Annotated in this window: 227 protein-coding genes, 3 tRNA genes and 1 pseudogene (2 of these 231 running past the window's edge); 125 read left to right on the top strand and 106 right to left on the bottom strand. The window is 59.1% G+C overall.

The window, feature by feature from the left end; genetic code table 11:
- The 6 genes from O8B93_RS02795 to O8B93_RS02770 form a co-directional block, all read left to right on the top strand.
- Window positions 1–140, top strand: the 3' end of a protein-coding gene (locus O8B93_RS02795; protein ID WP_080826852.1) for a microcin C ABC transporter permease YejB. It extends 955 nt beyond the left edge of the window; the window shows 140 of its 1095 coding nt (coding positions 956–1095); its start codon lies off the left edge, out of view; it ends in the stop codon at window positions 138–140.
- On the top strand, window positions 140–1285 hold the full coding sequence (locus O8B93_RS02790; protein ID WP_269708290.1) for an ABC transporter permease: 1146 nt from the start codon (window positions 140–142) through the stop codon (window positions 1283–1285). The genes O8B93_RS02795 and O8B93_RS02790 overlap by 1 nt, the downstream gene beginning before the upstream one ends.
- A gap of 5 nt (window positions 1286–1290) precedes the next feature.
- Window positions 1291–2931 carry an ABC transporter ATP-binding protein gene (locus O8B93_RS02785; protein ID WP_269708289.1) on the top strand — a complete coding sequence of 547 codons (1641 nt, stop codon included), beginning with the start codon at window positions 1291–1293 and terminating at the stop codon, window positions 2929–2931.
- A gap of 101 nt (window positions 2932–3032) precedes the next feature.
- Window positions 3033–4280, top strand: coding sequence for an NAD(P)/FAD-dependent oxidoreductase (locus O8B93_RS02780; RefSeq protein WP_269708288.1), 1248 nt, complete (start codon window positions 3033–3035; stop codon window positions 4278–4280).
- 171 nt (window positions 4281–4451) lie between these two features.
- Complete coding sequence (locus O8B93_RS02775; protein ID WP_269708287.1) at window positions 4452–5813, top strand: glutamine synthetase family protein; 1362 nt, start codon at window positions 4452–4454, stop codon at window positions 5811–5813.
- A 1-nt stretch (window position 5814) separates the two neighbouring features.
- Complete coding sequence (locus O8B93_RS02770) at window positions 5815–7116, top strand: NAD(P)/FAD-dependent oxidoreductase (RefSeq protein WP_269708286.1); 1302 nt, start codon at window positions 5815–5817, stop codon at window positions 7114–7116.
- Window positions 7117–7134: 18 nt separating this feature from the next.
- Here O8B93_RS02770 and O8B93_RS02765 read toward each other — a convergent pair whose 3' ends face one another.
- The 7 genes from O8B93_RS02765 to rirA all read right to left on the bottom strand — a co-directional run bounded on the left by O8B93_RS02765 (window position 7135) and on the right by rirA (window position 13357).
- Window positions 7135–7623 carry a gluconokinase gene (locus O8B93_RS02765; RefSeq protein WP_269708641.1) on the bottom strand — a complete coding sequence of 163 codons (489 nt, stop codon included), beginning with the start codon at window positions 7621–7623 and terminating at the stop codon, window positions 7135–7137.
- Between the two features lie 108 nt (window positions 7624–7731).
- Window positions 7732–8472 (bottom strand): ABC transporter permease, encoded by a 741-nt coding sequence (locus O8B93_RS02760; RefSeq protein WP_269708285.1) that lies wholly within the window; start codon window positions 8470–8472, stop codon window positions 7732–7734.
- A complete protein-coding gene (locus O8B93_RS02755; RefSeq protein ID WP_269708283.1) occupies window positions 8469–9407 on the bottom strand; it encodes an ABC transporter ATP-binding protein in 939 nt (312 codons plus the stop codon). The genes O8B93_RS02760 and O8B93_RS02755 overlap by 4 nt, the downstream gene beginning before the upstream one ends.
- A complete protein-coding gene (locus O8B93_RS02750) occupies window positions 9404–10570 on the bottom strand; it encodes an ABC transporter permease (RefSeq protein WP_269708282.1) in 1167 nt (388 codons plus the stop codon). Before O8B93_RS02750 ends, O8B93_RS02755 begins: the two co-directional genes overlap by 4 nt.
- A gap of 83 nt (window positions 10571–10653) precedes the next feature.
- Window positions 10654–11565, bottom strand: a complete 912-nt coding sequence (gene osmF, locus O8B93_RS02745) for a glycine betaine ABC transporter substrate-binding protein OsmF (RefSeq protein WP_269708281.1) — start codon at window positions 11563–11565, stop codon at window positions 10654–10656.
- A gap of 150 nt (window positions 11566–11715) precedes the next feature.
- On the bottom strand, window positions 11716–12762 hold the full coding sequence (locus O8B93_RS02740; RefSeq protein WP_269708280.1) for an AbrB family transcriptional regulator: 1047 nt from the start codon (window positions 12760–12762) through the stop codon (window positions 11716–11718).
- Between the two features lie 124 nt (window positions 12763–12886).
- Window positions 12887–13357 carry an iron-responsive transcriptional regulator RirA gene (gene rirA / locus O8B93_RS02735; RefSeq protein ID WP_269708279.1) on the bottom strand — a complete coding sequence of 157 codons (471 nt, stop codon included), beginning with the start codon at window positions 13355–13357 and terminating at the stop codon, window positions 12887–12889.
- Window positions 13358–13530: 173 nt separating this feature from the next.
- On the opposite strand from rirA, the gene O8B93_RS02730 reads away from it, so the two are divergent.
- The gene (locus tag O8B93_RS02730; protein WP_269708278.1) at window positions 13531–14580 is read left to right on the top strand and encodes a Fe(3+) ABC transporter substrate-binding protein; all 1050 of its coding nucleotides are present in this window, start codon (window positions 13531–13533) and stop codon (window positions 14578–14580) included.
- Window positions 14581–14603: 23 nt separating this feature from the next.
- Here O8B93_RS02730 and O8B93_RS02725 read toward each other — a convergent pair whose 3' ends face one another.
- From O8B93_RS02725 to O8B93_RS02715, 3 genes are all read right to left on the bottom strand, one after another.
- Window positions 14604–15674 carry a M48 family metallopeptidase gene (locus O8B93_RS02725; protein WP_269708277.1) on the bottom strand — a complete coding sequence of 357 codons (1071 nt, stop codon included), beginning with the start codon at window positions 15672–15674 and terminating at the stop codon, window positions 14604–14606.
- Window positions 15664–16734 (bottom strand): YjgN family protein, encoded by a 1071-nt coding sequence (locus tag O8B93_RS02720; protein WP_269708276.1) that lies wholly within the window; start codon window positions 16732–16734, stop codon window positions 15664–15666. Before O8B93_RS02720 ends, O8B93_RS02725 begins: the two co-directional genes overlap by 11 nt.
- Window positions 16735–16961: 227 nt before the next feature.
- Window positions 16962–18458, bottom strand: coding sequence for a CoA-acylating methylmalonate-semialdehyde dehydrogenase (locus tag O8B93_RS02715; protein ID WP_269708275.1), 1497 nt, complete (start codon window positions 18456–18458; stop codon window positions 16962–16964).
- Between the two features lie 106 nt (window positions 18459–18564).
- Between O8B93_RS02715 and O8B93_RS02710 the strand changes: the two genes are divergently transcribed.
- From O8B93_RS02710 to pncB, 7 genes are all read left to right on the top strand, one after another.
- On the top strand, window positions 18565–19446 hold the full coding sequence (locus tag O8B93_RS02710) for a LysR family transcriptional regulator (RefSeq protein ID WP_269708273.1): 882 nt from the start codon (window positions 18565–18567) through the stop codon (window positions 19444–19446).
- A 116-nt stretch (window positions 19447–19562) separates the two neighbouring features.
- The gene (locus O8B93_RS02705) at window positions 19563–20489 is read left to right on the top strand and encodes a DMT family transporter (protein WP_269708272.1); all 927 of its coding nucleotides are present in this window, start codon (window positions 19563–19565) and stop codon (window positions 20487–20489) included.
- A 291-nt stretch (window positions 20490–20780) separates the two neighbouring features.
- Entirely contained in the window at window positions 20781–21887 is a 1107-nt protein-coding gene (locus tag O8B93_RS02700) for a DUF475 domain-containing protein (RefSeq protein ID WP_269708271.1), read from the top strand.
- 364 nt (window positions 21888–22251) lie between these two features.
- A complete protein-coding gene (locus O8B93_RS02695; RefSeq protein ID WP_010970731.1) occupies window positions 22252–22596 on the top strand; it encodes a MarR family transcriptional regulator in 345 nt (114 codons plus the stop codon).
- Between the two features lie 17 nt (window positions 22597–22613).
- Window positions 22614–23468: a C40 family peptidase gene (locus O8B93_RS02690; RefSeq protein ID WP_269708270.1), complete on the top strand. Its 855-nt coding sequence runs from the start codon at window positions 22614–22616 to the stop codon at window positions 23466–23468.
- A 94-nt stretch (window positions 23469–23562) separates the two neighbouring features.
- Window positions 23563–23922: a hypothetical protein gene (locus tag O8B93_RS02685; RefSeq protein ID WP_269708269.1), complete on the top strand. Its 360-nt coding sequence runs from the start codon at window positions 23563–23565 to the stop codon at window positions 23920–23922.
- Window positions 23923–24136: 214 nt separating this feature from the next.
- The gene (pncB, locus tag O8B93_RS02680) at window positions 24137–25441 is read left to right on the top strand and encodes a nicotinate phosphoribosyltransferase (protein ID WP_269708268.1); all 1305 of its coding nucleotides are present in this window, start codon (window positions 24137–24139) and stop codon (window positions 25439–25441) included.
- Window positions 25442–25499: 58 nt separating this feature from the next.
- Here pncB and O8B93_RS02675 read toward each other — a convergent pair whose 3' ends face one another.
- The gene (locus O8B93_RS02675; protein ID WP_269708267.1) at window positions 25500–26894 is read right to left on the bottom strand and encodes a leucyl aminopeptidase family protein; all 1395 of its coding nucleotides are present in this window, start codon (window positions 26892–26894) and stop codon (window positions 25500–25502) included.
- 142 nt (window positions 26895–27036) lie between these two features.
- Here O8B93_RS02675 and O8B93_RS02670 point away from each other — a divergent pair, with 142 nt between their 5' ends.
- On the top strand, window positions 27037–27861 hold the full coding sequence (locus tag O8B93_RS02670; protein WP_269708266.1) for a tetratricopeptide repeat protein: 825 nt from the start codon (window positions 27037–27039) through the stop codon (window positions 27859–27861).
- 82 nt (window positions 27862–27943) lie between these two features.
- On the opposite strand, the gene O8B93_RS02665 is transcribed toward O8B93_RS02670, so the two are convergent.
- From O8B93_RS02665 to O8B93_RS02625, 9 genes are all read right to left on the bottom strand, one after another.
- The gene (locus O8B93_RS02665) at window positions 27944–28930 is read right to left on the bottom strand and encodes a type II secretion system F family protein (protein ID WP_269708265.1); all 987 of its coding nucleotides are present in this window, start codon (window positions 28928–28930) and stop codon (window positions 27944–27946) included.
- A 9-nt stretch (window positions 28931–28939) separates the two neighbouring features.
- Window positions 28940–29944 (bottom strand): type II secretion system F family protein, encoded by a 1005-nt coding sequence (locus O8B93_RS02660; protein ID WP_269708264.1) that lies wholly within the window; start codon window positions 29942–29944, stop codon window positions 28940–28942.
- Between the two features lie 15 nt (window positions 29945–29959).
- Window positions 29960–31432 carry a TadA family conjugal transfer-associated ATPase gene (locus tag O8B93_RS02655; RefSeq protein ID WP_269708263.1) on the bottom strand — a complete coding sequence of 491 codons (1473 nt, stop codon included), beginning with the start codon at window positions 31430–31432 and terminating at the stop codon, window positions 29960–29962.
- A 33-nt stretch (window positions 31433–31465) separates the two neighbouring features.
- Window positions 31466–32749, bottom strand: coding sequence for a CpaE/TadZ family protein (locus O8B93_RS02650; RefSeq protein WP_269708262.1), 1284 nt, complete (start codon window positions 32747–32749; stop codon window positions 31466–31468).
- Between the two features lie 34 nt (window positions 32750–32783).
- Entirely contained in the window at window positions 32784–33476 is a 693-nt protein-coding gene (locus O8B93_RS02645; protein WP_269708260.1) for a CpaD family pilus assembly protein, read from the bottom strand.
- A gap of 56 nt (window positions 33477–33532) precedes the next feature.
- Complete coding sequence (locus O8B93_RS02640; protein WP_269708259.1) at window positions 33533–35122, bottom strand: type II and III secretion system protein family protein; 1590 nt, start codon at window positions 35120–35122, stop codon at window positions 33533–33535.
- Entirely contained in the window at window positions 35119–35925 is an 807-nt protein-coding gene (gene cpaB / locus O8B93_RS02635; protein WP_269708258.1) for a Flp pilus assembly protein CpaB, read from the bottom strand. The genes O8B93_RS02640 and cpaB overlap by 4 nt, the downstream gene beginning before the upstream one ends.
- Window positions 35926–36042: 117 nt before the next feature.
- Window positions 36043–36555 (bottom strand): A24 family peptidase, encoded by a 513-nt coding sequence (locus O8B93_RS02630; RefSeq protein WP_269708257.1) that lies wholly within the window; start codon window positions 36553–36555, stop codon window positions 36043–36045.
- 79 nt (window positions 36556–36634) lie between these two features.
- Window positions 36635–36820, bottom strand: a complete 186-nt coding sequence (locus O8B93_RS02625) for a Flp family type IVb pilin (RefSeq protein ID WP_080852816.1) — start codon at window positions 36818–36820, stop codon at window positions 36635–36637.
- A 443-nt stretch (window positions 36821–37263) separates the two neighbouring features.
- Here O8B93_RS02625 and O8B93_RS02620 point away from each other — a divergent pair, with 443 nt between their 5' ends.
- Window positions 37264–37647, top strand: coding sequence for a pilus assembly protein N-terminal domain-containing protein (locus tag O8B93_RS02620; protein ID WP_269708256.1), 384 nt, complete (start codon window positions 37264–37266; stop codon window positions 37645–37647).
- 186 nt (window positions 37648–37833) lie between these two features.
- Here O8B93_RS02620 and O8B93_RS02615 read toward each other — a convergent pair.
- Together O8B93_RS02615 and O8B93_RS02610 are read right to left on the bottom strand one after the other, a co-directional pair.
- A tRNA-Leu gene (locus O8B93_RS02615) sits at window positions 37834–37920 on the bottom strand.
- Between the two features lie 119 nt (window positions 37921–38039).
- Window positions 38040–38345, bottom strand: a complete 306-nt coding sequence (locus O8B93_RS02610; RefSeq protein ID WP_269708255.1) for an Rdx family protein — start codon at window positions 38343–38345, stop codon at window positions 38040–38042.
- A gap of 138 nt (window positions 38346–38483) precedes the next feature.
- On the opposite strand from O8B93_RS02610, the gene O8B93_RS02605 reads away from it, so the two are divergent.
- The 4 genes from O8B93_RS02605 to O8B93_RS02590 all read left to right on the top strand — a co-directional run bounded on the left by O8B93_RS02605 (window position 38484) and on the right by O8B93_RS02590 (window position 41323).
- Window positions 38484–38933 carry a DoxX family protein gene (locus O8B93_RS02605; protein WP_269708252.1) on the top strand — a complete coding sequence of 150 codons (450 nt, stop codon included), beginning with the start codon at window positions 38484–38486 and terminating at the stop codon, window positions 38931–38933.
- A 136-nt stretch (window positions 38934–39069) separates the two neighbouring features.
- Complete coding sequence (locus O8B93_RS02600; protein WP_269708251.1) at window positions 39070–39768, top strand: type 1 glutamine amidotransferase; 699 nt, start codon at window positions 39070–39072, stop codon at window positions 39766–39768.
- Window positions 39769–39855: 87 nt separating this feature from the next.
- Window positions 39856–40044 carry a YegP family protein gene (locus O8B93_RS02595; RefSeq protein ID WP_269708249.1) on the top strand — a complete coding sequence of 63 codons (189 nt, stop codon included), beginning with the start codon at window positions 39856–39858 and terminating at the stop codon, window positions 40042–40044.
- A gap of 181 nt (window positions 40045–40225) precedes the next feature.
- The gene (locus O8B93_RS02590; RefSeq protein WP_269708247.1) at window positions 40226–41323 is read left to right on the top strand and encodes a glycoside hydrolase family 25 protein; all 1098 of its coding nucleotides are present in this window, start codon (window positions 40226–40228) and stop codon (window positions 41321–41323) included.
- A 3-nt stretch (window positions 41324–41326) separates the two neighbouring features.
- Here O8B93_RS02590 and O8B93_RS02585 read toward each other — a convergent pair whose 3' ends face one another.
- A complete protein-coding gene (locus O8B93_RS02585; protein WP_269708246.1) occupies window positions 41327–42202 on the bottom strand; it encodes a DMT family transporter in 876 nt (291 codons plus the stop codon).
- Between the two features lie 83 nt (window positions 42203–42285).
- Here O8B93_RS02585 and O8B93_RS02580 point away from each other — a divergent pair, with 83 nt between their 5' ends.
- Entirely contained in the window at window positions 42286–43707 is a 1422-nt protein-coding gene (locus O8B93_RS02580) for an aminotransferase-like domain-containing protein (protein WP_405049006.1), read from the top strand.
- Window positions 43708–43802: 95 nt separating this feature from the next.
- Window positions 43803–44120 carry a hypothetical protein gene (locus tag O8B93_RS02575; RefSeq protein WP_121651431.1) on the top strand — a complete coding sequence of 106 codons (318 nt, stop codon included), beginning with the start codon at window positions 43803–43805 and terminating at the stop codon, window positions 44118–44120.
- A 70-nt stretch (window positions 44121–44190) separates the two neighbouring features.
- Here the strand turns inward: O8B93_RS02575 and O8B93_RS02570 are convergent, their stop codons facing one another.
- Window positions 44191–44649, bottom strand: coding sequence for an Rrf2 family transcriptional regulator (locus O8B93_RS02570; RefSeq protein ID WP_269708244.1), 459 nt, complete (start codon window positions 44647–44649; stop codon window positions 44191–44193).
- A 153-nt stretch (window positions 44650–44802) separates the two neighbouring features.
- Between O8B93_RS02570 and O8B93_RS02565 the strand changes: the two genes are divergently transcribed.
- Window positions 44803–45696, top strand: coding sequence for an NAD(P)/FAD-dependent oxidoreductase (locus O8B93_RS02565; RefSeq protein ID WP_269708243.1), 894 nt, complete (start codon window positions 44803–44805; stop codon window positions 45694–45696).
- On the opposite strand, the gene O8B93_RS02560 is transcribed toward O8B93_RS02565, so the two are convergent.
- Window positions 45693–46469: an AraC family transcriptional regulator gene (locus tag O8B93_RS02560; RefSeq protein WP_269708242.1), complete on the bottom strand. Its 777-nt coding sequence runs from the start codon at window positions 46467–46469 to the stop codon at window positions 45693–45695. The genes O8B93_RS02565 and O8B93_RS02560 overlap by 4 nt on opposite strands.
- Before the next feature lie 94 nt (window positions 46470–46563).
- Between O8B93_RS02560 and O8B93_RS02555 the strand changes: the two genes are divergently transcribed.
- Complete coding sequence (locus tag O8B93_RS02555) at window positions 46564–46971, top strand: DUF2000 family protein (protein ID WP_269708241.1); 408 nt, start codon at window positions 46564–46566, stop codon at window positions 46969–46971.
- Window positions 46972–47040: 69 nt separating this feature from the next.
- On the opposite strand, the gene lepA is transcribed toward O8B93_RS02555, so the two are convergent.
- The 3 genes from lepA to O8B93_RS02540 form a co-directional block, all read right to left on the bottom strand.
- On the bottom strand, window positions 47041–48867 hold the full coding sequence (lepA, locus tag O8B93_RS02550) for a translation elongation factor 4 (RefSeq protein WP_405049005.1): 1827 nt from the start codon (window positions 48865–48867) through the stop codon (window positions 47041–47043).
- 72 nt (window positions 48868–48939) lie between these two features.
- Window positions 48940–49809, bottom strand: coding sequence for a carbon-nitrogen hydrolase family protein (locus tag O8B93_RS02545; RefSeq protein ID WP_269708240.1), 870 nt, complete (start codon window positions 49807–49809; stop codon window positions 48940–48942).
- On the bottom strand, window positions 49806–50411 hold the full coding sequence (locus O8B93_RS02540; RefSeq protein WP_269708238.1) for a GNAT family N-acetyltransferase: 606 nt from the start codon (window positions 50409–50411) through the stop codon (window positions 49806–49808). Before O8B93_RS02540 ends, O8B93_RS02545 begins: the two co-directional genes overlap by 4 nt.
- A 72-nt stretch (window positions 50412–50483) precedes the next feature.
- Here O8B93_RS02540 and O8B93_RS02535 point away from each other — a divergent pair, with 72 nt between their 5' ends.
- From O8B93_RS02535 to O8B93_RS02525, 3 genes are all read left to right on the top strand, one after another.
- On the top strand, window positions 50484–50885 hold the full coding sequence (locus tag O8B93_RS02535; protein ID WP_269708237.1) for a ketosteroid isomerase-related protein: 402 nt from the start codon (window positions 50484–50486) through the stop codon (window positions 50883–50885).
- 93 nt (window positions 50886–50978) lie between these two features.
- Complete coding sequence (locus tag O8B93_RS02530) at window positions 50979–51560, top strand: helix-turn-helix domain-containing protein (protein WP_269708235.1); 582 nt, start codon at window positions 50979–50981, stop codon at window positions 51558–51560.
- A gap of 18 nt (window positions 51561–51578) precedes the next feature.
- Window positions 51579–52097 carry a GNAT family N-acetyltransferase gene (locus O8B93_RS02525; RefSeq protein WP_269708234.1) on the top strand — a complete coding sequence of 173 codons (519 nt, stop codon included), beginning with the start codon at window positions 51579–51581 and terminating at the stop codon, window positions 52095–52097.
- Between the two features lie 14 nt (window positions 52098–52111).
- On the opposite strand, the gene O8B93_RS02520 is transcribed toward O8B93_RS02525, so the two are convergent.
- Window positions 52112–53185, bottom strand: coding sequence for an alpha/beta hydrolase family protein (locus tag O8B93_RS02520; RefSeq protein WP_269708233.1), 1074 nt, complete (start codon window positions 53183–53185; stop codon window positions 52112–52114).
- A 143-nt stretch (window positions 53186–53328) separates the two neighbouring features.
- Here O8B93_RS02520 and O8B93_RS02515 point away from each other — a divergent pair, with 143 nt between their 5' ends.
- Window positions 53329–54423 carry a helix-turn-helix domain-containing protein gene (locus O8B93_RS02515; RefSeq protein WP_269708639.1) on the top strand — a complete coding sequence of 365 codons (1095 nt, stop codon included), beginning with the start codon at window positions 53329–53331 and terminating at the stop codon, window positions 54421–54423.
- 7 nt (window positions 54424–54430) lie between these two features.
- On the opposite strand, the gene O8B93_RS02510 is transcribed toward O8B93_RS02515, so the two are convergent.
- Window positions 54431–55534, bottom strand: a complete 1104-nt coding sequence (locus tag O8B93_RS02510) for a TRAP transporter substrate-binding protein (protein WP_269708232.1) — start codon at window positions 55532–55534, stop codon at window positions 54431–54433.
- Between the two features lie 162 nt (window positions 55535–55696).
- The gene (locus O8B93_RS02505; RefSeq protein WP_269708231.1) at window positions 55697–56170 is read right to left on the bottom strand and encodes a group III truncated hemoglobin; all 474 of its coding nucleotides are present in this window, start codon (window positions 56168–56170) and stop codon (window positions 55697–55699) included.
- Window positions 56171–56310: 140 nt separating this feature from the next.
- Between O8B93_RS02505 and mbfA the strand changes: the two genes are divergently transcribed.
- Window positions 56311–57294: an iron exporter MbfA gene (gene mbfA, locus O8B93_RS02500; protein WP_269708230.1), complete on the top strand. Its 984-nt coding sequence runs from the start codon at window positions 56311–56313 to the stop codon at window positions 57292–57294.
- Window positions 57295–57350: 56 nt separating this feature from the next.
- Here mbfA and O8B93_RS02495 read toward each other — a convergent pair whose 3' ends face one another.
- The gene (locus O8B93_RS02495; RefSeq protein WP_269708229.1) at window positions 57351–57965 is read right to left on the bottom strand and encodes a transglutaminase-like cysteine peptidase; all 615 of its coding nucleotides are present in this window, start codon (window positions 57963–57965) and stop codon (window positions 57351–57353) included.
- A 118-nt stretch (window positions 57966–58083) separates the two neighbouring features.
- Complete coding sequence (locus O8B93_RS02490) at window positions 58084–58872, bottom strand: alpha/beta hydrolase (protein WP_269708228.1); 789 nt, start codon at window positions 58870–58872, stop codon at window positions 58084–58086.
- Window positions 58873–59059: 187 nt separating this feature from the next.
- On the opposite strand from O8B93_RS02490, the gene infC reads away from it, so the two are divergent.
- From infC to pheT, 6 genes are all read left to right on the top strand, one after another.
- The gene (infC, locus tag O8B93_RS02485; RefSeq protein ID WP_077224822.1) at window positions 59060–59596 is read left to right on the top strand and encodes a translation initiation factor IF-3; all 537 of its coding nucleotides are present in this window, start codon (window positions 59060–59062) and stop codon (window positions 59594–59596) included.
- Between the two features lie 191 nt (window positions 59597–59787).
- On the top strand, window positions 59788–59991 hold the full coding sequence (gene rpmI, locus O8B93_RS02480) for a 50S ribosomal protein L35 (RefSeq protein ID WP_003493355.1): 204 nt from the start codon (window positions 59788–59790) through the stop codon (window positions 59989–59991).
- A 40-nt stretch (window positions 59992–60031) separates the two neighbouring features.
- Window positions 60032–60436: a 50S ribosomal protein L20 gene (gene rplT / locus O8B93_RS02475; RefSeq protein WP_003507464.1), complete on the top strand. Its 405-nt coding sequence runs from the start codon at window positions 60032–60034 to the stop codon at window positions 60434–60436.
- 175 nt (window positions 60437–60611) lie between these two features.
- Window positions 60612–61490, top strand: coding sequence for a phosphotransferase (locus O8B93_RS02470; RefSeq protein ID WP_269708227.1), 879 nt, complete (start codon window positions 60612–60614; stop codon window positions 61488–61490).
- On the top strand, window positions 61483–62565 hold the full coding sequence (gene pheS, locus O8B93_RS02465) for a phenylalanine--tRNA ligase subunit alpha (RefSeq protein WP_110755727.1): 1083 nt from the start codon (window positions 61483–61485) through the stop codon (window positions 62563–62565). Before O8B93_RS02470 ends, pheS begins: the two co-directional genes overlap by 8 nt.
- Window positions 62566–62589: 24 nt before the next feature.
- On the top strand, window positions 62590–65013 hold the full coding sequence (gene pheT, locus O8B93_RS02460; protein WP_269708226.1) for a phenylalanine--tRNA ligase subunit beta: 2424 nt from the start codon (window positions 62590–62592) through the stop codon (window positions 65011–65013).
- Window positions 65014–65066: 53 nt separating this feature from the next.
- Here pheT and O8B93_RS02455 read toward each other — a convergent pair whose 3' ends face one another.
- Window positions 65067–66068 (bottom strand): aldo/keto reductase, encoded by a 1002-nt coding sequence (locus tag O8B93_RS02455; protein ID WP_269708225.1) that lies wholly within the window; start codon window positions 66066–66068, stop codon window positions 65067–65069.
- A gap of 116 nt (window positions 66069–66184) precedes the next feature.
- On the opposite strand from O8B93_RS02455, the gene O8B93_RS02450 reads away from it, so the two are divergent.
- On the top strand, window positions 66185–67075 hold the full coding sequence (locus O8B93_RS02450; RefSeq protein WP_269708223.1) for a LysR family transcriptional regulator: 891 nt from the start codon (window positions 66185–66187) through the stop codon (window positions 67073–67075).
- Here the strand turns inward: O8B93_RS02450 and O8B93_RS02445 are convergent, their stop codons facing one another.
- The 4 genes from O8B93_RS02445 to O8B93_RS02430 form a co-directional block, all read right to left on the bottom strand.
- Window positions 67076–67519 (bottom strand): GNAT family N-acetyltransferase, encoded by a 444-nt coding sequence (locus O8B93_RS02445; protein ID WP_269708222.1) that lies wholly within the window; start codon window positions 67517–67519, stop codon window positions 67076–67078.
- A gap of 1 nt (window position 67520) precedes the next feature.
- Window positions 67521–68471: an aldo/keto reductase gene (locus tag O8B93_RS02440; protein WP_269708221.1), complete on the bottom strand. Its 951-nt coding sequence runs from the start codon at window positions 68469–68471 to the stop codon at window positions 67521–67523.
- Between the two features lie 106 nt (window positions 68472–68577).
- On the bottom strand, window positions 68578–69561 hold the full coding sequence (locus O8B93_RS02435; RefSeq protein WP_269708220.1) for a GlxA family transcriptional regulator: 984 nt from the start codon (window positions 69559–69561) through the stop codon (window positions 68578–68580).
- A complete protein-coding gene (locus O8B93_RS02430) occupies window positions 69561–70121 on the bottom strand; it encodes an isochorismatase family protein (RefSeq protein ID WP_269708219.1) in 561 nt (186 codons plus the stop codon). The genes O8B93_RS02435 and O8B93_RS02430 overlap by 1 nt, the downstream gene beginning before the upstream one ends.
- A gap of 183 nt (window positions 70122–70304) precedes the next feature.
- Here O8B93_RS02430 and O8B93_RS02425 point away from each other — a divergent pair, with 183 nt between their 5' ends.
- Window positions 70305–71288, top strand: coding sequence for a Gfo/Idh/MocA family protein (locus O8B93_RS02425; protein ID WP_269708218.1), 984 nt, complete (start codon window positions 70305–70307; stop codon window positions 71286–71288).
- On the opposite strand, the gene O8B93_RS02420 is transcribed toward O8B93_RS02425, so the two are convergent.
- Window positions 71285–71647, bottom strand: a complete 363-nt coding sequence (locus O8B93_RS02420) for a GtrA domain-containing protein (protein WP_269708216.1) — start codon at window positions 71645–71647, stop codon at window positions 71285–71287. The two genes, O8B93_RS02425 and O8B93_RS02420, sit on opposite strands and share 4 nt — an antisense overlap.
- 12 nt (window positions 71648–71659) lie before the next feature.
- Window positions 71660–71902: a hypothetical protein gene (locus O8B93_RS02415; RefSeq protein ID WP_010970778.1), complete on the bottom strand. Its 243-nt coding sequence runs from the start codon at window positions 71900–71902 to the stop codon at window positions 71660–71662.
- A 189-nt stretch (window positions 71903–72091) separates the two neighbouring features.
- Between O8B93_RS02415 and xseA the strand changes: the two genes are divergently transcribed.
- A complete protein-coding gene (gene xseA, locus O8B93_RS02410) occupies window positions 72092–73690 on the top strand; it encodes an exodeoxyribonuclease VII large subunit (RefSeq protein ID WP_269708214.1) in 1599 nt (532 codons plus the stop codon).
- Here xseA and O8B93_RS02405 read toward each other — a convergent pair whose 3' ends face one another.
- The 3 genes from O8B93_RS02405 to O8B93_RS02395 form a co-directional block, all read right to left on the bottom strand.
- Window positions 73691–74893, bottom strand: coding sequence for a mandelate racemase/muconate lactonizing enzyme family protein (locus O8B93_RS02405; protein WP_269708213.1), 1203 nt, complete (start codon window positions 74891–74893; stop codon window positions 73691–73693).
- Between the two features lie 50 nt (window positions 74894–74943).
- Complete coding sequence (locus O8B93_RS02400; protein ID WP_080811056.1) at window positions 74944–75651, bottom strand: FadR/GntR family transcriptional regulator; 708 nt, start codon at window positions 75649–75651, stop codon at window positions 74944–74946.
- Window positions 75652–75760: 109 nt separating this feature from the next.
- Complete coding sequence (locus tag O8B93_RS02395; RefSeq protein ID WP_269708212.1) at window positions 75761–76261, bottom strand: MarR family winged helix-turn-helix transcriptional regulator; 501 nt, start codon at window positions 76259–76261, stop codon at window positions 75761–75763.
- An 81-nt stretch (window positions 76262–76342) separates the two neighbouring features.
- On the opposite strand from O8B93_RS02395, the gene pecM reads away from it, so the two are divergent.
- Window positions 76343–77206 (top strand): 4-hydroxybenzaldehyde efflux transporter PecM, encoded by an 864-nt coding sequence (gene pecM, locus O8B93_RS02390; RefSeq protein ID WP_269708211.1) that lies wholly within the window; start codon window positions 76343–76345, stop codon window positions 77204–77206.
- Window positions 77207–77214: 8 nt separating this feature from the next.
- Here the strand turns inward: pecM and O8B93_RS02385 are convergent, their stop codons facing one another.
- The 3 genes from O8B93_RS02385 to O8B93_RS02375 form a co-directional block, all read right to left on the bottom strand.
- A complete protein-coding gene (locus O8B93_RS02385) occupies window positions 77215–78453 on the bottom strand; it encodes an aminopeptidase (RefSeq protein ID WP_269708209.1) in 1239 nt (412 codons plus the stop codon).
- Between the two features lie 88 nt (window positions 78454–78541).
- Window positions 78542–79018, bottom strand: a complete 477-nt coding sequence (gene ybaK / locus O8B93_RS02380; RefSeq protein ID WP_269708208.1) for a Cys-tRNA(Pro) deacylase — start codon at window positions 79016–79018, stop codon at window positions 78542–78544.
- Window positions 79019–79030: 12 nt separating this feature from the next.
- Complete coding sequence (locus O8B93_RS02375) at window positions 79031–79378, bottom strand: ArsC family reductase (RefSeq protein WP_269708207.1); 348 nt, start codon at window positions 79376–79378, stop codon at window positions 79031–79033.
- 234 nt (window positions 79379–79612) lie between these two features.
- Between O8B93_RS02375 and O8B93_RS02370 the strand changes: the two genes are divergently transcribed.
- Window positions 79613–79780: a hypothetical protein gene (locus tag O8B93_RS02370; protein WP_003503889.1), complete on the top strand. Its 168-nt coding sequence runs from the start codon at window positions 79613–79615 to the stop codon at window positions 79778–79780.
- A 72-nt stretch (window positions 79781–79852) separates the two neighbouring features.
- Here the strand turns inward: O8B93_RS02370 and O8B93_RS02365 are convergent, their stop codons facing one another.
- The 14 genes and pseudogenes from O8B93_RS02365 to O8B93_RS02300 form a co-directional block, all read right to left on the bottom strand.
- Window positions 79853–80557, bottom strand: coding sequence for a 2'-5' RNA ligase family protein (locus tag O8B93_RS02365; RefSeq protein ID WP_269708206.1), 705 nt, complete (start codon window positions 80555–80557; stop codon window positions 79853–79855).
- A gap of 104 nt (window positions 80558–80661) precedes the next feature.
- Window positions 80662–82239 carry a glutamine-hydrolyzing GMP synthase gene (guaA, locus tag O8B93_RS02360; RefSeq protein ID WP_269708205.1) on the bottom strand — a complete coding sequence of 526 codons (1578 nt, stop codon included), beginning with the start codon at window positions 82237–82239 and terminating at the stop codon, window positions 80662–80664.
- Between the two features lie 83 nt (window positions 82240–82322).
- On the bottom strand, window positions 82323–82961 hold the full coding sequence (locus O8B93_RS02355; RefSeq protein ID WP_269708204.1) for a 5'-methylthioadenosine/S-adenosylhomocysteine nucleosidase: 639 nt from the start codon (window positions 82959–82961) through the stop codon (window positions 82323–82325).
- Complete coding sequence (locus tag O8B93_RS02350; protein WP_269341609.1) at window positions 82958–83407, bottom strand: PaaI family thioesterase; 450 nt, start codon at window positions 83405–83407, stop codon at window positions 82958–82960. The genes O8B93_RS02355 and O8B93_RS02350 overlap by 4 nt, the downstream gene beginning before the upstream one ends.
- 77 nt (window positions 83408–83484) lie before the next feature.
- Window positions 83485–83937: a TspO/MBR family protein gene (locus O8B93_RS02345; RefSeq protein WP_269708203.1), complete on the bottom strand. Its 453-nt coding sequence runs from the start codon at window positions 83935–83937 to the stop codon at window positions 83485–83487.
- A gap of 50 nt (window positions 83938–83987) precedes the next feature.
- Entirely contained in the window at window positions 83988–85082 is a 1095-nt protein-coding gene (locus tag O8B93_RS02340) for a DUF1513 domain-containing protein (RefSeq protein WP_269708202.1), read from the bottom strand.
- Between the two features lie 3 nt (window positions 85083–85085).
- On the bottom strand, window positions 85086–86207 hold the full coding sequence (locus O8B93_RS02335) for an imelysin family protein (protein ID WP_269708200.1): 1122 nt from the start codon (window positions 86205–86207) through the stop codon (window positions 85086–85088).
- Window positions 86207–87730, bottom strand: coding sequence for a di-heme oxidoreductase family protein (locus O8B93_RS02330; protein ID WP_269708638.1), 1524 nt, complete (start codon window positions 87728–87730; stop codon window positions 86207–86209). Before O8B93_RS02330 ends, O8B93_RS02335 begins: the two co-directional genes overlap by 1 nt.
- A gap of 58 nt (window positions 87731–87788) precedes the next feature.
- Window positions 87789–89066: an imelysin family protein gene (locus O8B93_RS02325; protein WP_269708199.1), complete on the bottom strand. Its 1278-nt coding sequence runs from the start codon at window positions 89064–89066 to the stop codon at window positions 87789–87791.
- 155 nt (window positions 89067–89221) lie between these two features.
- Window positions 89222–90511: an RsmB/NOP family class I SAM-dependent RNA methyltransferase gene (locus O8B93_RS02320; RefSeq protein WP_269708197.1), complete on the bottom strand. Its 1290-nt coding sequence runs from the start codon at window positions 90509–90511 to the stop codon at window positions 89222–89224.
- Window positions 90512–90572: 61 nt separating this feature from the next.
- Window positions 90573–90941 (bottom strand): septal ring lytic transglycosylase RlpA family protein, encoded by a 369-nt coding sequence (locus tag O8B93_RS02315; RefSeq protein ID WP_063949493.1) that lies wholly within the window; start codon window positions 90939–90941, stop codon window positions 90573–90575.
- Window positions 90942–91367: 426 nt separating this feature from the next.
- Window positions 91368–92239 (bottom strand): annotated as a pseudogene (locus O8B93_RS02310) (SDR family oxidoreductase).
- A 3-nt stretch (window positions 92240–92242) separates the two neighbouring features.
- Complete coding sequence (gene queG, locus O8B93_RS02305; RefSeq protein WP_269708637.1) at window positions 92243–93394, bottom strand: tRNA epoxyqueuosine(34) reductase QueG; 1152 nt, start codon at window positions 93392–93394, stop codon at window positions 92243–92245.
- A 79-nt stretch (window positions 93395–93473) separates the two neighbouring features.
- Window positions 93474–94166: a glutathione S-transferase family protein gene (locus O8B93_RS02300; protein ID WP_010970800.1), complete on the bottom strand. Its 693-nt coding sequence runs from the start codon at window positions 94164–94166 to the stop codon at window positions 93474–93476.
- A 159-nt stretch (window positions 94167–94325) separates the two neighbouring features.
- On the opposite strand from O8B93_RS02300, the gene O8B93_RS02295 reads away from it, so the two are divergent.
- A complete protein-coding gene (locus O8B93_RS02295; protein ID WP_269708194.1) occupies window positions 94326–95132 on the top strand; it encodes an undecaprenyl-diphosphate phosphatase in 807 nt (268 codons plus the stop codon).
- A gap of 84 nt (window positions 95133–95216) precedes the next feature.
- On the opposite strand, the gene O8B93_RS02290 is transcribed toward O8B93_RS02295, so the two are convergent.
- From O8B93_RS02290 to dnaN, 7 genes are all read right to left on the bottom strand, one after another.
- The gene (locus O8B93_RS02290) at window positions 95217–95372 is read right to left on the bottom strand and encodes a hypothetical protein (protein ID WP_006310141.1); all 156 of its coding nucleotides are present in this window, start codon (window positions 95370–95372) and stop codon (window positions 95217–95219) included.
- Between the two features lie 350 nt (window positions 95373–95722).
- The gene (locus O8B93_RS02285) at window positions 95723–96703 is read right to left on the bottom strand and encodes a complex I NDUFA9 subunit family protein (RefSeq protein WP_269708193.1); all 981 of its coding nucleotides are present in this window, start codon (window positions 96701–96703) and stop codon (window positions 95723–95725) included.
- A 121-nt stretch (window positions 96704–96824) separates the two neighbouring features.
- Window positions 96825–97112, bottom strand: coding sequence for a DUF1330 domain-containing protein (locus O8B93_RS02280; protein ID WP_269708191.1), 288 nt, complete (start codon window positions 97110–97112; stop codon window positions 96825–96827).
- Between the two features lie 20 nt (window positions 97113–97132).
- A complete protein-coding gene (pyrF, locus tag O8B93_RS02275) occupies window positions 97133–97840 on the bottom strand; it encodes an orotidine-5'-phosphate decarboxylase (protein ID WP_269708189.1) in 708 nt (235 codons plus the stop codon).
- A 4-nt stretch (window positions 97841–97844) separates the two neighbouring features.
- Window positions 97845–98441: a histidine phosphatase family protein gene (locus tag O8B93_RS02270; protein ID WP_269708187.1), complete on the bottom strand. Its 597-nt coding sequence runs from the start codon at window positions 98439–98441 to the stop codon at window positions 97845–97847.
- A gap of 97 nt (window positions 98442–98538) precedes the next feature.
- The gene (pmtA, locus tag O8B93_RS02265; RefSeq protein ID WP_269708186.1) at window positions 98539–99132 is read right to left on the bottom strand and encodes a phospholipid N-methyltransferase PmtA; all 594 of its coding nucleotides are present in this window, start codon (window positions 99130–99132) and stop codon (window positions 98539–98541) included.
- A gap of 195 nt (window positions 99133–99327) precedes the next feature.
- Window positions 99328–100446: a DNA polymerase III subunit beta gene (dnaN, locus tag O8B93_RS02260; RefSeq protein ID WP_080827511.1), complete on the bottom strand. Its 1119-nt coding sequence runs from the start codon at window positions 100444–100446 to the stop codon at window positions 99328–99330.
- Window positions 100447–100710: 264 nt separating this feature from the next.
- Between dnaN and rsmI the strand changes: the two genes are divergently transcribed.
- The 10 genes from rsmI to O8B93_RS02210 all read left to right on the top strand — a co-directional run bounded on the left by rsmI (window position 100711) and on the right by O8B93_RS02210 (window position 110573).
- Window positions 100711–101652: a 16S rRNA (cytidine(1402)-2'-O)-methyltransferase gene (gene rsmI / locus O8B93_RS02255; RefSeq protein WP_269708185.1), complete on the top strand. Its 942-nt coding sequence runs from the start codon at window positions 100711–100713 to the stop codon at window positions 101650–101652.
- Window positions 101642–102010 carry a YraN family protein gene (locus O8B93_RS02250; RefSeq protein WP_269708184.1) on the top strand — a complete coding sequence of 123 codons (369 nt, stop codon included), beginning with the start codon at window positions 101642–101644 and terminating at the stop codon, window positions 102008–102010. Before rsmI ends, O8B93_RS02250 begins: the two co-directional genes overlap by 11 nt.
- A gap of 17 nt (window positions 102011–102027) precedes the next feature.
- Window positions 102028–102588, top strand: a complete 561-nt coding sequence (locus O8B93_RS02245; RefSeq protein WP_269708183.1) for a sugar O-acetyltransferase — start codon at window positions 102028–102030, stop codon at window positions 102586–102588.
- 132 nt (window positions 102589–102720) lie between these two features.
- A complete protein-coding gene (locus tag O8B93_RS02240) occupies window positions 102721–104019 on the top strand; it encodes an extracellular solute-binding protein (protein ID WP_269708182.1) in 1299 nt (432 codons plus the stop codon).
- Between the two features lie 83 nt (window positions 104020–104102).
- Window positions 104103–105071: an ABC transporter permease gene (locus O8B93_RS02235; protein WP_269708181.1), complete on the top strand. Its 969-nt coding sequence runs from the start codon at window positions 104103–104105 to the stop codon at window positions 105069–105071.
- An 11-nt stretch (window positions 105072–105082) separates the two neighbouring features.
- The gene (ugpE, locus tag O8B93_RS02230; RefSeq protein ID WP_269708180.1) at window positions 105083–105925 is read left to right on the top strand and encodes a sn-glycerol-3-phosphate ABC transporter permease UgpE; all 843 of its coding nucleotides are present in this window, start codon (window positions 105083–105085) and stop codon (window positions 105923–105925) included.
- Window positions 105926–105935: 10 nt separating this feature from the next.
- On the top strand, window positions 105936–107036 hold the full coding sequence (locus O8B93_RS02225; protein ID WP_269708179.1) for a sn-glycerol-3-phosphate import ATP-binding protein UgpC: 1101 nt from the start codon (window positions 105936–105938) through the stop codon (window positions 107034–107036).
- Window positions 107037–107145: 109 nt separating this feature from the next.
- Window positions 107146–107658, top strand: a complete 513-nt coding sequence (locus O8B93_RS02220; protein ID WP_269708178.1) for a cupin domain-containing protein — start codon at window positions 107146–107148, stop codon at window positions 107656–107658.
- Between the two features lie 239 nt (window positions 107659–107897).
- Window positions 107898–108857, top strand: a complete 960-nt coding sequence (gene gshB / locus O8B93_RS02215; protein ID WP_269708177.1) for a glutathione synthase — start codon at window positions 107898–107900, stop codon at window positions 108855–108857.
- 183 nt (window positions 108858–109040) lie between these two features.
- On the top strand, window positions 109041–110573 hold the full coding sequence (locus O8B93_RS02210) for a YifB family Mg chelatase-like AAA ATPase (RefSeq protein WP_269708176.1): 1533 nt from the start codon (window positions 109041–109043) through the stop codon (window positions 110571–110573).
- A gap of 111 nt (window positions 110574–110684) precedes the next feature.
- On the opposite strand, the gene cysK is transcribed toward O8B93_RS02210, so the two are convergent.
- The 3 genes from cysK to dut form a co-directional block, all read right to left on the bottom strand.
- Window positions 110685–111653, bottom strand: a complete 969-nt coding sequence (gene cysK, locus O8B93_RS02205) for a cysteine synthase A (RefSeq protein WP_269708175.1) — start codon at window positions 111651–111653, stop codon at window positions 110685–110687.
- A 140-nt stretch (window positions 111654–111793) separates the two neighbouring features.
- Window positions 111794–112411 carry a LysE family translocator gene (locus O8B93_RS02200; RefSeq protein ID WP_269708174.1) on the bottom strand — a complete coding sequence of 206 codons (618 nt, stop codon included), beginning with the start codon at window positions 112409–112411 and terminating at the stop codon, window positions 111794–111796.
- Between the two features lie 78 nt (window positions 112412–112489).
- Window positions 112490–112960, bottom strand: coding sequence for a dUTP diphosphatase (gene dut, locus O8B93_RS02195; RefSeq protein ID WP_269708173.1), 471 nt, complete (start codon window positions 112958–112960; stop codon window positions 112490–112492).
- 89 nt (window positions 112961–113049) lie between these two features.
- Here dut and O8B93_RS02190 point away from each other — a divergent pair, with 89 nt between their 5' ends.
- From O8B93_RS02190 to O8B93_RS02180, 3 genes are all read left to right on the top strand, one after another.
- Window positions 113050–114633, top strand: coding sequence for a peptide chain release factor 3 (locus tag O8B93_RS02190; RefSeq protein WP_269708172.1), 1584 nt, complete (start codon window positions 113050–113052; stop codon window positions 114631–114633).
- A gap of 70 nt (window positions 114634–114703) precedes the next feature.
- Window positions 114704–115909, top strand: a complete 1206-nt coding sequence (gene coaBC, locus O8B93_RS02185) for a bifunctional phosphopantothenoylcysteine decarboxylase/phosphopantothenate--cysteine ligase CoaBC (protein WP_269708171.1) — start codon at window positions 114704–114706, stop codon at window positions 115907–115909.
- Window positions 115906–116280: an MmcQ/YjbR family DNA-binding protein gene (locus O8B93_RS02180; protein ID WP_269708170.1), complete on the top strand. Its 375-nt coding sequence runs from the start codon at window positions 115906–115908 to the stop codon at window positions 116278–116280. The genes coaBC and O8B93_RS02180 overlap by 4 nt, the downstream gene beginning before the upstream one ends.
- Window positions 116281–116286: 6 nt before the next feature.
- On the opposite strand, the gene olsE is transcribed toward O8B93_RS02180, so the two are convergent.
- The 3 genes from olsE to ubiE form a co-directional block, all read right to left on the bottom strand.
- Complete coding sequence (olsE, locus tag O8B93_RS02175; RefSeq protein WP_269708169.1) at window positions 116287–117201, bottom strand: ornithine lipid hydroxylase OlsE; 915 nt, start codon at window positions 117199–117201, stop codon at window positions 116287–116289.
- 166 nt (window positions 117202–117367) lie between these two features.
- Window positions 117368–118942, bottom strand: coding sequence for a 2-polyprenylphenol 6-hydroxylase (gene ubiB / locus O8B93_RS02170; RefSeq protein ID WP_269708168.1), 1575 nt, complete (start codon window positions 118940–118942; stop codon window positions 117368–117370).
- Between the two features lie 37 nt (window positions 118943–118979).
- Window positions 118980–119756, bottom strand: coding sequence for a bifunctional demethylmenaquinone methyltransferase/2-methoxy-6-polyprenyl-1,4-benzoquinol methylase UbiE (gene ubiE, locus O8B93_RS02165; RefSeq protein WP_269708166.1), 777 nt, complete (start codon window positions 119754–119756; stop codon window positions 118980–118982).
- A 143-nt stretch (window positions 119757–119899) separates the two neighbouring features.
- On the opposite strand from ubiE, the gene mutM reads away from it, so the two are divergent.
- The 4 genes from mutM (at window position 119900) to dnaA (ending at window position 124398) form a co-directional block, all read left to right on the top strand.
- On the top strand, window positions 119900–120796 hold the full coding sequence (gene mutM / locus O8B93_RS02160) for a bifunctional DNA-formamidopyrimidine glycosylase/DNA-(apurinic or apyrimidinic site) lyase (RefSeq protein ID WP_269708165.1): 897 nt from the start codon (window positions 119900–119902) through the stop codon (window positions 120794–120796).
- A gap of 33 nt (window positions 120797–120829) precedes the next feature.
- The gene (locus tag O8B93_RS02155) at window positions 120830–121603 is read left to right on the top strand and encodes an enoyl-CoA hydratase (RefSeq protein WP_269708164.1); all 774 of its coding nucleotides are present in this window, start codon (window positions 120830–120832) and stop codon (window positions 121601–121603) included.
- Window positions 121604–121798: 195 nt separating this feature from the next.
- Window positions 121799–122065: a 30S ribosomal protein S20 gene (gene rpsT / locus O8B93_RS02150; RefSeq protein WP_006310170.1), complete on the top strand. Its 267-nt coding sequence runs from the start codon at window positions 121799–121801 to the stop codon at window positions 122063–122065.
- Between the two features lie 869 nt (window positions 122066–122934).
- A complete protein-coding gene (dnaA, locus tag O8B93_RS02145) occupies window positions 122935–124398 on the top strand; it encodes a chromosomal replication initiator protein DnaA (protein WP_269708163.1) in 1464 nt (487 codons plus the stop codon).
- Window positions 124399–124468: 70 nt separating this feature from the next.
- Here the strand turns inward: dnaA and hemW are convergent, their stop codons facing one another.
- From hemW to rph, 3 genes are read right to left on the bottom strand one after another with little or no spacing between them, the layout of a single operon-like run.
- Window positions 124469–125668, bottom strand: coding sequence for a radical SAM family heme chaperone HemW (hemW, locus tag O8B93_RS02140; RefSeq protein ID WP_269708636.1), 1200 nt, complete (start codon window positions 125666–125668; stop codon window positions 124469–124471).
- Between the two features lie 5 nt (window positions 125669–125673).
- Window positions 125674–126318: an RdgB/HAM1 family non-canonical purine NTP pyrophosphatase gene (gene rdgB / locus O8B93_RS02135; RefSeq protein ID WP_269708162.1), complete on the bottom strand. Its 645-nt coding sequence runs from the start codon at window positions 126316–126318 to the stop codon at window positions 125674–125676.
- A 17-nt stretch (window positions 126319–126335) separates the two neighbouring features.
- A complete protein-coding gene (rph, locus tag O8B93_RS02130) occupies window positions 126336–127052 on the bottom strand; it encodes a ribonuclease PH (protein WP_142840908.1) in 717 nt (238 codons plus the stop codon).
- Window positions 127053–127188: 136 nt separating this feature from the next.
- On the opposite strand from rph, the gene hrcA reads away from it, so the two are divergent.
- Both hrcA and grpE read left to right on the top strand, forming a co-directional pair.
- Window positions 127189–128280: a heat-inducible transcriptional repressor HrcA gene (gene hrcA, locus O8B93_RS02125; RefSeq protein ID WP_269708161.1), complete on the top strand. Its 1092-nt coding sequence runs from the start codon at window positions 127189–127191 to the stop codon at window positions 128278–128280.
- 113 nt (window positions 128281–128393) lie between these two features.
- Window positions 128394–129029, top strand: coding sequence for a nucleotide exchange factor GrpE (gene grpE / locus O8B93_RS02120; protein WP_269708160.1), 636 nt, complete (start codon window positions 128394–128396; stop codon window positions 129027–129029).
- An 81-nt stretch (window positions 129030–129110) separates the two neighbouring features.
- On the opposite strand, the gene ptsN is transcribed toward grpE, so the two are convergent.
- The 6 genes from ptsN to lptC all read right to left on the bottom strand — a co-directional run bounded on the left by ptsN (window position 129111) and on the right by lptC (window position 134221).
- On the bottom strand, window positions 129111–129572 hold the full coding sequence (gene ptsN, locus O8B93_RS02115) for a PTS IIA-like nitrogen regulatory protein PtsN (protein WP_269708159.1): 462 nt from the start codon (window positions 129570–129572) through the stop codon (window positions 129111–129113).
- Window positions 129573–129654: 82 nt separating this feature from the next.
- The gene (gene hpf, locus O8B93_RS02110) at window positions 129655–130227 is read right to left on the bottom strand and encodes a ribosome hibernation-promoting factor, HPF/YfiA family (RefSeq protein WP_269708158.1); all 573 of its coding nucleotides are present in this window, start codon (window positions 130225–130227) and stop codon (window positions 129655–129657) included.
- 234 nt (window positions 130228–130461) lie between these two features.
- The gene (gene rpoN / locus O8B93_RS02105; RefSeq protein ID WP_269708157.1) at window positions 130462–132006 is read right to left on the bottom strand and encodes an RNA polymerase factor sigma-54; all 1545 of its coding nucleotides are present in this window, start codon (window positions 132004–132006) and stop codon (window positions 130462–130464) included.
- Between the two features lie 153 nt (window positions 132007–132159).
- Window positions 132160–132969, bottom strand: a complete 810-nt coding sequence (gene lptB, locus O8B93_RS02100; protein WP_405049001.1) for an LPS export ABC transporter ATP-binding protein — start codon at window positions 132967–132969, stop codon at window positions 132160–132162.
- Between the two features lie 9 nt (window positions 132970–132978).
- Window positions 132979–133542: an LptA/OstA family protein gene (locus tag O8B93_RS02095; protein WP_405049000.1), complete on the bottom strand. Its 564-nt coding sequence runs from the start codon at window positions 133540–133542 to the stop codon at window positions 132979–132981.
- A gap of 13 nt (window positions 133543–133555) precedes the next feature.
- Entirely contained in the window at window positions 133556–134221 is a 666-nt protein-coding gene (lptC, locus tag O8B93_RS02090; RefSeq protein WP_269708632.1) for an LPS export ABC transporter periplasmic protein LptC, read from the bottom strand.
- Between the two features lie 234 nt (window positions 134222–134455).
- Here lptC and sppA point away from each other — a divergent pair, with 234 nt between their 5' ends.
- The 27 genes from sppA (at window position 134456) to trmB (ending at window position 163741) form a co-directional block, all read left to right on the top strand.
- A complete protein-coding gene (sppA, locus tag O8B93_RS02085) occupies window positions 134456–135409 on the top strand; it encodes a signal peptide peptidase SppA (protein ID WP_269708631.1) in 954 nt (317 codons plus the stop codon).
- Between the two features lie 2 nt (window positions 135410–135411).
- A complete protein-coding gene (locus O8B93_RS02080) occupies window positions 135412–135738 on the top strand; it encodes an integration host factor subunit beta (RefSeq protein ID WP_219256707.1) in 327 nt (108 codons plus the stop codon).
- Window positions 135739–135804: 66 nt separating this feature from the next.
- Window positions 135805–136146 carry a LapA family protein gene (locus O8B93_RS02075; RefSeq protein WP_187772123.1) on the top strand — a complete coding sequence of 114 codons (342 nt, stop codon included), beginning with the start codon at window positions 135805–135807 and terminating at the stop codon, window positions 136144–136146.
- A 93-nt stretch (window positions 136147–136239) separates the two neighbouring features.
- Window positions 136240–137373 carry a class I SAM-dependent methyltransferase gene (locus tag O8B93_RS02070; RefSeq protein WP_269708154.1) on the top strand — a complete coding sequence of 378 codons (1134 nt, stop codon included), beginning with the start codon at window positions 136240–136242 and terminating at the stop codon, window positions 137371–137373.
- On the top strand, window positions 137370–138230 hold the full coding sequence (locus tag O8B93_RS02065; RefSeq protein WP_269708153.1) for a TrmH family RNA methyltransferase: 861 nt from the start codon (window positions 137370–137372) through the stop codon (window positions 138228–138230). Before O8B93_RS02070 ends, O8B93_RS02065 begins: the two co-directional genes overlap by 4 nt.
- Window positions 138230–138718, top strand: a complete 489-nt coding sequence (gene lspA / locus O8B93_RS02060) for a signal peptidase II (RefSeq protein ID WP_269708152.1) — start codon at window positions 138230–138232, stop codon at window positions 138716–138718. Before O8B93_RS02065 ends, lspA begins: the two co-directional genes overlap by 1 nt.
- Before the next feature lie 55 nt (window positions 138719–138773).
- A complete protein-coding gene (locus O8B93_RS02055) occupies window positions 138774–141014 on the top strand; it encodes a hybrid sensor histidine kinase/response regulator (protein ID WP_269708151.1) in 2241 nt (746 codons plus the stop codon).
- A 94-nt stretch (window positions 141015–141108) separates the two neighbouring features.
- A complete protein-coding gene (gene olsB / locus O8B93_RS02050; RefSeq protein WP_269708630.1) occupies window positions 141109–141990 on the top strand; it encodes a l-ornithine N(alpha)-acyltransferase in 882 nt (293 codons plus the stop codon).
- Between the two features lie 189 nt (window positions 141991–142179).
- Window positions 142180–144831: a DNA mismatch repair protein MutS gene (gene mutS, locus O8B93_RS02045; RefSeq protein ID WP_269708629.1), complete on the top strand. Its 2652-nt coding sequence runs from the start codon at window positions 142180–142182 to the stop codon at window positions 144829–144831.
- Between the two features lie 96 nt (window positions 144832–144927).
- Entirely contained in the window at window positions 144928–147756 is a 2829-nt protein-coding gene (locus O8B93_RS02040) for a [protein-PII] uridylyltransferase (protein ID WP_269708150.1), read from the top strand.
- Window positions 147757–147763: 7 nt separating this feature from the next.
- Complete coding sequence (gene murJ, locus O8B93_RS02035; RefSeq protein WP_269708148.1) at window positions 147764–149353, top strand: murein biosynthesis integral membrane protein MurJ; 1590 nt, start codon at window positions 147764–147766, stop codon at window positions 149351–149353.
- The gene (locus O8B93_RS02030) at window positions 149353–149757 is read left to right on the top strand and encodes a VOC family protein (protein WP_269708147.1); all 405 of its coding nucleotides are present in this window, start codon (window positions 149353–149355) and stop codon (window positions 149755–149757) included. Before murJ ends, O8B93_RS02030 begins: the two co-directional genes overlap by 1 nt.
- Window positions 149758–149860: 103 nt before the next feature.
- A complete protein-coding gene (gene trpS, locus O8B93_RS02025) occupies window positions 149861–150925 on the top strand; it encodes a tryptophan--tRNA ligase (protein WP_269708146.1) in 1065 nt (354 codons plus the stop codon).
- A 114-nt stretch (window positions 150926–151039) separates the two neighbouring features.
- Window positions 151040–151531 (top strand): universal stress protein, encoded by a 492-nt coding sequence (locus O8B93_RS02020; protein ID WP_006310195.1) that lies wholly within the window; start codon window positions 151040–151042, stop codon window positions 151529–151531.
- Window positions 151532–151673: 142 nt separating this feature from the next.
- The gene (locus O8B93_RS02015; RefSeq protein WP_077984420.1) at window positions 151674–152237 is read left to right on the top strand and encodes a NifU family protein; all 564 of its coding nucleotides are present in this window, start codon (window positions 151674–151676) and stop codon (window positions 152235–152237) included.
- Window positions 152238–152253: 16 nt separating this feature from the next.
- On the top strand, window positions 152254–152922 hold the full coding sequence (gene tsaB / locus O8B93_RS02010; RefSeq protein WP_269708144.1) for a tRNA (adenosine(37)-N6)-threonylcarbamoyltransferase complex dimerization subunit type 1 TsaB: 669 nt from the start codon (window positions 152254–152256) through the stop codon (window positions 152920–152922).
- A 68-nt stretch (window positions 152923–152990) separates the two neighbouring features.
- A complete protein-coding gene (locus tag O8B93_RS02005) occupies window positions 152991–153485 on the top strand; it encodes a GNAT family N-acetyltransferase (RefSeq protein WP_269708143.1) in 495 nt (164 codons plus the stop codon).
- A 70-nt stretch (window positions 153486–153555) separates the two neighbouring features.
- Window positions 153556–153984, top strand: coding sequence for a Fur family transcriptional regulator (locus O8B93_RS02000; RefSeq protein WP_080826725.1), 429 nt, complete (start codon window positions 153556–153558; stop codon window positions 153982–153984).
- Between the two features lie 30 nt (window positions 153985–154014).
- Complete coding sequence (olsA, locus tag O8B93_RS01995) at window positions 154015–154809, top strand: lyso-ornithine lipid O-acyltransferase (protein WP_269708141.1); 795 nt, start codon at window positions 154015–154017, stop codon at window positions 154807–154809.
- Between the two features lie 150 nt (window positions 154810–154959).
- Complete coding sequence (miaB, locus tag O8B93_RS01990) at window positions 154960–156363, top strand: tRNA (N6-isopentenyl adenosine(37)-C2)-methylthiotransferase MiaB (RefSeq protein WP_269708140.1); 1404 nt, start codon at window positions 154960–154962, stop codon at window positions 156361–156363.
- A gap of 40 nt (window positions 156364–156403) precedes the next feature.
- Complete coding sequence (locus O8B93_RS01985; protein WP_269708139.1) at window positions 156404–157459, top strand: PhoH family protein; 1056 nt, start codon at window positions 156404–156406, stop codon at window positions 157457–157459.
- Between the two features lie 10 nt (window positions 157460–157469).
- Window positions 157470–157976 (top strand): rRNA maturation RNase YbeY, encoded by a 507-nt coding sequence (gene ybeY, locus O8B93_RS01980; protein ID WP_269708138.1) that lies wholly within the window; start codon window positions 157470–157472, stop codon window positions 157974–157976.
- Between the two features lie 15 nt (window positions 157977–157991).
- Entirely contained in the window at window positions 157992–159131 is a 1140-nt protein-coding gene (locus O8B93_RS01975; RefSeq protein ID WP_269708137.1) for a hemolysin family protein, read from the top strand.
- A gap of 207 nt (window positions 159132–159338) precedes the next feature.
- On the top strand, window positions 159339–160928 hold the full coding sequence (gene lnt / locus O8B93_RS01970; protein WP_269708136.1) for an apolipoprotein N-acyltransferase: 1590 nt from the start codon (window positions 159339–159341) through the stop codon (window positions 160926–160928).
- Between the two features lie 133 nt (window positions 160929–161061).
- Entirely contained in the window at window positions 161062–161481 is a 420-nt protein-coding gene (locus tag O8B93_RS01965) for a helix-turn-helix domain-containing protein (RefSeq protein ID WP_269708135.1), read from the top strand.
- Between the two features lie 188 nt (window positions 161482–161669).
- Window positions 161670–162932: a methionine adenosyltransferase gene (gene metK, locus O8B93_RS01960; RefSeq protein ID WP_269708134.1), complete on the top strand. Its 1263-nt coding sequence runs from the start codon at window positions 161670–161672 to the stop codon at window positions 162930–162932.
- A 110-nt stretch (window positions 162933–163042) separates the two neighbouring features.
- A complete protein-coding gene (gene trmB, locus O8B93_RS01955; RefSeq protein WP_269708133.1) occupies window positions 163043–163741 on the top strand; it encodes a tRNA (guanosine(46)-N7)-methyltransferase TrmB in 699 nt (232 codons plus the stop codon).
- Between the two features lie 37 nt (window positions 163742–163778).
- Here trmB and O8B93_RS01950 read toward each other — a convergent pair whose 3' ends face one another.
- Together O8B93_RS01950 and O8B93_RS01945 are read right to left on the bottom strand one after the other, a co-directional pair.
- Entirely contained in the window at window positions 163779–164678 is a 900-nt protein-coding gene (locus O8B93_RS01950; RefSeq protein WP_269708132.1) for a ribokinase, read from the bottom strand.
- Window positions 164679–164732: 54 nt separating this feature from the next.
- Complete coding sequence (locus O8B93_RS01945) at window positions 164733–165926, bottom strand: DNA recombination protein RmuC (RefSeq protein WP_269708131.1); 1194 nt, start codon at window positions 165924–165926, stop codon at window positions 164733–164735.
- 149 nt (window positions 165927–166075) lie between these two features.
- Here O8B93_RS01945 and def point away from each other — a divergent pair, with 149 nt between their 5' ends.
- The 3 genes from def to truA are packed head-to-tail and all read left to right on the top strand — an operon-like array spanning window position 166076 to window position 168369.
- Window positions 166076–166588, top strand: a complete 513-nt coding sequence (def, locus tag O8B93_RS01940; protein ID WP_269341727.1) for a peptide deformylase — start codon at window positions 166076–166078, stop codon at window positions 166586–166588.
- A gap of 45 nt (window positions 166589–166633) precedes the next feature.
- A complete protein-coding gene (gene fmt, locus O8B93_RS01935) occupies window positions 166634–167569 on the top strand; it encodes a methionyl-tRNA formyltransferase (RefSeq protein ID WP_269708130.1) in 936 nt (311 codons plus the stop codon).
- Window positions 167569–168369, top strand: a complete 801-nt coding sequence (gene truA, locus O8B93_RS01930; RefSeq protein ID WP_269708129.1) for a tRNA pseudouridine(38-40) synthase TruA — start codon at window positions 167569–167571, stop codon at window positions 168367–168369. The genes fmt and truA overlap by 1 nt, the downstream gene beginning before the upstream one ends.
- A gap of 19 nt (window positions 168370–168388) precedes the next feature.
- On the opposite strand, the gene O8B93_RS01925 is transcribed toward truA, so the two are convergent.
- Genes O8B93_RS01925 through dapD form a run of 3 tightly spaced genes read right to left on the bottom strand, consistent with a single transcriptional unit; the run spans window position 168389 to window position 171034 of the window.
- Window positions 168389–168985, bottom strand: coding sequence for a hypothetical protein (locus tag O8B93_RS01925; protein WP_173986163.1), 597 nt, complete (start codon window positions 168983–168985; stop codon window positions 168389–168391).
- Window positions 168969–170165: a succinyl-diaminopimelate desuccinylase gene (dapE, locus tag O8B93_RS01920; protein ID WP_269708128.1), complete on the bottom strand. Its 1197-nt coding sequence runs from the start codon at window positions 170163–170165 to the stop codon at window positions 168969–168971. The genes O8B93_RS01925 and dapE overlap by 17 nt, the downstream gene beginning before the upstream one ends.
- Window positions 170166–170179: 14 nt before the next feature.
- On the bottom strand, window positions 170180–171034 hold the full coding sequence (gene dapD, locus O8B93_RS01915) for a 2,3,4,5-tetrahydropyridine-2,6-dicarboxylate N-succinyltransferase (protein ID WP_269708127.1): 855 nt from the start codon (window positions 171032–171034) through the stop codon (window positions 170180–170182).
- Between the two features lie 136 nt (window positions 171035–171170).
- Between dapD and O8B93_RS01910 the strand changes: the two genes are divergently transcribed.
- Together O8B93_RS01910 and O8B93_RS01905 are read left to right on the top strand one after the other, a co-directional pair.
- Window positions 171171–172037, top strand: a complete 867-nt coding sequence (locus O8B93_RS01910; protein WP_405048997.1) for an LOG family protein — start codon at window positions 171171–171173, stop codon at window positions 172035–172037.
- Between the two features lie 168 nt (window positions 172038–172205).
- Window positions 172206–174533: a methyl-accepting chemotaxis protein gene (locus O8B93_RS01905; RefSeq protein ID WP_269708628.1), complete on the top strand. Its 2328-nt coding sequence runs from the start codon at window positions 172206–172208 to the stop codon at window positions 174531–174533.
- A gap of 68 nt (window positions 174534–174601) precedes the next feature.
- On the opposite strand, the gene O8B93_RS01900 is transcribed toward O8B93_RS01905, so the two are convergent.
- On the bottom strand, window positions 174602–175546 hold the full coding sequence (locus tag O8B93_RS01900; protein ID WP_269708125.1) for a nucleoside hydrolase: 945 nt from the start codon (window positions 175544–175546) through the stop codon (window positions 174602–174604).
- A 205-nt stretch (window positions 175547–175751) separates the two neighbouring features.
- Between O8B93_RS01900 and O8B93_RS01895 the strand changes: the two genes are divergently transcribed.
- Window positions 175752–176177, top strand: a complete 426-nt coding sequence (locus O8B93_RS01895) for an Hsp20 family protein (protein ID WP_269708124.1) — start codon at window positions 175752–175754, stop codon at window positions 176175–176177.
- Between the two features lie 56 nt (window positions 176178–176233).
- The gene (locus tag O8B93_RS01890; RefSeq protein ID WP_003503706.1) at window positions 176234–176491 is read left to right on the top strand and encodes a BQ00720 family protein; all 258 of its coding nucleotides are present in this window, start codon (window positions 176234–176236) and stop codon (window positions 176489–176491) included.
- Between the two features lie 42 nt (window positions 176492–176533).
- Here the strand turns inward: O8B93_RS01890 and O8B93_RS01885 are convergent, their stop codons facing one another.
- Entirely contained in the window at window positions 176534–177115 is a 582-nt protein-coding gene (locus tag O8B93_RS01885; RefSeq protein WP_269708123.1) for an EF-hand domain-containing protein, read from the bottom strand.
- A 116-nt stretch (window positions 177116–177231) separates the two neighbouring features.
- Window positions 177232–177945 carry a pyrimidine 5'-nucleotidase gene (locus tag O8B93_RS01880; protein WP_269708122.1) on the bottom strand — a complete coding sequence of 238 codons (714 nt, stop codon included), beginning with the start codon at window positions 177943–177945 and terminating at the stop codon, window positions 177232–177234.
- A gap of 106 nt (window positions 177946–178051) precedes the next feature.
- Here O8B93_RS01880 and O8B93_RS01875 point away from each other — a divergent pair, with 106 nt between their 5' ends.
- The gene (locus O8B93_RS01875; protein WP_269708121.1) at window positions 178052–178969 is read left to right on the top strand and encodes a DMT family transporter; all 918 of its coding nucleotides are present in this window, start codon (window positions 178052–178054) and stop codon (window positions 178967–178969) included.
- A 45-nt stretch (window positions 178970–179014) separates the two neighbouring features.
- On the opposite strand, the gene argB is transcribed toward O8B93_RS01875, so the two are convergent.
- A complete protein-coding gene (gene argB / locus O8B93_RS01870; RefSeq protein ID WP_269708120.1) occupies window positions 179015–179899 on the bottom strand; it encodes an acetylglutamate kinase in 885 nt (294 codons plus the stop codon).
- 356 nt (window positions 179900–180255) lie between these two features.
- Between argB and O8B93_RS01865 the strand changes: the two genes are divergently transcribed.
- The gene (locus O8B93_RS01865; RefSeq protein WP_269708119.1) at window positions 180256–180633 is read left to right on the top strand and encodes a hypothetical protein; all 378 of its coding nucleotides are present in this window, start codon (window positions 180256–180258) and stop codon (window positions 180631–180633) included.
- A 12-nt stretch (window positions 180634–180645) separates the two neighbouring features.
- Here the strand turns inward: O8B93_RS01865 and yihA are convergent, their stop codons facing one another.
- Genes yihA through rpmH form a run of 4 tightly spaced genes read right to left on the bottom strand, consistent with a single transcriptional unit; the run spans window position 180646 to window position 183649 of the window.
- Window positions 180646–181299: a ribosome biogenesis GTP-binding protein YihA/YsxC gene (gene yihA, locus O8B93_RS01860; RefSeq protein WP_006310229.1), complete on the bottom strand. Its 654-nt coding sequence runs from the start codon at window positions 181297–181299 to the stop codon at window positions 180646–180648.
- Window positions 181296–183092, bottom strand: coding sequence for a membrane protein insertase YidC (gene yidC / locus O8B93_RS01855; RefSeq protein WP_269708118.1), 1797 nt, complete (start codon window positions 183090–183092; stop codon window positions 181296–181298). The genes yihA and yidC overlap by 4 nt, the downstream gene beginning before the upstream one ends.
- A complete protein-coding gene (gene rnpA / locus O8B93_RS01850; protein WP_269708117.1) occupies window positions 183092–183475 on the bottom strand; it encodes a ribonuclease P protein component in 384 nt (127 codons plus the stop codon). The genes yidC and rnpA overlap by 1 nt, the downstream gene beginning before the upstream one ends.
- Window positions 183476–183511: 36 nt before the next feature.
- Window positions 183512–183649: a 50S ribosomal protein L34 gene (gene rpmH, locus O8B93_RS01845; protein ID WP_003493611.1), complete on the bottom strand. Its 138-nt coding sequence runs from the start codon at window positions 183647–183649 to the stop codon at window positions 183512–183514.
- Window positions 183650–184000: 351 nt separating this feature from the next.
- On the opposite strand from rpmH, the gene O8B93_RS01840 reads away from it, so the two are divergent.
- The 17 genes from O8B93_RS01840 to O8B93_RS01760 all read left to right on the top strand — a co-directional run bounded on the left by O8B93_RS01840 (window position 184001) and on the right by O8B93_RS01760 (window position 203623).
- Window positions 184001–186049: a methyl-accepting chemotaxis protein gene (locus tag O8B93_RS01840; protein WP_269708116.1), complete on the top strand. Its 2049-nt coding sequence runs from the start codon at window positions 184001–184003 to the stop codon at window positions 186047–186049.
- A 248-nt stretch (window positions 186050–186297) separates the two neighbouring features.
- Window positions 186298–187716 carry a sensor histidine kinase gene (locus O8B93_RS01835; protein ID WP_269708627.1) on the top strand — a complete coding sequence of 473 codons (1419 nt, stop codon included), beginning with the start codon at window positions 186298–186300 and terminating at the stop codon, window positions 187714–187716.
- Between the two features lie 217 nt (window positions 187717–187933).
- A tRNA-Arg gene (locus O8B93_RS01830) sits at window positions 187934–188010 on the top strand.
- Window positions 188011–188190: 180 nt separating this feature from the next.
- Window positions 188191–189003 (top strand): class I SAM-dependent methyltransferase, encoded by an 813-nt coding sequence (locus tag O8B93_RS01825; protein ID WP_269708115.1) that lies wholly within the window; start codon window positions 188191–188193, stop codon window positions 189001–189003.
- Between the two features lie 215 nt (window positions 189004–189218).
- A complete protein-coding gene (locus O8B93_RS01820; protein WP_269708114.1) occupies window positions 189219–190364 on the top strand; it encodes an ABC transporter ATP-binding protein in 1146 nt (381 codons plus the stop codon).
- Complete coding sequence (locus O8B93_RS01815) at window positions 190361–191287, top strand: carbohydrate ABC transporter permease (protein ID WP_269708113.1); 927 nt, start codon at window positions 190361–190363, stop codon at window positions 191285–191287. The genes O8B93_RS01820 and O8B93_RS01815 overlap by 4 nt, the downstream gene beginning before the upstream one ends.
- The gene (locus tag O8B93_RS01810; RefSeq protein WP_269708112.1) at window positions 191287–192108 is read left to right on the top strand and encodes a carbohydrate ABC transporter permease; all 822 of its coding nucleotides are present in this window, start codon (window positions 191287–191289) and stop codon (window positions 192106–192108) included. The genes O8B93_RS01815 and O8B93_RS01810 overlap by 1 nt, the downstream gene beginning before the upstream one ends.
- Window positions 192109–192150: 42 nt before the next feature.
- Complete coding sequence (locus O8B93_RS01805) at window positions 192151–193443, top strand: ABC transporter substrate-binding protein (RefSeq protein ID WP_006310644.1); 1293 nt, start codon at window positions 192151–192153, stop codon at window positions 193441–193443.
- 65 nt (window positions 193444–193508) lie between these two features.
- Window positions 193509–194309, top strand: coding sequence for a phosphodiesterase (locus tag O8B93_RS01800; protein WP_269708111.1), 801 nt, complete (start codon window positions 193509–193511; stop codon window positions 194307–194309).
- A 297-nt stretch (window positions 194310–194606) separates the two neighbouring features.
- The gene (locus tag O8B93_RS01795; RefSeq protein WP_269708110.1) at window positions 194607–196103 is read left to right on the top strand and encodes an acetyl-CoA hydrolase/transferase family protein; all 1497 of its coding nucleotides are present in this window, start codon (window positions 194607–194609) and stop codon (window positions 196101–196103) included.
- Window positions 196104–196291: 188 nt separating this feature from the next.
- Window positions 196292–197614, top strand: coding sequence for an alpha/beta hydrolase (locus O8B93_RS01790; RefSeq protein WP_269708109.1), 1323 nt, complete (start codon window positions 196292–196294; stop codon window positions 197612–197614).
- 128 nt (window positions 197615–197742) lie between these two features.
- Complete coding sequence (locus O8B93_RS01785; protein WP_173986177.1) at window positions 197743–198780, top strand: 4-hydroxyproline epimerase; 1038 nt, start codon at window positions 197743–197745, stop codon at window positions 198778–198780.
- 112 nt (window positions 198781–198892) lie between these two features.
- Window positions 198893–199930, top strand: a complete 1038-nt coding sequence (pyrC, locus tag O8B93_RS01780) for a dihydroorotase (RefSeq protein WP_269708108.1) — start codon at window positions 198893–198895, stop codon at window positions 199928–199930.
- Window positions 199931–200082: 152 nt separating this feature from the next.
- Window positions 200083–200781 carry an orotate phosphoribosyltransferase gene (locus O8B93_RS01775; protein ID WP_269708107.1) on the top strand — a complete coding sequence of 233 codons (699 nt, stop codon included), beginning with the start codon at window positions 200083–200085 and terminating at the stop codon, window positions 200779–200781.
- A gap of 100 nt (window positions 200782–200881) precedes the next feature.
- The gene (locus O8B93_RS01770) at window positions 200882–201808 is read left to right on the top strand and encodes a carbohydrate kinase family protein (RefSeq protein WP_269708106.1); all 927 of its coding nucleotides are present in this window, start codon (window positions 200882–200884) and stop codon (window positions 201806–201808) included.
- A 124-nt stretch (window positions 201809–201932) separates the two neighbouring features.
- Entirely contained in the window at window positions 201933–202898 is a 966-nt protein-coding gene (locus O8B93_RS01765; RefSeq protein ID WP_269708105.1) for an acetylxylan esterase, read from the top strand.
- The gene (locus tag O8B93_RS01760; RefSeq protein ID WP_269708104.1) at window positions 202895–203623 is read left to right on the top strand and encodes an esterase family protein; all 729 of its coding nucleotides are present in this window, start codon (window positions 202895–202897) and stop codon (window positions 203621–203623) included. The genes O8B93_RS01765 and O8B93_RS01760 overlap by 4 nt, the downstream gene beginning before the upstream one ends.
- 15 nt (window positions 203624–203638) lie before the next feature.
- Here the strand turns inward: O8B93_RS01760 and O8B93_RS01755 are convergent, their stop codons facing one another.
- The 3 genes from O8B93_RS01755 to O8B93_RS01745 form a co-directional block, all read right to left on the bottom strand.
- Complete coding sequence (locus tag O8B93_RS01755; RefSeq protein WP_269708626.1) at window positions 203639–204508, bottom strand: ornithine carbamoyltransferase; 870 nt, start codon at window positions 204506–204508, stop codon at window positions 203639–203641.
- Window positions 204509–204596: 88 nt separating this feature from the next.
- Window positions 204597–206222 (bottom strand): glucose-6-phosphate isomerase, encoded by a 1626-nt coding sequence (gene pgi, locus O8B93_RS01750; protein WP_269708102.1) that lies wholly within the window; start codon window positions 206220–206222, stop codon window positions 204597–204599.
- Between the two features lie 109 nt (window positions 206223–206331).
- The gene (locus tag O8B93_RS01745) at window positions 206332–208044 is read right to left on the bottom strand and encodes a long-chain fatty acid--CoA ligase (RefSeq protein WP_269708101.1); all 1713 of its coding nucleotides are present in this window, start codon (window positions 208042–208044) and stop codon (window positions 206332–206334) included.
- A gap of 358 nt (window positions 208045–208402) precedes the next feature.
- Here O8B93_RS01745 and O8B93_RS01740 point away from each other — a divergent pair, with 358 nt between their 5' ends.
- From O8B93_RS01740 to O8B93_RS01715, 6 genes are all read left to right on the top strand, one after another.
- Window positions 208403–209449, top strand: coding sequence for an ABC transporter ATP-binding protein (locus tag O8B93_RS01740; RefSeq protein ID WP_269708100.1), 1047 nt, complete (start codon window positions 208403–208405; stop codon window positions 209447–209449).
- Between the two features lie 152 nt (window positions 209450–209601).
- Window positions 209602–210618 carry an extracellular solute-binding protein gene (locus tag O8B93_RS01735; protein WP_269708099.1) on the top strand — a complete coding sequence of 339 codons (1017 nt, stop codon included), beginning with the start codon at window positions 209602–209604 and terminating at the stop codon, window positions 210616–210618.
- 72 nt (window positions 210619–210690) lie between these two features.
- Complete coding sequence (locus O8B93_RS01730) at window positions 210691–212367, top strand: ABC transporter permease (RefSeq protein WP_269708098.1); 1677 nt, start codon at window positions 210691–210693, stop codon at window positions 212365–212367.
- Between the two features lie 179 nt (window positions 212368–212546).
- Window positions 212547–214736 carry a TonB-dependent siderophore receptor gene (locus tag O8B93_RS01725; RefSeq protein ID WP_269708097.1) on the top strand — a complete coding sequence of 730 codons (2190 nt, stop codon included), beginning with the start codon at window positions 212547–212549 and terminating at the stop codon, window positions 214734–214736.
- 110 nt (window positions 214737–214846) lie between these two features.
- A complete protein-coding gene (locus O8B93_RS01720) occupies window positions 214847–215728 on the top strand; it encodes a helix-turn-helix transcriptional regulator (protein WP_269708096.1) in 882 nt (293 codons plus the stop codon).
- Between the two features lie 129 nt (window positions 215729–215857).
- On the top strand, window positions 215858–216250 hold the full coding sequence (locus tag O8B93_RS01715) for a PRC-barrel domain-containing protein (RefSeq protein WP_269708095.1): 393 nt from the start codon (window positions 215858–215860) through the stop codon (window positions 216248–216250).
- A 93-nt stretch (window positions 216251–216343) separates the two neighbouring features.
- Here O8B93_RS01715 and O8B93_RS01710 read toward each other — a convergent pair whose 3' ends face one another.
- The 5 genes from O8B93_RS01710 to O8B93_RS01690 form a co-directional block, all read right to left on the bottom strand.
- Window positions 216344–216586, bottom strand: a complete 243-nt coding sequence (locus O8B93_RS01710) for a DUF982 domain-containing protein (RefSeq protein ID WP_269708094.1) — start codon at window positions 216584–216586, stop codon at window positions 216344–216346.
- 119 nt (window positions 216587–216705) lie between these two features.
- Complete coding sequence (locus tag O8B93_RS01705; protein WP_269708093.1) at window positions 216706–216858, bottom strand: hypothetical protein; 153 nt, start codon at window positions 216856–216858, stop codon at window positions 216706–216708.
- A gap of 45 nt (window positions 216859–216903) precedes the next feature.
- The gene (locus tag O8B93_RS01700) at window positions 216904–217062 is read right to left on the bottom strand and encodes a YqaE/Pmp3 family membrane protein (RefSeq protein WP_020811433.1); all 159 of its coding nucleotides are present in this window, start codon (window positions 217060–217062) and stop codon (window positions 216904–216906) included.
- 372 nt (window positions 217063–217434) lie between these two features.
- Window positions 217435–217713, bottom strand: coding sequence for a hypothetical protein (locus O8B93_RS01695; protein WP_269708091.1), 279 nt, complete (start codon window positions 217711–217713; stop codon window positions 217435–217437).
- Between the two features lie 71 nt (window positions 217714–217784).
- Window positions 217785–217916 (bottom strand): hypothetical protein, encoded by a 132-nt coding sequence (locus O8B93_RS01690; RefSeq protein ID WP_269708090.1) that lies wholly within the window; start codon window positions 217914–217916, stop codon window positions 217785–217787.
- A gap of 218 nt (window positions 217917–218134) precedes the next feature.
- Between O8B93_RS01690 and O8B93_RS01685 the strand changes: the two genes are divergently transcribed.
- Together O8B93_RS01685 and O8B93_RS01680 are read left to right on the top strand one after the other, a co-directional pair.
- Entirely contained in the window at window positions 218135–218452 is a 318-nt protein-coding gene (locus O8B93_RS01685; protein WP_269708088.1) for a helix-turn-helix domain-containing protein, read from the top strand.
- Between the two features lie 99 nt (window positions 218453–218551).
- Entirely contained in the window at window positions 218552–219031 is a 480-nt protein-coding gene (locus O8B93_RS01680) for an ImmA/IrrE family metallo-endopeptidase (protein WP_269708087.1), read from the top strand.
- Window positions 219032–219057: 26 nt separating this feature from the next.
- Here O8B93_RS01680 and O8B93_RS01675 read toward each other — a convergent pair.
- Both O8B93_RS01675 and O8B93_RS01670 read right to left on the bottom strand, forming a co-directional pair.
- A tRNA-Thr gene (locus O8B93_RS01675) sits at window positions 219058–219133 on the bottom strand.
- 134 nt (window positions 219134–219267) lie between these two features.
- Window positions 219268–220230, bottom strand: a complete 963-nt coding sequence (locus tag O8B93_RS01670; RefSeq protein WP_269708086.1) for an NAD(P)H-dependent flavin oxidoreductase — start codon at window positions 220228–220230, stop codon at window positions 219268–219270.
- Between the two features lie 254 nt (window positions 220231–220484).
- Here O8B93_RS01670 and O8B93_RS01665 point away from each other — a divergent pair, with 254 nt between their 5' ends.
- Window positions 220485–221633, top strand: a complete 1149-nt coding sequence (locus tag O8B93_RS01665; protein WP_269708085.1) for a hypothetical protein — start codon at window positions 220485–220487, stop codon at window positions 221631–221633.
- Window positions 221634–221682: 49 nt separating this feature from the next.
- Here O8B93_RS01665 and ppk2 read toward each other — a convergent pair whose 3' ends face one another.
- Window positions 221683–222564: a polyphosphate kinase 2 gene (ppk2, locus tag O8B93_RS01660; protein ID WP_269708084.1), complete on the bottom strand. Its 882-nt coding sequence runs from the start codon at window positions 222562–222564 to the stop codon at window positions 221683–221685.
- Between the two features lie 231 nt (window positions 222565–222795).
- On the opposite strand from ppk2, the gene phoR reads away from it, so the two are divergent.
- From phoR to pstC, 3 genes are all read left to right on the top strand, one after another.
- The gene (gene phoR / locus O8B93_RS01655; RefSeq protein WP_269708083.1) at window positions 222796–224064 is read left to right on the top strand and encodes a phosphate regulon sensor histidine kinase PhoR; all 1269 of its coding nucleotides are present in this window, start codon (window positions 222796–222798) and stop codon (window positions 224062–224064) included.
- 195 nt (window positions 224065–224259) lie between these two features.
- A complete protein-coding gene (locus O8B93_RS01650) occupies window positions 224260–225294 on the top strand; it encodes a substrate-binding domain-containing protein (protein ID WP_269708082.1) in 1035 nt (344 codons plus the stop codon).
- A 288-nt stretch (window positions 225295–225582) separates the two neighbouring features.
- On the top strand, window positions 225583–225668 hold the 5' portion of the coding sequence (gene pstC / locus O8B93_RS01645) for a phosphate ABC transporter permease subunit PstC (protein WP_269708081.1). It continues 1399 nt past the right edge of the window; 86 of the gene's 1485 nt are visible here — the first part of the coding sequence; its start codon is at window positions 225583–225585; its stop codon lies off the right edge, out of view.

Below are 225668 nucleotides of genomic sequence, written 5' to 3'. Positions count from 1 at the left end.
CGGTGGTCAACCGGGATTATCCGATCGTCTTCGGCACGCTCTTCATCTTCTCGCTGATGGGCCTCGTCGTTGGCCTGCTATCCGACCTGATCTACACATGGATCGATCCGCGCATCGATTTCGAGCGGAGGGACGTGTGATGTCGCTTGTCCAACCCGCCGGAACCGAAACGCTGGTAAAGCCTAAGCGCCCGTGGTTTTCGCCGACGACCAAGCGCCGCTGGCAGAATTTCAAGGCAAACCGCCGCGGATACTGGTCCTTCTGGCTGTTCCTGATCCTGTTTTTCCTGAGCCTGATGGCGGAATTCATCGCCAATGACAAACCCATTCTCGCTTCCTACAAGGGCGAGTTTCTGGTGCCGGTCCTGGTGGATTATCCGGAGGAGAAATTCGGTGGCTTCCTCGCCCAGACCGATTACAAGTCCTCCTTCATTCAGGACGAGATCAACGCCAATGGCTGGATGATCTGGCCACCGATCCGTTATTCCTACCAGACGGTCAATTCCAATATTCCGCACTCAGCGCCCACCGCGCCCTTCTGGCTGATGGATGAAAAGGAGCGTTGCTCGGCCTACCCGCAAGGCAATGCCGATCCGGGCTGCACGCTTGGCAATCTCAACTGGCTCGGAACCGACAATCAGGCGCGCGATGTTACGGCACGAATGATCTACGGCTTTCGCATCTCCGTGCTGTTCGGCCTGACGCTGACTATCGCATCGGCCCTCGTCGGCGTCACCGCCGGCGCCATTCAGGGTTATTTCGGCGGCTGGACCGACCTGCTTCTGCAGCGTTTCATTGAAATCTGGTCGTCCATGCCGGTGCTCTACATCCTGCTGATCATCGCGGCCATTCTGCCGCCGGGCTTCTTCGTGCTGCTCGGCATCATGCTGCTGTTTTCATGGGTCGGCTTCGTTGGCATTGTCCGCGCCGAATTCCTGCGGGCCAGAAACTTTGAATATGTCCGCGCTGCCCGGGCGCTTGGCGTCGGTAACTGGACGATCATGTTCCGCCATCTTCTGCCCAATGCCATGGTGGCGACGCTGACCTTCCTGCCGTTCATCCTCTCCGGCTCGATCACCACGCTCACCTCGCTCGATTTCCTCGGCTTCGGCATGCCGCCGGGATCGCCGTCGCTGGGTGAGATGATTGCGCAGGGCAAGAACAACCTTCAGGCGCCCTGGCTCGGCCTCACCGCCTTCTTCACCATGTCCATCATGCTCTCGTTATTGATCTTCGTGGGTGAAGCGGTGCGCGACGCCTTCGATCCACGCAAGACGTTCCGGTGATCGCTATGACGGAAACAAATATCCAACCGCTGCTCTCCGTCCGTGATCTCTCCGTTGCCTTCCATCAGGGTGGCGCGACCAGTGTCGCCGTCGATCACGTCTCCTTTGACCTGATGCCGGGCGAAGTCGTCGCCCTCGTCGGGGAATCCGGTTCCGGCAAGTCGGTCACCGCAAATTCCATTCTCAAATTGCTGCCCTATCCGGCGGCAAGCCACCCGTCGGGCAAAATACTGTTCGACGGCAAGGACATGCTGACCCTGCCGGAACGGGCACTGCGTGCCGTGCGCGGCAACGACATCACCATGATCTTCCAGGAGCCTATGACCTCGCTCAACCCGCTCCACACCATCGAGCGGCAGATCGGTGAGATTCTGGAGCTGCATCAGGCGATCACCGGGGCAGAGGCGCGGGCGCGCACGCTGGAACTATTGCTGCAGGTGGGCATTCGCGAACCGGAAAAGCGTCTGAAGGCCTATCCGCATGAATTGTCCGGTGGCCAGCGACAACGCGTGATGATTGCTATGGCGCTTGCCAACCGGCCAAAACTGCTGATCGCCGACGAACCGACCACCGCGCTCGACGTGACGGTGCAGGCGCAGATCCTGGAGCTGCTCGGTGATCTGAAAACGCAGCACGGCATGTCCATGCTGTTCATCACCCACGATCTCGGCATCGTCCGCAAATTTGCCGACCGCGTCTGCGTCATGACCAAGGGCAAGATCGTCGAGACCGGTACGGTGGAGCAGGTATTTACCGATCCGCAGCACCACTATACGCGCCATCTGCTGGCAGCCGAGCCGAAGGGCGAGCCGCCGCATTCCGATGCCGGCAAACCGGTGGTCATGCAGGGCGACGATATCAAGGTCTGGTTCCCGATCAAGGCGGGACTGATGCGCCGGGTGGTCGATCATGTGAAGGCAGTTGATGGTATCGATATTACCCTGCGCGCTGGCCAGACCGTGGGCGTGGTGGGTGAATCCGGCTCCGGCAAGACGACACTTGGTCTTGCGCTCTCGCGGCTGATTGCCTCTAAGGGCCGCATCAGCTTTATCGGCCAGTCGATCGACGGCTATTCCTATGAGATGATGAAGCCGCTGAGGAACCGGCTGCAGGTCGTTTTTCAGGATCCCTACGGTTCTCTGAGCCCGCGCATGTCGGTGGGCGAAATCATTGCGGAGGGCCTGAAAGTCCATGAGCGGTCTCTCTCCGCCGACGAGCGCGATACGCGGGTTGCGACGGCACTGGAAGAGGTGGGCCTGGATCCGGCCACCCGCTGGCGATATCCGCATGAATTTTCCGGTGGCCAGCGCCAGCGCATCGCCATTGCCCGCGCCATGGTGCTGAAACCCCGTTTCGTCATGCTGGACGAACCGACATCGGCACTCGACATGAGCGTGCAGGCGCAGGTGGTCGACCTGCTGCGCGATCTCCAGGCAAAGCATGAACTGGCTTACCTCTTCATCAGCCACGACCTGAAGGTGGTGAAGGCGCTCGCCAACGACCTGATTGTCATGCGCCATGGCAAGGTGGTGGAGAGCGGTCCGGCGGCAGAGATTTTCGCCAATCCGCAGCAGGACTACACCAAGGCGCTGCTGGCAGCCGCCTTCAACATCGAGGCGGTGAAAACGAAAGTGGTCAGCCAGTAGGCCGCATCACATTTTCCATTAAGGCAATGATTTTTCTGTTGCTTTGCGAAAAATGCCGACCCATGTTGCGATGCACGTGACACGGAAACGGATTGATTGCGATGGCAGCGGATGTGGTCGTTTTGGGAGCGGGGATCGTCGGGGTCTCTGTCGCTTTGCAACTGGCCCGCAGGGGCAAATCGGTGGTGCTGGTGGACCGGCGCGGACCGGGCGAAGAGACCTCTTTCGGCAATGCCGGCCTGATCCAGAGAGAGGGCGTGGTGCCTTACGGCTTTCCGCAGGACCTTGCGCTGCTGCTGCGCTATTCGCTTAACAACAGGATCGATGTCCGTTATCGCTTCTCGGCCCTGCCGAAGATTGCATCTTTCCTCGGTCGCTACTGGTATAATTCCGCAGCCATCAGGCATGCCGCGATCGCGCGCGCCTATGCGCCGCTGATCGAGCACTCCGTGTCCGAGCACAATATCCTCATCGATGAAGCAAAGGCCGCCGATCTGATCGTGAAGAATGGCTGGATGGAGGCCTATAGAACTTCCGAAAGGCGGGACGCTGATTATGCCTTCGCCGAGCGTCTTTCGCGCGAGCACGGCATTTCCCACACCAAACTTGACTCTGAAGAGCTGGCTACGGCAGAACCGCATCTCAGTCGTGATTTCGTCGGCGGCCTGAAATGGAATGATCCCTGGTCAGTACGCGATCCGCACGCGCTGACGCTTGCTTATGTCAAACTGTTTGAAAGCCTCGGTGGAACCTTTGTCCGGGGTGATGCCTCCACCCTTAGTCAGACAACGACCGGCTGGACGGTGCGCACCGAAACCGGCGCGGTGGAGGCCGAACATGCCATCGTAGCACTTGGCCCCTGGGCGGATACTGTCACGGAACGGCTGGGCTATCGCTTCCCGCTCGGCGTGAAGCGCGGCTATCACATGCATTATGCGCCGCAGGAAGGCACAAGGCTCAACAACTGGCTGATCGATGCCGAGCGGGGATACTTCCTGGCGCCGATGCGCAAGGGCATCCGCCTGACGACCGGTGCCGAATTTGCCGAACGCGATGCACCGAAATCCCCCGTGCAGATCGACCGGGCGGAACGGGTTGCCCGCACAGTCTTTCCCCTCGGCGGCCGGCTGGATGCGGAACCGTGGATGGGCGCACGCCCCTGCACGCCCGACATGATGCCGATCATCGGTAAGGCGCCGCGCCACAAGACCCTGTGGTTCGCCTTCGGGCATGCCCATCACGGACTGACGCTGGGGCCAATTACCGGCCGTGTTCTGGCGGAAACCATGCTGGGAGAAGCGCCTGTTATTGCCATCGATGCCTATCGTCCGGAAAGGTTCAATCCCTGATGGCCGAATCCGCTGGCCTTCCTGTGACAGGCCACGTAACATGGTCCATGCAAAGGGGAAAAGGGTCAAACGTCATCATGGTGGCGAGGTTTCTCATCTATCAGCAGCAGGACGACTTTCGTTAGCGAAACTCGCTGCGCATGAAACGAGATGGAAACGGCTTGCTGGTGCATGATGGATGATATTGAAAACGCAAAGAAATTTTTCGCCGATAACCCCGATATCGAAATTCTCGAAGCTTTCGTCATAGACGCGAATGGCGTTCCGCGCGGCAAATGGATTCCGCGCGAACGGGCAATCGACGTGCTTGAAAAGGGAATGGCGATCCCGCGATCCGTTTATGCGCTGGATATCTGGGGCCGGGATGTGCACGCCGCAGGTCTCGCCGAAGGCACGGGTGACCCTGATGGTTTTTGTTTCCCCGTTCCCGGCACGCTGTCGCGGGTGACATGGCTTGGCCGCCCGACGGCACAGGTTCTGCTGGCGATGAAAAACCCGGATGGATCAGGCTTTTATGGCGATCCACGCCATGTTCTGTCTCAGGTTCTGAACGCCTATAAAAAAGCTGGCCTCACGCCGGTCGTGGCCACTGAGCTTGAATTTTACCTGATCGATCCCGTCCGCTCGGCGCTTGACCCGGTGCGCCCCCCGCACAGCCGCGAGGGACGCTGGCACACCGGCCAGACGCAGGTCCTGTCGATTTCCGAATTGCAGGATTTCGAGGATGTCTTCCATGATATCTCGACAGCCTGCCGCGCCCAGGGCGTGCTTGCGGATACGACGCTGCGGGAAAATGGGCCCGGCCAATATGAGATCAACCTCAATCATGTGCCGGATGCCCTGCAAGCGGCCGATTTCGCCGTTTTCCTGAAACGTATCGTCAAGGGCGTGGCGCGGCGGCATGAACTCGACGCCACCTTCATGGCCAAGCCCTATGGGCTGCAGGCCGGCAACGGCATGCACGTGCATTTTTCCGTTCTCGACAGGGAGGGCAGGAATATCTATGCCGGGGAAGACGGTCCTTCGGATGCGTTGATGCATTCGGTCGGCGGCCTGTTGGAAAACATGGGGGAAAGCATGGCGATCTTCGCTCCCCATGCCAATTCCTATCGCCGCCTGACACCCAGCGAACACGCACCGACCTACGCCTCGTGGGGCATCGACAACCGCTCGGCGGCGGTGCGCGTCATCGTTGCCAGCAAGACGGCAACCCGTATCGAACACCGCGTCGCCGGCGCGGATACCAATCCCTATCTGGTCCTCGCGATGATCCTCAGCGCCGCACTTGCCGGCATGAAGGAGAAGCGCCAGCCCGGCGGCGCGATCGCCGGTGATAGCCACGCGATCAATCACGAACCGCTTCCTACCAACTGGGATTATGCGTTGCAGCGCTTCACGCGTTCGAGTTTTGCCTATGCAACGCTTGGCCAGAAGTACCGCACGCTGTTTTCCGCCTGCAAGCAGCAGGAGCTTTCCGAATTTTCCCTGCGTGTAACCGACGTCGAATATGACGCCTATATCAGGACGGTGTGAGATGGCTGAGGTAACGAACATTCCCAATCCCGGCCACACATCATCGTGGTATGCGGCCTCCGCCAATGTCAAATCCGTGCGGCCGACGCTTGAGGGCGCGCTGGAAGCCGATGTCTGCATCATCGGTGGCGGTTTCACTGGCATTTCCGCAGCACTTGAACTCAGTGAACGTGGTTATGCCGCCATCGTTCTGGAAGGCGTGCGGGTCGGCTTCGGCGCTTCGGGCCGCAATGGCGGCCAGATCGTCAATGGCTACAGCCGTGATCTTGAAACCATCGCCCGACGTTACGGCCACGAAAAGGCGGTGAAGCTCGGAGAAATGTCGTTGGAAGGTGGCGCGATCATCCGTAGTCGCGTCGCCAAATACGGCATCGACTGCGATCTCGTCGATGGTGGCTTCTTCGCCGCCTTTACGTCGAAGCAGATTCGCGAAATGGAAGCTCACAAAGCCCATTGGGAAAAACACGGCCATGGTGGCCTCGAAATGGTCTCCGGGGCGGATGTCGGTCATTATGTGAAGACGGACCGTTATGCCGGCGGCATGATCGACCGCTTCGGCGGTCACATCCACCCGCTTAATCTGGTGCAGGGCGAAGCGGCGGCGGCCGAAAGCCTTGGAGCCCGCATATTCGAAAATTCGCGTGTCATTGCGGTGGAGCAGGGCGTCAATCCCATTGTGTGCACGGCAACGGGCAGCGTGAAGGCGAAATACGTTCTTGTCTGCGGCAATGCCTATCTCGGCACCTTGCTGCCGGAAATCGGCGAGCGGATGATGCCGGTCTCAAGCCAGGTCATGGCGACGGAGCCGCTTGATGCCAATCTGATCGAGACCCTTCTGCCCGCCAATTATTGCGTCGAGGATGCCAATTACATTCTCGATTATTACCGCCGCACGTCGGATAACCGCCTGCTTTACGGCGGCGGCATCGGTTATGGCGGGAGCGATCCGGCCGATCTGACGGGCGTGATCCGGCCGAACATGCTGAAGACCTTTCCACAACTGGAAAAGACCAGGATCGAATTCGCCTGGAGTGGTAATTTCGCGCTGACGCTCACGCGCATCCCGCATATGGGCAAGCTCTCGGACAATATCTACTTCTCACACGGCGACAGCGGCCATGGCGTGACGACCACCCATCTGCTCGGCAAGATATTGGGCGAGGCCGTTGCCGGCCACGCCGAACGTTTCGATATCTGGAGTTCCCTGCCGAATTATCCGTTCCCCGGTGGCAAGACGTTCCGCGTGCCGCTGACCGTGCTTGGTGCATGGTGGTACGGTTTAAGAGACAAGCTCGGTCTTTAGAGCATTTCCGGACGTGCTCTAGAACGTTACCGTCTTCAGGCCGGCGAGTGCGTTTATGGTGATCTCTTCGGGTGTGGTGTCAATGCTGACGGTTACGACCCCTGGTTCGCCGGTCGGCACTTCCAGCGTGGCAAGCTGGGTCTGAAGCAGCGAGAGCGGCATGAAATGGCCCTTGCGTTCACCCATGCGTTTGCTGAGAAGCTCCAGGCTGCCATCGAGGTAAACGAAGGCGAGTGGGCCACCGGTCGCCTTACGAAGACGGTCGCGATAGATTTTCTTGAGGGCGGAGCAGGAAACCACGATACCATTGCCTTCGCTGCCCTTGCGCAGTTCCGCACCGATCAGATCGAGCCATGGCCAGCGATCTTCGTCAGTCAGCGGAATGCCCTCGGACATCTTATCGACATTGGATTTGGGGTGCAGCTTGTCGCCCTCTATAAAGGCAACGCCCAGTTTCTCAGCCACCGCTTCCGCGACCGTGGACTTGCCAGAGCCGCTCACTCCCATCACGACGATTGCCTGTGTCACCCGAACCTCTGATGTTTCTGTTTCGACGGTCAGCCCCTACCATGCGCGGCCGATGGCGGGAACCTTAAATTTGGGCGGCTCCGCATGTCAGTGCCCGGTTTTGCGGGCTGCGGACCTTTCCAATGCGGAAAAGCCAGCGTGGATCAGGATCGCCAGTGCCGCAACGATCAGACCGCCCTGGAGAATGAAGGCGAGATTGTTGGATTGCAGGCCGGCGATGATGACTTCGCCGAGCGTGCGTGCGGCAACGGTCGAACCGATGGTGGCGGTGGAAAGGCTGATGACTGCGGAGAGCCGGATACCGGCGAGAATGGCCGGAAGGGCAAGTGGCAGTTCTACTTTGACCAGCCGCTGCCAGCCGGTCATGCCGCTGCCTCTGGCGGCATCCATCACCGTGGCGGGCAGGGTGGTTAGTCCCGTCAGCGTATTTTCGAACACGGGCAGAAGCGCGTAGAGAAACAGGGCGATGAGCGTGGGTTTTTCGCCGAATCCGATCATCGGCACGGCCAGCGCCAGCACCGCCACCGGCGGAAAGGTCTGGCCGATATTGACGATGCTGCGCGACAGCGGCAGGAAATCCGCCCCAAAGGGCCGGGTGACAAGCGCCGCGAGCGCCCCTGCCGTGAGCGTGGCCAGTCCGGTCGCGATCGCAACGGTGGTCAGATGCGAGAGCGTCAGGGAAAAGAGATTGGCCTGCGTGTAGATGGCCGGCGCATTGGCCTGGACGAAAGGGCGGAAGATCGGTGCGAAGATTTGCGGCGCGGCGAGAAAGATGATCAGCGCCAGCACCAGAAGGCCAAGAGAGAAAAAAGAAAAGGCGTTTTTCATCGGGCGCCAGTGGCACGCTGGAGGAGAACGTCACGCCGCACCAGGCCGATGGGTCGCCCATCGTCTTTTATGACAGGCAAGACATCGCAGCCCGCCCATAACATGGCCGAAAGGGCATCGCGTTGGCTGGTGCCTTCGGTGAGCGGGGCACCTTCGGCACTTCCCGGCTCTACGATATCGGCGACGGAGAGAACCGAAAGCAGTTTGAGCGCGCGTTCGTTTTCGCCGATCATCGTGCGGACGAAATCCGTTGCCGGTTTCAGCACCAGCTCCGCCGGTGGGCAATCCTGCACGATGCGGCCATTGTCCATCACGGCAATGCGATCCGCCAGATGGAAAGCCTCATCCATGTCGTGCGTGACGAGGACGATGGTGACGCCGAGTTTCTTCTGGATATCGAGAAGGTCGTTCTGGGCCTTGGCGCGGATCACCGGGTCGAGCGCGCCGAAGGGTTCGTCCATCAGGAGAATGTTCGGTTCTGCCGCCAGTGCGCGGGCCACACCGACACGCTGCTGCTGGCCGCCGGAAAGCTCATGCGGAAAACGATCCGCATAAAGCCCGGGATCAAGCTGGAAGAGGTGCATGAGGGCATCGATCTTGGCCTTGATGCGCTGGCGGTCCCAGCCGATCAACTGCGGCACGGTTGCGATATTTTCCGCCACGGTTCGATGTGGAAAAAGTCCATGGCCCTGAATGGCGTAGCCGATCTGACGGCGCAGTTTGAAACCCGGAATGGCGCTGATGTCTTCGCCGTCGATGCGGATCGTGCCGGAGGTCGGTTCCACCAGCCGGTTGATCATGCGCAGCAGGGTGGTTTTCCCCGATCCCGATGTGCCGACAATGACGGTCACGGTGCGCGGCGCGACGGTCAGCGATACCTGGTCCACGACGGGCACATCGCCGTATCGTTTCGTGATGGTGTCGATCTCGATCATGGCTTCTGCCTTCCGCCTGCGCTGAAGAGATTGCTGTCTATGAGGGCGTCGAGCGTGATCGCGGCGGCAAAGCCGAGGAGAACGGTCGGCACGGTGCCGAGCAGAACGAGGTCCATGGCCGTCTGCCCGATGCCCTGAAACACAAAAACGCCAAAACCACCGCCGCCGATCAGGGCAGCAATTGTCGCGAGCCCGATATTCTGCACCAGCACGATTCGGATGCCGGTGAGAATGACCGGCATGGCGAGCGGAAATTCCACCCGCAGCAACCGCTGCACCGGCGTCATGCCGAGCCCGCGCGCCGCTTCCCGGACCGCCTGCGAAACGCCGGCAAGACCGACCACCGTGTTGGAAACGACCGGCAGCAGCGAATAGAGAAACAGCGCCACGAAGGCCGGCGCCATGCCGATGCCGGCGATGCCGATTTTCGCCGCACTCGGTACGGTGGCCGCAATCCATCCGAGCGGCGCGATCAGAAGGCCGAACAGGGCAATGGAGGGGATGGTCTGGACGATGTTGAGACTGTTCAGAACGCCTGCCCGCAGCCGCTCGACCTTGTAACAGAGGATGCCGAGTGGAATACCCGCGATGGTCGCGGCGATCAGCGACCCGATGGCGAGCTCCACATGCCGCACCGCCTCGGTCCAGAATATGTCGGCCCGGCCGGTATATTCCTTGATGATGGAGAGATCGTTCCAGAGGCCACTTGCCAGCACTGCGGAAAGTGCGGCGATCGCCAGCAGCAACAGCAAGATCCGGACGGCGGGTTTCGGCTGAAGACGTGCGATACAGTCCGTCGCGAGCAAAGCCAACCCGGCAAAGAGCAGCCAGAAACCGCTCGACGGCGAGACGCGGGCGAAACTGTTTGCCTCCGGCGTGAGAAAGGAGGCCGCACGTCCGACGAAAACGGCGAGCGCCGCGAGACCGGCCAGCGCCGCTGCGAGTTTCCACCATGCGGGAAAACGGAAAAAGGCGATGAAGGCCACAAGAAGAACGATGGCCGCAAGGAGTGTCGCGGTGGCCGATGGAAGTGCTTCGAAGATCGTTCGCGTTTCCCCCTGAACGATCCGGTTGGCACGAAACGTCATGAACGGTGATGCAAAAAGCGCATAAAGAAGCAGGCACGAAATCAGCACACCCACCTTGTCAGGCCATTTCGTCAAATCCTGCTCCCCTGTAGTCTGGGTTGGGATCGGATCATGAAAGCGCTTCCATTTTCATGATCCTCTTCCCGCGCCATTAGCCCCTACTTGACGAAACCATTCTTTGTCAGGAAGTCCAACGCCACGGTTTTTGCCTGCTCGCCACCCACCTGAACGCGGGCATTCAGATCCTGCAGGGTCGCGAGATCAAGCTTTTCGAACACGGGTTTCAGCAGTTCCTCGATATTGGGGTGCTTTTTCAGAACCTCCTCACGAATGATCGGCGCGGGCTGATAGACCGGCTGCACATGCTTGTCGTCTTCCAGAACCACAAGGCCGGAAGGGGCAATGCCGCCATCCGTGCCATAGACCATGGCGGCATTGGCATTGTTGGTCTGGTTGGCGGCGGCGGCGATCGTGGCTGCGGTGTCACCGCCGGAAAGCGTGATCAGCTGATCCGACTTCATGGTGAAACCATAGGTCGTCTGAAACGCCGGCAGGGCGGCGGCGGAATTGACGAATTCGGAGGAAGCGGCGAGCACCACCGTACCGCCACCGGCGACATATTTGCCGAAGTCGGAAAGCGTCTTCAGATTGTTCTTGTCGGCGACATCCTTGCGCAGCGCGATCGCCCAGGTGTTGTTGGCAGGCGACGGCGCAAGCCAGACGATCTTGTTGGCGTCATAGTCTAGCGTTTTTGCCTCTTCATAGCCTTTGGCTGCATCCTTCCAGAGCGGGTCATCCGCCTTGGAGAAAAAGAAGGCGGCATTGCCGGTATATTCCGGATAGATGTCGATCTCACCAGCGGTGATCGCTTTTCTGACGACCGGGGTAGCGCCGAGCTGGATGCGATCCGTTGTCTCGATCTTGTTCTGGTTAAGAACCGCGAGGATGATGTTGCCGAGAACGCCGCCCTCCGTGTCGATCTTCGACGATACCACCACCTGCGCCTGCGCGATGGAAACAGAAAAGGCAAGCGCAAGTCCAGCGCCCGTCAACGTCATCAAGCGGTTCATGAATAGTCCTCCGGTGGGTCAGCCTGCGGAACAGGCGAAAGATCGCCGCCGCAATTGCGGCGGAGTATCAACGGCTGGAAGGAAAAAAGGTTGCACGCCATCCGCATTTTCGCGTCGATGGCTCTTGTCGGCACGAATGGCCAGCGCTCGTCAGGCGTCGCCATCCCGTTTGCGCGCATCCTTGCCCATGACGAGCGGCATCAGCACGGACAGGAAGAGAAGCCGGATGACATGATGCGAACCGACATAGGCGGTATCGGCATGCATCATTACCGCCATGGCTGCCATGGTTTCGAGACCGCCCGGCGAATAGGCGATCATGACGGCATTGAGTGGAACACCTGTCACGCTTGAGATCAGCCAGGCAATGCTTCCGGCAATCACCATCACGGCAATGGTGACCACGAAGCCGGCCAGAAAGCCCTTGCGCACTTCCATCAGCGAGACATTCGAAAAGCGCGTGCCAATAAGGCAGCCGATCAGTACATAGACCGGCAGGCTGAGCCAGCTGGGCACGCCACCTTCGGTGAGGCCGGTAATATGTGTGCCGATGGAGATCGCAACGCCACCAAGCAGCAGGGCGGCGGGAAATTTCCAGCGCAGGAAAAGCCATCCGGTCAGAAGCGAGGCGGCGATGGTGAGCGCCAGCGTAAAAAGGCCCATTGGCGGGTTGGTTATCAAGGGTTCCGTGCTGACCAGATCGAAATATTCGACGATCAGCGGCACGGAAAGCGTCAGCGCCAGCACGCGCACGCTTTGCACGATGCTGACGGTCGCAAGGTCGCTTTTCGTCTCGGCGCCGAGGCTGATGATGTAGCTGAGGTGGCCCGGGGAAGCGCCGAGCATCGCCGTTGTCCGGTCGTAACCGAAACCGTAATGCAGGATCCAGTAAGCGACGTAGAGCATGATCACGACGGCGACGAGCACGACGACGAAGCTCAACGGCCAGGTCTTTGCGGCATCGATGACCGAGGGTGTGACGCTCGTTCCCATGGAAATGCCGACGACGACGAAACAGGCATTGCGGATGAAGGCGGGAATTCCGAGCTTTACGCCCGCCAGTCCGGTGATGGTGACCGCGAGCGCCGGTCCCGAAAGAAAGGGGGCGGGAATGTGCAGCAGGCTGGCAAGCAGTGCGCCCATGCTGCCGACGAGGGCGGTAAGCGCAAATGTGTGGAATTCAGGCTTGATGATCATTGCGACGCTGGTTGGTTGCTTGAAAAAGCTCGCGACCAAATGCGCCGCTTCCTTCCGTCACGTCAACACGCGGGACAAAAAATATTACATTTCATGCGCGATTGCCGGATAGGCTATGGAACGATCAGGCTGCCGGAAGTGCGGCAATCTTCGGCATCTCCGTATCGAGCCCGAGCAGGAAGTTGATCTGCGGGCGCGCCTTGACGAGATCATCGATCGAATATTCCGCCAGTACATCGAAGAAGGCATTCAGCGCCTTGCGCAGCGCCGAGTTCAGACCGCAGCTGTCCACGAGCGGACATTCCACGGCGCCGTCCTCAAAGCACTCAGCCATGGCAAAGCTGTCTTCGGTTACCCGCACGACGTCAAACAGGCTGATTTTTTCGGCAGGTTTGCCAAGGCGCACGCCGCCATTGCGGCCACGCACGGTTTCCACGAGGCCCGCCTTGTTGAGCGGCTGCAGGATCTTGAAAAGGAACAGCTCAGACACGCCGTAAGCCCTGGCGATCTCCGGAATGCGGCTCAACTTGCCTTCATTCGCAGCGCAATACATCAACATGCGAACGGCATAGTTGGTCTGTTTGGTCAAACGCATGCTGGTCTCCTAACTCTCAATGTGGAGTTATATAGTCTCTTTTTCAGTTTAGAACAATTCCAGAAACTGAAAAAACTGGCATCCATCCGATATTTCTCGAACAGCCTTGTTGACCGCCCTGATGATTCATGAACAAACAAGTCAAGAATCGGAATGTAATGGAGGCATTCATAATGGCAAGCTTGAAATCATGCTTTTCCGCTGCCGTTTTTTCAGGGCTGACGATCCTTTCCTTCGCGCCCGCCGCTCTGGCAGAGGGGGAAGTTAACGTCTATTCCTATCGCCAACCTGAATTGATCCAGCCGCTGCTCGATGCCTTCACCAAGGAAACCGGGATCGAGACGAACGTCCTGTTTCTCGACAAGGGTCTGGTGGAACGTATTCAGGCAGAGGGTGTCAATTCACCTGCGGATCTGCTGTTGACGGTTGATATCGCCCGTCTCGTCGAGGCGAAAGAGGGCAAGGTCACGCAGCCGGTTCTGGGTGATCCCGTCATCGAAAAGGATATTCCTGCCAACCTGCGTGATCCCGAGGGTGAATGGTTCGGTCTCACGACCCGCGGCCGGGTTGTCTATGCTTCGAAGGAGCGGGTGACCCAGAAGGATATTACCTATGAAGAGCTTGCCGACCCGAAATGGAAGGGCAAGATCTGCATCCGCGATGGTCAGCACTCTTACAATATCGCGCTGATTGCCTCGATGATCGCCCACCACGGCGTCGATTATACACGCACATGGCTGACGGGCCTGAAGAACAACCTCGCTCGCAAACCTGATGGAACCGACCGCAGCCAGGCGAAATCGATCTTTTCCGGCGAATGCGATATCGCGCTCGGCAATACCTATTATGTCGGCCTGATGCTGACCAATGATCAGGAACCGGACGAAAAAATATGGGCGGGATCGGTGCGGGTGATCTTCCCCAATGCTGGCGACCGCGGCACCCATGTGAATATTTCCGGCATGGCGCTGACGAAATATGCCCCCAACAGGGACAATGCGCTGAAGCTGATGGAATTCCTCGCCTCGCGGGAGGCGCAGGAAATCTATGCCAAGCAGGTCTTCGAATATCCGGTGCTGCCGGGTGCGGAGCCGTCCGATGTCGTTAAAGGGTTCGGCCCCATCCATCCGGACAAGCTGCCACTGACGGATATTGCCGCCCATCGCAAGGAGGCATCAGAACTGGTGGACGAAGTGGGCTTCAACGACGGCCCGACCAATTGACGCCATTTTCACATACCGGCGGGTCAGTTGCCCGCCGGCTTGTTATCCAGTGACGCATTGTAATCAAGGATAGCCTTGCGCCTTTCCGGTGTTCCGGGATGGGTAGAGATCATGCTGGTGCCACCCTTGTCGCCCAGTTTTTCCTCCAGCAGCGCGAAGAAACGTTCGATGGCAGTGGGGTCGAGGCCGGCCTTGCGCATCAGCTCGACTGAGCGCTGATCCGCCTGCCGCTCGGCATCGCGTGAATGCGACAGCGCCAGAAGACCGCCGCCCTGGGTGAGAATATCTTCCATGGCCGAACCGACATCGCCGGCAATGAGCATGACGAGACCGGCTACACCGGCGGCGCGGTAAAGCTGCCGCAGGCTGTGTTCATATTCCACATGGCCGATTTCATGCGCGAGAACCCCGGTGATCATCTGCCTGTCGCCGCCTGCCAGCTCCACCAGCTCATCCGTCAGGACCAGCGTTCCATCCGGCAGCGCGAAGGCATTGGGGCCGATATAACCGCCTTTGCGGAAATTCAGCTTGTAGTCCTCGGGCGAACCTTCCGCGTGGGAGGCAATCCGGGAAAATTCCGAGCGGATGGCGTCCTGCTCCGCCTGCGGCAACTCGCTGGGGGAGAAGACCGTCTTATCGAAGGCCTGCATGGTACTGGCCGACATTATTTGCGGAACGATTTGCGGGGTGATAGTGACCGCCAGTTCCACCAGAGCCGGAAGCGCCAGCTTGTAGGTGCCATAAGCCAGAAGAACGGCTGCAGCGGTGATGCCGATCAACCGCGGGCGGAACTGCTCCAGCCAGTGCACGAAGCCAGCGCGTCTGGTGATGTGCTGACCGAGCAGGCGGTCCACGCCATCATTGTCGCGTGTTTCGAACAACGACCCATCCGGAAAATGCAACTCCCGGGGGATGGCACCCACCCGGTGGCTGATCTCCACCGCTTTTATCTTGGCCTGGGTTCTGACGTGATTGTCCTTCGCGTCGAGTACGAGAAGGACCGTGCCGCCAAGCCTCAGCCTGGCGGCGCTGGAAAGGTTGGAGCGAGCGGCATACCACTCGCCCGAAACGGTTTCTCCGGTATCAGAAACCAAATTCGAAACCTTCCATATCCATATATTCGGCGCTGATGGCGGCACCGGTGGCTTCCATCGAGGAAAGGACCTTGCCGACATCGCCATTAAAGCGGATTCCCGTGCGTTCCACGGTGTAGCGCGCCTCTCGCACCGCCGCCCATGGCCGCATCAGGCCAAACGTGAAAACGGTGACGAAGAGGTTGGAGATGACAATCCAGAGATAACGGCCGCGATGCACGTCGCTGTGCAGATCGTGCTTCCCATCAAGCAGCATGGAGGAAATGACGACATTGCGAACGCCGGTGCGATAGACGACGCTGGCAAGGCCATAGACCAGAAATGCGCCGAAAACGCCCACATAGAGTGATGCCAGCGCCGTGGCTATGGCGGTAGTCTCGTCCTCGAGCATCGCACTGTTTGCCGCAAAGGCTGCAAGGCCGAAGAAGCCGACCACGATGCCGCCGATCACCACCATGATCGCAGGAATGATCCAGACCCGGTAAAGCGCACCGATCTTGGGGTCGGCGCTGAAGGGGCGGTCGCCATAACGCAGGTTGCCGAAAATATAGCGGTTCGCCCAGCGGCTGGACAGTGGCGCCAGAATGCCCAAGGAGAAGAACGCGACAAGGCTGCCAAGCAGGATGGAGACAAAAGCGCCCCATGCTGTGCCGACGAAATCGAAACGCACGTTGCGATAACTCGTCACCCGCGCATTGAAACGGATGCTGCGCGTGATCAGCCATGGAAAGAAGATCATCAGCAGGATGGCCGGCACGAAGACCAGGAACGGATGGATCAAGCCGACAAGCTGCGAAACGACGATGAAGGCAAAGGCGATCAGTCGGCCTTTGAAGATTTGCCCGCCGGTTGCGTGATACCCGAAGGCGCGGCCGGCGAGCACGGTATTGCCGTTGAAATAACGCTTGCGGCGCACCTTGGCCCAGGCGGAATAGATGCCGATTGTGATAATCGTCAGGAGAATGTTGACGATCCAGATTCCAAAATATTCCTTGGCATTTCCACTGAACGAACCGCGTTCAAGTGCGCGCTGATCCGCGCTCACAGAAATATCACTCATTATAGTCCCTCATGACATGCCCCTCTCCGGGCAGATTGAGTTTGCGAACTTCCCCGTTATCAGCGGTTTGGCAGCGTCCCCACGCCGCAACGTTCTCTTACGATATAACAGCTTTAAGTGGAAATATTTTGAAGTGAAAACATGATTTTTACGGTTTAGTTTATTGATCAAAAAAGCCCCGCTGTTTTGCAGCGGGGCTTTTTATCCTGTCTAAGGGTTTTTTTGGCTTATCTCATCGTCGGCATGACGAATTCGGCACCCGACTTGATGCCGGAGGGCCAGCGCGAGGTGATCGTCTTGGTCTTCGTCCAGAACTTGATCGAATCCGTGCCATGCTGGTTGAGGTCGCCGAAGCTCGAAGCCTTCCAGCCGCCGAAGGAGTGATAAGCGAGCGGAACCGGGATCGGAACGTTGATGCCGATCATGCCGATATTGATGCGGCTTGCGAAGTCACGGGCAGCATCGCCGTCACGGGTGTAGATCGCGACGCCGTTACCGTATTCGTGCTTCATCGGCAGTTCCAGCGCGTCTTCGTAGTTCTTGGCACGAACGACGGAGAGAACCGGTCCGAAGATTTCGGTCTTGTAGATGTCCATGTCAGGGGTGACGTGGTCGAACAGGCAGCCGCCGACGAAATAGCCGTCTTCATAACCCTGGAGCTTGAAGTCGCGGCCATCGACCAAGAGCTTCGCACCCTGTTCGACACCGCTGTTGATCAGGCCCTTGACGCGCGTCTGCGCTTCCTTGGTGACGAGCGGGCCCATATCGGCCTTGTCGTCTGTGTAAGGACCAATCTTCAGCGCTTCGATCTGGGGGATGAGCTTTTCAACGAGACGGTTGGCCGTCTCTTCGCCAACCGGAACCGCAACGGAGACAGCCATGCAGCGCTCGCCGGCCGAGCCGTAACCTGCGCCCATCAGCGCGTTCACCGCCTGATCGAGATCGGCATCCGGCATGATGATCATGTGGTTCTTCGCGCCGCCGAAGCACTGCGCGCGCTTGCCGTTCATGGCGGCAGTGCCGTAGACGTAGCGTGCGATCGGCGTCGAGCCGACGAACGAGACCGCGCCGATATCGGGATCGGTCAGGATGGCATCGACAGCGCCCTTGTCGCCGTTGACGACGTTGAGGATGCCAGCCGGAAGACCGGCTTCGATCATCAGTTCAGCAAGGCGGATCGGCAGCGACGGGTCGCGCTCGGAAGGCTTGAGGATGAAGGCGTTGCCGCAGGCGATCGCCGGCGCGAACATCCACATCGGGATCATGCCGGGGAAGTTGAACGGCGTGATGCCCGCGCCGATGCCGACCGGCTGGCGGATCGAATACATGTCGATGGCAGGACCGGCACCTTCGGTGAACTCACCCTTCTGCAGATGCGGAATGCCACAGACGAATTCGCAGACTTCGAGACCACGAATGATATCGCCCTTGGAATCCTCGACGGTCTTGCCGTGTTCGCTGGAGAGAAGAACCGCAAGCTCGTTGATGTCACGGTTCAGAAGTTCGACGAATTTGAAAAAGACGCGGGCGCGGCGCTGCGGGTTGGTGGCAGCCCATTTCGGCTGTGCCGCCTTGGCGCTTTCCACGGCGGCGCGCAGCTCGGCGTCGCTTGCAAGTGCGACAGTCGCCTGCACTTCGCCGGTTGCCGGGTTGTAGACATTCGATGTGCGGCCGCTGATGCCAGGCACATGCTTGCCATTAATGAAATGACCGATTTCCTTCATGGGTGTTCCTCCAGAATATGATGGTGCAGCATTACCTTTCGATTTGCACAAATCAATCGCCTGAAATAAGCATCCATTGTGCAAAAATAGACATAAGGAGGGTGTCGTGAACTGGGATGATGTGCGTTTGTTTCTAAGCGTGGCGCGAAGTGGCCAGTTTCTTTCGGCGGCCAGAAAGCTTGGTGTGAACCACGCCACCCTCAGCCGGCGTATTTCCGCGCTGGAAATGGCCATCGGCACGCAGCTTTTCCTGCGAAGCACCAACGGTTGCGAGCTGACGGAGGAAGGCCAGCGCCTTCTTGCCGGAGCCGAGCGCATGGAAACCGAAATGCTGAATGCCCAGGCAAATCTCGGCCGCGTCGATACGGCGGTGGCGGGAACGGTGCGCATCGGCGCGCCTGATGGTCTCGGCGTCTCCTTCCTCGCGCCAAGGCTTGGCCGACTGACGGCCCGTTATCCCGACCTGAAAATCCAGCTCGTGCCGGTGCCGCGGTCCTTCTCCCTGTCGCAGCGCGAGGCCGATATCGCCATCACCATCGAACGGCCGGAGCAGGGCAGGCTGATGTTTTCGAAACTGACGGATTATTCGCTGGGCCTTTATGCCTCGGCGGATTATCTGGCCGACTACGGAACGCCCGCGGATGTCGAAGCGCTGAAGCGTCACCGGCGGATCGGATATGTGGAGGATTTGATCTTTTCACCCTCGCTCAACTATACCGGCGAGATCATGCGTGACTGGGACGCGGCCTTTGAAATCTCCAGCGCCACCGGCCAGACGGAGGCGGTGCGGTCGGGGGCGGGGATCGGCATCCTGCACAATTACATCGCCGGGCAATATCCGGAACTTATGCGGATCATGCCGCATCTCGGTATCAGCCGTTCCTATTGGACGGCCTATCACGAATCCGCCCGCCAGCTGGTCCGTGTCCGCACAGTCGTCGATTTTCTCCAGGAACTGGTCGCGGAAGAGCGGCGAATCTTCATCTGACATCCGCCTGCCGATCTATTAGTACTATTAATTGCTGATGGCAGGTCGTTCCGGGCTTGACAAAGGGCTCTCGGCTGGACGACCAATGCAGCCATTGGGAGAAATCGGAATCTGACATGTCGACTATGATAAGAAAGCTTTCGCCGACCGGCCTCGGCGTGGCCGTCATGCTGCTTGGAATGCTGCTTTTTGCATTGAACGACGCCATGGGCAAATGGCTGGTATCGACCTATAGCCAAGGTCAGGTCATCCTGATCAGAAGTGCGGCGGCGCTTGTCATTCTCGTTCCGATCGTCTGGAGGGCTGGCCTTTCCGGCCTCGTGAATGTCGAGCGACCCGGCCTTCAGGTGGCGCGTGTATTCTTCTCCACGGCCGAACTTTTCTGTTTCTACTTCGCAGTCGCAAGCCTGCCGCTGGCGGATGTCATGACCTACTGGCTGGCGGCCCCCATTTATGTGGCCGCTTTGGCGCCGTTTCTGCTCGGGGAGAAAGTCGGCTGGCGCCGCTGGACAGCCATCGCCATTGGTTTCGTCGGCGTTCTCATCGCGCTCAAGCCCAGCTCGGCAAGCCTCACCTCCGCGGCGCTCTTTTCCATTCTCGGTAGTGCCGCCTTCGCCTTCATGATGTTGTCCGGCCGCCAGCTGCGCAACACGCCGGATACCGTGCTTGCCTTCTGGCAGATCATCGGCGCAGGGCTTGCGGGCATCGTCGCTGTGTTCATGACTCCCTCCGGCTGGCTACCGGTCCAGTCCAGCTTCGATCTGGCATTTCTCAGCCTGCTCGGCGTGGTCGCCATGGCGGCGCATGTGCTGGTCAACCGTGCCTTGAAGCTTGCCGACGCCGCCACCGTCGCGCCGCTGCAATATACGTTGCTACTCTGGGCGGTGATCTTCGGTTGGCTGTTCTTCAACGACGTGCCGCAGACCAGTATCGTTGTCGGCGCAGGCCTGATTGTTATTTCCGGACTTTATATTTTCTTCCGCGAAAATACACTCAAGCGACGCCGCGAAACCGCCGACAGACTGGCTGCGGAGCAGGTTTGATCTTTATTGTTCGTCCTGGTCACAATCACGGGACTTGACGAAGGCGTGATCTTCAGGAAGTAAGAAGGGGTCCTGCGATGATTTGTCTCGCAAGGGCAGAGGAAACAAAGGTGCCGGGCCCCTCTGGCGAGAGTTTTACGGCGCTCTCGTGATGTCGGTACCGCCTGCAAAATTGGCCGGCGGATTAAAAACTATGAAATACCTGAATGTGCTTCGCGCGCGTGCTTTCTGCGTGCGGCCTGACGCCCCGCGTCGGTCCGTGAACGTCCTCGTTATCGGAGGCGACCGGACATGAGCGCCGCTCAGAAAACCACGCTTTCCTACTTCAAGTGGGCATTTATCGTCACCGTCGTCGGTCTGATCCTCGGCGGTTACCTCGGCTGGGAAATGACCGGTACGATTGGCGGCACAGCGACGATCTTCTTCATCTGCGCGGTGCTTGCCGTGCTTGAAATCTCGCTGTCCTTCGACAATGCCATCGTTAATGCCAACAAGCTCAAGGACATGACACCGGTCTGGCAGCATCGCTTCCTGACCTGGGGTATTCTCATCGCCGTTTTCGGCATGCGTATCGTCTTCCCGCTGCTCATCGTCGTCGTTGCCGCCAATGTCGGGCCTTGGACGGCGCTGGTCATGGCGGCGACACAGCCGGAGCGTTATGCGGAAATCATGCGTGACGCCCATCTGCCGATCGCGGCTTTCGGCGGCACCTTCCTGATGATGGTCGGCCTCAACTTCTTCTTCGACCATGAAAAGGACGTGCACTGGGTGCGCTGGATCGAGGAAAAGGCGGCGACCTATTCCTCCGTCAAGGGCATCGAGATCGCCTTCGTGCTGGTCGTCATGCTGATCTTCTCCCGCATCATCGGTGCCAGCGATAATCCTGAACTCGGTCCGGTCGCGGCCAATACCTTCTTCCATTCGGCGATCTGGGGTCTTTTGACCTTCCTTCTGGTGGAAGTTGTCGGCGGCATTCTCGACCGCAGCCAGGAAATGCTGGAAGGTGCAGCCAAAGGCGGCTTCGGTGCGTTTCTTTACCTTGAAGTGCTGGATGCCAGCTTCTCTTTCGATGGCGTGATCGGTGCTTTCGCACTGACGCAGAACCTCTTCATCATCGCCATCGGCCTCGGCATCGGCGCCATGTATGTGCGCTCGATGACCATCATGCTGGTGGAGAAGGGAACGCTGGCCGAATACCGCTATCTGGAACACGGCGCCTTCTATGCGATCCTGATCCTGTCGGTCATCATGTATGTGCAGACCATGTTCCATATACCGGAGGTCATTACAGGTCTTGGTGGCGCGACCCTGATCGGCATTTCGCTCTGGTCGTCGATCCGGCATAACCGGCAGCAAAGTGCCGGTGCCGCAGATGCGGCGCGCGGTGCGGAAATCTGATCCGTGTTCATCCTCGCCTTCCGCTGTTGTGGCGGAAGGCAGTTTTTAAGCATCATAGCTCCTGCTGCCTGTTTTTGTTGCTGTTTTCTCCTTGAGGAAAATTTGGCCATAAAGGGGGATATTCGTTCCAAGGTGCTGTTTTCATTTTATTTTGTGCGTCGCAATAAAACTGGCACGCTTCCTGCATCTCATCTGGCAAGTCCAGAGGGGACGTAAAAACCCGGGAAACGGGTCTATAACGCCGCCGCGCCGCGCGATCTTCCGGGATATTCGCCGCGCGGCGGTTTTGTTTGTGCTGATGGTTCTTGAGTTTTCCATTGTGTTGAATGAAAACAGTGGAACAACGACGGGAAGGGTCGCCTGCTTGCCTGCACAATTGTCACCCACGGAGGCTTTGGGGCTCTGGCACCGTGTATCCACGGCGCAGGTCATTGACGATCAGCCGGATTTGACCTTGCGCCAGACGGCCATCCTGCTGCAGATTTATCTCGTGCCACCGCCGCATACCGTTCGGGGTCTCGCCGCGATGCTGGGGGTCACCAAACCGGTCATCACCCGCGCACTCGACAGTCTCGGGGCGTTGGGACTGGTCGACCGGGTTCGGGATGAGCGGGACAGGCGCAATGTCGTGATAAAACGCACCGTGGCCGGCGCGCTTTATCTGGAAAAATTCGGCGATCTGATTATTGATCAGGCACGCAAGATCTAACCCCTGGATGTGAAACCATGATGCTCGACCGCCGCCTGAATGCCTTCCGCCCCGATCTCGCCGATGCGAAACTGCAGGGTGTGGTAGAGGCCGAACGTTTCGTCAGCGGGGCGCCCGCACAGGTCACCGCACCGGTCATCGGTCTGCGGCCAACGCCTGACCTTGCTAGCGGTATAGACACGGAGCTGCTCTGTGGTGAAACGGTACGCGTTTTCGACAGGTCGAATGGCTGGGCCTGGGTGCAGGCGGATGTGGATGGTTATACCGGTTATGTGCCGGAAACGGCTATTGGCGATGTTGCCGCCGCCGCCACGCATCAGATCGTCGTGCCGCGCACATTCCTCTATCCTTCGGCCGAATTGCGCAAACCGCCGGTCGCGGCGCTGTCCATGGGCAGCCTGATCCGCATCGTCGGTGAGGCGGAAACGCGCGGCACCCGCTACCTGATGACCGAAAAAGGCGAGGGCATCATTGCCGCCCATTGCCGGGTCGTGGATGCGGCGCTTGAAGAAGACTATGTGGCGGTGGCTCTGCGTTTTATCGAAACACCCTATCTCTGGGGCGGGCGCTCCGGCTTTGGTATCGATTGTTCCGGCCTCGTGCAGCTTTCCATGGCGATGACCGGCCGCCGGGTTCTGCGCGACACGGATATGCAGGTAAAGTCGCTGGGCGTAGAAATCGAGCGTGATGAATTGCGCCGCGGCGATCTGGTCTTCTGGAAGGGCCATGTCGGCCTCATGGAAAACGAGGAAACCTTGCTGCATGCCAATGGCCATACGATGAATGTCGCACGCGAAAATCTCGATGCGGCCATCGAGCGCATCGGCTGGCTTTATGAAAAGCCGACGGCTTTCCGCCGCCTGGAAGGCTAAGTCAGCGGCTTTCACGAAATTGTGCCTGCCTGGCCCTTTGTGGGAGAGCCGACGACGCCTACATCGGGTGGATGATGGTACGGGACTGGCAACGATGAAGACGAGAACGGCAACACGACTGGCAGCGATCCTCACCGCGACTTTGCTGAGCGCGTCTGCCGAGGCGCAGACCGTTTTTCAGAATGGTTTTGCTCCCGCGCCGGATGCCTATGCAAACCTGCCCGGCGTCAAGGACCCGCGAACGCTGCAGCCAAAGGTTCGTTATAACTGTCACAGCGAACTCGGCGTGACCGGATACTCCCGAGGCCCCTACCGGGATGTTTTCGGTAGCCGCGGGCTTCCTGTTCAGGGGTATCGCTGCACCGATGAGAACGGCATTTCCAGTTTCGGTGGTAAAAATCCCATCTCCAAGGACTGGTATCCCGGCATCAATCCCGTGGACCCGACCTTCTGAAGCGGTGTGGCCCAAGCACCAGGTCAAAAACGACAAGACGCTTTTCGGGAAATCGACGCGCGAGCGGGTGTGATAGGCATTTGCCGCCGCCGACGCACTGGACTTGTTGTCGCTTTTTCAGATAAATCTTCCGCGTGACAGGTTGATACCTGCCGGGGTGCGGAGTGACATCGGCTATTTTTTCGATCTTTGGCCGATATTGGGGAATGCAAGTATGACGAAGACCGATATAGCCACCCGTGTCCACAATCATACCTGGAAGCTAGACCCGATCGTCCGCAGCCTGATCGATACGGATTTCTACAAGCTGTTGATGTTGCAGATGATCTGGAAGCTCTATCCGGAAGTCGACGCGACATTTTCCTTGATCAATCGCACCAAGACGGTGCGGCTGGCGGAAGAGATCGACGAGATGGAACTGCGCGAGCAGCTCGATCATGCGCGCACCCTGCGTCTTTCCAAAAAAGAGAACATCTGGCTTGCGGGTAACACGTTTTACGGCCGCTCGCAGATTTTCGAACCGGAGTTTCTCTCCTGGCTTTCGAGCTATCAATTGCCGGAATACGAGCTTTTCAAGCGCGACGGGCAATATGAGCTGAATTTCCATGGCCGCTGGATGGATACGACACTCTGGGAAATCCCGGCGCTCGCTATCATCAACGAGCTGCGCTCGCGCAGCGCCATGCGTTCGCTCGGTTACTTCACGCTGGATGTGCTTTATGCCCGCGCCAAGGCCAAGATGTGGGAAAAGGTCGAGCGGTTACGGGAACTGCCGGGCCTGCGCATCTCCGATTTCGGTACCCGCCGCCGCCATAGCTTTCTGTGGCAGCGCTGGTGTGTCGAGGCGCTGAAGGAAGGCATCGGTCCTGCCTTTACTGGCACGAGCAATGTCCTGCTCGCCATGGATTCCGACCTCGAAGCCGTCGGCACCAACGCGCATGAATTGCCGATGGTAGTTGCGGCGCTGGCGCAGACGAACGAGGAACTGGCCGCCGCCCCCTATCAGGTTCTGAAGGACTGGAACCGGCTTTATGGTGGTAATCTGTTGATCGTGCTGCCCGACGCCTTCGGCACGGCGGCGTTTCTGCGCAACGCGCCGGAATGGGTGGCTGACTGGACCGGCTTCCGCCCGGACAGCGCACCGCCGATCGAAGGTGGGGAAAAGATCATCGAGTGGTGGCAGAAGATGGGCCGCGACCCGCGCAAGAAGATGCTGATCTTTTCCGATGGTCTCGATGTCGATGCCATCGTCGATACCTACAGGCATTTTGAAGGCCGTGTCCGCATGAGCTTCGGCTGGGGCACCAACCTCACCAATGATTTTGCCGGCTGCGCGCCGAAGACCATTGCCAGCCTCAAGCCGATTTCCATCGTCTGCAAGGTCAGCGACGCCAACGGCCGCCCGGCGGTGAAGCTCTCGGACAATCCGCAAAAAGCCACCGGCGATCCGGCTGAAGTGGAGCGTTACCTGAAGTTCTTCGGCGAGGAAGACCACAAGGAACAGAAGGTTCTGGTTTAACGGAACCGGGCGCTCCGTTAAGGAAGCGCCCCGTCGAACCCCATCAGGGTTCAGCAAATTATTTCGCGAATTGATGGGCGATGTAATGGAACAGCGCGCGAATCCCCTGCGCTTCCCCGCCTATCGATGAATGGTGACGCTCGCTGAGCGACCAACCGTAAATGTCGAAATGCGCCCAGCGTTTCGTATTGGTGACAAAGCGCTTCAGGAACAGGGCAGCGGTGATCGATCCACCCATGCCGCCCGAAGGCGCATTGGTGATATCGGCTGCGCGCGAGCGGATATCCTTGTCGTAGCCCATGTAAAGCGGCATGCGCCACAGCGGGTCATCCGTATCGATGCTGGCTTCCGCGATATCATGCGCCAGATCCTCGTCGTCGGTGTAGAAGGGTGGCAGATCGGAACCCAGCGCCACACGCGCCGCGCCCGTCAGCGTCGCCATGTCGATCATCAGGTCCGGCGCATCCTCGTCCGCATAAGCAAGCGCATCCGCCAGAACGAGACGCCCCTCCGCATCGGTATTGTCGATCTGAACCGTCAGCCCCTTGCGGCTCTTGTAGATATCGCCGGGACGGAAGGCATTGGCGGAAATGGAGTTCTCGACCGCCGGCACGAGAACGCGCAGATCGACCGGCAGCTTCGCATCCATGATCATCAGCGCAAGGCCGAGAACATTGGCGGCCCCACCCATATCCTTCTTCATCAACGCCATCGAGGCCGCAGGCTTGATGTCGAGACCGCCGGTATCGAAGCACACACCCTTGCCCACCAGTGTCAGCCGCGGATTGCCCTTCTTGCCCCAGTTCATCTCCAGAAGGCGCGGTGCGCTTTCACTGGCGCGGCCAACGGCATGGATCAGCGGGAAGTTTTCTTTGAGCAGATCATCGCCGGTCGTAACATTCACCTTCGCCTTGTAGTGGGCGGCAAGCGCTCGGAAGGCGATCTCGAGCTCGTCCGGGCCCATGTCGTTGGCCGGAACATTGATGAGGTCACGGGCAAGGAAGACGCCTGCCAGGATGCGCTTGATCTCGCCGTCTTCGGCGTCCTGCGGGATGAGAAGCTTTGCCCCGCTGGTCTTGGTGGTCTTGTATTTGTCGAAGCGGTAGCTGCCGAGACCGAATCCAAGAGCGAGGCGGTTGGCCGTCAGGGGCGCGGTTTCGATGTGCCATTCGCCCTCTGGCAGCTCACGGGCGAGTTTCCCGGTGATGAAGGGAATTTCGGAAGGATTGCCACCAAGACCGAGAAGCACACCTCCCAGCGATCCATCGGAGGAAGGAACGAGCAGGACGGCGCCGGCTTCCGCCTTGAACCCCGCCTTTTTCGCCCAGTCCAGAGCGACCGGGTCTATGGCACCCTGTTCGATATGGGCTGGCGTGACGGCGAAAACCGGCAATGTGCTGCCGGCCTTTGAGCTGAAAGGGGTGGGGCGTTCGATGAACTGATAGGGCGCCATGGTATGCTTCCGTAAATATCGAGAATCGGTGCGATTAACGCTCTGTTAGGGTTAACAGATTATTGCTTAAGCGAAAGTTGCGTCATGTGAGTCTGTCGTGTGTCGGGCGCAAGATCGATCATTCTCGGGCGGGGGCGCTGCCATGACTGCATTTTCTTTGGGTGAGACAGGCCGGACAGGATTGTTGCGGGGCGTATGTCTTGCAGCGCTGGTTTTGGCCGTTTCCGGATGTGCAAGCACCAACAAGCCGGATCGCATGTCCACCGGCTCCATTCCCGTCACCACGCGTTCTTATGACCACTTGAACATGGAGCAGCTTCGGCAGGCGGAAGAGACCGCCGGAAAAGCCTATGAACGCAACCCCAAGGACAAGTCCGTCGGCATGAACTATGCAAGCGTGCTGATGATGACCGGCAAGAATACGCAGGCTCTCGCCGTCATGCAGCAGATCGCCATCGCCAATCCCGCCGACCGTGAAGTGCTCGCAGCCTATGGCAAGTCGCAGGCGGCTGCCGGCCAGCTGGAGCAGGCGCTTTCGACGATCCAGCGGGCGCAGACGCCTGATCGTCCCGACTGGCGGCTCTACTCCGCCGAGGGTGCGGTGCTCGACCAGCTTGGACGGTCTAACGAGGCACGTTCCAGATATCGTCAGGCGCTTGACCTCAAGCCGAACGATCCGAGCGTCCTGTCCAATCTCGGCATGTCCTATGTCCTGTCGAGCGACCCGCGCACCGCCGAAACCTATCTGCAATCGGCCATTTCCCAGCCGGGCGCCGATAGCCGCGTCCGCCAGAACCTTGCGCTCGTGGTTGGACTGCAGGGTCGTTTTGCAGAAGCCGAACGCATTGCGGTTCAGGAGCTCTCTGCACAGCAGTCGCAGGCTAACCTGAATTATCTGCGTGCAATGCTTTCGCAGCAGAATTCCTGGCAGCAACTGGCGAAGAAAGACAGCAAGCCGGCTGGTTAATGCGTTTTCGGATGCACGGATCAGTGCGATCCCGCAGGCATCTTGATTTCTGCTCCGCTCAATTTGCCGGCGCTTTTCTTTGTCAGAAAGTATCCATGACACGAAGACCGGCCGGTCCAAGAATGACGGCGATCAGAACCGGCAGGAAAAACAAGATCATCGGAACGGTCAGTTTCGGTGGCAGCGCAGAGGCCTTTTTCTCGGCCTCATTCATGCGCTCGTCACGACCTTCCTGCGCAAGAACGCGCAGCGCCTGAGCGAGCGGGGTTCCGTATCGTTCCGCCTGGATAAGGGCCTGCACCACGCTTTTAACGCCATCCAACTGGGTGCGCATACCGAAATTCTCAAGCGCCATGCGCCTGTCCTGAAGGAAGGACAGTTCCGCTGTCGTCAGAATCATTTCCTCCGCCAGCTCAGGCGACTGTTCCGCCATTTCTTCAGCCACACGACGCATGGCTGCCTCCATCGATACGCCGGATTCGATGCAGATCAGCATCAGGTCAAGTGCATCGGGCCATGCCCGCTTGATTGAGGCCTGTCGCTTGGTCATGCGGTTCGAGACGTAGATATTGGGGGCGTAGAAACCGATATAGCCGAAAAGAAGCACGGCCATTAGCCGAACGACAAAAGCCTGATCGACCAGGTTTCCCAAAATGAAAACCCAGAAAAATGCCACCGCCAGGAAAATGAACGGCAGGACGAACCGGGCGGCAAGAAATGTATTAAGCGCATTCTGTGAACGGAAACCGGCTGCGCGCAGCTTGTTCATCGTGTTCTTGTCGACAAGCGCTTCCCGTAGGTTGAATTTTTCGACGATGCGCCGGGCGGATTTATTGTTGTTGTTGCGCAGGGAGGTCTTGCCTTCTCTGGTCGCTGTCGCCAGACGCTCGCGCTCGCGGCTGCGAATGAGTTCCCGTTCCGACGAGACGGCTTTCATGCGCTTGGCGAGGTCTTTGCGCTCCAGGAAAGGCATGATCAGCGTGTAGAGGGTCGCGAAAACCGCCAGCGTCACGAGAATGGCAATGATCGTTTGCGGATCAGTCAGGCGGGAAAAGAGATTTCCTGTCATGGTCGCCCCTCAAATATCGAAATTGATCATTTGACGCATGATGAAAATCCCGATGAGCATCCATATTGCGGACGCACCGAGAATGAGGTGTCCGCGCGTATCCGTGAAAAGTATCGAGAGGTAGTCCGGCGACGTGAAATGCACGAGTAGCATCACGATGAAAGGCAATGCGCCGATGATGACGGCGGATGCTTTCGCCTCCATGGACAGGGCATTCACCTTGGCGCGCATCTTTCTACGGTCACGCAACACCTTGGACAGGTTGGACAGGGCTTCCGAAAGATTGCCGCCTGCCTGTGCCTGGATGTTGATGACGATGCTGAAGAAGCTGACTTCGAAAAGCGGCATGGTCAGCATCATGCGCTCGATCCCCTGGGGAATGCCGATCCCGACCTGCTGCGCATCGACAACCCGCTGAAACTCGGTTTTCACCGGTTCCTGACCGTCCGAGGCGATCAGTCGTACTGCGTCGTTCAACGGCAAACCTGATTTGATCGAGCGGCACATGACATCAAGCGCATTGGGAAACTCCTCGAGAAATTTTTTCTGCCGGCGCTTGAGGAGAAATGCCAAGACCCAGCGCGGCAGTCCCAAAGCCGCGACGACGGCTATAGGGAGAGCGGTCAATAAGGACAGACCATAGATAAGTGAGATGAAAGCGGCACAAGCCGCCGCGCCGACGCTCAGAAGGTGGAACTGCCGAACGGAAATTGCCAGCCCAGCCTGCACCAGTTTATCGCGCAAGCTGACATTCTTTGCTTTTTTTGCCTTCTCACTCTGTTTCTTTTCCATATCCCGCAGGCTGTCCTGCATGGATTTGCGGCGCTTGCTAAGTTCCTGAACCCTGTCGCGCGCAGCCTTGATATTCACATGATCGGTCTCTGCTGCCTGTACCCGCTTGAAGCGGCTGGTGGTCTTTTTTTCGACCTCTATCTGCTGAAAAAGAAAGGCATAGGCGAGCGCTCCTGCCGAGATGGCTACGAGTACGGCCAGTAACACTATTGTCGGGTCCATGGCGGTCGCTTTCCCTTAGGATGACTTTTCCATCTCATCAAGCGCGGCCGCCAGACGCTTATCTTCGCCGTAATAACGTGCACGATCCCAGAAATGCGGTTTGCTGATACCGGTCGATACATGCCTGCCGATCAGCCTGCCCTGTGCATCTTCGCCTTCGATCTCGTATCGCATCAGATCCTGGGTGACGATGACATCGCCTTCCATGCCGATCACTTCGGTAATCTGCGTTATCCGCCGCGAACCGTCGCGCAGGCGGGCCGCCTGAATGACGACATCGATCGAGCCTGAGATGATTTCGCGCACCGTCTTGGCCGGCAGCGTGAACCCGCCCATGGCGATCATCGATTCGATACGGCTGAGGCATTCACGCGGCGTATTGGCGTGCAGTGTTCCCATCGAGCCGTCATGGCCAGTGTTCATGGCCTGGAGCAGGTCAAAAACCTCTGGTCCACGCACTTCGCCGACGACGATGCGCTCAGGTCGCATGCGAAGGCAGTTCTTGACGAGATCGCGCATGGTGATCTCACCTTCGCCCTCGATATTCGGCGGACGCGTTTCAAGCCTCACCACATGCGGTTGCTGAAGCTGCAGTTCGGCGGTGTCTTCGCAGGTGATGACGCGTTCGTCCCTGTCGATGAAGCTCGTCAGGCAATTGAGGAGCGTGGTCTTGCCCGAGCCGGTGCCTCCAGAGATGACGACATTGCAACGCACGCGACCGATGATCTTGAGCAACGTCGCACCTTCGGGCGTGATCGCTCCGAAACGCACGAGCTGGTCGAGCGTCAGCTTGTCCCTCTTGAATTTTCGGATCGTCAGCGCGGGTCCGTCGATGGCAAGCGGAGGTGCGATGACGTTGACGCGCGATCCGTCCGGCAGGCGCGCGTCGCATATCGGGCTCGATTCATCCACACGTCGGCCGACCTGGCTGACGATGCGCTGGCAGATGGAGAGCAACTGCGCATTGTCCCGAAAGCGGATATCGGATTCGATGGTCTTGCCGCCGACTTCGATGAAGGTCTGGCCGGAACCATTGACCATGATATCGGCAATGTCGTCGCGCGCGAGAAGCGGCTCCAGCGGTCCGTAGCCCAGGACGTCGTTGCAGATGTCCTCGAGCAGCTCTTCCTGCTCGGCAATCGACATGGCGAAATTTTTGATCGTGATGATATCGTTGACGATATCACGGATTTCCTCGCGCGCGCTTTCTGCGTCGAGCTTGGCGAGCTGCGAGAGGTCGATCGTATCGATAAGGGCGGAAAATACCTGGCTCTTGGTATTGTAGTAGTCTTCCGTGCGGGCGCGTTTTTTCTGCGCGAGTGGTGTGCCCGTCGTCACCTGACGCGTGACGGGTGATTGGCCGGGCTCGAGCGTGTCAATCGCAGGAGAGCGAGGCTCAGGCGCTGTCGCCACCTGCATGGATACTGGTGCAACAGGTTCCGGCTTCGTGCTTCTGGCTGGGCCTTCAGGCCCGCGTTTTCCGAACATCGGCTTTTCCGTCTAAGGGCGCAGGCAGAAAACCTACTTGCGCTTGAGAATATTCTTCAGTTTTTCCAGACCGCCGCGCCTGCTTTTGCGCAGCACGGAGCGGCCTGTGATGGTATGTGCGATCTGCGAGAAGGTTTCCGCAGTCTGGGATTTTTCATCCATCTCGCTGATCATACGGCCGCTATTGGCGGCATTTCCGAACAATTGAGCGTCGAAGGGGATGATCGCGATGGGCTCGATTTCCAAGGGCTCAAGAAAATCCGCCGGCGCGATTTCAGGGCGTTTCGGCATGCCGACCTGATTGAGAACGAGATGCGGTAACTTGTCGTTGGGTCTGAGCTTGATCAGCGCATCAAAAAGGTTCTTCGTGTTGCGCAGATTGGCGAGATCGGGAACCGCTGTAATGACCACCTCGTCGGCTTCCGCAAGGACGGCCCGGGTCCAATCGCACCATTGATGGGGAAGATCGAGAACCGCAACGGGGGCGCTGCGCTGCAAGACCTCGAGGATCGGCAGAAAGGCCTGACGATCGAGATCATAGGTCCTGTCGAGAAGAGACGGTGCCGCAAGAAGCGACAGGTGGTCGGAACATTTCGTCAGAAGACGGTCGAGAAACACCTCGTCCAGTCGTTCGGGTGAAAAGACCGCTTCAGCCATGCCCTGGGCGGGGTCCTGATCGAAATCGATATTGGCCGTGCCATAGGCAAGATCCATATCCGCCAGAATGGTTTCCGTGGAGAAGAGGCTCGAAATACCGAAGGCGCAATTATGCGCGATGGTGGAGGAGCCCACACCGCCCTTGGCGCCGATGAAGGCGATGTTGCGGCCGAGCGGTTCGGCTTCCGGATCGACGAAAATCGCGGCGATCGAACCAAGCAGATCGGCCATGTTGACCGGCGCGACGAGATATTCGGAAATGCCGTTGCGGATGAGATCCCGATAAAGCGTGATGTCGTTATGCCGGCCGATAATGATGACCCGGGTGGAAGGATCACAAACCTCTGCCAGCGGCGCGAGATCGTCCAGCAGCGAGGCAGTCGAGCTTGCCGCTTCGAGAATGATGAGATTAGGCGTTGGCGATGCGGAAAACATTGTCGCCGCCGCATTGATATCGCCCTTGGTCACCCGCAGAGTAACCTTGCTCATGCGCCTGTCGCGGGAGAGAGCTTCCATGACGGCCTGCATATTATCGCTGACGCAGAAGGCGTGGATGGAAATGCGGGGCAGGGGCCGCAGGCGATCCATATCCGAAGCGCGCAGCGGGGGTTCAGTTTCCGCGCCACCGCTTGGCTTGATGTCGTATTCTACAGCGCTCATCGTTTTTCCTGCCGTGAGAAATGGTGGACCTGCATCAGTTCGTCGGTGCCGTCGAAGTCTTGCCGCGATAGGTATCGATGACGACCGCGCGACGCTCGGCATCGATCGGGCTCATGCCGCGCGGGCCGACCAGATCCATGGGATTGGCGATCTGCGCCGCGAGATTGCTCTGGGAGGCGCATCCGAAATTGTACCAGTTCTTGTTGGCGAAGGTGTTATCCGAAAGATCCTCGGGCCACTGGCCACATTGGCCGGTCATTGCGGTAACGGCGACATAACTCAGGCGGATGGGCGCGGCGTCGCCATTCGCAGAAGCAGCATAGCGCGTTTCCATGATCTTGCCTTGGGCCACACCCGCGCCGGAAAGCGTGGAACGGATCTGTTTCGCCATTCTCGCTGCCGTTGCCGAATTGGGCGATCCCGAAGGCATCTGAATGTTGATGATACCCGTCGACATCGACGCATAATTCTGGGCAAAACCACGGACATTGTCAGCCATGGCCGTGGTTAACCGGCTGTCGCCTGTTGAAACCGGAATATCGAGCGAATGTTCGGCTTCCGACAGGGTAATCGGGTGGCGCGTGCGATAATCATCGGGAATGGCATTGGTGGTCATCGGGTCGCGTGCGCAGCCCTGCAGCAGGCCGGCGGCAAGCGCGGCCACGGCGATGAGACCAGCCCTTCTTCCGGGCAAATGGAGGGAAAAGGCGGAAGAGTTTTCCTGCATGACGTTTCCTGCCCGGATCGGGCTCGCTGGGGAGAGGGGACTAGATACGCGCGTCGTCATTTGTAGATGAACCCCACTGATCCCTGATAGGGAGCTGCCTGAACCTGGTCCTTGCGGCCATAGACCTTGTTGACGCGGTTCATGAAATACATCGCGGCATCGTTTTCCGGGTTGAAGTTGTCATCCGGCCGGGCGATCTGGTTGCGGGCAACGGGCCGCACCAGATAGGGCGTCGCGATGATGACCAGTTCCGTTTCGTTGCGGATGAAGTCCCTGCTGCGGAAAAGCGTGCCAAAGATTGGGACCTTTGAAATGCCCGGCAAGCCGGACATTGCCTGACGGATGTTGTCCTGAACCAGACCGGCGATAACGATGGAGCCGCCGGAAGGAAGCTCAACGCTCGTCGACGCCTCACGTTTGCGGATCGACATATAGGTGCTTCCGGGTATGTTGAGGCTCGAACCGTTGCCAGTTACAACGTTGCCTTCGTATGTCGGCTCGGAAACATTGGTTTCGATTTTGAGGCTGATACGTCCGGGGGATAGAACGACGGGGCGAAAGTTCAACTCTATTCCGTAGTTTACTGTATCTGTCGAACGTGTAACCGTCGGACGCCCGGTAGTCTCATTGATATCGACCTCCTGCGTTCCCGCCAGACGGAATTCACCGCCGACATAGAACTTCGCCTGCTCACCGGAAATTGCGGTAAGGCTGGGTTCGGCAAGCGTACGCATGACGCCTGCCTGCTCCATGGCGTTGAAATAGCTTCCAAGTGTGATCTCACCAATGGCGCCGACGACGTTTCCTGTCGCCCCGAGGGCCATGGCATTGCCGAGAGTCGCCGGGTTAGAGAAAGAAACGCCGCCTTTAGCTTGATTGCCGCCGACGCCAATAGAGCCATTGAAGCCGAGCTGTTTCAGTACCTGCCTGCTGACTTCGGCGACGGTAACCTTAAGCGTCACCTGATCTTCACCCTCGATCGTCAGCATGTTGACGATTTGCGACACCTGCCGTCGCTCGGCAAAAATTGCAGCATCGCCGCCATTGTTGCCGCCCGTCAGCGATATGTTGCGGGTGGTGGCCTCACCGCCCTTTAGAAAGGCATCGGCAAGTTGGACGGCGCGTGCGGAATCCTGCGGTGTGCGCACCGATCCCGTCAGAACGATGTTGTCCGAAACGATTTCTACCTTGATGTCCGACTCGGGAATAAAGCGGCGGATATTGGCCTCGAGCCCGGAAATGTCGCGCTCTACCTCGAGATCGAGGCTGACGATTTCCCGGCCACCATCACCAAAAATGAAGATGTTGGTCTGCCCCACCACTTTGCCGAAGAGATAGATGCGTCTCGACGTCCGGGTCACTGCATCGGCAAGGTTCGGGTCGGCGACAAGAATGTCATGGGCATCTTCCGGCAGATCGATGACCAGCGCCTTGTTCAGTCCTAGTTTTAGACGCTTGCGAATGCCTGCTCCACTTTCGGTGATCCGAACGATGTTTGCGCTTTGCGCCTCCGCCTCGCTGGTGCGCAGAAACTGGAGGGAGTGTTGGCCGGGGACGCCTGAAAAAGCCAGGCAAAATGCGATGCCACCCGCCATTGACGAACGCAGATGGTGTTTGAAGCGTTTTGTCATGAGCCCCCCGGTCATTGTGAGGCTCCTTGACCGTTCTTCACGATCGAGCCGGATTTGATCACCTGAATTTCCGGCTGGCCGGAATTTCCGCTGAGAAGATGGCCGGCGGACAGCGTATCGTTTTCCTGCGCATCCGCGACTGAACGCAAGGCAAGCGTGAGACGGTCCGCCATCTGTTGTGCCACGGTTATGATCTTGGCCTGTTCCGGGGTCAGTTCCAGCGTGGCGGTGGCGCCAACCACGGCCGATATGCCGTCTTCGCCTTCCTTGATCTGCTGGTCGATCGCCAGAACACGAACATTGTTCAAAACATTTTCGGTGAGGAAATTACCACTGTCGCCTTTGCGGACCATGATGACATCAACCCGGTCGTTCGGCAGCACGAAGCCGCCCGCGCCGGTCGAGACGGAAATCTCGGTCGCGACGGCGCGTTTGCCGGCCGGCAAAAGCGAAGACATGATGCGGGTGCTGGAATCGACCACTTTCTCCGGCCGGATCGGCTCGCCTTCGAACAGGGGCAATCGCACGACCGTGCCCGCAAGTTCGGCGATGGCGTCGGGCCTTTTCGCTTCCGTTATGAAATTGTCGACCACATTGCCCTGTGGCCAGGGGGTCCAGCGCACCGAACTGTCGTTCAGACGGCTGCCGACAGGCAGATTGACCGAAGAGACGAGAACGTTGACCGTCGGTTCTTTCTGGATGATCGTTTCCGCTTTTTCGATGACCTGCTTCGCGCCGGAAATCTGCATGGCGACAAGGCCGGCAAGACCGGCGGCCACCAAGGCAACGGAAAGAATGACGATACGCGACGGTTTCATGCTCGATCCTTGAGGGAATCAGATTCTGCTCCCGTCAGGATGGCGCGCGATTGGTATAATTATGGTTAATATTGTGCTTGGGTTTGTGGTTAACCGATGCTTAATGCGCAAGCTTACTCAAGACAGGCTTGCTATGGCGGCTTTAACCAGTGGGGTTTCCCCGTAGGTTAAAAGGCCGGCGATCGCTATGCCGATACCGTAAGGGATTTTTTTTGCCACAAGCAGGGAATCGGGTACCGGAATTCCGGCCGCCATGATTTCGCGTGAGCGCGTTCGCAAAAGAAGGATGCCGATCGTCAGCACGCCGCCGGTGAAGGTCACGGCGAGCAGAAATTCGATGACGGAAATATTGAAGCCATACCAGACCGCTGCGGCGGTCAAGAGCTTCGCATCCCCCCCGCCCATGACGTTGGCGGCGAAGAGCGCAAAACAGGCGAAAAAGACTGCAGCGCCAGCGGCCAGACTCAGGGCAAAAGTTTGCCAGTCCATGCCAGAAAGGGGCGCGACGATCATAAAGGAAAATAACAGGATGAGCGGTATCCTGTTCGGGATCGTCATGGTGAAGAGGTCGTTCAGCGCGGCGAAGCTGAGACAAAGAGGAAGAATGAGGAATATCGCCGCAACTGTCATGGTTTTAATACCTATAACTAGAAACTATGTTGCCCCGCGATGACGGGGCAACACGATTAAATCCATTTTGACATGGAAATTACGGCGTCGGATTGGTTTTCACGTTCATGTAGCTGCCCAGGTTCGTGAACTGGGTGCTGAGGCTTGTACCCAGGGTCTTGGCACCGCCGATGATGGCGACAGAAATGAGGGCAGCAATCAGGCCGTATTCAATGGCGGTCGCGCCGGATTCGTCCTTGAGGAAACGAGCGAAAATCTTGGTCATGAGGTCTCTCCTAAATCTTGTTTGGTTCAGCACGCCGACAACTGTTCTCCGTTGTTCGGTTGCGTTCAAACTACAGCGGAGCGATTTCCAAGCGCTTAAAAAAAACGATTAACTCAAAGTAAACGGCAGGATGAGTTTCTCTTGGTAAATAAAAGTGAAAAGTATTTTCTGCATTTTTATATTTGCAGATAAATAAGTGTATTTTGAGCCTTATCACTTTTCTCTTTTTTAGAAGTACCGTTTCACGCAGACGCACATGTTCAGTTTTGAGGCGGGTGAAGAGTGATGAAACTATCATCTTGTTACACATGGTTATCATCGGCGTCGCGGATTCGTGCCGTTTAACGCTTCATTCACTAAAACCGCGCATTCTGTCGCGCAGTAAACTGTGCTGATAGTGAGCAAGGGCCAAACGCGTGTCATCCGGAAAACTGGCGAAAATCATGGTCGGCTTGTCCGTCTTCCTCGGCGCTGCGGCGCAGCCGGTTTTAGCTCAGGACGACATATTGCGTGTTTCGATGAATCACGCCCGCGTTCTCCGCCTCGACCGTCCAGTGAGCAAGGTTATCGTCGGCAACTCCAAGGTCGCCGATGCCACGGTTGCCGATTCAACGACCATCGTTCTTACGGGTCGCAGTTTCGGCACGACCAACCTTGTGCTTCTTGATGCAGAAGGCAATCCGATCGTGGATGAACGCATTCTCGTCTCCATCGACGAGGGCAACACGGTTCGTGTGTTCCGTCAGACGGAGCGCACCGTGCTATCCTGTACGCCAAATTGCGAACAGCATTCGCAAAATAGCGGCGACAAGGACGCTCAGCCCTAACAGGGCACCTCATTGCACAATTCTGACAGGCAGCAGGCCTTCCGTTGAAAACGGAAGCCGCACGTATTGAACTTTTTTTGAACGTGAAAAAGACGAAAAAGCAACATGCTTCCCGGCGTTTGCCGGTCGGCTATATGTTGCTTTTTTTCGGATAAGTATTTGATCTGGCTAAGATCAAAAATGGAATGGTGCCCAGAAGAGGACTCGAACCTCCACACCCTTTCGAGTACCAGCACCTGAAGCTGGCGCGTCTACCAATTCCGCCATCTGGGCGACGGAGAGCGATGTACGAGGGCAGCCGCCCGGTGTCAACAGACTTTTTGAACTTTTATGACGATCATTGATTTTAAAGGGAAAAAACTTAATCCGGGCTGTTGAAACATGTCGCCGGGTCAGGTGTCGAGGCCCTGGTGCTTCGTTCTGTCGACATGGCCGAGGTCACGCTCCGGATCGATGATGTCACGGATTCTCTGTTTGAGTTCCTTTGGACCGGGAAAACCGCCATCGCGTTTGCGTTCCCATATGATCGTCTCATCGACGGTGATCTCAAACAGGCCGCCGGTCGACGGCACGAGACTGACTTCGCCGATGTCAGAAGCGAAGGTTTGCAGGATTTCCTGTGCCATCCAGCCTGCGCGAAGCAGCCAGTTGCATTGCGTGCAGTAGCGAATGGTTATGCGGGGTTTGGTCTCGGACATCCCTTAAGTCTCCTTCAGCGCAATAATGCTCACGATAATGTCAACTATAACACTCATGTTTTTACCGGGCGCGTGCTTGTTCTTATCATGTGGCTTTGCGAACAGAGAAGCTGTCGAAGGCTGAAACGTGGAGATCCTATGGCCCAGTTCGAGAATAATCGTCAGCGTCTTTTCGTTCCGGCGGTCGCGCCGCTTTATAATTCGACCCATGATCTGGTGGAGACTGTTCTGCGCGTCGCGGCCGGAATTCTTCTCGTTACTCATGGGTTTGGCAAGATCGCCAATCCTTTCGGCGCCGTCGGCATGGTCGAGAGCCTTGGCTTCTACCCTGGCGTCTTCTGGTCGCCGCTGCTTGCCGCCACGGAATTTTTCGGCGGCATTCTGGTTGCGATCGGCCTGTTCACGCGGCCAGCATCTTTCGCGGCCATGATTGTGCTCTTGGTCACGGTCTATTTTCACGGCATCGTAAAGGCGGAAGGTCTGGGCGGCGCGGAAAAATCAATTCTCTGGGCTGCGATTTTCCTGTTCTTCGCCGTGCGCGGTGGGAACAGGCATTCGGTCGATGCCAAGCTGGCGCGTGAATTCTGAGGCTTAAAACGCCACGCCGTCCGCTATCGCCGCAAAGACGATGCCGCGCTCTTGAAAATCGTTTTTTCCCGTGGTGAAGCTGGATTCGGTCGGCAATCTTCGCCGATTGAGTCCATCGTCATCGCCAAGAGGTCTTATGCGCGTTGCAATCATAGAAAACATGGCGGGCACGCCGCATGGACAAATCGGCGTCGCCCTGCGGGAGGCGGCAGCGGACATCCACGTCATCCGCGCCTATGCGGGTGATCCTCTTCCTGAAGATGCGGACGACCATAATGCACTTGTTGTTCTGGGCGGGGAACAGAACGCCGTTGACGATGTGCTTTATCCCTATCTTCCGGACCTGGCGCTTCTGATGAAAACCTTCGGTGATGCGGGCAAGGCGGTCCTGGGCGTTTGCCTCGGTAGCCAGTTGCTGGCGCGCGCCTATGGCGGAGAGAATATTCTTTCCGGCCCGCCGGAATTCGGCTGGCAGGATGTGTCCCTGACGCAGGAGGGCGCTTCCGATCCGCTATTGGCCGGACAGCAGCAGACCTTCCCGATCTTTCAGTGGCATTGCGATACTTTTACGCTGCCGCCCGACGCCACGCGCCTTGCGACCAATGCCGCGACACGAAACCAGGCCTTTCGTATCGGCCGCGCGGCCTATGGCACCCAGTTTCATTTCGAGGCTTCCATCGAGGTTGTCGACGAATGGTGCCGGACATTCCCGGGTTCCGTCGAAAAAATGTCACCGGGTTGGCTGGAAAATTACAGTGACCACCGTGGCACGCGGGCGCAGATGGCCGACATGGCCGGTCTGGAAATAGCCCGCGCCTGGATCCGGCTGATCTGACCGCCGCGATTTTCGGTTGCGAATGAAACGGGCTCTGCTCAAGATCGCCGCGGGTTCACCCCGATTTGCAACAGAGGCGCAAAGATCATGTACAAATTCGAAATCTACCAGGACAGAGCCGGCGAATATCGCTTCCGCTTCAAGGCATCCAATGGCGAGACGATGTTTTCGTCGGAAGGGTACAAGGCGAAGGCATCGGCTATCCACGCGATCGAATCGATCAAGAGAAACTCTGCCGGTGCCGATACCGTTGATCTCACCACAATGACGGCATGAGCGCCGCCCCTGCGCGAGAACTCGAAGCGTTTCGCCTGTCATAAATGACAGGCGCATCGGCAGGTGCAGGCGTAAAGATAAGATTCAGTCTTTTTTGATAATCTTCCGTTAGCATTTGTCTTTTCGAGGTCTGCGGGTGGCGTCTGAGTGCCCCCCGATTTTGTTTTGCGTACGGGTTCTCATGCGTTCATCGGCTGTGCCAGCACTTCTTTTCGGTTGCCTTCTGCTTGGAGGCTGCACGTCCAGTTCCGGGCCGGAAAGCCTGATGGCCGGCTTGCCGTCGAAGGAGACGACGAGTTCGGTCAAGCCATCCGCGCCGGTGCCGCAGGCAAGCGTCGGCACGCAGTCGATTTCGGCTCAGCCACGGCAGGAAGTCCTGGCGTGGGGCGGGCCGGTACCGGATGAGCCAAAGGCCTTTTCCGCCGTCACGCCGAGGGCGTCCATGCCGCAGAATGCGCCTGAAATCCGTCTGCCGGTTCCTTCGCAGACCGGAATGGTGCGACCGGCAGAACGGCCGATGGAACGCCCGGTGCAATTGGCCATGGCTGCCGCTCCGGCGGCGAGCGCCGGTGCGCAGATCCGCTCCCGCATCTTCCGCTCCAGCTTCAGCGACGCCAAGCCCATCAATTTTGGCCGGGTTCAGCCGCGCCATTTCCAGGTCCATGGCGTGGATGTGTCCCGCTGGCAGGCGAATATAGACTGGCCGCAGCTGCGCACCCGCGGCGCGAATTTCGCCTTCATCAAGGCGACGGATGGCGGTGATCATCTCGATCCGATGTTCCGCACCAATTGGCAGCGCGCGAAGGAGGCGGGCATCCGCCGCGGCGCCTACCACTTCTTCTATTGGTGCCGCAACGCCAGCGAACAGGCGGATTGGTTCATTCGCAACGTCCCGCGCGATCCGGATGCGCTGCCGCCGGTCATCGACGTGGAATATAATGGCGAATCGAGCTGCAAGATGCGTCATTCCCGCGAACGCGTTCTGGAAAAGATGCGCGTTTTCATGGACAAGCTCGAGCGCCATTATGGCCAGCGGCCGATCATCTATACCGCGCCTGATTTCTACAAGGACAACCTCCAGGGCGAATTCCAGGATTATCCCTTCTGGCTGCGCGCCGTCGCCCAGCACCCGTCGGTGGTCTATCCCGGCCGCAAGTGGCTGTTCTGGCAATATTCCGGCTCCGGCCTGTCGCATGGTGTCGATGGCCGCATCGATCTCAATGTCTTCAACGGCAGCGAGGAATCCTGGCATCGCTGGGTGGATCGTCGTTCGAGCTGATGATCAGCGCGCGAATTTTCGCGCGCCCGCAACACACAGTACCACCACCAGCGTCACGCCGATCATGGCCGGGCTCACCTCCTCGTGCAGCAGGGTTGCGGCGAGCGCGAGCCCGAAGAAGGGCTGGAGCAATTGTAGCTGCCCGACCGCAGCGATGCCGCCGAGCGCCAGCCCGCGATACCAGAAGATGAAACCGATCAGCATGCTGAACAGCGACACATAGGCTAGGCCGCCCCAGGCCCGCGGGTCTATGCCGCCAAGCGTTTCCGGCCCGGTAAAAAAGGCAAGCGGCAGCATCACGGGCAGGGAAAGCACCAGCGCCCAGGAGATGACCTGCCAGCCGCCCAGCTTGCGGGAAAGGGCAGCGCCCTCCGCATAGCCAAGCCCGCAGACGACGATTGCGCCGAGCATGAGAAGATCGCCGGCAAGCGAGGCCTCGATCCCGGCGGCGAACGAATTCGACAGGGAAAAACCCGCAACCAGTGCGCTGCCGAGACAGGAGAACAGCCAGAAGACGGGGCGCGGGCGTTCCCCGCCACGCAATACGGCAAAAATCGCCGTTGCGAGCGGCAGCAGCCCGACAAAAACAACGGAATGTGCGGAGGTGATGTGTCGTAGGGCGAGCGCGGTCAAGAGCGGAAATCCCACCACGACGCCGAGGGAGACAATAAAAAGCGATGTCAGATCACCGCGCGCCGGGCGCTTCTGCCTGAACAGAAACAGCAGCGCGAGCGCCAGCAGGCCGGCGATGCTGGCGCGGGCGACGGTCAGGAACACCGGGTCGAAACCGGTTACCGCAAGGCGTGTCGCGGGTAGAGACCCACTGAATATCACCACACCCGTCAGCCCGTTCAACCAGCCGCTTGTCGTCTTGTCCATGATCATCTCCTGCGTTTTGCCTTTCTTGATCCGGAATGGTTGGCAGGAACAGCGACAATAAGATACAATATCGATAAACTGTTATGGTATTGAAAGCGGTACGGTTAGGGGTTGATGTGGACGGGAAGGTCACGGCAGGCACACGCATAGAAAAGGTGATGACGAATATCCGCCAGCGCATCGCCTCGCGCAGCCTTGTTCCGGGCGCGCGCCTGCCATCCGTGCGGGCACTGGCAAAGACCATGCAGCTTTCCACGTCCACCATTGTCGAGGCTTATGACCGGCTTGTGGCGGATGGTACGATAAGCTCGCGCCCCGGATCCGGCTTTTTCGTCGCTGGTCCGCTTGCGCCGCTCTCGCTTGCCGATATCGAACCACGGCTCGACAGGGCGGTGGACCCCTTATGGGTTTCACGGCAAGCGCTGGATGACGGTTCCGCTCTCGCCAAGCCCGGCTGCGGCTGGCTTCCGGCATCGTGGATGCCACAGGAGGCATTGCGGCGGGCGATGCGAGGGCTGGCCCGTGCCGATGACGCCTTGCTGACGGATTACGGCAGCCCGATGGGGCTGTTGCCGTTACGCCAGCTTCTGTCACGCCGGCTGGCCGAACACGGTGTGCAGGCGGGTGCCAGCCAGATCATGCTCACCGATTCCGGCACGCAGGCAATCGATCTTCTCTGCCGTTTCCTGCTGCAGCCGGGGGATACGGTTGTTGTCGACGACCCCTGTTACTTTAATTTCCACGCCCTGTTGCGGGCGCATCGGGTGAAGATCGTCGGGGTGCCCTATACGCCTGCTGGTCCCGACCTGCCGCTTTTCGAGCAGGCGTTGAAAGAACACCAGCCGCGGCTTTATATTACCAATTCCGCGATCCATAATCCGACCGGCGCAAGATTGTCCGCCGTTTGCGCCCATCGCCTGCTGATGCTGGCCGAACAGGCGGGCCTGACCATCATTGAGGATGATATTTTTGCCGATTTCGAAACGCAGGCGGCTCCGCGGCTGGCGGCTTTTGATGGTCTGAACCGCGTTGTCCAGATCGGCAGCTTTTCCAAGACGCTGTCCGCCTCCGTGCGATGCGGTTTCATCGCGGCACCCCAGGCATGGGTGGAAGCCCTGACCGACCTTAAGATAGCCACGGCTTTCGGCGGAACGCATTTTTCGGCGGCGCTTGTCCTGTCGCTTCTGACGGATGGAAGTTACCGCAAGCATGTCGAGGCCCTCCGGCAGCGTCTTGCGGCGGCGGTGCCGGAGGCGGCAACCCGTCTGAGATCGATCGGATGTGCGCCGTGGATCGAGCCGCAGGCGGGCATGTTCCTGTGGTGCCGCCTGCCGGAAGGGATAGATGCCGCCGGTGTGGCGCAGCGGGCGCTTGCACGGCAGGTGGTGCTGGCCCCCGGCAATGTGTTCAGTTCGTCGCAGAACGCCTCCGGTTTCATGCGTTTCAACGTGTCGCAAATGGCCGGCCCGCAGGTCATGACGGTGCTCGCGGATGCCCTTCGATGAGTGAATGGCCTTCCGCATTTATCGGCATTTGAAGGAAATCGGAACAAAATCCCGTGAACATCGTTTTCTCCGCAGAATGAAGAGGAGGAAACACCATGACATTCGATCCCAACAACCCGCGTCCGGACCGCGATCTGCGTCCGGAACTGAATATCAGCAATGAACCGCGTGCCCGCACGTCGTCGTCCTGGGTACCGTGGTTGGCGATCATCGTTGTCGTTCTGGTCGGCGTTTTCGCCTGGTCGCAAATGAGCGGCCCGACCACCGATCCGGCAACGACGTCCTCCACCACGCCGCCTGCGGCAACGGATCAGGCACCGGCGCCGATGGCTCCGACTACCCCGGCAACGCCGCCCGTGAACAACACGGCACCGGCAAGCCCGAATACGGGTGGCACGCAGACCCAGCCTTAACGGGTTGATTGATATTATAGACCGCCTGCTTTTCAGCAGGCGGTTTTTCTTTGTGGAAAGCAAGCCGCGCTTAAAGCTGCTCCATGGCGGAGGGGCAGTTGGAAAGCTTCGACCAACGATTGATCGACTCCTCTGCGAGCGTCGAAAGCGTTATGCTTCCGAAGCGGGATAACAGGATGTTTTCCGCCTCGTTCATGGCGTAGAAAAGTGCTGCATTAACCGCCTGTTCGATAACGCAATTCGGATTGTCACCAGCCAGCCCAATCGAGAACAGATCCGGTGCGCCAAGCGCCCGGTAAATATCGAGCAGCGTGATTTCGCTGAGCGGCCGCGCCAGCACCCACCCGCCGCCATGGCCTTTTTCCGATGATACGTAACCATGCTCCCGCAAGCCGGCCATCGTGCGGCGCACCACCACGGGGTTGGTCTGCAGCATTGCCGCGATGTTTTCGGAGGTCGCAGCGCCCTCATGTTTTTCCATATGGATCAGAATATGCAGCACCCGAGAAAGGCGCGTGTCGTGTCTCATTGCTCAGCCCATCCATTTTTCTGGACGCTATCAGTTTCGATATGACGTAACAATATAAGTTGCGTGACTATTGACTTCAAAATTCATGTAACAATATAAGTTTCATGAAAATGAACGGCGCTTCCGCCTCATTCCCTGAACAATGGGTGCATCATGAAATTCGACGTCATCATTATCGGCGGCAGCTATGCCGGCCTTTCCGCAGCCCTTCAGCTTGGCCGCGCCAGAAAAAATATCCTGATCGTGGATGCCGGCGAACGCAGAAACCGTTTCGCCAGCCATTCACACGGTTTCCTCGGACAGGATGGCAAAGCGCCGGGCGAAATTGTCGCCGAGGCACGCCGGCAGATCGAACGTTACCCGACAATACATTGGGTCGAGGGCAGGGTGACCGATGCCGATGGGTCTTTTGGCGATTTCATCGTTGAGATCGACGGCCGCCGCCGGGAGACGGCGGGCCGGCTTATCCTCGCCATGGGTGTGACCGACGAACTTCCTGAGATTGGCGGGCTGAGGGAGCGCTGGGGTACTGCGGTTTTCCATTGCCCCTATTGCCATGGTTATGAACTCGATCAGGGAAAAATCGGCGTCATCGCCGCTTCACCTATGGCCATCCACCACGCGTTGATGCTTCCCGACTGGGGCGAGACGACCTTTTTCACCAATGGCATAGTCGAGCCGGATGCGGATCAGCATGCGCTGCTGGCAGCGCGCGGGGTCCGGGTGGAAACAACCCGCATCATGGAGATTGCCGGGCATGCGGATGTCGTTCTGGCGGATGGCCGTAGCATCGCACTGGCCGGCCTTTTCACCCAGCCGAAATTGCGGATCACTGCGGATTGGATCGAAAAACTCGGCTGCGCGATGGAGGAGGGGCCGATGGGATCGACCATCGTGACAGACCCGATGAAACAGACCACCGTCCCCGGCATCTTCGCCTGCGGTGATGTTGCAAGACCGGCCGGCTCGGTCGCGCTTGCGGTGGGAGACGGTGCCATGGCGGGCGCTGCGGCTCACCGGTCCATCCTGTTCCCGGAAATGCACTAGTGAGAGACGAGGTTCAGCCAGCGGCCCGGGGGCATGCCGAAGGCATTTTTGAAATGCCGGGTGAAATGGGCTTGATCCGCGAAACCGCAGGCAGATGCCGTTTCGGCAAGGCTCGCACCCGCGCGCATCATGTCCTTGCATTTTTGCAGCCGGCGCATGATGAGATAACGGTGTGGGCTGGTGCCGAACAGGCAACGAAAGTGCCGGAAGAGTGTGAAGCGGTCTAATCCGCTTATCTGTTCCAGCTCCTGCGACCCAACCGTGTCGGCACTGTTCTCCAGCAGATAGTCCCGACATCGCAGAACGGCGGCGCGGTCGATCCACTTGATGGGTCTGGCGCTTCCGTTCGAATGTTTCCAGAGCAGATCCGAAAGCCGCGATTGCCAGTCGGTGAGAAGCAGACTGTCCGGTTCGCCGTCGAGATTGCCGAGTGCCTCGGTCAGGCATTGGCGAAACTCGTCGTCCTCGATGACGGCACGTCGGGTAAAGGGCAGCGTGTTATATCCCGCCTCCGTCGTTTTCTCCGGTGGAAGGTAGAGCATGCGATAGTGCAGGCCTTCATCCGTGCCCGCGCCACCATCGTGAACTTCATCGGGATGCAGAACGATGACATTTCCCGGCATACTGAAATGTGATGTGCCGCGATAGGAAAAGGTCTGGATGCCGGAAAGCGTGACGCCGAGCGCATAGGTATCGTGGCGATGCGGCGCATAGGCGTTGCCGTGAAAGCGGGCGTCTATACGCTCTATGCCCTCGCTGGAGCGGGCCTGCACGATCCCTTCGAATTTGCACGAACGTTCAAGATCGTTGCTGCCCCGAGGTGCTAGGATCGCTTCTCTTTCGTAACCACAGCCAGATTGAGTTCGCATGTTTGATACCAAGATCGCCGTCATTCTTCGTGATGACCTTGCCGTGTGGCAAAAACTGAACGTCACCGCATTTCTCATGTCCGGCATTGTCGCCCAGACCGGAGAGATCATCGGGGAACCATACCGCGATGGCGCAGGCAACGTCTACAATCCCCTGTCCATCCAGCCGATCGTCGTTATGGCCACGGATCAGGAGGCGTTGCGCAAAATCCACCAGCGTTCCCTCGAGCGTGACGTCACGACATCGCTCTACATCGAGGAAATGTTCGCGACTGGCCACGATGCCGCCAACCGCCAGGTGTTTTCGGAGTTTTCTCCCGAAACTGCCAAGGTCGTCGGCATGGCGCTGAGGGCCGACAGGAAGATCGTCGACAAGATCACCAAGGGTGCGAAGCTGCACGCTTGAGGACGGGCCTTCAAACACAAAGGGGAGGCTGTGAGCCTCCCTCCAATAGCAATGACAGATGATTGCCGCTTATTCGTCGTTCATCTTCAGAGCGGCGATAAAGGCTTCCTGCGGAATTTCTACCTTGCCGAACTGGCGCATGCGCTTTTTGCCTTCCTTCTGCTTGTCCAGAAGCTTGCGTTTACGCGTTGCGTCGCCGCCGTAACACTTCGCCGTCACGTCCTTGCGCAGCGCGCGCACGGTTTCGCGGGCGATGACCTTGCCGCCGATGGCGGCCTGGATCGGGATCTGGAACATATGCGGCGGAATGAGTTCCTTCAGCTTTTCGCACATGCCGCGTCCGCGCCTGTCGGCCGCAGAGCGGTGCACCAGCATGGAGAGAGCATCGACGGGATCGCCGTTGACGAGGATCGACATCTTGACGAGATCGCCTTCGCGATAATCGATGATGTTGTAATCGAACGAGGCGTAACCCTTGGAGATGGATTTCAGCCGGTCGTAGAAATCGAACACCACTTCGTTGAGCGGCAGTTCATAGGTGATCATCGCGCGGTTGCCGACATAGGTCAGTTCCGTCTGCAGGCCGCGCCGGTCCTGACACAGCTTGAGGATGCCGCCGAGATATTCGTCCGGCGTCAGGATCGTTGCCCTGATCCACGGTTCGCGGATTTCCTTGATCTTCACCACGTCGGGCATGTCCGCCGGGTTGTGAAGTTCCTTCTCCGTGCCATCGGTCAGCGTCATTTCATAGACGACCGAAGGGGCGGTAGCGACGAGATCGAGATTGAACTCGCGCTCAAGCCGTTCCTGGATGATTTCGAGATGCAGCAGGCCGAGGAAGCCGCAACGGAAACCGAAGCCCAGGGCGGCTGACGATTCCATTTCGAAGGAGAAGGAGGCGTCGTTGAGGCGAAGCTTGCCGACAGCCGCGCGCAGGTCTTCGAAGTCAGCCGCATCGACCGGGAAGAGACCGCAGAACACCACGGGCTGCGCGGGCTTGAAGCCGGGCAGGGCCTGCGCCGTCGGGCGCTTGTCGTCGGTAATCGTATCGCCGACGCGGGTATCGGCCACTTCCTTGATCGAGGCGGTGATGAAGCCGATTTCGCCGGGGCCGAGGCTATCGACATTGACCATCTTCGGGGTCAGCACGCCGACGCGCTCGATTCCGTACTTCGCACCCGAGCCCATCATGCGGATCTGCTGGCCCTTGCTCAGCACACCGTCAATGACGCGCACCAGAACCATGACGCCGAGATAGGTGTCGTACCAGCTGTCGACCAGCAGCGCCTTCAGCGGTCCGTTTTCGCCGACATCGCTCTTCGGCGGCGGCAGGCGGTTGACGATGGCTTCCAGAACGTCGGGAATGCCAAGACCGGTCTTGGCCGAGATCAACACGGCGTCGGAGGCGTCGATGCCGATCACTTCCTCGATCTGTTCCTTGATGCGGTCGGGTTCGGCCGCCGGCAGGTCGATCTTGTTGAGAACCGTGACGAGCTCGTGATTATTGTCGATTGCCTGATAGACGTTGGCAAGCGTCTGGGCTTCCACACCCTGCGATGCATCGACCACCAGCAGCGAGCCTTCGCAGGCCGAAAGCGAGCGGGACACCTCATAGGCAAAGTCGACATGGCCGGGCGTGTCGATAAGGTTCAGCACATAGGTCTCGCCGTTATTCGCCTTGTAGTGCAGGCGCACGGTCTGGGCCTTGATGGTGATGCCGCGCTCGCGCTCGATATCCATCGAATCGAGAACCTGTTCCGACATGTCGCGTTCGGCAAGGCCGCCCGTCGACTGGATCAGCCGGTCGGCCAGGGTCGATTTGCCGTGATCGATGTGGGCAACGATCGAGAAGTTGCGGATATGGTCCAGGGGCGTGCGGGTCGAATTTGTGCTCATGTTCCGCGCTATAGCAGGGGCTTGTCATGCCGCAAAGCGGGAATTTGGTTAAAAGCCCTTTAAAATGGGCTTTCAGACCGCAAATTGCTCCGGCCAGTCGCGGCGGGTGGCGACCTGTCCCTCGGTACGCAGCCTTGCCACAGCGGCAAGATCGATATCGGCGATCAGCAGCGTGCTCTCCGTCACCGCATCGCTTTCGCTTTCCGCGAGGATGCCAGATGGCGGCATGCCGTAGTCAGACGGCACGTAAAGCGCTGCCCGCCCGCGATTTTCATCGACGGCGGGAGACCATGGAGCTTCGCCAGCGGTCGGGGAGGAAAGAACGGCATATTGATTTTCCAGCGCCCGGGCCTGTGCGCCGATGCGCACCCGGTAAGCGCCGGCCAATGTGTCGGTGCAACTGGGCGCGAGCACCAGTTCCACACCGAGTTCCGCCAGCTTGCGGCCGAGCATCGGAAACTCATTGTCGTAACAGATCAAAATCCCGAGCCTGCCGATGCTTGTCTCGAAGGCTTTCAGACCCTCGACCCCGGCATGAATGTTCCATTGCTCCCGCTCAAAGCGGGTCATGATCTGCTTGTCCTGATAACCGACCAGGCCGTCAGGGCCAAAGAGCCAAGCACGGTTGCGGAACCTGCCGTCCGGGTCCTTCACCGGCGCGCTGCCGGGCTGGAACAGAATCTGATGTTGCCGCGCCAGCTCTTCGCAAAGCTCCACCCAGGAGGGGATGAGCGGCTGTATCTCTTCGATGGAACGGTGCAGATCGGAGCGCGCATCGGATGGCAATTGCCCGGTCAGCGCCATCGCCGAATATTCCGGAAGCAGCAGCAGTTCCGCGCCCTTTTCCTTGGCCTCGCGGACGATGGCGGAAAGATGCGCGGCATAGGCCTCCCATGTCTCGATCAGTTCGATGGCATATTGGCTGGCAGCTAACCGCGTCATTCGTTTGCTTCTCCGGCAATGGTCTTCATCCAGAAGGATAGCGGTTTTGCGCTTTCGCTACTCTCGTCTAGGTCCTGCCATGTGAAGCTGGTGCGCAATTCGGGATGATGGCGATAGCCCCGCTTTTCCCAGAATGCATTCAGCGGCACATAGTCCGCCGGGCGACGCGGATGATCGGCGGAACGCTCGACAGCGCAGAAGGTGCAGCGATCAAAACCAAGGCGTTTTGCATGCGCTTCCCGTTCCTCGAAAAACCGGACGCCGAGGCCATGGCCGCGATAGTCGGGCAGGAGCACGCTTTCTCCGAAATAAAATATCCGGTCCGGGTCGTAACCCGCCTTGACAAAGGGCGCCTTCACCTCATCGGTTTCCGCCATCATCGGCATGCCCGTAGACATACCGACAACGCGCCCGTCATCGAGCGCCAGCACGAACACTGCGCCGTCAGTATTGGCGTAGGTCGCGAGATATTTGCGTTCATAATCCAGCGAGCCGTCATAGAGGTAAGGAAAAGCGCGAAACACCTCGATCCGCAGGCGCGCGAGGTCATCGAAATGGGGCGCGGCGTCAATGCCGGAAAGAGACTTGATTTCGACGGTCATGGGCATTTTCACTCTCGGTCGCACTGGTTATACCGTCATGGAACACCTGCGCAAGCATGAACGGAGAAGACGATGACCGCTGCCGAGACCATCCGCGCCTATTACGATGCCTTCAACCGTCAGGACATGGACGCTTTCCTGGCGCTGCTTCACGATGAGGTGGTGCATGACATTAATCAGGGTGAGCGCCAGACCGGCAAGGCCGCCTTTGCCTCCTTCATGGATCACATGAACCGCTGCTACAGGGAAAACCTCACCGAGATGGTGATCATGGCGAGCGAAGACGGCAAACGCGCCTCCGCCGAATTCATCGTCAACGGCGAATATCTCAAGACCGATGAGGGGCTTCCGGAGGCAGATGGTCAGAAATATGTGCTGCCGGCCGGGGCATTCTTCGACCTGAAGGATGGGAAAGTTAGCCGAGTAACAAATTACTATAATCTGAATGACTGGATCGCCCAGGTCGGCGCCTGAGCCGTCATCTGCCATGCGGGACCGCCGCAACAGGCAGCCATAATTTCCATTATCATGGATATTGACTCCATCATATGAGAATTGTAGTCTCATATGATGGAAAATAAAGATCAAATTCTCGAACGCTCCATCGGCGAGCGGATCAAAACCCTGCGGGCTGAAAACGGTCTGACGCTGGACCGGCTCGCCTCCGAATCCGGCGTCAGCCGCGCCATGATCTCGCGTATCGAGCGTGGCGAAGCGAGCCCCACCGCATCGCTGCTCGCCCGCATCTGCGCAGCACTCGGCCTGTCACTCTCCGGTTTCTTCGCTGAAGATCAAGAGGTGGTTTCCCCGCTGGTGAAGAAGCGCGATCAGCAACTCTGGAAAGACCCGGAGACCGGCTATGTCCGCCGCGCCATCTCCCCACCACGCGTGGGGTCTGACGTTGATATCGTTGAAGTCGAATTTCCAGCAGGCGCGCGTGTCGGTTTTCCGCCGCACGCGGCAAGCCGGGGCATGACGCAATATATCTGGCTTTTCGAAGGTGCTCTGGAAATGACGAGTGGCGGTGTCGTGCACCTGATGGAGCCTGGAGATTGCCTTTTCATGCCGGTGGGCGAAGGGCATGTCTTTCACAATCCTTCCAAAAAACCCGCCCGTTATGCCGTCGTGCTGGATCAAAGACAGCGCTGATTTCCCATAGGAGTTCATATGACCGCCATCCGCGTATTAAATGGGCAGGAAACCATCGACGTCCTGCCCGAACTCTGCGATGTCCTTGCCGAATGTGTGAATGGCGGCGCATCCGTCGGTTTTATGCTGCCCTTCTCTCCACAGGATGCCGAACAATTCTGGCAAGCCGTGGCGGAAAATGTGGGCGAGGGCGGTACCATCCATGTGGTGGCCGAAGTGGATGGCAGGGTGGTGGGCACCGTACAGGTCGGACTTGCTTCCAAACCCAACCAGCCGCATCGCGGCGATCTGATGAAGCTTCTCGTGCATCCCTCGGCGCGCGGCCTTGGTCTCGCCCGCAAGCTTATGGAAAAGGTGGAGCAGGAAGCTGCTTCCCGTGGCCGCACCCTTCTGGTGCTGGATACGGCCACCGGCAGTGATGCCGAAGCGATCTATCCCCGTCTCGGCTGGGAGCGGGTCGGGGTCATTCCCGATTACGCCCTGTTTCCCGATGGGCGTTATTGCGGCACGACCCTGTTTTACAAGCGGATCGGCTAGAACATTGCTGGGGCTTATTGTCCGGGCTTCAGCGTTCGGTTGAAGGCGGCAACGATCATCTTTTCCAGTTCGGCATGAATATCAGAACGATCACGCGGCCCGGCCGGTTCGCAGATCGGATCCCGCTCGCCAACGGATTTGAGAAACGCGCTGGCGCCTTCCTTGCAGAGGGGCAGGAAGCTGAAATGGTCGGCCTCATCGACCTGCTGATAGGTTGCGCCGGGCACCTCGGCTGCTAGTTTTTGAGCCAGCACGGCCGGTGGAATTTTTCCCTCGCTGCCGAGATTGATGAAGGTGAGCGGAATGTTGATCTTTCTCAAGCTCTCCGGATGGAAGGCGAGTGCAAGACCGGGATCGACCAGCACGGCGGAACGGATACGGGGATCGCGGTTCTGTTGTTCGAAACGGGCCTTGTCGATGGTTCTGAGATCGAGCTTCGGTACGCTGACCGGCTCGTTATTGACATAGGCCTGCCCGCCGCTGAACCATTGGCAATCCATCATCGCTGCCTCCTTTTCGCAATAACGCGCATAGGCTTCGAGATCGGCGCGTGCGCCGGATATCTCCATTGCGGCGCTGCCGCCCAGCGAAAAGCCGAGGACGCCGATCCTGCCCGCGTCGACCGAGGCGGACCATTTGCCTTGTGTGGTGAGCGCCGTGACGATCGCGGAAAGATCGCCGGTCCGCTCCCAGATTTTCGGGGTATCGGCCGGCGTGGAATCGCCGCTTGTCGTGCCGGGATGGTTGGTGCCGGCGACGATGAACCCCTCACTCGCGAGTTTTACAGCGATCCAGGCCATGCCGCTCACTCTTGAACCCGAGCCATGGGAGAGAAGTACCAGCGGACGACGGCCAGACTGCACCGCAGCGCCCTTGAAGGCGGGTGTGCCCTGAAAAATCCGATCCTCCCCGGAAAGCACCTGTGTGCCCTTGCCGTCGGATGGATACCAGATCGTCACGACAAGATCCTTGCTCCGTTCGGGCGAATGGATGGTCATGTCGCTGACGCCGACGGCCTCGCCCGCGAAAAGCGGCTGGATGGCGAGAGCGGAAAACAGTAAGGTCGTGATGGTGGTGAAGGTGCGCATGAAAACCTCGTGCGGTGAAAAGAACGAGATGCAGTCTGCGTCGTCATCGGTTTTTTGCGTCCTTGATCGCGTTTGAGGTCGTACCGAAACGCGATCTGGTCCATGACTGGGCAATACAGGGTCTCGCTCAGGGGATATCGTTCGTGCTGTTCATTCCGCTGCCTTTTGTCGTGGCGCTTCTGCTGGTCGTCATGTTCATCGTCTTCCTGCGAAGCGGAGACGATGTGCGGACCAATCGGGCCTTTCTGGCGTCCATCGCCCTTTGCGCCGTGCAATCCGTCCTCGTCGGGTTGCGTTGGGGTTATGGCATCAGCGAAATGCGTTATTCTCTGCCGATCCTTGCCGCCTGCCTGCCGCCCCTTATCTACATTGCCTTTCGCGGATTGATGGGCGCGGGCACGGAGAGCCGCAGGGCGATGCTCGCCAGTCTCGCCTTGTCGCCGCTGTTGATCGTCGTGCTGGAATTTGCATTTCCGGCGGCGATCGACATCGCGCTGATCATCATTTTTGTCGGCCATGCCGTCGCCCTGCTTCTTCTGGGAAGAAAGGGGCCGGATGGGCTGGATGAGGCACAATTCGCTAGCGTCGCTTCGGCCCACCGGGCGCTCATCATCGCCGCGGTTGCTCTTTGTATTTCTGCCCTTTTCGATCTGCTGGTGTTTTTTGATTTCGAATGGGCGGAGGGGCAGAATGTTGCCGCCCTCGTCAGCAATGCCAATCTTTTCGGGTTGTTGTTGATCGGCCTCATGGCTGCTCTCGCCGGTAAAAGCAAAGCGCCGCAAACGGCCGCGGAGCCGGTTCCGGACTTGTCGCCGCCGGCAGAACCATCCGAACAGGACAGGGACATCGTCGCAAGGATCGACCGGCTGATGGATATGCAGGCGCTTTACCGCGACGAGAATCTCAACCTGTCCCGGCTTGCAAGACGCCTCGGCCTGCCAAGTCGGCAAATCTCAGGTGCGATTAATCGCTCTCTTGGCGTCAATGTCTCGCAATATGTCAATCAGCTCCGCATCCGCGAAGCCTGCCGGCTGCTGGAGGAAACGGAGCAATCGGTGACGGCGATCATGTTGTCCGCCGGCTTTCAGACCAAGTCCAACTTCAACCGGGAATTTCGCCGTGTCACCGGCATGAGCCCGGTCGACTGGCGCGAAAGGGAGGTGTGGAAGCTGGTCTCGCCAAACAAAACGGCCACCCGGCATATGCCGGATGACCGTTTGAAGATCGTCGGGAAATGATTGTCGATCAGAGCGTGCCGTTACGCTGCTGGATCATCATGTATGTATCATAGGTGTATTCGGCGATCTGGGCCCAGAGATAGGCGTCTTTCTTGAAGGCCTGCTGGCTTTCATAGATCGTCTTGAAGTTTTCATTCTTGGCCGAAATCTCCGCATAGGTCTCCAGCGCCGCCTTGTGGCAGACGTCGAGAATTTCCTGGCTGAACGGGCGCAGAATGGCGCCCTGCGCCACCAGTTCCTTCAGCGCCTTCGGATTGCGGGCATCGTAACGCTCCAGCATGCTGGCGCTGCCGGCGGCGCAGGCATCTTTCAGGATGCGCTTGTAGTTGTCGGGCAGATCGTTGAATTTCTGCAGGTTCACGAAAGCATGCACGGCCGGGCCGCCTTCCCACCATGCCGGATAGTAGTAGTACTTCGCGACCTTGTAGAAACCGAGCTTCTGGTCGTCATAGGGGCCGACGAATTCGGTGGCGTCGATCGTGCCCTTTTCCAGCGCGGCATAGACATCACCGCCGGCGATCTGCTGCGGTGTCACGCCAACCTTCTGCATCACCTGGCCGGTCAGGCCGGCAATGCGCATCTTCAGGCCCTTGAGGTCGTCGATGGTGTTGATTTCCTTGCGGAACCAGCCGCCCATCTGGGCGCCGGTATTGCCGAGCAGGATCGAGTAGATATTGTGCTGGGCAAGGAATTCATTGAGCAGCTCGTTGCCGCCGGCCTGGTTGAACCAGGCATTGGTCTGGCGTGCGTTGAGACCGAAGGGGACGGAGGTTCCAAGCGCGAAGGTCGGGTCCTTGCCGACATAATAATACGAGCAGGTATGCGCCATTTCGACGGTTCCAGCCGTCACCGCATCCGCCGCCTGCAACGCCGGCACGATTTCGCCACCGGCAAAATGCTGGATGACGAAATTGCCGCCGGAGGCTTCCTTGACATGGTCGGCAACGATCTGGCCTGCGCCGAACAAAATGTCGAGGCCCTTGGTGAAGGACGACGTCATGCGCCAGGTGATCTTGGGGTTTTCCTGTGCGATGGCCGGAGCGGCAAGTGCCGTTGCGGTGACACCGGCGCCGACAGCGCCTGCCTTGCGGATAAATGATCTGCGATCCATGTCGATAAGCCCTGCTATGTCTGCGTATGACGGGCGAACCGCACGGTACGCCTCCCGCCGGCTACTAAACATTTATCCCTGCGGCCATCAAGTGGGAATGTTTGAAACTTGCGTGAAGTTCCGCTGTGCTTGCCGATTGTTGCTTGCGGGTCTTTCTCTGCCCTAGGGCAGGCTGCGTTTTAACGCCGGGTCATCCATTGCAGGATTATAAAACAGCGAAAGCGTCAGGCTTCTGGCGATGCGTTCTGCCGTTTCCATGAACCAGTCATGCGCCTTCATGCTTGGTGCGATGTCATCCAGTGCTGCTGAAAAGAGCGAGAGCCATTGCGGAAAAAGCTCCGCCGACATGCCTTTCACTCCCATATGCGCCTGCACGGGTTTGCCACCATAGCCACCATTCTTGAGGGCGATAGCGGTCCAGAACTGTTTCATCCTTGCCATATGTTCCGGCCAGCGCCCGGCAAGCCGTGCATCAAAAACAGGGCCAAGCGTCGGGTGTTCAAGAACACGGCCGTAAAAGGTTTCCACCAGCAGGTCGATGAAAGCGGCATCGACGCCGATCTCGGCCATGGCCTTTTCCGCCCTGTCCTGAATTTCCGCATTGTGGGCGGCTCGCCCTGCAATTTGATCCTGCATCGTCTTTCCTTTTTGGCAAATTTACCCCGCAGCGCTGCCGGCTGCAATGCGACCCTTTGCCTTATTGGAATAATTCTAAAATGGCTTGATCCCGATAGGGCGCGGATGTATTTAGAATTATTCTAAAAAAGGTTTCAGCCATGTTTCGTAGTCTTTTTTCCCTGTCCAAACGCCCCTTTTCCTCACTTGGTGAACAGGAAATTCTCGCTCTCGCCATCTCGTCCGAAGAGGACGATTCCCGTATCTACCGCTCCTATGCCGACCATCTGCGCGCGCAATATCCGCAATCGGCCAAAGTGTTCGACGATATGGCCGAGGTCGAGCAGCAGCATAGCAATATCCTGATCGACATGCATCGCCGTCGTTTCGGCGAAACCATTCCACTGATCCGCCGCGAACATGTGCGCGGTTTTTACGAACGCACGCCGGACTGGCTGGTGAAAAACCTGTCGCTCGAGAAAATCCGCGCCCAGGCCGAACTGATGGAAGCCCAGGCGATCCGCTTTTACGATGAAGCCATCAAGCGCACCACCGATGCGTCCACCCGCAAGCTCCTGGGTGATCTGGCCGAGGCGGAACGGGGCCACGAAGATATTGCCCGAATGCTGGAGGAAAAGCATCTTGATGACGGCGACCGGACCGAAGAGGAGGAAACCGCCAAGCGGCAGTTCCTTCTGACCTATGTGCAGCCGGGCCTTGCCGGCCTTATGGACGGCTCGGTCTCGACGCTGGCTCCGATCTTCGCGGCCGCCTTTGCCACACAGGATACATGGCAGACCTTCCTGATCGGTCTTTCCGCCTCCGTCGGTGCGGGTATCTCCATGGGTTTTACGGAGGCTGCTCATGACGACGGCAAGCTTTCCGGCCGTGGATCACCGCTGAAGCGCGGCCTGGCCTCAGGCATCATGACGGCCATCGGCGGTCTCGGCCACGCGCTGCCCTATCTCATCCCGCATTTCTGGACAGCGACGGCCATTGCCGCCATCGTCGTTTTTGTGGAACTCTGGGCCATCGCCTTCATTCAGAACCGTTTCATGGAAACGCCGTTCCTGCGGGCGGTGTTTCAGGTGGTGCTGGGCGGTTCGCTGGTGCTGGCTGCCGGTATTATCATCGGCAACGCGTGAAAAAAGAAAGAGCCCGCGACGGCGGGCTCCAATCTATCAGACGTGAAATTTGAACCTTAGCGCAACGCGCCGACCAGAACGTCACGACCATCCTCGATGGAAACCCAGCGGCCCGTATTGAAGGACGCCTGCCGTTTCAGATAGGTGTAATTCGTGTCGGTCCAGAGCTTCACGTCGTCGGTGAGGTTGTCGAGAATATAATCGCCATCCGTGGTGCGAAGCGTCAGCACGGCATGGCCTTCGCCGTCAGGCTTGCGCACGACGGTGATCAGCAGATCGGCCACGGAAAAACCGCGCTCGATCAGCTTCTTGCGCTTCAGCAGCACGAAATCTTCGCAGTCGCCGGCGGTCGTCGGATATTCCCAGACCTCGTCCTTGCCGTAGATTTCCTGGTCGGTCATCGCTACGATGGTGGTGTTGACGGACGTATTGATCTCGCGAATGACGCCCCAGCCATATTCGGTAACGCGGGGCGGCGGCGTCAGCTTGTTGCGAATGTTGCATTCATCCGCATATTTCTGACAGAACTCGTAATGGCCGATCGGCTGGGAGGTAATCCCGCCCGTCACCATGGAAGGGCTTCCCTTGATTTCCGCCATGGCGGAAGCAGCAGTCATTAGCCCGGCGGCAACTGCAAACAGCAGCGCACGCGCCAGCGGTGCGTTCATCATGAAACCCGTCCCTTAATTCTTAATGAAAAGTTAAGAGGGATGGGGGGTAGGAGTCAATCATTAGCAATCGGTGGCGCGCAAGACTCGTTGAATATGGTTAAGAGCGTTGCGCAAATGCCTATATCGCAAGGGCTTTGACGGCTGCGAGCATCCTGTCGATATCCTGCGGCCGGGAAAGCCGGTGGTCGCCGTCGCGGATCAGCGTCAACACGACATCGTCGGCGGGAAGGTGCTCGAGGAGCTTGAGTGCGTGTTGATAGGGGACATCGGGATCACGCATGCCCTGCAGGATGTGAACGGGGCAGCCGGTGGTGATGATGCCCGTAAGCACGCGGTTCTGCTTGCCGTCCTCCATCAGCGCCCGGGTAAAGATGTTGGGTTCAGGGCTATATTCCGAATGTTCCTCGAAATAGCCTCTTTCCACCAGCGACGTCTTTTCCGCTTCCGTCAGGCTGGGCTCTATCAACTCCGCAGTGAAATCGGGAGCGGGGGCAATAAGAACCAGACCCGCGACGGAGGGCGCACCGCCTGCCTTGCGCAGCTCCTCGACCATGCGCAACGCAATCCACCCACCCATGGACGAGCCAACGAGGATGACACGCGCCGGTGCCTTGGCGCGTAGCACGGCGAGTGCTTCTTCCAGCCACCGCGAAATCGTGCCTCTTTTGAAATCGCCACCGGAAGCTCCGTGGCCGGAATAATCGAGCCGCAGGCAGGCAAGACCATTTTCCGCTGCGAAGCGATCGAGCTCCACCGCCTTGGTTCCCGTCATGTCGGAACGATAGCCACCGAGCCAGACGAGCAGGGGTGCGTCCGGCTGTGATGCTGCGCGGCGATGGAGAAAAGCGATGTTGCGGGCGTCGTCACCCGCTCCCATATGCAGGAATTCAGCGGCTTGTTCGGTCATGTATATGCAATTCTCCTGATTTTCGTGCAATATCGGCGGCGTATTTGCAAAAACCGTGGCAAGAGGTGATCTTTTCGGGCAGATATGCTATTGACTTCGCCACGGCAATAACGACATTTCCGCCGCTTGTACCAAACAAGCTGTTTTTTGCTGACGTGATCCAGAAACAGATCAGGAGAATACGACCATTCGCAGACCTTTCAAAGCCGATGCCCCCGTCAAGGAGGGCCCGCGCTCCAACCGGGAAATTCGGGTTCCCAGAGTTCAGCTTATTGATGAAGAGGGCCAGAACCTCGGTAGCATGCCGACGGATCAGGCTTTGAAAATGGCGGAAGAGGCCGGTCTCGATCTCGTCGAGATTTCGCCGAACGCAGAGCCGCCGGTATGCAAGATCCTCGATCTCGGCAAGCTTAAATACTCGACCCAGAAGAAAGCCGCTGAGGCGCGCAAGAAACAGAAGATCGTCGAGGTCAAAGAAATCAAGATGCGCCCCAACATCGACACGCATGACTATGACGTGAAGATGAAGGCGATGAACCGCTTCTTTGACGAGGGTGACAAGGTGAAGGTGACGCTGAAGTTCCGTGGCCGTGAAATGGCCCACCAGGAACTTGGCATGAAACTTCTCCTCCAAGTGAAGGAAGATACCCAGGCGATTGCCAAGGTTGAAGCCGAGCCGAAGCTGGAAGGCCGTCAGATGATGATGGTTCTCGCCCCGAAATAATTTTGCGCCAGTCCTGAAAGCTGCGTAAATCACCGCCGCAAGGGGAAATTTTCATTCCCCGTTGCGCTTTTAGCCGACTGCGGTTATAAGCGCGCGTCCGAACGGTCCGGCAGGGCATGCCGAGGCCGTTCCTGAATAGCTTGAAATAGGCCTCGTCTGCCTGTTTCGATACAAAAACACGGAGTAGCAAAATGCCCAAGATGAAGACGAAGTCCGCTGCAAAAAAGCGGTTCAAGATCACCGCTACCGGTAAGGTTGTTGCAGCCGCCGCCGGTAAGCGCCACGGCATGATCAAGCGTACCAACAAGTTCATTCGCGACGCGCGTGGAACCATGGTTCTCGCCGAAGCTGACGGCAAGAAAGTCGTCAAGAACTACCTGCCGAACGGTCTCTGAGACTTTTCCGCACTTTTGGACACTTTAAGGAGATCATGACATGGCACGCGTAAAACGTGGCGTAACTTCCCGCGCCAAGCACACCAAGACACTCAAGGCAGCCAAGGGCTTCTACGGCCGCCGCAAGAACACCATCCGCGCAGCAAAGGCTGCCGTGGATCGTTCCAAGCAGTACGCTTACCGCGACCGCAAGGTCAACAAGCGCAACTTCCGCGCTCTGTGGATCCAGCGTATCAACGCTGCTGTTCGCGAATTCGGCCTGACCTACGGCCGCTTCATCGACGGCCTGAACAAGGCTGGCATCGAAGTCGACCGCAAGGTTCTGTCCGACATGGCTATCCATGAGCCGGCAGCATTCGGCGCGCTCGTTGAAGCAGCGAAGAAGGCTCTTGAGTACCTCAAGGATGCTGGTACGACCAACGAGTTTGAAACCGCTGTAAAGTAATTACGGCGCGGACAATCTGTTGTTCATTTGAAACCCGCGCCGGTCCTCCGGCGCGGGTTTTCGATTTTTTGGAATTCACGGCAGTTTCGGCAAAGGCGTAGAGCGTTTTGCACCGGGGTTGCCAGAAGGGTGGGGCATCCGGCTTTCGGTCGGAATGTTCCATTGGGGGGCAAGAATGCTGGTTGCCGCAAGTGAGACGGAAAAGGCGAAGGGTTTCCACGTCCATCTCGAAGATGGCGATATCGCAGCCTTGATGCGGGTTCTGCTTAAAAGCGAGCGCCGCGTGCAGAAACTCGAGCTTTCCACAACGACCGTCTGGATAAAACGCCAGGGCACGGAAACGCCGTCCTGGTGGATAAAGCTGCAGACTTTTCTCGCAAAGCTGCTTCCCTATACCTTTATGCGTCCTTCGCCGCCGCTTGATGGCGCCGGTCTCATGCGCCGCGAACTCGAAACGCTGGAGGCCTTCAAGGCCCGTGGTTTCCCCGTGCCCCCCGTCATCTATTCCTCGCTGACGGCCGTTGTGCTTGGCGATGTCGGCCCCACCATCATGGAGCGCATGGATGCGATAAAGGCCACGACAGCGGTGGAGCACGATGCGCTGCTTGTAAAATCCGCAGAAGCGCTTGGCGAGTTGCATGCGGCGGGTCTCTGCCATGGTCGTCCGCATGTGCGTGACTTCTTTCTTCAGGACGGCCGTGTCGGTTTCATGGATTTCGAGGAGCGTCCTCAGGAGGTCATGCCGCTGGAAACGGCGCAGGCCCGCGATATATGGCTGCTGTTTTTACAGGTCGCCACCCGCGCCTGCGATGCGCCGGGGACCTGCGATGCGGCCTTCGCCTGCTGGCGCGAAAACGCCCCGCCCCAGGCGCTGGAAGAATTGTGCCGCCTGACCGGCATTCTGGGGCGATTTTTACCGCTTGCCCGGTTGATCGGGCGCGTGCGGATGGGTAGTGATCTGCGACGCTTTATCATGGCGACCGACTATCTGATGAATGCTGTGAACCCCGAAGCCGCTGTTAAAAAGACCGGCAAGGCAGGAAAAGATGACTGAACTTGATACCTTGAAATCGCAATTGATGTCGGAGATCGCCGCTGCTGCCGATGAGCCGGCCATCGAAGCCGTGCGCGTTTCCGCGCTGGGCAAGAAGGGCTCGGTTTCGGAGCTTCTGAAGACGCTGGGCAGCATGACGCCGGAAGAGCGCCAGACCCGCGGTGCTGCCATCAACCAGCTTAAGACTGAGATCACCGATCTTATCGGCGAACGCAAGAATGCGCTGAAGGATGCTGCCATCGCCGCCCGGTTGAAGGCAGAAACGGTGGATGTCAGCCTGCCGGTCCGCCAGTCCCCGGCCGAGCGTGGCCGCATTCATCCCATCAGCCAGATCGTCGATGAAATCACCGCCATCTTCGCGGATATGGGTTTCTCGATCGCCGAAGGTCCCGATATCGAGACCGATTATTACAACTTTACGGCGCTGAATTTCCCCGAAGGCCACCCGGCCCGCGAAATGCACGACACCTTCTTCTTCCAGCCGGATGAAAACGGTGAGCGTAAGGTGCTGCGCACGCACACCTCGCCGGTGCAGATCCGCACCATGGAAAGCCAGAAGCCGCCAATCCGCATCGTCATTCCCGGCAAGACCTACCGTCAGGATTCCGACGCCACCCATTCGCCGATGTTCCATCAGGTCGAAGGTCTTGTCATCGACAAGAAAGCGCATGTCGGCAATCTGCGCTGGGTGCTGGAAGAGTTCTGCAAGACCTTCTTCGAGGTCGACAGCGTCGTCATGCGTTTCCGCCCGTCCTTCTTCCCCTTCACGGAGCCGAGCTTCGAGGTGGATATTCAGTGCGACCGTTCTGGCCCGATCGTCAAGTTCGGCGAAGGCAATGACTGGATGGAAATTCTCGGCTGCGGCATGGTGCACCCGAACGTGCTGCGTGCTGGTGGGCTGGACCCGGACGAATATCAGGGCTTTGCCTGGGGCATGGGCCTCGACCGCATCGCCATGCTGAAATACGGCATGCCTGATCTGCGCGATTTCTTCAACGCCGATGTCCGCTGGATGAACCATTACGGCTTCCGCCCGCTCGACATGCCGACGCTGTTCGGCGGTTTGAGCGTTTAATCCGGTTAGCCAAGGAGCAAAGACATGAAATTCACTCTTTCCTGGCTGAAAGAGCATCTGGATACCGATGCGACGCTGGACGAGATTTGCGAGCGGCTGACGGCAATCGGCCTCGAGGTCGAAGAGGTTGACGACAAGGCGGCTTATAAGCCTTTCGTCATTGCCAAGGTGGTTTCCGCTGAAAAACATCCTGAGGCCGACCGCCTCAAGGTGCTGATGGTCGATGCCGGTGATGGCAAGCCGGTGCAGATCGTCTGCGGTGCGCCCAATGCACGCGCCGGCCTTGTCGGTGCGCTGGCGCGTCCGGGCGTGTATGTCCCGGGTATCGATGTCACCCTTGCTGTCGGCAAAATTCGCGGCGTCGAAAGCCACGGCATGATGTGCTCCGAAAAGGAGCTCAACATTTCCGACGATCATGACGGCATCATCGATCTGCCGCAGGATGCCCCCGTCGGCACGTCCTTCGCCACCTATGCCGGCCTCGACGATCCGATGATCGAAATCAACCTGACGCCGAACCGTCCGGATTGCACCTCGATCTACGGCATTGCCCGTGATCTCGCGGCTTCCGGTCTCGGCAAGCTGAAGACGAGGCCTGCACCGTCCTTCAAGGCGGAAGGCGCAACGCCCGTCGATGTGAAGCTGGAACTGGACGATGCGGCGCTCTGCCCCGGCTTTTCGCTGCGCATCGTGCGCGGCGTGAAGAACGGCCCGAGCCCGAAATGGATGCAGCAGCGCCTGATGGCAATCGGCCTGCGCCCCATCAACGCGCTTGTCGACATCACCAACTACATGACCTTCGACCAGGGCCGGCCGATGCACGTCTTCGACGCCGCCAAGGTCAAGGGCGATCTTACGGTTCGTCGTGCGAAAGAGGGTGAGACCATCCTCGCACTCGACCAGCGGGAATATAAGCTCGGCCCGAACAATGTCGTCATTGCCGATGAAAAGGGCCTAGAGTCCATCGGCGGCGTGATGGGCGGCGAACATTCCGGCTGCGATGACAATACCGTCGATGTGCTGATCGAATCCGCTCTCTGGGATCCGATCAACATCGCCAAGACCGGCCGTTCGCTCGGCATCATCACCGATGCGCGTTATCGTTTCGAGCGCGGCGTTGATCCGGAGTACATGGTTCCGGGTCTGGAGCGCACCACCGAACTGGTTCTGGAACTCTGCGGCGGCGTCGCTGGCGAAGCCCGGGTCGTGGGTTATAAGGGCCATCAGCCCAAGGTCGTGGATTTCCCGCTCGCGGAAGTGAAACGCCTGACGGGTCTGGAAGTTTCGGCAGAAGAGAGCCTCACGATTCTCAAGGGCCTCGGTTTCGGTGTCGAGGGAACGGGCGAGCGCGTTTCCGTCACCGTCCCGTCCTGGCGTCCTGATGTCGACGGCAAGGCTGATCTGGTGGAAGAAGTCATGCGCATCCACGGCGTCGACAATATCAAGCCGGAACCGCTGGAAAACTTCGGTGCCGTCAACGGCCGTATCCTGACCACGCTGCAGATCCGCACGCGTACCGCGCGCCGTGCCCTGGCAAGCCGTGGCATGCTGGAGGCCGTCACGTGGTCCTTCATTCCGGAAGCGCAGGCGAAGCTTTTCGGCGGCGGTTCGCCCGCGCTGAAATTGGCCAATCCCATCGCGGCCGACATGTCGGATATGCGGCCCTCGCTGCTGCCGGGGCTTCTCACCGCCGCCCAGCGCAATGCCGACAAGGGCCATGGCGACGTGGCGATCTTCGAGGTTTCCGGCACCTATGAGGGTGATAAGCCTGATAAGCAGCGCCGGGTTGCCGGCGGTGTTCGCCGTGGCACGGCCTCGCTCGCGGGCAGCGGCCGCATGTGGTCCAATGCTGCCAAGGGCGGCGGCAAGCCGGTGGATGTCTATGACGCCAAGGCCGATGCGCTCTCGGTACTCGAGGCCTGCGGCCTGCCCATGGCCAATGTGCAGATCGAAGCCGGTGCGCCTTCCTGGTATCACCCCGGCCGTTCCGGCACCATCAAGATGGGCCCGAAGGTCGTGCTCGGTTATTTCGGTGAATTCCATCCGAAGACGCTGTCCGAACTCGATGTTTCCGGCGCCTATTGCGGTTTCGAGATTTATCTCGATGCCATGCAGGAGCCGAAGAAGAAGGCGACCCGTACCAAGCCCGCACTTGAGCTTTCGCCCTTCCAGGCAGTCAAGCGCGACTTCGCCTTCGTGGTCGACAAGTCGGTCGAGGCGGGTGCCATCATCAAGGCCGCAACGAGCGCCGATCGCAAGCTGATCACCGGCGTCAATGTCTTCGATATCTTCGAGGGTGCGTCACTTGGCGAAAATCGCAAGTCGGTTGCCATCGAAGTGCAGATCCAGCCGGTCGACAAGACCCTGACGGATGAGGATTTCGAAGCGCTGACGGCCAAGATCGTTGGCAATGTCGAGAAGTCGACAGGTGGCGTTCTGCGCGCTTGAAAGCCTATGGCTGAATGAAAAAAGCCGCGGCGGTTGCCGCGGCTTTTTTGTTTCTAGCGGTTGGCCATCTGGGACATGCGCGCGGGATATCGTTCTCCCGCAACCTTTGCCGGGGAGAGGAGGGCACCGAGGCTCGCAACTTCCTCCGCCGTCAGCGAAACATCCGCTGCAGCGACGTTTTTCTCCAGATTGGCGGTTTTTGTGGTGCCGGGGATAGGAACGATGAAGTCGCCCTGTGCCAGCACCCAGGCCAGCGCCAGTCGTCCGGCGGTAACGCCCTTTTCAGCCGCCATGTCTTCCAGAAGCTGGATGAGTGCCAGATTGGCGTCGAAGTTTTCGCTTTGGAAGCGCGGCAGGCCGCGACGGAAATCATCGGCAGCGAGGCCGTCGAGTGACTTCAGCGCGCCCGTCAGAGCCCCGCGCCCAAGCGGGCTGAAGGGGACAAAACCAATGCCGAGCTCACGGCAGGTTTCCAGCACGCCGTTCTCCTCCACATCGCGGGTCCACAGCGAATATTCGCTCTGAATGGCGGCAATTGGATGGGTGGCGTGCGCTTTGCGAAGCGTTTCGGCGCTCGCCTCCGACAGGCCGAGATGTTTCACCTTTCCTTGTCGGACCAACTCCGCCATGGCCCCGACCGTCTCTTCGATAGGCACATTGGGATCGACGCGATGCTGGTAAAACAAGTCGATGGCATCGACGCCAAGACGTTTGAGCGAGGCTTCGGCGACGGCGCGCACATTTTCCGGCCGGCTGTCGGTGCCCACCATCATCTGGCCTGCGGGTTTGCTGGGGTCGATCCTGAAACCGAATTTGGTGGCGATGACCACCTTGTCGCGATAGGGCTTCAAACCCTTGCCGACGAGAATCTCGTTATTGTAAGGCCCATAAACCTCTGCCGTATCAAAAAAGGTGACGCCGAGTTCGACGGCGCGGTGCAGCGTCGCTATTGCGCTGCTTTCATCGCCGGTCGGGCTATAGGCATGAGTCATTCCCATGCAGCCGAGGCCAAGCGCCGAAACGGATAGGTTGTTTCCAAGGGTTCTTTGTTTCATCTGTTCGTCCTTCCATAAGGAACCGCCCGTCATCAGGGCGTGATCAGAAAATAGCGTCTCATGGCGGTAAAAATAATCGCTGCAAATCCGCGCGGGTTGTTCTATCATTTAGAACAATGAACCGTGTGCAACTCTCCCAGCTGGCCGTTCTTGCCGCCGTCGCCGAAGGCCGCAGCTTCCGCAAGGCTGCGGCTGAACTCGCCATAGCGCCCTCCGCCGTCAGCCATGCGGTATCGTCGCTGGAGGCGAGCCTTGGGCTGCGCCTGTTGCATCGTACCACCCGCAGCGTTTCGCCGACGGAAGAGGGCCGGTTGCTTCTCGAGACGCTGGGCCCGGCGCTCGCCGATATCGATGCGGTCATCGAAACCCTTGCCGAGCATGGCGGACGACCGGCTGGCCCCCTGCGGATCACCTTACCAAGACTGGCTGCCGAAGATCTCATCGTGCCCCGGCTGGGCGAGTTCCTGCGGCTCTATCCCGATATTTCCCTCGAAATCTCAACGGATGACCGCTTCGAAGACATTGTCGCAAAGGGCTTCGATGCCGGTCTGCGGCTCGGAGAACATCTCGATGCGGATATGATTGCGGTGAAGGCGAGCGGCGCATGGCGCGGCGCAATTGTTGGTTCTCCGTCCTATTTTGCAGAAAATCCACCGCCACGCGATCCCAGGGATCTCATCCGGCATCGCTGCATTCGCCGCCGTTTCGCCAGCGGCCTTATCTATCGCTGGGAACTGGAGAAAAACGGCAAGCCGCTGGTGGTCGATGTCCAGGGACCTTTGATCCTGTCGGACCAGAGCCTCATTCGCCGGGCGGCGATCGACGGGGCAGGGCTCGCCTTCGTTTTCGAGCAGCGCGTTGAGGACGATATCAGGGAAGGCCGGCTCATCCGGGTGCTGGAGGACTGGTGCGCGCCCTTCGACGGCTTTTACATCTATTATCCCTCGCGCCGGCAGATGCGCCCGGCGCTGAGGGCGTTTGTGGATTTCTTCCGTTTCCGGGGATGATCAGAACGTTATGCGATAGCGGATATGGCCGTCGCTCTTCACGTAGCTGTCATAGAGCTTCTGGGCGCGGTGATTGTCTTCGCCGGTATTCCAGTAAAGCCGCGACCAGCCCTTGTCCTTGCAGATGGTGATCAGATCGTCCATCAGCGCCCGGCCCGTTCCCTTGCCGCGGATTTCTCCATCGACGAACAAATCCTCCAGATAGCAGTCAGGTGTCTTCACCCAGGTGGAATCATGGAAATGGTGGATGGCGAAACCAGCCATTCGGTCGCCGAGCATAGCCACGCGCATGGAAACGCGGGATGCGGGATCGAGGATACGCGTCCATGTGTGTTCCGTCACATCATCGGCAAGATCGACGTCATAAAAGGCGAGGTAATCGTTCCAGAGACGCAGCCATTCCGCCCGGTCAGCCGGCTGCACGTTACGAATTGTAAGTTCCATCTTAAGCGCCTGCCTTGTCGAGAAGGGTCATCATCTCATCGGTCAGCTTCAGCTCGACAGCACGTTTGAAGCTTTCAAGCTGCGACAGGCTGGTGGCGCTGGCAATCGGTGCGGTTATCGTCTTTTTCCGCAGCAGCCACGCCAGCGCGATATCCGCGAGCTTGGCCCCGGTCTGCACCGCCACCGCATCCATGGCGCCGAGAACGGCAAGGCCACGCGTGTTGACATATTCGCCGACGCGATAGCTGCGAGCAACACCCTCCGTATCCGCCTTGGCGCGATATTTCCCGGTCAGGAAACCGGCTGCGAGGCTGTAATAGTTGATGACGCCGATATCCTCCTTGACGCAAAGGTCGGCAAGAGGACCTTCAAAATCTGCGCGGTTGTAAAGGTTGTATTCCGGCTGCAGCACATCATAACGCGGGAGATCATTCTTCCGAGCCACATCCAGTGCCTCTTGAAGCTGGCTCGCGGAATAGTTGGAGCAGCCGATGGCGCGGATTTTTCCCTGTTCCTTCAGTTTTGCGAAGGCGGCAAGCGTCTCTTCCAGCGGGACGTCCGCATCCGGCTTGTGGGCGAGATAGAGGTCGATATAGTCGGTTTGCAGCCGTTTCAGCGAGGCTTCGACAGCCTCCGCGATCCACTTGGCGCCGAGGCCGGTCTTCTGGCCGCGATTGTCGAAACCGACCTTGGTGACGATAACCGTCTCCTCGCGCTTCACGCTCGATTGCTTCAACCATTTGCCGATGATCGCCTCGGATTCGCCGCCTACATGCCCGTCCACCCAGGCGGAATAGACATCCGCGGTGTCGATGGCGTTGAACCCGGCATCGAAAAATGCATTGAGCAGGGCAAAGGAAGTCTTCTCATCCGCCGTCCAGCCGAACACGTTGCCACCGAAGACGATCGGCGCGATGGAGAGGCCAGTCCGGCCAAGGCTTCGTTTTTCCACGGGAATGCTCCTGTTGCTGACTTGCCGCAGGTTAGCAACTGCCCGCCGGCATAACCATTCAATTCCTTTGATGGCACCCATCAGCCGGCGGGCACGGTCGGGAAAATCAGGACTGAAAGCCGCGATAGTGGCTGGGCGGATAACGATTATGCTGTTGCCAGACGCGCCGCAAATGCCGGGCGGAGGCAAAACCCGCCCGCTCGGCGATGGCTTCCATATCGAGGCGGCTATTTTCAAGAATGTCACGGGCGAGATTGATCCGCATCAGATTGACGTAATCGATGACGCTGATGCCGGTATGCTCGCGAAACAGGCGCGACAGATGTCTTTCGCTGAGTGCTGCGATATCGGCCAGCCGCTCCAGCGACCAATCCTGTGCCGGCTCAGTCATCACCCGGTCCTGCACCCGGTGAATGGCGGGGTGCATGTGGTTACGGCCGGTAAGCCAGGGGGAAATCTGCGGATCGCTGCCGTTACGCCTGAGATAAACGACCATGGTTTGGGCAATGCGCGCCGCGACGGCGGGGGATGTCAGCCGCGAAACCACATGCAGCATAAGGTCGATGCCGGTGGAGATGCCTGCGCTGGAAAAGCGGTTGCCATCCTCGACAAACAGGCGGTTTTCGGCCACCTGGGACAAAGGCGCGACACGGCGGAGCGCCGCGATGCAGTCGCTGTGCGTGGTGCAGTTCCGCCCGTCGAAAAGGCCGGCGTCACCCGCCAGCAATGCGCCGGAGCAGATGGAAATGACTGTCGTGTCGACACGCACGGCGCGGCGCAGCCATGCTGCCAGTGCCTGCCGCTCCCGCCGAGTTTCCGGTTCGCTCTCGGAGCGCGAGGTGCTGCCGGAGATCAGCAGAAAGGCATTCTCCGGCAGTGTGACAGGCAGGGTCTCCAGCCCGCAAATGCCAAGGCCGATCGAGGATTGTTGCCTGTCCTGTGCCGCGATGTAGCGGCAATCGAAAAAAATATTGTTCTGCTCCTCATTGGCATAACGGATCACCTGCAGGGGACCGGCAATATCGAGCAACAGCGCGTGCGGCGGCACAAGCGTATAAAAAGGAATGACGCGTGTGCCGCCCTTATCCATCAGGCTGCTGCCTTCAGGGGTGCAAGCGCGTCGCTCACAGTGGCGATGCGCGCGAAGCGGCCGGCCAGCACCAGCTCGGTCCGCTTACGGATGTCTTCCGCGCTGAACACCGTGCCGGAGGCGTGCGTCATCGGAAAGGTCAGCGTCGCCTCGGTAACGTAGTCGACACTGTAGCCGAGGTCGGAGGCGTGCCGGGTGGTCGTTTCGCAGCATTGTTCGGTGCGGATGCCGGAGACGATCAACCGGTTGATGCCCTTCTGCGTCAGCCAGATTTCAAGGCCGGTGCCGGCAAAGGCCGAATGGCGGTTCTTGTGAAAGGTCATGTCGGGTGCGATTTCCACACCCTCCAGCGCACGGACATAGCCGCTGTCTTTCGAGAAGGCCTTGTCGCCATCGACATGGAAGATTTGAACAACGGGAATTCCCGCGGCCTTGGCGCCGTCGATCAATGCCTGCTGTTTCTCCAGATAGGCGGCGAGCCCGCTTTCCTCGAAATAAGGGGTGTGCCGAAACGATTCCTGAACGTCGATGACGAGCAGTGCGGTGTGAGAAGAGGACATTTCATGTTTCTCCATTGGGGTTACTGATAGCATAGTTTCCCTTTAACGATCTCGATAAAAGCAACCAGGCCGACAAAGGCAGGACATATCCAGCCATAATTTATACTGATTGGACTTTGCCGGCTTGCCACATGGTGCCGGGATGGTAAGTTTCCGAATAAATGGCAGAGTGGGAGAACGGGAATGCTGCGCTTCGGAATAATCTCAACGGCGAAGATCGCTCAGGATCACGTCATTCCGGCAATACAGGATGCGCAAAACTGTGTGGTCAGCGCCATTACCAGCCGAGATCACGCCAAAGCGCGTGCAGTAGCCGAGCGTTTTTCCGTGCCCCATGCCTTCGGCTCCTATGAGGAGATGCTGGCATCGGATGTGATCGACGCGGTCTATATTCCGCTTCCCACCGCGCAGCATGTGGAGTGGACCATCAAGGCCGCCGATGCTGGCAAACATGTTCTCTGCGAAAAGCCGATTGCATTAAAAGCGGAAGAGATCGATACGCTCATCGCTGCGAGAGACCGCAATGGCGTCCTCGTATCCGAGGCTTTTATGGTCACCTATTCCCCTGTTTGGGCGAAGGTGAAGGAATTGCTGGCGTCGGGCGCCATCGGCACGCTGAAACATGTGCAGGGCGCTTTCAGCTATTTCAATCGCGATCCCGGCAATATGCGCAATATTCCCGAATTGGGTGGCGGGGCGCTGCCTGATATCGGCGTTTACCCAACCATCGTGACCCGTTTTGCCACCGGCGCCGAGCCCAGGCGCGTGCAGGCCACGGTGGAGCGTGACAGGGAATTCGGCACCGATATTTATTCCAGCGTCCGGGCCGATTTCGGCACTTTCGAGCTGAGCTTCTATCTGGCAACCCAGCTTGCCTCCCGTCAACTCATGGTCTTCCACGGCACCGATGGCTACATCGAGGTCAAATCCCCGTTCAACGCCAATCGCTGGGGTGCGGAAGAAATCGAACTGACCAATCAGGCCCATAACCAGTCGCAGGTCTTCCGGTATCAGGATAGCCGCCAGTACAAGCTCGAGGCGGAGGCCTTCGCCCGCGCGGTGAGAGGCGAGGGCGAAGTCGTCACGCTGGAAAATTCAAGGAACAACCAGCTTTTTATCGACGCCATCTACCGGGCGGCGGAAAACGACGGTTGGGAAACGGTTTAATCCGGATCCCGCCGCCGTTTTTGCAGCCGAACATATCCGTAAAGCGCCAGGATCAGTGCTGCGATCGCTGAAAGTGCGAGCGGGATGAGCGGCTGCAGCAGCGGGTTGCGCCACAACAGCAGGGCAAACAGGCCGACGCCGACGATGCGGGAGGTAAGCGTGACCGCATTCCTCAGAAAGCCGTTCAGTTCGCTGCCGTTCGAACGGTTCAGCCGCCAGCTCGTCGCAAGCCCCGCCGCCGCACCCGGCAAACGGGCTGCCAGCGGATCGACGCGGAGATAGAAAACAAGCAGACTGGTAACGGCAAGATCGACCGCCAATCCGCAAATTTCGGTCAGCGCGAAGTGCGGAAGTCTCAACGGGGTGGGCTTTTAAAGCGTCGGCTGCGTGGAGCGCGGGCGCTGCAGCACCAGAAGGCCGATCACGACACCCACGACGCCGAAATTATAACCGGCAAGCGCCAGAAGCAGCGACATCAGCGGCACGGCCGTGGAAGAAAGCACCATCGCGACACCGTAGGCGCCGATAATCATCATGCAGATGAAAACGATGCTGAAGACAGAACGCAACGCAACTGCGGTTACGCCAAGCACTGTGGCGGTAAGAAAAATCATGGATGCCGCCTCCTCTTTGGTTGCCGGGTCTGGAACAAGACGTAGCGTCTCCTTCCCTAACGAACCCTTGTTTTCTCCTCCAATCCCTGTTTTCCTAACTCGTTAGTTGAGGATATGGTTTCATCGTCGTTAAAATCGGCGAGCCGATGTCGGCATTTCCGAATCGACGGCTTTTGGTTACAAACGGTCATGAGCGATATCTTCTCCCACGCCGCATTGAGCAATCTTGCCGAATTTTCGGTGTCCGAACTGTCAGGTTCCATCAAGCGCACGGTGGAGACGGCTTTCGAACAAGTGCGGGTGCGCGGCGAAATCTCCGGCTATCGGGGTCCGCATTCTTCCGGCCACGCCTATTTCTCGCTGAAGGATGATCGCGCCCGTATCGACGCGGTGATCTGGAAGGGCACGTTTTCTCGGCTGAAGTTTCGCCCGGAAGAGGGGATGGAAGTGATCGCGACGGGCAAGATCACCACCTTTCCCGGTTCGTCCAAATACCAGATCGTCATCGAAAACCTGGAGCCAGCCGGTGCCGGCGCGCTGATGGCGCTTCTGGAGGATCGCCGTCGGCGGCTGGCGGCAGAGGGACTTTTTGATGCGACCCGCAAGCGTCCCCTGCCATTCATGCCGCGTGTCATCGGCGTCGTCACCTCGCCCACGGGTGCGGTTATTCGCGATATTCTTCACCGTATCTCGGATCGGTTTCCGGTCCATGTCGTCGTCTGGCCGGTCAAGGTGCAGGGCGAAGGCTCGGGCGAGGAGGTGGCGAACGCCATTCGTGGCTTCAATGCGCTGAAGCCCGGTGGCGACATTGCCCGTCCCGATGTGCTGATCGTCGCGCGCGGTGGCGGCAGCCTTGAAGACCTCTGGAGCTTCAACGACGAAATCGTCGTGCGGGCGGCGGCCGAGAGCGAAATCCCGCTGATTTCCGCCGTCGGGCACGAGACCGATACGACATTGATCGATTATGCCGCCGATGTGCGGGCGCCGACGCCGACAGGCGCTGCTGAAATGGCGGTGCCGGTGCGGGCGGAACTCGAAGCGCAGCTTTCCGGTCTTGCTGCCCGCCTCTCCGGTTCGGTTTCGCGGCAGATGGATAATCGACGTCAGGGCGTGCGGGCGCTCGTGCGCGCTTTGCCGTCCCTCGATCAACTTCTCGCCCTGCCGCGCCGCCGTTTCGATGAGGCTGCGAGCGGTCTTGGCCGTGGATTGGAATTGACGACGCTGAACAAGCGCCGCGCCTTTGAACGTTCCGCCTCGGAACTGAGACCGGAAACCTTGCTGAACGGTCTCAAACATCACAGGCAGCGGATCACCGAGCGCATGCAACGGGCCGAGACCCTGGTGGAGCGCCGTCTGTTGCAGGGCAAAGGCCGGGTTGATTCATTCGATTCCGCGCTGCGTTCGCTTCCTGCCCGCCTGCTTGGCCAGCTGGAACGGCAGAAGGAACGGGTCGTCACCGCAGCGCGCCGGGCCGATACAGCAGTGCTGCACCGCATGGCGCAGAACCGTTCCGGTCTCGCCGCTCATGACCGTATCCTGCAATCCCTGTCCTACAAAAACGTGCTGAATCGCGGTTATGCCGTGATCCGTGACGAAGAGAACCGGCCATTGACCCGTGCCGCCGCCATTGCCTCAGGCGCTGTGGTCTCGATGGAATTTGCCGATGGCCGCGTTTCCGCCATCACGACGGGAGAGGGGACACCCGCCCCGGATACTGCCGCCTCACCAAAAAAGAAGCCGGCGAAACCGGCTTCCTCCGGCCCTGGCAATCAAGGCAGCCTGTTCTGATCAGATCGACGCCACATCCGAAATGCGGCGGCTGACGGTGAAGGTCTTTTCAATATCGGGATGCAGCTCCATACCAAGGCCTGCACCCGGCGGTACGGTGATCATGCCGTTTTTCACCTCAGGCAAAGCGGTCACGAGATCGCGATACCAGGTCTTGTAGAAGGCGCGCACGCTTTCCTGCACCAGCGCATTTGGCGCGTTGAGCGAAAGATGGGTGGAGGCGCACAGCACCACCGGGCCTGTGCAATCATGCGGCGCAACCGGCAAGTGCCAGGCTTCCGCCATGGAGGCGATCTTGCGTGCTTCCGAAAGGCCGCCGCACCAGCTGATATCAAGCATGACAACACCGGCCGCGCCCGTTTCCAGGAGATCGCGGAAGGCCCAGCGGGAACCGAGTGTTTCGGACGCGGAAATCGGTGCGGGCGACACGGCGGCATACCGCGTCAGGCTGGAAAGGCTGTCCATCTTGATCGGATCTTCATGCCAGAAGGTCTGATAGGGGGTGAGCGCCTTGGCGATCTGCATGGCGGGGAGAAGCTGCCACATGGAGTGAAACTCCACCATGATATCCATCTTGTCGCCCACCGCCTTGCGGATTTTTTCGAAAGGTTCGAGCGCGCTTTTGAGGTCCGGCATAGAGATATATTGCCCGCGCGTCTTCTCCGCCGCCGCATCGAAGGGCCAGATCTTCATGGCGGTGATGCCGTCTTCCAGCAGCGAATGGGCAAGCTCGTCGGCGTTATGCAGGAAGCCGTTCAGATCGTCATAATCCTTGCCGTCGGAGAGGCCGTAATTGGCCGTCTGCTGACCGGTCGCCTTCTTGATATATTCGGTGCCGGCGCAGGTATTGTAGGTGCGGATTTCCTTGCGGCTGAAGCCGCCGAGAAGCTGGGCGATGGGCTGGTTGGTGGCCTTGCCGAAAATATCCCACAGCGCGATGTCGAAGGCGGAATTGCCGCGCACTTCCGCTCCCGATGAACGGAAGCCGAGATAACCGACGAGGTCCTGCGCCAGAAGATCGATCTGCAGCGGGTCGCGGCCGATCACGCGGGGGGCGATATATTCATGCACATAGGTCTCCACCGTCTCCGCTCCGAAGAAGGTTTCGCCGAGCCCGGTAATGCCCTCATCCGTATGGACCAGAACCCAGAGCAGGTTCGTCCGTTCCGCCACACGGACGGTCTCGAGTTTCGTGATTTTCATGGTGTCTCCTCCAGAGGCAGTCGGTTTCCATCTGGGACTGCGTTGAAAAATCAGGCGATGCCGGCTGCCAGGAGTGCATGCACGCTTTCATCGAAGTGCCGTGCCATCAGCGTTGAGGCGGTTTGCGGATCGCCTGCGGCAATGGCCTGTCCGATGGCGATGTGAAGTTCGCACGCGGCAAGGCGCTGCGCATCCGAGGTGCGGCTTTTCCAGCCGATCGGCCACGTCTGGCGTGTCACATTCTGGAAAGCGCCGAGAATGAGTTCGAAAACCGGGTTTTTGGAGGCTCTGGCAACAGCAAGATGAAAGGCAAGGTCGTGCTCCATCACCCTGTCATTGTCGCTGAAGTCCCGCTCCATATTGTTGGCGTGGTCGAGGATGGTGAGCGCTTCCGCATCCGTGCGCCTCAGTGCCGCGAGCGTCACGGTCCTGACTTCGATGGTGCGGCGCACATCGTAAATCTGCTGGATATTGATCTGCTCGGTGTGAATGCCATGTTCGAACATCAGCGACATCGCACCATGGTCCAGCGTCGCCACGGTTGCGCGCTTGCCCGCGCTGACATCGATCAGCCGCATGGCCGACAGAGACCGGAAAGCCTCGCGAACGACGGTGCGCGAGACGCCGAGCTGTTGCGAGAGCGAAAGTTCACTCGGCAGCTTCGCGCCGGGGGCCAGCTCGTTTTCGCGGATATGGCGGGTGATCGCGCCGATCGTGCTGCTGACGAGACCGGATTCATGCGAAATGGCGTTTAACATTTTTCCTCCAACCTGTAGTACAGGTTTATGGAAAATTGCTTACAGGATTTTTCCTGCTGAGACAAGCGCCCTTGTCTTGGCGATCGCTGGTTCCATTCGTGTCGTCAATCTATTCCTCGAAGTCCTGCAGGAACCGCTTCAGCAGCCCGTCAAGCGCCGCGCGCTCCCCTTCACTGAGATGGGCGACAAGGCGATGCTGGTTCTCCACATGCGCACCCACCGCCTCCTCGACGATGGCAAAGCCACGCTCCGTCAGCGATATCAAGACGCTGCGCCTGTCCTGTGGATTGTGAATGCGCTCCACTAGCCCGGCTTTTTCCAGCTGGTCGATCCGGTTTGTCATGGTGCCGGAACTGACCATGGTCATAGCCAGTAGATCGCCGGGAGAAAGCTGGTAGGGTGAGCCCGCGCGTCGCAATGTCGCCAGCACATCGAAAGCGGAGGAGGAGAGGCCGTGTTTCAAGAGCACCGCCTCCACCTCGCGGCCAAGATGTGTGCCAAGCCTGTGCAGACGCCCGAGCAGCCCCATGGGGCCGACATCGAGATCGGGTCGTTCCTTGCGCCATTGCGCGAGAATATGGTCGACGTGGTCCATGGGTTCCTTGCTCATCACCAAGGCATAACAATTGATATCTTGACGTCAAGATAAAATCGACTAAGCTAAATTTATCTTGATATAGAGATTCTTGAAATGAAGAAAAATACGACCTATGCCACCGACGTGATGGTCACAGCGCTTGCTCCCGCCATCTGGGGGACCACATATTTCGTCACGACGGAATTTTTGCCGCAGGGATATCCGTTGCATGTTGCCATGCTGCGCGCCTTGCCGGCCGGTATCCTGTTGCTGCTTCTCGTCCGAAGGCTGCCGCAGGGTATCTGGTGGCCGCGCAGCTTCATTCTCGGCGCACTGAATTTCTCGTTTTTCTGGGCGATGCTTTTCGTGTCGGCCTATCGGTTGCCTGGCGGTGTTGCGGCAACGGTGGGCGCGGTGCAACCACTCATCGTCATCGGTCTGTCGCGGCTGTTTCTCGCGACGCCGGTGCGGCCGCTCGCCATCGGCGCCGGTTTTCTCGGCATTGCCGGTGTTGCGCTCCTGGTGCTGACGCCCGGTGCGGCACTGGATGGTATCGGTGTTGCCGCGGGTCTTGCCGGTGCCGTCTCAATGGCCTTCGGAACGGTTCTGACCCGCAAATGGCGCCCGCCGGTCTCCAATCTCACCTTCACCGCGTGGCAATTGACGGCGGGTGGCATTCTTCTTTTGCCGGTCGCTTATGTTCTGGAGCCGGCCCTGCCGGCGCCAACGGCGGCCAATGTCATGGGCATGGCGTATCTCGGCCTCATAGGCGCGGCGCTCACTTATCTTCTATGGTTTCGTGGGCTCGCCCGCATCGAACCTTCCGCGGCCGCATCGCTCGGTTTCCTAAGCCCAGTCGTGGCTACCCTGCTGGGCTGGCTGGCGCTTGGCCAAAGCCTCGCGCCAGCGCAGATCGCCGGGTTTGTTGCTGTGCTTTTCAGCATCTGGCTCAGTCAGCGCAGTCAGTTGCCGAGGTAGGGGGGCCGTCAGGCCCATTCGCCCTTGCGCATGACAGGAACCGTGGAGCCATCCGGCTTCACGCCATCGATATCCACCTTATTGGAACCGATCATCCAGTCGATGTGGATCAGGCTGGAATTGCCGCCCTGCGCCTTGATCTGATCCTGCGACAGCGAGGCGCCGTCGAGGAAGCATTTCGAATAGCACTGGCCGAGCGCGATGTGGCACGAGGCGTTTTCATCGAACAGCGTGTTATAAAACAGGATGCCGCTTGCCGAAATCGGTGAGGAATGCGGCACAAGTGCCACTTCGCCGAGACGCCTTGCGCCCTCATCGGTGTCGAGCACCTTGTTCAGCACGGCTTCGCCCTTGGAAGCCTTGGCTTCAACGATGCGACCGGCTTCGAACTTCACCTGGATATCGTCGATCAGCGTTCCCTGATGCGACAGTGGCTTGGTGCTGGAGACATAACCGTCGACGCGCAGCGCATGCGGCGTGGTGAAGACCTCTTCGGTCGGAATATTCGGGTTGCAGGTCACGCCGTTCTTGGCCGTGGAGGCGCCGCCATGCCATTCGTGGCCATCCGCCAGACCGATCTTTACGTCGGTGCCCGGGCCGGTGAAATGCAGCGCAGAGAAACGCTGGCCATTCAGCCATGCGGAGCGCTTGGCAAGATTGGCATTGTGCTGCGCCCATGCGGCGACGGGATCGGCCACATCCACTCGCGAGGCCGCGAAGATGGCATCCGCGAGCTTGCGCACCGCTTCATCCTCGGTGAGGCCGGGGAAGACCTGCTTTGCCCAGGAGGGGTTGGGATAAGAAATGATGTTCCAGTTGATATCGAAATTGGAAATCTTCTCCAGCGCCGGCTTATAGGCCGTGGAATTGGCCTTGTTGGCGCGCGCGACCTTGGCGGGGTCCTCTTCGGCAAGCAGCATCGGGTTGTCGCCGGCAATCGCCAGCCGCGCCGCGCCATTGGCATAGGCCTTCGCCATGCCCTCATAGAGCCAGCCGGAGGCCCGGTCGAAATTCGCGTCGCTGGCATGGCGGTAGCGCGAAAGGGTGGTTTCCTCGTCGGAGTAGAAAGTGGTGACCAGCCCGCCGCCCGCCATATATGCGTGTTTGGTCAGAAACCGCACCAGCGGCAGGGCCGCCAGCGGTGCGGTGATCACCAGATCCTGATCCTTCTGTAATTGCAGGCCGACCTTGACGGCGACTTCCGCGAGTTTTTCGAGTTTGACGGGATCGATGGGGGAAACGGTCATGATCTGCCTTCGTCTATTTCAATTGGAGGCGCCGACCATAGCCCATTCCTTCCGAAAGCCAAATGCTTTCAGGAGCGCCCGTTGCGCCTCATTCTGCTACCAGAGGGGCGATAATGGCATTCAGCGCTTTTTGGGCATCGCGGGGCGAAAGCCGCACCTGCAAACCCCGTTGCCCGCCATTCATGTAGACGCAATCATGCACCATGGCATCGGCTTCAATGGCTGTCGGCACCTGTTTCTTCTGCCCGAACGGACTGATGCCGCCGACATGGTAGCCGGTCGCCCGCTCCGCATCGGCGGGTTTCATCATGTTGGCGGATTTGCCGCCGAAGGCAGCGGCAAGCTTCTTCATGCTCACCTCGCGGTCGGAGGGGACGACAACGCAAACCGGTTTGCCGTCCAGCTCCGCCATCAGCGTCTTCAGCACCAGATGCGGTGGCTCGCCGATCGCTTCGGCCGCCTGCAGGCCGATGCGGTCGGCATTCGGGTCGTAATCATAAGTGACGGTAGCAAAGGCAATGCCGGCCTTCGTCAGCATCTGTGTGGCGCGGGTCGTTTTGGACATGGTGGACTGCGTTCAGGCAAAAAGGGTCTGGTAGATTTCCGGCTTGAAGCCGACGGTTATCTTGCCCTTCGCCTCCAGCACCGGACGCTTGATCATCGAGGGCTGCGCGAGCATCAGCCCGATGGCCTTTTCGCGGGTAAGATCGGCCTTCTGGCTGTCGTCGAGTTTCTTGAAGGTCGTGCCGGCCCGGTTGAGAACCGCTTCCCAGCCGGCGGCATCACACCATGTTTCCAGATGGGCGCGGTCGATGCCGGCCGCCTTGTAGTCGTGGAAGGAATAATCGACGCTGTTCAACTCGAGCCAGCTTCTGGCCTTCTTCATCGTGTCGCAATTCTTGATGCCGTAAATCGTGACCGCCATGCTACCGCCTCTTCGTCTTTAAGCCTTCCGGCATAACAAAATATCCATCTTATTCAAGCCGCCGCCTGAGGTGCCTTGCGCCATTTTTAAAAGCATGATGTCTGAGCCATGCAAAATCGAAGTGGCTGATATCCGAACGAGCGCGAGCAAAGCTGCATGGCTTCCCTGCTACATCATGAGTTGTAGAACAGGGCGTAAATCCCCATTATCTGGGCATCAAAGATGGAGAGAAAAATGCGTCAGGTTGCAAAGACATCGCGTAACTTCTTCGGTGAAACTTTCGCCGTTCTCGGTGCAGCGCTCTCGGTTTCGGCCGCTGTTCGCGCACATCGCAAGCCTGCCCGCGCCGATCTCGAAGCTCTCGGCATCGACGGCAAGGCTTTCGACAAGGTCCAGCTCTAAGCTGGTTATCGTTTGTAGCGAGGCGACTTCGCCTCGCTCATGGGTATATTTTGGTGGGCCTTAGCGTTTCGCCTATTTTCGGTTCGGCCGTTTTCTCGGACCGATCAGTTTATCCGGTAAATGCAGCTGGTTTTCGAGCGGCTCATACCGATCCGCTTTTGCGGAGAGTGCGAAGCGTCCAAGGGACTCATGTCGCGTTTCGCCATTATGGCTGAAAACAAGCTCGAAATTACTCGCAAGCCAACTATATGGCTTTCCGGCCGGCATCGGCTCTATCTTCCCGCAGCCATAAATCATCGTGACATGCGGCGTAAAAGATGGTGCAGGGATATAGGGAAGGTTCGCCTGTCGAAGCGCCCGTTGCAGCAGCCTGACCAAGGCATGGATCTCCGGCTGATCCCCACCGTTTCGTAGAACCAAACTGTTGCGATTGCCAAAAAGCGCGCTTCCGTCAAGGGTGACCGGAACAGGCCGCGCGCTCACCGCATCCATTGCCGCCTTCAGTCTGCTTGTCAGTCCGTGAGGGATCGTCTCGAAACATCCCAAACACAGCAGGGTTATGTGCAGAAGCTCGGCGGGATATGCCTCACGGGTTGTCCGACCTAGGGCATGGTGCGACGCATCGACAAACATTTTTTCCGCCAATTGCCGTGGCGGCTTGAGCATTAGCAGGAGCTTGTTTCGAAAGCGTGGATTGACGCGCCGTATTTTTTTCGGCTCCAGCCCATCAAAGCAAAGCTGCCTTAAGGCTCTTTCGTCCGCCAACTCGCACTCCATGACGATGCTCCACAGCCTTATACCAAGGCCGGAAACCTATCATTATGCGGTAATAAAATAAAGAACAAAAGATGAACAGAGGGCGGAATTGCTCCGCCTTCGTTTTATTCCCACTCGATGGTGCCGGGCGGCTTGCTCGTCACGTCGTAGACGACACGGTTGATGCCGCGCACTTCGTTGATGATGCGGGTTGCCGCACGGCCGAGGAAGTTCATGTCGTAGGGATAGAAATCCGCCGTCATGCCATCCACTGATGTCACGGCGCGCAGCGCGCAGACGAAGTCATAGGTACGGTAATCGCCCATCACACCGACGGTCTGCACCGGTAGCAGCACGGCAAAGGCCTGCCAGATGGTGTCGTAAAGACCGGCCTTGCGGATTTCGTCGAGATAGATCGCATCCGCCTTGCGCAGGATATCGAGCTTCTCGCGGGTGATTGCGCCGGGGCAACGGATCGCCAGACCCGGACCGGGGAAGGGATGGCGGCCGATGAAGCTTTCCGGCAGGCCGAGTTCGCGGCCAAGCGCGCGTACTTCATCCTTGAAGAGCTCACGCAGCGGCTCGACGAGCTGCATGTTCATGCGCTCGGGAAGACCGCCGACATTGTGGTGGCTCTTGATGGTGACGGAGGGGCCACCGGAGAAGGAAACGCTTTCGATGACGTCAGGGTAAAGCGTGCCCTGCGCAAGGAACTTGGGCGCACCTTTGCCATCGGCGGCGATCTTGGCGGCTTCGGCCTCGAAAACCTCGATGAACAGGCGGCCGATGGTCTTGCGCTTCGCCTCGGGGTCGGAAACGCCCGATAGTTCGCCGAGGAACAGATCGGCGGCGTCCACATGAACAAGCGGAATATTGTAGTGGTCGCGGAACATGCCGACGACCTGCTCGCTCTCACCAAGCCGCATCAGGCCGTGGTCGACATAAACGCAGGTGAGCTGATCGCCGATCGCCTCATGAATGAGGATGGCTGCAACCGAGGAATCGACGCCGCCGGAAAGTGCGCAGAGCACGCGGCCGGTACCGACCTGCTCGCGGATCTTGCGGATCATCTCGGCGCGATAGGCCGCCATCGTCCAGTCGGATTTGAGGCCGACGATCTTGTGCACGAAATTGGAGAGCAGCTTGCCGCCGTCAGGCGTGTGCACCACTTCCGGGTGGAACATGGTGGTGTAATAATGGCGCTTCTCGTCAGCCGCGATGGCGAAGGGAGCGTTCTCGGAGGTCGCGATGACCTCGAAACCTTCCGGCAGCTTTGTTACGCGGTCGCCATGGCTCATCCACACCGGATAGCTCTTGCCCTGTTCCCAGAAACCTTCGAATAGCGGGCTAGCCTTTTTGATGTCGATATCGGCACGGCCGAATTCCGCCGCATGGCCACCTTCGACCACGCCGCCGAGCTGCGTGCAGAGCGTCTGCTGGCCGTAGCAGATGCCGAGGATCGGAACCTTGCTGTCGAACACCGCCTGCGGCGCGCGCGGGCTGCCCTCGGCCGTCACGGATGCGGGGCCGCCGGAGAAGATCACGCCCTTGGGCTGAAGCTTCTCGAAAGCCTCTGCGGCATTCTGAAACGGATGGATTTCGCAATAGACCCCGGCTTCGCGGATGCGGCGCGCAATCAGCTGCGTCACCTGGCTGCCGAAATCGATGATGAGAATGCTGTCGGGATGGGCTATCTGGGTCATGGCGAGCCTTTAAAGAAAAGCGGGGCTTTAGGCAACCCGGAAGCGGGTGTCAAACGGCGGAAATTTGCGAAAATCGCGAGGTTTCAAAGGGCAATCACACCATCTTCGATGGCGCGGCAGAGCCGGTCGACGGCATCGGCGAGCTTTTCATCGATGATATCGAGATACTCCGTCCAGTCATCCACATGGTTCACATCGGCCTTGCCGTCGGAAATACCGCGCAGGCCGATGAGGGGCACTCCGAAGCGCTGGCAGGCCCGCAGGACCGCAAAGGTCTCCATTTCCACCATATCGGCATCGATCGACCCATAGCCATCTCCCGAAACGACGTTGCCGCCGGTGGAAAGCCTCGCCTCGGCAAGATCGGGTATCCGCAAAGGCAGTGCCACTTCGGCGGGCAGATCGAGAAACGGCGTGCGCCCTTTTTCGAAACCGAAGGCGGATGCATCCATATCGCGATAGGAAACCGAAAGCGCCTGATAGATGCCCGTCTGTTCCAATGTCCGCGAACCGGCAGAGCCGAGCGAAACGACGAGGTCAGGCAGATGGTCGGCCGCATCGAGACCGGCAAGTATGGCCGTCACCGAAATAGCCGCCTCGACCGGGCCGACCCCGGTCATGAGTGGCGTGATGCGCGCCTGCAGATGGGGGCCGTATTCTGCGGAAGCCGCCATGACGAAAAGAACGGATTTATCCGCAACATGCGAAAGCTGGTAGCTCATCCGCTAATATCCTCGCGCCCCTTGACCACCATCATCGTGCCCGTCATGGAGGCGATCAGCTTTGCCGGCCCATCCGAAAGCGCATAGGCGCGACCATCCGCCACGATCAGATTGTTGCCGGGCTTGATGATCTCGCCGCGAAACAAAAACCGTTCACCACGTCCCGGCGACATGAGGTTGACCTTGAATTCGATTGTCAGCAGCGATGCTTCCGGTTCGATGATCGTATAGGCGGCGTAAGTGCAGGCGGTGTCGAGACCGGCGGCGATGACGCCCGCATGCAATATGCCATGCTGCTGTGTCAGCTTTTCATGGAAGGGCAGCTCTATTTCCACCAGCCGGTGTTCGATGCGGCTTATCTCGGCATTGATGGCCTGCACCACGCCCTGCCGCGCGAAGCTTCTTTCTATCCGCTGGCGAAAATCGCCGGGATCCGTGATCTCCATGGCCTACCTGCCTGCTTCTGCCCTGTCGCAGACAGACATGGCGCGTGGCGTCGGGCAAGGCAAGGGCGTAAGGCGAATTAGTTCAGCAAGCCGATGCTTGCGTTGAGCACCGTGGCAAAGGCGACCCACAGGGCATAGGGCGCGAAAAGCCACATGGATATGCGGTCGCGACGGTAGGCCAGCGCGATGAAGGCGATGATGCAGATCAGCATGGGGATGATGATGACGAGCGCGCCGGCCGGGCTCTGCATGCCGAAAAAGATCGGCGACCACAGGAAATTCAGCACCATCTGCGTGAACCAGAGGCGCATGCGCGTCCCCATCGGTTTCCTGATCCACGTCCGCGCGCCGGCGATGCCGATCAGCACATAAAGCGCAGTCCAGACTGGCGCGAAAATCCAGTTGGGGGGATTGAAGAATGGTTTCTGCAGCGATTGATACCATTCGCCCGGCACATTGTTGACGCCGATCAACGCCCCGATGGCGACAACGACAACCACAAAAACAATATACACGGCCAGATTCTTCATGACGCATCCAATGCGCGGACCACGCTTTTGTTCCCTGCCTTTTCAGTATTTTAGCCGGACAGGCGCACGATATGCTGGTCCCAGGCCACGTCGCTGCGAACGGCCTCGAAAAATCCGTCATAGGAGGAAACCGCAATGCCGCCGGTAGCCGTCGCAACGCCCGCCGCCTCCCGCACGCTGACCTCGGAGACCACACTTCCCGTCTTTGCATCGAGCGTCACGGCAGCGTTGCCGTTCGGCGAGGTCAGACCCACCAGCCCTTCGCGCCGGTTGACGGCGATGGCCCCGACGTAGTTGGCAAGCCGCACCGTCGTTTCCTTCGGAAAATCGACGAAGGCAACATCCTCGCCCTTCGAGAAATGGCCGACAAGCGGCGGAAGATCGTTGCGCGGTCCTTCATATTGGCAGGCGAACCAGATGCGGCCGTTATCGCCGAGATCGACATGGCGGGTGGAGAGCTGTCGCAGCCGGTCCGGCATCACATGTTTCTGGATCAGCTGGCCGGTGGCGGCGTCCAGAAGCACGAGGGACGGCTCCATGCTGTCGATATTGAGCTTTGTGCGGCCGAAATCCGGGTGGGTCTCGATGCCGCCATTGGCGATCACGATCAGCCCTCCGTCATCGCTCACCGTCATGTCATGGGTGCCGACGCCATGCGCGTCATATTCACCGATGCGGGCAAAACCGCTCCGGGCGTCGTAAAGGCCGATGACGCCGCGATTGCCGTCGAAGTCGTTTTCGCTGGCATAAAGGATTGCGCCATCGGGTGAGAATTGACCGTGGCCATAAAAGTGCCGGTTCTCCGGCGCGTGCATCACGACAGGCTCCTGACGCCGCATGGGGTCAAACGCCATGAAGAAAGTGCCGGGACGGCGCGCGAAGGCCACCGTCCTACCGGTCGCATGGCTAGTCGCCATTCCATGGGCGCGGGCGGGAAGCGCAACGCGGTCGATGATCTCGCCACGCTCGCTCACCGTCGCAATGCCGTAGGATCCATCACGGGCGCGAAAGGCAGAGGCAAAGACGGCGTCGGTGCGTTCCAGCGCATGGAGCGACTGCGGGGCGAGAGCGGCAAGGAAGGGAATACCTGCCGCCTTGATGAAGCTGCGCCGGTCGATCAGCATGCGCTTGCTGCCGGAGGTCATCACTCAGTCTCCGTCAGCAAAGGAAAAGCCGGAGCTGAGGCCGATAGCGCCGCCATACTGATCGTTGAGACGGTAGATCAGGTCCTTGCCGTTGAGCAGCAGGTAATCCACCTTGGCGCGCTGGTCGTCCTTGTCCAGTGCCTTTTCCACATCCGTATCGATCGTTGCAGCAACGCGGATCATCGATTTGGCGATGAAGTCGATGGAGTTGACGATGGAGCGCTGATCGGGCGGCACGAGTTCGACCATGTCGGCGGTATGCAGGAGCGTCTGCACAGCCTTGATATTGGTGGAGACGCTCTTCCAGGTCAGGCCTGAGCGCCAGTAAATGGCGGTGCGGGGAAATCTCGCCTTGTCCGGCCCCTTGTAGAAGGTCTCGATCCGCTGGTCGCGGATCGCCTCTGCGCCGTGCACGAGAATACCGAGCAGGGCGACCAGCGCCTCGCGTTCATCGCGAAAGACGGGGTTGTCCGGTCCCGGCTGCGTCCAGTTTTTCCGAGCACCGTCAGGTGCGTTCCAGCTGTCGGAAAGCTCTGCCGCCACATTGGCGATATTGCCGGCGATGGCGGCGCCGAAACGGCAGCGGAAATCACCCTTCTTGTCGAGAAGTTCATCCGCGCCGGTGCCGTAAAGCACGAACTCCAGCGCGCCAAGCCCCTGTGCCGCGACGCTCTTGCCTTTCAGGCCGTCGGCGGTGGTAACGCTTTCATCCTTGTCTGCAAGGTAACGCTGCACCTGCTTCAGTCCGAGACCCTTTTTGTCGGGGTAATAAAGCACGCGTTCGAAGCGGTTCTTCTCAATCACAGGGCCGATACGCACGATCTCGATTGTCGACCAGTTCAAGACCGTTTCAGTAAAAGCCGCCTGTGCTGCCGCCTCCGTCGTTTTGGAGGGTGCTGCGCAGAATGCCTTCATGCCGCCTTCCAGCGTCTCCGCAGACTGCCGGAAGTGGTCATAACCGGGACGGATGAAGCCGTTCACCGCCTTTTCCATCACGCCCCGCACCTGCGCGGGGTCGAGTGGCGGCGGCGGCAAAAGTTCCACATCCTGCGCTTTTGCCGGCGGCGTGGTGAGAAGCAGCAGCACGGAGATGACGCCGGAAATTTTTCGCATGGCAAAGTTCATTAGAGAGACTCCAGAAAAGCCAGCAAAGCCTGCCGGTCGGATTTTTGCAAGGCGGCAAAGGCGTCGCGCGCTTTTTGCCCTTCGCCGCCATGCCACAATATGGCTTCCGTCAGGCTGCGCGCCCGCCCGTCATGCAGGTAAAAGCCGTTGCCATTCACTCTTTGCGTCAGACCTAGGCCCCAGAGCGGCTGCGTGCGCCAGTGCCGACCGCTGGCTTCCCCCACCTGCTGGCCATCAGCAAGCTCCTCTCCCATGTCATGCAGGAGGAAGTCCGAATAGGGCCAGATCAGCTGGAAGGAATGCATAGGGTCCGCGGCATCGCGGCGGGTGACGAATTTTGGTGTATGGCAGGCCGTGCAGCCGGATGTATAGAAAAGCTGCTTGCCCTCAAGAACGGTCCGATCCTCGGCATTGCGTCGCTGTGGCACGGCGAGGTTTTCGGTGTAAAAGGTCACGAGATCAAGAACCGGGTCCGGCGCTTCCACCGGCCCCAGCCGCGGCTGCACGCCTGTTGGCATGGCCAGACAGTCCCTCTGGGCCTCGGTGCAATCGCCATAGGCATTCGGCGCATCCGGTGTGGAAATGCCGATATCGTGGGAAAAGGCGCTGGCGCTCTGGTCGCGCACGCTTGCATTTTGCGCTTTCCAGCCGAACCGCCCGAGTTTTATCTCGCCGGTGCGATGATCCTTGACCCAGGCCGGGTGCCCGGCAATGCCATCGCCATTTTTGTCATCGGGGTCTGCGCCGGCGAGAATATCTGCATCGGCAATGGCCTCGATCAGGCCTAGGCCGAGCGTCGGCATGGCAATGCGGGCCGAAACTGTCGTGTCCGTACCGAGCGGGCCATATCTCAGGTCCGTAGCGGCATAAGTGGGCTTGCGCAGCGACACCACTTCGCTATCCGATAGGCGCACGGGCTTTTCAGTGTAGGTGATGACCGGCCTGCCCTCGGCGGCGAGGCCGGGGATGGCGAGATTCTGCAGCTGCCGGCCATAGGTCTCGTCGGGAAAATTCAGCACCTCACGGCGCGCAATCGCGGCCCGTTCCGTCTCGTCCCGGGCCGGTCGCGCCAACCGCAGAAACAGGGAAACGGCGTCTTCGCCGGCAAGTGGCGGGCGGCCCCTGCCATCCTTCACATGGCAAGTCTGGCAGGATCGGGCGTTATAGAAAGGGCCGAGCCCATCCGAAGCCTGCGTGGAGGAGGGGGAGGAGACCCAGAGCTTCTGGAACAGCGCGTTGCCGAGCTTGAAATCCTGCTTCCGCTCGAAAGGCATGGTGGCGGAAGGCTGAGAAAATGCGTTGCCATCGGCCTTGCCGGTGCTGGTGGTTGCGCCGCCGGACATGGCCTCGAAGGGCTCCGGTCTCGTAAAATCGGTTGTTGGCGCAGTGACGGCCAGAACGCGGCTTCGGTCTTTCTCCGTCAGGTCGTCACGCAACGGGGCGGCAAGCGTCACTGAGGCCACAAGGCAGGCTGCCCCGGCGAAGAAAAACGGCTTGCGGATCGGAGACAGCGACAATTCCATGGAGGTCGGAAGGCACATTTGGTGGCGGGCCGCAGTGGATTGCGGCCCGCCTTGCCGCTTATTTGAAGACGGCGTTCGGGTTGTCGAGGCTTGCGGAGCCTTCAAGCTCGATCTTACCGAGATCGAGCGCCGCGATGACGCGTTCAACGGTCTTCGTCTGGTCAATGAGACCGTCGATGGCCGCCTGAACCACGGCATTGCCTTCCTTGTTGCCTTCGCCGATCATCTGGTCATAGGCTTCAACCGTCTGGCCGCGCTTTTCCATTGCGTGCATGGCGTCGAGCGTCTTGTTCAGCTTCGCCGTCATTTCGTCGTTCAGCGCCTTGTCCTTGGCGCCAACGAGTTCCGCCAGCGAGGCGCCGGTCATCTTCGTGCCGTCCACGCGGGTATAGTCGCCGGTATAGGCCGAAGCGATGCCGATGGCGTCGTTCAGATGCGAATTATAGGTGTTGTCGGAGAAGCAATCATGCTCCTCTTCCGGATCGTGCAGCAAAAGGCCGAGCTTCATCCGCTCGCCAGCCAGTTCGCCGTAGGAGAGTGAGCCCATGCCGGTGAGAATGGCGGTGAGGCCCGCTTTCGGATCGGCTTCCACCGTCTTCGTCGCTTCACCATCAGGAGCCCACGCATCCACCATCTCCTGCAAGTCCTTCACCAGCAGGGTGGAGGCGGATTTCAGGTAATCGGCGCGGCGGTCGCAATGGCCGTTCGTGCATTTTGCCTTGTCATAGTCGGTATAGGGGCGGTTGCCCGCGCCCGGCCCGGTGCCGTTCAGATCCTGGCCCCAGAGCAGGAATTCGATGGCGTGATAACCGGTCGTCACATTGGCTTCGACATCGCCCGCCTCGTGCAGGCTCTCGATCAGTTCCGGGGTGATCTTGGAGGCATCGACCTCTTCGCCGCTGATCTTGATCTTCGGATTGGCGATGATGTTTGCGACGTAAAGTTCGTTCTCGTCGCTTTCCGTACCGTAGGAGGCGTCGACATAATCGATCAGGCCTTCATCCAGCGGCCAGGCATTCACCTTGCCTTCCCATGCATCGACAAGCGGATTGCCGAAGCGGTAGACTTCCGACTGCTGGTAGGGAACACGCGCCTTGATCCAGGCTTCGCGCGCGGCTTTGAGGGTCTCTTCGCTCGGCGTTGCGATCAGCGCGTCGATGGCCTTGTCCAGCGTCTTCGCCGTGGTCAGCGAATCCTCGTATTTGGCATGCGCGACATCGGCATAATGCTTGATGACGGCGGCAGCGTCGGTGGCAGCCTGCGCGGGAAGCGCGGTGAAGGCCGCCGATGCGGCCAGAAGCACGAAAGACGCGCTAAGAATGGTTTTGCGGATCATGATCCCTCTCCTTGTGCAGCCATGAAAAGACGTCAGGCTGCGGCCAGCGAGTTCTGACCCAATCACAAACTTGTGTCAAACATTCTAGTTTAGAATGTTTTGAAACAAGCACGCGCGGTATTTCTCAAGTAAAATCGCTGCGTGCAAATAGGCTTTTATGCTTTGCGTTTCATCAAGCAGAAGAAGAAACCGTCCGTATCTGTGGTTGCAGGCGTCAGCGTGACTGTCTTTCCATCAGAGGAATGCGGTTTGTTCGCATCATCGCCAAACGTCGTCTGCCACCGCTCCAGTGCGGAGCCAATGGAGAAATCGGGATTTTCCTCGGAGAAGCGCTTGACCTGCTGCTCGTTTTCCTCGGGTAGAACCGAACAGGTGACATAAAGCAACTCGCCGCCGGGGCGCACGAAACCCTTGGCTTGCGAAAGCGCCTCGCCCTGCTGCTGCACGCGCTCTTCCAGATTGCGCGCCGTCAGCCGCCATTTGGTGTCGGGGCGGCGACGCCATGTTCCGGTGCCGGTGCAGGGCGCGTCCACCAGAACGCGGTCGAATTTTTCATGGAATGGAACAAGGCCCGCTGCGCGGTCATGCACCTGCACATTGCGCGTACCGGCCCGCTTCAGCCGCTCGATGATTGGCGCGAGCCGCTTGCGGTCGGCATCGAAAGCGTGGACCTGACCTTTATTGTTCATGCTGGCGGCCATGGCCAACGTCTTGCCGCCACCACCGGCGCAATAATCGAGGACCTGTTCACCTTCGCGAGCACCGGCAAGATCGGCGACGATCTGTGAGCCTTCATCCTGCACCTCGAACCAACCCTTCTGGAAGGAGAGTTCGGCGGTGACATTCGGCAGGCGGGAAGGGCCTTCACCGGCGGGAATACGCACACCCTGCCGGGCAATCCGAGTGGCTTCCGCGCCGCTTTCCTCAAGCGCCTTCAGAACCTTGTCCCGCGTTGCCTTCAGCGTGTTGGCGCGCAGGTCGAGGGTCGGTCGCTCGTTGAGCGCCTGTGCCTCGGCGAGCCAACGCTCCCCGAAAGCCGTTTCGAAGGAGGATTGAACCCATTCGGGAATATCGCCCTGGATATAGGCCGGTGCGTCGGAAAGTGAACGGGAAAGAAAGGCCTGCTGCCTTTCCGCGTCGGGTGCAGCGGGGGCGAATTTATCGCCGTCGAATTCCGACGCCAGTTCCGCAAAGCTTTTGCCCCATTGCCGCAGCAGGACAGCATAGGCAAGCGAGGCGGCACTGTCGTCATCCATCAGCCAGGCGTGCGACAGTTTCATGCGCAGCGCGTCATAAACGATGTTGCCGATGGCGGCTCTGTCGCCGGAGCCGGCAAAACGATGGGCGAGACCCCAATCCTTCAGCGCATCGGCGACGGGACGCCTGCGTCCCTCAATATCCGCCAATACTTCGATTGCTCCGGCCAAACGCCCGCCCAAACGCATTGTCTACCTCTTCTTGCTGATAAGCCCGGTTGGTAGACGCGAATGGCGGCGAGGGCAAGGCTCAATCGGCCTTGACGACCTCGTAGCAGACCTTGGCAGTGCCGGAGCTGATCATGCCGATGTTCTTGGCGGCAGCCTTTGAAAGATCGAGAACGCGACCCTTGATGAACGGCCCGCGATCATTGATGCGCACCACGACGGCTTTGCCGTTGCGGGCATTGGTTACCTTGACCTTGGTGCCGAACCGCAGCGAACGGTGTGCAGCGGTCAGGTTGGCGGCATTCATACGCTCGCCCGAAGCAGTCTTGGAGGACAACGCATACCACGATGCGCCTCCACAACCATTTGCCGCATTCGCCTGAAGAGGCGCGATGATGGAACAGGCGGCTATAGTTGCAGCGGTGAAAGTTATACGACGGATATTCAACAAACTGTGCTTCCCTGAAAATCGGCCCCGCGCCGATTGATTGTGCCCTTGCTAAACGGCCATGGACTGGCCTGAACGCCTTTTGATGCGAGATTGTAGGGCGAGGGAAAAATGGCGAAAAAAAGCTGATCTCAAATCACGAACTGTTACAGACTGTAATATTCGTGATCATTAGCCGGAGAGGCGCCGCAAGGCCGTTCCAGCCCATGCTCGGAAAAAATAATGCAGAATCAACGATCAAAGGAAATGCTATTGCAAGTCACGGCTTCGTGAATCCACTTCACGAAATGTGAGTGAAATATTTTTCCAATGACTAGGGTTTTAGCGATTTGCCGTAGTTAATTAAGTCTTAATTCTCTTAAATACAACGAAAACTATCCGCCAAAACGGTATTGGATGGATTTTTCGTCGTTTTTGGCGGAGTTGTTTTCAACCGCGCCAGAGTCGTTTTCCCATAATTGCCTCAGCGATTGTCGATACTCCGGAAAGCGGAAATCAAAGCCGAGTTCCCTTATTTTGGCATTGGAAACGCGCTTGTTCTCGCCGTAAAAAGAGCGCGCCATCGGTGTCAGATCGGCGGTTTCGAAATCCTGTTCAGCAGGGGGGACGACACCCATTAGGTCGGCCGCGAAGCTCACCACATCCTGCGGTGGGCAGGGTTCGTCGTCGGTCACGTTGAAGATGCCACGCTCATTTTTCTGCGTCAGAAAGGCAAGCGCGGCGCCGATATCCTCGACACGGATGCGATTAAACACCTGATCCTTCTTCACCAGACGGCGTGCCGTTCCCTTCTCGAAATTCATGAAGGTATTGCGTCCCGGGCCATAAATTCCGGATAGGCGCAGGATGGAAAGCGGCACATCTGCCTTTTGGGCTGCCTCCGTCCAGGCGGCCTCGGCGGCTACCCGTTCCACGGAGCGTGCGGAGACCGGGCGGCAGGGTGTCGTCTCGTCCACCCAGGCGCCGTCATGGTCGCCATAAACGCCGACGGTGGAAAGATAGGCCGCCCATTTCAGATTGGGCAGCCGCTTTTTCAGATCGCCGCCCAGAAGCGTAAGCAGGGGGTCGCCGTCCTTGCCTGGAGCGATGGATTGCACGAGATGGGTAACATTGCCCATCGCAGCGATGAGATCGTCATCGAGATGGGCGCCGTCGAAGAGCAGCGGCGTCATGCCTGCGGCGGCGAGATTTGCGAACTTATCCTCGCTGCGTGTGGTGCCGCGAACACTTGCGGCCTTGGTTTTCAGCGCGTTGGCAATGGCTTTCCCTGAATATCCCGCGCCGAAAATCATCACATGCATGCTTCATGCCTCTGCTAGTTGCCATTCCATTGCCGCTACCGGATCAGTCTCCAGCGCGCGACCGGCAGAGTATGTACGGAATTCGTCCCTGTCCATAAGCCGCGACAAAGCCCATGCGGCCATCCCGCGCACTTCCGCGGAAGGGTCGGCCTCCGCCAGCGCCTTGCATTGTTCCACAAATTGCCGGTCCGCAGAGTTTCCGGCCGCAATAAGCACATTGCGGATGAAGCGATTGCGGCCGATGCGCTTGACGGGGGAGCCGCTGAAAAAGCTGCGAAAGGCGGCATCGTCAAGCGTCAGCAGAAAGGCGATGGATGGTTCCTTCAGATCCTCGCGCGCCTGCAGCTTCATTTCGGAGGCGCTGGCCGCGAACTTGTTCCACGGACAGGCGGCAAGGCAATCGTCGCAGCCATAGATGCGGTTGCCGATCATCGGCCGGAATTCGTGCGGGATCGGTCCTTTGTGCTCGATGGTGAGATAGGAGATGCAGCGGCGCGCATCCAGCTGATAGGGAGCGGGAAAGGCCGCCGTGGGGCAGGCGTCGAGGCAGGCGCGGCAGGAGCCGCAATGATCCTTCTCCGCCTCATCAAGACACAGCTCGGCCGTGGTGAACATGCTGCCTAGAAACAGCCAGGAGCCATGGGTGCGGCTGACGAGATTGGTGTGCTTGCCCTGCCAGCCGAGACCGGCAGCGGCGGCAAGCGGCTTTTCCATCACCGGTGCGGTGTCGACGAAGACCTTCACATCCTCACCGGCGCGGGCGGCAAAGCGCGTGGCGATCTCCTTCAGCCGCCCCTTGATGATGTCATGGTAATCGCGGTTGCGGGCATAGACCGAAATGGCCGCCCTGTCCGGTTTCGAAAGCAGGTCGCGCGGATCTTCCTCTGGACCGTAATTGAGGCCGAACATGACGATGGAGCGTACATCGCCCCAGAGTGTTTTCGGTTCCGCCCGGCGGGCTTCGGTTTCCTCCATCCACGCCATGGTGCCGTGGTAGCCATTGTCGAGAAACTGCCGCAGCCGCTCCGGTGCGAGCGGAATGCTGTCGGGTGCCGTGATGCGACACAGATCGAAGCCGAGCGAAAGCGCCTCCTGACGAACGAAATCCGTCAGTTTGCGTGCGCGTATCCGCTGCTTGTCGCTGGCAACGTCGATGATGGTGCCTCCTGCGGGTTATTCTGTGAAATATATAGGCTGAGCCGCAGGCCGCAGCAAATAACCGGCAGGTCTGACCTCAGAAATCCAGATCGGCGTAGTGGGAGGAGGGGGCAAGGCGCGGAATTCGCTCGCTGAGGAATGGCCGGAAGGACGGACGGGATTTCACCCGCTGATACCATTCCTTGGCAATCGGCGCTTCGAGCCAGTTGATCTCACCGAGATAATCCAGCACCGAAACACCGGCAGCTGCAGCAAGATCGGCGTAGCTCAGCCGATCGCCGGCCAGCCATGTGCGCGAACCGGCCAGCCACTCCAGATATTTGATGTGCTGGCGGATATTGTTACGGGCGGTGCGCAGCAGCTTGGAATCCGGTGGCCCGCCACCCTGCGCCGCGGTCATCTGCAATTTATAGACCCTTTCGCGCACCAGCGGCCGGGTCACGTCATTTTCCATCTTCTGCAGAAACCATTCCGTCAGGCGGCGGATTTCCGCGCGCTGAAACGGGTCTTCCGCCAGAAGCCGCCTGTCGCGCTTCAAAACCCCATGCGTTTCGTCCAGAAATTCCGCCAGCACATAAGGCCCGCTCAGCGAGCGCATATTGTCATCGAGATAGACCGGCAGGGTGCCGGCCGGATTGAGCGCCAGAAACTCCCGCCGTCTTTCCCACGGCTGCTCCTCCACGAGATCGGTCTGGAAGCCGTATTCCGCAAGGATCAGACGAACGAACCGGGATGCGGTCGACATCGGGGAGTGATAGAGAGTTGGCATCGGTACTCAATTTTTACAATTGGTTGTCATGATCGGCATTTGCCGGAAAACTTTTTCAGTTTCGCTTCATCAAGACGCTATAAGAGCTTGGCTACTTTAAAACAAGTTTAACGCAATTGCTTTCCATTCACGCTTTCCCCCTGAAAAGAAGGATACCTCATGGGTGACCAATCGATCATCAGCGCGCTTCTGCTGGGCATTATCGAGGGTCTGACGGAGTTCATTCCCGTTTCCTCCACGGCGCATGTGCTGCTGGCCGGGCATTTCCTTGGCTTCAAATCACCGGGTAACACCTTTGCCGTTCTCATCCAGCTCGGTGCGATCCTCGCAATCCTTCTTGTTTATTTTCAAAAGCTTGTATCGATCGCCACGGCGATGCCGACAAGTGCCAAGGCGCGCCGTTTCGTGCTGGCGGTTCTCGTCGCCTTCCTGCCGGCGGCGGTGATCGGCGCTCTCGCGCATGACTTCATCAAGACGGTGCTGTTCGAAACGCCGATGCTCATTTGTGTCGTGCTGATTATCGGTGGCTTCATTTTGCTCGCGGTCGACCGCATGCCATTAAAGCCGAAATATACCGACATCATGGACTATCCGCCGTCGCTGGCCTTCAAGATCGGCCTTTTCCAGTGCCTTGCGATGATTCCCGGCACCTCGCGGTCCGGCGCCACCATTGTCGGCGCGCTGCTGATGGGTACGGACAAGCGTTCCGCCGCTGAATTCTCGTTTTTCCTGGCGATGCCGACCATGCTCGGCGCGTTTGTGCTCGACCTCTACAAGAATCGCGATGCGCTGAGTTTTGATGACAGCGCGCTGATTGCCGTGGGCTTCATCGCTGCCTTCGTCTCCGGCCTCTTCGTCGTGCGCTCGCTGCTGGATTTCGTATCGCGACGTGGGTTTGCGCCGTTTGCCTGGTGGCGTATCGTCATTGGTGCGCTGGGTCTCGTCGCGCTTCTGGTTATTGGCTGAGCCGCAGTTTCATATAGGACCGACAAAGAAAAAGCGCCCCCGGAGAACCGGCGGCGCTTTTTCTTTGAAACCTCTAAAGGCCGATCAGTTGGCGCTGATCGAAGCCGTTGCGCAGGGATCGACGCCGTAGGCCGGAGCGCAACCGCTCTTGCCCGCTGCAACCGTTCCCGGCGCCATGAAAGAACCCGCCAGAACCACCAAAGCCGCACACGCAAAAAAGAGTGCGATAGATCTGCCCATTTTATGATTGCCTTTCAGACGTTCGTTCGCGCGGATCGTGCCGCCGTGTGTGAATTGAGGGTCCGGGATATGTTTGGAATGTGGCGAATATCAATAAAGCAGCTTGTTGAATACCGGGTTAATGCGAAGTCTTTTCCACCGTTGCGCTTGTGCCACGCTTGCATGTCGAGACCGCACGGCCATTAACTTTTACCCGGCTTTCCAGGTCCGCTTTCGCCCATTCTGCACCTCCCCCGCAGTTGAGGGGAAAATGCACGAATAGCGGTTTGGTTGCAATTGAATTGCACCCAAAACAAAAAGCGGGAATGGCTCCCGCTTTCGTTTAAATCATTGGCGCTAAAGAGCTGCCGTCAGGCGGCCTTGCCCGCATTCGAGAACTGGCCGTGCGGACGATACTGCACCATATAAGACGGTAGAACCGAAGCGACGCGAACGGGGGTGATGCCGATGCCTTCCAGCGTCAGGCCGTTCTTTTCCGCCTCGGTGGAAACGACATTATCTTTTTTCAGCATGGTCACCTGATCGGGCGTCAGGGGCGGCGTAATCAGCGGCACCAGCGATGCGAGCTTGCCGATCATCGAGGCCACGCCGAAGGGCAGGTTGACGAAAGAGCGCTCGCGATAGGTCGCGGCAAGAACGGCCTCGAGACAGTCCCGGAAGGTCATCACATCAGGGCCGCCGAATTCATAAATTGCGCCGGGCTTCAGCTTGCCATCGACGCTGCGCGCGACGGCTTCCGACACGTCCTCGACATAAACAGGCTGGAATTTGGTTTTTCCGCCGCCGATCAACGGCAGGAACGGCAGGTTGCGGGCCATCTTGGCGAATTTATTGAAGAAATCGTCTTCCGGTCCGAAAATGATCGACGGACGCAGGATCACGGCGCCGGGCAGCACGGAATGGATGGCGGCTTCGGCGCGGCCCTTGGTGCGGCCATAACCGGTCTGCGAATTGGCGTCAGCACCGATGGCAGAGATATGCGTCAGCGTGGCGCCGGCGTCGCGGGCCGCTTCGGCAATGGCTTTCGCGCCGAATTCCTGCACGGCGTCAAAAGTGTTACGGCCGCTTTCCGCCAGGATGCCGACACAATTGACGACATGATCCGCGTCTTCGACGGCTTTGATAATGGAGTCGCGATAACGCAGGTTAGCCTGCGCGAAGGAAATCTGGCCGACATTGCCGAGCGGCTGCAGAAAGCCGGCAAGATCGGGGCGACGCACGGCAACGCGGATGCGATAACCGCGCTTGGCGAGCATTCTCACGACATGCCGCCCGACAAAACCCGAACCGCCGAAAACGGTGACGAGGGGTGGAAGGTTGGCCAAGGTCATGGGAGGCTCCTCAGAAGCTGTCGATAAAGCGTTTTTCAGTCTCTTAGCCCAAAGCCGCGCGCGCGTGAAGAGAGGTTGTCGCAAGGCCTGAGGCTAGTTTGGGAAATGCGGTTGACGGGCGTCAAATTCCTTCGACGATCATCATCTCCGCATCAGCGACTTCCTGGCGGATTTTGGCGGCTGCCTGGTATTCAGGAGAATTATAGCAATCGATGGCGTGCTGTACCGAAGGAAATTCGATAATCACGTTCCGTGCACGCGCCTTGCCTTCCAGCTCGGTAAAAGCACCGCCGCGAGCCAGAAAATTGGCGCCGAACCGCTCGAAAGCAGGCTTTGCCGTGGTGACATAGTCCTTGTAGCGCTCGCCGTCGCGCACATCGACGCGGGCGATCCAATATCCCTTGGGCATGTCGTCTCCTCCATCTACCGTTATTGATTGGCCGGGAAGCTGGCGCGCAGCATATCGTCCAGAATGGCACGGGCCGCCGCTTTCGGGTCCTCTGCCCTGACGATGGGGCGGGCGACAACCAGATGGCTCGAACCGGCCTTGATGGCATCATAAGGCGTCATCACACGCTTCTGATCGCCAAGATCGGCACCGGCGGGGCGGATGCCGGGGGTGACCACGGCAAGATCGGGGCCGAGGATTTCGCGCACGGCGGTGGATTCTTCCGCCGAACAGACAATGCCGCCCATGCCCGCCTCGCGCGCCTGTTCCGCCCGGCGCAGCACCAGCGAGCGGGCGTCGGAGGCGTAACCGGCTTCGGCGAGATCGCCGTCATCCATGGAGGTCAGCACGGTGACGCCCAATAGGCAAAGGCCGGAGCCTTCCGCCGCCTTGACGGCAGCGCGCATGGCTTTGGGATAGGCGTGCAGCGTCAGCATCGACATGCCCATGCGGGCGATGTTCTCGACGCCCGAGGCGACGGTATTGTCGATATCGAGCAGCTTCATGTCGAGAAAGACCTTCTTGCCGCTCTGGACAAGATCCCGCGCGAATTCGAGACCGCCGGCAAATACCAGCTGATAACCGATCTTGTAGAACAGGACCTCGTCGCCGATTTTCGACACGATGTCTTCGGCCTGCTGCACAGTCGGAACATCCAGCCCGACGATGAGTTTTTCGCGCGCGGTCATTGTCTTATCCCTGCCATGTTTCCATTGCCGTCCAGTCGCATGTGGGGGACGCGGCTGCAAGTGAAAACTCGGCGATGGAAAAGCGGAAGAGATTGCCGCCGCCAGCGGACTGGTCCTTGCTGCGGCTGATGCCGCGGCCCTCGATATGGCATTTCAGAAGTGTGCCCACGCCGCCATGGCCGACAAAGGCGATAGGCTGCTGTGGGTCGTGTCGGTCGAGAATGGCTTTGACGACCCCGACGATCCGCACCTGCGCATCGATTGCCCGCTCCCAGCCGTGAAAGCTCTCTTCAGGATGGGCGAAGAACCAATCCGCCGCTTTCTCGAATTCCGGCGGTGGCAGGAAACCGGTGGCGGATCGGTCGTTTTCATGCATCGCCTCGACGATCTCTATCGCCGCACCGGAGGTTTCCGCGAGGATATGGGCGGTTTCGATCGCCTTGGTTTCCGCGCTGGAAACGATGCGCCGCAATGCCTTCGCCCAGGGAAGGCGGCTTGCCTCGCGCGCCCGCTCAGCACCCCTTTCCGAAAGCCCCCATTCGGGAACGGGAACAGCCGGATCGATCTTGACCTGGGGGTGGGTGATGTAGAGCGCATGCATGGCAATCGGTCCTCAAGGGCGATGGAAAGGGCAAATCGACACCCTAACCATGCGTCACGACCGGGAAATGACGGCCTTGTCCATTCTGGCTGGACGATCAGGCCCGCGTATAGGTCCACAATTGCGCCGGCGGAATATTGCGCACGATGAAATCGAAATGGCGGATGTGGTAGAGATGCGGCTGGGCAACAATGGGGGAAATGGGGCCGTAGGATATCTGGATGACAGGGCGGCCGTGCGGCACGCGCTTCAGCAATTCGTCGAGCAACTTGATACGGGCGGCCATCGGGAAATTCAGCATCGGCACGGCGGAAATGACGCTGTCGAACATCTGGCCCTTGTGTTCACCGAGGGTCGCATCGAGATCGAAGGCGTCACCATTGACGAAATTGACGCCTGGATAGCTCCGGAGCAACTGATTGTAGAAATCAGTCGAATATTCGATGGCCGTCAGGCTCTCCGGCTTGATGCCGCGCGCCAGAATGGCCTTGGTGATGACGCCGGTGCCGGGACCGAGTTCCAGAACCGGCAGGCCGGAATGGGGATTGATGACGCTTGCCATCTTTTTCGCAGTGATGGACGATGTCGGGACGATAGCGCCCACTTTTTTCGGCTGGCTGACCATGCCTTTGAAAAAGCGGATCTCTTCCTCGAATTTCTGTTCAAAGCGTCGCTTCAGGTTAAGTGCCATAATTCCCCTCAGATAAATTTAGTCATTGTCAAAAAACTGTTACCGCAATGTTGATCCCATTTGGCGCAAAAACAAGGCAAAATGTCGTAACTGAGAAAATTCAGTTACGGGTCGAACCACCTGTCCGCCGAATCAAAAAACGCCGATGAAGTGATCCACCGGCGTTTCTGGAAAAATTGAAGAAAACGGTCGGTTTTAAACGCGCATCGGCATCAGAACATAGAGTGCATCGTCGCCGGCGGTGTCGCGAACCAGCGTCGGCGAGCCTGCATCTGCCAGCAGAAAAATCGCATCTTCGCCGGAGAGTTGCGACGTGATGTCGAGGAGATATTTGGCGTTGAAGCCGATCTCCATCGAATCATTGTCGTAACCAACGGCCACTTCCTCGGTAGCACTTCCCGAGTCGGGATTGTTGACGGTCAGCGTCAACTGGCCGTCAGTTAGCGCCAGCTTCACGGCGCGGCCGCGCTCGGAAGAAATCGTCGAAACACGGTCCACGGCCCGGGCGAAGGTCTGGCAATCGACGCGCATTTCCTTGTCGTTGCCGGTGGGGATCACGCGCTGGTAGTCCGGGAAGGTGCCATCGATCAGCTTCGAGGTCAGGACTACCGAGCCGATGGCCAGGCGGATCTTCGCATCGGAGACTTCGACCGTAACTTCCAGTTCCGGATTGTCCATCAGCTTTTGCAGTTCACCGACGGTCTTGCGCGGAATGATAATGCCCGGCATGCCTTCGGAGCCGGAGGGCGCATCCACGTCAGCGCGCGCCAGGCGGTGACCGTCGGTGGCGACAGCGCGCAGCTTCAGCTCGCCATTGCTTTCGATGGTGTGGAAAAAAATGCCGTTCAGGTAATAACGCGTCTCTTCGGTCGAAATCGCAAACTGCGTCCGGTCGATCAGCATCTTCAGATCGGTCGCCTTCAGTTTGAAGGTGTGGCTGAAGGTGCCGGCGGTCAGGTCAGGGAAATCCGCTTCCGGCAGGCATTGCAGCGAGAATTTCGAGCGGCCGGAGGCAACGGTCATGGAGGAACCGTCCGGGTTGGTCGCCAGAAGCACTTCGGATCCATCCGGCAGCTTGCGCACGATTTCATAAAGCAGATGTGCGGGTACGGTGGTGGCGCCCGCCTGCTCCACCATTGCCGGGGTCGCTTCGGTAATTTCGAGATCGAGGTCGGTCGCCTTCATGTCCAGATTGGCGCCGGAGGCGCGCAGGAGGACGTTGGACAGGATCGGGATCGTGTTGCGACGCTCGACGACCCGGTGGACGTGGTTCAGCGATTTCAGAAGGTTCGACCGCTCAAGAGTAATACGCATGGACGCTACCGCTTTCAACCGTTGCGAACCGGCCACCGCCGGATCGGCAAGAAGAGTCTTCACCGGCCAAAGCCGGACAATGTGGACGGGCAAAATGGCAGAGTTATTGGAGAAAATGCAAGAGCGGAGTTCATCTGCTGCGGCTCATTTTGCTGCTATACAACATGATCCACAGGTTGCGACCGTCGATGGAGCTTGTTCGCCGGTTTTCTATTGCCCATAAAGGGAAAAACCGGAGCGACCGGCCGACAGGGATCGGCCAGAATGATTGGAAGCCGTGTGACGCAGGAAATATCGAGCAGCGATGCCAGACAGGCAGCGAAGGAATTCAGGATCGGCACGGCCACCATTCCGGCCCGGCCGCTGGAGCCGGCGCTTTATCTCGTCGCCACCCCCATCGGCAATCTCGGCGATATCACCATCCGCGCGCTGGAAACGCTGGCCTCGGCCGACGTTCTCGCCTGCGAGGATACCCGCGTCACCCGCATCCTGCTTGAACGTTATGGTATTCGCACGCGCCCGCTTGCCTATCACGAACACAATGCCAATGAAGCGGGGCCGAAGCTCATCGCCGCGCTGGAGGCCGGAAAATCCGTGGCGCTGGTATCGGATGCCGGAACGCCGCTGGTTTCCGACCCGGGTTATCGCCTCGGCCAGCTGGCACTTGAGGCCGGACACCGCGTTGTGCCGGTGCCGGGTGCCTCTGCGCCGCTCGCCGCTCTCGTCGGCTCGGGCATGCCGAGCGACGCTTTCCTGTTTGCGGGTTTTCTGCCGGTGAAGGATCGCGGCAAGCGCGACCGTTTTGCCGAGTTGGCGAAAATCCCCGCGACCCTGATCTTCTTTGAATCGCCACGCCGCATCGGCGCGTCCCTCACGGTGGCATCGGAGGTGCTCGGCCGCGATCGCCGGGCAGTGGTCTGCCGTGAACTGACCAAGACCTTCGAGGAGTTCCGGCGCGGGACGCTGGGCGAGCTTGCGGATTATTACGATGGCGACCGTGTGGTGAAGGGCGAGATCGTGCTGCTGTTGGAGCCGCCCTCCTATGATGAAATTCCCGATATCGAGGATGTCGAGAAGCTCCTGAAGGATCTTGTCTCGACCATGTCCGCTGCCAAGGCTGCCGGCGAAGCGGCGAAGCTGACGGGCCTGCCGCGCAAGGAGCTTTATCAGAGGCTGCTGGATATGAAGGACACGGATGGCCACTGACGGGCAGAGCGATAAAAGGCGGAAAGCCGAGCGGCGCGGTCATGCTGCCGAATATTGGGCCGCGCTTTATCTGTTGCTGAAGGGATATCGCATCCTCGCCATTCGGTATCGCACCCGGTTGGGGGAAATCGATCTCATCGCCCGCAAGAAGGATCTCGTCGCCATCATTGAGGTCAAGGCGCGCGCTTCCGGTGGCAGCGCGGTGGATGCCGTCGGTTTCCATTCGCAGCAGCGCATCCGGGCGGCTGCCGATCTCTGGCTCTCCCGCCGCAAGGATGCCGGCCGTTTTTCGCTGCGCTTCGATATTGTCGCCGTTCTGCCACGACGCCTGCCGCAGCACTTTATCGACGCTTTTTGAGGGCGAAGGGGAAGACGATGTCTACCGAGCGGGAAAAGATGGCTGCGGGCGAATGGTACAGCTGCATGGATGCCGAGCTGGATGTGCTGCGCTGGCGCGCGCGCTGGGCGGTTCACCAGCACAACACCCTGCCGCCGGATGAGCGCGGCACTATCGGGCCGCTGCTGCGGGCACTTTTTGCTTCTGTTGGTGAAGGGGCATTTATCGAGGCACCGTTTCATTGCGCTTATGGCCTCAACATCACGCTGGGCAGGAATGTCTATCTCAATGCCGGCTGCACCATTCTCGATTCTGCGAAGGTCGTGATAGGCAATGGCGCGATGCTTGGTCCCGCTGTGCAGATCTATTGTGCGGAACACCATCTGGACCCCGCCCCGCGCGCGCAAGGCATTGAAATCGCAAAGCCTGTGACGATCGGCCGTGATGTCTGGATTGGCGGGGGAGCGATCATTCTGGCGGGCATAACCATTGGTGACGGTGCGATTGTCGGTGCCGGTTCGGTGGTGACGCGCGACGTGCCTCAGGGCGCGACGGTCGTGGGAAATCCGGCCCGTCCGATAAGACGCAGTGACGCCTGAGGCATGCGTTTTTGAGGAAACGCGGTCTATTAGCGGGTGCTGTAACAAATCTGACATGAAACTGTTAAAGAGGCGTCATGGAACCCCTCTATTCGCATCCTCATCCCAATAAATGGTGGAGAGGAATTAGTAATGTTGAAGAAGATTTCCATGGCCGCAGTGGCGGTCAGCATTTCGGCAACGTCTTCCATGGCTGCGACCAACATCACCTGGTGGCACGGCATGGGTGGCCGTAACGGCGAAGTCATCAACGAAGTTTCCCAGAAGTTCAACGAAGCCCAGAAGGAATGCGCTCTGACGCCGGTTTCCAAGGGCTCCTACGAAGAAGCGCTGGCAAGCGGCATCGCTGCTTTCCGTTCGGGCGAACAGCCGAACATTCTCCAGGTTTTTGATGCCGGCGCCGCCACCATCATCAACGCCAAGGGCGCGGTCATTCCTGCTGAAGACCTCATCAACAAGGCCGGTTACAAGTTCGACCGTGACGCCTTCATCAACGGCGTGCGTTATTTCTACGCTGCCGCTGACGGCAAGTTCGTCGGCATGCCGTTCAACTCCTCCGCTCCGATCATGTACATCAACGACGAAGCCCTGAAGAAGGCCGGCGTCGAGGCACCGAAGACCTGGGAAGAGTTCGAAAAGGTTGCGCCGAAGCTGAAGGAAGCCGGTTACATCCCGCTCGTCCAGTCGCAGCTGACCTGGCAGTTCACGGAGAACTTCTTCTCCCGCAACAACATCCAGTTCGCCACCAACAATAACGGTTACGACAGCGTCACCGACACCAAGCTCAAGGTCACCGACCCGAACCTCGTCATGATGTTCGAAAAGCTGAAAGACTGGAAGGACAAGGGCCTGTTCGCCTATTATGGCGCCGGCTGGAATGACAACCAGAAGCCCTTCGAAGAAGGCAAGGTTGCACTCTGGATCGGTTCTTCGGGTTCCTTCGGTGGTCTGCAGAAGACGGCGACCATGCCGTTCTCGGCAACCTTCCTTCCCTACTGGGGCTCCATCAAGGGTGCCGGCACCAACTCCTTCATCGGTGGCGCTGCTCTTTTCGCAATGTCGGGCAAGTCTGAAGCCGAAAACAAGTGCGTGGCCGACTTCTTCCAGTTCCTGACCTCGCCGGAAATCCAAGTCTTCTACCACAAGGCAACCGGTTACGTCGCCATCACCAAGGCCGCTTACGAAAAGGCCAAGGCTGAAGGCTACTACAAGGAAAAGCCGGTCGCGGAAGTTGGTATCCAGCAGCTGTCGCTGCCGGGTGGCGAGTGGTCCAAGGGTTATCGCCTCGGTTTCTACCCGCAGATCCGCGCCGTCATGGAACGTGAATATAACCGCATCTTCTCAGGCGAAGTGACGCCGAAGGCTGCCTTCGAGATTATCGAGAAGGAAGGCAACGACCTTCTGGCCCGTTTCGCCAAGACGGCCGGCTGATCGATCTTTTCGAAATCAATGATCGTTGTCGAGCCTCCTTTCCGACGGAAGGGAGGCTCGCTTCTGGATAAGGAGGCGCAAGCGTGGCCTATACATCGTCTCAACCGCGCCGGTTTTTGTCCGGCTGGTCCGCAAAGGCTGGAAAACCCGCCAAGCCCGCTGAAGCCGGCATGAAGCGCGTGCAGTTCTCCTCGTCCTACGTGCCCTATCTGTTTCTGGCACCACAGCTCGCGGTGATCTTCATCTTCTTCTACTGGCCATCCGTTCAGGCCGTGCAATCATCTTTCTATCTCGAAGACCCTTTCGGCTTCGGTGCCTCATTCGTGGGCTTCGCCAATTATTCGGATGCGATATTCAATCCGGAATATCTCAACATCGCCAAATTCACTGTGGTCTTCACCGTGCTGGTGACCTTATTTTCGCTGGCGCTCGGCCTGTTGCTTGCCGTCAAGGCCGATGCGGTCATTCGCGGCAGTTCGACATACAAGACGCTGCTGATTTCCGTCTATGCCATCGCACCGCCGGTCGCGGGTCTTATCGGCATGATGCTTTTCGACCAGCATATCGGGCCTTTCGTCAAATTGGCCGCGGTCTTTGGCTGGGACATGAAGGTGGGTCTCAACTACTTCGATACCGCTACAGCCATGATCGTCGTCGCGGTCTGGAAGCAGATCCCATATAATTTCATCTTTTTCCTGTCCGGCCTTCAGGGCGTGTCGGTTTCCGTGCGCGAAGCCGCGGCCATCGATTGCCGCTCCGGTTTCCGACGGTTCTGGACCGTCATTATGCCGCTTCTTGCGCCCACGGCTTTCTTCCTGCTCATCATCAACATCACCTATGCGCTGTTCGATACTTTCGGCGTCATCGACGTGATGGTGAAGGACAAGGCGGCGGATAATCCTATCACGCTGGTCTACAAGGTGTTTCTCGATGGTTTCCGCGGCAATGACATTGGCGGTTCCTCTGCCCAGTCAGTCATTCTGATGCTGGTCGTCTTCGTTCTCACCATCATCCAGTTCCGCTTCATCGAAAAGCGCGTCCACTACAATTGAGGGAGAATACCATGTACAAGACAAAGCCCCTCGATCATCTGGTGCTGATAGCAGGCGCGCTGTTTCTGATATTGCCCGTCGTCGTGGCCTTCATGACATCCACCCACACGGCGGCGGAAATCCACCGCAGCGGTCTGACGATCGTGCCGGGCGACAACTTCGTCGGGACCTATGAAAAGGTCCTGACGCAGAAGGGCGGGTTCACGGGTCAGGTCACCGGGCTCAACATGGTGCTCAATTCGCTGATCCTCGGCATCGGTTTTGCCGTCGGCAAGATCGTCCTGTCGATGACGGCAGCTTACGCGATCGTCTATTTCAGGTTCCGGTTTGCGACGCTCGCCTTCTGGATCATTTTCACGACGCTGCTCTTGCCGCTCGAAGTGCGCATCATGCCGTCCTATGAGGTGATGAGCAAACTCGGCCTCCTGAATTCCTATACCGGCCTTATCGTGCCGCTTCTGGCGTCCGCGACGGGCACCTTCTATTTCCGGCAATTCTTCAAATCCGTTCCGGAAGAGTTGCTGGAAGCCGCGCGCATCGACGGGGCGGGGCCGGTCAAGTTCTTCATCGACATACTCATCCCCCTGTCCCGCACGATGATGTCGGCGATCTTCATCATCATGTTCGTGTACGGCTGGAACCAGTATCTCTGGCCCATGCTGATGACGACGGACGAGAAGTTCTTCACGCTGATGCGTGGCATCAAGTCGATCCTGCAGGTCTGGGTCGGTTCGCAAATTCCCGATTACAACGAAGCTTTCGCGCTCGCCGTCCTGGCCATGCTGCCGCCGGTGCTGATCGTCGTCATCTTCCAGCGCTGGTTCATCAAGGGCCTGACCGAAAGCGATAAATAAGGAGACCGAAATGGCCGCGATAGAAATCAGTCAGGTCTGCAAGGATTACAATGGCGGCGTTCGCGCCGTGCATCACGTCGATATCGATATCCGGGATGGCGAGTTCATCGTTCTCGTTGGCCCCTCCGGCTGCGGCAAGTCCACGCTTCTGCGCATGGTCGCCGGCCTCGAGGATATTTCAGAGGGTACGGTGAAGATCGGTGACCGCGTCGTCAACCAGACCGATCCGGCCGATCGCGATATCGCCATGGTTTTCCAGAACTACGCGCTTTACCCGCATATGTCGGTGCGCGAGAACCTCGAATACGGGTTGAAGAACCGCAAGACAGCAAAGACGGAAATCGATGCGCGTGTGGCCGAAGCCGCACGTATGCTCCAGCTCGAACCCTATCTGGACCGCAAGCCGCGCGCTCTTTCCGGCGGTCAGCGGCAGCGTGTCGCCATGGGGCGCGCCATCGTGCGCAAGCCTGCGGCCTTCCTGTTCGATGAGCCCCTGTCCAACCTCGATGCCAAGCTGCGCGTGTCCATGCGCGGTGAAATCAAGCGTCTTCAGAAACGTCTCGGCACCACATCCATATACGTTACCCACGACCAGCTGGAGGCCATGACGCTGGCCGACCGTCTGGTCGTGCTGAATGGCGGTCGCATCGAACAGATCGGCGCGCCGCTCGATGTCTATCACACCCCCGCCTCGACCTTCGTTGCGAGCTTCATAGGCTCTCCCGCTATGAACCTGCTGAATGCCGAACTGCATGGTGATAGTCTCGCCATCGGTCCGTCGCTGTTTGCGCTTAATGGTTTCGCGCCCACCTCCGGGCCGGTGACGGTGGGCATGCGGGCAGAGGATTTTCGCCTCGCTGCGGCAGGCGAGCAGGGCTTTGCATTCAGGGTTGATTACATTGAGGAGCTAGGTTCGCAGCGCCTTATCCACGGCATGATCGGCGACCAGAATCTGACAATCGCTTTCCCGCCTGACGTCGATGTTCCCGCTGCGCTTTCGGTGACGATCGCGCCGGAAAAGCTGCATTTCTTCTCCAGCGAAACCGGCAAGCGCATTGCCGGCAAAGCGGAGCAGCTCGGTGTGCAGTCCGCTCAGCTGGCGACGGCCTGAGCGCAGCGCAGAAATCGGCGCGATGACTAAAATTGCGCCGATTGTCAAAACCGCTTTGTTACGATCCCAATGATAGAAGACCTCCAATATTTCACGGGGGTTTTCTCATATGTCGTTCAAAATGATGTTCGCGGCAGCCGCAACCATGGCAATCCGCACGGTGCCGATATTGCCGGCCTATCTGCGCAAACGAAAAGACGAAGCGGTCGTCAGCGCTTCCTGCACCGATCTGCGGCTTCAGCCGGCCCCCATCAATCCGGAATGGATCATCTCCGGCGACCCTCAGGCACGCGCGGCGGATCACTCCCGCAGTGGCGACCGTGCTTCCAGCACCGCCATGTGGGATTGCACGGCGGGCGAATTCCGCTGGTTCTTCGGCTGGGATGAAACCGTCTATATTCTCGAAGGCGAAGTGCATGTGACGGCCGAAGACGGTTCGGTCAGCATCCTCAGGGTCGGGGATGTCGCCTATTTCCGGGCTGGAACATGGGCCACCTGGCGGGTGGACGATTATGTCCGCAAGGTCGCGTTCATGCGCCGCCCGTTTCCCACGGCACTGGCTTTGGCCTATCGCGTCAAGAACAAGCTGTTCGCCGGCCGTTCCTATAAGCTGGCGGCATAAACCCGTTTCACCTCCGGCCGGCGGGTCTGTGCTGCTCCGCCGGCGCAATTGTGAAGGTTCAATAAAACTCACACAAACCATCGCTTGCAGCAGTTGCGTTTGAATGGTCGCTGCCCTACATCTTCAGGGTTTTCTGAAGCATTTCCGGGGTCTCTTCCGGTCCTGCCGGGAGGCTTGAAAAGCGAGCAATGGCAGGGCGGACCGGCGAAGCGTCCGCATGCTGCAAGAGGAAGATGTGCATGGCGAAGATCAAGAACGTCGCGATCCAGATGGATCATGTCTCCGGTATCAATATTGCCGGCGACTCCACCTTCGCCATCAGCCTTGAGGCGCAGGCGCGCGGATACCGGCTGTTTCATTATACGCCCGAGCGCCTTTCCATGCGCGACGGCAAGATTTACGCCACCGTCGAGCAGATGGAACTGCGCGACATCAAGGGCGATCATTTCTCCCTGTCTGAGCCGGAGCGGGTCGATCTTTCGACCATGGATGTCATCCATCTGCGTCAGGACCCGCCATTCGACATGGCCTATATCACATCGACCCACTTGCTCGAGCGCATTCATCCTAAAACGCTTGTGGTCAATGATCCCGCCTGGGTGCGCAATTCGCCGGAGAAGATTTTCGTCACCGAGTTTGCCGACCTGATGCCGAAGACGCTGATCACCAAGGACGTGAGCGAGATCGCCCGCTTCCGCAATGAGATGGGCGATATCATCCTCAAGCCGCTTTACGGCAATGGCGGCGCAGGTGTCTTCCATTCGGCGCGTGACGACCGCAATTTCTCTTCCCTGCTGGAAATGTTCGGCCAGATGTTCCGCGAGCCCTATATCGCCCAGGAATACCTGCCTGATGTCCGCAAGGGCGACAAGCGCATCCTGCTGGTGGATGGCGAGCCGGTGGGCGCGATCAACCGCGTGCCGGCGGAAAACGACGCCCGCTCCAACATGCATGCCGGTGGCCGGCCTGAGCCGACGGAACTGACGGCGCGGGAACAGGAAATCTGCCGCCGCATCGGTCCTGCCCTACGCGAGCGCGGTTTCCTCTTCGTCGGTATCGATGTGATCGGTGATTATATGACGGAAATCAACGTCACCTCACCGACCGGCATCCGCGAGGTGCGCAAATTCGGCGGCGCCGATGTGGCGAGCCTGCTGTGGGATGCGATCGAGAAAAAACGCGACGCCCAGGAGTTCTGAAGCGATCTCGATCGCTCCCGGTTTGTTCCATGCGTACAACTCGATACAACTAAAATACATCGCCTGCGAGAAATTGTTCTCTAGGTGTTCTTGTTTTATTCTTTGCTCTGTGGCACGTTGCTTGCGGGTGGCCGCCATGGAACATGAAGTTCCGATGACGCGGCCGGTTTGCGGGGGCAGGCCATGGTGGCACGGGTCAATACGGTTGCATTTCAGGGCATAGAGGGCGTGCCCGTCGAGGTGCAGGTCATGGTCGCACCCGGCAAGATCGGCATCCAGATTGTCGGCCTGCCGGACAAGGCGGTGGCCGAAAGCCGCGAGCGGGTGCAGGCCGCGCTGCACGCCTCGGGTCTGGCCTTGCCGGCAAAAAAAGTCACCGTCAATCTGGCGCCTGCCGATCTGCCGAAGGAAGGATCGCATTTCGATCTTCCCATCGCTCTCGGCCTCATGGCCGCACTGGGCGCCATACCGGCGGAAGCGCTCAGCCAGTATGTGGTTCTCGGCGAACTCAATCTCGATGGCACGATCGGCATGGTTTCGGGTGCGCTGCCGGCGGCCATCGGCGCCAATGCGCTCGGCAGGGGGCTGATCTGCCCGGCTGAAAGCGGGCCGGAAGCGGCCTGGGCGGGCGCCGGCATTGATATTCTCGCCCCGCGCAGCCTCATTGCGCTTGCCAATCATTTTCGCGGCACCCAGCTTCTGTCGCGCCCCACACCCGCCATCCGCGCCAATCCGGTCAATCTGCCGGATCTCGCCGATATCAAGGGACAGGAAAGCGCCCGGCGCGCTTTGGAGGTGGCGGCTGCCGGCGGCCATAATCTGTTGATGGTGGGGCCGCCCGGTTCGGGCAAGTCCATGCTCGCCGCTCGGCTGCCTTCCATCCTGCCGCCGCTGGAGGTAGCGGAACTGCTGGAAGTGTCGATGGTTCATTCCATTGCCGGCCAATTATCAGGCGGCAAGCTCTCGGACCGCAGACCGTTCCGCACGCCGCACCATTCCGCTACCATGGCGGCGCTGATCGGCGGCGGGTTGCGTGCCAGACCGGGTGAGGCTTCGCTCGCCCATCACGGCGTCCTGTTTCTGGATGAATTCCCGGAATTTTCGCCGCAGGTGCTGGATGCGTTACGCCAGCCGCTGGAAACCGGCGAATGCATCATCGCAAGGGCCAATCATCGCGTCAGCTATCCCGCCGAAATCCAGCTCGTGGCTGCCATGAACCCGTGTCGCTGCGGCATGGCGGGAGAGCCGGGCTTCACCTGTGCCAGAGGTGCGCGTTGTGTGACCGATTATCAGGCCCGAATTTCCGGCCCTCTGCTGGATCGTATCGATATTCGCATCGACGTTCCCGCCGTTTCTGCGACCGATCTCATCCGCCCCGTCGCGTCCGAGCCAAGTGCTGTGGTCGCCGCCCGGGTGGCCCAGGCGCGGCTTGCGCAGCAGGAGCGTTATGCGGCGGCGGGGTTCCCGTCCATCCGCACCAATGCTCGCTGCACGACGACGCTGATCGAAAAATATGCCGAACCGGATGCATCGGGGCTGCAATTGCTGCGCGACGCCGCCGAGCGGATGAAGTTTTCCGCGCGCGGTTATCATCGCATTCTCAAGGTTGCCCGCACGCTTGCGGATCTGGATGGCAAGCAGACCGTCGGTCGCATCCATGTGGCGGAAGCCGTGTCCTACCGCATCGCGGGGGAGAGGCTGACGGTCGCGGCTTAGAAAATTGATCTTCGGGCCTTAACCGCAAAAACGGTGTGCCGCCAGCGGGGCGGGCGGCACATCGGGATATCAGTTAATCAGGCGCAACCGTGCCGCGCTCGAAAACGTAATTTAAAGCCCAAGGCCTTCGAAAAGCGCGGTCGAAAGATAACGTTCTGCGAAGGAAGGAATGATGACGACGATGTTCTTGCCGGCATTTTCCTCACGCGCGCCAACCTTGATGGCCGCGGCCAGTGCCGCACCCGAGGAGATGCCGACCGGCACACCTTCGAGCCGTGCCGCCAGACGCGCAATTTCAAACGCCTCGTCATTGGTCACGGTGACGATTTCATCATACACACCCGTGTCGAGAATGGCGGGTGCAAAGCCGGCGCCGATGCCCTGAATCTTGTGCGGGCCGGGATTGCCGCCGGAAAGAACCGGGCTGTCGGCGGGCTCGACCGCGATCACCTTCACTTCAGGCTTGCGCGATTTCAGAACCTGACCGGTGCCAGTAATCGTGCCGCCGGTGCCGATGCCGGAAACGAGGATATCGACCGTGCCGTCGGTGTCGTTCCAGATTTCCTCCGCCGTGGTCCTGCGGTGAATATCCGGATTGGCGGGGTTTTCAAATTGTTGGGGAATGATGGCGTCGGGCAGGGTCTCGGCCAGTTCCTGCGCCTTGGCGATAGCGCCCTTCATGCCCTTCGGGCCTTCGGTCAGCACCAGTTCGGCACCCAGCAGCGCCAGCATCTTTCTGCGTTCCACCGACATGGTTTCCGGCATGGTGAGGATCAGCTTGTAACCCTTGGCGGCGGCAGCGAAGGCGAGCGCGATGCCCGTATTGCCCGAGGTAGGCTCCACCAGCGTGGTCTTGCCGGCGGTGATCTTTCCCTGCGCCTCAAGCGCTTCGATCATGGCAACGCCGATGCGGTCCTTCACGGAGGCGATAGGGTTGAAGAACTCCAGCTTGGCGAGCAGATTGGCCTTCACGCCCTTTTCCTTTGCCAGCTTGTCGAGCCGCACGATCGGGGTGTCGCCGATTGTTTCCGTGATCGAGGAATAGACGCGTCCGCGTCCGGGCTTTCTGGCTTCGGGCATGATGTTCTCCTGTATGAAGACCGCAAGTTTGAGCGGCAGAATAGGAGCAATAGCCCTCTCAGGCTAGCGAACGTTCGTCCTAATATCGCGGAATGACCGGAATAATTTTACGGCAAATGGGGCAGGCGCACGAATCTATTTCAGGTGCTGCGGATTGCGATCATGGTCGCCGTTCCGGCCAGAATGCCGGCCGCCGTACGGTTGAGGATCGTTAAGGCGCTCGGCCGTTTCAACAGGTTGCGCGCCTTGGCGGCAAGCAGGATGTAAGGCAGGAGAACGGCCATCAGCACGACGAAGGTGAGGCCAAGAAGTGTCGCATATTCCGATGGTCCGATCATGCGGATATCGATCAGCGTTGGTACCAGCGCCACATAAAACAGCATGGTTTTTGGGTTGCCGAGCGTGACTAGCAGGCCGGACAGAAACGACATGGACATGCTGGAACTTTTTTTAGCCTTCAGATCCTGCGGCAGCAGGCCGGCGGTCCAGAGCTTCCAGGCGATATAGAGCAGATAGGCTGCGCCTGCAAATTTCAGGACCATGAAGGCTTCCTGAAAGGTCTGCGCCACAAAGGCGAGCCCCAATATCACGGCGGTGAGGTAGATCATGTCGCCCAGTATCAAACCGAGGCCCATGAAGAAGGTTTCACGGAAGCCCGACCCCAACGCCCGCGCCACGATTGCCGTCATGCCGGGGCCGGGAATGGCCGCGGCGATAAAAAGGGCGGTGGCATAGGCAAGAATGGTGGTCATCGTCATGATCGTGTTCCCAGGAAATTTGCTGAATCCATAGCGAAATTGCCGGGTCAAAACAATCGGATCATGCGAGCTTGCGGATTAAAGCCCCGTCGAACCGAAACCACCGGTGCCGCGTGCCGTTTCGGAAGTCGTCGTGACCTCGAGAACGGTCACCTGCGTCACCGGCGCGATCACCATCTGCGCGATGCGCATGCCGCGCTCAATGGTGAAATCATCCTGCCCCAGATTGGCGAGAATGACCTTCACCTCGCCGCGATAATCGCTGTCCACCGTGCCGGGAGAATTGAGGCAGGTGATGCCGTTCTTGATCGCGAGACCGGAGCGGGGGCGGATTTGCGCCTCATACCCTTGAGGAACCTCGAAAACGAAGCCTGTCGGCACCAGCGCCCGTTCGCCGGGTTTCAAGGTAAGAGGTTCACCTGCGGGCACCGCAGCGCGTAGATCCATGCCGGCGGCGCCGCCAGTTTCATAGGACGGCAAATCGAGGCCAACGCCATGGGGGAGACGGACGAGGCGAAGAGGGGGGCGATTGTCGTTTTGAACGGTCATGCGGCATTAGTTTGCCGAGATCGCGGCGAGGTCAATTGCAAATGCGGGCCTGAAACGCTAGATAGCCCGCAATTCACAGGATTTGTCAGATGGCCGAAACACTTGCCGAGGCGGTCTCCCGCCGCCGCACCTTTGCTATTATCGCGCACCCGGATGCGGGTAAGACCACGCTTACCGAAAAACTGCTGCTGTTCGGCGGAGCGATCCAGCTTGCCGGCGAGGTGAAGGCGAAGAAGGATCGTATCCAGACCCGTTCGGACTGGATGAAGATCGAGCGCGAGCGCGGCATTTCGGTCGTCACCTCGGTCATGACCTTTGAATATAACGACCGCGTCTTCAACATTCTCGATACGCCCGGCCACGAAGACTTTGCTGACGATACCTACCGCACGCTGACGGCGGTGGATGCGGCGATCATGGTCATCGATGCCGCCAAGGGTATTGAGCCGCGCACGCTGAAGCTCTTCGAAGTCTGCCGCATGCGCGATATCCCGATCATCACTTTCATCAACAAGATGGACCGCGAAAGCCGCGACCCCTTCGAGATATTGGACGAGGTCGAGGAGAAGCTGGCGCTTGATACTGCGCCGATCACCTGGCCGGTCGGACGCGCGAAGAGCTTCTGCGGCGCCTATAATCTCGCCGAGAATACGTTCCGTGGCAACGATACCCAGGTGGATGGATTGCCCGTGAACGGCCCGCAGGCGGTCGCAGACCGTCTGCCGGAAAACGAACGCAAGGTCTTTATCGAAGAAACGGAACTGGCGCTGGAAGCCTGCCGTCCTTTCGACCGCCAGGCCTTTCTCGAAGGTCACATGACGCCGGTCTTCTTCGGTTCGGCACTGCGCAATTTCGGTGTGCGTGACCTAATCAATGCGCTTGGCGATTTTGCGCCGCCGCCGCGCGATCAGGTGGCGGATACCCGCACCGTGCATGCGGCCGAAGACAAGATGACGGCATTTGTTTTCAAGATTCAGGCCAATATGGACCCGAACCACCGAGACCGCATTGCCTTTGCCCGCATCTGCTCCGGCAAGCTGGAGCGCGGCATGAAGGCGCGACTGGCACGCACCGGCAAGCTGATGGGGCTCACCGCGCCGCAATTCTTCTTCGCCTCGCAGCGTCAGCTGGCCGATACCGCCTTTGCGGGCGATGTGGTTGGCATTCCCAACCACGGCACGCTGCGCATCGGTGATACGCTGACCGAAGGCGAAAACCTTGTCTTCCAGGGCGTTCCGAACTTCTCGCCGGAAATCCTGCGCCGCGTGCGACTGGAGGATGCGATGAAGGCGAAGAAGCTGAAGGAAGCCCTGCAGCAGATGGCGGAAGAAGGCGTCGTGCAGCTCTTTTCGCCCGAAGACGGTTCGCCGGCCATCGTCGGCGTCGTTGGCGCGCTGCAGCTGGACGTATTGAAGGAACGGTTGATGGGTGAATACGGCCTGCCGGTTTCCTTCGAAATGTCGCGCTTTTCCGTCTGCCGCTGGATTTCATCCGATCAGCCGGCGGAAATGGACAAGTTCCTCAACGTCAAGCGCGGCGATATCGCCCGCGATCTGGATGGCGATCCGGTATTTCTGGCACAGGACGCCTTCTCGCTGCGTTACGAAGCAGAGCGTTTTCCGGCGATCAAGATGGTCGCGATCAAGGAATATCACGTCGCCAAGGCGGCGTGACATCAGCCGGATTGCACTTTGTATGCCAAGGGCTTAGTTTCCCGGTGAAACGGGAAACTGGTCCGGCATCATGACGCTTTCAGGCAAACATATTCTCCTCATCATCTCCGGCGGCATCGCGGCCTATAAGAGCCTTGATCTCATCCGCCGCCTGAAGGAGCGCGGCGCCAAGGTCACGCCTGTCATGACAAAGGGCGCGCAGGAATTTATCACCCCGCTCGCTGTTGGCGCATTGTCTGCCACCCATGTCTTCACCGAGCTGTTTTCCAGGCAGGACGAGCAGGATGTCGGCCATATCAGGCTGGCGCGCGATTGCGATCTCGTGCTGGTGGCACCCGCTACCGCCGATCTGATGGCGAAGATGGCGAATGGCCTCGCCGACGATCTCGCTTCCACGATCCTTCTCGCGACGGATCGCAAGGTGCTGGCTGCGCCGGCCATGAATCCAAAAATGTGGTCGGCAAAACCAACGATACGCAATGTCGAAACGCTGAAGAAGGATGGCGTGTTTTTCATCGGGCCCATGGCCGGCGAAATGGCGGAGAAGGGCGAGGGCGGCCTTGGCCGCATGGCGGAGCCTTTGCAGATCGTAGAAGCCGTCGAGTCGCTGCTGGATGGCAGGCCGAAGCCGCTCAAAGGCAAAACGGCGATCATCACATCAGGGCCTACGCACGAGCCGATCGATCCCGTGCGGTATATTGCCAACCGCTCCTCCGGCAAGCAGGGCCATGCCATCGCAGCGGCTCTCGCGGCATTGGGGGCAGAGGTTACGCTGGTTTCCGGCCCCGTGACCATAGCCGATCCCGCCGGGGTGACGACGATCCATGTCGAGCGTGCCGAGGAGATGCGCGATGCGGTGATCTCGAGGCTTCCGGCCGATATCGCCGTCATGGTCGCCGCGGTCGCCGACTGGCGCGTGGCAGGTTCCTCGCAACAAAAGATCAAGAAGCAGCCGGGTGACGCGCCGCCGTCCCTGCAGCTGACGGAAAATCCGGATATTCTCAAGACCGTCGGCCACCATGAAAAGCGCCCCAGGCTGGTGGTGGGTTTTGCTGCCGAAACGCAGGATGTCGAGAAAAACGGCCGCGCCAAGCTGGAACGCAAGGGCGCAGATTATATCGTCGCCAATGACGTGTCGGCGGAAACCGGCATCATGGGCGGAGACCGCAACAGTGTGAAGATCATTTCGGCTGATGGTGTCGAGGCATGGCCGGATCTCGACAAGGCGGAAGTCGCAAAACGTCTGGCAGCCCTTATCGCGGAGAAACTCGCATGACCCTTTTCGATCGCAAGACATTCGATAGGGTGCTTGGCGAATGGCCGGGCGTGCGTTTTGTCGATCAATGGGATTCCCATGTCGCCAAGGTGGGCGACAAGGTTTTTGCCGTGCTGGGCGAACGGGACGACTGGCGGCTGGTGGTGAAATGCTCGGAAGAGAGCTTTGAAATCCTCACCTCGCTCGAAGGCATCGCTCAGGCACCCTATTTCGCCAAACGCAAATGGGTGTCGATTGGCGATCATTCGCCGCTCGAACAGGAAGAGTTGCAGCACTATGTGCGCCGTTCCTACGAGCTTGTCGCAGCCGGCTTGACCAAAAAACTGCGGGGCGAACTGGGCATCGAGATCGATACCGCGCCTCGCCTGTGATTTCCGTCAGTTTACCTTCTTGTCTTTGCCGATGATCTGGCGGACGCCCTCTTTGGTGAAGGGTTGCAGCAGCTGCGGCACAAAACCCTTCGCGATCTCACCCTTGATGCCGATATCGGTGGAAGAGGGCCGGTCGGGGTTATGGTAGGACCCGAAGAGGATATCGAAGATGACGAGATTCTCGCCGTAATTGGTATTGCCTTCCGGAAGCTGCTTTGAATGGTGCCAGCGGTGCAGGCGCGGGGTGCTGAAGACGTAGTCGAGCAGCCCCGTTTTCATATCGACGTTGCAATGGGTCAAGATACCGATGAATGCGGTCACGGCACCCAGCCACCAGAAGACCTGAAGCGGCGCACCCATGAAATAGAGCGGAATCTGGCTGAGCGCGATCTTGAACAGGGAATCGGCCACATGGAACCGACCGGTATTCACGACCCAGAGCCGCACGACACTGTGATGCAGCGCATGGAAGCGCCAGAAGAACACGGTTTCATGCGCGATGCGATGGGCCCAGTAGAGACCGAATTCGGCAATCGTCACCGCAAGCGCGACCTGAACCACCATTGGCAGATGCGATGGCCACAGGTCGAAACGCATTGCCGCCAGCGGCTGCAGCACATTGGCGGCCAGCATCGGGAAGATTGCCGATGCGGCTGCAGCGAGCTGCACAAGCCCCTTGGTCAAAAGCGTGTGGCCGATGCTGGTCATGGTCTCGCCGTCACCCTCAAGCCATTCGACTTCATAGGGAATATAGCGCTCAAGAAGAAACAGGCTCAGAACCGCGCCCGCATAAACAGCCAGAAAGGCAGTGATCGGATGGCTGCCTGCGAAAGCGAAATAGGATCCCAAGAGGCCGCCGATGAAGACGAGCGGCCACGAAGAATAGGAGAGGGCCTGTTTTATTACCTGCGCTTTTGCCATGAAACTCAAATCCCGTCCGGCATCTTTCGGCTCTCTACGACCCGCGCAATTCCGCGCAGGAATCAAGGCAGCCCTTACCCGCATCGATTACCTGTCTCGCTTGAAGATCAGGTCCTTATCGCTCCACTACGTTACATCAACATGGCACATGCCAATCTTCACAGGGTCAACTGACCCTGATTGCAATGTAAACAAGTGTCAGCGCAATCACCCACAGCGCGACGCGCCCCCATTTGGTATGGCGCGCTTCCGCCTTGCCGATGGCTTCCGCCGTCTGCGCGTCAAAACGCAGGCCGTTCTCGCTCATATACATCAGTTCGGAATGCAGCTTCTCGGTCTTGGCGGCGATCTCGGGCACCGCTTCGGCGAGCTTGAGCGCCGCCTTCACGCCATCCTTCAGATCGGTGGCGATGCGTTTGGGACCGAGATTGTCGCGAATCCATCCGCCGACGACCGGATCGGCCGCCTTCCACATATTAAAGCGCGGATTGAGCATGCGCGACACGCCTTCCACCACCACCATGGTCTTTTGCAGCATCACCAGTTCGGGCCGCGTTTCCATGTCGAAAAGCTCGGTCACTTCAAACAGCAGCGTCAGGAGCTTGCCCATGGAGATCGTCTCGGCCGGCTGGCCGTGGATCGGCTCGCCAATGGCGCGGATCGCCTGGGCGAAGCTCGCTTTATCGTGATGGCCCGGCACGTAACCGGCCTCGAAATGCACTTCCGCCACCCGCATGTAATCACGCGTGATGAAGCCATAGAGGATTTCGGCCAGGAAGCGGCGTTCCTTTTTGCCGAGCCGTCCGGCAATGCCCATATCCACGGCGACGATCTCGCCCTTCGCATCAACGAAGAGGTTGCCGGGATGCATGTCGGCATGGAAAAAACCGTCACGCAGCGTATGCCGCAGGAAAGACTGGATCAGCGTATCGGCCAGCTTGTTCAGGTCGTGGCCGGCCGCCTTCAAACCCTCGATGTCAGACATCTTGACGCCGTCGATCCATTCCATGGTGACGACGTCGCGGCCGGTACGTTCCCAATCCACTTCCGGAACACGGAAGCCGGGATCTTGCCTGGTATTTTCCGCAAGTTCGGAAAGCGCGGCGGCTTCGAGCCGTAAATCCATCTCGATCTTGGTCGTCTGCTCCAGCGTGCGCGTCACTTCCACCGGGCGCAGGCGACGGGCGGAGCGAACAAAACGCTGCTGCAGGTCGGCGATCAGATACATCGCCTCGAGATCATTCTGGAAACGCTGGCGCACGCCGGGGCGAATGACCTTGACGGCCACCTTGCGCGGTCCCTTTGGCGTATCCACCATGGCCGGGTGCACCTGAGCGATGGAGGCGGCCGCGATCGGGTCGCCGAACTCCCTGTAGAGGTCCGAAATCGACCGTCCGAGCGAACCTTCGATATTGGCCTTTGCCGCGGCGGCCGGGAAAAAGGCCATGCGGTCCTGAAGGCTTGCAAGATCGTCGGCGAAATCGGCGCCCACCACATCCGGCCGGGTGGCGAGAAACTGGCCCATCTTCACATAAGAAGGTCCGAGCCGTTCGACGGCCACGGCCAGCCGGTCGCTGCGCTGCGCCCGTTTCGCCTTGCTGCGGGCGAAGGGCTTCAGCAGGGCTTTCAACAATTGCGCCGGGGCAGGCAGGTCGTCGGACGGCAAAGCCAGCACGACGCCTTCGCGCACGAGAACCCAGCCAACCCTTGCGAGGCGGAAATATGCGCCCAAAGTGCTCATGCTTATGCTTGTCTCCTGCGTCTGCCGGCCATGGGTCTCAAAGTTTCCAGCCGGAATGCAGGGCGGCGATGCCGCCGGTGTAATTGGTATAGGTGACGCGGGAGAAGCCCGCGGTGCGGATCATCGTCGCAAAATCCTCCTGGTTGGGGAATTTGCGGATCGACTCGACCAGATACTGATAGGGCTCGGCATCGCCGGTGATCATCTTGCCGAATTGCGGAATGGCGTTGAACGACCAGGCGTCATAGACGCGGTCGAGCAGCGGCATGTCGACTTCGGAAAATTCCAGCACCAGAAGCCGACCGCCACGTTTCAGCACGCGGTGGGCCTCCTTCAGCGCGACATCGATGCGTGGCACGTTGCGAATGCCGAAGGCGACCGTATAGGCGTCGAATGTATTCGCCTCGAAGGGCAGCTCTTCGGCATTGGCCTCGACGAAGGTCAGATTGTCGGAGAGCTTCTTTTTCGCCGCCCGTTCCTCGCCCACGACCAGCATCGAGCCGTTAATATCGAGAACGGTGGCATGCGCCAGACGGTTGGAGGCTTCGATGATGCGGAAGGCGATGTCGCCTGTACCGCCCGCGACATCCAGAATCTTGTAGGAAGGATCCTTGCGCGGCGAAAGCGAGGAGACCATGGCGTCCTTCCACAGCCGGTGCAGGCCGGCCGACATCACGTCATTCATGATGTCGTAGCGCTTGGCCACCTTGTGGAAGACTTCGTTGACCAGCCCCTGCTTCTTGCCTTCATCCACCTTGTGAAAGCCATAGGACGTTTCCATGCCACCTTCTGCGGTCGTACGGGCGTCGGTCATCATCTGTCTCCATATTTATTGCGTGGCGGACCATAGCGGAAACGCCATGGCAACGCTATCTGTTGCCGCATCGCCTGGGCGCGACATTTCGCGTGCACTGTATAGACCACATGGTCCTAACGATAAACTGCCGGATAAGCCAGATGCCAGAATTGCCAGAAGTCGAAACCGTCAGACGTGGCCTCGCACCCGCCATGGAAGGTGCAAGGGTCCGCAAGCTCCATCTCGGCCGCCCCGATCTGCGGTTTCCGTTTCCAGAGGATTTCGCGGAGCTGATCGAAGGAAAGACGATCATCTCGCTTGGACGCAGGGCGAAATATCTTCTCATCGAGCTGGAGGGCGGGCTGACGATCGTGTCCCATCTCGGCATGTCGGGCTCGTTCCGCATCGAGGCGGAAAAGGGCGAGGGGGCTGAAGCGCCCGGCGCGTTTCATCATGCCCGCTCGAAAGACGGCAAGCATGACCATGTCGTCTTTCATCTGGATAAAGGAGAGGAGCGTGTCTGCGTCATCTATAATGATCCGCGCCGCTTCGGCTTCATGCATCTGGTGGAGCGCAACAAGCTTGACCTCTATCCTGCCTTCGCCGGGCTTGGCCCCGAGCCGACAGGCAATGCGCTGAGCGCGGATTATCTGGCATGCCGGTTTGAGGGCAAAAGCCAGCCCCTGAAAAGCACGCTGCTGGACCAGAAGGTCATTGCGGGTCTCGGCAATATCTATGTCTGCGAGGCGCTCTGGCGCGCGCATCTTTCTCCCCTGCGGGCGGCGGGAACGCTGGTGACGAAAAATGGCAAACCGAAATCGCAGCTCACCGATCTGACGGAGAAAATCCGCGACGTGATCGCCGATGCGATTACCGCCGGCGGCTCCTCCCTGCGCGACCATATACAGACGGACGGAACGCTCGGATATTTCCAGCACTCCTTTTCGGTCTACGATCAGGACGGCCAGCCTTGCCGGACACCCGGCTGCGGGGGTACGGTCGAAAGGATTGTGCAGGCCGGCCGTTCCACATTCTATTGTGCCGCCTGCCAGAAGTAACAATGTTGGACTACGGAGAAGGGGAGATTTGCCGTGGACTATGAAACGATACTGGTCGAGAAACGCGATGAGGTGGGCATCATCACGCTCAACCGCCCCAAGGCGCTCAACGCCCTCAATTCGGTGCTTCTGAAAGAGCTGCGACACATTCTCTCTTCGTTCTCAGCCGATGACTCTATCGGCGCCATCATTATCACCGGCTCGGAAAAGGCATTTGCGGCCGGCGCCGACATCAAGGAAATGCAGGGGCTGGATTTCGTCGATGCTTATGTCGGCGATTTCCTCGGCGGCTGGGATGAGGTCGCGGCCACCCGCAAGCCCGTTATTGCCGCCGTTTCCGGTTTTGCGCTCGGCGGCGGCTGTGAGCTGGCGATGATGTGCGATTTCATCATCGCTTCTGATACGGCGAAGTTCGGCCAGCCGGAAATCACCCTCGGTGTCATTCCCGGCATGGGTGGATCGCAGCGGTTGACGCGGGCTGTGGGCAAGGCGAAGGCCATGGATCTGGTTCTGACTGGTCGCATGATGGATGCGGCGGAAGCTGAGCGCGCCGGCCTCGTGTCGCGTATCGTGCCGGCTGCAGATCTCATGGAGGTGGCGGTGGAAGCCGCGACCCGCATTGCCTCGTTGTCGCGTGCTTCCGTTCTGATGGCCAAGGAAAGCGTCAACCGCTCCTTCGAGGTGCCGCTCGCCGAGGGGCTGAGATATGAACGACGTGCCTTCCAGTCGCTCTTTGCGACAGTGGATCAGAAGGAGGGCATGGCGGCCTTCGTCGAAAAGCGCAAACCCGCTTTCCGGAATCGCTAAGGATTCGGAATATCGGCGCTTTTAAGCGTTTTGCGCGTTGACGGGCTCAAGCTTTAGCGGTATATGCCCGCCCACGGTTAAGGAAAGCCATCCGGCTTGTCCGAAATTACTCCCGCATTCTTGGGTTACGTGAGGTCGTCGAACGACCCGATCCTCTGGTTGCGGAATTTGGTTTGAATTCGAAGAGAGGCATACATGGCCAATACAACTTCGGCGAAAAAGGCGACCCGCAAGATCGCTCGCCGTACCGCAGTCAACAAGGCTCGCCGTTCGCGCGTTCGCGGCTTCATCCGCAAGGTCGAGGAAGCAATCGCTACCGGTGATCTCGCAGTCGCCACCGAAGCTCTGAAGGCAGCTCAGCCTGAGATCCAGCGCGCAGCAACGCGTGGCGTTCTGCACGGCAACACCGCATCCCGCAAGGTGTCGCGTCTCGCCCAGCGCGTTAAGGCTCTTTCCGCCTAATCCGGCTAATCACAAATAACTATTCAAAAAGCCTGGTCTTTTGACCGGGCTTTTTGTGATTCTAACTGCCCGTTAACCATTGCTGCCGTAACGTGACAAATGCGTGTCAGATGGACGACAGGAAAATTACAATAAAAACAAAGGCTTGCTGGAGGTCTCTCGGAAAATGGGAAGCTTTCTCTACGGAAGTCGCGGCCAGTTTTGAGTCAAGAAGATTTTTATTTTTTTGGTAAAATCGGCTCTCAAAAATTGCCAAAATTGAATCTCATTGATTCATAAGCGATTCTGCTTCGCACCTCGTCGGTGATGCAAAACGGCCTTTGTGAGTCAATGGCCGATCTACGTTTTTGCAGAAAAAACGCCATTGATCTCTCCCCACGATCCTGCCTAAATGCATTTCAACAAGGGGTGCGGATCTCAGTCCACAGATTATCTCGATCATCATATCGACGATATATACCTTCTTGCTGGCGGGTCTTTCGAGGTCCGTTTTTTCAGGTCATCGAGCTTTTTGTGCCGTTTCGGTCTCGGAACGGGCGGGGGCTTTTTGTCCTCAAGAATGCGCCTTAAGGTTGTAACGAAAGGAGCGTTTTTAGCGTGTCGCAGGTCTCTCCATGAGGGGGAGTGAAATGGGATAACCGACTCGCAAACGGGTAGTCGCCTTTGACGTTCTTTCGAGGGGAACGCTGGGGGCAAAAATAAACGAGGGGGATCCCTGGCGGTCGATTTTTGATCGTCAGGCTATGATTGGCAATTTGAAAGGCGGCAATATGCAATTGAATTTGGCGATGGGTGCGGTGGCTGATGGGGACCGCGCACCAAAGGCATGTGATGCAGCTTGCTCAGAGGCGGCAGGGGATAAATCGGCAATGATGCATGATGCGCTGTTTGAACGTTTTAGCGCGCGGCTCAAGGCACAGGTTGGTCCCGAGGTCTATGCAAGCTGGTTTGCACGGCTCAAACTCCATACCGTTTCGAAAAGCGTCGTCCGCTTCACCGTTCCGACGACCTTTCTGAAGTCCTGGATCAACAACCGTTACATGGATCTGATCACCAGCCTCGTCCAGAGCGAGGATCCGGATGTGCTGAAGGTGGAGATTCTTGTCCGCTCGGCCAGCCGTCCGGTTCGCCCGGCGCAGGCTGAAGAACGGGCACAGCCCGCTCAGGAGGTTGGTGCGGCTCCGCGTAACAAGTCCTTCATTCCGTCGCAGCCCGCGGCAGCGCCTGCCGCGCAGCCTATGGCGGCGCAGGCGACCCTGCGTCAGGGTGGTTCCGGGCCGCTGTTCGGCTCGCCGCTTGATACGCGCTTTACCTTCGATACCTTTGTCGAAGGCTCGTCCAACCGTGTCGCCCTTGCGGCCGCAAAAACCATCGCCGAAGCCGGCGCTGGCGCCGTGCGCTTCAACCCGCTGTTCATTCATGCGGGTGTCGGCCTCGGCAAGACACATCTTCTGCAGGCCATTGCCAATGCGGCCATCGACAGCCCGCGCAATCCGCGCGTGGTCTATCTGACGGCTGAATATTTCATGTGGCGTTTTGCGACTGCTATCCGCGACAATGACGCGCTGACGCTGAAGGACACGCTGCGCAATATCGACCTGCTCGTCATCGACGACATGCAGTTCCTGCAGGGCAAGATGATCCAGCATGAATTCTGCCACCTGCTGAACATGCTGCTCGACAGCGCCAAGCAGGTCGTGGTTGCGGCTGACCGTGCGCCCTGGGAGCTGGAGTCGCTTGATCCGCGCGTCCGTTCCCGTCTTCAGGGCGGCATGGCGATCGAGATCGAAGGCCCTGATTACGACATGCGCTACGAAATGCTCAACCGTCGCATGGGTTCGGCGCGTCAGGACGATCCGTCGTTCGAAATCTCGGACGAAATTCTGACCCATGTGGCCAAGAGCGTGACGGCGAGCGGTCGCGAACTTGAAGGTGCCTTCAACCAGCTGATGTTCCGGCGCTCTTTTGAGCCGAACCTCTCGGTCGACCGTGTCGATGAGCTGCTGTCGCATCTCGTCGGAACCGGTGAGGCCAAGCGTGTGCGCATCGAGGACATTCAGCGCATTGTTGCCAGGCACTATAATGTGTCGCGGCAGGAACTGGTGTCCAACCGCCGCACCCGGGTTATCGTCAAGCCGCGCCAGATCGCCATGTATCTGGCGAAGATGCTGACGCCGCGTTCCTTTCCTGAGATCGGTCGCCGTTTCGGCGGTCGCGACCACACCACGGTTCTGCATGCCGTGCGCAAGATCGAGGAACTGATTTCCGGCGATACCAAGCTCGGCCACGAGGTTGAGCTGCTGAAACGCCTGATCAACGAAAACAACGCATAAAAAGAAGCGGCCTTCGGGCCGCTTTTTTATTGGTTTCTCATTTATCGGTTTAAGCCGGGTGGCGCAGGCCTCAGCAGGCGAGATCGGCCACCACGGCATCCAGAATAAGCATGCCTGAAGGCGTGCAGCGCAGGCGGGAATTGCCGAGCCTTTCCACGAAACCGTGCTGGAGAAGAAAATCCTCCTTTTCCGGATCGAGGTCGCGGCCGGAAAGATCGCTCCAGCGGGCGAGATCGATGCCCTCGCGCAGGCGAAGGCCCATCAGCAGCAATTCATCAGCCTGTTCATCGACACCGAGCAATTCCTGATCGACCATGCCATGGCCTTCCCGCTCGACTGTTTCTAGCCAGGTCTCGGGGTGGCGCTCGGTGGCGGTGGCGAGCTTGGAAGCGCCACGCGTCAGACGTCCATGCGCGCCGGGGCCGATGCCGGCATAATCGCCATACCGCCAGTAGGTGAGGTTATGGCGGCTTTCGGCGCCGGGCCGGGCGTGATTGGAAACCTCATAGGCCGGCATGCCGTAACGCTCGGTGATTTCCTGCGTCGCTTCATAAAGCACGGCCGAATGTTCGCCATCCGGAACGATGAGCTTGCCGGCCTTGTGCAGGCCATAAAAGGGCGTGCCTTCCTCGATCGTCAGCTGGTAGAGCGACAGATGGTCGACGGCATAAGAGACGGCCTCCTTCAGTTCGGCGTCCCATTCGGCCACCGTCTGGTTCGGGCGGGCATAGATGAGATCGAAGGACATGCGCGGAAAAATCTCCCGCGCCAGCCGGATGGCTTTCAAAGCATCGGCCACATCATGCAGGCGGCCGAGGAATTTCAGGTCCCGGTCGTTCAGCGCCTGCACGCCGAGCGAGACACGATTGACGCCCGCCGCCCGGTAACCGCGAAACCGTTCCGCCTCGACGCTGGAAGGATTGGCTTCCATGGTAATCTCGATACCGTCAGGCACATGCCAGAAGCGCGCGATGCCATCAAGAAGCGCGCCAACCGTCTGCGGGTCCATCAGCGACGGCGTACCACCACCCATGAAGATGCTGGTCACCACGCGCGGGCCGCTGAGCGTCCGCATGTGTTCCATTTCACGGAGAAAGGCCGCGGTAAACCGTTCCTGATCCACCGGCCGGTGGCGGACATGGCTGTTGAAATCGCAATAGGGGCATTTGGCCGCGCAGAAGGGCCAGTGCAGATAGATCCCGAAGCCGGGATCGCCCGTATCCGGCAGAAGCGATGCGCCGGGGGCAGAAAGTTGGTGCTCCCCGACCATCGGGTTCATGCCTCCAGGCAGGTTTCTACGAATTTTTTGAATGCACGGGCACGGTGAGAAAGCGCGAAAGCGTCGCCATGTTTCCAACCGTGTTTTTCATCCGCGCTCATTTCGCCGAATGTGGTGTCGTATCCCTCGGGTTTAAAGACGGGATCATAACCGAAACCGCTCGCTCCGCGCGGCGGCCAGACGACAGTGCCTTCCACCTCGCCACGGAAATATTCGACATGCCCGTCCGGCCAGGCCAGGCACAGCACGCTGACGAAGCGGCCGGTGCGATCTTCGGGCTTCGATGCGCCACGCTCGGCCAGCGCATCCTCGACCTTCTGCATCGCCATGGCGAAATCGCGCGTACCATCGGCCGTCTCCGCCCAATTGGCGGTATAGACACCAGGCGCGCCGTCAAGCGCGTCAATCACCAGACCGGAATCGTCTGATAAAGCCGGTAGGCCGGATGCCTTCGCGGAGGCGAGCGCCTTGATGGCCGCATTTTCCTCGAAGGTGGTGCCCGTCTCATCCGGCTCTGAGAAGTTCAGATCCGCCGCCGATTTGGCGGAGAAACCGAAAGGCCCGATCAGATCGGCGATTTCGGCGATCTTGCCCTTGTTATGGCTGGCGACGACGATCGTTCTGGTCTCGAGCTTGCGCATGGTACTTTCCTGTCGGCTCAGGCAATCGCCTGTTTCTGAAGGGCAACCAGTTCGCTGCAACCGGCCTTGGCAAGACCGAGCAGCGTCAGGAACTCTTCCTCGGAGAAGGGCGCGCCTTCCGCCGTTCCCTGAACTTCGACGATGCCGCCGGAACCGGTGATGACGAAATTCGCGTCGGTTTCGGCGGAAGAGTCTTCCAGATAATCGAGATCGATCACCGGCTGCTTGGCGAAGATGCCGCAGGAGATCGCGGCGATATGGTCTTTCAGCACCTTCTCGACCTTGATCATATTGCGGGTTTCCATCCATTTCAGGCAGTCATGCAAGGCAATCCATGCGCCGGTGATGGAGGCAGTGCGGGTGCCGCCATCGGCCTGGATGACATCGCAGTCGATGCTGATCTGGCGTTCGCCGAGTGCCTGCAGATCAACAACGGCGCGCAGCGAGCGGCCGATGAGGCGCTGGATTTCCTGCGTGCGGCCGCCCTGCTTTCCAGCGGCGGCTTCGCGCTTCATGCGTTCATTCGTGGAGCGCGGCAGCATGCCGTATTCGGCGGTGACCCAGCCCTTGCCGCTGTTGCGCAGCCAGGGTGGCGTCTTTTCTTCAAGGCTTGCGGTGACGAGCACATGCGTATCGCCAAATTTCACGAGACAGGAGCCTTCGGCATGTTTCGAGAAATTGCGCTCGAAGGAAACCTTGCGCATCTGGTCGGTTTTTCTGCCTGAAGGCCGCATATGATCCACTCTCCATGTTGGTTCCTGCCTTCTAAGGTGCGCTCCGGGCTTTTGCAAAGCCAATTTCCATTTTGCCGTGGCCGCATGACGCATTATATTGGTGCAGAGTAGATTTGGACGACAAAGAACGGACGAGATGGGTTTTTCAGCACCGCTTTCAAGAGATCAGGCATCGCTGCTGGATGAACGGTCGCGGGAAATTTTCCGGCGCATCGTCGAAGGTTATCTCGATACGGGTGAGCCGCTCGGATCGCGCAGCCTGTCGCGGCTTCTGCCCATGTCGCTTTCCCCTGCCTCCGTCCGCAATGTCATGAGCGATCTTGAGGAACTGGGCCTCATCTATTCGCCGCATATCAGCGCCGGACGCCTGCCCACGCAGACGGGGCTGCGTTTCTTTGTCGATGCCTTCATGCAGGTGGGCGATCTGCCTGCCGACGAGCGGGCGAATATCGACCGGCAGATCGGGCCGGTTGCCGGCCACGAACAATCGCTGGAAGGCTTGTTGACGGAAGCGAGCCGCATGCTGTCAGGCATGTCGCGCGGCGCTGGCCTGGTGCTGACGGCCAAGAATGATGTCATCCTGAAACATGTCGAATTCATCAGGCTGGAGCCCACCAAGGCGCTTGCCGTGCTGGTCGGCGATCACAATCAGGTCGAAAACCGCATCATCGAATTGCCTTCAGGCATTTCCTCCTCGCAATTGACCGAGGCTGCAAATTTCATCAACGCCCACCTGTCCGGACAGACGCTGCAGGAGCTGCGCGGTCAGTTTCAGACCCAGCGAACTGAGTTGCAATCGGAACTCGGCATGCTGGCGCAGGATCTCGTGGAACGTGGTCTCGCGGTATGGGCGGGCGATAATGAGGAGGGCAAGCTCGGCCGGCTTATCGTTCGCGGCCGCTCCAACCTGCTCGAGGGCCTGGCCGGTGAGGAGGATATCGATCGCGTACGCATGCTGTTCGACGATCTTGAGCGCAAGGAAAATCTGATCGAGATCCTCAATCTGGCCGAAACCGGCTCGGGGGTCAGGATTTTCATCGGCTCGGAAAACAAGCTCTTTTCGCTCTCGGGTTCCTCTCTCATCGTCGCGCCCTATCGCGATGAGGATAATCGTGTCGTGGGTGCCGTCGGTGTCATCGGGCCCACCAGGCTGAACTATGCCCGTATCGTGCCGATGGTAGACTATACCGCGCAGATCATGGCGCGTCTTTCCCGCAAGCAGAGATAGAACACGTCAGCAAGGTCAGAGAATGCGGCAAGCTTTTCGCCGCAAGCCTTGATTTTTGCCCGTCAAAGCTCGATATCGGGCGCAACCAACAACATTCAAATCTGGAGAACGTCATGACCGACGATACAAAAAAGCCCGGACCTGACGCGGACGTCGCCGAAGAGTTTGTCGAACCCGCGATTGCCGGGGAAGAGCTGGCTGATGCTGCCGAAGCCGATCCGGTGGAACTTCTGAAGGCTGAGAATGCCGATCTGCGCGACAAGTTCCTGCGCCTCGCGGCCGAAATGGACAATCTTCGCCGTCGTACTGAGCGTGACGTCAAGGATGCCAAGGCCTATTCGCTGGCGGGTTTTGCACGCGACATGCTCGCCGTTTCCGATAATCTTCGCCGCGCGCTGGAAGCCATTCCAGATGAACTCAAGACCAATTGCGAAGCCGGTCTCAACGGCCTGATCGAAGGCGTCGAGATGACCGAGCGCTCGATGCTGTCGACGCTGGAACGCCACGGCGTGAAGAAGATCGATGCCGAGGGCCAGAAATTCGACCCGAATTTCCACCAGGCCATGTTCGAAATTCCGAATACCTCGGTTCCCAACAATACCGTGCTGCAGGTGATTCAGGCCGGTTTCACCATTGGTGACCGCGTGCTGCGTCCCGCCATGGTGGGTGTCGCCAAGGGCGGCCCGAAGGTGGAGACCGCTGCCTCGGCCGAGCCGGGCACGTCCTCTCTGAATGAAAAGGACGCGTGAGGCATTTATCCTTACGTCATAAAAAACGCGCCTTCATGGCGCGTTTTTTATTGTCATTAAACTGAGAGAATTGGCCTGCGATCAAGCCGCCGTTGCCTGTTCCTGATTGAGGAAGGCGTAGATTGCCGTGTCGGAATCGGTGGCGCGCAACTTGGCCACCAGCTCAGGGTCGCGCAGCGCGCGGGCAATGCGCGACAGCGCCTTCAGGTGATCCGCGCCGGCGCCTTCTGGCGCAAGCAGCAGGAAAACCAGATCGACCGGCTGGTCGTCCAGGGCTTCGAAATCGATCGGTGTTTCAAGACGTGCGAAGACGCCGGTGATCTGATGGATGCTGTTGAGCTTGCCATGCGGAATGGCAATGCCATGGCCCACACCGGTGGAGCCGAGTTTCTCACGCTGGAGGATGACGTCGAAAACTTCCCGTTCCGAGACTCCGGTAATTCTGGCTGCCTTTGCGGCCAGCTCCTGAAGCAACTGCTTTTTGGAATTCACCTTGAGGGCGGGAATAATCGCATCTTGTTGCAGCAAATCTGCCAACGCCATTCTCTTTTTCCTTCATGCCATCGAGACGATGCAGGAGGCAGATGCGCTTTTGCGCTCTGCCTCCCACGTCTTGTCAGACTGTTCAGCTCTTGATCGTTTCCGCGTCGATCCAGCCAATATTGCCGTCATGACGTCGGTAAACGATGTTGAGATATTCCTTGCCGGGGCTGCGGAACAGCAGAACCGGCTCGTCGGTCATGTCGAGCGCCATCACGGCGCTGGCGACTGACATGGTTTTAATCTGTTTCGAACTCTCCGCCACAATGGTGGGTGCGTAGTCCTCGGGGACCTCGTGGTCCTCATCGGGAATAGCATCCATCACCGTATAAGCGATTTCCTGCGACACGCCGTTCGAACCATTGTGGTGGTCCTTGAGCTTGCGCTTGTAACGGCGCAGGCGCTTCTCGATCCGCTCTGCGGCAGCGTCGAAGCTGGCTTGCGGATCATTTGCCTGACCCGCCGCATGCAATACGATTCCTGTATCGAGATGCAGCTTGCAGTCGGCGGCAAAGCGCGATCCGGACTTCTCCACGGTCACCTGGCCTGAATACCCCCCATCGAAGTATTTGGTAACTGCCAGACCTATATTGTCCTCGATCCGCTGACGGAAAGATTCACCGATCTCCATATGTTTACCAGATACACGCACACTCATGGAAATTTTCCTTTTTGTAGTGATTTGCGAGTACCAGCTTACGTCAAGCCGAGCGCGCATCCAAGCGTTTCGAAGACCTTAAAAAGCCCTCATTCGAATTTTACGCCCATGGACGGTGGAGGTGAATCCGTTACAAATGACCTTGCTTACGTGTGCGGCGGGCTTCTAGCCCTTGCCGTGGCAAGAGTCAATGGTGCGGCAAAAAACCGCGATAAACGTGATCGTCTTCATTGATCAGAAGGTGGAAAGCTTGGCCAGCGCCTTCTTTTCCCGGCGCCTCTGAACGGAGGAGGGGATGTTCATCGCCTCGCGATATTTGGCGACTGTACGGCGGGCGATATCGATTCCGCTCTTTTTCAGATTGTCGACGATATCGTCGTCCGAAAGCACGGCTTCAGCGGCTTCCTGCGCGATCATGGCCTTGATGCGGTGACGCACCGCTTCCGCCGAATGGCTGTCGCCGCCTTCCACCGCGCTGATCGATACGCTGAAAAAATATTTGAGCTCGAACAGCCCGCGCGGCGTCAGCATGTATTTCTTCGACGTCACCCGGCTGACGGTGGATTCATGCATCTTGATGGCGTCGGCCACCGTCTTGAGGTTCAGCGGGCGTAGTTGGTCGACACCGTTGACGAGGAAGGCATCCTGTTGGCGCACGATTTCGCTCGCCACCTTCATGATCGTCCGGGCGCGCTGATCGAGGCTGCGGGTCAGCCAATGGGCCGTCTGCATGCATTCGGACAGAAAATCCTGATCCTCTCCTGCGCGCGCCTTATGTTTTGAAACCTCCGCAAAGTAGCTCTGGTTGATGAGCACCCGCGGCAGGGTGTCGGGATTGATCTCCACCAGCCAGCCACCTGAAGAGGAGGGGCGGACAATGATATCAGGGACGATGGTCTCCGAAACCATCGAATCGTAACCAGCACCGGGGCGAGGATTGAGCGTGCGGATTTCCGCCAGCATGTCGAGAAGGTCCTCCTCATCGACGCCGCAGAGTTTTTTCAAGGAGGCGAAATCGCGTTTCGCCAGAAGCTCGAGATTATCGACAAAAGCCCGCATGGCCGGGTCGAGCCGGTCCTTCTGTGCGAGCTGGATCGCCAGACATTCGCTCAAGGAACGGGAAAAGATGCCCGGCGGATCAAAGCCCTGAAGCGTCTTCAGAACGTGCTCGACCGCCGATGGGACGGCACCCAGCCGTTCGGCGACGTCGTCGACGGCATCTGCGGCGATATAACCGGTCTCATCGAGCTGGCCGATCAGCGCATCGGCGATCATCCTGTCCTCTGCGGCGGAGATGGCGAGCGGCAGTTGTTGATTGAGGTGGTCACTGAGGCTTTGTCGGGCGGCCACGAAGTCGTCGAGGTCGTAGCTTTCTCCCGACTCCTGCCCGGGCATGGATTTCCACTGGCTCGCTAGTTCGGGCGCATCGGCTTTTCTCGGCTCGCCATCGTCGGGAAAGACGTTTTCGAAGCTGGTGTCCAGCTGCTCGCCAAGATTTGCGGCGCGCTCCCCGTACCAGTCATCGCTGTCGGGCGTTACGCTGGCGGTCGCATCCGAAGCTTCACCGTCGCCGAAATTATCGACATCCACAGGTGTATCGCTGCCCAAATCGCCATCGTTTGCTGCAATTTCCAGCAGCGGATTGCGCTCCACCTCCTGCGCGATGAACTGCGTCAGCTCGAAATGCGTCATCTGAAGCAGCTGGATGGACTGCATCAGTTGCGGTGTCATCACGAGAGACTGGTTTTGACGCAGCAAAAGGCTGGCAGACAATGCCATGGTGGACGCGAAACTCCCCTTACAGCTTCTCCATAGCCACAGTTTTCATAAATTTTGCGGAGGCGATGGAACTTGGCCCAAAAATTGCTTTTTTATCTTGTTTGGTCAAGCGTCAGGGTGGGGCGCGATGAAGAATCTTTCGCGCCCTGTAGTTTAAAGGCTGAAATTATTGCCGAGATAGAGACGGCGTACGTCCGGATTGTTGACGATGTCGTCAGGACGTCCATGCGTCAGCACTTCGCCGGCATGGATGATATAGGCGCGGTCGATGAGGCCGAGCGTTTCACGGACATTATGGTCCGTTACGAGAACGCCGATGCCGCGCGCCGTCAGATGCCTGACCAGATTCTGGATATCGCTGACCGAAATCGGATCGACACCCGCGAAGGGCTCATCCAGCAGCATGAAAGTCGGATCGGTCGCCAGTGCGCGCGCAATTTCCAGACGACGCCGCTCACCGCCCGAAAGCGCCACGGCCGGCGATTTGCGCAGTTGCGCAATATGAAACTCTTCCAGGAGCTCGTCGAGTTTGCGATTGCGCTTGGCGGCATCCGGTTCATGCACTTCCAGCACGGCGCGGATGTTCTCCTCGACCGTCAGGCCACGGAAAATCGAGGCTTCCTGCGGCAGATAACCGACACCGAGACGAGCACGCCTGTACATCGGCATGCCGGTCACATCGTTGCCATTGATGGCGATCTTGCCGCTATCGACGGGCACGAGGCCGGTAATCATGTAAAAACAGGTGGTCTTGCCGGCGCCGTTCGGGCCAAGCAGCCCAACGGCCTCTCCACGGCGCACGACCAGTGAAACACCGTTGACGACACGGCGGGTATTATAGGTCTTCGTCAGGCCATGCGCGATCAAGGTGCCCTGATAAGGGGTCTTGTCGGCCGGTGAGGCGGCGTCTGCCGAACGGTTACGTTCGCCGCCGAAAATTTTTGAGATCGAAGGTATCTTCACGAGGAAAGACTACTGTTTTTTCTGGGATTTCGGATCAAGCATGATCCGAACAGGGCCGCCGCAGCTTTCGAGCTTTGCCTGCCCCGTATTCATGAGAACGGTGAGCTTGCAGCCCGTAAAGACGTTGGTGCCTTCGGACAGGACCACCTGCTTGCCGGTCAGAATGAACGTCTGCGCCGCCATGTCGAATTCGCCGTGGTCGGCTGTGGCCTTCTGGGTCTCGGATGTCAGATAGACATTGTTGTCGACGAAAATCTTGTCGATTTTGGCATCACCGCTGGTGAGCGAAGAGCCCTGACCCTTGTAATTAACGGTCATCTTGCCTGCCTGAAGCGTGGTCGTTCCCTGCACAACCTTCACATTGCCGGTGAAATAGGCCTTGCGCTCCTGATCCCGGACTTCGAGCTGATCGCTTTCGATCGCGATCGGCTGGTCGCCGGAGAGCTTGACGCCCTGCATGTTGCTGGTGGTGTTCTGGGCAAAAGCCACAGTTGCAAGACACGAAAAAACAAGACCTGCGGCCGTAAGGCCTGCGGTTCTGCCGAGGGAAACGGGACGGGAAATTTGCATCATCTGGACCGGGCTCTCACTTGCCTTCATTCTTGATATTGGATGCAGCGATACGTGCGCGTACCTGCCCCGAAAATGTAATTGTCTTGCCATTATCTGCGATGTCAATCGATTGCGCAACAATGGAGCCGTCGTTTGTTTTGATTGAAACCGGCTCTTTGCTGCTCATTTTTCCGGCCTTCAGATCGACATCCGCAGACTGGAACTTCGCTTGTATGCCATTGCTGAGATTGATGTCAAAAGGGGCAGTCATCTTCAGCGTGTTGGTGGCGCGGTCGAAAATGCCTTCCTGGGCGATAACCTGCGCGACGCTGTCATTGACAGGCACGGCGGCCAGCACCTTTTCGAGCGTCATGAGGTTGGGGTTGGCGATATCCTGCAACGCGCGGTCGGCGTTCATGGAATAATCTATTCCCTTTTCATTACGGCCCGCAACGGCAGGTTTTTCCATCACGATTTTGCCGTCTTCTATCCGCGCGCTTTCCAACGAGACATTTTCGGGCGCCCAGGTGCGGATGACCGAAACGGCGATGAAGGCCAGCGAAATGATGGCCGCGCTGAGCGGTAGAATGATTTTCAGCCGCTTTACACGCGCGGAATGCCGCAGCGCGGTGTCATAGGCACCGTTCTGGTCATTGGGCAGCGAAAATGCTGGCGCGGGTTCGCGGAGTCGTTCGAGCATAGAAGTGGGTCCGAAATGCTTCCCCGGCGCCATCCTGGCGCGCAATCGAAGCTTGTGTATCTATCTAAATGTGTTTGGCACGAGTGCTTTGTCCTGCCAATATGGTTTTTGTCTGGAGAGGTGCAAGGGAAATGCGAATTTTATCGTAATTCTGGTTTCCTTATTGTTTCCTTGCGGCTTCGCGTTAGAAGAACCATATGGCCTGAAGCGCAAAAGCGGATGACAGAGGTTTCTATGGATAATATGGCGATAGCTGATCGCAGGCGTTTGCGCCGCAAGCTGACTTTCTGGCGGATTGCCGCCGTTCTCCTGCTCGTCGCCGGCGCCTTTGGTCTTTACCGGTTTTTCTGGGAAGGCCCGCAGCAAAGCGCCAAACCCCATATTGCCCGCATCGAGGTCTCCGGCCTGATCACCGACAATACCGAACTTCTTGAGCGGCTCGACAGGATCGCCAAGAGCGACAACGTCAAAGGGCTGATCGTTTCGATTTCCTCGCCCGGCGGCACCACCTATGGCGGGGAGCGCATCTTCAAGGCTATCAGAGGCGTTGCCGAAAAGAAGCCGGTGGTTTCCGATGTCCGCACGCTTGCCGCTTCCGCCGGCTATATGATCGCGTCGGCCGGTGATGTCATCATTGCCGGTGAAACCTCGATCACCGGCTCGATCGGCGTGATCTTTCAATATCCCCAGATCGGCCAGCTGATGGACAAGCTCGGTGTCTCGCTGCAGGAAATCAAGTCGTCGCCGATGAAGGCCGAGCCGTCTCCGTTCCACGAGGCGCCGGAAGAAGCAAAGACGATGATCCGTGCCATGGTGATGGATAGCTACGGCTGGTTCGTCGATCTCGTCGCCGATCGCCGCAAACTGCCGCGCGAGGATGTGCTGAAACTGGCGGACGGATCAATTTACACCGGCCGGCAGGCGCTTGCCAACAAGCTGGTCGATACGCTTGGCGGCGAAAAGGAAGTTCGCACCTATTTCGAAACCCGTGGCGTTGCCAAGGATTTGCCGATCGTCGAATGGCGTGCGCCGTCGTCCCGTTCGCCTTTTGCGCTTTTCAGTGTTGCGCAAATAGCGAAGTTTCTGGGATATGACGATTTAATTCCCTTCGCAGGCCCCAGCCAGCTCGGTGCGGACAAGTTGTTTCTTGACGGTCTTGTTTCCGTTTGGCAGGTTGAGCCGCGTTAAAAATCCAATTCTTTCAGGGGGCAACCGTGATCAAGTCTGAACTGGTGCAGATCGTTGCTGCGCGTAACCCGCACCTTTATCACCGCGACGTGGAAAACATCGTCAATGCGGTGCTGGATGAAATCACCGATGCCCTGGCGGCGGGAAATCGTGTCGAGCTTCGCGGTTTCGGCGCATTTTCGGTGAAGAACCGTCCGTCCCGATCGGGCCGGAACCCGCGCACGGGTGAGTCGGTTTTCGTTGAGGAAAAATGGGTGCCCTTCTTCAAGACGGGCAAGGAACTGCGCGAACGCCTGAACCCGGGTATGGGTGACGAAGAGGACGATTGATCGTTCTTGACGCCTGGCAACTGAAAAGAAGTCGGCGGAATGCCTGCAGCGATGGAGTATTGTCGGATGTCGAAAAAAATCATCAACCTCATCATCCTGCTTCCGCTGGCGATCATCCTCGTCATCCTGTGCGTGGCCAATCGTCAGTCCGTGACGCTGGCGCTCAATCCGTTTCGGCCGGAGGACGGCGTTCTGTCCTTCACCGCACCGTTTTTTGTTTTCCTGTTTCTGGCGGTTATTTTTGGCGTTCTCTTGGGCTCGGCGGCCACATGGTTCGCCCAGGGCAAACATCGCAAACGTGCCCGTATCGAAGCGAAAGAGGCCGTTCGCTGGCACGACGAGGCGAACCGCCAGAAGGCGGCCGCCACCGGGCAGCTGCCGAATGCGGGACAACTCCCGGCAAAGTGATGGTGCCGAGAGTCGTTCCGGCTCTAGTCGAGCGGCGTGCGGAATGCTATTTGCTGGCGCAATAAGACGCGGGCAAAAGCGGAAAGATTTCCATTGAAGAAAAAAGACAGCCGGCCGGGCAATCGTGCGCGTGCCGGGAGCGAGAAAAAACAGGTCCATGCCGCAAAGCCGGCACGGCGCACGGATACCGCGCCGAAGAAGCGCGAGCCGGATGCAGTCCGCAGCGTGCCGAAACCTGCGTCAAAGGAAAAAATCGTTCCGGTGGCGGCCGTTGAACAGGCGCCCGCGCGGCCCCTCAAGCATCGCACCGGCGAACGTCCCGCAGAACAGGTTCCGGTCATTCTGGAATCGAGTGGCGCGGGCGATTTTCATCTGATCGATAGCGGCAACGGCCTGAAGCTCGAACAATATGGCGATTACCGCGTCGTCCGTCCCGAGGCGCAGGCGCTCTGGCAGCCGTCGGTTCCCGACCGCGTATGGCAGAATGCCGACGCCATTTTTTCCGGCGATACGGATGAGGACGGCATGGGCCGCTGGCGTTTTCCGAAGGAAACGCTTGGCGAAACCTGGCCTCTCTCCCTGCTGGGGGTTGAATTTCTCGGTCGTTTCACGGCGTTCCGGCATGTCGGCGTCTTTCCGGAGCAGATCGTGCATTGGGAATGGCTGAAAAATGCCGTGAAGACCGCCGATCGGCCGCTGAAAGTGCTGAACCTCTTCGGTTATACCGGCGTCGCCTCGCTGGTCGCGGCGGCGGCCGGTGCCGAAGTCACCCATGTCGACGCCTCCAAGAAGGCGATCGGCTGGGCGAAGGAAAATCAGGCGCTCGCCGGGCTCGAACAGGCACCGATCCGCTGGATTTGCGAGGACGCCATGAAGTTCATTCAGCGGGAAGAACGCCGTGGCAGCACCTACGATATCATTCTCACCGACCCGCCGAAATTCGGCCGCGGCACCCATGGCGAGGTCTGGCAATTGTTCGACCATCTGCCGCTGATGCTTGATATCTGCCGGGAAATCCTGTCGCCAAAGGCGCTCGGCCTGGTGCTGACGGCCTATTCCATCCGGGCCAGCTTCTATTCGATGCATGAATTGATGCGCGAAACCATGCGCGGCGCCGGCGGTGTCGTCGCATCCGGCGAACTGGTCATTCGCGAGGCCGGGCTTGACGGCAAGACGCCGGGCCGGGTGCTTTCAACATCGCTGTTCAGCCGCTGGGAGCCGAAATGACAAAGGACATGCGCGAAAACACCACGCGCCGGGTTGGCCAGGTCAAGGAAGTGACGAGTCTTGCCAATCCGATCATCAAGGACATCAAGGCGCTCACCCAAAAAAAGGGCAGGGAAGAGACCGGCACCTTCATGGCTGAGGGCCTGAAGCTGGTCATCGACGCGCTCGAACTCGGCTGGACGATCAAGACGCTGGTTTACGCCAAGGCCGCCAAGGGCAAGCCGCTGGTGGAGCAGGCGGCGGTAAGGACCGTCGCATCGGGCGGTCTGGTGCTCGAAGTCAGCGAAAAGGTCATCGCCTCGATCACACGCCGCGACAATCCGCAGATGGTCGTCGGTATTTTCGAACAGAAATGGAAGCCGCTGAAGGATATCCGGCCGGAAAAGGGCGAGACCTATATCGCGCTCGACCGCGTGCGCGATCCCGGCAATCTCGGCACCATCATCCGCACGGCGGATGCGGCCGGCGCCTCGGGCGTCATTCTGGTGGGCGATTGCACCGATCCTTTCTCGCTGGAAACGGTGCGCGCCACCATGGGCTCGGTCTTTGCCACGCCCGTGGCCCGCGCTTCGGTCGAGGAATTCCTTTCCTGGAAAAAATCGGCTCATGTCAGCGTCGTCGCCACGCATCTTGCCGGTTCCGTGGATTATCGGAAGATCGACTATGCCAGCAAACCGGTGGTGATCTTGATGGGCAACGAGCAATCAGGCCTGCCGCCGGAACTGGCCGGCAAGGCGGACCAGCTGGCGCGCATTCCCCAGCAGGGCCGTGCCGATAGTCTCAACCTCGCCATCGCCACCGCCGTCATGCTGTTTGAAGCACGGCGACATCTCCTCGAACTTGCACCGGTGACGTAATGGCCAAAGCGGCGTTGTTCTCGAAATTCGGCCCGGCCTTTGCGCTGATCGCCGCCGCACTGGTGCTGGACCAGATCGTCAAGCAGCTGGTCGAGGCCTATCTGCCGCTGCAGGAGATGGTTCCGGTAATGCCGTTTCTGGCGCTTTACCGCACCTATAATCTCGGTGTCGCCTTTTCGATGCTGGAGGACATGCACGGCTGGTTCATCGTCAGCATGCGCCTCGTCATCGTGGTCTTCGTTCTGTGGCTCTGGCGCAAGACGGCTGTCGATCGCACCTTCGCCCATCTCGGTTTTGCCTTCATCATCGCGGGTGCTGCCGGCAATCTTCTCGACCGCTTTTTTTACGGTCATGTCATCGACTATATCCTGTTCCACACGCAGACATGGTCGTTCGCGGTGTTCAATCTGGCTGACAGTTTCATAACCATTGGTGCAGCTTGCGTCATACTCGACGAGTTTCTGCACGCCCGGGCGGCCAAAAAGTAAAATTTTAGCGTTTCAGCCAAACATATCAAAACCGCTGCCGTGGTAGCGGTTGTGTATGAGCGAACTGGCACGACTTCGGCAAAAAGTTTCAGATGGTCTCGGCCTGGCCGCCCCAGCGGCGGATATTGCCGACAAGACAACGCGCCTTGCGGACGAGGAACATGTCAGCGATGCCCGGGCGGTTGCGCTCTATGTCGCCATTTCGCTATCGGTGGGGGCCTTCACTGCCGCCCTGATCGCACTGGCGGTACCCTATGCCGTCACCGCCGCGCTCGCCTGTTTTTTTGGCGCGATGCTCGTCGGCGTCCTGTCTTATGCGCTCTTCGGCAAATCTTTCCCGCTTCCCGGCACGCTGCCCGCGGATTCTTCGGATGTCCGGCTGCGGCAAACGCAAAACCGGTCGCTGATTGCCGAAATGCAGGAGTCCATGGGCGATATCGTCGTGATCCGCAACATGAACCGGCGCATCGTCGAGGCGAACCGCGTTTTTCGTGAAATGACCGGCTGCACGTCGCCTGAAGGCATGAGCTGCGAGGAGATCGGCATTGCTTTCCGCCCGGGTGACAAGGTCCATGCTTATGATGTGGAGATTGCAACCCCGTTCGGTCAGCGCATCTTCTCCTGGCATGATGTGGTAACCCGCGATCTCGCAAGCAGCCGTCTCATGATCAGCAGCATCGCGAGAGACGTGACCGAAGAGCGGCTTGCGCTGGCCGAACGGGAAGATGCCCGCCTGCGCGCCGAAAAGGCAGATGCCGAAAAGGCGCGGCTGCTTGCCACGGTCAGCCATGAAATCCGCCTGCCGCTTTCAGGCATGCTTGGCATGAACCACCTTCTCTCGCAGACGAAGCTCAATCAGGAACAGCGCAATTATCTCGACGGCATGAAACAGTCCGGCCAATCGCTGGTACAGCTTGTCGAGGATCTGCTGGATTATTCGACCATGGAGGCTGGCCGCTTCAGGCTCAATCCGCGCGCGGAAAACCTGCGGCGGCTGATCGAGAGCATCGTGGAGATGCTGGCCCATCGCGCCCATGAAAAGGGTATCGAAATCGCCTCCTTCGTCACGCCTGACGTGCCAGATTATCTCGATTTTGATCCGGCAAGACTGCGTCAGGTTCTGTTCAATCTCATCGGCAATGCCGTGAAATTCACGCAGGTGGGCGGGGTCGTCATCCGGGCGCGCATGGCCGACGGCGAATTGCAGATCACCGTCGAAGATACCGGCCCCGGCATGAGTGAGGCGGAGCAGGCGCGTATTTTCGGGGAGTTCGAGCAGGCCGGTCCGCTGTCGCAACGAAGCGCCGGCACGGGTCTCGGCCTTGCAATCTCCGCCCGCATCGTGCGGGAGTTCGGCGGCAACCTCACGGTTTCGAGCCGCAGGGGTGAGGGCAGCACCTTCAAGCTGGCGTTCCGCCCTGGCACGCCCCCCGCCGAGACGCCGGATTCCGGCCGGAGCCATTGCCTGCAGCACACCAATGTCCTGCTGATTGCGCCGGAGGGTGTGGCGGCGACGGTGACGGTGGAAGCCATCGAAGCTTTCGGCGGCCAATGTATTCTCGTCCATCAGCCGGAGGATCTGGACAGGCTGCGCAATGGACCTGCCAGCGGGACCGCCGATCTCACCGACATCATCGTCGATCTGCGTATTTCGGCACTGTTCAGGGATGCCCTGCGGGATTGGCCGCAGCAGACGATCCGCCGCACGCTGCTTGTCAGTCCCGAAGAGCGGGCTTCGACCACCCATGCATCCTTCGACGCCTGGCTTATCCGGCCCCTGCGCGAAAAATCCCTGATCGACGTGCTGTGTGGCCGCCTGCGCGGCATAGAGCGACGCGACGCGATCAACGATAACCACCCGGATGTGGGGTTTTCATCGCGGGTGGTGGAAGGCGCGAGCGGCATCGAGATACTCGTGGCCGAAGACGATGCGGTCAATGCGCGCATCATCCGCGCTGTCCTGGAAAAAAGCGGCTATATCGTCCGCACAGTCGACAATTTTCAGGCCCTGCTGCAATCGGTGGCGTCGGGCGAGTCCCGCCTGCCAAATCTCATCGTCTCCGATCTCAACATGCCGGGCGGTGAGGGCCTCGATGTGTTGCCGGACCTCCTCGGTTCGCTGAAAGATGAAAGAAATATTCCCGTCATCATTCTCAGCGGGGACGCCGGTGCCGGGACCGCCGAGATATTGCTGAAGGCCGGTGCAGGCGCTGTTTTGGCCAAGCCCGCCGACCCGCGCCGGCTGGTTGAGGAAATCCGTCGCCTGCTGGAGGCGAAACGCCTGTTGTCATCATAACTTGACAGACTCGCGTTGGCGGCATTTTGTCACTATTCTGTCGTCAATTAGTGATTTATGACAGGAAAACTCTTTGGTGGCGGAGCGATTCCCCATGGTTGCCGAAATCTTCAATCACGACATTTGTGAAAACAATGTTGTCATTAGTCCTCGTTCCGAGACAGCTCAGGACAATGAGGGCCTTTTCGGCCGTATCGGCACGCTGGAAACACGGCTTGCCAGAAATGAACGCGAAATCGATGCAGCGCAATCCGTGCGCTACCGGGTCTTTGTCGAGGAAATGAAGGCGCGCCTTCCCGCGGAAGCGATGCGCCGTAAACGCGACGTTGATGCCTGGGACAGTGTTTGCGATCATCTGCTCGTCCTCGACAAGTCGATCGAGGGCGACAGCGAGGACCAGATCGTCGGCACCTATCGCCTGCTGCGTCAGGAAGTCGCCTTGGCCAATAACGGCTTTTATTCCGCCAGCGAGTTCGATATCGCCGGGCTCGTCGCGCGCCATCCGGGCAAGCGTTTCATGGAGCTCGGCCGCTCCTGCGTGCTGCCGGAATATCGTACCAAGCGTACCGTCGAGCTTCTGTGGCAGGGCAATTGGTCCTATGCCGTGAAACATCGCATGGACGCCATGATCGGCTGTGCTTCCTTCCCCGGCGTGCAGCCGGAAGCGCATGCGCTGGCTCTGTCCTTCCTGCACCATAATTGCCTTGCAAAGGGAGAGTGGGAAGCGGTCGCTCTGCCCGAGCTCTATCATGAAATGGACCTCGTGCCCGTCGAGGCGCTGAATGCCCGCAAGGCGTTGAATGCCATGCCGCCGCTGATCAAGGGTTATATGCGTCTTGGCGCCATGTTCGGCTCCGGCGCGGTCGTTGATCATGCTTTCAACACCACCGACGTCCTGGTGGTCTTGCCGGTATCGTCCATCGCCGGCCGCTATATCAGCTATTATGGCGGCGAGGCCGAACGCATCAACGGCTGACCGGTTTTGATCGAGGCCATCAGGATGTTCCTGTGGGCAGCGGTGCCGTGTGTGTTGTGTTGGGGCGGGCAATGCCGCTAGTGTCGGCGCTCCTTTTCCGCAACACGATATGACATCGGCAGGCCATTGACGGACGTTCTGACAACCGCTTCCCTGATCTCGGAAGAGAGCCGCGCGACGGCCACTCCGATGATGGAGCAATATATCGAGATCAAGGCGAACAATCCCGGTTCGCTGCTGTTTTACCGCATGGGCGATTTTTACGAATTGTTCTTTGACGATGCGGTCGAAGCCTCCCGCGCTCTCGGTATCACGTTGACGAAACGCGGCCAGCATATGGGGCACGATATTCCCATGTGCGGCGTTCCCGTTCACGCGGCGGATGACTACCTTCAAAAGCTCATCCTGCGCGGCTACCGCGTCGCGGTCTGCGAGCAGATCGAAGACCCGGCGGAAGCGAAGAAGCGCGGATCGAAATCCGTGGTCAAGCGTGATGTGGTGCGGCTCGTCACGCCCGGCACGCTGACCGAAGAAAAGCTGCTATCGCCGACGGAATCCAATTATCTGATGGCGCTCGCCCGTATTCGTGGCAGCGGGGAAGCGCAGTTCGCGCTGGCCTGGATCGATATTTCCACCGGCGTCTTCCGTCTGGCGGAAACCACGCTGACGCGGCTTCTCGCCGATATCTGGCGTATCGATCCGCGAGAGCTGATCGTTGCCGACAGCCTGTTCCACGACGAGGAATTGCGGCCGGTTTTCGATGTGCTGGGCCGCGTCGCCGTGCCGCAGCCGGCCATTCTTTTTGACAGCGCCGTGGCAGAAGGCCGTATTGCGCGGTATTTCAACGTCTCGACGCTGGATGGTTTTGGCACGTTTTCGCGGGTGGAAATGGCCGCTGCGGCTGCGGCCGTGGCCTATGTCGAAAAGACCCAGATTGCCGAGCGCCCGCCGCTCGGTGCACCGGAACGTGAAAGTGCGGCTTCCACGCTCTTTATCGATCCCGCCACCCGCGCCAATCTGGAACTGGTGAAGACGCTGTCAGGCGAAAGGGACGGATCGCTGCTGCACGCGCTGAACCGCACGGTCACGGGCGGCGGTGCGCGGCTTCTGGCCGAGCGGCTGATGTCGCCCTTGACCGATCCGGAAAGGATCAATGCCCGTCTCGATGCCGTGGCCTATCTCATCGATGACGTCGCCCTCTGCGATGGCCTTCGCGACGCGCTGAAACATGTCGCGGATATGCCGCGCGCGCTTTCCCGCCTTGCGCTGGAACGCGGCGGCCCGCGCGATCTTGGCGCCATCCGGCAGGGTCTGGTTTCGGCCGAAAAAATTGCAATCATTCTCGATGGCGGGCTGCTGCCGGATGAGCTGGCAAACGCTCTCAGGGATTTGAACGCCCTGCCCGGCGCTCTCGAGGCGATGCTCGGCTCGATGCTCGCCGACGATCTGCCGCTTCTGAAACGCGATGGCGGTTTCCTGCGTGAGGGTGCCAATCCCGAACTCGACGAGGTGCGGGCGCTGCGCGACCAGTCGCGCCGGGTGATTGCCGGGCTGCAGCTGCAATATGCCGACGAGACCGGCATCAAGTCGCTCAAGATCAAGCATAACAACGTGCTGGGTTATTTCATCGAGGTGACGGCCGGGAATGCCGATGTGATGATGGCAACGGATGAGGCCAAGGCGCGCTTCATCCACCGCCAGACCATGGCGGGCGCGATGCGCTTCACCACCACCGAGCTTGCCGATCTCGAAAGCCGCATCGCCAATGCCGCGGCCGAGGCTCTGACCATGGAGCTGGAGGCCTTCGAGCGCATGGTCAAGGCCGTGGTGCAGCAGGCGGAGGCGATTAAGGCCGGTGCTTTCGCGCTAGCCATTGTCGACGTCGCCTCGAGCCTTGCCTATCTCGCCACCGAACAGGCCTATTGCCGCCCGATCGTCGACGCCTCCATGACCTTCGCGATCACGGGCGGGCGCCACCCGGTGGTCGAACAGGCTTTGCGGCGGCAATCGGCGGGGCCGTTCATCGCCAATAATTGCGATCTGTCGGCAATCGACGGTGGCAAAAACGGTGCGATCTGGCTGCTGACCGGCCCCAACATGGGCGGTAAATCGACCTTCTTGCGCCAGAATGCGCTGATCGCCATTCTTGCGCAGATCGGCTCCTTCGTTCCCGCGGAGGCCGCCCATATCGGCGTCGTTGACCGGCTGTTTTCCCGCGTTGGCGCATCCGACGATCTGGCGCGCGGCCGCTCGACCTTCATGGTGGAGATGGTGGAAACCGCCGCCATCCTCAATCAGGCGACGGATCGCTCGCTGGTCATTCTGGACGAGATCGGCCGTGGCACGGCGACCTTCGACGGGCTTTCAATCGCCTGGGCGGCGGTGGAGCATCTGCACGAGGTCAATCGCTGCCGCGGCCTCTTTGCGACGCATTTCCATGAGCTGACGGTGCTCTCGGAAAAACTCGGCCGCCTTTCCAATGCCACGATGCGGGTGAAGGAGTGGGAAGGTGACGTCATCTTCCTGCACGAAGTCGGACCGGGCGCTGCGGATCGTTCTTACGGTATTCAGGTCGCGCGGCTTGCGGGCCTGCCGGCATCGGTGGTGGAACGCGCCCGTGAGGTACTGACAAAGCTGGAGGATGCCGACCGCAAGAATCCGGCGAGCCAGTTGATCGACGACCTGCCGCTGTTCCAGATTGCCGTGCGCCGCGAGGAAACCCGTAAAGCCGGGCCATCGAAGGTGGAGGAAGCTTTGAAGAGCTTCAACCCGGACGAAATGACACCGCGTGAGGCGTTGGACGCGCTCTATGCCTTGAAGAAAGAACTTGGCAAGGCGTGAAGAGATAGAGTGCCTGTCCATCGCCTTTAAAACTCGCTATAGGACACTCCCATCGCAAGCGGTGGGATCTCCCACAGGACATGGATACCGGCATAGATGGCCATCAAGGACCTGGATTTTTCCGACATTCTCGATGTCTCGGCGCTGAAGCGTGACTGTGACGTCATCTTCAAGGAAGACGGCAAGCGTACCGCCGATATCAGGTCCGATCTGTTGCCGCTCTTTCGCAAGGCCAGCACGGAAGGCCGGGAAAAGGCGCGGGAACTGCTGAAAACCGATGGCAGCGGCATTGATTGCGCCCGGCGCATCTCCTGGCTTCAGGACCGGCTGATCGAGACGCTTTATGATCTCACCTGCCAATATGTCTATCCGAAGGATGCGCCGCAGATCGCGGTTGCGGCGGTCGGCGGTTACGGCCGCGGCACGCTGGCGCCGGGATCGGATATCGACCTCCTGTTCCTTCTGCCGGCCAAGAACACGCCTGATATGCACAAGGCCGTGGAATTCGTGCTTTATCTGCTGTGGGACCTCGGATTCAAGGTTGGCCACGCCACCCGCACCGTGGATGAGTGTATTCGCCTCTCCAAATCCGACATGACCATCCGCACCGCCATTCTGGAAGTGCGGGCGATCTGCGGCAAAAAATCCCTGACTGACGATCTCGAAAAACGCTTCGAGTCGGAAGTCGTCACCGGAACCGGCCCGGAATTCATCGCCGCCAAGCTCGCCGAGCGCGACCAGCGCCACCGCAAGGCTGGCGATACGCGTTATCTGGTGGAGCCGAATGTCAAGGAAGGCAAGGGCGGGCTGCGTGACCTGCACACGCTGTTCTGGATCGCCAAATATTATTACCATGTCCGCGACACGGCCGATCTCGTCAAGCTTGGCGTCCTGTCGCGGCGCGAACTCAGGCTGTTTGAAAAGGCCGACGATTTTCTCTGGGCCGTCCGCTGCCAGATGCATTTCATCACCAACAAGGCGGAAGAGCGCCTGTCCTTCGATATTCAGCGAGAGATCGCAGATGCGCTGGGTTACCAGCCGCGTCCGGGTCTTTCCGCCGTCGAGCGTTTCATGAAGCATTATTTCCTCGTGGCGAAGGATGTCGGCGACCTGACCCGCATCGTTTGCGCCGCACTGGAAGATCGGCAGGCGAAGGATGTGCCGGGCCTGTCAGGCGTTCTCAGCCGCTTCGCCCACCGTGTCCGCAAAATCCCGGGTTCGGTGGAATTTGTGGAAGACCGGGGGCGCATCGCGCTGGCCAAACCCGATGTCTTCAAGAACGATCCGGTCAATCTGATCCGGCTCTTTCACATTGCCGATATCAACAATCTCGAACTGCACCCGGACGCGCTGCGTGTCGTCACCCGCTCGCTGTCGCTCATCAATGAGGGGCTTCGCGAAAATGACGAGGCAAACCGGCTTTTCCTGTCGATCCTGACTTCGCGGCGCGATCCGGCGCTGACGCTGAGGCGCATGAATGAGGCCGGGGTGCTCGGCAAATTCATTCCCGAATTCGGCAAGATCGTCGCGATGATGCAGTTCAACATGTATCATCACTATACGGTCGACGAGCATCTGATCCGCTCCGTTGGCGTGCTGTCGGAAGTGGACAAGGGAACCGCGGTGGATGCTCATCCGCTTGCCAACCAGCTGATGCCCAGCGTTGAGGAACGCGAGGCGCTTTATGTCGCCGTTCTGTTGCATGATGTGGCGAAGGGTCGGCAGGAGGACCATTCGATTGCCGGTGCCCGTGTTGCCCGCAAGCTCTGCCAGCGTTTCCGCCTCACCGGCAAGCAGACCGAAACGGTCGTTTGGCTGATCGAGCAGCATCTTTTGATGTCCATGGTCGCCCAGACGCGTGACCTGCATGACCGCAAGACCATCACCGATTTCGCCGACAAGGTGCAATCCATGGAGCGGCTGAAAATGCTGCTCATCCTGACGGTCTGCGATATCCGTGCGGTTGGCCCCGGCGTGTGGAACGGCTGGAAGGGGCAGTTGCTGCGCTCGCTTTATTACGAGACGGAACTGCTTCTGTCGGGCGGCTTCTCGGAAGTCTCGCGCAAGGAGCGGGCACAGATCGCCCGGCAGGCGCTATACGATGCCCTTGATGACTGGGGCCAGAAGGCGCGGCGCAAATACACCAAGCTGCATTATGAGCCCTATCTGCTGACGGTGGCGCTGGAAGACCAGGTGCGCCATACCCGCTTCATGCGCGAGGCGGACAAGCAGGAAAAGGCGCTGTCGACCATGGTGCGCACCCATTCCTTCCACGCGATTACTGAAATTACGGTGCTCGCGCCCGACCATCCGCGCCTGTTGTCGATCATCACCGGCGCCTGTGCAGCGGCCGGCGCGAATATTGCGGATGCGCAAATCTTCACCACCTCTGACGGGCGGGCGCTGGATACGATCCTCATCAACCGCGAATTCCCGATTGACGAAGATGAGACGCGGCGCGGCAACAATGTCGGCAAGCTCATCGAGGAGGTTCTCTCCGGCAAGCAGCGCCTTCCGGAAATGATCGCCACGCGGACCAAGAGCCGCAAGAAAAAGAGCGCCTTCACCATTCCGCCCTCGGTCATCATTTCCAACGGGCTGTCGAACAAGTTCACCGTCATCGAAGTCGAGTGCCTCGACCGGCCGGGGCTGCTGGCGGATATGACGGCTGTCATCGCCGACCTGTCGCTCGACATTCACTCCGCCCGCATCACCACCTTCGGCGAGAAGGTCATCGACACCTTCTACGTGACAGATCTGTTCGGCCAGAAGGTGACGAATGACAACCGGCAGGCCAGCATTGCGCAACGCCTGAAGGCTGTGATGAGCGAGCAGGAAGACGAATTGCGTGACCGCATGCCGAACGGCATCATCGCCCACCCAGACGTGGCGGCGCTGCCGGCCGCGCGCACGGCAAAGGCTTGATATCCCCATGAGTCTCATCGGCAAGTTCGCCACCGTCGGCACCGCCACGCTCGGCAGCCGCATTTTCGGCTTTCTGCGCGAGACCCTGATGGCCGCGGCCGTCGGAACCGGTCCGGTGGCAGACGCCTTCAATGCCGCGTTCCGATTTCCCAACACCTTCCGGCGACTCTTTGCCGAAGGTGCCTTCAATTCGGCTTTCGTGCCGCTTTTCGCCAAGGAGATCGAGGCGAACGGCATGGAGGGTGCAAGGCGTTTTTCCGAAGAGGTCTTCGGCGTTCTCTTCACCGTGCTTCTGGCACTGACAATCCTGATGGAATTGTCGATGCCGTTCATCGTGCGCACGGTGATTGCGCCGGGTTTTCTGGAAGACCCGGTGAAATTCGATAACACCGTTCATCTCGCCACCATCATGTTTCCGTATCTCGCCTGCATGTCGCTGGCGGCGATGATGGGCGGGATGCTGAACTCGCTGCATCGTTATTTCGCAGCCGCGATCGCACCTGTCTTCCTCAACATCATCCTCATCGGCGTGCTCGCCTTGGCGTGGTGGAAGAATTACGATCCTTTGCAGGTGGGTTATGCGCTCTCGTGGGGAGTGATGGCGGCGGGTCTGGTGCAGCTCGCCATCGTCTGGATCGCCGTGCGCAATGCAGGCATGCGGATCGGTTTCCGCAGGCCGAGGATGACCAAGAATGTGCAGAGGCTTCTGGTCCTTGCCCTGCCGGCGGCAATCACCGGCGGCATCACCCAGATCAATCTTCTGATCAACACCAATATCGCCTCGGCCGGTGAGGGCGTGATCTCCTCGCTTGCCTATGCCGACCGGATTTACCAGTTGCCGCTCGGCGTTGTGGGCATTGCCGTGGCCACCGTACTTCTGCCGGAACTTGCACGCGCTTTGCGCGGTGGGCACATGGTGGAGGCGGGAAGCCTGCAGAACCGTTCGGTCGAATTCGTATTGTTCCTGACCTTGCCTGCGGCAGCAGCCCTTCTTGTCATGGCGGAACCGATCGTCCGTTTTCTTTATGAGCGAGGCAACTTCTCACCTTCGGCCACCATCACCGTTGCGCAGATACTCGGCATCTATGGCTTGGGCCTGCCGGCCTTCGTGCTGATAAAGGCCTTCATTCCCGGCTTTTTCGCCCGCGAGGATACCCGCACGCCGATGATTTTTGCTGCGATTTCCGTGGTGGTGAATGTCTCTCTGGCGCTGACGCTGTTTCCGCGTCTCGGCGGCCCGGGTATCGCCATTGCCGAGATCACTGCCGGCTGGGTGAATGCCGCCCTGCTATTCGGCATGCTTTTGTGGCGCGGTCACTGGCAGGTGGATATTCCGCTTCTGACTCGCATTCCGCGGTTGCTTCTGGCCGCAGCTTTGATGGCCGTTTTTGTGCATTATGCGCTGACCTGGCTGAGTTTCGAGCTCTCCTCCGCCTCATCCATCTTCGTCCGGGCCGGCACCATCATGGGCCTCGTCTTTGCGGCCATGCTGGTCTATTTCGTGCTGGCTTTCGTTTCGGGCGGTGCCGATATCGGCATGGTCAAGAGAGCCATCCGCAAGCGCGGTAAAAAGACCGCCGAAACGGAGGCGGGCTGATGTCCTTTGCTGCAAACCGCCGCATCGCACTGGTCACGCTTGTCGTGGATGACTACGACCGGGCAAAGGCATTTTATTGCGATGTTCTCGGCTTCGAGTGCCTCTCCGATCAGCCGCTTGACGACGGCAAAAGGTGGCTTGTGGTCAAGCCGCAATGCGCCGAGGGTGGTGCCCTTTTGCTTGCCGAGGCGGATGGCGAAGCGCAACGGCTTGCCGTCGGCAACCAGACCGGCGGCCGTGTCGGATTTTTCCTGCATACCGACGATTTTGCCCGCGACTATGAAACCATGATTGAGCGCGGCGTGTGCTTTCTGGAAGAGCCGCGCCATGAGGTTTATGGTTCCGTCGCGGTCTTTGCCGACCCCTATGGAAATCGCTGGGATCTTCTTCAACCGCGCGGCTGACAGGCCCTGAAACCGCTTGATTGCGAGGGGCTGTGGGTGCATAAGCGCGCGTGCAATTGCAAATACGGGGCGGGGCCCTCCACAAGCCTTTTCGAGGACGACAATGAACGCATTCAAGCCGCTGGTTTTCTCGGGCGTCCAGCCGACCGGCAATCTGCATCTCGGCAATTATCTCGGCGCGATCCGCAAATTCGTGGCGCTGCAGGAAGATAACGACTGCATCTATTGCGTCGTCGACATGCATGCCATCACCGCCCAGCTCGTTCACTCGGACCTGAAGGCGCAGACCCGCTCTATCGCGGCCGCCTTCATCGCAGCCGGCATCGATCCCGTGAAGCATATCGTCTTCAACCAGTCGGCCGTGCCGCAGCATGCGGAACTGGCATGGGTTTTCAACTGTGTGGCGCGCATCGGCTGGATGGAGCGAATGACCCAGTTCAAGGACAAGTCCGGCAAGAATGCCGAACAGGTCTCGCTCGGCCTGCTCGCCTATCCGAGCCTCATGGCTGCCGACATTCTCGTCTATCGCGCCACGCATGTTCCCGTCGGCGATGACCAGAAACAGCACCTCGAACTCGCCCGTGACATTGCCCAGAAATTCAACATCGATTTCGGCGGCCATATCCGCAACGCTGGTCTCGGCGTTGATATCATGGTTGGCGACGAGCCGGTGCATGCCTATTTCCCGATGGTGGAGCCGCTGATCGGCGGCCCGGCGCCGCGCGTCATGTCGCTCAAGGACGGCACCAAGAAAATGTCGAAGTCCGATCCTTCCGATCTGTCGCGCATCAACCTGATGGATGATGTCGATGCGATCTCGAAGAAGATCAAGAAGGCAAAGACCGATCCGGACGCGCTGCCGAGCGAAGTGGAAGGCCTGAAGGGCCGCCCGGAGGCCGAAAACCTCGTCGGTATCTATGCTGCGCTCTCGGACAAGACCAAGGCGGATGTTCTTGCCGAATTCGGCGGCCAGCAGTTCTCCACCTTCAAGCCGGCCCTCGTCGAGCTTGCCGTCAATGTCCTTGCGCCGGTCAACAACGAGATGCGCCGTCTTCTCGATGATCCGACCCATATCGACGCCATCCTTAAGCAGGGTGGCGAGCGGGCACGCGCTATTGCCGAAAAGACGATGAACGAGGTGCGTGATATCATCGGCTTCCTGCGCTGACAGGTCGCTGCCTTGTGCATGCGGCGGGCGGTTTGCGCCTGCCGTGATTTGATATAATCTCCGCCCGAACCGTCGGGCGGTTCTCGGATCACGGCGGACCTAAGGGAGTGCGGAATGGTTTCAACACGGCTGTCGCGTCTGGAAGGGCATCGTCGCAAGTTTCTCGCCGTTATCGATGACACACCGGAATGCGAAAGGGCCGTGCATTATGCCGGTCGTCGCGCCAAAAACTCCAATGGCGGACTGGTGTTGCTTTACATGATCCCGGAAGGCGATTTCCAGCAATGGCTGGGTGTGGAGCAGATCATGCGGGCCGAGGCGCGTGAGGAGGCGGAAGCCACGCTTGCCAAGGTCGCCCAGAAGGTGCGCGAAACAATCGGCATCGAGCCGGAATCCGTCATTCGGGAAGGCAGCGCCACCGAGCAGATTCACGGGTTGATCGAGGAAGACCGCGATATCGCCATTCTCGTGCTGGCTGCCGGATCGACGAAAGAAGGGCCGGGACCGCTGGTTTCCTCCATCGCCGGACGCGGCGCGGCCTTCCCGATCCCGGTTACCGTCTTGCCGGATACACTGACGGATGAGGAAATCGACGCGCTCTGCTGATCCGGTTTCGGACGGGTTTTGAGGGCTGACGATTTCTTGAATGTAATTATCATGTCAGGGCTTGAAGTGTGGCTTCGCCGGGCGTATTTTTGGAAGAATTCTAAATTACGGGGCGTGAACCGCGGCCTCGAAGGAGACGACGATGTTCATTCAGACGGAAGCAACGCCCAACCCCGCCACGTTGAAGTTCCTGCCGGGCAAGGTGGTGCTGGAAAGCGGCACAGCGGAGTTCCTTAACGCGTCGCAGGCGCAGGCTTCGCCCCTGGCGGAACGCCTCTTCACGATTCCGGGCGTCACTGGCGTCTATTTCGGTTTTGATTTCATCACCGTCACCAAGGATGATGCGGAATGGCAGCATTTGAAGCCTGCCATCCTCGGCTCGATCATGGAACACTTCATGTCCGGCCGGCCGATCATGGGCACGGCGATTGCCGCCGAAGTCTCGGACGAGGAAGGCGAATTCTTCGAGGAGGGTGACGAAACCATCGTCGCCACCATCAAGGAACTGCTGGATACCCGCGTTCGCCCGGCCGTGGCGCAGGATGGCGGGGACATCACCTTCCGCGGCTTCCGCGATGGTACGGTGTTCCTGAACATGAAGGGTGCCTGCTCGGGCTGCCCGTCCTCCACCGCCACGCTGAAACACGGCGTTCAGAATCTGCTTCGCCATTTCGTGCCGGAAGTGCGCGAAGTCGAAGCGGTATGATGCTGTAAGCCAGGCCATGATTGTTCTCGCACTCGACACGTCAGGTGTGGATTGTTCCGCCTGTATCTATGACAGCGCCTCTGACAGGGTGCTCGGTGAGGTCTGCGAAACGATCGGTAAGGGCCATGCCGAAAGGCTGATGGCCGTGATCGACGGCGCCCTGCAGCAGGCGCAATTGCCGCTCCAGAAGGTCGAGCGCATTGCGGTGACCATCGGTCCGGGGTCCTTTACGGGCATTCGGGTCGGCGTTGCCGCTGCGCGTGGTTTTGCTCTGTCGCTCGGCGTTGAGGCCGTTGGCGTCACGACGCTGGAGACTGTCGCTTTGCATCATCTGCTCGGAAACCCCGACCGGCCTGTGGCCGTAGGGCTCGATGCGAAACGCGGTGAAACCTATCTCCAGACATTCGGCGCGGATGGATTTCCACTCAACGAGGCGGCGCTTCTGTCTCTTGATGACGTCAAAGATGCCCTCTCCGGTTTCGATGGTGCCGTCATCGGCTCTGCCGCACCGCTGTTTGCGGGAGAGGAAACCGGCTCAGGGCCGGACCATTTCCCGATTGCCTCCGTCGCGCGTGCTGGAGCGCGCAAGCCGGTAGGCCAGCCGAAACCGGCGCCGCTTTATCTGCGCGGGCCGGATGCCCGGCCACAGACCGGTTTTGCGCTGGCACGCCAGGACGTTGCCTGATACGGCATGCATGAGTGGCCGATACTGATTCCCGTTATGCCCGATATTTGTGATGCCCGATACCTGCGATGTTTGACGACTACCTGAGCTGGAAACCCTATTTCGAGATCGTGCCGATGCAGCATGAGGATTGCGCCGCGGTGGCGGACTTGCATGCCTTGCGCTTCCCACGTCCGTGGAATGACGGGGAGTTTTCAGGCCTGCTCACCCAAGGAGCGGTTTTCGGCGCCGTCGCCCGCCAGACAAACGCATTTTTCAGCAAGCCGCTCGGCGGTTTCGTGCTGGCGCGTGAAGTGGCCGGCGAGGCGGAAATCCTCACCGTCGCCGTGGCCGACAAATTCTCGCGCGCCGGTCTCGGCTGGCGTCTGATGCAGTCGGCCATTCGCGAGGCGATGATGCGCGGCGCCGAAACCATGTTCCTTGAGGTGGACAATAACAATGCCTCTGCGCTGGGGCTTTATAAAAAGCTCGGCTTCAAGACGGTTGCGGAGCGCAAGGCTTATTACACGGCCAAGAATGGAACAAAGTCGACGGCGCTTGTCATGCGTCGCGATCTTCGCTAGTTCCCTGCGACAGGCATTTTTTCGGCGAAAGCCGCAAAATTCAACCGGAATACTCAAAAGGCCAGAAGACGTGATAGACCTTTCGAAAACGCTGGAGGAGCTTTGTGCCGAACGCGGCATGCGGATGACGGACCAGCGCCGTGTTATCGCCCGCGTCCTGCAGGAGTCCGCTGATCATCCAGATGTCGAGGAGCTTTATCGTCGTTCCTCCGCCGTGGATCCGCGCATCTCGATCTCCACCGTCTATAGGACGGTGAAGCTGTTCGAGGATGCCGGCATCATCGAGCGTCATGATTTTCGCGATGGCCGCTCGCGTTATGAGACGGTTCCCGAAGAACATCACGATCACCTGATCGATTTGAAGAACGGCGTGGTTATCGAATTCCACTCGGCGGAGATCGAGGCGCTTCAGGAAAAGATCGCCCGTGAGCATGGCTTCAAGCTCGTGGATCATCGGCTGGAACTCTACGGTGTGCCGCTGAAACCCGACGAGCGCTGAGACGCCGGTGAACAAGCGGGCGTTCCCATCATGATGTGGCTTCGGATAGCCTATATCGCGATCGTTCTTCTGATCGTGACGCTCATATTGCTGCCGCTGCAACTCCTGGGTCTCGCCTTCGACTGGCGGCTGCGCCGTCGCATTCCGCGCATCTGGCATCGCATTGCCTGCCACGTTCTCGGCATCCGCGTGCATGTGCACGGGAATGTGGAACAGGCAAAACCGCTGATGCTGGCGGTCAATCATGCCTCGTGGAAGGATATCCTTGTTCTTGGCAGCATTGCCGACGTGGTGTTCATCGCCAAGACCGAGGTGCGTGACTGGCCGGTTTTTGGCTGGCTCGCCCGCCTGCAGAAAAGCATCTTCGTCCAGCGGGAGCAGAAGCGCAGCACTGGCCAGCAGGTGGGTGAGATCGCCAGCCGCATAGCCGACGGCGAGATCGTCGTCCTTTTCCCCGAAGGCACGACTTCGGATGGCAACCGCATGCTGGCCGTCAAATCCTCCCTGTTCGGTGCCGCCTCCACCGCCGCTGAGCAGGTTCCGGGCAAGCTGGTCTACGTGCAGCCAGTCGCCATCGCCTATACACGGGTGCAGGGCATGGCCATGGGCCGTTACCACCGGATCATTGCCGCCTGGCCCGGCAGCATCACGCTCGTGCCGCATCTGCTCGGCGTCATCAAGGCGGGCGCCATCGATGTCGACGTCACATTTGGGGAAAGCGTTCCATTTCACAGCGCCGATAACCGCAAGCGTCTTGCGACTGATATTGCCGCTGCCATCCGCTCGATGCTGGCCTTCAGCCTGCGCGGCGGCTGGCGGAAATAGAGCATCGGACCGAAAACTGTGCGCGGTTTTCAGGAAATCCGAAGCGTAAGCTAAAATCTAGAGCAACGGAATTACTCCGTTGCTCTGGCATCCTCGCTTTTCCGGCATTTTTCTGTTTAATCTGGCGGGGAAAAACACTAGATAGCCGCCATGACCCAGGAAACACTTGGCCTTGACGCCCCATCCATGAACGCCCGCGAGGGCGCAAACAGCCGTAAGGTTTTTATCAAGACCTACGGCTGTCAAATGAACGTTTATGATTCCGTGCGCATGAGCGATGCGTTGGCGAAGGATGGTTACGTTCAGACCGAGGATATGGGCGAAGCCGATCTGGTTCTGCTGAACACCTGTCACATCCGCGAGAAGGCGGCGGAAAAGGTTTACTCCGCGCTTGGCCGCCTGCGGGATATGAAGAAGTCACGCGAAGAGCAGGGCCGTGAATTCATGATCGGCGTTGCCGGCTGCGTTGCGCAGGCGGAAGGCGAGGAAATCCTGCGCCGTGCGCCCGCCGTCGATGTCGTCATCGGCCCGCAGACCTATCATCGCCTGCCGGATGCGCTGAAGCGCGTGCGCGGCGGCGAGCGCGTCATCGAGACCGAATATGCGGTAGAAGACAAGTTCGAGCACCTGCCGGTCGCGGAGAAAGCGACACTGCGTTCGCGCGGTGTCACGGCGTTTTTGACGGTGCAGGAAGGTTGCGACAAGTTCTGCACCTTCTGTGTCGTGCCCTATACGCGCGGTTCTGAAGTGTCGCGCCCCGTGCGCCAGATCGTCGATGAGGCGATGAAACTGGTGGATGCCGGCGTGCGCGAGATCACGCTGCTTGGCCAGAACGTCAATGCCTGGCAGGGCGAAGGTCCGAAGGGCGAAAAATGGGGTCTGGCCGAACTGCTCTACAGGCTGGCGGAAATTCCGGGCCTTGCGCGGCTTCGCTACACCACCAGCCACCCGCGCGACATGGACGACCGCCTGATCGGCGCCCATCGCGATCTGCGCATTCTTATGCCCTATCTGCACCTGCCGGTGCAGTCCGGCTCGGACCGCATTCTGAAGGCGATGAACCGTCGCCATACGGGTGAGGAATATATCCAGCTCATCGAAAAAATCCGCGCCGCCCGCCCTGATATCGCCATGTCGGGGGACTTTATTGTCGGCTTCCCCGGTGAGACCGATCGCGATTTCGAAGATACGATGGCGATGGTCGAGACGGTGAAATATGCACAGGCCTTCTCGTTCAAATATTCCACCCGTCCCGGCACGCCGGGCGCCGACCTGACCAATCAGGTGGAGGAAGATGTGAAGGCCGAGCGGCTGGAACGATTGCAGGCCCTGTTGCTGCGGCAGCAGAAGGAATTTGCGGAATCGCTGGTCGGAAAGACCATGGATGTGCTGCTGGAAAAGCCAGGCCGCATGCCTGAGCAGTTGATAGGTCGCTCTCCGTGGCTGCAATCCGTGAATCTTGATGCAAAGACGTTGAAAATCGGTGACATTGTTAATGTACGAATCACCGCAACGGGTCCAAACAGCTTGTTTGCCGAGGTGGCAGGGAGTTAGAGTGAGGAGCCGAAACTGATTGGGACAGGAGCCTGACCGCTTGAACGCACACGAATTGGTATCAAATTCATCGCGCCAGCCACGCCAAGCCGCGACCGACGCCAATCACTTCGTCCTCACGTTCGAGAATAACAGGATAGCGGGAGAGCTATTCGGTCAGTTCGATCAGAACCTGAAGCTACTGGAGCAGCGCCTTAATATCGACGCCCGCCCGCGTGGCAACTCCGTCGCCATCACCGGCGATGTCGTGGCTACCAATCAGGCCCGCCGCGCGCTGGATTTCCTTTATGAGCGCCTGCTGAAGGGCGGAACCGCCGAGGTCTCCGACGTGGAAGGTGCGATCCGCATGGCCATGGCCGCAGACGACCAGCTGACCTTGCCGACGATGGAGCGCAAGGCGAAGATTTCCATGGCGCAGATTTCCACCCGCAAGAAGACCATCGCTGCCCGCACGCCGACGCAGGATGTCTACATGCGGGCGCTGGAGCAGTCCGAACTGGTTTTCGGCGTCGGCCCCGCCGGCACCGGCAAGACCTATCTGGCCGTGGCCCATGCCGCACAGCTTCTGGAGCGTGGCGCGGTCGACCGCATCATCCTGTCGCGTCCTGCGGTGGAAGCGGGCGAACGCCTGGGCTTCCTGCCGGGCGACATGAAGGAAAAGGTCGATCCCTATCTCCGCCCGCTTTACGACGCGCTTTATGACATGATGCCGGGTGACAAGGTGGAGCGTGCCATCCAGGCGGGCGTCATCGAAATTGCGCCGCTGGCTTTCATGCGCGGCCGTACCCTTGCCAATGCTGCCGTCATTCTGGATGAAGCCCAGAACACCACGACCATGCAGATGAAGATGTTCCTCACACGTCTTGGTGAGAACGGCCGCATGATCGTGACCGGTGACCCGAGCCAGGTGGATTTGCCGCGCGGCGTGAAATCCGGTCTTGTCGAGGCCCTGCAAATCCTCCCTGATGTCGAAGGCGTGTCCGTCGTCCGCTTCAAGGATGTCGATGTCGTCCGCCATCCCATGGTGGCACGCATTGTCCGGGCTTATGAATCCCACACGGCCGTGCCGGATGAAAGCCTCGTGAAGGGCAGCTGACCTAAAGACAATGACAGTTCTGGATATTCAAATCAGCGTCGAGGCCGAAGGTTGGCCCTCGGAAGAAGACTTGGTCACATTCTCCACCAGGGTTCTGGATGCCGCCGTCGATTTTCTGAAGCGGGAAGAGGAACAACCCTTTCCGAAAACGCCGGTCGAACTGTCGCTGGTCTTTACTGATGACGAAAATATCCGGGAAATCAACGCCGAATGGCGCGACAAGGACAAGGCGACCAACGTCTTGTCTTTCCCCGCTTTTCCGCTGGAGCCGGGCGGAATGCCCGGCCCGATGCTGGGCGATATCGTCATCGCCCGCGAGACGGTTGAACGCGAGGCCCTTGAACTTGAGAAGAGTTTCGAGGATCATCTGACCCATCTTCTCGTCCACGGGTTCCTGCATTTGTTCGGTTATGACCACATGGACGAGGAAGAAGCGGAAGAAATGGAGTCGCTTGAGACTCGCATTTTGGCGGTGCTTGGCCTATCTGATCCCTACGCGGGTCAGGAACCGCTTTAAATATTGTCTGGAGCCATGAACGAACATTCTGCACGACCTGCCAATGAGGGCAGAGAAAACGGCGAGCAGTCCTCTTCGGAGGAGGGCAGTAGTCACTTACGGAACGACACCAGTGCAAAGCCGAGATCGACGATCTGGTCGCGCATAGGGCGGTTGCTGAAACCGTCACAGGGCGAGCGTCTTCGCGAGGATCTGACCGACGCGCTGATGGCCGACACCGAAATCGGTGCTGCCTTTTCGCCTGAAGAACGGGCGATGTTGAACAATATCCTCCGTTTCCGCGAGATCAGGGTCGAAGATATCATGATCCCGCGCGTCGATATCGACGGTCTCGACCAGAACATGACGATCGGCGACGCGCTGATCCTCTTCGAGGAGACCGGACGCTCCCGTATGCCGGTTTATGACGAGACGCTGGATAATCCCAAAGGCATGATCCATATCCGCGATCTGCTGGCCTATGTCGCCAAGCAGGCCCGCAACAAACGCCGGGCGGGATCGCGCAGCGTCGCTTATGGTGAGGCGAAAGCGCCGCGCTCCCCACGCCCGAATTTCGATCTGGCGCGGGTCGATCTCGAGCAGACGGTCGCCGATGCCGGTCTCGTGCGCAAAATTCTATTCGCACCACCCTCGATGCTCGCCTCCGATCTGTTGAAGACGATGCAGGCGCAGAGAACCCAGCTGGCCCTCGTGATCGACGAATATGGCGGCACGGACGGCCTCGTCAGCCATGAGGATATCGTCGAGATGGTCGTGGGCGACATCGATGACGAGCATGACAAGGACGAGGCGATGTTTTCGCGGCTCTCCGCCGATGTGCTGGTTGCGGATGCGCGCGCGGAACTTACCGAACTTGCAGAAGTGATCGGACCGGAATTCGACGTGCGCGAACATCTGGAGGAAATCGATACGCTCGGCGGCCTCATCTTTTTCGCGCTCGGCCGCATTCCGGCCAAGGGCGAGGTGGTTCGGGCCGTGCCCGGTTTCGAGTTTCAAATTCTCGATGCGGATAGCCGGCGTATCAAAGGCGTCCGTATCGTCCGTGATCATGGCTCGGAAGGGCAGGACGATCGGGCTCCCGGCGAAGCCGACGGGGTTATCGCGCTACCAGCGCCGGATGTTCGCCTGATCACGCACCAGCACAACGCCGACTAGAAAAGGTGACGGGAAGCCCCCGTCACTTTTATCTCTCAAGACAGGGATTCGGCGGGTTGGAACGAGCAAAAGGCCGCAGGAGTCTGCGGCCATCATCCCTCCTGTGGACTGCGAATCTTTTTTACTTTACGTCAGGTCTGAGGGGAAACTCCGTGGCGCGGCCTCGTCGCGAGCGGGCTTTTCCAGACGCGCATAAACGGAGATGGCATGGAGCGTCTTGCAGGCAGGGTAATGCTGGCCGGCGGCATGAGCCGCGCAGTAATGGCGATTGCCGCAGGTGCGGTCGGGGCGCTCGCTTTGCCTCCATTCGGCTTTTTCGCGGCGCTTTTTTTCTCTTTCACCCTGCTTGTCTGGCTCGTGGACGGCTGCACCGGCAAGCCGGGCGGTGGTCTCTTCAGCCGCATCCTGCCGGCTTTCGGCATAGGCTGGTGTTTCGGGCTTGGTTATTTCGTGGCCGGCCTGTGGTGGCTGGGCAACGCTCTGCTGCTGGAAGCCGATGAATTCGCCTGGGCGCTGCCGCTCGCCATCCTGGGTCTGCCGGCATTGCTGGCGCTGTTTTACGGTTTTGCCGTCGCGGCCGCCAATCTCCTCTGGTCGGATGGCCTTGGACGCATTGCGGCGCTTGCCGCCGCCTTCGGGTTTTCGGAATGGCTGCGCAGTTTCCTTGCAACCGGCTTTCCCTGGAACGCCATCGGCTACGGCATCATGCCCATCCCGGTCATGATGCAGTCCGCGCACCTGCTCGGTCTTTTCAGCATCACCGCGCTGGCGGTTTTCATTTTCGCTTCACCGGCGCTGATCGCTACGAAAAAAGGCGTGGGACCGGGACTGGCGCTGGCAGGCCTGCTGCTTGCGGCCCACTTCGGTTATGGCTTTTACCGCCTGCAGACGCCGGCAGAGACGCCGGCGGACGCCCTGACCGTCCGCATCGTGCAGCCGTCCATCGATCAATCCCGCAAGATGCTGAATGCCGACCGTGCAGAGATTTTCGCAGAGCATCTGCGGTTGTCGGCCCTGCCGCCGGGTGAAGGGAAAAAACGCCCCGATATCATCGTCTGGCCGGAAACCTCCGTGCCGTTCATCCTGACGCAAAATCCGGATGCGCTCGCGGAAATCGCCAGAACACTCGAGGACGGCCAGGTGCTGTTCACCGGCGCCGTCAGGATGGAAGATCAGGGGGCCGGCCGACCGCCGCGTTATTATAATTCGGTCTATGCGATCGACAGCCAGGGCGAGATCATCGGCGCAACCGACAAGGTGCATCTGACGCCCTTTGGCGAATATGTTCCCTTTGAAGGCATACTGCGGGAATTCGGCATCGACAATGTCATCGCCTTGCCGGGCGGCTTTTCCGCCGCTTCGTCGCGCACGCCGCTCACGCTTCCTTCGGGCAAGACCTTCTATCCCTTGATCTGTTACGAGATCATTTTCCCCGGAGAGATGACACCGGGTCTTCAGGGATCGGCGGCGATCCTCAATGTGACGAATGATGGCTGGTTTGGTGATACGCCCGGTCCCTACCAGCATTTTCTGCAGGCAAGAGTACGCGCCGTTGAGACGGGCGTGCCAGTGATTCGCGGCGCCAATACGGGAATTTCCGCCGTCATAGACCCCTATGGCCGCATTATTGCCGGGCTGGACTATGGTCGGGTGGGAATTGTTGACGCCACTTTGAGTGGTGGGTCTAACGACGCATTTACTTACGACACACATCGGACGTATTTCTGGTTGATTTTTTCTACCTTGATGATCGTTGCGGTATTTCCCGCCTTGAGTTTCGCTCGGCGCCAGAATTGACCGGGCACCCCTGTAATTGCATAGTGAATACGTCAGTCGTAAAACAAGTTTAGACGCTGTCGAATTGCCGACTCATTTCTTCGAATAGTAGTGAAACGAGATATCAACCCTTTCCGAGTGTCAGGACCGCATGATGACCGAGAATAAGAAAAAGCCTAACCCCATCGACATTCATGTCGGAAGCCGAATTCGCCTTCGTAGAACCATGCTCGGAATGAGCCAGGAGAAGCTGGGGGAAAGTCTCGGAATTACCTTTCAGCAAATCCAGAAATATGAAAAAGGCACAAACCGCGTTGGCGCCAGCCGCCTCCAGAATATTTCCGCGATCCTCAATGTGCCCGTTTCCTTTTTCTTCGAGGATGCGCCCGGTGATCAGGTCGGCGGCACCCCCGGCATGGCCGAAGCCTCAAGCTCAAATTATGTGGTCGATTTTCTTTCCTCGGCTGAAGGTTTGCAACTGAACCGGGCTTTCGTGAAGATCGCCGACCCGAAGGTTCGCCGTCGTCTGGTCGATCTCGTCAAGGCGCTCGCCGCCGAAGGCGACGCCGAGTAAGCGAAGCCTCTCCAGCGCAAAATTTCCGGCACGGGATGCCGGGCACTCAACGGTCCGCAAGGACCGTTTTTTTGTGTCTGGTTAGAAAGGAATTCTCACATAAAGATATATTTATGTGGTTGTGTCCTTGTTTTTCGCGGCCGAAATGACTAACAAACTCCAAGACCATTCTTTGAGGGGAATCCCGCATGCGTGCCAATTACCTGTTCACCAGCGAGTCCGTGGCCGAGGGTCATCCGGACAAGGTTTGTGATCGTATTTCCGACGAAATCGTGGATCTTATCTACCGTGAAGCGGCCAAGACGGGCGTTGACCCCTGGACCGTGCGCATCGCATGCGAAACGCTTGCGACGACCAACCGCGTCGTTATCGCCGGTGAGGTTCGCGTTCCCGACACGCTTCTGAAGAAGGACAAGGACGGCAAGGTCGTCAAGGACGCTGCCGGCCACCCGGTCATCAATCCTTCCAAGTTCAAGTCCGCCGCCCGCAAGGCGATCCGTGACATCGGCTACGAACAGGATGGTTTCCACTGGAAGACCGCCAAGATCGACGTTCTCTTGCATCCGCAGTCGGCCGATATCGCACAGGGCGTTGATAGCGCTTCCGACAAGCAGGGCGACGAGGGTGCCGGCGACCAGGGCATCATGTTCGGTTACGCCTGCAAGGAAACGCCGGACCTCATGCCGGCGCCGATCTATTATTCCCACCGCATCCTGCAGCTGCTTGCCACCGCCCGCAAGAGCGGCGAAGGCGAAGCGGCAAAGCTCGGCCCCGATGCCAAGAGCCAGGTGACGGTTCGTTACGTCGACGGCAAGGCGGCTGAAGCCGTATCCATCGTTCTGTCCACGCAGCACCTCGATGCCAGCTGGGATTCGAAGAAGGTCCGTCAGGTCGTCGAACCCTATATCCGCGAGGCTCTGGGCGAGTTGAAGATCGCAGACGATTGCCAGTGGTATATCAACCCGACAGGCAAGTTCGTCATCGGCGGTCCCGACGGCGATGCCGGTCTGACCGGCCGCAAGATCATCGTCGACACCTATGGCGGTGCCGCTCCCCATGGCGGTGGCGCATTCTCCGGCAAGGATACGACCAAGGTCGACCGTTCCGCCGCTTATGCCGCGCGCTACCTCGCCAAGAACGTCGTGGCTGCCGGCCTTGCCGAGCGCTGCACGATCCAGATCTCCTACGCGATCGGCATCGCCCAGCCGCTGTCGATCTATGTCGATCTGCACGGCACGGGCAAGGTCAGCGAAGATCAGGTCGAAGACGCGATCCGCAAGGTCATGGACCTGTCGCCGTCGGGTATCCGCCGTCATCTCGATCTCAACAAGCCGATCTACGCCAAGACGTCTTCCTACGGCCATTTCGGCCGCAAGGCTGGCCGTGACGGCTCCTTCTCCTGGGAGAAGCTCGATCTGGTGAAGCCGCTCAAGGAAGCTTTGAGCGCCTAACCCTTGTCATTTGACGGCGATTGAGAGATACCGTCACCAACTTTTGTAACCCGCACAGTGCCCAACGTGGCGCTGTGCGGGTTAAGTCTATTTGTTCTTGAGAGTATGAGATGACGGAAGAACGGCGTTCGCGAGCAACGGAAGCGTTTTTTGGCAGACGCAAGGGCAAGCCCCTGCGCAATCAGCAGGTCGATACGATCGAAAACCTGCTGCCTCTGCTGAAGATCGATCTGGAAAGCGTGCCCCCGCAAAATCTCGTCGCTCTCTTTCCGGCGGATGTGCGATCGATCCGTCTGGAGATCGGTTTCGGCGGTGGCGAGCATCTCGCCCACCGCGCGGTCGAAAACCCTGAGACGGGCTTCATCGGCGTCGAGCCCTTCGTGAATTCCATGGCCAAGCTGCTCGCCACGGTGCGCGAACGCGAGCTGATGAATATCCGCCTTTACGATGATGATGCGACGCAGCTGCTCGACTGGCTGCCCGAGGGATCGATCGATCAGATCGATCTGCTTTATCCCGATCCGTGGCCGAAGAAGAAGCACTGGAAGCGCCGTTTTGTTTCCGACGTCAACCTCGCCCGTTTTCATCGTGTGTTGAAGCCGGGCGGCAAATTCTGCTTTGCGTCGGATATCGATACCTACGTCAACTGGACGCTGCAGCATTGTGCCCGTCACGGCGGTTTTGAATGGACTGCGACGAGCGCAGACGACTGGCGCACGCCCTACGCCAACTGGCCGGGCACGCGTTACGAGAACAAGGCGAAACGAGAAGGCCGCAGCTCGGCCTATCTCACCTTCATCCGTCGCTAAAGCATTTCCAGTAAAAATGCGCTAACGGCCTGATCCCTTAGAGCGCCGCATCCACTTCCGCCGCCAGCGGAATGGAAGGCTGTGCGCCGGCGCGCGTGCAGGCCAGTGAACCTGCAACGGCGGCGCGCTTCAGCGCCTTTTCGAAATCCATTCCCTGATCGAGGCTGGCGGCAAGATAACCACAGAAGGTATCGCCCGCGCCGACCGTATCGACAGGCTCGATCTTCAGGCCGGAAGCCCTGAAAACTTTGCCGTTGCGCATGGCGATCACGCCATCTGCACCAAGCGTGACGATCAATGTCTGGCCGGTCCTGTCATGCAGGACCTTGAGTTCGCTCTCTCGTTCAGCACTGGAGAGTCCGTTCTTGCCGATCAGCAACTCAAACTCGGTTTCGTTGGCGATGACGATATCGGCAAGGCCGGCGAGACGCGGTCCGTCGGCGGTCAGCGGTGCGGTATTGATGACGGTGGTGATCCGCTTTGTTTTTGCGGCCGTCAGCGCCGCTTCGATGGCGGGTGCCGGTATCTCGAATTGCAGCATCAGAATATCGCCCGCAGACATTTCCGATATGGTCTTTGCAGCGTCGGATGCGGAGACTTCGCCATTGGCGGCGGGAATGACCGAGATCATGTTCTCCCCGCCTTCACCGATCAGGATCACCGCCGTTCCCGTCGGGCCGGGTGCCGTCTTGACGAGAGACAGATCGGTGCCTGCGTCGCGCAGCAAGGTCAGCGCCGGTGCGGCAAAGGTATCATCGCCCGCAGCGCCTGCCATCTTGACCGTGGCGCCTGCACGTCGTGCGGCCAGCGCCTGATTGGCTCCCTTGCCGCCGGCGGCCGTGGAGAAGGTGTCTCCGGTCACGGTTTCACCGGGCTTGGGCAGGCGTTTGGCAGTGGCGACGAGGTCCATGTTGATGGAGCCGAAAACAGTAATCATGGGGCGCTGGGTCCGTATGAAATTTGAGCAAGGCGGCGACTTTGCCCGAGACGATCACTCGTCGTCAACTACCCGCAATTTGGCCGCGCCGGCTCGGTTTTCCGCAAAGCGACGGGCCTGCTCGATTTCTCCATGCGAAGCCTCTTTTTCCGTCGGCGAAAAATCAAGACCTTCGATCTTCTGGCCACGCGCCAGCACCTTGTCGGAGGAGATCAGCATCATGTCGACATCCTTCTGCGCCAGCCCGAAATGAGCCTGCAGCTTGCGCGTCCTGTCGTCCAGCCGTCGCACATCGTCCATGAGAAGGGCGACCTCGCCCTGAATGAGATGCGCCTGCTCGCGCATGCGCTGGTCTTTCAAAACAGACTGGATGACCTGAACCGACAGCATCAGAAGCGAGGGTGATACGATAACGACTCGGGCGCGGTGGGCACGCTGTACCAGATATTCGAAATGCTGGTGAATGTCGGCGAAGATCGATTCGGATGGCACGAAGATGAAGGCGGTATCCTGCGTTTCGCCGCGAATGAGATATTTCTCGGCCACGTCGCGAATATGCACCTCCATATCGCGGCGGAACTGCTGAACCGCAGCGCGTTTGGTTTCGGGCGTCTCATCCGCCTTGATCGCGTTCCACGCCTCCAGCGGAAACTTGGCATCGATGACCAGCGCTGGCGCATTGTTTGGCATCTTGATGATGCAGTCGGGCCGATAGCCGTTGGAAAGCGTCGGCTGAAGCTGAAAGGCCCCGGCAGGAAGGGCATCGGCGATCAGCGTTTCCATGCGCGCCTGTCCGAAAGCGCCGCGAGTCTGCTTGTTGGAAAGGATCGCCTGCAGTCCCACCACGTCCTTCGCCAGATCCTGAATATTGCCCTGTGCGGCATCGATGACAGCCAGGCGCTCCTGCAGGCGGCTCAGATTCTCATGGGTCGACCGGGTCTGCTCGGTGAGCGTTTCGCCAAGGCGCTGCGACATGCCGTCAAGTCGCTGGTTCAGCGTCTGGCTCATCTCGGTCTGGCGCGTGCCAAGTGTTTCCGCCATGGCCGCAATCCGGCCGTGCAATTCCGACTGCGTTTTCAGGAGATCGGAGATTTCACCATCGGCTCCCGCTTTTTTTGCGCGGTTTGCCGTGACCAGCCATGTGATGACCAGACCGAAAACCAGAGCCGCAAGCAACGCGCCGAAGCTGATATCGATGGAGCCGGCCCGCAGCGCGGGATCAAGGAGAACGGAGAAATCTATGTTCATGATTAAATCTAGCAGATTTCCAGTGATTCGGAAGATCAAAACAAGAACATTCCTGCGGCGGAAATGAGTCGAATGCGGTGGACGCCGCAGGCAGTTTTCACCCTCGTGTTTTTTATTTCCTCCGCGCGAGAGATACGTTATGGGAAGCCATGACCATCAAACCGCTTATCATTTTGCCCGATCCCGTGCTGCGTCAACAATCGAAGCCCATCGAACAGGTGGACGCCGAAGTGCTGCGCCTTGCCGACGACATGCTCGAAACCATGTATGATGCGCCCGGTATCGGCCTCGCCGCCATTCAGATCGGCGTGCCGCGCCGCATGCTGGTGATCGACGTGGCACGCGAAGGCGAAGAAAAGACCCCGATCGTTTTCATCAATCCAGAAATCCTCAAAGTGTCGGACGATATCTCGACCTATGAGGAAGGCTGCCTCTCCATTCCCGACTATTATGCCGAAGTGGAGCGTCCCGCGTCGCTCACGGTGCAATATGTCGGCCGTGACGGCAAGCAGCAGACGGTCGAGGCGGATGGTCTGCTCGCGACTTGTTTGCAGCATGAGATCGACCACCTCAACGGCGTTCTCTTCATCGACCATATTTCGCGGCTGAAGCGCGACATGGTCATCAAGAAATTCACGAAAGCGGCCCGCGCAAAGATCTGATCCGTCCTCTTCGGGCCGGAATGGACGACAGGGCAGGGGGCGACGATGTCTCTTCGCATCATTTTTATGGGCACGCCGGATTTTTCCGTTCCCACATTGCGTGCATTGGTGGAGGCGGGCCACGAGATCGTTGCCGTCTACACCCAGCCGCCGCGTCCCGGCGGCCGCCGTGGTCTCGATCTGCAGAAGTCGCCGGTCCATCAGGCAGCCGAATTGCTGGGGTTGCCGGTGCTGACACCGGTGAATTTCAAGACCGAGGAAGATCGCCAGCAGTTCCGGGATTTCAACGCCGATGTGGCTGTCGTCGTGGCTTATGGGCTGCTGCTGCCTGAAGCGATCCTCTCCGGCACGCGTCTTGGCTGTTACAATGGTCACGCCTCGTTGCTACCGCGCTGGCGCGGCGCTGCCCCCATCCAGCGGGCGATCATGGCCGGTGACGCCGAAACCGGCATGATGGTCATGAAAATGGAAAAGGGGCTCGATACTGGCCCCGTCGCGCTCACCGCGAAGGTTGCGATCGACGAGAATATGACGGCTGGCGAATTGCACGACAGCCTGATGCTGGCAGGTGCGCGGCTGATGCGACAGGCGATGGACAAGCTGGAAGCCGGCGACCTGCCCCTCGTCACGCAGGCGGAAGAGGGTGTGCTCTACGCTGCGAAGATCGACAAGGGCGAGACCCGTATCGATTTTTCAAGGCCTGCACAGGATGTCCATGACCACATCCGTGGTCTTTCGCCGTTTCCCGGCGCATGGCTGGAGATGGATATCGGCGGCAAGCCCGAGCGCGTGAAGGTTCTCGCCTCCGAACTGGCCAGCGGCATGGGCGAAGCGGGCGCAGCACTGGATGACGCGCTCACCATTGCCTGCGGCAGCGATGCCGTGCGACTCACCCGTTTGCAGAAGGCGGGCGGCAAGCCGATGTCGGCGGCCGATTTCGTGCGTGGTACGCCGGTTCCGGCGACAACGAGGCTCGGCTGATGCCACGTTTCCGCATGACGGTCGAATATGACGGCACGCCCTATTACGGCTGGCAGAGACAGGAAAACGGCCCCTCCGTTCAGGGCGCGCTGGAGGCTGCCGTCCGGTCGCTGACTGGGGAAAGCGTTTCCATTCGCGGCGCAGGCCGGACCGATTCCGGTGTGCATGCCGTTGGACAGGTCGCCCATCTCGATCTTTCCCGGGACTGGGAACCCTACAAGCTCCGCAATGCCTTGAACGCGCACCTGGCTATGGCCGGTGAGGCCGTGGCTGTTCTCGATGCTGCCGCCGTGACCGAGGACTTTGACGCCCGTTTTTCCGCGCTGCGCCGCCATTATCTTTACCGCATCATTTGCCGAAAATCCCGGCTGGCGCTGGAGCATAAGCGTGCGTGGTGGGTATCGAAGGATATGAACCACGAGCGCATGCATGAGGCCGCGCAGATGCTCGTCGGCCGGCATGATTTCACGACCTTCCGATCTGTCCATTGTCAGGCGAACAGCCCGGTTCGAACGCTCGACCGGCTGGACGTGACGCGCAATGGCGATCTCATCGAGATTCGCGCGACGGCACAGAGTTTCCTGCACAATCAGATACGCTCTTTCGCCGGCACGTTGAAGCTGGCGGGCGAAGGTACGATGACCCCGGACGATGTGCGCGCCGCACTGGAGGCGCGGGATCGCAAGGCCTGCGGCCCCGTCGCGCCGCCGGACGGTCTTTATTTCATGCAGGTCGATTATCCCGATGTCATTCCGCCGCGCCGCCGCCCCGAAATCGAAATGACGGAAGACACGGACTGACCGATGGCCCCGCCGCCTCTCAGGCGGGATAGACGCCGAGAAAACGCTGCAATGCCTCCGACAGCAACATGGCGGGCACCAGCAGCGTCATGACCACTGCCGAGACGAGCAGCGACTGGTCGCGGATGAAAAATCTGACGATCCGCGAAAAGGCGAAGACCAGCGACAGAAGCAGTGCCAGCCACAAAATGGCGATCAGCCCCTGCAGCGGCGGCAGAAAGAATGCGATCAGGATCAGGACCGCATAGGCATAGGAAAAGGGCAGCGACAGCCAGTTCATTGTGGTGACGAGCGGCGCGAATTTTTCCCGGGCGCCAAAGGCGTAGAGCAGCATGCCGATCAACAGCAGCGGCACGATCCAGCAGATGGCCTCGACCATGGCCAGGCGGAAGAAGAAGATGAAGCCCGTTCCTGTTCCGGGCGGATAGCTGGCGAGAAAGGCGGCGCGCAGCCACAGCCAGGAAACCAGCATGGCCGGCAGGCACCACAGCGCCGAATAGAAAGATCGCCACATGCCGCGCTCGGAGAGATCGAGATATCGCGCGCCATTGTGATCGCCGAGCAGCAGAAGCCACAGGCCTGTCAGATAGAGCCTGACTTCACTTGCCGTCGGCATGGGCGAACCAGCGTTCGATAAAGGTCTCGTAAATGCGTGTCAGCGTCTCGAGATCGGCAACGGCCACGCGTTCATCGACCATATGCATGGTTTGCCCGACGAGACCGAATTCCACGACAGGGCAATAATCCTTGATGAAGCGTGCATCCGAGGTGCCGCCGGTGGTCGAAAGCTTCGGCTCCTTGCCGGTTACGGCTTCAACCGCGCCTGACAGTGACGAGATGAGCGCATTGTTGCGGGTCAGGAATACATGGCTCGGACGGTCAGCCCAGACGATCTCATATTTGACCGGCGCCCGGTCTGGGCGAAGCTCGCCTTCGGCCGCTGCGGCATCGAGGCGGCGGATGATCTCCGCCCGCAGGCTCTCTGCTGTCCAGGTGTCGTTGAAACGGATGTTGAAGGCTGCCGTCGCCCGCGCCGGAATGACATTGGTCGCGGCATTGCCGGTGTCGACGGTCGTCACTTCCAGATTGGATGGCTGGAAATCATCCGTGCCGTGATCGAAGGGCGGATGCATCAGCGCATGGGTGAGCTGCAGCAGCCCGCGAATGGGGTTGTCGGCCAGATGCGGATAGGCCGCGTGTCCCTGCACGCCATGGACCGTGATCCGGCCGGAAAGGGATCCCCGGCGGCCGATCTTGATCATGTCGCCCAGCTGGCCGGGATTGGTCGGCTCGCCCACGACACAGGCGTCCCATGTCTCGCCTCTGGCGGCTGCCCATTCCAGCAGCTTGGAGGTGCCGTTGATCGACGGGCCTTCCTCATCACCGGTGATCAGGAACGAGACGGAACCCTGCGGTTTGCCGTGTTTTTCGATATGGCGGGCAATGGCGGCCACGAAACAGGCGATACCGCCCTTCATGTCCACCGCGCCGCGGCCGTACATTTCCCCGCCGGCAATCTCCGCCGAGAAGGGTGGATGGCTCCATGCGGCCTCGTCACCCACAGGCACGACATCCGTATGGCCCGCAAACATCAGATGCGGACCCTCGGTGCCGAGCCGGGCATAGAGGTTTTCCACGTCAGGCGTTCCCGCCTCGCTCGCCACCATCCTGTCCACCTGGAAGCCAAGCGGTGAGAGCAGGGTGTCGAGTAGAGAAAGCGCGCCGCCTTCCGCAGGCGTCACCGAGGGGCAACGGATGAGGGCGGCGAGATTGGCAACAGGATCGGTCGTGGTCATGGTATCAGCTTTTATCAGTCGCGCAGAAGCTCGTTGATGCCAGTCTTGGAGCGGGTCTTCTCATCGACGCGCTTGACGATCACGGCGCAATAGAGGTTCGGGCCCGGCTCGCCGTTCGGGAAAGACTTGCCCGGCATGGTGCCGGCAACGACGACGGAATAGGGCGGCACTTCGCCATAGGTGATCTCGCCGGTGGCGCGATCGACGATCTTGGTAGACTTGCCGATGAACACGCCCATGCCGAGAACGGCGCCTTCGCGCACGATGCAGCCTTCCACGACTTCCGAACGAGCGCCGATGAAGCAATTATCCTCGATGATGGTCGGGCCGGCCTGAAGCGGCTCCAGAACACCGCCGATTCCGACGCCGCCCGAAAGATGCACGTTCTTGCCGATCTGCGCGCAGGATCCGACGGTCGCCCAGGTATCGACCATCGTGCCTTCATCGACATAGGCACCGAGATTGACGAAGGAGGGCATCAGAACGACGTTCTTGGCCACGTAAGCCGAACGCCGCACGACGGCATTCGGCACGGCGCGGAAACCGGCGGCACGGAACTGGTTTTCGCCCCAGTTCTCGAATTTCGACGGCACCTTGTCCCACCAGGTGGATTCGCCCGGTCCGCCGGTCACAATCTCCATGTCATTCAGACGGAAGGAAAGGAGCACGGCCTTTTTCAGCCACTGGTTCACCTTCCAATTGCCATCCGCCTGCTTTTCGGCAACGCGGACCTTGCCGCTATCGAGAAGTTGAAGAGATGTGTCCACCGCGTCGCGAACCTCGCCCTTCGTCGATACGTTCACACCATCGCGGTTGTCGAAGGCGGTTTCGATGATGGTTTCGAGGGAGGTGAGATCCGTAAGGCTCATGGAAAATTCCTTAAAGTCGCGTGTGGTCTGGTCACGGATGGTCCCGCGCCGCTGGAAGGCTCTGGCCATTTGATCTAAGGGAGTGTTGGAAAGGCGTCAATGTGATTTGGGTGATTTGGCGCGTCAGACGAAAGGCATGGAAATGACACGACTGAAAAATGGCAAATTGCGGCGCAAGGACGGGGCATGGGACCCGTTGAAGCGCAGTGCTGTGGACAAGCAGCAGGCCGAGGTCGTTGTCAAAACGCCGCAGTCGGATTCCCCGTCCTACCGGCTGGCCTATGTGGATACGGACTTTCTCTGCCGTGAGGAACTGCGCCCGGTCAGGCTTCAGCTGGAACTTCTGAAGACGGAAATGGCGCTTACCGAGCGCGGGATCAATTCCACCGTCGTCATGTTCGGCGGTGCCCGCATTCCCGAACCGGGCGGCGAGGCCTGGGCGGCGCGCAACGAAACGCAGAAGCGCAATCTGGAGCAATCCTCGATTTATTACGAGGAGGCGCGCAAATTCGCCCGCCTTTGCACCGACTATGGCGCGAAATCCGGTCATCTGGAATATGTCGTGGTCACCGGCGGCGGCCCCGGCGTCATGGAGGCGGGCAATCGCGGCGCTGCCGATGTGGGAGGACCGTCGATCGGCCTCAACATCGTTCTACCGCACGAGCAGGCGCCCAACCCCTATGTCACACCGGAGCTGAGCTTCAATTTCCACTATTTCGCCATCCGCAAGATGCATTTCCTGATGCGGGCGAAGGCCGTGGTAATCTTCCCCGGCGGTTTCGGCACGCTCGATGAATTGTTCGAGACGCTGACGCTGATCCAGACGAAACGCATGGCGCCGATTCCGCTCATCCTGTTCGGGGAGAAATTCTGGCGCTCCGTCGTCAACTTCGAGTTCCTAGCGGACTTCGGAACCATTGCGCCGGAAGATATGGAGCTGCTGCATTTCGCCGAAACGGCCGACGATGCATGGAACATCATATCCACCTATTACGAACACTGATTTTTTGCTTGGCGCGGCGAAGTAATTTTAGGGCTTAATTAGCAAACATAACCTATTTTTACCTCGTCGCGCTGCAGCACACTGTCCTACTGTGGACGGGCCTCCATGACGGAGATTTTCATCCGTTTCCGCCAGCTTTTTCGAGCCGGCGATTTGATCGAGGCCAAGATGTTCAATTTCAAAGTGAAGTCGCTTGCGACGAAGCTGATCCTCGTGACTGGCTGCGCCATCACCACGGTTCTTGTCGCATCGAATTCCTTCCTCATTTCCCAGACCAGCGAGCGCGTTCACGCGCTGACCATGGAGCAGGCCAATACCGAGGCGCGCGCCATCGCCAACGTCATTGCCGCCGATGTCGGCGAACTCGGCAGCGCCGCGCGCTCCATGGCCGGTGTCATCGGTCGTGCGCATCAGGCGAAATCGATGGACCGGCCGGGTATCGTCAATATCCTGAAGGCCAATGTCGAGCAGAATGCCTTCGCTTTCGGAAGCTGGTTCTGTGAGCAGCTGGGTCTTTTCGATGGACAGAGCACGGAGATTGCCGACAGGCTCGATCTCGGCACCAATAAAAATGGCGTCTTCGCCCCCTACTGGTCGAAGACCCAGAAGGGCGATATCCAGTTCTCGACTTTCGATAATGATTACGCCGCTGAATGGTGGGCGCTTGCCGCCAAGACGGGCAAGGGCGCCATAACCCAGCCCTATCTCGCCCAGGGCACGGAAGTGCCCACCACCATGACCTCGCTTGCCTACCCGGTCATGTCGGACGGCAAGATGATCGGTGTGGCGGGTGTCGATATTTCGCTGGCCTCGCTGTCGCAGAAGCTGCAGGCGCTGCATCCTTTCGAAACCGGTCGCGTCACGCTTGTTTCCCAGGGTGGCCAGTGGCTGGTGCCGCCGACGCCTGAGCAGAACATGAAGGCCTATGACGGAGATGGCTCAAGCACCGTTCAGGCGGCGATTACGTCCAGCAAGCAGGGCCTCATCGAAAATCTTGGTCTCGATACCGACGCACCCTATAACCGTCTTGTTTATCCTTTCGCCGTTCCGGGCCTCAATGCGACCTGGGTGGTGCTAGTGGATATTCCGCACAAGGCCCTGAACGCACCGGTTCAGGAGCAGACCTATCTGATGATCATCGGTGCAATCGTCATTCTCGCCGCTGTCATCGCCGCGCTTTATTTCGCCGTTCGGCATTTCGTCGGCAACCCGCTCGCCTCGCTGGTCTCCGATGTCCGTACGCTCAGCGATGGACGCTATGACGTGCCGGTATCCGGCCAGGACCGCCGGGACGAGACCGGTGCCGTTGCAACTGCGCTCGAAGGCTTCCGGGCGAAGCTCGCCGGTATCCGCGAGGTGGAGGCGGAAGCCCAGGCCCAGCGCGGCCACGCGGAGACGGAGCGCCAGCGGTCGGAGTTCGAGCGTAACGAGAATAGCCGCCTGCAACAGCACATTGTCGGCGCGCTTGGTGCCGGCCTCAATGCTCTTTCACAGGGCAATCTGACCTACCGTATCGAGGATGAATTCCCCGGCGAATACGCCAAGCTGCGCGCTGACTTCAACTCCGCGCTTGAAAGCCTTGAGGAAACGGTGTCCACCGTCAATGCCACTGTCGTCAGCATAGGCAACGGTACCGGCGAGATCACCCGCGCCGCCAGCGATCTCTCGCATCGCACGGAACAGCAGGCCGCCAGCCTCGAAGAAACCGCTGCGGCCCTCAACGAGTTGACCGCGCAGGTCAATTCCAGTGCGGAAAACGCTGCAGAGGCGGCCGGCGCCGTCAGCCATGCCTGCGATGACGCTGGCAAGTCGGGCGAGGTCGTCCAGCAGGCCGTGAACTCCATGCAGGGCATCGCGCAGTCCTCGGCGGAAATCTCCCGTATCATCGGGGTGATCGACGAGATCGCCTTCCAGACCAATCTGCTGGCACTGAATGCCGGCGTCGAAGCGGCCCGCGCGGGCGATGCGGGCAAGGGTTTTGCCGTCGTCGCGCAGGAAGTGCGTGAACTTGCTCAACGCTCCGCCACCGCCGCCAAGGAGATCAAGGGCCTGATCAACACGTCGGCCACGCAGGTGGGCGAGGGTGTGCAGCTGGTCGGCAAGGCCGGTGAGACTATGAAAAAGATCGCCGATCAGGTTCTGCAGATCAACCAGCTGATACGGCAGATTTCCGCCTCGGCCAGCGAGCAGGCGGTAGGCCTGAAGGAAATCAACTCCGCCGTTACCCAGATGGATCAGGTCACCCAGCAGAACGCGGCGATGGTGGAGGAAACCACGGCGGCCAGCGTGACGCTGAACAGCGAAGCCGAAACCCTGAAATCGCTCGTTGCCGGTTTCGCGGTCTCCGGCGGCCATTCCAGCCAGCAATTGCGCGCCGCGGCGGCGACAATGCGTGCGCCGGCCGCTCCGGCAAGGGCTCCCGCTTCGGCTCCGCGTGCCCGTCCGAGAACCAGCGGCGCAAACGCGCTGGCGCAGGATGACTGGACGGAATTCTGATCCGCCATTCCCGCTGAAAATAAAAAGGCCGCTGGTTTTTCCAGCGGCCTTTTTTGTCCCTGTCCGGATCAGAGCCGGGCGAAACGTTCGGTCAGCAACTCAAAGAAACCATCCGCATCCACATTGCGCATCACGCGGGCATTGGCCGGACGGTCCGTCACTCGCCACCAGTCCACGACAGTCATGCCCATGGTCAGCTCGGAAATGACCTCGATTTCGACATTGCACTCGCGGCCCTCGAAAAGTTCGGGCTTGAGGAGATAGGCAATGACGCTCGGATCATGCAACGGGCCGCCATCAGAGCCGTATTTCTCGATGTCGAAACGCTCGAAGAATTCCAGCATTTCCGCCATGGCGATGGCAGGGCGCGTGCCGAGGTCGCGAATGCGGTTGACGCGTGCCTTGGTGGTCAGCAGCTTGTGGGTGACGTCGAGCGGCATCATGACAATAGGCATGCCGGAGCGGAAAACGATATCGGCAGCCTGCGGATCGACATAGATGTTGAATTCCGCCGCCGGCGTGATGTTGCCACCCTCGAAGAAGCCGCCGCCCATCATCACCAGTTCCTTGACGCGATCGGCGATCTCAGGTGCCTTCAGGAGAGCCAGCGCCACATTGGTCAGCGCGCCGAGCGTGCAGAGCGTGACCGTGCCGGCGGGTTCCCGTATCAGCGTCTCGATGATGAAATCGACCGCATGCTGCTTTTGCGCCTCCATGGTCGGCTCATCGAGAACCGGGCCGTTAAGGCCGGTGCTGCCGTGAACATGTTCGGCGGTGATGGGCTTGCGCACCAGCGGCTTCTCGGCGCCCTCATAGACGGGAATATCGGTGCGGCCACACAATTCGCAGATGATGCGGATGTTGCGGCTGGTCAGTTTCAGCGGAACGTTGCCGGCAACGGCGCACAGTCCAAGGATGTCGATTTCGTCGGGGCTTCCAAAAGCGAGCATGATTGCCGCCGCATCGTCCTGGCCCGGATCGGTGTCGATGATGATTTTTCTGCGTTCTGCCATGTCTTGCCCGCCGTTGAGATGAGCGCTTTTTTCGAGCGGCGGATACTCACTTGTCAAGCCTCATTCCTCCCTCTCGCCTTTGCCCGTGTTTCGCCTTGCGCATCGTGGGTCGGCTTCCCATATTGCTTGAGCCGGTGCGATTGACCGGCAAGGTCGCCGGAAGCGGGACCGCGAAACGTCGCTTGGTTGCAAGGACAGAGAAGATATGAGCCGCATGACGCCATTCACCCACCCGCTTTTGCTGGGTTTTGATGCCATGGAAAAAACGCTGGAGCGCATGGCGAAGGCCAATGACGGCTATCCTCCCTATAATATCGAGCGCCTGCCTGGCAGCGAGAATGTGCCGGAGCGTCTGCGCATCACCATCGCGGTTGCCGGTTTTTCACAGGACGATCTGGATGTGACGACCGCTGACAATCAGCTCGTCATCCGCGGCCGCCAGCAGGAACAGGAAAAAAGGGATTTTCTCTATCGCGGCATCGCCGCGCGACAATTCCAGCGGGTCTTCGTGCTTGCCGATGGCATGCAGGTGCGGGAAGCCCGCCTGCGCAACGGCCTTCTTTCCATCGATTTGGTCCGGCCCGAAATTTCAAACGTGGTAAAGAAAATTAATATTTCCGTCTCAGAGTAGAACGTGAACGCCGGAATCGGACATGAATCGCTCGGCGTGAAGAAGGAGGCTGAAATATGCTCTTAAAAGAAGCGCATGCGCGTCTCACCCAGTCCCAGCTCGCCCATATCGGTGAGGGAGAAGTGGGATATATCCGCAAGATCCGTGCGGAAGACGTTAGCCGCTGTTTCCCGGAAGCGCCTGATCTCGATCCGCAGCTGGATCTGTGGGCGCTGTTCGGTGCGGATGGTACGCCTATCCTCCTGACAGACAATCGTTCCAGCACCTTTTTCAAGGCGGCGGAAGACGATCTAAAAACCGTCAGTCTCCATTGAAAGAAAAAGCCCGCCGATTAAGCGGGCTTTATATTTCCGGGATCAGAGGAACGGGCGGTCCGGCATGTCATCGATGGAGATGACGCCGTCCTTGTTCCTGTCCAGCCGCTCGAACATTTTTTCGCCGGCGGCAGTGAATTCGGCCTTGCTGATCTGGCCGTTCTCATCCGTATCGGCCATGCGGAACATCGCGTAGGCTGCACCCTTGCCGCCATGTTTGCCCCAACCCTGACGGTCGCCATGTTCACGTTCGGCGCGCTTGCCTTCGGGACCCTTGGCTTCATCACCCTCGGGGCGCGGGTGGGCGGCGCGGAATGCCTCCATTTTTGCCTGGCGGTATTCACGTATTTCCTTCGGCGTGATCGAACCGTCCTTGTCCTTGTCGATCTCGGCAAAAAGCGCGTCCTGACGTGCGGCGAACTCTTCCTTCGTAATCTTGCCGTCCTTGTTGGTGTCGGCCACCTTCAGAAGGTGAACGTACATCAGTTCCGGGCGGAACGGCATGCGATCGCCGTGGCCTTTGCCGTGCGGGGGCGGGGCAGCGAAACTTGCCGTCGCGGCCGAGCCGAGCAAAAGGGCTGCGCCAAGAGCAGAGAGTGCGATTTTTCGTGTAGACATCGTCATTACCTTCCGTTGGTTGTCCCTGGGGAAGAAGATAGTGACGCAAGCGCCAGCCCACTACTTAAACATCCGTAAGGTGGATGAAGCTTCGGTAATCTTGTCCGTCAGTGCTTGGCCGGTCAGTTCCTGATGGTTTTCGTCAGAAACCCGGTCAGGTCGTCGGTGATGTAGTCGATATGCTCATCCGTCACATCAGGGATTTCCCAGCGTTCCATGATCACGCCCTCAAGGTTTGAAGGAACCAGCAGCACGGTCTTCATGCCAAGCGCCTTGGGAGCTGCTAGATTGCGCGGCAGGTCCTCGAACATGGCGGCGTTTTTCGTATCGAGTTTCGCGAGGGCTGCGAACTTCTCATAGGTCGCGCTGGCCGGCTTCGGCAGGTAACCGGCGGCGACGATATCGAAAATGTCCTCGAAATGATCGAGAATACCGAGCGCGCTGGCCGCGGCCTGGGCATGTTTGACGCTGCCATTGGTGAGGATGAACTTGCGGCCCGGCAAAGCCTTGATAGCTTCGCCGAGTTCCGGATGCGGCTTCAGCGCCGAATAGTCGATGGCATGGGCACGTTCCAGAAACTCGTCTGGGCTGATGCCGTAATTGATCATCAAGCCCTGCAGCGTGGTGCCATGGTCGTGATAATAGCGCTTCTGCAGCACACGCGCCTCTTCGGGGTCGAGCTTCAGAAGCTCCGCCACATAGGCCGTCATGTTACGGTCGATCTGGGAAAACAGATTGACGTGATGCGGATAGAGCGTGTTGTCGAGATCGAAGACCCATTCGCTGACATGGGCGAAATCGGCGGCGTCGGGCAGGTTTTTCGGCTTTGTGTCCATGGGCTGCTTTATGCCCGTTTCGAACGGCGAAGAAAATCGAAAAGACGACGATTGACCAGAAAATCGAGCTTGGCTGTGGCCTCGCGCGCATGATACCGCCAAGGCCATGGAACTCTGGTTAGGCATTACTTTCGCAAGCGCGTTCCTGCAGAACCTGCGCTCGACGTTGCAAAAGCACCTCAAGGGCATGATGGGCACGACAGGTGCAACCTTTGTGCGCTTCGTGTTCGGCATGCCCTTCGCTCTCGCTTATCTTGCATTCCTGCATTTCGGGCTTGGCCGGCCACTGCCGGTGCCGAATATATCCTTCGCCGTATGGGCAACTGTCGGGGCCATGGCGCAGATCGCCGCCACGTTCCTGCTGGTGCACCTGTTCTCTTTCCGCAATTTCGCTGTCGGTACGGCCTATTCCCGCACCGAGCCGGCGCAGGCGGCGCTGTTTGCCCTCATCTTCATCGGTGAAAGCGTCACTGGCGGTACATTGGCGGCCATTGCGATCTCGGTCGCCGGCGTCATGCTGATTTCCGTGGCGCGAACACAAGTGACGCCCGCGTCCTTTCTGACCGCGATCTTCAGCCGGACGGCGGGTATCGGCCTTGCTTCGGGTGCATTCTTCGGCCTGTCCTCGGTTGCCTATCGGTCGGCGTCGCTGGCGCTTGCGCCGAGCCTGCCTGCCCCGGATGCGATGATGCAGGCGGGCTTTACCCTCGTCGTCGTCATTGTCATGCAGACGGTGTCGATGTTCCTCTGGATCATCTGGCGCGAGAGGGAAGAATTGCGGCGCATCGTTAAGGTCTGGAAACCGTCGCTGGCCGTCGGTTTCGTGGGCGCCACGGCCTCATTCGGCTGGTTCACGGCAATGACCCTGCAGCAGGCCGCCGTCGTGAAGGCGCTGGCGCAGGTGGAAATGCTGTTCGCCTTCGCCTCGACCGTGCTTTTCTTCAAGGAGAAGATCAACCGGCTCGAACTGTCCGGCTGCCTGCTGATTGTCGTTGGCGTGCTGTCGCTTCTGGCATTCGGCTGAATGCCAGATATGGCGGACAGGCTTGCCATCCGCCACTGACATGCATCAGGGCACGATGAGCGTACCGGCGCCTTCGGTGAAGATTTCCAGAAGGACGGAATGCGGCGTCTTGCCGTTGAGGATCACCACGCCTTGCACGCCGGCCTTGATGGCATCGATGCAGGTCTCGACCTTCGGGATCATGCCGCCGGAAATCGTGCCGTCCTTGATAAGCGCGCGCGCCTGCGAGACCGTCAGTTCCTTGATGAGTTCCTTGTTCTTGTCGAGGACACCGGGCACATCCGTGAGGAACAGAAGGCGTGAGGCGTGAAGCGCTCCCGCAATGGCGCCAGCGAAGGTATCGGCATTGATATTGTAAGTAGCCCCGTCACGGCCGGGGGCGACGGGGGCGATAACCGGGATCATCTCCGATTTTGCAAGCAGATCGAGCAGGGTGCGATCGACTTCCACGACTTCACCGACGAAACCGAGATCGAGCACGCGCTCTATATTGCTGTCGGGATCGATGACGGTCTTTTTCGCCTTTTCGGCGAAGACCATGTTGCCATCCTTGCCGCACAGGCCAATGGCCCATTCGCCCGTCTGGTTGATGAGGGCAACGATTTCCTTGTTGATCGAGCCGGCCAGAACCATTTCAACAATTTCGACGGTCTTGGCGTCGGTGACGCGCAGGCCGCCCTCGAACTTCGATTCAATGCCCATCTTCGACAGCATCGCACCGATCTGCGGGCCGCCGCCATGGACGACGATGGGGTTGATGCCGGACTGCTTCAACAGGGCGATGTCTTCCGCGAAAGCCTTGCCGAGCGTGGAGTCGCCCATGGCGTGGCCACCATATTTCACCACGATTGTCTTGTTCTCGTATTTCTGCATGAAGGGCAGGGCCTGCGCGAGCAGCCGTGCCTGAATTTCGCTTTCGGAAGAAGTCATGGAAAAACCTCGGTCTATGGTGGCGGCCGCAAGAGCCTTTCATCGCTCTACAGCATCGGCGCAAAAATCGGAATCGATTTTTGCAGTGCAGGATGCATGGATTCGACATATCGCCGCGTTTGCAAGGACAGGTGAATCTCCGCTTTTGACGAATGAAATAACCTGCGGGCCTTATTGTGTCGGCCCATAGTAAAATTCTGTTTTTGGGCGGCTTCAGCTGCGTAATATGATTGACATAAAGCACCAATCGGACCAGCTTTGTTGGAAGCAGGGGAGGGGTTATTCAGCAGGGCGACGGGACATGTCGCGCGTCGTGAAACGATGCTGGCCTGAACGACCGAGGAGTTTGCAGACCCATGACGGCACCGGATCGAGACAAGCAGAGCGGGTTGCGGGACGAAGTGCTCGCCGGCGAATATGTGCTGGGTGCCCTGCCGCCGGAAAGCATGGCGGAGCTTGCAAAGCGCGTGAAGCGCGATCGTCAATTTGCCGCCATGGTCAGGCGCTGGCGGGAAAATCTCGCCGAAACGGAATATCGGGAAAAAGCGACGATGGCCGCCTTGCTTGAAAGGGATCCGTTGAGGTCCAGCCTGCCTTTTCGAAGCCAGCCGCTACGCAGCGGCAGCGTGTTCGCCGCCATGCTTTCGGAAGTCTGGCATTCGGTGCGCTTCTGGCGGCTTCTGGCGTTGACGGCGATGCTCTGGACCGCCGTTCTGCTTTTCACCATCGCCTGACGTGAAAACGCGCTAGAGCGAAACGGTTCTGACGATCTCAGCGCGCAGATCGTCCAGCCCGAACGATTTTTCCGACGACGTGGCAAGGACTTCGGGATAGGCAGCCGGACGCTTGCGGATTTTCTCCAGCGTTTCGCCAATCAGGCGGGGAACGCCAACGTCCTTGATCTTATCCGTCTTCGTCAGCACGACCTGATAGGAAACGGCGGCCTTGTCGAGCAGGCTCAGGACCTCTTCGTCGTTCTTCTTAATGCCATGGCGGGAATCGATCAGCACATAAACGCGCTTCAGCGTTGCGCGGCCACGCAGATAATCGAAGACAAGCTTCGTCCAGGCATCGACATGGTCCTTGGGAGCCTGCGCGTAGCCGTAACCGGGCATGTCAACCAGCGCCATCGGCGGCAGGTCGCCCGGCTCGCCGGAATAACCTTCAGGAACGAAATAGTTCAGTTCCTGCGTGCGTCCGGGCGTGTTGGAGGTGCGGGCAAGCCCCTTGTGACCCACCAATGCATTGATGAGCGAGGACTTGCCGACATTCGAGCGACCGGCAAATGCAATTTCCGGCGGGCCCTCGGGCGGCAGGAATTTCATCGCGGGAACGCCACGAATGAAAATCCAGGGTCGCCCGAACAGGGGCTTTTCGGTTGCCGTGCCGGTCTCACTCATTTCGATTGCACCGGCTTTCGCTTGAACAGCCCTTTTATATTATCGAACAGTTCGATCTTGGCGCCGTGACGCTTCATGATGAGGGCCTGCTGGCTGATGGAGAGCGTGTTGTTCCACGCCCAGTAGATGACCAGACCAGCCGGGAACGAGGCCAGCATGAAGGTGAAGATCAGCGGCATCCAGGTGAAGATCATCGCCTGTGTCGGATCGGGCGGCGTCGGGTTCATGCGCATCTGCAGGAACATCGTGATGCCCATGACGAGCGGCCAGACGCCGATCATCAGGAAATGCGGCACGTCGTACGGCAGAAGGCCGAACAGGTTGAACAGCGACGTCGGATCGGGCGCGGAAAGGTCGTGAATCCAGCCGAAGAACGGTGCATGCCGCATTTCGATGGTGACGTAGATGACCTTGTAGAGCGCGAAGAACACCGGAATCTGCAGAAGCATCGGCCAGCAGCCGGCAACCGGGTTGATCTTCTCTTCCTTGTAGAGCTGCATCATCGCCTGCTGCATGGCCATGCGGTCATCGCCATGCTTGGCTTTCAGCTCTTCCATCTTCGGCTGCACGCGCTTCATGTTCGCCATGGAAGCGTATTGCTTGCTGGCGAGCGGGAAGAAGAGCGCCTTGACGACGATGGTGGTGAGCAGGATGGCCACGCCGAAATTGCCAAAATAACGGAAGAAGAAATCCATCATTTTGAACATCGGCTTGGTGATGAAGTAGAACCAGCCCCAGTCGATCAGAAGGTCGAACTTCGGAATGGAATAAGCGGTCTCGTAACGATCGACCAGCGGCACTTCCTTGGCACCGGCGAAGACGAGGCTCTTCAGCTCGATAGACTGGCCGGCTTCGACCGTCATCGTGTCGCTCTTGAAGTCGGCCTGATAGCTCGGCTGATTGCCTGTAATGTGGGAGTAGCGCGTCTCGAACGGCGTCATCTGCGGGGGAACGATGGCCGCGGCCCAATATTTATCGGTAATGCCGAGCCAGCCGCCGGTTGCCTTGGCAACCGTTACGGGCTCCTCTTCGACGTCTTTGTATTTCTTTTCCGTCAGGCTGCCGTCTTTGCCCGAGACACCGAGAAAGCCCTCGTGGATGACGAAGACAGGGGGAATTGCCGGCTTGTTGTTGCGCGTCACGCGGCCGTAAGTGGCAAGCGAGATCGCAGCCTGTCCGGGGTTCTCGACCTTGTCGGTGACCGAGATCATGTAATGCTCGTCGATCGAAACCGTACGCGAGAAAACGACGCCCTTGGAATTGGTGTAGGTCAGGGTGACCGGGGTGGTTTCCGTCAGCTTGTCGCCGCTTGCAAGCGTCCAGACGGTCGTCGGACCGGGAACGCCGCCGACGTCCTGTGCTGCAACGTAACCGAGTTCGGTGAAGTAACCGTCCTTGGTATCGGCAGGCGAAAACAGCGTGATGATCGGGCTCGAGTCATCGACAGTCTCATGGTAGCCCTTGAGCCGGATGTCATCGAAACGGGCGCCGGTCAGGTTGATCGAGCCGGCGATGGCGTTGGTGTCGATGGTGACGCGCTGGGTCTTGGCGATCGCTTCTTCCCGGGTCGCCGTGGCGGCGGCTTGCGTGGAGGATGCGGGCGGCGCGCCTTCGACGGTCGTGCCGGGTGCTGCACCCGGTGCCGGCTGCTGCGTCGTTTGCTGCTGCGCCTGGCGGGCCTCTTCGGCGCGGCGCTGCTGCTCGATGCGCGGATTCATGTAAAGGAATTGCCAGGCGAGGACGATGACAACCGAAAGGGCTATCGCGATGAAGTAATTACGGTTCTTTTCCATCATTCTTTCCTGGAGCGGGTCTCCTGGGACCGTTTCGGTTTCGCCGTTCCTTCAATGCGCTCGGCAAGGAGAGACTGAAGTTTCGGGAAGGCCGTATCGAGTACGTCCCTGCGGGCGACAATCACATAGTCATGACCGGGCTTCATTGCGACCCCGGCAGAAAGCCTGACGGCTTCCTTGAGACGGCGGCGCATGCGATTTCGCTCGACCGCGTTGCCTTGTCTTTTCGTTACGGTAAAACCGACGCGAGGCTCGGTTTCAGGGGCCTTTCGGTCAAGCACTTCCACAAGAAAGGTGCTTCCCCGCCGTTTTTCCCCCGCCTGAACGGCAAGAAACTCCGACCGGTTTTTAAGCCGGCCGGGTTGTTTTTTAGTCTCGCTCATGTGCCCGCGACTTTCATCGGGCCACAGGCTCGGCAATTAAGCCGACAGACGTGCGCGGCCGCGCGCACGGCGGGCTGCGAGAACCTTGCGGCCGCCGGCAGTAGCCATGCGGGCACGGAAACCATGACGACGCTTGCGAACAAGCTTGGACGGTTGGTAGGTACGCTTCGACATTTATTTAATACCGCGGTGTGCGGCCCTTCTTGAATTTGCAATTATTTGCAAGAGCGTTTCGTTTTTTGCACGGCTAACCCCGCCTGGGCGAGCTTTCTATGGCCGAGCGTGCGCGGCTTATAAGGGCATAGGCCGAGCAAAGTCAATTGCCGAAGGGGTTTTAGCACTTCACCTTTTACTGAAAACACACCGCCCTGTCCTTTGCCGTTCGTCGGCAAAGGCTGATTCCCGCGCGCGATTGCTAAAATCCGAAATTCTTTCTTAACGCGACATTGATAAATCTTGTGACGCGAAAAGTTATGCCAGCTTCCCATTTTCATCCTGGTGCTGGTCTTTGTTGGGGGAACGAAATTGAGAATTCGCGGTCGTATCAATCTACTTGTCGGGCTGATGAGCCTTGTGGCCTGTACCATCGGTGGACTATCCATCTATGCGGTCAGCGAATTCCGGGTCCGCACGGTGGAATATGAAAAGGCGGCGGAGCGCGCCTATAAGGGCGAGGCGCTCAACCGGCTGGTCACCGCGGTCGTGATGGAGGCGCGCGGGGTCTATGCCGCCGCCGATATCGAAAAGGCGGCACCCTTCGCGGATGGTATCGTCAAGAACCTCGACGCCATGGAAAAGCTGATCGCCACATGGACCCCTCTCGTTCCGGCGGAACAGAAGGCGACATTCGATAATCTCTCCAGCCGCTTCAAGGAGTTCAAGACCTTCCGTCTGGAGACCGCGCGGCTTGCCCGTGAAGCCGGCCCGCAGGCGGCCAATCAGCAGGGCAACAACGAGGCGAACCGGGCCAACCGCAAAGCCTATCAGGCGGAAATCGACGCAGTCGTGAAGAACGACATTGCCGAACTCGAGGCCGTCAAGGCCGGCATCGACGATTTTGTAACGACAACATTCTGGCTGGTCATCACCGTCACCGGCAGTGGCATATTGGCCGGCGCGGCCTTCGGTCTTTATATCGGTGCGCGGCAGCTGAGCGCGCCCATCCGCAGGGTTTCGGAAGTGATGAACGCCGTGGCCGACGGAAATCTGGACGCGGATGTACCCTATCTCGGCCAGAACGACGAAATCGGTGAGATGGCGGCGGCCGTTGAGGTCTTCAAGAAGAACGGCCGCGAAGTGCGCCGCATGAACGCTCAGGAAACCGCCATGCGCGCCAAGAGCGACGATCTTCAGGCCGGCATGGCTGTTGTCGTCGATGCTGCGGCAGGGGGGGATTTCAGCCGCCGCATCAACAAGGATTACGGCGACGAAAACCTCAACCGTTTCGCCGCAACGATCAATGCATTGCTCATCGGGGTAGACAATGGCGTCTCCGAGACCAGTCGCGTCATCGAAGGTCTGGCACGCGGCGACCTGACGGAAAAGATGGACGGCGACTTCCGCGGCGTCTTCGCCGAACTCAAGGAAAACGTCAACCAGACGCTGACCAAGCTGCGGGACACGATGCGCGAGGTGCGCAGCAGCACGGAAGGCATCAGCGGCAACGCCAACGAGTTGCGCTCGGCCGCCGACGACCTGTCGAAGCGGACGGAACAGCAGGCAGCCGCACTGGAGGAAACCTCCGCCGCGCTGGACGAAATCACCGCCGTCGTGCGCAATTCCACCGATCGTGCGCAGGAAGCCAGCGCCATGGTCGCCGAAACCAAGCAGAAGACGGAAGAATCCGCCAATGTCGTGCGCGACGCCGTCTCCGCCATGGATCGCATCGAGCACGCCTCGCGCGAAATCAGCCAGATCATCAACGTCATCGATGAGATAGCCTTCCAGACCAACCTGCTGGCATTGAATGCCGGGGTGGAAGCGGCGCGTGCAGGCGAGGCCGGCAAGGGCTTTGCTGTCGTTGCCCAGGAAGTACGCGAATTGGCGCAGCGTTCCGCAACCGCCGCGAAGGACATCAAGGCGCTGATCACCAAATCCGGCGAGGAAGTCGGCCGCGGTGTGTCGCTGGTGCAGAGAACGGGCAGTGCGTTGAGCGAGATCGAGACCCGCGTCCTCGCCATCAACGAGCATATCCATTCGATCGCCACGGCCGCCAGAGAGCAGTCCACCGGCCTGCACGAGGTGAATACCGCCATCAACCAGATGGACCAGGTGACGCAGCGCAATGCAGCCATGGTGGAGGAAACCTCGGCCGCGACCCACAAGCTGAGCAGTGAGGCGGACCATCTCGTGACGCTGGTGACGCGCTTCAATGTAGGCGCCGAGACGGCGCAGCGCAGCCACCGTATCGAGCAGCCTTTGCGGCCGATGACGGCATCCGCCGGACCGGTTGCAGTCTCCGGCAGGACACCGGCCGTCGCTTCCCCGGCCCGCAAGTTGATGAACAGCGTCAGCCGTGCGCTCAATGCCCAGCCCGCCGCGGCTCCGGCGCATGGCGACTGGCAGGAATTCTAGAGGTCCTGCCGTTCGCCTCAACCGGCTCACCCACAAGCGCCGCCCCTTTTGGGCGGCGTTCGTTTTTCCGGCACTGAAAACGTTTGTTTTGCAGCGCATTGGAAAAATATCCATTAGGTCCTATTATCGTTGCTGCATATAAACCGAGCCGTTCCACGCAAGCAGCGGCGCGCATACAGGATCATGGCCCGGTGTTTTCTAAAGGCGTAGACAGCTTGGACCGCACGCAAGACGATCCGGTGCATTGCATGCCGGGATTGACCGCCGGTCTTTCCGGGCGGCTGCTGCTGCTCACCGTGATTTTCGTGATGATCGCTGAAGTGCTGATCTTCGTGCCATCAGTTGCCAATATGCGTCTTTCCTGGCTGCGTGACCGTCTGAACACGGCCGCCGCCGCCGGCGCTGTCATCGATGGCTTGCAGGCCGAACTGCCACGAAGCGTGCAGAACGACACGCTGATGGCAACCGGAGCGAAGCTTATCGCCCTGCGCAAGGACGGCACGTCGCGTCTGCTGGCCGTGGCGGAAACACCGCCCGGCGTTGACGAGCAATATGATCTTTCCGATGTTTCGCAGGTGGCGGCGGTGCGGGACGCCTTTTCCACCCTGCTGTTCGGCGGCAACCGCGTCATCCGCGTCTTCGATGTGGTGGGAGACAGCGACACGATCATCGAGTTGGTGCTGGGCGAAAACAAGCTGCGGGCGGCGATGCTTGCCTATGCTCGCAACGTTTTCCTGATTTCCATCGTCCTGTCGCTGGTCACCGCGGGCCTGATCTTCATCTCCATCAACCGCATCATGATCCGGCCGATACGCCGGCTGACGCTAGGCATGCAGAATTTCTCGGAAGATCCAGGCAATCCCGAGCGGATTTTCGTGCCGGAAGAGGGCACCGACGAACTCGCCGTAGCGGGCCGCCACCTCGCCGACATGCAGACGGAACTGCAGAAAACGCTGCGGCAGCAGAAGAACCTCGTGGATCTCGGCCTTGCCGTGTCAAAGATCAACCACGACATGCGCAATATCCTCTCCTCCGCGCAGCTCATGTCGGACCGCCTGGTCGATGCCAAGGACCCGATGGTCAGGAGTTTCGCGCCGAAATTGCTGCGCACCATCGACCGTGCCGTGGCCTATACGGGTGAGGTTCTGGCCTATGGTCAGACGACGGAGGGAGCGCCGAAACGCAAGATTGTGCCGTTGAGCCTGCTGGTGCGGGATGTGCGCGATATTCTGGCCCTTGATCCGGACAGCGGCATCGAGTTTCAGGACAGCGTTCCCCCCGATTTGACGGTGGATGCGGACTCCGAGCAGCTTTTCCGGGTGATCCACAATCTCTGTCGCAATGCCGTCCAGGCGCTGCAATCCGACGCGGCAAATGCGGCACCACGGCATCTCTCCATTTCGGCTCAGAGGGCCGGCAGCGTTGTCAGTATCGTCATAGACGACAATGGGCCGGGAATGCCGCGCAAGGCCAAGGAGAACCTGTTCTCCGCGTTCAGGGGATCGGCCCGCTCCGGCGGCACGGGCCTCGGGCTGGTCATTGCCCGCGAGCTTGTGCTCGCCCATGGCGGTACGATCGCGCTTGTTGAAAAGCCCGGCCCCGGCACGCAGTTCCGTATCGAAATCACCGACCGCGCCGCCTCCGTACAGGCAGCCAGAACCGCCTGAAAAACCCGCCCGGCGGCAGGTTCGGAAAGCCGTTATCTCCGGCGGAATCGAGGTCCCATCAGGCACACGAAAAATGACCTGCATGGAATTTACAATATAATCAATATGATACGCGAATTGCTGCGGAAAAATGACAATTTCGAAACGAAATCGCTTGCATTCGGAATGAGGACGTTTTAGAGGATCGCCACGCCACCGGAAACGACCGGAACGGCACGCACCCGTAGCTCAGCTGGATAGAGCACCAGACTACGAATCTGGGGGTCAGGAGTTCGAATCTCTTCGGGTGCGCCATTTCTTTTCCCTTAAAAGTAGTTTCCGAGACGTGCCATTGCTTGTCGCAAGCGCCCGCCGGTGTATTCAAATGCTGGTCCGCCCGCGTTGATGTCGAAGCCTCGCAAGGCTGAATGAATTCCGAACATCCCGAATATATGTTAAAGTCCTCCGTTCATCAGATGGCCCGGAGTGAAAGCCATGTTGGAAGCGGACAAGGTGTTTGCGGGTTCGATTCCGGAAAATTACGACCGCTATATGGTGCCGCTGATCTTTGCGCCGTTCGCTGCTGATCTGGCGCGGCGCGCGGCGGCCTTGATGCCGATTGATGTTCTGGAAATCGCCGCGGGTACCGGGGCCGTGACGCGGGAAATGGTTCCCCGATTATTGCCCGCAGCAAATTATGTGGTGACCGACCTTAATCAGCCGATGCTCGATTTTGCGGCGGCTCAACATGCAGCCGACAGCCGTATAAAATGGCGACAGGCGGATGCTCAGCTTCTGCCTTTTGAAAATGCTGTTTTCGATCTGGTTTTCTGCCAGTTCGGTGCGATGTTCTTTAACGATCGCTTGGCCGCTTATCGCGAGGCAAAGCGGGTGTTGAAGCCCGGCGGGCACTATTTATTCAACGTCTGGGATCGCATCGAGGAAAATCACTTCGCGGATGATGTGACGAACGCCCTTGCCGGCCTTTTTCCCGATGATCCCCCGCGCTTCATGGCCCGCACCCCGCATGGTTACCATGATACGGCGTTGATACGCAGCGAGTTGGAGAATGCCGGTTTTTCCCGCGTGACGATCGAGACGGTGGCGGCGCAGAGCCGCGCACCGTCACCGCGCATTCCGGCCGTCGCCTATTGTCAGGGAACGGTTCTGCGGACGGAAATAGAGGCGAGGGCACCGGGTAAGCTCGAAGCCGCGACCGATTATGCCGCTGCCGCCATTGAAGCCCGGCATGGCGATGGCGAGGTGGCAGCCAAGATTCAGGCGCATGTCATTCTCGCCGTCGTATAGATCGGAGCCGCCAACCCGGTTTTCCAGCCGATGGAAGCGTGCTGAAACACGTCGGAACAGCCCCTAAATATTAGTGGTTTTAGGTGGAGGTCTATACCGTAACGTTTTTCGCTTGCCCCGGATTTACGGGTTTTCGAGTGTCATCGAAGTTTCCGCAAACCTTCGTCATATTGTCATACAATATAAGCATATGCGCTTCAGAAAAGGAGCGCAGAATGACGCCACAATCACTTGAACTTTCAGGAATCGGCAAGGGCTTCGGGGCTGACGATGTTCTGAAAGAGATCGATCTTTCCATTCGTCCGGGCGAATTCCTCTCCCTCGTTGGCATGTCGGGCTGCGGCAAGTCCACGCTGCTGCGCATCATCGCGGGCCTGGAATCGCCGGACCGCGGTTCGGTCTCGATCGGCGGGCAGGATGTGACGGAGATCGATCCGAGTGATCGCAATCTGGCGATGGTGTTCCAGTCCTATGCGCTTTATCCGCATATGAGCGTGCGCCAGAACATCGCGACACCGCTGCGCATGCGGCGCCTGCCTTTCGCCGCCCGCCTGCCGTTGATCGGGCGTTTTGCAGCGCCCGCGGAAACATTGAAGCAGATCGATGCCGCCGTAGAACAGGCGGCCGAGACGCTGCAGATCGCGCATCTGCTGGATCGCAAGCCGGCGCAGCTTTCCGGCGGCCAGCGCCAGCGTGTGGCGCTTGCGCGGGCGCTGGTGCGTTCGCCCGCAGCCTTCCTGATGGATGAGCCGCTTTCCAACCTCGATGCCAAGCTCCGCGCCCATATGCGCGAGGAACTGGCGGGCCTGCACCGCCGGCTCGGCGCGACCTTCATCTATGTCACCCATGATCAGATCGAAGCCATGACCATGTCTGACCGCATCGCGCTGATGTCGGAAGGGCGCATCGAACAGCTCGGTACGCCTGACGAGCTTTACCGCAAACCCGCGACACTGACCGTCGCACGGTTTATCGGCACGCCATCGATCAACCTCCTGCCGGTCGAAATCGATGCGCAGGGTAAGGTCACGGCCTTTGGACGCGATCTTGGCATCGATGGTGCGGGCTGCGATGCCGGCCCGGCGACGCTCGGCCTTCGCGCCGAGGATCTGCGTCCGGGCGAAGAAGGTTTCACTGTCCGCGTGGTGCGCAGCGAAACCCACGGCGCCGACCGTTTCGTGAGCTGCCGCCTGCTCAGCGACGAGACAGTCGCCATCACCCTTCGCCAGGGCGCGGGTGAGGTGCTGGGCGCCGATGCAAATGGCATGATGAATCTGGGTTTCGCGCCGGATCGCGCGCATCTTTTCGCGGCTGATGGCCTGCGCCGCAAGGTGACGGTGCGTGAACGGGTGCCGGCATGACGGCTGTCGATATTTCCACGCCCCTGCGTGCCAGGTCCCGCCCGCGCCTGCCGAAGGCGGACCGGCGGATGATGTGGCGCGGCCTGATGTTCGCGGCGCCCGCTGGCCTGCTGCTGCTGGCCATCTATATCGTTCCGATGCTCGTTCTTGCCGGTTTTTCCGTCACTGATTACCAGCTTGGAGCACTCTCCACCCGCTTCGTTGGCCTCGGCAATTTCGTGAAGGCGTTTCAGGATACGGTTTTCCTGCGCGCGCTGGCGAATACCGCCATCTATGCGATCATCGTCATTCCCTTTGGCGTGTTCCTCGCGCTCGGGGTGGCTCTGCTGGTCTATAACCGCAAACGCAGCCGCGCCTTCTGGGAAGTGGCCTATTTCCTTCCCGTCACCGCAACCCTCGTCGCCATGGCGACGGTGTGGCAATTCCTGTTGCACCCTTCGCTCGGTCCGGTGAACGCGGCGATCAAATGGCTGGGTTTCGAGCCTGTCGCCTTTCTCTCCAACCCCGTTCTCCTCATTCCCACCATGGCGCTGATCGGCATCTGGCAGGTTCTGGGCTTCAATATGGTGCTCTTCCTCGCCGGCCTCACCGCCATTTCGAAGGATCTGCACGAGGCGGCGCGGCTGGATGGCGCGAAGAACCCGGTCGACCGGTTCCTGACAGTGACATGGCCGATGCTGGGGCCGACGACCATGTTCGTGGTGGTCACCACCTCCATCTCCGCCTTCAAGGTGTTTGAGACGGTTGCCGTGCTGACCAAGGGCCGCTCCGGTTCGGAAACCCTGCTGTTCGATCTTTATCTCGAAGGTTTCGAATATTCCAACACCGGTTATGCCGCCGCGCTGACGATCATCTTCCTCGTGATTGTGCTGATCCTGTCGATTGGCCAGACGCTGCATATGGACCGGAAGGTGCACTACTGATGGTCGTATTCCGCAAATATTTCCCCCATCTCGTCCTAGCGCTCGGCGCTTTCGTGATGCTCCTGCCATTCTACTGGATGGCCCTGACGTCGATCCGCTCGCCGGCGGAAATATTCGACGTCTCGCTCTGGCCCATCCCGCAGAAATTCGACGCGGCCGATAATTATGCCCGGGCGGCGGGACAGGTGCCGATGGGCCGTTTCATGCTGAACGGCGTCATCGTCTGTGTCGGTATTCTCGTCGTGCAAATACTCACATCGGTTCCGGCGGCCTATGCTCTGGCAAAACTCCGCTTTCCCGGACGCAAGCTGCTGCTGGGTCTCGTCATCGCGGCACTCTGCGTACCCATCCAGGCGCTCGCGCTGCCGCTCTTTGTCGGGCTGGCCAAGACGCAACTTTTGAACACCTATTTCGCGATGATGATGCCGTTCTTCCTGTCGGTTTTCGCCATCTTCCTGTTCAACCAGTCCTTCCGCAGCTACCCGGATGAAATCATCGAGGCTGCCCGCATGGACGGTTTTTCGGAAATGGAGATCTGCTGGGGGCTGGTGCTTCGCGGTTCGCTGCCGTCGCTTGCGGCTTTCTCGATCTTTTCACTCGTTGCCCACTGGAACGATCTCTATTGGCCGATGATCGTCATCTCCGACACCAATCTCGCCCCGCCGCCGCTTGGCATGATGCTTTTCGCCGATGTCGAATCCGGCGCGAACTACGGTGCGCTGATGGCGGGCGCCACACTGATTACCGCGCCGATGGTGCTGTGCTTCCTCCTCGCACGGCGGCACTTCATCGCCGGTATTACCATGACCGGCGTCAAGTGATGCCGTTCAGACTTCCTCCTCCCAACCTTTCTGGAGACTGACATGAAACTCAACCGACGCGCCGTGATGGGCGGTCTGGCTCTTGGCATGGCTTTTGCTGGCCTCGCACAGCCGGTTCTGGCCAACGAAATCACGCTCAACGTTCTTTACAACCTGCCGGGTTTCACGAAATTCCATCAGCCGCTGGCCGATGAATTCATGAAGAAGAACCCTGATGTGAAGATCAACTTCCTCGCTCCGGCCGCCGGTTATAACGAAGGCCAGCAGCAGGTTCTGCGCTCTGCCGTCACGGGTAATCTGCCGGACGTTTATTTCTCCGGCTACAATCTGACGGCGGAACTGGTTCACACGCTTGCACCGCGCAACCAGATCACCGATCTCGGCCCGTTCATTCAGGCTGAAGGCGGTCAGGCCTTCCTCGACAAGAACTACAGCCCGAAGATGGCCGCACTCGGCCAGATCGATGGCAAGCAATACGGCCTGCCCGTCAATGCTTCCTCGCCGATCATCTACATCAACTCCGACCTCGTCACCAAGGCTGGCGGCGACCCGGACAAGATGCCGACGACCTTCCCGGAGCTCATTGCTCTCGCCAAGAAGATCAAGGCTCTCGACCCGAAATTCGCCGGCATGAGCTACGATATCAACGGCTGGCCGGATGACTGGTTGTGGCAGGCGCTCGTCGTCGAACAGGGCGGCAAGCTCGTCGACGACAAGACCAAGACCGTTGCCTTCGACAACGAGATCGGCCTCAACGCCCTGAAGATGACCCGCCAGTTCGTCACCGAAGGTGGCCAGAACCTGCTCGACTGGGACCAGTCGCGCCAGCAGTTCGGCGCAGGCCTCACGGGCTTCATCTTCTCGACGCCCGCTCACGTTCAGACGATCCAGGGTCTGGTCGGCGACCGCTTCAAGCTGAAGACGGCAACCTTCCCGCTCGACAACAAGGAAAAGGGCGGTGTGCCGACCGGCGGCAACTCCGCCGTCATCCTGACGCAGGAAAAGGCCAAGCAGGATGCTGCCTGGAAATACCTGAAGTGGATCACCGGTCCGGAAGCGCAGAACACCATCGTTCGCATCACCGGCTATCTGCCGACCAACAAGCTGGCAACCGGCCCGGACTTCCTTGCCCCTTATTATGTCGAGAACCCGAATGTGAAGACCGCTTCGCTTCAGGCCGATCGTTCTCTGCCCTGGGCCGGTTATCCGGGCGGCGATTCCGTCCGCATCTGGCGCACCCAGCGCGACATCATCGGCACGGTCATGCGCGGTGAAGTCACGCCGGAAGCCGGTCTCAAGCAGATCGTCGAGCAGACCAACGCCCTGCTGAAATAAGCAGAGCCATAAAAGAGGCTGCGGGGAAATCCGTTCCCGCAGCCATTTTGCGCAGGAAAATGATAATGAAGATCATCCAGATCACCGACACCCATCTTCTGCCGCCCGGTATCGCGATAAACGGCGTCGACCCGGAAAAGCAGCTGCGCGCGGCAGTGGCCGATATCGTCGAAAAACATGCCGACGCCGATCTTCTTGTCATGACGGGCGATCTCTGCAATTACGGCGAGCCGGAAGCCTATGAGCTGCTGCGCGATATCCTTGCGCCGGTCGCCATGCCCGTGCGGTTGATGCTCGGCAATCATGATCGTCGCCCTGAATTCGTGGCGGCCTTTCCGGAGCAGCCGCGCGACGATAATGGCTATATCCAGTCCTTCATCGATACAGATTTCGGCCGCCTGCTGTTTCTCGACAGCCATGAAGCCGATGTCATCGGCGGTATCTATGGCGCGGATCGTCTGGCATGGCTGGAGAGTGCGCTGGAAAGCGCTGGCGATCTGCCGGTAACGGTGTTCGTTCATCATTCCCCGATGGATTGTGGCATCCGGCATTTCGAACATATCGGCATGCATGATGACGGCGCTGTCATGCGTCGTCTTGCTGCCCATCCGGCTGGCATACGCCATATTATTTTTGGCCATATCCATGTGCCGATGGCAGGTACGACGGCGGAGGGCATTGCCTATAGTTCCGGTCAGGCCTGCGCGCATCGTTTCATCACCGATATCGATGTTGTTGATCCACTCTGGACGGGCGGCAATCCCTGTTACCGGGTCATAAGCCTCGGTGCATTCGGCCTGCGTGCCTATGACGCGGAAGTTGGGCAGCCCGTTCTGGGCCAGGCACCGATCTGCGAAGGCCCCTGACGCAGGGCGATTTTTTGGGCTGCGATGAGGCGCCTCCGCCTCGTCGCTCGCCGGCGACGGAGAGGCTTGGCGGAAGCCTTGTGCCGATCAGGAGGCTGCGATGGTCTGAAGACCTCACAGCCTGTCGCGCCGATGCGTCACTTGCGATTTGTGAACGGGATTTGAGGTGCGAAAGCCATGGTTGCGTTCACACCCTTGATCTATGTCAGTTTCATCGATGAAACTGCACGCCATAGTCGCCCCAGAGGTGGCCAACCAAATGCCGTGCCATCGTGATGACAGATCATGGAGAAGTGCATGCTTGAAAAGCGTATCCGCAACGCGTCCCTCTTGAACAGGATCGTCAGCGCCGAAGAGGCCGCCAGTCTCATTCAGGATGGCATGACGGTGGGCATGAGCGGTTTTACGCGCGCCGGCGAAGCCAAGGCCGTGCCGCTGGCGCTGGCCGAGCGCGCCAAGACGAACCCCATGAAAATTACCCTGATGACCGGCGCTTCCCTCGGCAACGATCTCGATAAAACCATGGTCGAGGCCGGCATGCTGGCACGCCGCATGCCGTTCCAGTCCGATCCGGCTTTGCGCAAAGCAATCAATGACGGCAAGGTGATGTTCATCGATCAGCATCTGTCCGAAACGGTGGAGCAACTGCGCGGCGGTCAGATCCATGGAGTCGATATCGCCATCGTTGAGGCGGTAGCGATTACGGCGGAGGGCGGTATTGTGCCCACCACCTCGGTCGGCAATTCCGCGAGCTTCGCTATTCTGGCCGACAAGGTCATCGTCGAGATCAACCTGTCGCAGCCCGAAGTGCTGGAGGGGCTGCACGACATCTTCATTCCCGCCAAGCGCCCGACCCGCATGCCCATCCCCGTGGTTGCGACGGATAGCCGTGTCGGCCTGCCATTCATTCCGGTGCCGCCGGAAAAAATCGCCGCAATCGTGCTGAGCGACAAGAGCGACAGTTTTTCAACGGTGCTGCCGCCCGATGACGAGACCAAGGCGATTGCCGGCTATCTCACCGAATTCCTGCTGAACGAAGTGCGCCACGGCCGCATGACCCATGAACTCCAGCCACTCCAGGCTGGCATCGGCACCATCGCCAATGCCGTGATGCACGGGTTCATCGATACGCCGTTTCACGATCTCAAAATGTATTCGGAGGTCCTGCAGGATTCGACCTTCGAACTTTTCGATGCGGGTAAGCTGACCTTCGCCTCCGGTTCGTCGATCACGCTCTCTTCCGCCATGAATGCGCAGGTGATGCCGAGATTGGCCGAGTACAAGAGCAGGCTGATCCTGCGCCCGCAGGAAGTCAGCAACCATCCGGAAGTTATCCGCCGGCTCGGCATCATCGGTATCAACACGGCGCTGGAATTCGATATTTACGGAAACGTCAATTCCACCCATGTCGGCGGAACCCACATGATGAACGGCATTGGCGGCTCGGGAGATTTCGCCCGCAATGCCTATATGTCGATCTTCGTCACCAAATCGATTGCCAAGGGCGGCGCCATTTCCAGCGTCGTGCCCATGGTCAGCCATGTCGACCATACCGAACACGATGTTGATATTCTCGTCACCGAAACGGGCCTTGCCGATCTGCGTGGTCTCGCGCCCCGCGAACGGGCGGCAGTCATCATCGCAAACTGCGTGCATCCCGGCTATCGCGACGCGCTGAAGGATTATTACCAGCGGGCGGTGGCGCGGGGCGGGCACACGCCACATCTCATCGAAGAGGCGCTGTCCTGGCATAACGCGCTTCGGGAGAGGGGCACTATGCTGCCGCAGCGATAGGCCCTGCACTTTTGCCAGCAGCCGATTTGCCGGTGCAATCGCCCGGCAATTGGGTCCGTTTGGACACACCCGTGCGGAAAGTGCCCGCTGTTCCGCGTTGGTTGCTGGCGCGGCAGTTCCGCCTCCGGTAGAAAATCCTCTCCCCTGGCTGCTATCCGGCTGCCTCTGGGTTGTAGGAGAGTGATGTGATGCCCATTCGCTTGGTGGCCGTAATTGCGATTGTCGCCCTGCTCGCAGGCTGCGGTGGGCGTCCCATCGGTGTCATGACGCCAACGGGGCAGACCGTGGCGGGCACGACGCCGATCAATCTTCTGGTTGCCACCACGCGTGCGCCATCGGAAAATGCCGCCGTGCTTTTTGGCGGTGAACGCGGAACAGGCCTGAAGGTCGATGCCGTCACGATCTCCATTCCGCCAAACGCCAGCCGCAAGGTAGGGCAGGTGCAATGGCCAAAGAAGCTGCCGCCAAATCCGCTGAAGGATTTCACCACGGTGGCGGTGGAGCCTATTCGCTCCGAAGCCGAAACTAGAAGCTGGATCGGTAAACACATAGCGAAAGACCGCCGCGTGCTGGTCTTCGTACATGGTTTCAACAATCGTTACGAAGAATCCGTCTATCGTTTCGCTCAGATCGTCCATGATTCCGGTACGGATGTTGTGCCTGTCGTGTTCACCTGGCCGTCGCGGGCAAGCATCTTCGACTATAATTACGACAAGGAAAGCACCAACTACTCGCGTGATGCGCTTGAGGAGATGCTGACGCGTCTGGCCAAGGACAAGTCCATCGGCGAGGTTACCGTCATGGCGCATTCCATGGGCACCTGGCTTGCGGTGGAGGCGCTGCGTCAGATGGCCATCCGCAACGGCCGCGTTGATCCGAAGATCAGCAATGTCATTCTGGCCGCGCCGGATCTCGATGTGGATGTGTTCAGCCGACAGTTCACCAGCCTCGGCAAGACGCCGCCCAAATTCACGCTCTTCGTCTCGCAGGACGACCGGGCTCTCAGCCTGTCGCGCCGCATTTCCGGCAATGTCGATCGTCTCGGCCAGATCGATCCTTCCGTGGAACCCTATCGCAGCCAGCTGGAAAAGGCGGGCATCACGGTTCTCGATCTCACCAAGCTGCAATCCGGTGACCGCCTGAACCACGGCAAATTTGCCGAGAGCCCCGAGGTCGTCCGCCTGATTGGCGACCGCCTTATCGCCGGCCAGACGGTGACGGATTCCGACGTCGGTCTGGGCGAAGCGTTGGGTGCTGTCAGTATCGGTGCTGCGCAAACAGTCGGAACGGCCGCCAGCGTCGTGGTCAGCGCGCCGATCGCGGTCTTCGATCCGCGCACGCGGGAGAATTATGGCAGGCAGGTGGAGCGGCTTGGCCGTTCCGTCGAAAACACCGTCGGGTCGGTGGGCGATACGGCCGGTTCCGTGGTGGACGATCAGGCGCTTCAGTCGTCAAGGGTCAACTGCGATGCCGCCGCCAATCGAAAGCGGGCGGAGTGCCGTAGCCGCTAAGCCACGATGTGGCGGGGGTGGTGGAAACGTCAGGTGTTTTTGTCACTGCACTCCCAGCAGATTTGTATACAGCTTGTATTTTTATCTGTATGGTCGGGCCAACAACCCAACTTCCGGAGTAGATTCCTATGCGTTGGAAACGCACCCTCCAGCTTCTCGATGTCCATTGCGAAGGCGAAATCGGCCGTGTCGTCACCGGCGGCGCGCCGAAAATTCCCGGCAACACGGTGGCCGAGCAGCTTCACTGGATGAACACCGATCCGCAAGGGGAAGCCTTGCGCCGCTTCCTGACGCTGGAGCCGCGCGGCACGCCCATGGGGTCGGTCAATCTCCTCCTGCCGCCGAAGCATCCGGATGCGCATGCCGCTTTCGTCATTCTCCAGCCGGATCAGGCGCACGCCAGTTCGGGTTCGAATTCCATCTGCGCGACGACCGCGCTTCTGGAGAGCGGCATGGTGGAGATGCAAGAGCCTGAAACTGTTATCATTCTCGAAACGGCCGCCGGTCTGGTGAAGGCCACCGCCACTTGCCGTGACGGGCGCTGCGAAAAGGTCAAGCTGACCATGGTGCCGTCCTTCGTGCATGAGCTGGATGTCAGCATCGACACGCCCGAATGGGGCAGGGTGACGATGGACATTTCCTATGGCGGCATTTTTTATGCACTCGTTGATGTTCGCCAGATCGGTCTCACCATCGAGAAGGCCAATGCCGCGAAACTCGTTGCCGCCGGCATGACTCTAAAGGACCTCGTCAACCGTGAAATGACGGTCGTTCATCCGGAAATTCCCGCCATATCAGGCGTGGCCTATGTGATGTTCCGCGATGTCGATGCGGATGGCTCCATTCGCACTTGCACCACCATGTGGCCGGGCCGGGCGGATCGCTCGCCCTGCGGCACCGGCAATTCCGCCAATCTCGCCACGCTTTATGCGCGCGGCAAGGTCAAGGTGGGCGACGAATATAAATCCCGCTCGATCATCGGTTCGGAATTCGATGTCGGCCTTTCCGCCGTCACCGAGGTGGCGGGTCGTCCTGCCGTCATTCCCACCATTGCCGGGCGCGGCTTCACCTTCGGCCTGCACCAGGTTGGCCTCGATCCCTTCGACCCGCTGGCCGATGGTTTCGCCATGACCGATGTCTGGGGTCCGGAAGCGGGCAACATCTGAAGCACGCTTCAAAAAAATGACGTTTACAGCTGCCCGATGGTCTCTGGCGGCTGTTTTCCCGCGACAAAAGATGCTAAGCGAGCGCAATTCCATCATGCTCCGAGGTATCCCGATGAAGTCGCTCACCCTGCGCCGCCCTGATGACTGGCACCTGCATCTTCGTGATGGCGCCATGCTGGAAGGGGTGATCGGGGATACGAGCCGACATTTCGCCCGCGCCATCATCATGCCGAACCTCGTGCCGCCGGTCGTCACCACCGACGATGCCCGCGCCTATCGCGAACGCATCGTCAAGGCCATCCCGGCGGGTGACCGCTTCGAGCCGCTGATGACCCTCTACCTGACCGAGGATACGCAGGCCGACGATGTGGAAGAGGGCAAAAAAAGTGGCCTCATCACCGCCGTGAAGCTCTATCCTGCGGGTGCGACAACCAATTCCCACGGCGGCGTGCGCGACTTCAATAAGGCGATGCCGGTGCTGGAGCGCATGGCGAAGATTGGCCTGCCGCTCTGCGTGCATGGCGAGGTGACGACGCCAGAGGTCGATATTTTCGACCGGGAGAAAGCCTTCATCGAGACGGTTCTGAAGCCGCTGCGCCAGCGCCTGCCGGAACTGAAGGTGACGATGGAGCACATCACTACCCGCGATGGTGTCGACTACATCAAATCGTCCAAGGCCAATCTGGCCGGTTCCATTACCACCCACCACCTCATCATCAATCGTAACGCCATTCTGGTCGGCGGTATCAAGCCGCATTATTATTGCCTGCCCGTCGCCAAGCGCGAAGAGCATCGGCTGGCACTGCGGGCTGCCGCGACTTCGGGTGATGCCCGTTTCTTCCTCGGCACGGATTCCGCCCCGCATGTGGACCCGCTGAAGGAATGCGCCTGCGGCTGCGCCGGCATCTATACCTCCATCAATACCATGAGCTGCCTTGCCCATGTCTTCGAGGATGAGAATGCCCTCGATAAGCTGGAGGCCTTCGCCTCGCTCAACGGCCCGGCGTGGTATGGTCTTGCGCCGAACGAAGAAACCATCATCCTGGTCAAGCGCGAGGAAGCGGTGGCGTTTCCCGAAAAGATTGAAACGGGCGCCGGACCGGTGACCGTATTCGATCCGATGTTCCCGCTTCATTGGGATGTAAGCTGATTTTTATGACCGCCGGCACTGCCGGCGGTTTTGTTATGGTCCACAGGCATTCGCCTGCGGGGGTACGAAATACCGAACAAAGACGTCGTGCTTTCCGAACACCGATGCGGGTTTTCGGAGCGATAAACCAAGGCCGAAAAAGGAGAACGCCTATGAACCATTTCACATTCACCGACCGCACAGTCGTCGCGGAACTGGTTGCGAAGATGTTGTGGGAAATCAAGGCGGTCCATTTTAATTCCGAAAGCCCCTATACCTTCGCTTCGGGCATGAAGAGCCCCGTCTACATCGATATGCGCAAGCTCATCTCCTTCCCGCGCGTCCGCTCGGCGGCGATGGATTTCGCGGCAGCAGCAGTGATGCGCGAGGCCGGTTTCGAGAAATTCGACTGTGTGGCCGGTGGTGAGACAGCGGGCATTCCCTTCGCCGCTTTCCTTGCCGAGCGCCTTGGCCTGCCGATGATCTATTGCCGCAAGAAGCCAAAAGGCCACGGCCGCAACGCCCAGATCGAAGGCCATATGCCTGAAGGCGCCCGCGTTCTGGTCATCGAGGATCTGACGACGGCCGGCGGCTCGATGTTCACCTTCATCGACGCCATCCGTGCGGCGGGCGGTATTGTCGATCACGGCATTGCGCTCTTCTATTACGGCATCTTCGAGGAGGCTGAAGCGCGTTTCGCCAACGGCAATGTCAAGCTGCATTACCTGACGACCTGGCGCGATGTTCTGGCGGTCGCCCGTGCTGAAAAACTGTTCGACGAAAAGACCCTTTCGGAGGTCGAGGCCTTCCTCGATAACCCGCTGCCCTGGTCGGCAAAGCACGGCGGTGTCAGCGAATTGCCGCAATCGTGATTTCGGATGTGGCCAGTCCAGCTTGTGGCTGGCCTTCCGATCGATCTTCGTCTAAATCGATTTAAGTTCATTTGATTTTGCTGTTTTGAGGAGGACCGTAATGATCCTGTGTTGTGGTGAAGCCCTGATCGACATGCTGCCCCGGCAGACGACGCTGGGTGAGGCGGGTTTTGCCCCCTATGCAGGCGGAGCGGTCTTCAACACGGCAATTGCGCTGGGGCGTCTCGGCGTTCCCTCGGCGTTTTTCACCGGTCTTTCCGATGACATGATGGGCGATATCCTGCGGGAGACCCTGCGCGCCAGCAAGGTGGACTTCAGCTATTGCGCCACCCTTTCGCGCCCCACCACCATCGCCTTCGTCAAGCTGGTGGATGGCCACGCGACCTATGCCTTTTACGATGAAAACACCGCCGGCCGGATGATCAGCGAGGCCGAGCTTCCGGCACTCGGTGCCGATTGCGAAGCGCTGCATTTCGGCGCTATCAGCCTCATTCCCGAGCCCTGCGGCAGCACCTATGAGGCGCTGATGACGCGCGAGCACCAAAGCCGCGTCATCTCGCTCGATCCGAATATTCGTCCCGGCTTCATCAAGGACAAGCAGTCGCATATGGCCCGCATCCGTCGCATGGCGGCCATGTCTGACATCGTCAAGTTCTCGGATGAGGACCTGGCGTGGTTCGGTCTGGAGGGCGACGAGGATACGCTTGCCCGCCATTGGCTGCACCATGGTGCGAAACTGGTCGTCGTCACCCGTGGCGCCAAGGGTGCCGTGGGTTACACTTCCGGTCTGAAGGTCGAAGTTGCATCTGAACGCGTGGAGGTGGTCGATACGGTCGGTGCGGGCGATACCTTCGACGCCGGCATTCTCGCATCACTGAAAATGCAGGGCCTGCTGACCAAGGCGCAGGTTGCGTCGCTGACCGAAGAGCAGATCAGGAAAGCCCTGTCGCTCGGTGCGAAAGCGGCTGCGGTTACTGTCTCGCGCGCTGGCGCAAATCCGCCTTTCGCGCATGAAATCGGTTTATGAAGGGCACGGTTGAACCATTTTGAAAAGGTGGTTCAACACTCTTCCCGGCGCTAAAGCCGTAAAAAACCGTTATTTCGCGATTCTCAAGCTTGTCTCCGCCGGTTTTTCACGAAACATGCATCGCATGAGCGTTCCCAAAACCCATCCTTTCGATTTCGACCCCACTTATGGCATGCAGCGCGAGCAGTTGCTCGCCATTACCCCGCCGGAAGCGCCTCCGGGGTTTGATGATTTCTGGAAAAAACGCTATCGCCGTGCGCTCGCAACAGATCCGCGACCGGTGTTGCGCAGGAGCAAGTTAACCCATCCCCGCTGGCAGGTCCTCGATCTTTCCTACACATCCACCGACGGTTTCCGTATCGGCGGGTGGCTGCTTTTGCCGCGTGAGGGACAGGTGCGGCGCGGCCTCGTCGTCGGCCATGGTTATGGCGGACGCGGAGAGCCCGATTTCGATGTGCCGATGGAAGAGACAGCCGTGCTGTTTCCCTGTTTTCGTGGGCTTTCGCTCAGCGCCTGCCCGCCGATTTCGTCCGATCCGGCCCTGCATGTCCTCTATAATATCGACCGGAAGGATGACTACATCATCGGCGGTTGCGTCGATGATCTGTGGGTCGCCGTATCGACGCTCGTCAGCCTTTATCCCTGGCTGGAGGGGAAGGTGGGGTATAGCGGCATCAGCTTCGGCGGCGGCATCGGTGCCCTGGCCATTCCTTTCGACGCGCGCATCGACCGCGGTCATCTTGTCGTGCCGACCTTCGGCCATCGGCCATTCTGGTTGACGTTGCCCACCGTTGGCAGTGCGGATGCGGTTCAGACCTATCAGAAGACCCACGCCCATGTGCTCGAGACGTTGCGTCTGTTCGATGCAGCCTGTGCCGCAGCCCGTATAAAAGTGCCGATGCTGGTCGCGCCGGCGCTTTTCGATCCAGCCGTGGCGCCGCCCTGCCAGTTCGCGGTGGCCAATGCTTTGCCGCAATCAAAATTTAATGAAATCTTCATCCTAGACGCGGGCCATTTCGAATACGCTGACAGCGCATCGCAAGATGCGGTCCATAAGGACAAGGTCAGACGGTTTTTCAAGGTGCCATGAAACGCGAATATCTCCGCTGGTATAGTCACAGGCTCCATCGTGACATGGAGCTCCTGATATTCGGTCATGCCGGTGCGAAGGTGCTGATGTTCCCGACACGCGACGGGCGATTTTTCGAATATGAGGAATTGGGCATCGTCGCGAGCCTGTCCGACAAGCTGGAGGCCGGCCACCTCCAGCTTTATTGTATCGAGGGTCTGGCACGGGAAAGTTTTTACGCGGGCCATCACCATCCCGCCGACCGTGTGCGCCGCCACGCCGCACTTGAGGCCTATATTCTCAACGAAGTACTGCCGTTGATGGCCGAGAAAAATCCTGATGGCAGCACCATTGTGCAGGGCTGCAGCCTCGGTGCCTTTCAGGCCGCCAGCCTCGTCTTCCGCCACCCGCATCTCTTCACCAAGCTCGTCGCCTTTTCCGGCCGTTATGATCTGACGATGAAGGTGGAATCCTTCGGCGATCTGTTCGACGGCTATTATGACGACGACGTCTATTTCCACATGCCGAGCCACTTTCTGCCCGGCCTTGCCTGCCCCTTCCGGCTGGAACAGCTGCGCCGCATCGATATGGTCTTCACCATCGGCGATGCCGACCCGTTTCTGGACAACAACCATCATCTGAGCCGCCTGCTTTCAGACAAGCAGGTGGGGCATCAGCTGCATGTCTGGGAAGGGCGTGCCCATCGTGCCGGTGCGTGGCGGAAGATGGCAGCACTTTATATTTGAAGACGCAGCGCCGTCTCAGGTCAAAAGAAATTCCATCAGGGCGTTCTGCGCGTGCAGAAGATAGGCCTTGGCGGCCCGGCTTTGGCAGGCCGGGTGCAGCATGGCGTCTGCCGTTACTTCCTGTCCACGGGTGACCGGCGGGCAGGGCAAAAAGATCGTGCCAGGCCTCATACTGTCGAGAAGGGATGCGGATATGCTAAAATCTGCAAGATCGTGATCCGATCCAGCAGGCCAGGAATCGGTAATGATCACATCCGCATCGAGCAATTCCGTAATGTCGGAGCTTGTCCTGAAGTTTGAATTGGTGAGCGCGGGATCGGAGACATGCCATTGATTGGGATAGACCTGCGTGACCTGAATGGGCAGGGATATCGAGGCCTCTACCCATGAGCGTAGAATATTGGCATCCGGTGCCACACCCACAATTTTGAGGTCATCCATACGGCCCCTTACACTTTTGACGTAGGCCAAATCGCCAAGCGTTTCGCATGGATGATTGGACCTGGTCCGCGCGTTAATGACGGGTGCACTCATCTCGGCTGCAAGTACTCGCAGCGTCGAGAGTTCTTTCGTGCGGACAATCAGCAGGTCGAACCAATTGTCGAGATAGCCCGCCAGATCGACAATGTCTTCGCGGCCATTAAAGTTGATTGGAACGGTGACGCAAATGCCGCCCATCGCCTGTATACCAAGATCGAAGGCTGCGGTATTGCGCCAGCCGGTGTCATCAACGATCAGCCCGACGCGCTTTCCCTTGAGAGTTTGTGGCATGGTGGCCGTCGACCAGTGCCCGGCCAGACTGCCGGCACGGTCCACGATCGATAGGACGGCATCCGAGGGCAGATCATGAAACTCCAGGAAATCCTTTCCCGGCCGGAACGGCATAGCCACCTGCAAAACGACATCTCATCCATGCTGTATTGAAAAAGCCGGAAGTTTCCTTCCGGCTTTCGCAAGATCGTGATGGCTGGGTTTATCCGGCCAGACCCGCCAGCGCCTTCACCAGCCCCTGCGTCGAGCTGTCATGGCCAGCAGCACTTTCCTTGCCTTCGACGACGGGAAGCAGGCCGGTTGCCAGTTCCTTGCCAAGCTCCACGCCCCACTGATCAAAGGAGTTGATGCGGAACAGCACGCCTTCCACGAAAACGCGGTGTTCATAGAGCGCGATCAGCCGGCCAAGTGCAAAAGGCGTCAGCTTGTCATAGACGAAGGTGATGGACGGGCGATTGCCGGTGAAGACGCGGTGCGGCGCGATAAAGTCGGCGAGTTTGTCTTCCATGCCCTTGGAGGTGAGCTGGGCTTTCGCCTCGGCAAGCGTGCGTCCCTTCATCAGCGCTTCCGACTGCGCCAGGCAATTGGCGATGAGAAGCTGGTGCTGATGGCGCAGTTCCGGCTCGAAGCCATTGGCGGCGATCATGAATTCCGCCGGGATGACGCTCGTGCCCTGGTGGATCAGCTGGTAGAAGGCGTGCTGGCCGTTGGTGCCGGGCTCGCCCCAGACAACCGGGCCGGACTGGCCTTCGACCGGGGTGCCGTCGATGGTCACACCCTTGCCGTTCGATTCCATGTCGAGCTGCTGCAGATAGGCCGGGAAGCGCGAAAGACGCTGGTCATAGGGCAGGATCGCGCGTGTCGGATAGTTCAGCACGTTACGGTTATAAAAACCGATGAGGCCGAGCAGCATCGGCAGGTTTTCGCGGATCGGCGCTTCGCGGAAGTGGCGATCCATGGCATGCGCGCCATCCAGGAATTTACCGAAATTGTCCGGTCCGATGGCGATCATCAGTGGCAGGCCGATGGCCGACCAGATCGAATAACGTCCGCCCACCCAGTCCCAGAAACCGAAGATGCGGTCGCTTTCGATACCGAAGGCGGCGACCTTGTCCAGCGCGGTGGAAACGGCGGCGAAGTGGTGCTTGACGGCGCCTTCGCCCAGCTTTTCGGCGATGAAACGGCGCGCGGTGGCGGCATTCGTCATCGTCTCGATGGTGGTGAAGGTCTTCGATGCGATGATAAAGAGCGAAGTTTCCGGATCGAGAAGTTTCAGCGTATCGGCAATATGCGCGCCGTCGATATTCGAGACGAAATGGGCACGCGGGCCGTCATGGAAAGGCGCGAGCGCCAGCGTCGCCATGACCGGGCCGAGATCGGAACCGCCAATGCCGATATTGACGACGTCGGTGATCTTTTTGCCGGTCGCGCCCTTGAGCGAACCGGAGCGGATGGCGTCGGCAAACTTGCCCATGGCCGCCAGCACGGCGTTCACATCGGGCATCACATCCTTGCCATCCACGAGTACAGGCGTGTTGGAACGATTGCGCAGCGCAGTATGCAGCACGGCGCGGTCTTCGGTGAAGTTAATCGCCTTGCCGGAGAACATCTCCTCGCGCTTGGCCTCGACACCGCCTTCGCGTGCGAGCTGTTCGAGAAGCGTGACGATCTCCTCGTTGACGGCGCATTTGGAGTAATCCATCAGCAGGTCATCGAATTTTACGCTGAAACGGCTGAATCTCTTGTCATCGGCCGCAAAAGCGGCGCGAAGATCGGTTGCGGCTGTGCTGCTTGCCGTTGCTTTGAGTTTTTCGATGGTGGCCTGCATCATGTGCTCCTCGGCTTCCGTGGAAGGATGAGGAAACTATTCTTTTTCAGGCGACCAAATCAAGGCGACTTCGATAAGAAAAGAGCCGGTCGCCCGGCTCTCTCTTCGTTCAGTTCAGATTGCGCAATTCGCGCCGCAAAATCTTGCCGACATTCGATTTCGGCAGTTCGGTGCGGAACTCGATGATCTTCGGCCGCTTGTAGTTCGTCAGGTTCTTGGCGCAGAAGGCTTTGAGGTCCGCTTCCGTCAGGGACTGGTCCTTCTTGACGACGAAAAGCTTGACCGTTTCGCCGGAATGTTCGTCCGGAACGCCGATTGCGGCGCATTCCAGCACGCCCGGATGGCTGGCGGCCACTTCTTCCACCTCGTTCGGATAGACGTTGAATCCGGAAACGAGGATCATGTCCTTCTTGCGATCAACGATCTTGGTGTAACCGCGTTCATCCATGAACCCCATGTCGCCCGAGCGGAAGAAGCCGTCTGTCGTCATTGCCTTTGCGGTTTCATCGGGCCGCTGCCAGTAACCGGCCATGACCTGCGGCCCGCGAATGCAAATCTCGCCGACTTCGCCTGTTGGCAGGCTGTTGCCGTCCTCATCGCGAATATCGATTTCCGTCGAGGAGATGGGCAGACCGATGGTGCCGCTGAATTCCGCAGCATCGAGCCGGTTGACGGTGGCGACGGGCGAAGTTTCCGACAGCCCGTAACCTTCGGTGATAGGGCAGCCGACCACGGAAAGCCAGCGTTCGGCCACCGGCCTTTGCACTGCCATGCCACCGCCGAGTACGAAGATGAGCGACGACAGGTCAAGTTTGCGGAACTCTTCATTGTTCATCAACGCATTGAAAAGCGTGGTGAGGCCAGGGAAGATATGCGGCTGATAATGCGAAAGCTCTTTTACGAAGCCGGGAATGTCGCGCGGATTGGCGATCAGCAGATTATGGCCGCCGAGCGCAATGCCCATCAGTGAATTCACCGTCAGTGCGAAGATATGGTAGAGCGGCAGCGCGCAGATGAAGTTGAGAACCTCGGGGTGGTCCTTGCGGCCGCTGAAGGCAGCGTCCAGCCACAGGCTGATCTGCGCCTTGTTGGCGAGAAGATTGGCATGGGTGAGGATCGCGCCCTTGGATACGCCCGTCGTCCCACCGGTATATTGCAGGAAGGCGATGTCCTGCGCCGTGAGGCCGGCGGGCTTCAGGGAAACCCCCTGGCCTTCCTTCAGCATGGACTTGAAGCTGATCGAGCCGGGAATGGCATAGGCCGGCACCAGCTTCTTGACCTTGCGAACCACCAGATTGACGATATGCCCCTTGAGGCCGAGAAGATCGCCCATCGCCGCGACCACCACATGCCGGACGGCGGTTTTCGGTACAGCCTGCTGCGCCACATGGGCGAAGTTCTCCAGAACGAATAGTGCTTTCGCGCCGGAGTCCTTGAGCTGATGCTCGAGTTCGCGCGGGGTATAGAGCGGGTTGACGTTGACCACGACCATGCCCGCCCGCAGAATTCCATAAACCGCGACGGGATTTTGCAGGATGTTCGGCATCATCACCGCAACCCGGTCGCCTTTTTCCAGTCCTCTGGATTGCAGCCAGGCGGCGACCGCGCGGGTGTCAGCGTCGAGTTCCCGGTAGGTCAGGGATTTTCCCATGCTGGAAAAAGCCTTGCGGTCGGCAAATTGCTTGCAGCTCTTTTCGAGAAGGTGGACGAGGGAGGCGTTTGCCGAGGCGGGGATCTCTGAAGGCACGCCCGGCGGATAGGATGCCAGCCAACGCTTGGCAACACCGACATTTTCCGGATGTCCCAGGGACAATTCACTCATGCTGCTCCTCCCAGAGTCTTTGTCGCGCCGCGCGTTCCATGAAACGCGAAGAGGCGCTTTGTGCTGCCTGATAGTCACGAGGCTCCAGCATCAACCGGCATATGCGACCGGGGTTGAGGGAACCTCATGTGGCGTCACCGGATCGACCGCTCCTCTCGCTCCCCGGTAACGAATGATAGACGCGTAATTCCTTGACGTCCATCACATCGGCAAAGCCTATTTAACTCTAACGTAAACGTCAATATTGCTGCCGCACATCTCGCAACGTCGTGAATGGAAACCGTATCCGGCGCAGTTTTTTGACTTTAATCCTGATTTGAGCGATCAACATAATTCGCAAAGCAGGGCAGGATTGGAAATGGCAGGCAGCGCAGCGCTTGAACTGAAATCGGTTGGAAAAAGATTCGGCCATACGGATGTTCTGTCCGATATCGATCTTGCCGTTGAACGTGGCGAAATTATTTGTCTGGTGGGACGCTCCGGCTGTGGAAAATCGACTTTGCTGCGCATTGTGGCCGGCGTGGAAACGCCGGATCGCGGCAGCGTGTCCCTCAATGGCAATGTTGTTGCCGGGCCGGCTGCCTTTGTCGAACCGGAAAAGCGCAATATCGGTTTCGTTTTTCAGGATTATGCGCTGTTCCCGCATCTGACCGTGGAGCAGAATGTCCTGTTCGGTCTCCGGTCACTGCCGAAGGCGGAGGCGCGTCGCCGTGCCGTGGAAATGATCGAGCATGTCCATCTGCAGGAGCTGGCCAAACGTTATCCGCATACGCTTTCGGGCGGGGAGCAGCAGCGCGTGGCACTTGCCCGCGCACTCGCCCCACAGCCCGGCCTGCTGCTGATGGATGAACCCTTTTCCAATCTGGACCGTGGATTGCGCGACAATGTGCGTGAGGAAACGCTCGGCCTTCTGCGGCAACTGGGCACTACCGCGATCATGGTCACCCATGACCCGGAAGAGGCACTATCGGCAGGTGACCGTGTGGTGCTGATGCAGCGTGGGCGCATCGTCCAGAGCGGCACGGGTTACGAAATCCACGACAATCCCAAAACCCGCTATGCCGCCGATTTTTTCTGCGCCTTCAACAAGATCGAAGGCCGGGTGAAACAGGGCCGTGTCGAAACGCCGCTTGGGCTGCTGGGCGATGCATCCGATCTGCCTGACGGTCTCGCCGCGATCGCCTATGTTCGTCCGAATGCGATTTCGATCATCGAGGATGGCACCGCCAGAGAAGGCATTGCCGGCGAAATATCGAGCCGGGTCTTTCTCGGCGAGATCGAGCAGCTTGGCATTGCCGTGCCGGGACTGCCCGCCGACCTCCGTGTCAGGACGATGCAGCGCACGGCCAAAACCAAAGCCGTGCGGTTCGGCATCGATCCCAAGGGGGTGCTGATATTTACCTGAAGTTGAATAAGGGTATTTGCATGTTTATTTCGGCCCTGTTTTCAACTCTTGGTGACCAAATACGTACGAAAATCGAAGAAATAAAACTTGATTTACACCGTCATGTATGATGTTTGCTCCCCTATTGCCGCTATCGGAGAGGGAGATACTCTATGACGAAATTTACTCGATTTGCCCTGCTTGCCAGCACGGTTACCTTTGCCGCCGGAACGGTGAGCGCCGCTGAGCTCAACATCTACACAACCCGCGAGCCGGGCCTGATCCAGCCGCTGCTGGAATCCTTCACCGCTTCGAGCGGCGTCAAGGTCAACACCGTGTTCCTCAAGGACGGTCTGGCTGAGCGCGTTCTGAGCGAGGGCGCCAGTTCCCCTGCCGACGTTCTGATGACTGTCGATGCTGGTAATCTCGTTGATCTCGCCGAAAAGGGTGTAACCCAGGCGGTCGAATCCGAGACCCTGACCAAGGCTGTTCCCGCTGAGCTTCGCGATGCAAAGGGCCACTGGTTTGCGCTCTCGATGCGCGCCCGCGTTCTTTATGCGGCGAAGGACGTCGATCTCGCTTCCTTCAATTATGAGGATCTGGCGGATGCGAAGTGGAAGGGCAAGGTCTGCATTCGCGCCGGCCAGCATCCCTATAACACGGCGCTGTTTGCCGACTACATTGCCCATTACGGCGCGGCTGACACCGAAAAGTGGCTTGCCGGCGTCAAGGAAAACCTTGCCCGCAAGGCCGGCGGCGGCGACCGTGACGTTGCCAAGGATATTCTTGGCGGCATTTGCGATATCGGCATTGCCAACTCCTATTATGTCGGCCTGATGCGTTCGGGCAAGGGCGGCGAGGAGCAGGTGAAGTGGGGCGATGCTATCAAGGTGGTTCTACCGACCTTCAAGAATGGCGGCACCCAGGTCAATATCAGCGGTGCGGCCGTGGCCAAGAATGCGCCGAACAAGGCGGAAGCCGTCAAGCTTCTGGAATATCTCGTCTCTGACGAAGCCCAGAAGATCTATGCCGAAGCCAACTACGAATATCCGGTCAAGCAGGGTGCGGCTCTCAACGAGATCGTCGCTTCCTTCGGCACACTGAAGATCGACAACAAGCCGCTCACGGAAATCGTGTCGCATCGCAAGCAGGCGAGCGAACTGGTCGACAAGGTCGGTTTCGACAAGTAAGGCCAGTCGACGATAACAAGGTGGAAGGCGTTCGCACACGCGGACGCCTTTCCGCGTATTTTCCAGAAGCACATGAACCCAGACACCATCCAGCCATTGACCCATCCGGCGAGAGCCAGGTTTTCCTCCACCTTCTGGTGGCTGGGCCTTTCTTTGCTGGCGGTCTGTGGTGCCATGGTGCCGGTTCTGGCGCTTGTTTCGCAGGCGGTGCAGGGCTCGGAAGGCCTGTGGGATCATCTCGGCGCGACCGTGCTCTGGACGGCTCTGCCGGATACGGCCATCCTTCTTGCCGGCGTCGGGCTGCTGGCCGGTGTGGTCGGAACCTCGGCCGCGTGGCTGGTCACCGCCTATGATTTTCCCGGGCGCAGAGTGCTTGAATGGGCGCTGCTGCTACCGCTGGCCATGCCCACCTATATCGTCGCTTACGCCTATCTCGATATTCTGCATCCGATCGGGCCGGTGCAGGGTGCGATACGGTGGCTGCTCGGTTATTCCAGCCCGCGCGAATTCCGGCTGCCGGACATAAGATCGACCGCAGGCTGCATTGTCCTTCTCGGCTTCGTGTTGTTCCCCTATGTCTATATTCCCGTGCGCGCCATGTTCCTGACGCAGGCGGGCAACCTGCTGGAAGTGGCCCGCACGCTCGGCGTTTCCCGGCGTGCGGCTTTTTTCAAGGTGGCGGTGCCCTTGGCGCGTCCGGCAATCGCCGTCGGCGTCAGTCTCGCGCTGATGGAGGCGCTGAACGATATCGGCGCTTCGGAATTTTTGGGCGTGCGCACCCTCACGGTTTCGGTCTACACCACCTGGGTCACGAAATCGGACCTGCCGGGTGCGGCGCAGATCGCGCTTTCCATGCTGTTCATCGTCGTCGCCCTCGTGGCGCTGGAGCGCTGGGCGCGGCGCAAGCAGCGTTATTCGGTTTCCGCGCAGAAAAGCAGGGAGCTGGAGCCGCTGCGGCTGACAGGCCTCAAGGGCTGGATCGCCTTTACGCTCGGCAGCCTGCCGGTCCTGATCGGCTTCGTGGCGCCTGCGAGTTATCTCGTCATCGAGGCATGGAAGCGGTTCCGTTTCAGTGGTCTGTCGGCCCGTTTTGCCGATGAGGCCGTGAACACCATCGTCTTTGCCGGTCTGGCGACGCTGATCACCCTGATCCTCGGCCTTGCGGTCGCTTATGCCATGCGCCTTGCGCCGGGGCGTCTGTCGCTCTGGTCTTACCGCCTCTCGACGGTCGGTTATGCGGCCCCCGGAACGGTCATCGCCATCGGCGTGCTGATCGCGCTTGGCGGTTTCGATCGTTTTGTCGATCAGACCATGCGTGACTGGTTCGGCATTTCCACCGGCCTCATCTTCATCGGCAGTGGCGCGGCCCTCATCTATGCCTATTCCGCCCGTTTCCTCACCATTGCCGCGGGCGGTGTCGATGCGGGGCTCAGCCGCATCCCGCAATCCTTCGATCATGCATCGCGCACGCTGGGGCGATCCGCGACACAGACCTTCCGTCAGATTCACCTGCCGCTTTCCAAGGCGTCGCTTGCGGCGGCGGCGCTGCTGATCTTCGTCGATTGCGTCAAGGAACTTCCTGCGACACTTCTCCTTCGCCCGCTCAATTTCGAAACCTTCGCCACCCATCTTTATGGCGAAGCGGCGCGCGGCACCTATGAGGAGGCGTCTATCGCAGCACTGGCGATCGTCGTCATCGGCATGCTTCCCGTGGTGCTGCTTGCGAGGATCGGCCGGCGCAAGGGCTGATATCCGCGCCCTGCCTCACAAATGACGGGTCTGAAACTGTGCGAGAAGCCAATAAGCTTCAAATCCACGCCGAAAACGACAAGCATCCCGCCTTAATCCTGATGTAAACACTCATCTTAATTGAGGCGCTGCGGCCTGTCGGATATGGACATTGGCCGCGATCTGTTTCGGGGCATATCTTGAAAAATTTGCATGGGATGTTTTTGAGCCGTCTGGCTTTGGGAACGGCTGTCGTTGTTCTGATGGGGCCTGTGATGGGCCACGCACAGGAAACGACCGTTCTGAAGCAGATTACCGTTGAAGGACAGGGCGCGGAAAACGCGACAGGACCGGTCCGGGGTTATGTCGCCAAGAAAAGTGCGACGGGTTCGAAAACCGAGACGGAAACGAAAGACATTCCCCAGTCCGTATCGGTCGTCGGCCGCAAGGAAATGGACGACCGCGGTGCGGTGACCAAAATCGACGAGGTGCTGCGTTATACGCCCGGCGTGACGGCGGAACCCTTCGGCACAGACCCGGATACGGACTGGTTTTACATCCGTGGTTTCCAGGCAACCCAGACTGGCGTGTTCCTGGATGGGCTGAACCTGTTCAGCTATGGTTTCGGCGGTTTCCAGATGGATGCCTATGGTCTGGAGCGGGTGGAGATTCTCAAAGGGCCCGCCTCGGTGCTCTATGGCGGAGCCAATCCCGGCGGCATCGTGCAGATGGTCCGCAAACACACGCAGGATGAACCGGTCCGCGAAACGGAAATCGGCATCAACAATTTCGGCAATGCCTTCTTCGGTTTCGATCTCGGCGACAAGGTTGATGAGCAGGGCGTGTGGAAATATCGCGTCACCGGCAAGGTCTCGGGCGGCGACAATTACACCGACTATTCCGAGGATCTGCGCGGTTTCATCATGCCGCAGATCACCTTCGAGCCGGATGCGCAGACGAGCGCCACGCTCTACGGTTATTTCTCGGCACTCGATCAGGTCCATGTCGGCAACGGTTTCCTGCCCTATGTCGGCACCGTGGTCGACGCACCCTTCGGCAAGCTTGACCGCAAGGCCTTTTATGGCGAACCGGACATCGATAATGGCCGTGTCTATCAGTCGATGGTGGGCTACGACGTCAGCCACGAATTCGACAATGGCTGGAAGATCAGCCAGAATGCCCGTTACGGCCATCTCTACAAGCACGAGACCGGGCCCTATCCGGGCGGCTGGGCGAATGCTGATGCCAACGGCCAGCCGATCCTCGATCCCACCACCAACGACTATATGTTGACCCGCTTCGGTTATGACGGTGTGTCGAAGGTCGACAACTTCGGCGTCGACAACCGCGTCGAAGGCCAGTTCGATACAGGCGCGGTGAGCCATTCACTGCTGTTCGGCCTCGACTACAAATATTACCGGCTGGATCAGGTGCAGGCCTGCTGCGGATCGAATGCGATCGGCGCGCTGAAGCCGGTCTATGGCTCGACGCAGGGAACGAACTTCGTTTATGCCGACAATATCGTCACCCAGCAGCAGATCGGTATCTATGCCCAGGATCAGCTGCGGTTTGGTGATGGCTGGCTGGTCACGCTGAATGGCCGTTATGACTATGTCGATACCGAACTGAACAACCGGCTGCCGGCGGGTGTTTCCCGCCGCTCCAATGATGACGCGCTGAGCGGCCGCGCCGGTCTGGCTTATGAGTTCGACAATGGCCTGACCCCTTATGTTTCGGCCGCCACCTTCTTCAATCCGCTGATCGATACGCTCGCCGACGGCACCCCTGCCTCCCCGGAGGAAGGGCACCAGTTCGAGGCCGGTATCAAATACGAGCCGAGCTTCTTCGACGGCAGCATCACGGCTTCCGTCTTCAAGCTGGTCAAGGACAATGCCATCGTTTCCTATACGGCGGGCGGCGTGACCACGAGCGGTCAGTTCGGGCAGATGGAGTCCACCGGTTTCGAGCTGGAAGCCAAGGCCAATCTCGATGAGAACTGGAAGGCGCTCGCCTCCTATTCCTATACTGATCTCGATATCACCAAGGATGCCAATCCCAACCTGATCGGCAAATCGCCGTGGATCGTGCCCGCTCACACCGCGTCGCTATGGGTAGACTACGCTTTCACCGATCAGACATTTGAAGGCCTCAGCATTGGCGGCGGCGTGCGTTATCAGGGCAAGTCCTGGGCGGATGCGGCAAACACGCTGCGTGTTCCAGACGCTGCGGTCTTCGATGCCGCGATCCGCTACCAGAAGAACGACTGGACGGCCTCAGTCAACGTCGCGAATGTCTTCGACAAGGAATATGTCAAGAGCTGCGCCGGCGTCTCCGTCTGCGGCTGGGGCGATAGTCGCACCATCACCCTCAAGCTTTCCAAGAAGTGGTGAGGCAGGGCCAACGGCCGACCAGTTGCGGAAAATGAGGTTTACCACTATAAACATGAATAGATTTATCATGTTTATAGTAGCGCCGTGGCGCTTTGCGGGATTGAGAGGCCATGGCTTTCCGCGTGCGGATGGAAAATGAGATCGAGGGTTTCGCCGTTACCGGCGGCCCGCGCTCAAGGGTGTGGAACGGCATCGTTGCCGATCTCTGGGATGTGCGCTGCGCGCCAAAGGCGGGTGGCCGTTATGTCGGCAAGGATCCGCGTTTCGTTTTCCTGCTCGATATGGATGGGAAGGATGACGGCCGGTTCATGATGAACCGCTGCCGCCGCGACAATTGCGGTTCGTCCAAGGCGAACCGGATTTCCTTCGTGCCCGCCGATATCAAAGTGCATGCCGAACTCAGCAATGTCTCCTTCGTGCGCCATCTCGATCTGCATTTCGATGCGGGGTTGCTGGGTGCGCGGCTGGTGCAGGGCTTCGATCCGCACGCGCTTCTCGATCCGCATCTGATGTTCGAGGATGAACGCCTGCTGGCGCTCGCGCGGCTGATCGCTGCGGAATGCGATAATCCCGATCCGCTGCATGACCTCTACGGCGAAAGCCTCGTGCTGGCGCTGTTGACGGATTTCCTCAAGGTGAAACGGGAACCGGTGAGGAAACGCAGCAAGCTTGCCGCCTGGCAATTGCGGGCGGCGACCGATTACATCCGTCAACATTGCCTGCGGTCGATCCGGCTGGAGGAGCTGGCGGAACTCACCAACCTGTCGCAATCCCATTTCAGCCACGCCTTCAAGGCGTCAACCGGTGTGCCGCCGCACCAATGGCAGATGCAGGCACGCATCGATCGCGTCAAGGAACTGATGATGCGGCCGGACATGGCACTGACCGATATCGCCATCGCCGCCGGTTTTTCGGATCAGGCGCATTTTTCCCGCGTCTTCCGCAAAATGGTCGGCGTTTCCCCTTCCGTCTGGCAGAAAATCCGCCAATAGGCGTCGTTTCGTTCCATCCTGCTTCAAAAAAATTCCGGGCGTGGAGCCGGAAACCCTTCGGAACGATTTGTTGGGTGCCGGGGTTTACCAGCTGTGACACCAACGAAGAAATTGATGGAGGAAACTATCATGTTGCATCAGGAACCCCGCGCCGGACAGGATCCCTATGTCAAGGACACACCGAGCCTCATCGCCAGCGACAAGGTGGAAGGCACCCGCGTTTATGGTGCCGATGGCAAGCATATCGGTTCGATCCAGCGCATCATTCTGGAAAAACGCGGCGGTCGTGTCGCTTATGCCGTGCTGAGCTTCGGCGGCTTCCTGGGTATAGGTGACGACTATTACCCGCTGCCCTGGGAAAAGCTTCACTATGACGAGGAAGTCGACGGTTATCGTATCGATCTGACCAAGCAACAGATCGAAAACGCGCCGCACTTCACCAATCTCGATGATGACGACCTGCTCTACGCCAAGGACCGCAAGGTCTACGACTATTACGGCGTTGCACCCTATTGGATGTAAAGGTCTGGACAGGCGCGTCCGGCCATTCGATCATCGGAAGCGCCAACCGTAAAAGAACGGCTCCCTTTTGGGAGCCGTTTTCTTTTAGACCTGTCAGTGCGGGTTTTTCTGCATCTCGGAAACCGCGTCGGTGAAGCATTTGCGCGCTTCCTCGGGCGACTTGCGTCCGTCAAGGGCGGCGCGGCAGGCGCTTCTGGCTTTCACGAAGCTCAATCCGCCAATCTTGGGCCAGCCTTCGGTCAACAATGTCAGCGCTTCAAAGGGGCCGGCGATGACACTCTTGCCATTCGCCTCAAGATTGACCTCGACAGGTTCTGTCCATCTCTCGTTCTTCATCGTGCACCTCCCAGAGCAACGCGATCCCGAAATACACCCGACAGCGAAGCAACCCATGAATGCAGTCGTGTGTCACTGTTGCTTAGGATATGCGCAAGCAATCGAATTGACAACGGGGATCAACGAAAGCCGAAAAACGACAGGATCGCGAGAACGATGACGACGAGGCCGACGATGTAGATGATCTGGTTCATGATTTTCTCCTTGGCTATGTCATCACCATAACGTGAAGGAGAAGGTGAGGTTCCAGAAGCTATTGAGAATTTAGTCACGTACTAAAATGTTGCGGACGTCCCATCCCGGATGAAAGGCAGATGTCACCTGCGCAGGATCACCCAGATGGCGTGAATGATGCCGGGGACATAGCCGCACAGCGTCAGAAGAATATTCAGCCAGAAATGCAGCCCGAGGCCGACCTGAAGAAACACGCCAACGGGTGGAAGGATGATGGCGATGAGAATACGAATGACGTCCACGATGATTGGCTTTCCAGTTTGCGATAGCTCTGGGACCAACGTTGGAGGGGCAGTTTGGTTGCGCCGACCTCTAACAGACGTGCGGCAGACGCAACTCTATTTTAATTGATTGTATATTCACGCCAAGGAATCCTATGGATTGGAACCGAAGACATAAACTTGGCAATGTCGGGGCGTCCATAATAAGTCGGCCGACCACGGCTGTCTTGGGCCATAAGAACGACAGGGACACCGAATACGGGCATAAAACCTTCGATAGCACTTGCGGCTTCAGAGCGGTTTTGTACCACATATGGTTTAACAACTACGACTGCAAAGGTCTGGCCTTGCTCGCGAATAACTGCTCCTTGAATTCTCATCCTCGCCCCCATTTTATGCGGCCATTTTGAGACTGCGACTATTAATCCAGTCCCAAGCTTCCTGCGGCAGCCACCCTTCATAATCGCAAGTTACGCCGACTACGAGGAAGAAGTCGTTCTTGTCGACGTGTGGCTCAAGCCTGCTCCAGACACCTCGTGCATTTAGGTTCGTGTCGACGAGCCAAGTTGATCCAAGATAGTGCCACCAATCCCCACATTTCTTGATGGCATCATGTAGTGCGTCGTAATTCTGACCAGGATGCTTCAGGTCGTAGTTGATTGCATAAATCACTGTTGGTCTCCTGAGCTGATTGAGCTTAAGAGTGGCGGGCCGAAGGTTTGCGGCCCGCCACGACGCGTACCTCATTTTTTATTGGGACGCTGCGTGAGAGCCGAAGCTGCAGCGGATTTGGCAGCTTTGCTCGAATTGGGGTTGCTGAGCACTTTCGCAGCTGCCGAAGCTGCTTTTGCACTTGTGACTTCCTTATTTGCCATCTTTTTCACTCCGTTCCGTGTTTTCTAAATTGGCTTTTCAGTTTGCTTCGCACGCGGCGCCCTCTCTAAATTATTGCAGGGCGCCTTTAGTCCTTGACCGACCGAATCAGGAGTGATTCATTAAGTGTGTCTCAGACTGGTACAAGCTATCGATTCGATCGCCTTCTGTCCAGTGCGAGAAACACTAATTCCAGAATCTGAAACACAAGGGGAGCTAAATGAAGATCGAAGACCTCGCCGGTCTCGTCCAAAAGAAGAAAGGCAGTATGGGTGTCCGGGCGACAGCTACAGAAATTGGAATCAGCCCTACAACGCTCTCAAGAATCGAACGCGGACATATCCCCGATATGGGGACCTTGGAAAAAATATGTGCTTGGCTTGAAGAAGATATGGAAAAATTCACCGGTATCGGTGGATTACAGATAGCATTTAAGAAGAATCAGGCAATATCTCCTGAAACTGCAAAGTCCTTGGCGGTTCTAATTGAACTTGCGAGTACGCAATTTGCCAAGAAGATAGAAGTGGAAGGGCATTAGGTGCTGCGACGTGGGTTCAAGTCACAGTGTGAGCGCAGGGCTGCAGAGATTAGAAAATCTCTAGGTCTTGCTCCTGACGAACCGCTACGTGGCATTGATTTGGCGCGTCAGTTTAATGCAACTGTATGGGATGAACGTGATATCTTAGGATTGCCAGATATCGATTTAAAACAACTCACTGTCAACGATGCGCAGAGTTGGTCAGCTTTCACACTTCGGATCAACCAATATCACCTTATCCTTTTTAACTCGTCGCAGAGCGCGCCGCGAATAAACAGCGTTATCATGCATGAGTTGGCTCATATAGCTCTTGGTCATGAACTACACTCTGCGAGTTTGTCGGATGATGGCCATTTAGTGCCTTCGAATTATAGCCAAGATCAAGAAGACGAAGCCGATTGGCTAGGAGGGACTTTACTTTTGCCCCGTCCCGCACTGCTCAAGATTAGAAGAGAAGGACTGAGTGAAGCGGCCGCTATGGCCAAATTCCAAGCTAGCAAAGAAATGCTGACATGGCGCTTTCGGATGACAGGTGTCGATTCTCAGCTTGGATATGGACGGCAACGAGTAATAGTATAAGAGTGCCTAGTTTTAACTAGAAAAAATGGTGCCGCTTACGTGACTCGAACACGTGACCCCGTCATTACGAATGACGTGCTCTACCAACTGAGCTAAAGCGGCCCGATTGTGACCCGCTTGTTGCGGATCAGCTTCATGGCGGGCTGATACAGGCAATGCTGACGGATTTCAAGCCTTGAATGTACTGGTTTTGAAATTTCCGCAAAAAGCTTTGCCTGTCCATTGTTTACAAGGCGTCAGGCCTTTGTGCAGATCCGGCCTTTCGCTGCTTCATATTCGCCTGCCAGTCGATCGACGAGTGCGGCCACCGGTTCCACCGCTTTGATAGCGCCGATGCCCTGGCCCGCGCCCCATATGTCCTTCCAGGCCTTGGCACCGCCGGTGGCGGTCTCAAAATCCATTTTTGAAGGGTCGGCTTCGGGCAGGTTGTCGGGGTCCATGCCGGAGGCGACGATTGAGCTTTTCAGATAGTTGCCGTGCACGCCGGTGAAATAGTTCGAATAGACGATGTCCTTCGCCTGTGCATCGACGAGCGCCTGTTTATAACCGTCGGAGGCGCGCGCCTCTTCGGTGGCGATGAAGGGGGAGCCGATATAGGCCATGTCAGCACCCATGGCCTGCGCCGCGAGGATGGAGCCGCCATTGGCGATGGCCCCGGCCAGAAGCAGCGGGCCGTCGAACCATTCGCGGATCTCCTGAACGAGGGCGAAGGGCGAAAGCGTGCCCGCATGTCCGCCCGCACCTGCCGCCACCGCGATCAGCCCGTCGGCGCCCTTGCGGATGGCGGAGCGGGCGTGGCGATCGTTGATGACGTCGTGCAGCACGATACCGCCATAGGAATGCACGGCTGCATTGACCTCCGGCACGGCGCCCAGCGACGAAATCACCACCGGCACCTTGTATTTTACGCAAAGGCCGAGATCGTGTTCCAGCCGGCGATTGGACATATGCACGATCTGGTTGACCGCGAAGGGTGCCGCCGGACGCTCGGGATTGGCCCTGTTATGCGCGGCAAGCTCTTCGGTGATCATCGCCAGCCATTCGTCGAGCTGGCTTTCAGGCCGCGCGTTCAATGCCGGGAAAGCGCCGATGACGCCGGCCTTGCATTGCGCCAGCGTCAGTTGCGGATGCGAAATGATGAATAGCGGTGATGCTATGACCGGAAGACGCAGATTGTCTTTCAGCACGGACGGCAGCATGTCTCCTCCCACGGATTACGTTTACGCGCACGTAAGTCAATATCGTGTTCGGCGACGGATTGAAAGCGAAAACAGCGCGCCGCGGACCTGCCGAATCTGCGTTCGTAACGCCACAATGGATCGATTTTCCTCAAGGCAATCCGGTCTTTATCATAAACGACGCTTGCGGAGGGGCGGCATAGCCGTTACCGAATCGTAAAGACATGGCGCAGCGCCGCATATTTTTGCACAGCGCAATAGAACAAGGATCGGTCGTGAGCGGACTGGAAACGGCAATCAGAAATGCTCTGGAAAAATCGGACAGATCGAACGCCGAAGTTCGTGCAAGGATTTACCAATCCTCCCGTCAGGCACTGGAAGCGGGCCTGCGCAAGCAGGGCATAGACGATCCACAGGTCGTTGCCCAGCAGCGCCAGCGGCTCGAGAGCCTTATCCATCTCATTGAAAATGAAGAGCGCAACCGTCTCCTGGACAGGGTGGAGCAGCAATTGCGCCCGCCCGCGCCGGAAAGTCCGGTGGAGCACGATCACGGGGTTGATCCTGTTTCGCAACCCGCCCATCACGACCATATGGCCGTCGAGCCGGAACTGCGCGGGGAAACGCGCGATGTGCGGCCGGGGGCGGCAGCCGTTACTCCGCCGGCACAGAGCGCGGGGCGGCGCAATGGAAAGCCTTCAAAGCGAGGCTCCAGTGCTGCCGATGCGTCGCTTGCTTTCCGCCCTGAAGGCGCGGTTGGCCGCCGCAAACGCCGCGGGCTGTTCGCCCGGCTTTTCATTTATGTTACGCTTCTGGCCTTTATCGGTTTCGGCGCTTGGTGGGTCTATTCATCCGGCCTGCTGCTGTCGCCGGAACAGCGCGATACCAGCGTGCCCAATCCGCCCGCACAGGTGCAGGCGGAGGATTTCAACGGTACGGAGCCTGCGCCCAGCCTTTCGGCCGGCCGCGGTTTTTCCGATGACTGGGTCGAGGTCTTTAATGCCGAGCGCGGCAGTTCCGGCGTTTCGGCCGGCCCGCGCGCCAGTGTTGAAAACGTCGCCACGCCCGCCGGCAAGGCAATACGGGTGACCTCGAAAAGTGTGGCGCAGGATGGTGCCGTCAGCGTCGAGGTTCCGGTGGAGGTGATGCGGGACATGGCGGGCAAGTCCTCGACCATATCAATCACGCTGCAATCCTCCAGCGATCGCCAGACACAGGTGTCCGTCTCCTGCGATTTTGCTACGCTGGGTGATTGCTCCCGCCACCGCTTCACCGCGACGGCCGAGCGTGCGGATATGCTGCTGAACACGACATTTGAGCGGTCCCTCGCTCCCAATGCGCCGGGCAAGGTCTTCATCAACAGCGATATTGATGGCAGCGGCCGGCCGATCAATCTTTATTCGGTGCGCATTCTGCCGGGCCAGTAAAGGAAGGCACAAGCGCCTCGGATGGGGCGCTTGTCATGGTTTCCGGGTCTTATTTGAGAAAATCCGGTCCCGATCCCAATATCTTGTCGTCGATCTCGCCGATGGCTTGTTTGTCCTTGCCTTCATAATCGAGCGCAAGGAGAATATGGCGAATGAGGTTCACCCGTGCGCGGCGCTTGTCATTGGCGCGCACCACCGTCCAGGGGGCGGCATCGGTGTGGGTTTTTTCCAGCATCTCGTCGCGCTTTTGCGTGTAATCGTCCCATTTTGTCAGCGCGGCGATATCCATATCCGAAAGCTTCCAGCATTTAAGCTGGCTGTGGCGACGGTCATGAAAGCGCTCGATCTGCGTTTCGCGGCCGATGTCGAGCCAGAACTTGAAGAGGTGAATGTCCTCGTGAACGAGCATCTTTTCCAGACGCGGTGTTTCCTTGAGGAAGCGCTTGTGTTCGTCCGGGGTGCAGAAACCCATGACCGGCTCCACGCCGGCGCGGTTATACCAGGAACGGTCGAACAGAACGAATTCGCCGGCAGTCGGAAAATGTGAGATGTAGCGCTGGAAATACCATTGGCCGTGCTCGGTTTCCGTAGGTTTGGTCAGTGCCACCACGCGGGCATAACGGGGGTTGAGATAGGCCCGGGCTGCAAAGATCGCGCCGCCCTTGCCCGCCGCGTCACGGCCTTCAAAAACCGCCATGACCCTTTTGCCGGTGGCCTGCAGCCAGAACTGCACCTTGACCAGCTCCACCTGCAGCGCTTCCAGAGTGGCGTCGTAATCCTCGCGCTTCATCTTCTTGTCATAGGGGAAATCGCCGGCGGAGAGTTTCTTCTCCTCCACCCAGTCGGGAAGAACCGGGTCGTCGATGTCGAAGCTGCGCAACTTGCCGCCAATGGTGATCTCGACCGTCCGCTTCTTTTTTTCTTCGACCATGGTTTCCTCCTGATGCTGTTGTGTAAAGGCAACTCGCCGCCAATGAGTTCACATCCGTTGCCGGAATTCAAGTGAAACAGGACCGGCGGGCCGGGCTGCGGCGGCGCTGACGATTGCGGCGTGGATTTCGCGCATATACGCTGTGGAAAATGCGCGATGATGAATCTCTGTCATGAAGCTGGCCTATGAGATTTCGATGCGCTGTCAGATGAGAATGGAGAGCAGGCTGAAATGGCAGTCAGGGAAGGCAATGGTGGATTAAGGCTTTTGGGGAAGAAGCTCGGCCGGAACTGGTTGCCCGTTCTCATCGTCAGCATGCTTGCCGTGGTGGCCGTTGCCGAGCTGCACACACCTTATATGCCCGCTGCCCTTTGGCTCTGCGCGATCATCGCCATTCTTGCCGTTCGGGAAAAACCGCCAGAGTCCGCGAAAGATAAAGACACGGCCGCGGATGTGGATGAGCCGGATGTGCCGGGTGAAAGCGTCATTTCCGGTGTAAGGGCGGGCCTTGCGGTACTGGATACGCCCGTCTTCATTCTCGACAAAAATGCCAGCGTGCTGTTTCAGAACGGCGCAGCTGAGCGCGCCTTCGGCCAGCTTCCCGCCGGTGCGCATATTTCCGCAAGACTGCGCTCGCCCGGCTTGCTTGATGTCATTCGCGAAACCATCACCACCGGCCAGCCCAATCAGGTCGAACATTCCGAGCGTTTCCCTTCCGAACGGGTATTCATCGTTCGCATCGCCCGTGCGGATGTGGGCGAGGGGGCCGGCCCGCCATTCTACATCCTGTCCTTCCGCGACGTCTCGGAGCTTCGCCGCATCGACCGTATGCGCAGCGATTTCGTCGCCAATGCCAGCCATGAATTGCGCACGCCGCTCGCCTCCCTGCGCGGTTTCATCGAAACCATGCAGGGGCCGGCGCGCAACGACCCCAAGGCGCAGGAGCGCTTCCTTGCCATCATGCTGGATCAGGCAACCCGCATGAGCAGGCTGGTGGACGATCTCATGTCCCTTTCACGGCTGGAACTGCGGGCCAACATCGCGCCGGACCAGAGGGTCGATCTCGTGCCCGTCATCGGCCATGTGCGTGATGCGTTGTTGCCGCTTGCCGATGAGCTGGATGTGACCATCACGCTGCATCTGCCCGACCGACCTGCGGAGGTGCAGGGAGACCGGGACGAGCTAGTGCAGGTGTTCCAGAATCTCGTTGAAAACGCTTGCAAATATGGGCAGGAGGGCAAGGTCGTGGATGTCTGGCTGCGCGCCGAACCCGGCAAGCCGGTGGAGGTCAGCATCATCGACAAGGGACCGGGCATTCCCGCCGAACACGTGCCGCGGCTGACAGAGCGTTTTTATCGCGTCAGCGTGGCCGACAGCCGTTCGAAAAAGGGCACGGGTCTTGGGCTTGCCATCGTCAAGCACATCCTCACCCGCCACCGCGCCAGGCTCATTATTAAATCGGAAATGGGCAGCGGCACGGACTTCACCGTCAGATTTTGACATGAAAGATTGGCTGTTTTTAGAAATTGCAGAAATATTTAAATTAAATCAATAGCTTAGTCTGTCACAAATCTTTCGTCAAAGTGACATAAAAGGATGTGGCTACGGTGGTTAAGAAAAGGTCGCCGAGCGCATGCTTAGAGCGAGTGCCGCTATCGGCTGCGTCCACAAACAAGCCCACGACGGGAGAGACAAATGAACTTCGTTAAATTTTCCGCAGCAGCCTTGGTGGCTTCTGTCGCCTTCGCTGGCGCCGCCGCTGCTCGCGACCAGATCCAGGTTGCTGGTTCCTCCACGGTTCTGCCTTACGCCAAGATCGTTGCTGAGACTTTTGCCGAGACTTTCCCGAACTTCAAGGCTCCGGTTGTTGAGTCCGGCGGTACGGGCGGCGGTCTGAAGGCATTCTGCTCCGGCGTCGGCGAAGGCACCATCGACATCGCCAACGCTTCGCGTCCGATCAAGAGCGACGAACTGGCCGCCTGTAAGGCTGCTGGCGTTGCCGACGTTCAGGAAGTGAAGATCGGTTACGACGGTATCGTCTTCGCAATGGACTCGTCCAACAAGGACATCAAGCTCGAGCCGAAGGATCTGTACCTTGCGCTCGCCGCTGAAGTCGTCAAGGACGGCAAGCTCGTTGCCAACCCTTACAAGAAGTGGTCGGAAATCAACAAGGAGCTGCCTGATGTAGCAATCGCTGCTTACATCCCGGGTTCCAAGCACGGCACGCGCGAAGTCTTCGAAGAGAAGATCATGGCTGACGGCTGCAAGGAAGCCAAGGCGACCGACGTCATCAAGACGCTCATCACCGACGCCAAGCAGGCTGCTGCCAAGTGCGTTGCAGTCCGTAAGGACGGCGCTGCAGTCGACATCGACGGCGACTACACCGAGACGCTTGCTCGTATCGATGCCAACAAGACCGGCCTCGGCGTTTTCGGCCTCGCTTTCTATGAAAACAACGCTGACCGTCTGAAGGTCGCGACTGTTTCTGGCGTCGTTCCGTCCACCGAAACCGTTGCCAGCGGTAAGTACCCGGTTTCCCGCCCGCTGTTCTTCTACGTGAAGAAGGCTCACCTGGGCGTTATCCCGGGCCTCAAGGAATATGTCGAGTTCTTCGTTTCTGACGAAATGATCGGCCCCGACTCCCCGCTCGCAAACTACGGCCTCGTTGCCGCTCCGGACAAAGAGCGCGAAGAAATCCGCGCCAAGTTCGCTGCCGGCGCTTCGATGTAAAAAAGAAAGAGGGGTGCGGCCTGCCGCACCCCTCGTTCCGCTTCGGTGACATTCCGTCTCGGTGCCATTCGTCTCGGTGATTGGCTCCGGTTGACACTTCCCATCCATCGCCATCCACATGATTATTGATGAATTACAGATGGATAGGATGTATCAACCTTGACGCTTGCCAGACTTTATTACAGTCAGGCGGCAAGCATCTCCGGATGGTCCAGCGGTCTCGTTTTGATGACTTTTTGATTTGCCCGATATCGCACCGTGCTCTTGAGGCACGCCGAGGGAACTCTAATGAACACATCGATCCTTTTGCTGATACTGGCGCTCATCGGCATCGGCAGTTATCTGCTCGGCAGCCGCCGCGCTGTTGTCCTGTC

It is taken from the genome of Martinezella rhizogenes (assembly GCF_027460065.1).
In the GTDB taxonomy this organism is placed as follows: domain Bacteria; phylum Pseudomonadota; class Alphaproteobacteria; order Rhizobiales; family Rhizobiaceae; genus Agrobacterium; species Agrobacterium rhizogenes_C.
The sequence above is the reverse complement of the archived record's forward strand: the minus strand, read 5'-3'. Positions and strand labels throughout refer to the sequence as shown.

Excerpts from the sequence above, each read along its gene's own strand:
- O8B93_RS02790 (WP_269708290.1), top strand. The coding sequence starts at position 140 with ATGTCGCTTGTCCAACCCGCCGGAACCGAAACGCTGGTAAAGCCTAAG.
- O8B93_RS02785 (WP_269708289.1), top strand. The coding sequence starts at position 1,291 with ATGACGGAAACAAATATCCAACCGCTGCTCTCCGTCCGTGATCTCTCC.
- O8B93_RS02780 (WP_269708288.1), top strand. The coding sequence starts at position 3,033 with ATGGCAGCGGATGTGGTCGTTTTGGGAGCGGGGATCGTCGGGGTCTCT.
- O8B93_RS02775 (WP_269708287.1), top strand. The coding sequence starts at position 4,452 with ATGATGGATGATATTGAAAACGCAAAGAAATTTTTCGCCGATAACCCC.
- O8B93_RS02770 (WP_269708286.1), top strand. The coding sequence starts at position 5,815 with ATGGCTGAGGTAACGAACATTCCCAATCCCGGCCACACATCATCGTGG.
- O8B93_RS02765 (WP_269708641.1), bottom strand. The coding sequence starts at position 7,623 with ATGGGAGTGAGCGGCTCTGGCAAGTCCACGGTCGCGGAAGCGGTGGCT.
- O8B93_RS02760 (WP_269708285.1), bottom strand. The coding sequence starts at position 8,472 with ATGAAAAACGCCTTTTCTTTTTTCTCTCTTGGCCTTCTGGTGCTGGCG.
- O8B93_RS02755 (WP_269708283.1), bottom strand. The coding sequence starts at position 9,407 with ATGATCGAGATCGACACCATCACGAAACGATACGGCGATGTGCCCGTC.
- osmF (WP_269708281.1), bottom strand. The coding sequence starts at position 11,565 with ATGAACCGCTTGATGACGTTGACGGGCGCTGGACTTGCGCTTGCCTTT.
- O8B93_RS02740 (WP_269708280.1), bottom strand. The coding sequence starts at position 12,762 with ATGATCATCAAGCCTGAATTCCACACATTTGCGCTTACCGCCCTCGTC.
- rirA (WP_269708279.1), bottom strand. The coding sequence starts at position 13,357 with ATGCGTTTGACCAAACAGACCAACTATGCCGTTCGCATGTTGATGTAT.
- O8B93_RS02730 (WP_269708278.1), top strand. The coding sequence starts at position 13,531 with ATGGCAAGCTTGAAATCATGCTTTTCCGCTGCCGTTTTTTCAGGGCTG.
- O8B93_RS02720 (WP_269708276.1), bottom strand. The coding sequence starts at position 16,734 with ATGAGTGATATTTCTGTGAGCGCGGATCAGCGCGCACTTGAACGCGGT.
- O8B93_RS02715 (WP_269708275.1), bottom strand. The coding sequence starts at position 18,458 with ATGAAGGAAATCGGTCATTTCATTAATGGCAAGCATGTGCCTGGCATC.
- O8B93_RS02705 (WP_269708272.1), top strand. The coding sequence starts at position 19,563 with ATGTCGACTATGATAAGAAAGCTTTCGCCGACCGGCCTCGGCGTGGCC.
- O8B93_RS02700 (WP_269708271.1), top strand. The coding sequence starts at position 20,781 with ATGAGCGCCGCTCAGAAAACCACGCTTTCCTACTTCAAGTGGGCATTT.
- O8B93_RS02690 (WP_269708270.1), top strand. The coding sequence starts at position 22,614 with ATGATGCTCGACCGCCGCCTGAATGCCTTCCGCCCCGATCTCGCCGAT.
- O8B93_RS02685 (WP_269708269.1), top strand. The coding sequence starts at position 23,563 with ATGAAGACGAGAACGGCAACACGACTGGCAGCGATCCTCACCGCGACT.
- pncB (WP_269708268.1), top strand. The coding sequence starts at position 24,137 with ATGACGAAGACCGATATAGCCACCCGTGTCCACAATCATACCTGGAAG.
- O8B93_RS02675 (WP_269708267.1), bottom strand. The coding sequence starts at position 26,894 with ATGGCGCCCTATCAGTTCATCGAACGCCCCACCCCTTTCAGCTCAAAG.
- O8B93_RS02670 (WP_269708266.1), top strand. The coding sequence starts at position 27,037 with ATGACTGCATTTTCTTTGGGTGAGACAGGCCGGACAGGATTGTTGCGG.
- O8B93_RS02665 (WP_269708265.1), bottom strand. The coding sequence starts at position 28,930 with ATGACAGGAAATCTCTTTTCCCGCCTGACTGATCCGCAAACGATCATT.
- O8B93_RS02660 (WP_269708264.1), bottom strand. The coding sequence starts at position 29,944 with ATGGACCCGACAATAGTGTTACTGGCCGTACTCGTAGCCATCTCGGCA.
- O8B93_RS02655 (WP_269708263.1), bottom strand. The coding sequence starts at position 31,432 with ATGTTCGGAAAACGCGGGCCTGAAGGCCCAGCCAGAAGCACGAAGCCG.
- O8B93_RS02650 (WP_269708262.1), bottom strand. The coding sequence starts at position 32,749 with ATGAGCGCTGTAGAATACGACATCAAGCCAAGCGGTGGCGCGGAAACT.
- O8B93_RS02645 (WP_269708260.1), bottom strand. The coding sequence starts at position 33,476 with ATGCAGGAAAACTCTTCCGCCTTTTCCCTCCATTTGCCCGGAAGAAGG.
- O8B93_RS02640 (WP_269708259.1), bottom strand. The coding sequence starts at position 35,122 with ATGACCGGGGGGCTCATGACAAAACGCTTCAAACACCATCTGCGTTCG.
- cpaB (WP_269708258.1), bottom strand. The coding sequence starts at position 35,925 with ATGAAACCGTCGCGTATCGTCATTCTTTCCGTTGCCTTGGTGGCCGCC.
- O8B93_RS02630 (WP_269708257.1), bottom strand. The coding sequence starts at position 36,555 with ATGACAGTTGCGGCGATATTCCTCATTCTTCCTCTTTGTCTCAGCTTC.
- O8B93_RS02625 (WP_080852816.1), bottom strand. The coding sequence starts at position 36,820 with ATGACCAAGATTTTCGCTCGTTTCCTCAAGGACGAATCCGGCGCGACC.
- O8B93_RS02620 (WP_269708256.1), top strand. The coding sequence starts at position 37,264 with ATGGTCGGCTTGTCCGTCTTCCTCGGCGCTGCGGCGCAGCCGGTTTTA.
- O8B93_RS02610 (WP_269708255.1), bottom strand. The coding sequence starts at position 38,345 with ATGTCCGAGACCAAACCCCGCATAACCATTCGCTACTGCACGCAATGC.
- O8B93_RS02605 (WP_269708252.1), top strand. The coding sequence starts at position 38,484 with ATGGCCCAGTTCGAGAATAATCGTCAGCGTCTTTTCGTTCCGGCGGTC.
- O8B93_RS02600 (WP_269708251.1), top strand. The coding sequence starts at position 39,070 with ATGCGCGTTGCAATCATAGAAAACATGGCGGGCACGCCGCATGGACAA.
- O8B93_RS02595 (WP_269708249.1), top strand. The coding sequence starts at position 39,856 with ATGTACAAATTCGAAATCTACCAGGACAGAGCCGGCGAATATCGCTTC.
- O8B93_RS02590 (WP_269708247.1), top strand. The coding sequence starts at position 40,226 with ATGCGTTCATCGGCTGTGCCAGCACTTCTTTTCGGTTGCCTTCTGCTT.
- O8B93_RS02585 (WP_269708246.1), bottom strand. The coding sequence starts at position 42,202 with ATGGACAAGACGACAAGCGGCTGGTTGAACGGGCTGACGGGTGTGGTG.
- O8B93_RS02580 (WP_405049006.1), top strand. The coding sequence starts at position 42,286 with ATGGTATTGAAAGCGGTACGGTTAGGGGTTGATGTGGACGGGAAGGTC.
- O8B93_RS02575 (WP_121651431.1), top strand. The coding sequence starts at position 43,803 with ATGACATTCGATCCCAACAACCCGCGTCCGGACCGCGATCTGCGTCCG.
- O8B93_RS02570 (WP_269708244.1), bottom strand. The coding sequence starts at position 44,649 with ATGAGACACGACACGCGCCTTTCTCGGGTGCTGCATATTCTGATCCAT.
- O8B93_RS02565 (WP_269708243.1), top strand. The coding sequence starts at position 44,803 with ATGAAATTCGACGTCATCATTATCGGCGGCAGCTATGCCGGCCTTTCC.
- O8B93_RS02555 (WP_269708241.1), top strand. The coding sequence starts at position 46,564 with ATGTTTGATACCAAGATCGCCGTCATTCTTCGTGATGACCTTGCCGTG.
- lepA (WP_405049005.1), bottom strand. The coding sequence starts at position 48,867 with ATGAGCACAAATTCGACCCGCACGCCCCTGGACCATATCCGCAACTTC.
- O8B93_RS02545 (WP_269708240.1), bottom strand. The coding sequence starts at position 49,809 with ATGACGCGGTTAGCTGCCAGCCAATATGCCATCGAACTGATCGAGACA.
- O8B93_RS02540 (WP_269708238.1), bottom strand. The coding sequence starts at position 50,411 with ATGACCGTCGAAATCAAGTCTCTTTCCGGCATTGACGCCGCGCCCCAT.
- O8B93_RS02535 (WP_269708237.1), top strand. The coding sequence starts at position 50,484 with ATGACCGCTGCCGAGACCATCCGCGCCTATTACGATGCCTTCAACCGT.
- O8B93_RS02530 (WP_269708235.1), top strand. The coding sequence starts at position 50,979 with ATGATGGAAAATAAAGATCAAATTCTCGAACGCTCCATCGGCGAGCGG.
- O8B93_RS02525 (WP_269708234.1), top strand. The coding sequence starts at position 51,579 with ATGACCGCCATCCGCGTATTAAATGGGCAGGAAACCATCGACGTCCTG.
- O8B93_RS02520 (WP_269708233.1), bottom strand. The coding sequence starts at position 53,185 with ATGCGCACCTTCACCACCATCACGACCTTACTGTTTTCCGCTCTCGCC.
- O8B93_RS02510 (WP_269708232.1), bottom strand. The coding sequence starts at position 55,534 with ATGGATCGCAGATCATTTATCCGCAAGGCAGGCGCTGTCGGCGCCGGT.
- O8B93_RS02505 (WP_269708231.1), bottom strand. The coding sequence starts at position 56,170 with ATGCAGGATCAAATTGCAGGGCGAGCCGCCCACAATGCGGAAATTCAG.
- mbfA (WP_269708230.1), top strand. The coding sequence starts at position 56,311 with ATGTTTCGTAGTCTTTTTTCCCTGTCCAAACGCCCCTTTTCCTCACTT.
- O8B93_RS02495 (WP_269708229.1), bottom strand. The coding sequence starts at position 57,965 with ATGATGAACGCACCGCTGGCGCGTGCGCTGCTGTTTGCAGTTGCCGCC.
- O8B93_RS02490 (WP_269708228.1), bottom strand. The coding sequence starts at position 58,872 with ATGACCGAACAAGCCGCTGAATTCCTGCATATGGGAGCGGGTGACGAC.
- rpmI (WP_003493355.1), top strand. The coding sequence starts at position 59,788 with ATGCCCAAGATGAAGACGAAGTCCGCTGCAAAAAAGCGGTTCAAGATC.
- rplT (WP_003507464.1), top strand. The coding sequence starts at position 60,032 with ATGGCACGCGTAAAACGTGGCGTAACTTCCCGCGCCAAGCACACCAAG.
- O8B93_RS02470 (WP_269708227.1), top strand. The coding sequence starts at position 60,612 with ATGCTGGTTGCCGCAAGTGAGACGGAAAAGGCGAAGGGTTTCCACGTC.
- pheS (WP_110755727.1), top strand. The coding sequence starts at position 61,483 with ATGACTGAACTTGATACCTTGAAATCGCAATTGATGTCGGAGATCGCC.
- pheT (WP_269708226.1), top strand. The coding sequence starts at position 62,590 with ATGAAATTCACTCTTTCCTGGCTGAAAGAGCATCTGGATACCGATGCG.
- O8B93_RS02455 (WP_269708225.1), bottom strand. The coding sequence starts at position 66,068 with ATGAAACAAAGAACCCTTGGAAACAACCTATCCGTTTCGGCGCTTGGC.
- O8B93_RS02450 (WP_269708223.1), top strand. The coding sequence starts at position 66,185 with ATGAACCGTGTGCAACTCTCCCAGCTGGCCGTTCTTGCCGCCGTCGCC.
- O8B93_RS02445 (WP_269708222.1), bottom strand. The coding sequence starts at position 67,519 with ATGGAACTTACAATTCGTAACGTGCAGCCGGCTGACCGGGCGGAATGG.
- O8B93_RS02435 (WP_269708220.1), bottom strand. The coding sequence starts at position 69,561 with ATGGATAAGGGCGGCACACGCGTCATTCCTTTTTATACGCTTGTGCCG.
- O8B93_RS02430 (WP_269708219.1), bottom strand. The coding sequence starts at position 70,121 with ATGTCCTCTTCTCACACCGCACTGCTCGTCATCGACGTTCAGGAATCG.
- O8B93_RS02425 (WP_269708218.1), top strand. The coding sequence starts at position 70,305 with ATGCTGCGCTTCGGAATAATCTCAACGGCGAAGATCGCTCAGGATCAC.
- O8B93_RS02415 (WP_010970778.1), bottom strand. The coding sequence starts at position 71,902 with ATGATTTTTCTTACCGCCACAGTGCTTGGCGTAACCGCAGTTGCGTTG.
- xseA (WP_269708214.1), top strand. The coding sequence starts at position 72,092 with ATGAGCGATATCTTCTCCCACGCCGCATTGAGCAATCTTGCCGAATTT.
- O8B93_RS02405 (WP_269708213.1), bottom strand. The coding sequence starts at position 74,893 with ATGAAAATCACGAAACTCGAGACCGTCCGTGTGGCGGAACGGACGAAC.
- O8B93_RS02400 (WP_080811056.1), bottom strand. The coding sequence starts at position 75,651 with ATGTTAAACGCCATTTCGCATGAATCCGGTCTCGTCAGCAGCACGATC.
- O8B93_RS02395 (WP_269708212.1), bottom strand. The coding sequence starts at position 76,261 with ATGAGCAAGGAACCCATGGACCACGTCGACCATATTCTCGCGCAATGG.
- pecM (WP_269708211.1), top strand. The coding sequence starts at position 76,343 with ATGAAGAAAAATACGACCTATGCCACCGACGTGATGGTCACAGCGCTT.
- O8B93_RS02385 (WP_269708209.1), bottom strand. The coding sequence starts at position 78,453 with ATGACCGTTTCCCCCATCGATCCCGTCAAACTCGAAAAACTCGCGGAA.
- ybaK (WP_269708208.1), bottom strand. The coding sequence starts at position 79,018 with ATGTCCAAAACGACCCGCGCCACACAGATGCTGACGAAGGCCGGCATT.
- O8B93_RS02375 (WP_269708207.1), bottom strand. The coding sequence starts at position 79,378 with ATGGCGGTCACGATTTACGGCATCAAGAATTGCGACACGATGAAGAAG.
- O8B93_RS02370 (WP_003503889.1), top strand. The coding sequence starts at position 79,613 with ATGCGTCAGGTTGCAAAGACATCGCGTAACTTCTTCGGTGAAACTTTC.
- O8B93_RS02365 (WP_269708206.1), bottom strand. The coding sequence starts at position 80,557 with ATGGAGTGCGAGTTGGCGGACGAAAGAGCCTTAAGGCAGCTTTGCTTT.
- guaA (WP_269708205.1), bottom strand. The coding sequence starts at position 82,239 with ATGACCCAGATAGCCCATCCCGACAGCATTCTCATCATCGATTTCGGC.
- O8B93_RS02355 (WP_269708204.1), bottom strand. The coding sequence starts at position 82,961 with ATGAGCTACCAGCTTTCGCATGTTGCGGATAAATCCGTTCTTTTCGTC.
- O8B93_RS02350 (WP_269341609.1), bottom strand. The coding sequence starts at position 83,407 with ATGGAGATCACGGATCCCGGCGATTTTCGCCAGCGGATAGAAAGAAGC.
- O8B93_RS02345 (WP_269708203.1), bottom strand. The coding sequence starts at position 83,937 with ATGAAGAATCTGGCCGTGTATATTGTTTTTGTGGTTGTCGTTGTCGCC.
- O8B93_RS02340 (WP_269708202.1), bottom strand. The coding sequence starts at position 85,082 with ATGACCTCCGGCAGCAAGCGCATGCTGATCGACCGGCGCAGCTTCATC.
- O8B93_RS02335 (WP_269708200.1), bottom strand. The coding sequence starts at position 86,207 with ATGAACTTTGCCATGCGAAAAATTTCCGGCGTCATCTCCGTGCTGCTG.
- O8B93_RS02330 (WP_269708638.1), bottom strand. The coding sequence starts at position 87,730 with ATGGAATTGTCGCTGTCTCCGATCCGCAAGCCGTTTTTCTTCGCCGGG.
- O8B93_RS02325 (WP_269708199.1), bottom strand. The coding sequence starts at position 89,066 with ATGATCCGCAAAACCATTCTTAGCGCGTCTTTCGTGCTTCTGGCCGCA.
- O8B93_RS02320 (WP_269708197.1), bottom strand. The coding sequence starts at position 90,511 with ATGCGTTTGGGCGGGCGTTTGGCCGGAGCAATCGAAGTATTGGCGGAT.
- O8B93_RS02300 (WP_010970800.1), bottom strand. The coding sequence starts at position 94,166 with ATGCCAACTCTCTATCACTCCCCGATGTCGACCGCATCCCGGTTCGTT.
- O8B93_RS02295 (WP_269708194.1), top strand. The coding sequence starts at position 94,326 with ATGGGTGACCAATCGATCATCAGCGCGCTTCTGCTGGGCATTATCGAG.
- O8B93_RS02290 (WP_006310141.1), bottom strand. The coding sequence starts at position 95,372 with ATGGGCAGATCTATCGCACTCTTTTTTGCGTGTGCGGCTTTGGTGGTT.
- O8B93_RS02285 (WP_269708193.1), bottom strand. The coding sequence starts at position 96,703 with ATGACCTTGGCCAACCTTCCACCCCTCGTCACCGTTTTCGGCGGTTCG.
- O8B93_RS02280 (WP_269708191.1), bottom strand. The coding sequence starts at position 97,112 with ATGCCCAAGGGATATTGGATCGCCCGCGTCGATGTGCGCGACGGCGAG.
- pyrF (WP_269708189.1), bottom strand. The coding sequence starts at position 97,840 with ATGACCGCGCGCGAAAAACTCATCGTCGGGCTGGATGTTCCGACTGTG.
- O8B93_RS02270 (WP_269708187.1), bottom strand. The coding sequence starts at position 98,441 with ATGCATGCGCTCTACATCACCCACCCCCAGGTCAAGATCGATCCGGCT.
- pmtA (WP_269708186.1), bottom strand. The coding sequence starts at position 99,132 with ATGGCACTTAACCTGAAGCGACGCTTTGAACAGAAATTCGAGGAAGAG.
- dnaN (WP_080827511.1), bottom strand. The coding sequence starts at position 100,446 with ATGCGTATTACTCTTGAGCGGTCGAACCTTCTGAAATCGCTGAACCAC.
- rsmI (WP_269708185.1), top strand. The coding sequence starts at position 100,711 with ATGATTGGAAGCCGTGTGACGCAGGAAATATCGAGCAGCGATGCCAGA.
- O8B93_RS02250 (WP_269708184.1), top strand. The coding sequence starts at position 101,642 with ATGGCCACTGACGGGCAGAGCGATAAAAGGCGGAAAGCCGAGCGGCGC.
- O8B93_RS02245 (WP_269708183.1), top strand. The coding sequence starts at position 102,028 with ATGTCTACCGAGCGGGAAAAGATGGCTGCGGGCGAATGGTACAGCTGC.
- O8B93_RS02240 (WP_269708182.1), top strand. The coding sequence starts at position 102,721 with ATGTTGAAGAAGATTTCCATGGCCGCAGTGGCGGTCAGCATTTCGGCA.
- ugpE (WP_269708180.1), top strand. The coding sequence starts at position 105,083 with ATGTACAAGACAAAGCCCCTCGATCATCTGGTGCTGATAGCAGGCGCG.
- O8B93_RS02225 (WP_269708179.1), top strand. The coding sequence starts at position 105,936 with ATGGCCGCGATAGAAATCAGTCAGGTCTGCAAGGATTACAATGGCGGC.
- O8B93_RS02220 (WP_269708178.1), top strand. The coding sequence starts at position 107,146 with ATGTCGTTCAAAATGATGTTCGCGGCAGCCGCAACCATGGCAATCCGC.
- gshB (WP_269708177.1), top strand. The coding sequence starts at position 107,898 with ATGGCGAAGATCAAGAACGTCGCGATCCAGATGGATCATGTCTCCGGT.
- O8B93_RS02210 (WP_269708176.1), top strand. The coding sequence starts at position 109,041 with ATGGTGGCACGGGTCAATACGGTTGCATTTCAGGGCATAGAGGGCGTG.
- cysK (WP_269708175.1), bottom strand. The coding sequence starts at position 111,653 with ATGCCCGAAGCCAGAAAGCCCGGACGCGGACGCGTCTATTCCTCGATC.
- O8B93_RS02200 (WP_269708174.1), bottom strand. The coding sequence starts at position 112,411 with ATGACGATGACCACCATTCTTGCCTATGCCACCGCCCTTTTTATCGCC.
- dut (WP_269708173.1), bottom strand. The coding sequence starts at position 112,960 with ATGACCGTTCAAAACGACAATCGCCCCCCTCTTCGCCTCGTCCGTCTC.
- O8B93_RS02190 (WP_269708172.1), top strand. The coding sequence starts at position 113,050 with ATGGCCGAAACACTTGCCGAGGCGGTCTCCCGCCGCCGCACCTTTGCT.
- coaBC (WP_269708171.1), top strand. The coding sequence starts at position 114,704 with ATGACGCTTTCAGGCAAACATATTCTCCTCATCATCTCCGGCGGCATC.
- O8B93_RS02180 (WP_269708170.1), top strand. The coding sequence starts at position 115,906 with ATGACCCTTTTCGATCGCAAGACATTCGATAGGGTGCTTGGCGAATGG.
- olsE (WP_269708169.1), bottom strand. The coding sequence starts at position 117,201 with ATGGCAAAAGCGCAGGTAATAAAACAGGCCCTCTCCTATTCTTCGTGG.
- ubiB (WP_269708168.1), bottom strand. The coding sequence starts at position 118,942 with ATGAGCACTTTGGGCGCATATTTCCGCCTCGCAAGGGTTGGCTGGGTT.
- ubiE (WP_269708166.1), bottom strand. The coding sequence starts at position 119,756 with ATGACCGACGCCCGTACGACCGCAGAAGGTGGCATGGAAACGTCCTAT.
- mutM (WP_269708165.1), top strand. The coding sequence starts at position 119,900 with ATGCCAGAATTGCCAGAAGTCGAAACCGTCAGACGTGGCCTCGCACCC.
- rpsT (WP_006310170.1), top strand. The coding sequence starts at position 121,799 with ATGGCCAATACAACTTCGGCGAAAAAGGCGACCCGCAAGATCGCTCGC.
- dnaA (WP_269708163.1), top strand. The coding sequence starts at position 122,935 with ATGATGCATGATGCGCTGTTTGAACGTTTTAGCGCGCGGCTCAAGGCA.
- hemW (WP_269708636.1), bottom strand. The coding sequence starts at position 125,668 with ATGGTCGGGGAGCACCAACTTTCTGCCCCCGGCGCATCGCTTCTGCCG.
- rdgB (WP_269708162.1), bottom strand. The coding sequence starts at position 126,318 with ATGCGCAAGCTCGAGACCAGAACGATCGTCGTCGCCAGCCATAACAAG.
- rph (WP_142840908.1), bottom strand. The coding sequence starts at position 127,052 with ATGCGGCCTTCAGGCAGAAAAACCGACCAGATGCGCAAGGTTTCCTTC.
- hrcA (WP_269708161.1), top strand. The coding sequence starts at position 127,189 with ATGGGTTTTTCAGCACCGCTTTCAAGAGATCAGGCATCGCTGCTGGAT.
- grpE (WP_269708160.1), top strand. The coding sequence starts at position 128,394 with ATGACCGACGATACAAAAAAGCCCGGACCTGACGCGGACGTCGCCGAA.
- ptsN (WP_269708159.1), bottom strand. The coding sequence starts at position 129,572 with ATGGCGTTGGCAGATTTGCTGCAACAAGATGCGATTATTCCCGCCCTC.
- hpf (WP_269708158.1), bottom strand. The coding sequence starts at position 130,227 with ATGAGTGTGCGTGTATCTGGTAAACATATGGAGATCGGTGAATCTTTC.
- rpoN (WP_269708157.1), bottom strand. The coding sequence starts at position 132,006 with ATGGCATTGTCTGCCAGCCTTTTGCTGCGTCAAAACCAGTCTCTCGTG.
- O8B93_RS02095 (WP_405049000.1), bottom strand. The coding sequence starts at position 133,542 with ATGATGCAAATTTCCCGTCCCGTTTCCCTCGGCAGAACCGCAGGCCTT.
- lptC (WP_269708632.1), bottom strand. The coding sequence starts at position 134,221 with ATGCTCGAACGACTCCGCGAACCCGCGCCAGCATTTTCGCTGCCCAAT.
- sppA (WP_269708631.1), top strand. The coding sequence starts at position 134,456 with ATGGATAATATGGCGATAGCTGATCGCAGGCGTTTGCGCCGCAAGCTG.
- O8B93_RS02075 (WP_187772123.1), top strand. The coding sequence starts at position 135,805 with ATGTCGAAAAAAATCATCAACCTCATCATCCTGCTTCCGCTGGCGATC.
- O8B93_RS02065 (WP_269708153.1), top strand. The coding sequence starts at position 137,370 with ATGACAAAGGACATGCGCGAAAACACCACGCGCCGGGTTGGCCAGGTC.
- lspA (WP_269708152.1), top strand. The coding sequence starts at position 138,230 with ATGGCCAAAGCGGCGTTGTTCTCGAAATTCGGCCCGGCCTTTGCGCTG.
- O8B93_RS02055 (WP_269708151.1), top strand. The coding sequence starts at position 138,774 with ATGAGCGAACTGGCACGACTTCGGCAAAAAGTTTCAGATGGTCTCGGC.
- olsB (WP_269708630.1), top strand. The coding sequence starts at position 141,109 with ATGGTTGCCGAAATCTTCAATCACGACATTTGTGAAAACAATGTTGTC.
- mutS (WP_269708629.1), top strand. The coding sequence starts at position 142,180 with ATGATGGAGCAATATATCGAGATCAAGGCGAACAATCCCGGTTCGCTG.
- O8B93_RS02040 (WP_269708150.1), top strand. The coding sequence starts at position 144,928 with ATGGCCATCAAGGACCTGGATTTTTCCGACATTCTCGATGTCTCGGCG.
- murJ (WP_269708148.1), top strand. The coding sequence starts at position 147,764 with ATGAGTCTCATCGGCAAGTTCGCCACCGTCGGCACCGCCACGCTCGGC.
- O8B93_RS02030 (WP_269708147.1), top strand. The coding sequence starts at position 149,353 with ATGTCCTTTGCTGCAAACCGCCGCATCGCACTGGTCACGCTTGTCGTG.
- trpS (WP_269708146.1), top strand. The coding sequence starts at position 149,861 with ATGAACGCATTCAAGCCGCTGGTTTTCTCGGGCGTCCAGCCGACCGGC.
- O8B93_RS02020 (WP_006310195.1), top strand. The coding sequence starts at position 151,040 with ATGGTTTCAACACGGCTGTCGCGTCTGGAAGGGCATCGTCGCAAGTTT.
- O8B93_RS02015 (WP_077984420.1), top strand. The coding sequence starts at position 151,674 with ATGTTCATTCAGACGGAAGCAACGCCCAACCCCGCCACGTTGAAGTTC.
- tsaB (WP_269708144.1), top strand. The coding sequence starts at position 152,254 with ATGATTGTTCTCGCACTCGACACGTCAGGTGTGGATTGTTCCGCCTGT.
- O8B93_RS02005 (WP_269708143.1), top strand. The coding sequence starts at position 152,991 with ATGTTTGACGACTACCTGAGCTGGAAACCCTATTTCGAGATCGTGCCG.
- olsA (WP_269708141.1), top strand. The coding sequence starts at position 154,015 with ATGATGTGGCTTCGGATAGCCTATATCGCGATCGTTCTTCTGATCGTG.
- miaB (WP_269708140.1), top strand. The coding sequence starts at position 154,960 with ATGACCCAGGAAACACTTGGCCTTGACGCCCCATCCATGAACGCCCGC.
- ybeY (WP_269708138.1), top strand. The coding sequence starts at position 157,470 with ATGACAGTTCTGGATATTCAAATCAGCGTCGAGGCCGAAGGTTGGCCC.
- O8B93_RS01975 (WP_269708137.1), top strand. The coding sequence starts at position 157,992 with ATGAACGAACATTCTGCACGACCTGCCAATGAGGGCAGAGAAAACGGC.
- lnt (WP_269708136.1), top strand. The coding sequence starts at position 159,339 with ATGGAGCGTCTTGCAGGCAGGGTAATGCTGGCCGGCGGCATGAGCCGC.
- O8B93_RS01965 (WP_269708135.1), top strand. The coding sequence starts at position 161,062 with ATGACCGAGAATAAGAAAAAGCCTAACCCCATCGACATTCATGTCGGA.
- metK (WP_269708134.1), top strand. The coding sequence starts at position 161,670 with ATGCGTGCCAATTACCTGTTCACCAGCGAGTCCGTGGCCGAGGGTCAT.
- trmB (WP_269708133.1), top strand. The coding sequence starts at position 163,043 with ATGACGGAAGAACGGCGTTCGCGAGCAACGGAAGCGTTTTTTGGCAGA.
- O8B93_RS01950 (WP_269708132.1), bottom strand. The coding sequence starts at position 164,678 with ATGATTACTGTTTTCGGCTCCATCAACATGGACCTCGTCGCCACTGCC.
- O8B93_RS01945 (WP_269708131.1), bottom strand. The coding sequence starts at position 165,926 with ATGAACATAGATTTCTCCGTTCTCCTTGATCCCGCGCTGCGGGCCGGC.
- def (WP_269341727.1), top strand. The coding sequence starts at position 166,076 with ATGACCATCAAACCGCTTATCATTTTGCCCGATCCCGTGCTGCGTCAA.
- fmt (WP_269708130.1), top strand. The coding sequence starts at position 166,634 with ATGTCTCTTCGCATCATTTTTATGGGCACGCCGGATTTTTCCGTTCCC.
- truA (WP_269708129.1), top strand. The coding sequence starts at position 167,569 with ATGCCACGTTTCCGCATGACGGTCGAATATGACGGCACGCCCTATTAC.
- O8B93_RS01925 (WP_173986163.1), bottom strand. The coding sequence starts at position 168,985 with ATGCCGACGGCAAGTGAAGTCAGGCTCTATCTGACAGGCCTGTGGCTT.
- dapE (WP_269708128.1), bottom strand. The coding sequence starts at position 170,165 with ATGACCACGACCGATCCTGTTGCCAATCTCGCCGCCCTCATCCGTTGC.
- dapD (WP_269708127.1), bottom strand. The coding sequence starts at position 171,034 with ATGAGCCTTACGGATCTCACCTCCCTCGAAACCATCATCGAAACCGCC.
- O8B93_RS01910 (WP_405048997.1), top strand. The coding sequence starts at position 171,171 with ATGGAAATGACACGACTGAAAAATGGCAAATTGCGGCGCAAGGACGGG.
- O8B93_RS01905 (WP_269708628.1), top strand. The coding sequence starts at position 172,206 with ATGTTCAATTTCAAAGTGAAGTCGCTTGCGACGAAGCTGATCCTCGTG.
- O8B93_RS01900 (WP_269708125.1), bottom strand. The coding sequence starts at position 175,546 with ATGGCAGAACGCAGAAAAATCATCATCGACACCGATCCGGGCCAGGAC.
- O8B93_RS01895 (WP_269708124.1), top strand. The coding sequence starts at position 175,752 with ATGAGCCGCATGACGCCATTCACCCACCCGCTTTTGCTGGGTTTTGAT.
- O8B93_RS01890 (WP_003503706.1), top strand. The coding sequence starts at position 176,234 with ATGCTCTTAAAAGAAGCGCATGCGCGTCTCACCCAGTCCCAGCTCGCC.
- O8B93_RS01885 (WP_269708123.1), bottom strand. The coding sequence starts at position 177,115 with ATGACGATGTCTACACGAAAAATCGCACTCTCTGCTCTTGGCGCAGCC.
- O8B93_RS01880 (WP_269708122.1), bottom strand. The coding sequence starts at position 177,945 with ATGGACACAAAGCCGAAAAACCTGCCCGACGCCGCCGATTTCGCCCAT.
- O8B93_RS01875 (WP_269708121.1), top strand. The coding sequence starts at position 178,052 with ATGGAACTCTGGTTAGGCATTACTTTCGCAAGCGCGTTCCTGCAGAAC.
- argB (WP_269708120.1), bottom strand. The coding sequence starts at position 179,899 with ATGACTTCTTCCGAAAGCGAAATTCAGGCACGGCTGCTCGCGCAGGCC.
- O8B93_RS01865 (WP_269708119.1), top strand. The coding sequence starts at position 180,256 with ATGACGGCACCGGATCGAGACAAGCAGAGCGGGTTGCGGGACGAAGTG.
- yihA (WP_006310229.1), bottom strand. The coding sequence starts at position 181,299 with ATGAGTGAGACCGGCACGGCAACCGAAAAGCCCCTGTTCGGGCGACCC.
- yidC (WP_269708118.1), bottom strand. The coding sequence starts at position 183,092 with ATGGAAAAGAACCGTAATTACTTCATCGCGATAGCCCTTTCGGTTGTC.
- rnpA (WP_269708117.1), bottom strand. The coding sequence starts at position 183,475 with ATGAGCGAGACTAAAAAACAACCCGGCCGGCTTAAAAACCGGTCGGAG.
- rpmH (WP_003493611.1), bottom strand. The coding sequence starts at position 183,649 with ATGTCGAAGCGTACCTACCAACCGTCCAAGCTTGTTCGCAAGCGTCGT.
- O8B93_RS01835 (WP_269708627.1), top strand. The coding sequence starts at position 186,298 with ATGCCGGGATTGACCGCCGGTCTTTCCGGGCGGCTGCTGCTGCTCACC.
- O8B93_RS01825 (WP_269708115.1), top strand. The coding sequence starts at position 188,191 with ATGTTGGAAGCGGACAAGGTGTTTGCGGGTTCGATTCCGGAAAATTAC.
- O8B93_RS01820 (WP_269708114.1), top strand. The coding sequence starts at position 189,219 with ATGACGCCACAATCACTTGAACTTTCAGGAATCGGCAAGGGCTTCGGG.
- O8B93_RS01815 (WP_269708113.1), top strand. The coding sequence starts at position 190,361 with ATGACGGCTGTCGATATTTCCACGCCCCTGCGTGCCAGGTCCCGCCCG.
- O8B93_RS01810 (WP_269708112.1), top strand. The coding sequence starts at position 191,287 with ATGGTCGTATTCCGCAAATATTTCCCCCATCTCGTCCTAGCGCTCGGC.
- O8B93_RS01805 (WP_006310644.1), top strand. The coding sequence starts at position 192,151 with ATGAAACTCAACCGACGCGCCGTGATGGGCGGTCTGGCTCTTGGCATG.
- O8B93_RS01800 (WP_269708111.1), top strand. The coding sequence starts at position 193,509 with ATGAAGATCATCCAGATCACCGACACCCATCTTCTGCCGCCCGGTATC.
- O8B93_RS01795 (WP_269708110.1), top strand. The coding sequence starts at position 194,607 with ATGCTTGAAAAGCGTATCCGCAACGCGTCCCTCTTGAACAGGATCGTC.
- O8B93_RS01790 (WP_269708109.1), top strand. The coding sequence starts at position 196,292 with ATGCCCATTCGCTTGGTGGCCGTAATTGCGATTGTCGCCCTGCTCGCA.
- O8B93_RS01785 (WP_173986177.1), top strand. The coding sequence starts at position 197,743 with ATGCGTTGGAAACGCACCCTCCAGCTTCTCGATGTCCATTGCGAAGGC.
- pyrC (WP_269708108.1), top strand. The coding sequence starts at position 198,893 with ATGAAGTCGCTCACCCTGCGCCGCCCTGATGACTGGCACCTGCATCTT.
- O8B93_RS01775 (WP_269708107.1), top strand. The coding sequence starts at position 200,083 with ATGAACCATTTCACATTCACCGACCGCACAGTCGTCGCGGAACTGGTT.
- O8B93_RS01770 (WP_269708106.1), top strand. The coding sequence starts at position 200,882 with ATGATCCTGTGTTGTGGTGAAGCCCTGATCGACATGCTGCCCCGGCAG.
- O8B93_RS01765 (WP_269708105.1), top strand. The coding sequence starts at position 201,933 with ATGAGCGTTCCCAAAACCCATCCTTTCGATTTCGACCCCACTTATGGC.
- O8B93_RS01760 (WP_269708104.1), top strand. The coding sequence starts at position 202,895 with ATGAAACGCGAATATCTCCGCTGGTATAGTCACAGGCTCCATCGTGAC.
- O8B93_RS01755 (WP_269708626.1), bottom strand. The coding sequence starts at position 204,508 with ATGCCGTTCCGGCCGGGAAAGGATTTCCTGGAGTTTCATGATCTGCCC.
- pgi (WP_269708102.1), bottom strand. The coding sequence starts at position 206,222 with ATGCAGGCCACCATCGAAAAACTCAAAGCAACGGCAAGCAGCACAGCC.
- O8B93_RS01745 (WP_269708101.1), bottom strand. The coding sequence starts at position 208,044 with ATGAGTGAATTGTCCCTGGGACATCCGGAAAATGTCGGTGTTGCCAAG.
- O8B93_RS01740 (WP_269708100.1), top strand. The coding sequence starts at position 208,403 with ATGGCAGGCAGCGCAGCGCTTGAACTGAAATCGGTTGGAAAAAGATTC.
- O8B93_RS01735 (WP_269708099.1), top strand. The coding sequence starts at position 209,602 with ATGACGAAATTTACTCGATTTGCCCTGCTTGCCAGCACGGTTACCTTT.
- O8B93_RS01730 (WP_269708098.1), top strand. The coding sequence starts at position 210,691 with ATGAACCCAGACACCATCCAGCCATTGACCCATCCGGCGAGAGCCAGG.
- O8B93_RS01720 (WP_269708096.1), top strand. The coding sequence starts at position 214,847 with ATGGCTTTCCGCGTGCGGATGGAAAATGAGATCGAGGGTTTCGCCGTT.
- O8B93_RS01715 (WP_269708095.1), top strand. The coding sequence starts at position 215,858 with ATGTTGCATCAGGAACCCCGCGCCGGACAGGATCCCTATGTCAAGGAC.
- O8B93_RS01710 (WP_269708094.1), bottom strand. The coding sequence starts at position 216,586 with ATGAAGAACGAGAGATGGACAGAACCTGTCGAGGTCAATCTTGAGGCG.
- O8B93_RS01690 (WP_269708090.1), bottom strand. The coding sequence starts at position 217,916 with ATGGCAAATAAGGAAGTCACAAGTGCAAAAGCAGCTTCGGCAGCTGCG.
- O8B93_RS01685 (WP_269708088.1), top strand. The coding sequence starts at position 218,135 with ATGAAGATCGAAGACCTCGCCGGTCTCGTCCAAAAGAAGAAAGGCAGT.
- O8B93_RS01670 (WP_269708086.1), bottom strand. The coding sequence starts at position 220,230 with ATGCTGCCGTCCGTGCTGAAAGACAATCTGCGTCTTCCGGTCATAGCA.
- ppk2 (WP_269708084.1), bottom strand. The coding sequence starts at position 222,564 with ATGGTCGAAGAAAAAAAGAAGCGGACGGTCGAGATCACCATTGGCGGC.
- phoR (WP_269708083.1), top strand. The coding sequence starts at position 222,796 with ATGGCAGTCAGGGAAGGCAATGGTGGATTAAGGCTTTTGGGGAAGAAG.
- O8B93_RS01650 (WP_269708082.1), top strand. The coding sequence starts at position 224,260 with ATGAACTTCGTTAAATTTTCCGCAGCAGCCTTGGTGGCTTCTGTCGCC.